206 protein-coding genes, 6 tRNA genes, 3 pseudogenes and 1 riboswitch are annotated in these 226,082 nt (G+C 40.9%); of the genes and pseudogenes, 95 read left to right on the top strand and 120 right to left on the bottom strand.

What is annotated here, in order from left to right; translation table 11 throughout:
* Positions 1 to 21: 21 nt before the first annotated feature.
* The 3 genes from EXE30_RS08380 to EXE30_RS08370 are packed head-to-tail and all read right to left on the bottom strand — an operon-like array spanning position 22 to position 2,829.
* Complete coding sequence (locus tag EXE30_RS08380; protein WP_121929701.1) at positions 22 to 1,083, bottom strand: DUF6670 family protein; 1,062 nt, start codon at positions 1,081 to 1,083, stop codon at positions 22 to 24.
* Positions 1,084 to 1,099: 16 nt separating this feature from the next.
* Positions 1,100 to 1,933, bottom strand: a complete 834-nt coding sequence (gene pssA / locus EXE30_RS08375) for a CDP-diacylglycerol--serine O-phosphatidyltransferase (RefSeq protein WP_121929702.1) — start codon at positions 1,931 to 1,933, stop codon at positions 1,100 to 1,102.
* 38 nt (positions 1,934 to 1,971) lie between these two features.
* A complete protein-coding gene (locus EXE30_RS08370; RefSeq protein WP_004668641.1) occupies positions 1,972 to 2,829 on the bottom strand; it encodes a 23S rRNA (adenine(2030)-N(6))-methyltransferase RlmJ in 858 nt (285 codons plus the stop codon).
* Between the two features lie 118 nt (positions 2,830 to 2,947).
* On the opposite strand from EXE30_RS08370, the gene EXE30_RS08365 reads away from it, so the two are divergent.
* Together EXE30_RS08365 and EXE30_RS08360 are read left to right on the top strand one after the other, a co-directional pair.
* On the top strand, positions 2,948 to 3,556 hold the full coding sequence (locus EXE30_RS08365) for a 2OG-Fe(II) oxygenase (protein ID WP_130162000.1): 609 nt from the start codon (positions 2,948 to 2,950) through the stop codon (positions 3,554 to 3,556).
* A gap of 112 nt (positions 3,557 to 3,668) precedes the next feature.
* Positions 3,669 to 4,196 (top strand): hypothetical protein, encoded by a 528-nt coding sequence (locus EXE30_RS08360; RefSeq protein WP_130161999.1) that lies wholly within the window; start codon positions 3,669 to 3,671, stop codon positions 4,194 to 4,196.
* A 26-nt stretch (positions 4,197 to 4,222) separates the two neighbouring features.
* On the opposite strand, the gene EXE30_RS08355 is transcribed toward EXE30_RS08360, so the two are convergent.
* The 4 genes from EXE30_RS08355 to EXE30_RS08340 form a co-directional block, all read right to left on the bottom strand.
* Positions 4,223 to 4,465 carry a DUF2789 family protein gene (locus EXE30_RS08355; protein ID WP_121929706.1) on the bottom strand — a complete coding sequence of 81 codons (243 nt, stop codon included), beginning with the start codon at positions 4,463 to 4,465 and terminating at the stop codon, positions 4,223 to 4,225.
* Between the two features lie 161 nt (positions 4,466 to 4,626).
* Positions 4,627 to 5,613, bottom strand: a complete 987-nt coding sequence (locus tag EXE30_RS08350) for a malate dehydrogenase (RefSeq protein WP_004668635.1) — start codon at positions 5,611 to 5,613, stop codon at positions 4,627 to 4,629.
* 166 nt (positions 5,614 to 5,779) lie between these two features.
* Positions 5,780 to 6,448 (bottom strand): ribonuclease T2 family protein, encoded by a 669-nt coding sequence (locus EXE30_RS08345; RefSeq protein ID WP_130161998.1) that lies wholly within the window; start codon positions 6,446 to 6,448, stop codon positions 5,780 to 5,782.
* 46 nt (positions 6,449 to 6,494) lie between these two features.
* Positions 6,495 to 8,453, bottom strand: coding sequence for a lytic transglycosylase domain-containing protein (locus EXE30_RS08340; protein ID WP_165382390.1), 1,959 nt, complete (start codon positions 8,451 to 8,453; stop codon positions 6,495 to 6,497).
* A gap of 248 nt (positions 8,454 to 8,701) precedes the next feature.
* Between EXE30_RS08340 and miaB the strand changes: the two genes are divergently transcribed.
* From miaB to EXE30_RS08320, 4 genes are read left to right on the top strand one after another with little or no spacing between them, the layout of a single operon-like run.
* Positions 8,702 to 10,153 (top strand): tRNA (N6-isopentenyl adenosine(37)-C2)-methylthiotransferase MiaB, encoded by a 1,452-nt coding sequence (miaB, locus tag EXE30_RS08335; protein WP_130161996.1) that lies wholly within the window; start codon positions 8,702 to 8,704, stop codon positions 10,151 to 10,153.
* A gap of 38 nt (positions 10,154 to 10,191) precedes the next feature.
* On the top strand, positions 10,192 to 11,274 hold the full coding sequence (locus EXE30_RS08330) for a PhoH family protein (protein ID WP_121929710.1): 1,083 nt from the start codon (positions 10,192 to 10,194) through the stop codon (positions 11,272 to 11,274).
* A gap of 60 nt (positions 11,275 to 11,334) precedes the next feature.
* Positions 11,335 to 11,820 (top strand): rRNA maturation RNase YbeY, encoded by a 486-nt coding sequence (gene ybeY, locus EXE30_RS08325; protein ID WP_130161995.1) that lies wholly within the window; start codon positions 11,335 to 11,337, stop codon positions 11,818 to 11,820.
* An 11-nt stretch (positions 11,821 to 11,831) separates the two neighbouring features.
* Entirely contained in the window at positions 11,832 to 12,119 is a 288-nt protein-coding gene (locus EXE30_RS08320; protein WP_130161994.1) for an antibiotic biosynthesis monooxygenase family protein, read from the top strand.
* A gap of 81 nt (positions 12,120 to 12,200) precedes the next feature.
* Here the strand turns inward: EXE30_RS08320 and EXE30_RS08315 are convergent, their stop codons facing one another.
* Both EXE30_RS08315 and EXE30_RS08310 read right to left on the bottom strand, forming a co-directional pair.
* Positions 12,201 to 14,378 carry a TonB-dependent siderophore receptor gene (locus EXE30_RS08315; RefSeq protein WP_130161993.1) on the bottom strand — a complete coding sequence of 726 codons (2,178 nt, stop codon included), beginning with the start codon at positions 14,376 to 14,378 and terminating at the stop codon, positions 12,201 to 12,203.
* Positions 14,379 to 14,648: 270 nt separating this feature from the next.
* Positions 14,649 to 15,533 (bottom strand): energy transducer TonB, encoded by an 885-nt coding sequence (locus tag EXE30_RS08310; protein ID WP_130162002.1) that lies wholly within the window; start codon positions 15,531 to 15,533, stop codon positions 14,649 to 14,651.
* 231 nt (positions 15,534 to 15,764) lie between these two features.
* Between EXE30_RS08310 and EXE30_RS08305 the strand changes: the two genes are divergently transcribed.
* From EXE30_RS08305 to EXE30_RS08295, 3 genes are all read left to right on the top strand, one after another.
* Positions 15,765 to 16,448 carry a hypothetical protein gene (locus EXE30_RS08305; protein WP_130161992.1) on the top strand — a complete coding sequence of 228 codons (684 nt, stop codon included), beginning with the start codon at positions 15,765 to 15,767 and terminating at the stop codon, positions 16,446 to 16,448.
* Between the two features lie 195 nt (positions 16,449 to 16,643).
* Positions 16,644 to 17,357 carry a DUF3108 domain-containing protein gene (locus EXE30_RS08300; RefSeq protein ID WP_130161991.1) on the top strand — a complete coding sequence of 238 codons (714 nt, stop codon included), beginning with the start codon at positions 16,644 to 16,646 and terminating at the stop codon, positions 17,355 to 17,357.
* A 146-nt stretch (positions 17,358 to 17,503) separates the two neighbouring features.
* A complete protein-coding gene (locus tag EXE30_RS08295; protein WP_130161990.1) occupies positions 17,504 to 18,079 on the top strand; it encodes a xanthine phosphoribosyltransferase in 576 nt (191 codons plus the stop codon).
* Between the two features lie 47 nt (positions 18,080 to 18,126).
* Here EXE30_RS08295 and EXE30_RS08290 read toward each other — a convergent pair whose 3' ends face one another.
* Complete coding sequence (locus EXE30_RS08290) at positions 18,127 to 18,900, bottom strand: YwqG family protein (RefSeq protein ID WP_130161989.1); 774 nt, start codon at positions 18,898 to 18,900, stop codon at positions 18,127 to 18,129.
* Positions 18,901 to 19,071: 171 nt separating this feature from the next.
* Here EXE30_RS08290 and thyA point away from each other — a divergent pair, with 171 nt between their 5' ends.
* The 5 genes from thyA (at position 19,072) to msrA (ending at position 22,756) form a co-directional block, all read left to right on the top strand.
* Complete coding sequence (gene thyA, locus EXE30_RS08285; protein ID WP_130161988.1) at positions 19,072 to 19,914, top strand: thymidylate synthase; 843 nt, start codon at positions 19,072 to 19,074, stop codon at positions 19,912 to 19,914.
* 21 nt (positions 19,915 to 19,935) lie between these two features.
* A complete protein-coding gene (locus EXE30_RS08280; protein ID WP_121929718.1) occupies positions 19,936 to 20,445 on the top strand; it encodes a dihydrofolate reductase in 510 nt (169 codons plus the stop codon).
* Positions 20,446 to 20,465: 20 nt separating this feature from the next.
* Positions 20,466 to 21,521, top strand: a complete 1,056-nt coding sequence (locus EXE30_RS08275; RefSeq protein WP_130161987.1) for an Lnb N-terminal periplasmic domain-containing protein — start codon at positions 20,466 to 20,468, stop codon at positions 21,519 to 21,521.
* A gap of 126 nt (positions 21,522 to 21,647) precedes the next feature.
* Positions 21,648 to 22,124, top strand: a complete 477-nt coding sequence (locus EXE30_RS08270; protein ID WP_130161986.1) for an META domain-containing protein — start codon at positions 21,648 to 21,650, stop codon at positions 22,122 to 22,124.
* A 107-nt stretch (positions 22,125 to 22,231) separates the two neighbouring features.
* Positions 22,232 to 22,756, top strand: a complete 525-nt coding sequence (msrA, locus tag EXE30_RS08265) for a peptide-methionine (S)-S-oxide reductase MsrA (RefSeq protein ID WP_130161985.1) — start codon at positions 22,232 to 22,234, stop codon at positions 22,754 to 22,756.
* Between the two features lie 53 nt (positions 22,757 to 22,809).
* Here msrA and EXE30_RS08260 read toward each other — a convergent pair whose 3' ends face one another.
* From EXE30_RS08260 to EXE30_RS08240, 5 genes are all read right to left on the bottom strand, one after another.
* On the bottom strand, positions 22,810 to 23,214 hold the full coding sequence (locus EXE30_RS08260) for an ExbD/TolR family protein (RefSeq protein WP_130161984.1): 405 nt from the start codon (positions 23,212 to 23,214) through the stop codon (positions 22,810 to 22,812).
* 1 nt (position 23,215) lies between these two features.
* Positions 23,216 to 23,836 (bottom strand): MotA/TolQ/ExbB proton channel family protein, encoded by a 621-nt coding sequence (locus EXE30_RS08255; protein ID WP_130161983.1) that lies wholly within the window; start codon positions 23,834 to 23,836, stop codon positions 23,216 to 23,218.
* A 44-nt stretch (positions 23,837 to 23,880) separates the two neighbouring features.
* Complete coding sequence (locus EXE30_RS08250) at positions 23,881 to 24,693, bottom strand: energy transducer TonB (RefSeq protein ID WP_130161982.1); 813 nt, start codon at positions 24,691 to 24,693, stop codon at positions 23,881 to 23,883.
* Positions 24,694 to 24,934: 241 nt separating this feature from the next.
* Entirely contained in the window at positions 24,935 to 25,798 is an 864-nt protein-coding gene (gene purU / locus EXE30_RS08245) for a formyltetrahydrofolate deformylase (protein ID WP_004668566.1), read from the bottom strand.
* Positions 25,799 to 25,882: 84 nt separating this feature from the next.
* Positions 25,883 to 26,581: a TetR/AcrR family transcriptional regulator gene (locus tag EXE30_RS08240; RefSeq protein ID WP_130161981.1), complete on the bottom strand. Its 699-nt coding sequence runs from the start codon at positions 26,579 to 26,581 to the stop codon at positions 25,883 to 25,885.
* Positions 26,582 to 26,703: 122 nt separating this feature from the next.
* Here EXE30_RS08240 and EXE30_RS08235 point away from each other — a divergent pair, with 122 nt between their 5' ends.
* The 4 genes from EXE30_RS08235 to EXE30_RS08220 all read left to right on the top strand — a co-directional run bounded on the left by EXE30_RS08235 (position 26,704) and on the right by EXE30_RS08220 (position 30,634).
* Complete coding sequence (locus EXE30_RS08235) at positions 26,704 to 28,158, top strand: coniferyl aldehyde dehydrogenase (RefSeq protein ID WP_130161980.1); 1,455 nt, start codon at positions 26,704 to 26,706, stop codon at positions 28,156 to 28,158.
* A gap of 167 nt (positions 28,159 to 28,325) precedes the next feature.
* The gene (rpmB, locus tag EXE30_RS08230) at positions 28,326 to 28,562 is read left to right on the top strand and encodes a 50S ribosomal protein L28 (RefSeq protein WP_004649871.1); all 237 of its coding nucleotides are present in this window, start codon (positions 28,326 to 28,328) and stop codon (positions 28,560 to 28,562) included.
* A 12-nt stretch (positions 28,563 to 28,574) separates the two neighbouring features.
* The gene (gene rpmG / locus EXE30_RS08225; RefSeq protein WP_003654787.1) at positions 28,575 to 28,730 is read left to right on the top strand and encodes a 50S ribosomal protein L33; all 156 of its coding nucleotides are present in this window, start codon (positions 28,575 to 28,577) and stop codon (positions 28,728 to 28,730) included.
* Between the two features lie 188 nt (positions 28,731 to 28,918).
* On the top strand, positions 28,919 to 30,634 hold the full coding sequence (locus EXE30_RS08220) for a cation:proton antiporter (protein ID WP_130161979.1): 1,716 nt from the start codon (positions 28,919 to 28,921) through the stop codon (positions 30,632 to 30,634).
* A gap of 56 nt (positions 30,635 to 30,690) precedes the next feature.
* Here EXE30_RS08220 and EXE30_RS08215 read toward each other — a convergent pair whose 3' ends face one another.
* The 10 genes from EXE30_RS08215 to EXE30_RS08170 all read right to left on the bottom strand — a co-directional run bounded on the left by EXE30_RS08215 (position 30,691) and on the right by EXE30_RS08170 (position 39,520).
* Positions 30,691 to 30,969 carry a hypothetical protein gene (locus tag EXE30_RS08215; RefSeq protein WP_121929727.1) on the bottom strand — a complete coding sequence of 93 codons (279 nt, stop codon included), beginning with the start codon at positions 30,967 to 30,969 and terminating at the stop codon, positions 30,691 to 30,693.
* A 113-nt stretch (positions 30,970 to 31,082) separates the two neighbouring features.
* Positions 31,083 to 31,586: a DUF6586 family protein gene (locus EXE30_RS08210; RefSeq protein ID WP_004668556.1), complete on the bottom strand. Its 504-nt coding sequence runs from the start codon at positions 31,584 to 31,586 to the stop codon at positions 31,083 to 31,085.
* A gap of 75 nt (positions 31,587 to 31,661) precedes the next feature.
* Positions 31,662 to 32,018: an ASCH domain-containing protein gene (locus EXE30_RS08205; protein WP_130161978.1), complete on the bottom strand. Its 357-nt coding sequence runs from the start codon at positions 32,016 to 32,018 to the stop codon at positions 31,662 to 31,664.
* A gap of 6 nt (positions 32,019 to 32,024) precedes the next feature.
* Positions 32,025 to 32,270 carry an RNA recognition motif domain-containing protein gene (locus EXE30_RS08200; protein WP_121929870.1) on the bottom strand — a complete coding sequence of 82 codons (246 nt, stop codon included), beginning with the start codon at positions 32,268 to 32,270 and terminating at the stop codon, positions 32,025 to 32,027.
* Positions 32,271 to 32,333: 63 nt separating this feature from the next.
* Positions 32,334 to 34,313, bottom strand: coding sequence for an ATP-dependent helicase (locus tag EXE30_RS08195; protein WP_130161977.1), 1,980 nt, complete (start codon positions 34,311 to 34,313; stop codon positions 32,334 to 32,336).
* A 119-nt stretch (positions 34,314 to 34,432) separates the two neighbouring features.
* The gene (locus EXE30_RS08190; RefSeq protein WP_121929730.1) at positions 34,433 to 35,005 is read right to left on the bottom strand and encodes an HdeD family acid-resistance protein; all 573 of its coding nucleotides are present in this window, start codon (positions 35,003 to 35,005) and stop codon (positions 34,433 to 34,435) included.
* A gap of 199 nt (positions 35,006 to 35,204) precedes the next feature.
* The gene (locus EXE30_RS08185) at positions 35,205 to 35,963 is read right to left on the bottom strand and encodes a hypothetical protein (protein ID WP_130161976.1); all 759 of its coding nucleotides are present in this window, start codon (positions 35,961 to 35,963) and stop codon (positions 35,205 to 35,207) included.
* 90 nt (positions 35,964 to 36,053) lie between these two features.
* Positions 36,054 to 38,693, bottom strand: coding sequence for a type I DNA topoisomerase (gene topA / locus EXE30_RS08180; protein WP_130161975.1), 2,640 nt, complete (start codon positions 38,691 to 38,693; stop codon positions 36,054 to 36,056).
* A gap of 33 nt (positions 38,694 to 38,726) precedes the next feature.
* A complete protein-coding gene (locus tag EXE30_RS08175; protein ID WP_130161974.1) occupies positions 38,727 to 39,176 on the bottom strand; it encodes an ammonium transporter in 450 nt (149 codons plus the stop codon).
* Positions 39,177 to 39,274: 98 nt separating this feature from the next.
* The gene (locus EXE30_RS08170; protein WP_130161973.1) at positions 39,275 to 39,520 is read right to left on the bottom strand and encodes a SlyX family protein; all 246 of its coding nucleotides are present in this window, start codon (positions 39,518 to 39,520) and stop codon (positions 39,275 to 39,277) included.
* Between the two features lie 32 nt (positions 39,521 to 39,552).
* On the opposite strand from EXE30_RS08170, the gene EXE30_RS08165 reads away from it, so the two are divergent.
* Positions 39,553 to 41,451: an ATP-binding cassette domain-containing protein gene (locus EXE30_RS08165; protein ID WP_130161972.1), complete on the top strand. Its 1,899-nt coding sequence runs from the start codon at positions 39,553 to 39,555 to the stop codon at positions 41,449 to 41,451.
* Between the two features lie 49 nt (positions 41,452 to 41,500).
* On the opposite strand, the gene EXE30_RS08160 is transcribed toward EXE30_RS08165, so the two are convergent.
* Positions 41,501 to 42,046, bottom strand: coding sequence for an O-acetyl-ADP-ribose deacetylase (locus EXE30_RS08160; RefSeq protein ID WP_130161971.1), 546 nt, complete (start codon positions 42,044 to 42,046; stop codon positions 41,501 to 41,503).
* Between the two features lie 138 nt (positions 42,047 to 42,184).
* Here EXE30_RS08160 and EXE30_RS08155 point away from each other — a divergent pair, with 138 nt between their 5' ends.
* Complete coding sequence (locus EXE30_RS08155; RefSeq protein WP_130161970.1) at positions 42,185 to 43,120, top strand: LpxL/LpxP family acyltransferase; 936 nt, start codon at positions 42,185 to 42,187, stop codon at positions 43,118 to 43,120.
* A gap of 314 nt (positions 43,121 to 43,434) precedes the next feature.
* On the opposite strand, the gene EXE30_RS08150 is transcribed toward EXE30_RS08155, so the two are convergent.
* The gene (locus tag EXE30_RS08150) at positions 43,435 to 43,827 is read right to left on the bottom strand and encodes a hypothetical protein (RefSeq protein WP_130161969.1); all 393 of its coding nucleotides are present in this window, start codon (positions 43,825 to 43,827) and stop codon (positions 43,435 to 43,437) included.
* A 204-nt stretch (positions 43,828 to 44,031) separates the two neighbouring features.
* On the opposite strand from EXE30_RS08150, the gene EXE30_RS08145 reads away from it, so the two are divergent.
* Together EXE30_RS08145 and EXE30_RS08140 are read left to right on the top strand one after the other, a co-directional pair.
* Positions 44,032 to 44,910: a DUF6502 family protein gene (locus EXE30_RS08145; protein WP_130161968.1), complete on the top strand. Its 879-nt coding sequence runs from the start codon at positions 44,032 to 44,034 to the stop codon at positions 44,908 to 44,910.
* A 1-nt stretch (position 44,911) separates the two neighbouring features.
* Positions 44,912 to 45,616: a hypothetical protein gene (locus tag EXE30_RS08140; RefSeq protein WP_130161967.1), complete on the top strand. Its 705-nt coding sequence runs from the start codon at positions 44,912 to 44,914 to the stop codon at positions 45,614 to 45,616.
* A 272-nt stretch (positions 45,617 to 45,888) separates the two neighbouring features.
* Here EXE30_RS08140 and EXE30_RS08135 read toward each other — a convergent pair whose 3' ends face one another.
* Positions 45,889 to 47,022, bottom strand: a complete 1,134-nt coding sequence (locus EXE30_RS08135; protein ID WP_130161966.1) for an endonuclease/exonuclease/phosphatase family protein — start codon at positions 47,020 to 47,022, stop codon at positions 45,889 to 45,891.
* A gap of 186 nt (positions 47,023 to 47,208) precedes the next feature.
* Here EXE30_RS08135 and asd point away from each other — a divergent pair, with 186 nt between their 5' ends.
* The 5 genes from asd to truA all read left to right on the top strand — a co-directional run bounded on the left by asd (position 47,209) and on the right by truA (position 53,073).
* Positions 47,209 to 48,327 (top strand): aspartate-semialdehyde dehydrogenase, encoded by a 1,119-nt coding sequence (asd, locus tag EXE30_RS08130; protein WP_130161965.1) that lies wholly within the window; start codon positions 47,209 to 47,211, stop codon positions 48,325 to 48,327.
* A 186-nt stretch (positions 48,328 to 48,513) separates the two neighbouring features.
* Positions 48,514 to 49,941, top strand: a complete 1,428-nt coding sequence (locus tag EXE30_RS08125; protein ID WP_130161964.1) for a type IV pilus assembly protein FimV — start codon at positions 48,514 to 48,516, stop codon at positions 49,939 to 49,941.
* 64 nt (positions 49,942 to 50,005) lie between these two features.
* Positions 50,006 to 51,232, top strand: coding sequence for a FimV domain-containing protein (locus EXE30_RS08120; protein ID WP_130161963.1), 1,227 nt, complete (start codon positions 50,006 to 50,008; stop codon positions 51,230 to 51,232).
* Positions 51,233 to 51,295: 63 nt separating this feature from the next.
* On the top strand, positions 51,296 to 52,261 hold the full coding sequence (locus EXE30_RS08115) for an asparaginase domain-containing protein (RefSeq protein WP_130161962.1): 966 nt from the start codon (positions 51,296 to 51,298) through the stop codon (positions 52,259 to 52,261).
* A 14-nt stretch (positions 52,262 to 52,275) separates the two neighbouring features.
* The gene (gene truA, locus EXE30_RS08110; protein ID WP_130161961.1) at positions 52,276 to 53,073 is read left to right on the top strand and encodes a tRNA pseudouridine(38-40) synthase TruA; all 798 of its coding nucleotides are present in this window, start codon (positions 52,276 to 52,278) and stop codon (positions 53,071 to 53,073) included.
* A 46-nt stretch (positions 53,074 to 53,119) separates the two neighbouring features.
* Here truA and EXE30_RS08105 read toward each other — a convergent pair whose 3' ends face one another.
* A complete protein-coding gene (locus EXE30_RS08105; RefSeq protein ID WP_130161960.1) occupies positions 53,120 to 54,130 on the bottom strand; it encodes an AraC family transcriptional regulator in 1,011 nt (336 codons plus the stop codon).
* Between the two features lie 229 nt (positions 54,131 to 54,359).
* Between EXE30_RS08105 and infA the strand changes: the two genes are divergently transcribed.
* Positions 54,360 to 54,581, top strand: a complete 222-nt coding sequence (infA, locus tag EXE30_RS08100) for a translation initiation factor IF-1 (protein WP_001284370.1) — start codon at positions 54,360 to 54,362, stop codon at positions 54,579 to 54,581.
* 229 nt (positions 54,582 to 54,810) lie between these two features.
* A complete protein-coding gene (locus EXE30_RS08095; RefSeq protein WP_130161959.1) occupies positions 54,811 to 55,218 on the top strand; it encodes a hypothetical protein in 408 nt (135 codons plus the stop codon).
* 55 nt (positions 55,219 to 55,273) lie between these two features.
* Here EXE30_RS08095 and leuB read toward each other — a convergent pair whose 3' ends face one another.
* The 4 genes from leuB to leuC all read right to left on the bottom strand — a co-directional run bounded on the left by leuB (position 55,274) and on the right by leuC (position 59,165).
* Positions 55,274 to 56,353 carry a 3-isopropylmalate dehydrogenase gene (leuB, locus tag EXE30_RS08090; RefSeq protein ID WP_130161958.1) on the bottom strand — a complete coding sequence of 360 codons (1,080 nt, stop codon included), beginning with the start codon at positions 56,351 to 56,353 and terminating at the stop codon, positions 55,274 to 55,276.
* A gap of 43 nt (positions 56,354 to 56,396) precedes the next feature.
* A complete protein-coding gene (locus tag EXE30_RS08085) occupies positions 56,397 to 56,972 on the bottom strand; it encodes a hypothetical protein (protein ID WP_130161957.1) in 576 nt (191 codons plus the stop codon).
* 114 nt (positions 56,973 to 57,086) lie between these two features.
* Positions 57,087 to 57,734, bottom strand: a complete 648-nt coding sequence (gene leuD / locus EXE30_RS08080; RefSeq protein WP_130161956.1) for a 3-isopropylmalate dehydratase small subunit — start codon at positions 57,732 to 57,734, stop codon at positions 57,087 to 57,089.
* 12 nt (positions 57,735 to 57,746) lie between these two features.
* Entirely contained in the window at positions 57,747 to 59,165 is a 1,419-nt protein-coding gene (gene leuC, locus EXE30_RS08075) for a 3-isopropylmalate dehydratase large subunit (RefSeq protein WP_130161955.1), read from the bottom strand.
* 343 nt (positions 59,166 to 59,508) lie between these two features.
* Between leuC and EXE30_RS08070 the strand changes: the two genes are divergently transcribed.
* Complete coding sequence (locus EXE30_RS08070; protein WP_407641639.1) at positions 59,509 to 59,718, top strand: DUF2061 domain-containing protein; 210 nt, start codon at positions 59,509 to 59,511, stop codon at positions 59,716 to 59,718.
* Positions 59,719 to 59,778: 60 nt separating this feature from the next.
* Positions 59,779 to 60,636: a LysR family transcriptional regulator gene (locus EXE30_RS08065; RefSeq protein WP_130161954.1), complete on the top strand. Its 858-nt coding sequence runs from the start codon at positions 59,779 to 59,781 to the stop codon at positions 60,634 to 60,636.
* Here the strand turns inward: EXE30_RS08065 and EXE30_RS08060 are convergent.
* Positions 60,633 to 61,283, bottom strand: a complete 651-nt coding sequence (locus EXE30_RS08060; RefSeq protein WP_121929749.1) for an HAD family hydrolase — start codon at positions 61,281 to 61,283, stop codon at positions 60,633 to 60,635. The two genes, EXE30_RS08065 and EXE30_RS08060, sit on opposite strands and share 4 nt — an antisense overlap.
* A gap of 184 nt (positions 61,284 to 61,467) precedes the next feature.
* Between EXE30_RS08060 and EXE30_RS08055 the strand changes: the two genes are divergently transcribed.
* Positions 61,468 to 61,944: an RNA pyrophosphohydrolase gene (locus tag EXE30_RS08055; RefSeq protein WP_004668505.1), complete on the top strand. Its 477-nt coding sequence runs from the start codon at positions 61,468 to 61,470 to the stop codon at positions 61,942 to 61,944.
* A 92-nt stretch (positions 61,945 to 62,036) separates the two neighbouring features.
* Positions 62,037 to 64,331, top strand: coding sequence for a phosphoenolpyruvate--protein phosphotransferase (gene ptsP / locus EXE30_RS08050; protein ID WP_130161953.1), 2,295 nt, complete (start codon positions 62,037 to 62,039; stop codon positions 64,329 to 64,331).
* Positions 64,332 to 64,407: 76 nt separating this feature from the next.
* On the opposite strand, the gene EXE30_RS08045 is transcribed toward ptsP, so the two are convergent.
* Positions 64,408 to 64,857 (bottom strand): hypothetical protein, encoded by a 450-nt coding sequence (locus tag EXE30_RS08045; protein ID WP_130161952.1) that lies wholly within the window; start codon positions 64,855 to 64,857, stop codon positions 64,408 to 64,410.
* Positions 64,858 to 65,423: 566 nt separating this feature from the next.
* On the opposite strand from EXE30_RS08045, the gene katG reads away from it, so the two are divergent.
* From katG to EXE30_RS08030, 3 genes and pseudogenes are all read left to right on the top strand, one after another.
* The gene (katG, locus tag EXE30_RS08040) at positions 65,424 to 67,628 is read left to right on the top strand and encodes a catalase/peroxidase HPI (RefSeq protein WP_130161951.1); all 2,205 of its coding nucleotides are present in this window, start codon (positions 65,424 to 65,426) and stop codon (positions 67,626 to 67,628) included.
* 102 nt (positions 67,629 to 67,730) lie between these two features.
* Entirely contained in the window at positions 67,731 to 68,171 is a 441-nt protein-coding gene (locus EXE30_RS08035; RefSeq protein ID WP_130161950.1) for a thiol-disulfide oxidoreductase DCC family protein, read from the top strand.
* Positions 68,168 to 68,574 (top strand): annotated as a pseudogene (locus EXE30_RS08030) (DoxX-like family protein). Before EXE30_RS08035 ends, EXE30_RS08030 begins: the two are co-directional and overlap by 4 nt.
* Here EXE30_RS08030 and EXE30_RS08025 read toward each other — a convergent pair.
* From EXE30_RS08025 to EXE30_RS08005, 5 genes are all read right to left on the bottom strand, one after another.
* Positions 68,561 to 69,613: an MBL fold metallo-hydrolase gene (locus EXE30_RS08025; protein ID WP_130161949.1), complete on the bottom strand. Its 1,053-nt coding sequence runs from the start codon at positions 69,611 to 69,613 to the stop codon at positions 68,561 to 68,563. The pseudogene EXE30_RS08030 and the gene EXE30_RS08025 sit on opposite strands and share 14 nt — an antisense overlap.
* 324 nt (positions 69,614 to 69,937) lie before the next feature.
* A complete protein-coding gene (locus tag EXE30_RS08020) occupies positions 69,938 to 70,549 on the bottom strand; it encodes a glutathione S-transferase family protein (RefSeq protein ID WP_130161948.1) in 612 nt (203 codons plus the stop codon).
* A gap of 52 nt (positions 70,550 to 70,601) precedes the next feature.
* Positions 70,602 to 71,300, bottom strand: coding sequence for a helix-turn-helix transcriptional regulator (locus tag EXE30_RS08015; RefSeq protein ID WP_130161947.1), 699 nt, complete (start codon positions 71,298 to 71,300; stop codon positions 70,602 to 70,604).
* A gap of 77 nt (positions 71,301 to 71,377) precedes the next feature.
* Positions 71,378 to 72,052, bottom strand: a complete 675-nt coding sequence (locus tag EXE30_RS08010) for an HAD-IA family hydrolase (RefSeq protein ID WP_171457348.1) — start codon at positions 72,050 to 72,052, stop codon at positions 71,378 to 71,380.
* Positions 72,053 to 72,072: 20 nt separating this feature from the next.
* Positions 72,073 to 73,005: an RluA family pseudouridine synthase gene (locus EXE30_RS08005; RefSeq protein WP_130161945.1), complete on the bottom strand. Its 933-nt coding sequence runs from the start codon at positions 73,003 to 73,005 to the stop codon at positions 72,073 to 72,075.
* Between the two features lie 474 nt (positions 73,006 to 73,479).
* On the opposite strand from EXE30_RS08005, the gene EXE30_RS15875 reads away from it, so the two are divergent.
* From EXE30_RS15875 to EXE30_RS07980, 5 genes are all read left to right on the top strand, one after another.
* Complete coding sequence (locus EXE30_RS15875; RefSeq protein ID WP_165382387.1) at positions 73,480 to 73,701, top strand: hypothetical protein; 222 nt, start codon at positions 73,480 to 73,482, stop codon at positions 73,699 to 73,701.
* Between the two features lie 92 nt (positions 73,702 to 73,793).
* The gene (locus tag EXE30_RS07995; RefSeq protein ID WP_130161944.1) at positions 73,794 to 77,186 is read left to right on the top strand and encodes an Rne/Rng family ribonuclease; all 3,393 of its coding nucleotides are present in this window, start codon (positions 73,794 to 73,796) and stop codon (positions 77,184 to 77,186) included.
* A 189-nt stretch (positions 77,187 to 77,375) separates the two neighbouring features.
* Positions 77,376 to 79,217, top strand: coding sequence for a long-chain-acyl-CoA synthetase (locus EXE30_RS07990; protein ID WP_130161943.1), 1,842 nt, complete (start codon positions 77,376 to 77,378; stop codon positions 79,215 to 79,217).
* 231 nt (positions 79,218 to 79,448) lie between these two features.
* Positions 79,449 to 79,524 (top strand) — tRNA-Lys (locus tag EXE30_RS07985).
* Positions 79,525 to 79,647: 123 nt separating this feature from the next.
* Positions 79,648 to 79,723 (top strand) — tRNA-Lys (locus EXE30_RS07980).
* A 209-nt stretch (positions 79,724 to 79,932) separates the two neighbouring features.
* Here EXE30_RS07980 and EXE30_RS07975 read toward each other — a convergent pair.
* On the bottom strand, positions 79,933 to 80,460 hold the full coding sequence (locus EXE30_RS07975; protein ID WP_130161942.1) for a hypothetical protein: 528 nt from the start codon (positions 80,458 to 80,460) through the stop codon (positions 79,933 to 79,935).
* A gap of 178 nt (positions 80,461 to 80,638) precedes the next feature.
* A complete protein-coding gene (hemW, locus tag EXE30_RS07970; protein WP_130161941.1) occupies positions 80,639 to 81,793 on the bottom strand; it encodes a radical SAM family heme chaperone HemW in 1,155 nt (384 codons plus the stop codon).
* Between the two features lie 140 nt (positions 81,794 to 81,933).
* Here hemW and EXE30_RS07965 point away from each other — a divergent pair, with 140 nt between their 5' ends.
* From EXE30_RS07965 to EXE30_RS07950, 4 genes are all read left to right on the top strand, one after another.
* Complete coding sequence (locus EXE30_RS07965) at positions 81,934 to 82,395, top strand: DMT family transporter (RefSeq protein ID WP_121929761.1); 462 nt, start codon at positions 81,934 to 81,936, stop codon at positions 82,393 to 82,395.
* Between the two features lie 19 nt (positions 82,396 to 82,414).
* The gene (locus tag EXE30_RS07960) at positions 82,415 to 83,776 is read left to right on the top strand and encodes an MATE family efflux transporter (protein ID WP_130161940.1); all 1,362 of its coding nucleotides are present in this window, start codon (positions 82,415 to 82,417) and stop codon (positions 83,774 to 83,776) included.
* 103 nt (positions 83,777 to 83,879) lie between these two features.
* The gene (locus EXE30_RS07955) at positions 83,880 to 85,172 is read left to right on the top strand and encodes an ABC1 kinase family protein (protein ID WP_130161939.1); all 1,293 of its coding nucleotides are present in this window, start codon (positions 83,880 to 83,882) and stop codon (positions 85,170 to 85,172) included.
* Between the two features lie 140 nt (positions 85,173 to 85,312).
* Positions 85,313 to 85,567 (top strand): type B 50S ribosomal protein L31, encoded by a 255-nt coding sequence (locus EXE30_RS07950; RefSeq protein WP_004668481.1) that lies wholly within the window; start codon positions 85,313 to 85,315, stop codon positions 85,565 to 85,567.
* Between the two features lie 112 nt (positions 85,568 to 85,679).
* Here EXE30_RS07950 and EXE30_RS07945 read toward each other — a convergent pair whose 3' ends face one another.
* The gene (locus EXE30_RS07945) at positions 85,680 to 86,009 is read right to left on the bottom strand and encodes a DUF190 domain-containing protein (protein WP_130161938.1); all 330 of its coding nucleotides are present in this window, start codon (positions 86,007 to 86,009) and stop codon (positions 85,680 to 85,682) included.
* A 15-nt stretch (positions 86,010 to 86,024) separates the two neighbouring features.
* Complete coding sequence (gene crcB / locus EXE30_RS07940) at positions 86,025 to 86,405, bottom strand: fluoride efflux transporter CrcB (protein ID WP_121929765.1); 381 nt, start codon at positions 86,403 to 86,405, stop codon at positions 86,025 to 86,027.
* A gap of 129 nt (positions 86,406 to 86,534) precedes the next feature.
* Positions 86,535 to 86,601, bottom strand: a riboswitch (Fluoride riboswitch).
* 134 nt (positions 86,602 to 86,735) lie between these two features.
* Between crcB and EXE30_RS07930 the strand changes: the two genes are divergently transcribed.
* Positions 86,736 to 87,068: a HopJ type III effector protein gene (locus EXE30_RS07930; protein ID WP_130161937.1), complete on the top strand. Its 333-nt coding sequence runs from the start codon at positions 86,736 to 86,738 to the stop codon at positions 87,066 to 87,068.
* 49 nt (positions 87,069 to 87,117) lie between these two features.
* On the opposite strand, the gene EXE30_RS07925 is transcribed toward EXE30_RS07930, so the two are convergent.
* Positions 87,118 to 87,783 carry a hypothetical protein gene (locus EXE30_RS07925; protein WP_130161936.1) on the bottom strand — a complete coding sequence of 222 codons (666 nt, stop codon included), beginning with the start codon at positions 87,781 to 87,783 and terminating at the stop codon, positions 87,118 to 87,120.
* Between the two features lie 236 nt (positions 87,784 to 88,019).
* Between EXE30_RS07925 and EXE30_RS07920 the strand changes: the two genes are divergently transcribed.
* Positions 88,020 to 89,267 carry a winged helix-turn-helix domain-containing protein gene (locus EXE30_RS07920; RefSeq protein WP_130161935.1) on the top strand — a complete coding sequence of 416 codons (1,248 nt, stop codon included), beginning with the start codon at positions 88,020 to 88,022 and terminating at the stop codon, positions 89,265 to 89,267.
* Positions 89,268 to 89,304: 37 nt separating this feature from the next.
* On the opposite strand, the gene EXE30_RS07915 is transcribed toward EXE30_RS07920, so the two are convergent.
* From EXE30_RS07915 to EXE30_RS07895, 5 genes are all read right to left on the bottom strand, one after another.
* Entirely contained in the window at positions 89,305 to 89,907 is a 603-nt protein-coding gene (locus EXE30_RS07915) for a flavin reductase family protein (protein ID WP_130161934.1), read from the bottom strand.
* Positions 89,908 to 89,922: 15 nt separating this feature from the next.
* Positions 89,923 to 90,333, bottom strand: coding sequence for a GFA family protein (locus EXE30_RS07910; RefSeq protein WP_130161933.1), 411 nt, complete (start codon positions 90,331 to 90,333; stop codon positions 89,923 to 89,925).
* 128 nt (positions 90,334 to 90,461) lie between these two features.
* Positions 90,462 to 91,724 (bottom strand): C4-dicarboxylate transporter DctA, encoded by a 1,263-nt coding sequence (dctA, locus tag EXE30_RS07905; protein WP_121929771.1) that lies wholly within the window; start codon positions 91,722 to 91,724, stop codon positions 90,462 to 90,464.
* Between the two features lie 125 nt (positions 91,725 to 91,849).
* Positions 91,850 to 93,046 carry a TIGR03862 family flavoprotein gene (locus EXE30_RS07900; RefSeq protein WP_130161932.1) on the bottom strand — a complete coding sequence of 399 codons (1,197 nt, stop codon included), beginning with the start codon at positions 93,044 to 93,046 and terminating at the stop codon, positions 91,850 to 91,852.
* Complete coding sequence (locus tag EXE30_RS07895; RefSeq protein WP_130161931.1) at positions 93,039 to 93,683, bottom strand: class I SAM-dependent methyltransferase; 645 nt, start codon at positions 93,681 to 93,683, stop codon at positions 93,039 to 93,041. The genes EXE30_RS07900 and EXE30_RS07895 overlap by 8 nt, the downstream gene beginning before the upstream one ends.
* Positions 93,684 to 93,774: 91 nt before the next feature.
* On the opposite strand from EXE30_RS07895, the gene EXE30_RS07890 reads away from it, so the two are divergent.
* Positions 93,775 to 93,972 carry a DNA gyrase inhibitor YacG gene (locus tag EXE30_RS07890; RefSeq protein ID WP_121929774.1) on the top strand — a complete coding sequence of 66 codons (198 nt, stop codon included), beginning with the start codon at positions 93,775 to 93,777 and terminating at the stop codon, positions 93,970 to 93,972.
* 15 nt (positions 93,973 to 93,987) lie between these two features.
* Here the strand turns inward: EXE30_RS07890 and EXE30_RS07885 are convergent, their stop codons facing one another.
* From EXE30_RS07885 to pqqA, 6 genes are all read right to left on the bottom strand, one after another.
* Positions 93,988 to 95,037 (bottom strand): dipeptidase, encoded by a 1,050-nt coding sequence (locus EXE30_RS07885; protein ID WP_130161930.1) that lies wholly within the window; start codon positions 95,035 to 95,037, stop codon positions 93,988 to 93,990.
* A gap of 20 nt (positions 95,038 to 95,057) precedes the next feature.
* The gene (gene pqqE / locus EXE30_RS07880) at positions 95,058 to 96,212 is read right to left on the bottom strand and encodes a pyrroloquinoline quinone biosynthesis protein PqqE (RefSeq protein ID WP_130161929.1); all 1,155 of its coding nucleotides are present in this window, start codon (positions 96,210 to 96,212) and stop codon (positions 95,058 to 95,060) included.
* Positions 96,209 to 96,493 (bottom strand): pyrroloquinoline quinone biosynthesis peptide chaperone PqqD, encoded by a 285-nt coding sequence (gene pqqD / locus EXE30_RS07875; RefSeq protein WP_130161928.1) that lies wholly within the window; start codon positions 96,491 to 96,493, stop codon positions 96,209 to 96,211. The genes pqqE and pqqD overlap by 4 nt, the downstream gene beginning before the upstream one ends.
* Positions 96,486 to 97,247: a pyrroloquinoline-quinone synthase PqqC gene (gene pqqC / locus EXE30_RS07870; RefSeq protein ID WP_121929778.1), complete on the bottom strand. Its 762-nt coding sequence runs from the start codon at positions 97,245 to 97,247 to the stop codon at positions 96,486 to 96,488. Before pqqC ends, pqqD begins: the two co-directional genes overlap by 8 nt.
* Before the next feature lie 9 nt (positions 97,248 to 97,256).
* Positions 97,257 to 98,168: a pyrroloquinoline quinone biosynthesis protein PqqB gene (pqqB, locus tag EXE30_RS07865; protein WP_130161927.1), complete on the bottom strand. Its 912-nt coding sequence runs from the start codon at positions 98,166 to 98,168 to the stop codon at positions 97,257 to 97,259.
* 75 nt (positions 98,169 to 98,243) lie between these two features.
* Positions 98,244 to 98,318 carry a pyrroloquinoline quinone precursor peptide PqqA gene (gene pqqA, locus EXE30_RS07860; RefSeq protein WP_001982218.1) on the bottom strand — a complete coding sequence of 25 codons (75 nt, stop codon included), beginning with the start codon at positions 98,316 to 98,318 and terminating at the stop codon, positions 98,244 to 98,246.
* Positions 98,319 to 98,762: 444 nt separating this feature from the next.
* Between pqqA and EXE30_RS07855 the strand changes: the two genes are divergently transcribed.
* Positions 98,763 to 100,499, top strand: a complete 1,737-nt coding sequence (locus tag EXE30_RS07855; protein ID WP_130161926.1) for a hypothetical protein — start codon at positions 98,763 to 98,765, stop codon at positions 100,497 to 100,499.
* Between the two features lie 66 nt (positions 100,500 to 100,565).
* Here EXE30_RS07855 and EXE30_RS07850 read toward each other — a convergent pair whose 3' ends face one another.
* The 5 genes from EXE30_RS07850 to EXE30_RS07830 form a co-directional block, all read right to left on the bottom strand.
* Positions 100,566 to 101,210 carry an MBL fold metallo-hydrolase gene (locus EXE30_RS07850; protein WP_130161925.1) on the bottom strand — a complete coding sequence of 215 codons (645 nt, stop codon included), beginning with the start codon at positions 101,208 to 101,210 and terminating at the stop codon, positions 100,566 to 100,568.
* Positions 101,211 to 101,239: 29 nt separating this feature from the next.
* A complete protein-coding gene (hemH, locus tag EXE30_RS07845) occupies positions 101,240 to 102,256 on the bottom strand; it encodes a ferrochelatase (protein WP_130161924.1) in 1,017 nt (338 codons plus the stop codon).
* A 70-nt stretch (positions 102,257 to 102,326) separates the two neighbouring features.
* The gene (locus EXE30_RS07840; protein WP_130161923.1) at positions 102,327 to 103,355 is read right to left on the bottom strand and encodes a DUF4062 domain-containing protein; all 1,029 of its coding nucleotides are present in this window, start codon (positions 103,353 to 103,355) and stop codon (positions 102,327 to 102,329) included.
* A 103-nt stretch (positions 103,356 to 103,458) separates the two neighbouring features.
* Positions 103,459 to 104,337 carry a glutamate racemase gene (murI, locus tag EXE30_RS07835; protein ID WP_130161922.1) on the bottom strand — a complete coding sequence of 293 codons (879 nt, stop codon included), beginning with the start codon at positions 104,335 to 104,337 and terminating at the stop codon, positions 103,459 to 103,461.
* A gap of 44 nt (positions 104,338 to 104,381) precedes the next feature.
* Complete coding sequence (locus tag EXE30_RS07830) at positions 104,382 to 104,993, bottom strand: DUF1285 domain-containing protein (RefSeq protein WP_121929785.1); 612 nt, start codon at positions 104,991 to 104,993, stop codon at positions 104,382 to 104,384.
* A 188-nt stretch (positions 104,994 to 105,181) separates the two neighbouring features.
* On the opposite strand from EXE30_RS07830, the gene EXE30_RS07825 reads away from it, so the two are divergent.
* Entirely contained in the window at positions 105,182 to 106,894 is a 1,713-nt protein-coding gene (locus EXE30_RS07825; protein ID WP_130161921.1) for an electron transfer flavoprotein-ubiquinone oxidoreductase, read from the top strand.
* Positions 106,895 to 106,973: 79 nt separating this feature from the next.
* Here the strand turns inward: EXE30_RS07825 and EXE30_RS07820 are convergent, their stop codons facing one another.
* From EXE30_RS07820 to EXE30_RS07800, 5 genes are all read right to left on the bottom strand, one after another.
* Positions 106,974 to 107,165, bottom strand: coding sequence for a zf-HC2 domain-containing protein (locus tag EXE30_RS07820; RefSeq protein WP_005194850.1), 192 nt, complete (start codon positions 107,163 to 107,165; stop codon positions 106,974 to 106,976).
* Positions 107,159 to 107,776, bottom strand: coding sequence for an RNA polymerase factor sigma-70 (locus EXE30_RS07815; RefSeq protein ID WP_130161920.1), 618 nt, complete (start codon positions 107,774 to 107,776; stop codon positions 107,159 to 107,161). The genes EXE30_RS07820 and EXE30_RS07815 overlap by 7 nt, the downstream gene beginning before the upstream one ends.
* Positions 107,777 to 107,792: 16 nt before the next feature.
* Positions 107,793 to 108,524: an HvfC family RiPP maturation protein gene (locus EXE30_RS07810; RefSeq protein WP_130161919.1), complete on the bottom strand. Its 732-nt coding sequence runs from the start codon at positions 108,522 to 108,524 to the stop codon at positions 107,793 to 107,795.
* On the bottom strand, positions 108,521 to 109,387 hold the full coding sequence (locus EXE30_RS07805; RefSeq protein ID WP_130161918.1) for an HvfB family MNIO-type RiPP peptide maturase: 867 nt from the start codon (positions 109,385 to 109,387) through the stop codon (positions 108,521 to 108,523). The genes EXE30_RS07810 and EXE30_RS07805 overlap by 4 nt, the downstream gene beginning before the upstream one ends.
* Positions 109,388 to 109,452: 65 nt before the next feature.
* Positions 109,453 to 109,758, bottom strand: a complete 306-nt coding sequence (locus tag EXE30_RS07800) for an HvfA family oxazolone/thioamide-modified RiPP metallophore (RefSeq protein ID WP_004916729.1) — start codon at positions 109,756 to 109,758, stop codon at positions 109,453 to 109,455.
* Positions 109,759 to 109,923: 165 nt separating this feature from the next.
* Between EXE30_RS07800 and EXE30_RS07795 the strand changes: the two genes are divergently transcribed.
* A complete protein-coding gene (locus tag EXE30_RS07795; RefSeq protein WP_130161917.1) occupies positions 109,924 to 110,538 on the top strand; it encodes an HvfX family Cu-binding RiPP maturation protein in 615 nt (204 codons plus the stop codon).
* A 63-nt stretch (positions 110,539 to 110,601) separates the two neighbouring features.
* Here EXE30_RS07795 and tusA read toward each other — a convergent pair whose 3' ends face one another.
* Entirely contained in the window at positions 110,602 to 110,859 is a 258-nt protein-coding gene (gene tusA / locus EXE30_RS07790; RefSeq protein WP_130161916.1) for a sulfurtransferase TusA, read from the bottom strand.
* A 175-nt stretch (positions 110,860 to 111,034) separates the two neighbouring features.
* Between tusA and EXE30_RS07785 the strand changes: the two genes are divergently transcribed.
* Both EXE30_RS07785 and lnt read left to right on the top strand, forming a co-directional pair.
* A complete protein-coding gene (locus tag EXE30_RS07785) occupies positions 111,035 to 111,874 on the top strand; it encodes an HlyC/CorC family transporter (protein WP_130161915.1) in 840 nt (279 codons plus the stop codon).
* Positions 111,871 to 113,430, top strand: a complete 1,560-nt coding sequence (gene lnt / locus EXE30_RS07780; protein ID WP_130161914.1) for an apolipoprotein N-acyltransferase — start codon at positions 111,871 to 111,873, stop codon at positions 113,428 to 113,430. The genes EXE30_RS07785 and lnt overlap by 4 nt, the downstream gene beginning before the upstream one ends.
* 52 nt (positions 113,431 to 113,482) lie before the next feature.
* Here the strand turns inward: lnt and EXE30_RS07775 are convergent, their stop codons facing one another.
* From EXE30_RS07775 to gspF, 3 genes are all read right to left on the bottom strand, one after another.
* Positions 113,483 to 113,827: a hypothetical protein gene (locus EXE30_RS07775; protein ID WP_130161913.1), complete on the bottom strand. Its 345-nt coding sequence runs from the start codon at positions 113,825 to 113,827 to the stop codon at positions 113,483 to 113,485.
* A gap of 265 nt (positions 113,828 to 114,092) precedes the next feature.
* A complete protein-coding gene (gspG, locus tag EXE30_RS07770; RefSeq protein WP_130161912.1) occupies positions 114,093 to 114,530 on the bottom strand; it encodes a type II secretion system major pseudopilin GspG in 438 nt (145 codons plus the stop codon).
* Positions 114,531 to 114,553: 23 nt separating this feature from the next.
* Positions 114,554 to 115,759, bottom strand: coding sequence for a type II secretion system inner membrane protein GspF (gene gspF / locus EXE30_RS07765; protein ID WP_004668430.1), 1,206 nt, complete (start codon positions 115,757 to 115,759; stop codon positions 114,554 to 114,556).
* Positions 115,760 to 115,973: 214 nt separating this feature from the next.
* On the opposite strand from gspF, the gene EXE30_RS07760 reads away from it, so the two are divergent.
* The 3 genes from EXE30_RS07760 to hslO all read left to right on the top strand — a co-directional run bounded on the left by EXE30_RS07760 (position 115,974) and on the right by hslO (position 121,302).
* Positions 115,974 to 118,199, top strand: a complete 2,226-nt coding sequence (locus tag EXE30_RS07760; protein WP_407641638.1) for a primosomal protein N' — start codon at positions 115,974 to 115,976, stop codon at positions 118,197 to 118,199.
* Between the two features lie 288 nt (positions 118,200 to 118,487).
* Complete coding sequence (locus EXE30_RS07755; RefSeq protein ID WP_130161910.1) at positions 118,488 to 120,305, top strand: cation:proton antiporter domain-containing protein; 1,818 nt, start codon at positions 118,488 to 118,490, stop codon at positions 120,303 to 120,305.
* Between the two features lie 121 nt (positions 120,306 to 120,426).
* Positions 120,427 to 121,302, top strand: a complete 876-nt coding sequence (hslO, locus tag EXE30_RS07750) for an Hsp33 family molecular chaperone HslO (protein ID WP_130161909.1) — start codon at positions 120,427 to 120,429, stop codon at positions 121,300 to 121,302.
* 109 nt (positions 121,303 to 121,411) lie between these two features.
* Here the strand turns inward: hslO and EXE30_RS07745 are convergent, their stop codons facing one another.
* On the bottom strand, positions 121,412 to 121,762 hold the full coding sequence (locus tag EXE30_RS07745; protein WP_130161908.1) for a hypothetical protein: 351 nt from the start codon (positions 121,760 to 121,762) through the stop codon (positions 121,412 to 121,414).
* 163 nt (positions 121,763 to 121,925) lie between these two features.
* On the opposite strand from EXE30_RS07745, the gene EXE30_RS07740 reads away from it, so the two are divergent.
* Both EXE30_RS07740 and EXE30_RS07735 read left to right on the top strand, forming a co-directional pair.
* Positions 121,926 to 122,876: a DnaJ C-terminal domain-containing protein gene (locus EXE30_RS07740; RefSeq protein WP_130161907.1), complete on the top strand. Its 951-nt coding sequence runs from the start codon at positions 121,926 to 121,928 to the stop codon at positions 122,874 to 122,876.
* An 11-nt stretch (positions 122,877 to 122,887) separates the two neighbouring features.
* Positions 122,888 to 123,214 (top strand): chaperone modulator CbpM, encoded by a 327-nt coding sequence (locus tag EXE30_RS07735; protein WP_130161906.1) that lies wholly within the window; start codon positions 122,888 to 122,890, stop codon positions 123,212 to 123,214.
* Positions 123,215 to 123,239: 25 nt separating this feature from the next.
* On the opposite strand, the gene EXE30_RS07730 is transcribed toward EXE30_RS07735, so the two are convergent.
* From EXE30_RS07730 to rpsO, 3 genes are all read right to left on the bottom strand, one after another.
* Positions 123,240 to 124,463: a magnesium transporter CorA family protein gene (locus tag EXE30_RS07730; protein ID WP_130162001.1), complete on the bottom strand. Its 1,224-nt coding sequence runs from the start codon at positions 124,461 to 124,463 to the stop codon at positions 123,240 to 123,242.
* A gap of 84 nt (positions 124,464 to 124,547) precedes the next feature.
* A complete protein-coding gene (gene pnp / locus EXE30_RS07725) occupies positions 124,548 to 126,635 on the bottom strand; it encodes a polyribonucleotide nucleotidyltransferase (protein WP_171457346.1) in 2,088 nt (695 codons plus the stop codon).
* 259 nt (positions 126,636 to 126,894) lie between these two features.
* Positions 126,895 to 127,164 carry a 30S ribosomal protein S15 gene (rpsO, locus tag EXE30_RS07720; protein WP_004668422.1) on the bottom strand — a complete coding sequence of 90 codons (270 nt, stop codon included), beginning with the start codon at positions 127,162 to 127,164 and terminating at the stop codon, positions 126,895 to 126,897.
* 236 nt (positions 127,165 to 127,400) lie between these two features.
* Between rpsO and EXE30_RS07715 the strand changes: the two genes are divergently transcribed.
* On the top strand, positions 127,401 to 128,699 hold the full coding sequence (locus tag EXE30_RS07715) for a serine hydrolase domain-containing protein (protein ID WP_130161904.1): 1,299 nt from the start codon (positions 127,401 to 127,403) through the stop codon (positions 128,697 to 128,699).
* A 704-nt stretch (positions 128,700 to 129,403) separates the two neighbouring features.
* On the opposite strand, the gene recD is transcribed toward EXE30_RS07715, so the two are convergent.
* From recD to EXE30_RS07700, 3 genes are all read right to left on the bottom strand, one after another.
* Positions 129,404 to 131,155, bottom strand: coding sequence for an exodeoxyribonuclease V subunit alpha (gene recD, locus EXE30_RS07710; protein WP_407641637.1), 1,752 nt, complete (start codon positions 131,153 to 131,155; stop codon positions 129,404 to 129,406).
* 99 nt (positions 131,156 to 131,254) lie between these two features.
* Positions 131,255 to 134,968 (bottom strand): UvrD-helicase domain-containing protein, encoded by a 3,714-nt coding sequence (locus tag EXE30_RS07705; protein ID WP_130161902.1) that lies wholly within the window; start codon positions 134,966 to 134,968, stop codon positions 131,255 to 131,257.
* Between the two features lie 3 nt (positions 134,969 to 134,971).
* Positions 134,972 to 138,634 carry an exodeoxyribonuclease V subunit gamma gene (locus tag EXE30_RS07700; protein ID WP_130161901.1) on the bottom strand — a complete coding sequence of 1,221 codons (3,663 nt, stop codon included), beginning with the start codon at positions 138,632 to 138,634 and terminating at the stop codon, positions 134,972 to 134,974.
* Positions 138,635 to 138,857: 223 nt separating this feature from the next.
* Between EXE30_RS07700 and EXE30_RS07695 the strand changes: the two genes are divergently transcribed.
* Positions 138,858 to 139,358, top strand: coding sequence for a hypothetical protein (locus EXE30_RS07695; RefSeq protein WP_121929806.1), 501 nt, complete (start codon positions 138,858 to 138,860; stop codon positions 139,356 to 139,358).
* 260 nt (positions 139,359 to 139,618) lie between these two features.
* Positions 139,619 to 140,932: an MFS transporter gene (gene tcuC / locus EXE30_RS07690; RefSeq protein ID WP_130161900.1), complete on the top strand. Its 1,314-nt coding sequence runs from the start codon at positions 139,619 to 139,621 to the stop codon at positions 140,930 to 140,932.
* 41 nt (positions 140,933 to 140,973) lie between these two features.
* On the opposite strand, the gene pap is transcribed toward tcuC, so the two are convergent.
* Entirely contained in the window at positions 140,974 to 142,392 is a 1,419-nt protein-coding gene (gene pap / locus EXE30_RS07685) for a polyphosphate:AMP phosphotransferase (protein WP_130161899.1), read from the bottom strand.
* A 207-nt stretch (positions 142,393 to 142,599) separates the two neighbouring features.
* Here pap and EXE30_RS07680 point away from each other — a divergent pair, with 207 nt between their 5' ends.
* The 18 genes and pseudogenes from EXE30_RS07680 to EXE30_RS07595 all read left to right on the top strand — a co-directional run bounded on the left by EXE30_RS07680 (position 142,600) and on the right by EXE30_RS07595 (position 162,182).
* Positions 142,600 to 143,307 carry an FFLEELY motif protein gene (locus EXE30_RS07680; RefSeq protein ID WP_130161898.1) on the top strand — a complete coding sequence of 236 codons (708 nt, stop codon included), beginning with the start codon at positions 142,600 to 142,602 and terminating at the stop codon, positions 143,305 to 143,307.
* A 191-nt stretch (positions 143,308 to 143,498) separates the two neighbouring features.
* Complete coding sequence (ubiE, locus tag EXE30_RS07675) at positions 143,499 to 144,440, top strand: bifunctional demethylmenaquinone methyltransferase/2-methoxy-6-polyprenyl-1,4-benzoquinol methylase UbiE (protein ID WP_004668404.1); 942 nt, start codon at positions 143,499 to 143,501, stop codon at positions 144,438 to 144,440.
* Between the two features lie 24 nt (positions 144,441 to 144,464).
* On the top strand, positions 144,465 to 145,145 hold the full coding sequence (locus EXE30_RS07670; RefSeq protein ID WP_121929811.1) for a ubiquinone biosynthesis accessory factor UbiJ: 681 nt from the start codon (positions 144,465 to 144,467) through the stop codon (positions 145,143 to 145,145).
* A 12-nt stretch (positions 145,146 to 145,157) separates the two neighbouring features.
* On the top strand, positions 145,158 to 146,777 hold the full coding sequence (locus tag EXE30_RS07665) for an ABC1 kinase family protein (RefSeq protein ID WP_130161897.1): 1,620 nt from the start codon (positions 145,158 to 145,160) through the stop codon (positions 146,775 to 146,777).
* Between the two features lie 307 nt (positions 146,778 to 147,084).
* Entirely contained in the window at positions 147,085 to 148,464 is a 1,380-nt protein-coding gene (locus tag EXE30_RS07660) for a CmpA/NrtA family ABC transporter substrate-binding protein (RefSeq protein WP_130161896.1), read from the top strand.
* Positions 148,465 to 148,552: 88 nt separating this feature from the next.
* On the top strand, positions 148,553 to 149,461 hold the full coding sequence (locus EXE30_RS07655) for an ABC transporter permease (protein WP_130161895.1): 909 nt from the start codon (positions 148,553 to 148,555) through the stop codon (positions 149,459 to 149,461).
* Positions 149,462 to 149,475: 14 nt separating this feature from the next.
* Positions 149,476 to 150,273, top strand: a complete 798-nt coding sequence (locus EXE30_RS07650) for an ABC transporter ATP-binding protein (RefSeq protein WP_005194803.1) — start codon at positions 149,476 to 149,478, stop codon at positions 150,271 to 150,273.
* Between the two features lie 241 nt (positions 150,274 to 150,514).
* Positions 150,515 to 151,831, top strand: a complete 1,317-nt coding sequence (locus EXE30_RS07645; RefSeq protein WP_130161894.1) for an FAD-dependent oxidoreductase — start codon at positions 150,515 to 150,517, stop codon at positions 151,829 to 151,831.
* A gap of 17 nt (positions 151,832 to 151,848) precedes the next feature.
* Positions 151,849 to 151,938 (top strand): annotated as a pseudogene (locus tag EXE30_RS07640) (VOC family protein); the annotation flags it as partial.
* 91 nt (positions 151,939 to 152,029) lie between these two features.
* The gene (gene hisIE, locus EXE30_RS07635) at positions 152,030 to 152,797 is read left to right on the top strand and encodes a bifunctional phosphoribosyl-AMP cyclohydrolase/phosphoribosyl-ATP diphosphatase HisIE (protein WP_130161893.1); all 768 of its coding nucleotides are present in this window, start codon (positions 152,030 to 152,032) and stop codon (positions 152,795 to 152,797) included.
* A gap of 9 nt (positions 152,798 to 152,806) precedes the next feature.
* Positions 152,807 to 154,315 carry a UvrD-helicase domain-containing protein gene (locus tag EXE30_RS07630; protein WP_130161892.1) on the top strand — a complete coding sequence of 503 codons (1,509 nt, stop codon included), beginning with the start codon at positions 152,807 to 152,809 and terminating at the stop codon, positions 154,313 to 154,315.
* Positions 154,316 to 154,339: 24 nt separating this feature from the next.
* Positions 154,340 to 155,722, top strand: coding sequence for an AAA family ATPase (locus EXE30_RS07625; protein ID WP_130161891.1), 1,383 nt, complete (start codon positions 154,340 to 154,342; stop codon positions 155,720 to 155,722).
* A 244-nt stretch (positions 155,723 to 155,966) separates the two neighbouring features.
* Positions 155,967 to 158,810, top strand: coding sequence for a monovalent cation/H+ antiporter subunit A (locus EXE30_RS07620; RefSeq protein WP_130161890.1), 2,844 nt, complete (start codon positions 155,967 to 155,969; stop codon positions 158,808 to 158,810).
* 1 nt (position 158,811) lies between these two features.
* On the top strand, positions 158,812 to 159,180 hold the full coding sequence (locus tag EXE30_RS07615; RefSeq protein WP_130161889.1) for a Na+/H+ antiporter subunit C: 369 nt from the start codon (positions 158,812 to 158,814) through the stop codon (positions 159,178 to 159,180).
* Positions 159,180 to 160,991, top strand: coding sequence for a monovalent cation/H+ antiporter subunit D (locus EXE30_RS07610; RefSeq protein ID WP_130161888.1), 1,812 nt, complete (start codon positions 159,180 to 159,182; stop codon positions 160,989 to 160,991). The genes EXE30_RS07615 and EXE30_RS07610 overlap by 1 nt, the downstream gene beginning before the upstream one ends.
* Positions 160,991 to 161,521, top strand: a complete 531-nt coding sequence (locus tag EXE30_RS07605) for a Na+/H+ antiporter subunit E (protein ID WP_130161887.1) — start codon at positions 160,991 to 160,993, stop codon at positions 161,519 to 161,521. Before EXE30_RS07610 ends, EXE30_RS07605 begins: the two co-directional genes overlap by 1 nt.
* The gene (locus EXE30_RS07600) at positions 161,518 to 161,793 is read left to right on the top strand and encodes a monovalent cation/H+ antiporter subunit F (RefSeq protein WP_130161886.1); all 276 of its coding nucleotides are present in this window, start codon (positions 161,518 to 161,520) and stop codon (positions 161,791 to 161,793) included. The genes EXE30_RS07605 and EXE30_RS07600 overlap by 4 nt, the downstream gene beginning before the upstream one ends.
* Before the next feature lie 11 nt (positions 161,794 to 161,804).
* Positions 161,805 to 162,182, top strand: a complete 378-nt coding sequence (locus tag EXE30_RS07595) for a Na+/H+ antiporter subunit G (protein WP_130161885.1) — start codon at positions 161,805 to 161,807, stop codon at positions 162,180 to 162,182.
* Between the two features lie 70 nt (positions 162,183 to 162,252).
* On the opposite strand, the gene EXE30_RS07590 is transcribed toward EXE30_RS07595, so the two are convergent.
* The 9 genes from EXE30_RS07590 to tpiA form a co-directional block, all read right to left on the bottom strand.
* On the bottom strand, positions 162,253 to 162,651 hold the full coding sequence (locus EXE30_RS07590; RefSeq protein ID WP_130161884.1) for a ribosome-binding factor A: 399 nt from the start codon (positions 162,649 to 162,651) through the stop codon (positions 162,253 to 162,255).
* Positions 162,651 to 165,368, bottom strand: a complete 2,718-nt coding sequence (gene infB / locus EXE30_RS07585; protein WP_130161883.1) for a translation initiation factor IF-2 — start codon at positions 165,366 to 165,368, stop codon at positions 162,651 to 162,653. The genes EXE30_RS07590 and infB overlap by 1 nt, the downstream gene beginning before the upstream one ends.
* A 10-nt stretch (positions 165,369 to 165,378) precedes the next feature.
* The gene (gene nusA / locus EXE30_RS07580; protein ID WP_130161882.1) at positions 165,379 to 166,863 is read right to left on the bottom strand and encodes a transcription termination factor NusA; all 1,485 of its coding nucleotides are present in this window, start codon (positions 166,861 to 166,863) and stop codon (positions 165,379 to 165,381) included.
* Between the two features lie 37 nt (positions 166,864 to 166,900).
* Positions 166,901 to 167,425 carry a ribosome maturation factor RimP gene (rimP, locus tag EXE30_RS07575; protein ID WP_130161881.1) on the bottom strand — a complete coding sequence of 175 codons (525 nt, stop codon included), beginning with the start codon at positions 167,423 to 167,425 and terminating at the stop codon, positions 166,901 to 166,903.
* Positions 167,426 to 167,632: 207 nt separating this feature from the next.
* Positions 167,633 to 167,709 (bottom strand) — tRNA-Met (locus EXE30_RS07570).
* 87 nt (positions 167,710 to 167,796) lie between these two features.
* Positions 167,797 to 167,873, bottom strand: a tRNA-Met gene (locus tag EXE30_RS07565).
* Between the two features lie 43 nt (positions 167,874 to 167,916).
* A tRNA-Leu gene (locus EXE30_RS07560) sits at positions 167,917 to 168,001 on the bottom strand.
* A 57-nt stretch (positions 168,002 to 168,058) separates the two neighbouring features.
* On the bottom strand, positions 168,059 to 168,388 hold the full coding sequence (gene secG, locus EXE30_RS07555; protein WP_130161880.1) for a preprotein translocase subunit SecG: 330 nt from the start codon (positions 168,386 to 168,388) through the stop codon (positions 168,059 to 168,061).
* A 12-nt stretch (positions 168,389 to 168,400) separates the two neighbouring features.
* Positions 168,401 to 169,192, bottom strand: a complete 792-nt coding sequence (tpiA, locus tag EXE30_RS07550; protein WP_130161879.1) for a triose-phosphate isomerase — start codon at positions 169,190 to 169,192, stop codon at positions 168,401 to 168,403.
* Between the two features lie 378 nt (positions 169,193 to 169,570).
* Here tpiA and pilB point away from each other — a divergent pair, with 378 nt between their 5' ends.
* The 4 genes from pilB to coaE are packed head-to-tail and all read left to right on the top strand — an operon-like array spanning position 169,571 to position 173,998.
* Complete coding sequence (gene pilB, locus EXE30_RS07545) at positions 169,571 to 171,280, top strand: type IV-A pilus assembly ATPase PilB (RefSeq protein ID WP_130161878.1); 1,710 nt, start codon at positions 169,571 to 169,573, stop codon at positions 171,278 to 171,280.
* 24 nt (positions 171,281 to 171,304) lie between these two features.
* On the top strand, positions 171,305 to 172,531 hold the full coding sequence (locus EXE30_RS07540; protein WP_130161877.1) for a type II secretion system F family protein: 1,227 nt from the start codon (positions 171,305 to 171,307) through the stop codon (positions 172,529 to 172,531).
* The gene (locus EXE30_RS07535; protein ID WP_130161876.1) at positions 172,531 to 173,391 is read left to right on the top strand and encodes a prepilin peptidase; all 861 of its coding nucleotides are present in this window, start codon (positions 172,531 to 172,533) and stop codon (positions 173,389 to 173,391) included. The genes EXE30_RS07540 and EXE30_RS07535 overlap by 1 nt, the downstream gene beginning before the upstream one ends.
* Position 173,392: 1 nt before the next feature.
* Entirely contained in the window at positions 173,393 to 173,998 is a 606-nt protein-coding gene (gene coaE, locus EXE30_RS07530) for a dephospho-CoA kinase (protein WP_130161875.1), read from the top strand.
* Here the strand turns inward: coaE and EXE30_RS07525 are convergent.
* From EXE30_RS07525 to ppnP, 3 genes are all read right to left on the bottom strand, one after another.
* Complete coding sequence (locus tag EXE30_RS07525; protein ID WP_130161874.1) at positions 173,995 to 174,906, bottom strand: DMT family transporter; 912 nt, start codon at positions 174,904 to 174,906, stop codon at positions 173,995 to 173,997. The two genes, coaE and EXE30_RS07525, sit on opposite strands and share 4 nt — an antisense overlap.
* Before the next feature lie 37 nt (positions 174,907 to 174,943).
* A complete protein-coding gene (gene rlmB / locus EXE30_RS07520) occupies positions 174,944 to 175,690 on the bottom strand; it encodes a 23S rRNA (guanosine(2251)-2'-O)-methyltransferase RlmB (RefSeq protein WP_130161873.1) in 747 nt (248 codons plus the stop codon).
* A gap of 229 nt (positions 175,691 to 175,919) precedes the next feature.
* A complete protein-coding gene (ppnP, locus tag EXE30_RS07515; protein WP_004668356.1) occupies positions 175,920 to 176,246 on the bottom strand; it encodes a pyrimidine/purine nucleoside phosphorylase in 327 nt (108 codons plus the stop codon).
* Positions 176,247 to 176,491: 245 nt separating this feature from the next.
* On the opposite strand from ppnP, the gene recN reads away from it, so the two are divergent.
* The 3 genes from recN to ruvX all read left to right on the top strand — a co-directional run bounded on the left by recN (position 176,492) and on the right by ruvX (position 179,258).
* Positions 176,492 to 178,153, top strand: a complete 1,662-nt coding sequence (recN, locus tag EXE30_RS07510; protein WP_130161872.1) for a DNA repair protein RecN — start codon at positions 176,492 to 176,494, stop codon at positions 178,151 to 178,153.
* 114 nt (positions 178,154 to 178,267) lie between these two features.
* Entirely contained in the window at positions 178,268 to 178,822 is a 555-nt protein-coding gene (locus EXE30_RS07505; RefSeq protein ID WP_004668352.1) for a YqgE/AlgH family protein, read from the top strand.
* Positions 178,815 to 179,258 (top strand): Holliday junction resolvase RuvX, encoded by a 444-nt coding sequence (ruvX, locus tag EXE30_RS07500; RefSeq protein WP_130161871.1) that lies wholly within the window; start codon positions 178,815 to 178,817, stop codon positions 179,256 to 179,258. Before EXE30_RS07505 ends, ruvX begins: the two co-directional genes overlap by 8 nt.
* Position 179,259: 1 nt before the next feature.
* Here the strand turns inward: ruvX and EXE30_RS07495 are convergent, their stop codons facing one another.
* The 3 genes from EXE30_RS07495 to EXE30_RS07485 form a co-directional block, all read right to left on the bottom strand.
* Positions 179,260 to 180,261: an HlyD family secretion protein gene (locus tag EXE30_RS07495; RefSeq protein ID WP_130161870.1), complete on the bottom strand. Its 1,002-nt coding sequence runs from the start codon at positions 180,259 to 180,261 to the stop codon at positions 179,260 to 179,262.
* A 67-nt stretch (positions 180,262 to 180,328) separates the two neighbouring features.
* Positions 180,329 to 180,535, bottom strand: coding sequence for a DUF1656 domain-containing protein (locus EXE30_RS07490; RefSeq protein WP_130161869.1), 207 nt, complete (start codon positions 180,533 to 180,535; stop codon positions 180,329 to 180,331).
* A complete protein-coding gene (locus tag EXE30_RS07485) occupies positions 180,528 to 182,621 on the bottom strand; it encodes an FUSC family protein (protein WP_130161868.1) in 2,094 nt (697 codons plus the stop codon). The genes EXE30_RS07490 and EXE30_RS07485 overlap by 8 nt, the downstream gene beginning before the upstream one ends.
* 433 nt (positions 182,622 to 183,054) lie before the next feature.
* Between EXE30_RS07485 and EXE30_RS07480 the strand changes: the two genes are divergently transcribed.
* Positions 183,055 to 183,822, top strand: a complete 768-nt coding sequence (locus EXE30_RS07480) for an IclR family transcriptional regulator (RefSeq protein WP_130161867.1) — start codon at positions 183,055 to 183,057, stop codon at positions 183,820 to 183,822.
* A 235-nt stretch (positions 183,823 to 184,057) separates the two neighbouring features.
* Here the strand turns inward: EXE30_RS07480 and pgsA are convergent, their stop codons facing one another.
* The 6 genes from pgsA to EXE30_RS07450 all read right to left on the bottom strand — a co-directional run bounded on the left by pgsA (position 184,058) and on the right by EXE30_RS07450 (position 190,911).
* Entirely contained in the window at positions 184,058 to 184,642 is a 585-nt protein-coding gene (gene pgsA / locus EXE30_RS07475; RefSeq protein WP_121929842.1) for a CDP-diacylglycerol--glycerol-3-phosphate 3-phosphatidyltransferase, read from the bottom strand.
* Between the two features lie 105 nt (positions 184,643 to 184,747).
* Complete coding sequence (locus EXE30_RS07470; RefSeq protein WP_130161866.1) at positions 184,748 to 185,545, bottom strand: thioesterase family protein; 798 nt, start codon at positions 185,543 to 185,545, stop codon at positions 184,748 to 184,750.
* Positions 185,546 to 185,723: 178 nt separating this feature from the next.
* Entirely contained in the window at positions 185,724 to 187,523 is a 1,800-nt protein-coding gene (uvrC, locus tag EXE30_RS07465; protein WP_130161865.1) for an excinuclease ABC subunit UvrC, read from the bottom strand.
* Between the two features lie 96 nt (positions 187,524 to 187,619).
* Positions 187,620 to 188,483, bottom strand: a complete 864-nt coding sequence (locus EXE30_RS07460; protein WP_130161864.1) for a hypothetical protein — start codon at positions 188,481 to 188,483, stop codon at positions 187,620 to 187,622.
* Positions 188,484 to 188,668: 185 nt separating this feature from the next.
* Positions 188,669 to 189,583 carry a lipid A hydroxylase LpxO gene (gene lpxO / locus EXE30_RS07455; RefSeq protein ID WP_130161863.1) on the bottom strand — a complete coding sequence of 305 codons (915 nt, stop codon included), beginning with the start codon at positions 189,581 to 189,583 and terminating at the stop codon, positions 188,669 to 188,671.
* Positions 189,584 to 189,942: 359 nt separating this feature from the next.
* Positions 189,943 to 190,911: a hypothetical protein gene (locus tag EXE30_RS07450; protein WP_130161862.1), complete on the bottom strand. Its 969-nt coding sequence runs from the start codon at positions 190,909 to 190,911 to the stop codon at positions 189,943 to 189,945.
* A 422-nt stretch (positions 190,912 to 191,333) separates the two neighbouring features.
* Here EXE30_RS07450 and fadB point away from each other — a divergent pair, with 422 nt between their 5' ends.
* Positions 191,334 to 193,487 carry a fatty acid oxidation complex subunit alpha FadB gene (fadB, locus tag EXE30_RS07445; protein ID WP_004668298.1) on the top strand — a complete coding sequence of 718 codons (2,154 nt, stop codon included), beginning with the start codon at positions 191,334 to 191,336 and terminating at the stop codon, positions 193,485 to 193,487.
* A gap of 12 nt (positions 193,488 to 193,499) precedes the next feature.
* A complete protein-coding gene (gene fadA / locus EXE30_RS07440) occupies positions 193,500 to 194,672 on the top strand; it encodes an acetyl-CoA C-acyltransferase FadA (RefSeq protein WP_130161861.1) in 1,173 nt (390 codons plus the stop codon).
* A 47-nt stretch (positions 194,673 to 194,719) separates the two neighbouring features.
* Here fadA and EXE30_RS07435 read toward each other — a convergent pair whose 3' ends face one another.
* The 3 genes from EXE30_RS07435 to EXE30_RS07425 all read right to left on the bottom strand — a co-directional run bounded on the left by EXE30_RS07435 (position 194,720) and on the right by EXE30_RS07425 (position 197,808).
* The gene (locus EXE30_RS07435; protein ID WP_130161860.1) at positions 194,720 to 196,168 is read right to left on the bottom strand and encodes a hypothetical protein; all 1,449 of its coding nucleotides are present in this window, start codon (positions 196,166 to 196,168) and stop codon (positions 194,720 to 194,722) included.
* A gap of 315 nt (positions 196,169 to 196,483) precedes the next feature.
* On the bottom strand, positions 196,484 to 196,996 hold the full coding sequence (locus EXE30_RS07430; protein WP_130161859.1) for a hypothetical protein: 513 nt from the start codon (positions 196,994 to 196,996) through the stop codon (positions 196,484 to 196,486).
* Positions 196,997 to 197,169: 173 nt separating this feature from the next.
* On the bottom strand, positions 197,170 to 197,808 hold the full coding sequence (locus EXE30_RS07425) for an RBBP9/YdeN family alpha/beta hydrolase (protein WP_130161858.1): 639 nt from the start codon (positions 197,806 to 197,808) through the stop codon (positions 197,170 to 197,172).
* A gap of 74 nt (positions 197,809 to 197,882) precedes the next feature.
* Between EXE30_RS07425 and EXE30_RS07420 the strand changes: the two genes are divergently transcribed.
* Both EXE30_RS07420 and EXE30_RS07415 read left to right on the top strand, forming a co-directional pair.
* Positions 197,883 to 198,245, top strand: coding sequence for a MerR family transcriptional regulator (locus tag EXE30_RS07420; protein WP_130161857.1), 363 nt, complete (start codon positions 197,883 to 197,885; stop codon positions 198,243 to 198,245).
* Positions 198,246 to 198,255: 10 nt separating this feature from the next.
* Positions 198,256 to 198,951 (top strand): YidX family protein, encoded by a 696-nt coding sequence (locus EXE30_RS07415; protein ID WP_130161856.1) that lies wholly within the window; start codon positions 198,256 to 198,258, stop codon positions 198,949 to 198,951.
* 83 nt (positions 198,952 to 199,034) lie between these two features.
* On the opposite strand, the pseudogene EXE30_RS07410 reads toward EXE30_RS07415, so the two are convergent.
* Together EXE30_RS07410 and EXE30_RS07405 are read right to left on the bottom strand one after the other, a co-directional pair.
* Positions 199,035 to 200,839, bottom strand: a pseudogene (locus tag EXE30_RS07410) (ABC transporter ATP-binding protein).
* Positions 200,840 to 200,987: 148 nt separating this feature from the next.
* Complete coding sequence (locus tag EXE30_RS07405) at positions 200,988 to 201,737, bottom strand: hypothetical protein (protein WP_130161855.1); 750 nt, start codon at positions 201,735 to 201,737, stop codon at positions 200,988 to 200,990.
* Positions 201,738 to 201,912: 175 nt separating this feature from the next.
* On the opposite strand from EXE30_RS07405, the gene EXE30_RS07400 reads away from it, so the two are divergent.
* From EXE30_RS07400 to EXE30_RS07390, 3 genes are all read left to right on the top strand, one after another.
* Complete coding sequence (locus tag EXE30_RS07400; RefSeq protein WP_130161854.1) at positions 201,913 to 202,611, top strand: DsbA family oxidoreductase; 699 nt, start codon at positions 201,913 to 201,915, stop codon at positions 202,609 to 202,611.
* A gap of 560 nt (positions 202,612 to 203,171) precedes the next feature.
* Positions 203,172 to 204,596 carry a hypothetical protein gene (locus EXE30_RS07395; protein ID WP_130161853.1) on the top strand — a complete coding sequence of 475 codons (1,425 nt, stop codon included), beginning with the start codon at positions 203,172 to 203,174 and terminating at the stop codon, positions 204,594 to 204,596.
* Positions 204,597 to 204,805: 209 nt separating this feature from the next.
* Entirely contained in the window at positions 204,806 to 205,942 is a 1,137-nt protein-coding gene (locus EXE30_RS07390; RefSeq protein ID WP_130161852.1) for a hypothetical protein, read from the top strand.
* 96 nt (positions 205,943 to 206,038) lie between these two features.
* Here EXE30_RS07390 and htpG read toward each other — a convergent pair whose 3' ends face one another.
* The 5 genes from htpG to EXE30_RS07365 form a co-directional block, all read right to left on the bottom strand.
* Positions 206,039 to 207,958, bottom strand: a complete 1,920-nt coding sequence (gene htpG / locus EXE30_RS07385; RefSeq protein WP_130161851.1) for a molecular chaperone HtpG — start codon at positions 207,956 to 207,958, stop codon at positions 206,039 to 206,041.
* 119 nt (positions 207,959 to 208,077) lie between these two features.
* Positions 208,078 to 208,431: a lysozyme inhibitor LprI family protein gene (locus EXE30_RS07380; RefSeq protein ID WP_130161850.1), complete on the bottom strand. Its 354-nt coding sequence runs from the start codon at positions 208,429 to 208,431 to the stop codon at positions 208,078 to 208,080.
* 124 nt (positions 208,432 to 208,555) lie between these two features.
* Positions 208,556 to 209,158: an OmpW/AlkL family protein gene (locus tag EXE30_RS07375; RefSeq protein ID WP_130161849.1), complete on the bottom strand. Its 603-nt coding sequence runs from the start codon at positions 209,156 to 209,158 to the stop codon at positions 208,556 to 208,558.
* Between the two features lie 490 nt (positions 209,159 to 209,648).
* Positions 209,649 to 211,013, bottom strand: a complete 1,365-nt coding sequence (locus tag EXE30_RS07370) for a Na+/H+ antiporter family protein (protein WP_130161848.1) — start codon at positions 211,011 to 211,013, stop codon at positions 209,649 to 209,651.
* Between the two features lie 76 nt (positions 211,014 to 211,089).
* Positions 211,090 to 211,968, bottom strand: coding sequence for an alpha/beta fold hydrolase (locus EXE30_RS07365; RefSeq protein ID WP_171457345.1), 879 nt, complete (start codon positions 211,966 to 211,968; stop codon positions 211,090 to 211,092).
* A 109-nt stretch (positions 211,969 to 212,077) separates the two neighbouring features.
* Between EXE30_RS07365 and EXE30_RS07360 the strand changes: the two genes are divergently transcribed.
* On the top strand, positions 212,078 to 212,566 hold the full coding sequence (locus EXE30_RS07360) for a DUF4442 domain-containing protein (RefSeq protein ID WP_130161846.1): 489 nt from the start codon (positions 212,078 to 212,080) through the stop codon (positions 212,564 to 212,566).
* A gap of 86 nt (positions 212,567 to 212,652) precedes the next feature.
* Here EXE30_RS07360 and EXE30_RS07355 read toward each other — a convergent pair whose 3' ends face one another.
* The 11 genes from EXE30_RS07355 to EXE30_RS07305 all read right to left on the bottom strand — a co-directional run bounded on the left by EXE30_RS07355 (position 212,653) and on the right by EXE30_RS07305 (position 226,028).
* Positions 212,653 to 213,009, bottom strand: a complete 357-nt coding sequence (locus EXE30_RS07355) for a YMGG-like glycine zipper-containing protein (protein ID WP_130161845.1) — start codon at positions 213,007 to 213,009, stop codon at positions 212,653 to 212,655.
* A gap of 225 nt (positions 213,010 to 213,234) precedes the next feature.
* Positions 213,235 to 213,600: a DNA transfer protein p32 gene (locus EXE30_RS07350; protein ID WP_130161844.1), complete on the bottom strand. Its 366-nt coding sequence runs from the start codon at positions 213,598 to 213,600 to the stop codon at positions 213,235 to 213,237.
* Between the two features lie 169 nt (positions 213,601 to 213,769).
* Positions 213,770 to 217,963 carry a DNA-directed RNA polymerase subunit beta' gene (rpoC, locus tag EXE30_RS07345; protein ID WP_130161843.1) on the bottom strand — a complete coding sequence of 1,398 codons (4,194 nt, stop codon included), beginning with the start codon at positions 217,961 to 217,963 and terminating at the stop codon, positions 213,770 to 213,772.
* Between the two features lie 123 nt (positions 217,964 to 218,086).
* On the bottom strand, positions 218,087 to 222,175 hold the full coding sequence (rpoB, locus tag EXE30_RS07340) for a DNA-directed RNA polymerase subunit beta (RefSeq protein WP_130161842.1): 4,089 nt from the start codon (positions 222,173 to 222,175) through the stop codon (positions 218,087 to 218,089).
* A 308-nt stretch (positions 222,176 to 222,483) separates the two neighbouring features.
* Positions 222,484 to 222,849: a 50S ribosomal protein L7/L12 gene (gene rplL, locus EXE30_RS07335; RefSeq protein WP_130161841.1), complete on the bottom strand. Its 366-nt coding sequence runs from the start codon at positions 222,847 to 222,849 to the stop codon at positions 222,484 to 222,486.
* Between the two features lie 48 nt (positions 222,850 to 222,897).
* Entirely contained in the window at positions 222,898 to 223,404 is a 507-nt protein-coding gene (rplJ, locus tag EXE30_RS07330) for a 50S ribosomal protein L10 (protein WP_130161840.1), read from the bottom strand.
* Between the two features lie 251 nt (positions 223,405 to 223,655).
* The gene (gene rplA / locus EXE30_RS07325) at positions 223,656 to 224,351 is read right to left on the bottom strand and encodes a 50S ribosomal protein L1 (RefSeq protein ID WP_130161839.1); all 696 of its coding nucleotides are present in this window, start codon (positions 224,349 to 224,351) and stop codon (positions 223,656 to 223,658) included.
* A 3-nt stretch (positions 224,352 to 224,354) separates the two neighbouring features.
* Positions 224,355 to 224,783, bottom strand: coding sequence for a 50S ribosomal protein L11 (gene rplK / locus EXE30_RS07320; RefSeq protein ID WP_004668262.1), 429 nt, complete (start codon positions 224,781 to 224,783; stop codon positions 224,355 to 224,357).
* 111 nt (positions 224,784 to 224,894) lie between these two features.
* Positions 224,895 to 225,428: a transcription termination/antitermination protein NusG gene (nusG, locus tag EXE30_RS07315; RefSeq protein WP_130161838.1), complete on the bottom strand. Its 534-nt coding sequence runs from the start codon at positions 225,426 to 225,428 to the stop codon at positions 224,895 to 224,897.
* Positions 225,429 to 225,435: 7 nt separating this feature from the next.
* The gene (gene secE, locus EXE30_RS07310) at positions 225,436 to 225,876 is read right to left on the bottom strand and encodes a preprotein translocase subunit SecE (protein ID WP_130161837.1); all 441 of its coding nucleotides are present in this window, start codon (positions 225,874 to 225,876) and stop codon (positions 225,436 to 225,438) included.
* A gap of 76 nt (positions 225,877 to 225,952) precedes the next feature.
* Positions 225,953 to 226,028 (bottom strand) — tRNA-Trp (locus EXE30_RS07305).
* Positions 226,029 to 226,082: the final 54 nt, after the last annotated feature.

The following is a 226,082-nucleotide window of genomic DNA, read 5'->3' as shown; positions in this document are numbered from 1 at the left end:
TTGATTTATTGTGACGAGTGTCTATTTCTTGCACAAATAAGGCTGAAAATGTGGAATTTGATCTAATATTTGCTCTGTTTTACTCTTTTCTTGCCAATGTAAAGGCCGACAATCAATATATTCGCAATAACCCGAACCTTCATAGGTCTCTTCTTTCCAACGTAATTGATAATTAAAACTTCCGACATAGCCTGCTGCCAATCCAAACTTATAATCACCTCGACTTTGTGCTTTAAGGTGAAAAGTAACTTGATCATTTTCCTGACATTGCCAAATAAACTCTCGTGCCAAATACATCTCCCGACCATTTGGCGTTTGAACTTTAGGATAAACTCGCGTTACATCAAAAATCACTTGATCATCGTAAAGTATAATTTGTTGTTGATCGTATTGAATTTCAATCCTTGAAAAAATGATGTTATTCCATTGATTTCTTAATTCAGAAAGTATGATTTGCAGATCTGAACGAATCTGAACAATTTGATACGTGAAAAAATGAAAGGCAATAAATGGCAAATAAACTGCTCTGGCATGTTTTAGAACACCCTGAGTTTGTATTTCATATTTTTGTTTTTTATAGGTGATTTCACCTTCACATTGACATTTCGCATACCAATAGTCTGCAACGCCCCATTGCAATGCTGAATGATTTTCTATTTCAGAATGGGTATTTACTCTTAATTGGCAACTTAACTCGTCATCGACTCGCTTAAAATAATAATTTGTCGATTGAACTTGAATATCATCAATATCAAGAAATTGATAACGATCAATTTCAAATTGGCATTGTTCTTTAGCACTATAACTTTTGAGATGTCCAACTGTTGCAACACTACTACTCACCAATACAGTTGCAGTATCAATGGCCGTAGTCGTAATCGCACTTGCGTTATAGCAAATCGGAATACGGGGCTGTCCAATTAAACTAATGAAATTCAGGTAATGAAACGGCTCTGGTAAATTCGGCAGAATCAAAGCCTGATAAACGATTTTAAAAATACCTTTCGGTGGATAAAAAGTTAAAGCATCTGACTTATTGAGGTTCAGCTGCTTTAATTGATTGTTACTCATCAACATTGGCATACTGAACCTCCTGATTTTAAGTTGTTATTTTTGAGTCATTCTTTTTCGCAAATAAAGTCGTTACAAACCCTGAGAGTACATACAGGATACACACAATCAAGATACCTACTGGAATGTTGTACGTGATTGCGGCAAAAATCAAGACCACAGGTAACATCACGACAAAAGGTACACGCTTGCGATCCATTTGTTTAAATGAGTAATACTTGATATTTGAAATCATCAACAACCCAATCCCCACCATAACGACAGAGTTAACAACCTGAATCACAATATCTTTTAAATCAAAGATAAACGGATAATCTCGACCGACCCAAACCAAAGAAATCACAGTGACCGCAGCAAGTGGGCTAGCAATACCAATAAAGTACCGTTTATCCACCACGCCGATTTGCACATTGAAACGTGCCAAACGGAAGGCCGCGCATGCGGTATAGATAAAGCAACACGCTAAACCAATACGCCCCAAATCATGTAAGCTCCAGCTATACATCAAAATTGCAGGCGCAACCCCAAAAGCCAGTAAATCAGACAATGAGTCATATTGTTCACCGAAGGCACTCTGCGCACCAATCGCACGTGCCACTCGACCATCCAACCCATCAAGCAATGCAGCGAGAAAAATCGCATAGATCGCTTGATTAAAGTTTCCATTCATACTCGCAATGATTGAGTAAAAACCAGATAGAAGCGCCGCTGTTGTAATTAAGTTTGGCCATAGATAAATACCACGGCGTTTTACTTTTTGCCCTTCGTGCGTATGCTCTTCTTCTTCCACTTCAAATGTGATGCGATCGAAAGAACGCCCATCTTTATTTGAATCAGAATCAGGTTTAGGAGAATTTGTCATTATTTTCAATTCCTCGACAATATTTTGACGTTGGCGGGTTACTCACCCACCAACCAACGTACTGCGGCATGACCACCATTTTCACTCATACGCAAATGTGGAAATAACCATTGTAAAGCCTGATCAGCGTCTTCTGAGAATTTCCATGGCGGATTAATCACCAGTAAACCACAACCATTTAATCCCACTGGCGTGTCATCAGGCCATACACAAATTTCGCAAACCAATTGACGACGAATCCCTGTTTTAAACATTTTCTTTTCAAAACGGTCAATCATGGCACGATCTTTAATTGGATACCAAACTGCAAATACACCTGTTGGCCACTTGCTGTGCGCGACTTGTAAAAGTTCAACCAATTGCGGAAAGTCTTTACGTTCTAATTCGTATGGCGGATCAATCATCACCAATCCACGCTTTTCTTTTGGGGGAATAACCCCAAATAAGCCTTCATAAGCATCACGCTCATGTAAGCCCATGCGTTTATCATGAATATTGTGACGTAACTCGGCAAATACATCGCGCTGCATTTCAAATACAGTCGCTTTATCAATGTCCCGCATTGCCTGTAAAGCAAACCAAGGAGAACCAGGGTAACTTCCCTTACCTTCCTGCTCGCGTATCTTGCCAACCAATTTTAAAAACTCCTGAATGGACTCAGGTGCTTGGCGTTTTTCCATCTCACTTAATTGCACTAAACGATGAATTCCCGTGAGGAACTCACCTGATTTTTGTGATGGTGCAAGTGATAAATTATATTTACCCGCCCCACCATGGGTGTCGATATACCGATATGGTTTATCTTTAGCATTTAAACGAGTAAGCAGCTGAAGCAAAAGTACATGCTTCATAACATCGGCAAAGTTACCTGCATGGAAATGGTGACGGTAATTCATGTTGACAAATATTCCTCAATTCAAAGGATAGTTTATCATGAAAATAAAGGCTATTCTTTAACGTTGATGTGATCATCTAAAATTGTACTGTAATCAAATGAATGTTAACTGGAACTGTATGCAATTCACCTCGCTTCCTACATCTTGGAATATTGATCAAATTTTAGATGATTTAAATACGTCTGGATTTGCTTTGGTGGACAATGTATACCCGCATGAATATGTGCGAGATCTGGTTCAAGAATGTAGTTCAAATTTGGAAGCGTTTCGCGCAGCTGGCATACAAAATGGTGTAGTCAGCCATATTCGAAGTGATCACATTTTGTGGATTGATGATCAACTCCCGATTGCTCAACAGCATATCAACACCTTAGAAAACTTAGCGCAGGCATTCAATCAAGCATTTTATTTAGGGATTAAAGAAGTCGAAGCTCATTTTGCTTGTTATAACGCTGGTGAGTTTTACGCTCTGCATCGCGACAATCCCCAACAAAAGAATGATCGTATGATTTCAACGGTTTTTTATTTACACGAAAGCTGGCAAGAAGATTGGGGTGGTCAGTTACGACTCCAAGATAAAAATGATCAATGGCACATCATCCCACCTGTATCAAACCGCCTTGTCATCTTCCAAAGTGATTTATTACATGAAGTATTGCTGTCAAAGCAACAGCGCTTATCCATTACAGCGTGGCTACGGAGTAGTAATTCAATTTGGAATGGATAACCGCATAAACACGCAGACAAAGTAAGGTTGCGAAGTTTATAGAACATCAACCTTTAAATTGTGACAAATAGCCCTATATATCTAGGCATAACTGAATATTTTGGATCAATGAATGACGAATGAAACCAAAGATGTAATTGCTCGAATTGGTGAAACAGATCAACTCTATTTATCGAGTGACACCCCAGAGCTGGCTTTAGAGCGTGCCGACTTGCGCTTGCAATTGGTCATGCTGAGCCATATTCGTCAGGAACAACTCCATTTTTTACAAGAAGCTATCGTCCTGCTTGAACAGGCACGTATTGCAAACGATGAAATGCCCCTGAGCTTATATTTGAATTTATCTTTATATTTAGCCAAAGCATATATGATGTATTTTGAACTGACCAAAGAGCAGCGCTTTGCTTTAATTACCCAGCAAATTTTAAAACCTTTAGCACATAACCACCATGTGGATATTTATTTCTTTTTGGCTTATGCCTCAACCGCTAAAAAAGAAAATGCTTTAACTCAACACTGGTTGAAAAAGTATGTGTCATGCATTGACCATGATTTAGCATTGTTACAAGAGCATTCGGCGTTTAAGTTAGTGCGACAGGAAGACTGGTTTAAAGCTCTCATACGAAATAAAGCTCACTAATCATGTGAGCTTTATCTTTTGTTTTTCTAATGCGTACTATCAAGGTGTAATTGCTGATTCAGTTCATCAATGACAATCGCCCATTCATCATCTTTATCGATATGACTTTTTAAGAAGTCCCTTTGTCCTGCACTCCAAAACTCAGCTTCATGCAATTTTTGCCCAGCACTCAGTTGATGTGTCTGAACAAAACTTTCAATTGCGGCATCATCAGCACCAAGTCCTAACTGTTCAAACAATAATTCTAATGTCGGTTGTTGCTCAAACATTTTTCTTCTCCTTTAATCTTCTCCATCCAATTTAACAACAAACGAGAGGGCGTGGCAGAAAAGACTTTTATTTTCTTGTTGCTTTTTGTTTTTATCATTTTGAATGCATAAAAAAACGCCCTCAAATGAAGGCGTTCTCAAACTTATCTAAAATAGATAAATTATTTTAACATGTCAGCAATTGCTGCACGTTCATCTTCAAGTTCTTGAAGTGTGATGTTCATACGCTCGCGGCTGAATTCATCAATTTCAAGACCTTCAACACGTGTGTATTCGCCATTTTCACAAGTTACTGGCACACCGTACATTACACCTTCTGGAATACCATAAGAACCGTCAGATGGGATACCCATAGTTACCCATTTGCCGTTTGTACCCAACGCCCAGTCACGCATATGATCGATTGCAGCATTAGCAGCTGAAGCAGCTGAAGACAAACCACGTGCTTCGATGATCGCAGCACCACGTTTACCAACTGTTGGAAGGAATGTATCTTTATTCCATTCTGCATCGTTGATTTTGTCTTTTAAGCTTTCGCCATTTGCAGTTGCAAAACGGTAGTCAGCATACATTGTTGGAGAGTGGTTACCCCAAACTGTTAATTTTTCAATATCAGAAACTGCAACACCAGCTTTTTGAGCAATTTGAGTCAACGCACGGTTGTGGTCAAGACGTAGCATTGCTGTAAAGTTTTTCGCTGGAAGATCTGGAGCAGATTTCATTGCGATATAAGCATTGGTGTTTGCAGGGTTACCCACAACCAATACTTTAACATCACGGCTAGCAACTTCGTTTAGTGCTTGACCTTGACCAATGAAGATTTCACCGTTGACTTTTAACAAGTCAGCACGTTCCATACCTGGACCACGTGGACGAGAACCAACTAACAAAGCATAGTCTGCATCTTTGAATGCAACTTTAGGATCATCAGTCCCGATCATGCCTGCCAATAATGGGAAAGCACAGTCATCAAGTTCCATCATCACGCCTTTAAGCGCTTGTTGAGCTTTCTCAAAAGGAACTTCAAGCAATTGTAAAATTACAGGTTGATCTTTACCTAGCATTTCACCGCTTGCGATACGGAATAATAAGCTATAACCAATTTGACCTGCAGCGCCTGTAACGGCAACACGAACGGGTTGCTTCATGTGATATTCTCCAATGAGGTGCGTTAGCACGATTGAGTTCAGTTGTGACTCAATCGAATTATCATAAACGGCAAAGATTGTACTCTAAAGCAGCATCTTATGCATGTAAAAGAGAATGATTTCAACAAAAGTCTGATAGAAAATACAAATCAAGCGAGTAAAAAAGTTAATAACTGCCTTTAATTATGAATTCGTTTGGGCAACCCGTCACAACATGACTTGCACATTGCTTATACTGCCCATTTTTTTGATAACACACTCGAATCTCGGTCAAAATTGAATCTGATCGCGAAGACTGGCAACTAAAACGAATGCCATTTGCAGGTAATGTCGGGTTTAACTTGGTAAATTGCTGTCGAAGACTTTCTTTTTGCACGGTAATCGTATTTTGACTGGTCAAATCAGCTGGAACTTTTAAACGCTCAGCAAAGTTAATAATCGTTCTGAAATATTGACTGGCATTCATCGGTACACAGCCCCCCACACTTTGCCAAAGTTGTACGCGCTCATTTTCATTGGGCATGACACGAGCGACAACCGTTGCTTGTAAAGGTGAAAGCTTAGCAGAGGACTTGGTTTCACAGTTACGGTTTACCGGCACTTCCGGAAGTAGACTTGAAATTGTAAGCGAATATCCTTCTAGACATTTTCGTTGCTTTTGTTTTGATGAATCTAAAGCGCAAACAGCAGGCGTCATTTGTACATGCAAGATATAACCCGCAATATTCGGACTATCTGCTGCGTATAATGGCGCACCAAATGAAAAGATGAGGTAACAGATCAATGCCTGCCCAAATCTTATCAACCGCCTTTCAAGTACATCTATTGATTTCATCAAATGCCAAAACTTCATGATTTCAAATTAAACATCCGCTTGTGTTTTAAGGGGTATTTCGTACAGGAATCGCACCCATCCTTTTTTCTAAGGATTGCGGCCCTTGTCCTAACACCACCCCATAATGTGTTGCATTGGTCATGACATGTTTAACGTAGTCACGTGTTTCTAGTAATGGAATACTTTCTGTGTACTGATCAGCGGCAATGGTTTGGCCATCAGGCTGCCAGCGTCGCGCGCGATTCGGTCCTGCGTTATAACCTGCTGTTGCAAGTACGGCATTACCACTCAGCTGCCCCTGAATCATGGAAAGATAATAGGTGCCATAACGAATATTGGTATTCATTTCACTTAATGCTGCGGGGTTATAAGTTTCACCCATTTGACGCGCAATTAACTTGGCGGTATTTGGCATGATTTGCATTAAACCACCCGCACCCACATGAGAGCGTGCGGAAGTGACAAAACGACTTTCTTGACGCATAAGACCATAAGCCCAAGCTGGATCAACGCCCGCATTGTAACTATGACTGGTCACATTGCTACGATGTGGAGTGGTATAACGATAAGTGTCATTATGCTTGGACGTAGTTCGATCAGCGGCATAGATCGCTCGATCATACCACCCCATATCATGTGCTCGTTTCGCCGCTGCCAATAACAGGCCATCATCTTTTTGCAAATAAGCCTGTCGAACAGCCCAATTCCATTCTCTATTGGTATACGTCGCGGGTGCATTTACATCTCTTAATGTGAATGCTCGTTTGAAATGAATATTCTGATTGAGTCGTTGAATATCTTGCGAACTTGGCTGCTCATCGTATGGTTTATGATTATAACGTTCGCCTAAACGATCTTTGGCGAGCAAATTATGATAGTCATCACCAGCTTGAGCCAGTCTACGATAAATCTGCTGGGCTGCTTGTTTAGATGCAGCATCTGAACGTTGCTCAGACGCTCGAGCCAGCCAATATTGCCAACGATCTTCTTGTTTCTGTGTTACCGACATCGCATCGATTGCACGAATCAGACTTTCCCATGAACCGAACCGAATCGACTGACGCGCATAAATTTCCGCTTCTTCAGGACTAAACGGATAACCATAACTTTGATCGAAAGCATTCAATACGCCACGATTAAAACCATTTTTCATGACCGTGGTGCCACCCACATAACCAACCGTACGATATAAATACTGTTGCACAGCTTGTGGTGTGTCCTGAACTGCACGTGGCAGATTGGCCAATGCATTGGTTAAATCATTATCTGCAATCCGACCTATCGCATAAATGAGATAAGCATAATCCGCATCATTGCTTTTGGTCGCGCTCCACAAATACTCTAAAGGATTGGCTTGGATCTGATTCAATTGGGCTAAGGATAAGTTCAATCCTAGTGCTTGTGCAGTTGCGATTGCCTGCCCTGATTGCCCTGCACGTAACTGCCCCCACAATCGCTGTTGACGATCTTGTGGAGTCATTAATGGACTAGAAAGCATCATTCGACCTAAACCATTACATGATTCAGGCTGTGAGTTTGTGGTCAACCAAATATCTTTATATTCAGCATAAACCAAACTATCTCCAGTTTTTGCTCTGACTTGCGCGATTGCACAGCTTTCCGCTTGATCTGGATTGGTCACATAACTTAATACAGGTTTAGCTTCCGCAAAACTCGCAAGTTTTACTTTTTCCTCGACATAATCTGCCGCCAATTTTTCTGCCATCGCAGATTGCGGATAGCGTTGGGCAAAACTAATAATGGCAGATGCGGGCTGAAAACCAAGATTGGTATTTAATTTCCAATATTCAGGGTAATAACCTAATACATCATTTTGCATTTGCTCTTGAAACTGATCGAGCAAAGCAATATTGCTGGCATTGGCAGCACGTAAAGCATCATTAAATTGTGCATCTAAAGCATAGACTGATGAACATGCTAGCAAGCCACCCATTGCGATAAAACGGCGGAAGTTGTTCTTGTTATTCACTTTATTACGTTCCATCGCTATTAAATCACCTTGCTTTTTCATCGCCATCAATCAACATGCCCAATTCACCCAACTGTGATAGTGTAATAAGTCTGGCTTTCCACTATTGTTGTGTTATGTAACTTACTGATTCATATTCATTAACACTTATACATTTTTCATCATAAACTGTCTTTTTTTGTCAGTTTTTTATTCTCTGCTTTCACGCAAAAATACTGCTATAATCCGCGGTTTGTTCAAATTCACCTTGTTCGGGAGCCTGCATGACGGTTCAAACATTCATTCCAAGTGCTTTAAAAGCTGCCTCAGAAAACACTGTTACCCAGCCATTGCACACCACTGATGTTTCGATTAAAAAACTCTATATCGAAACGCAAGGGTGTCAGATGAATGAGTATGACAGTCATCGTATGGCAGATTTACTCGGTGATTCGCATGGTTATGTGCTGACCACCGATCCCAAAGAAGCCGACATTTTACTGATGAACACTTGTTCTATTCGTGAAAAAGCCCAAGAAAAGGTTTTTAGCGGATTGGGCCGCTGGCGCAAACTTAAAGAACAAAATCCAGATTTGGTGATTGGCGTAGGCGGTTGTGTTGCCTCACAAGAAGGCGACAACATTCAGAAACGTGCGCCTTACGTCGATATGGTTTTTGGTCCACAGACCCTACACCGTTTACCGCAAATGCTAGATCAGCATCAAGCTCAAATCGAAAAACCGAAGAAAGAAAAAATTAAACTTGTTGATATTTCTTTCCCTGATATTGAAAAGTTCGACTTTCTACCAGAACCACGCGTGGAAGGCTTTAAAGCTTTCGTATCGATCATGGAAGGTTGTTCTAAATACTGTTCATTCTGTGTCGTTCCCTATACTCGTGGTGAAGAAGTTTCTCGCCCATTGGATGATGTCTTGGCGGAAATTGCAGGACTCGCAGAAAAAGGTGTACGTGAGATCAGCTTACTTGGTCAAAACGTCAATGGTTATCGCGGTGAAACCTTTGAGGGCGGGATCTGTACTTTCCCAGAGTTACTACGCTTAGTTGCAGAAATCCCTGGAATTGGACGTTTGCGCTATACCACCTCTCATCCACTTGAATTTTCTGATGAACTGATTCAATGCTACCGTGACTTACCACAAATGGTGTCGCATTTGCATTTACCCGTACAAAGCGGTTCAAACGATGTACTCCAAGCAATGAAACGTAATCACACCATTGATGTGTATATTGATAAAATCGCCAAACTCCGTAAAGTCCGTCCAGATATGCACTTATCCAGTGACTTTATTATTGGTTTCCCGGGTGAAACTGATGCGCACTTTGCTGAAACATTACAGTTTATTAAAGACTTAGATTTTGACCATTCTTATAGTTTTGTGTATTCAAAACGTCCAGGCACACCTGCTTCTGACCTCGCTGATGACACACCTGATCAAGTGAAAAAAGATCGTTTAGCACAAGTACAGCAAGTGATTAAAAAATCGAGCATAGATAAAACTGATGCCATGCTCGGTAAAATCGAACGTGTGCTGATTGAAAAAGTATCTGATAAGGACCCGAATGTATTGATGGGTACGGCTGACAACACTCGTTTGGTTGCCTTTATCGGTGATGCTACTTGGGTTGGACGTTTCGCAGAAATTGAGATTACTGAAATTAAAACTTTAAATTTAGTTTATGGCGAACTCTTGAATCTTGAACCTGACGTGGCGTAATGTAGAGGTATTCTCATAAGTCAATAAGAGGGTTTCTCTTGACTGCAGCGATTCGACGTACAGTAACGTTCCCTGAGATTTCAATGGAACGCTTAAAAAGCATGCTCGGTGCGTATAACGGGCATTTAAAACAAATCGAACAACGTTTAGATGTCAAAATTACTCACCGAGGCGATGCCTTCTACCTCGACGGTGAGATTGAAACGGTCGAACGAGCCGAAGCATTATTGCAGCGGCTCTATGCGGAGTCTGAAACATCACAACAAGTCAGTGCTGACTTACTCCATCTTATGATCCAATCCTCCCAAACCGACCGAGACTTCGAATTGGTCGGTGAAGGAGTAGATCAAGAGGAAACCCCCTTAGATGTCTATTTTCAGACTCGTAAAGGCCGAATTAATCCTCGCGGCACAAACCAAAAACGCTATGTGCAACGTATTCTACAAAGTGATATTTCATTTGGTATCGGTCCAGCTGGTACAGGTAAAACCTACCTAGCAGTTGCTGCTGCTGTCGATATGCTAGAACGTAATGAAATCCAACGCATCTTGTTGGTTCGCCCTGCCGTTGAAGCCGGGGAGAAACTTGGTTTTTTACCTGGTGATTTAACCCAAAAAATTGATCCATATTTACGTCCACTTTATGACGCCTTATATGAAATGCTTGGCTTCGAGAAAGTTGCCAAACTGATCGAGCGTCAAGTGATTGAGGTTGCCCCCCTTGCTTATATGCGTGGTCGTACCTTAAATCACTCTTTTGTGATTTTAGATGAAGCGCAAAACACCACGCCTGAACAAATGAAGATGTTCCTCACTCGTTTAGGCTTTGGTTCTCGTGCTGTAATTACGGGTGATGTCACGCAAGTCGATTTGCCGCGTGGTCAGCAATCTGGTTTAGCACAAGCTTTGCGTGTCCTTGAAAATGTACATGAAATCCATATCACACGTTTCCACTCTCGTGATGTGGTCCGTCATCAATTGGTACAGAAGATTGTTGAAGCTTACGAAGGTTGGGATAGCGAACAGCAACGATTGTCCGCTGAAGCACGTGCCGAACGTAAGGCCAAACAAGAAGCACTGATTGCAGAGAATGACTCCGCAGCAGATGCACAACACATTTAAGAAAAACCTCACCCCTACTTTTTAACAGTGGGGGTGAGGACGATTAATTAAGGATCTATTTTGAAAATCAATTTAAGTCTTCAACAAGACTTTCAAACGGCTGAACTACCACTAAAACGTGGTCAAATCAAAAAACAGCTCGAAACAGCATTACGCCATGTCGGTTTCGAGGTTGACTGTGAAATAGGCATTGCTTGTGTTGATATTGCTGAAAGCCATGAGCTGAATTTGCAATATCGTGAAAAAGACAAACCAACCAATGTACTGTCCTTTCCAAGTGATATCCCAGAAGAAATGCTTAACCTACTGGATGCAGAGCCTCTAGGCGATTTGGTCATTTGTATTCCAGTAGTTTTACAAGAAGCCACTGAGCAACAAAAAACACCGAATCAACATTTCACTCACCTACTGGTTCATGGTGTTTTGCATTTATTGGGCTACGATCACGAAACCAATGAAACAGATGCTGAAGAAATGGAAGCTTTGGAAATCGCGATTCTTAAAAAGCTCGGGGTTGCGAATCCATACCAAGCCGATGAGATCTGAGTAAAGCACCCATGTATATCGTCATTTTTAAAGCCACAATTAAACAACTTGATGCAACTTATTCAGAAATGGCGCAAAAGCTAAGAAATAAAGCTTTAACGAAATTTAACTGTATAAAGTTTGAAGCATGTAGTGAAAATGGCTTTGAAATTGCGCTGTCATACTGGAATTGCTTGGAAGATATAAAGCTCTGGCAACAAGATGCAGAACATCAAGTTGCTCAGCATCTAGGTAAAGAAAAATGGTATCAAAGCTTTAGTGTTGAGATCTGCAAAGTAGAGCGCTCCTATTCAGCCTAAAATAGACTGTGGATAATAAACAACTTATCCACATGCTCTATAAAAAACGGCTGAATTCAGCCGTTTTTATTTATTAAACTTTTAGAATTGATAACGGAAAGTCAATGTTGCATTTCGTGGTGCGCCATAATTCATACGATTTTCACCAATTCCATCAAAATATTCTTTATCCAATAAATTATCCAAGTTCAGTTGCACACTGATATTTTGATCAACTTTATAACCTAACATCGCACTCAGCAAGAAAACTTCATCTTGCTCAATTAAAGTTGCTCCAGTCCCTGTATAGGTTTTACCACGATAATTTACCCCGACACCCGTATTCCACTGATCACGTTTGTATTTAACGAATAAATTAGATGTTGTGCGGGCGCTTGTCGTAGCGACTTTCTGATCTTTACCATCTTTTGCTTCAAAGTTCGCGATGCCAAAGTTGATTGCCCAATTGTCATTGATCTCCCCATCAACTTCGAGCTCAACCCCTTTACTTACAACACCATCAACCCCACGATAGGCTTGCTCAGAAGTATTTATACCTTGCGCATTCTTAACGAACTTACCTGAAATTGCTTCAGCAAAATTGGTTTGTTCAATTCTAAATATAGATAGAGCTGTATTTAAATGACCACCAAACCATTCACTTTTGATTCCTGTTTCATAATTCCGTCCAATGATTGGGTCTAAATAGTTCCCATTTTCTTCGCGACGATTTTGAGGCGTGAAAATATCGGTATAACTTGCATAAAGAGAATGATCTTGAGCGAAGTCATAAATGACACCAAAATATGGCGTGATTTGATCATTAAATTGTCGATTACCTTTATGATCTTCCGATTTATATTCCCAGTTCGTCAATCTTGCCCCTGCCACAATCTTTAATGGATCAAGAACTTGGAATTTACCTGCAATGTAATATCCTGTTTGCGTGGTTTCATTTCCAGCCAATTTCTTGGGGTTAGTAATAGGCGTTAACAATTGAGTATTCATATTAGAAAAATCTAAATGTTCCCATTGATCAATATCCAAATCATTGGTTCCTTCATCTTTTCCCTGAATCGTTCCATAACGGCTATAAACCAATTCATTTTTATTCCATGAACCGCCCAATATAATTTCTTGCTTACGATTGGCAATGGTGAAAGGTGCTGATATATACATATCTAAGTTATTTTCTTCATACCGCTTATCTGAAGTATATACAGACACAGCCCCTAAGCTTTTATTTGTTTCTTTATCGACTTTACCTGCGACATAGAGCAGAGCTGATTGGTTATCGTTTTGCTGGTATGAATAAGCAATATTTAAAGCAACATCATTAAAAAGGTTCTGTTTCAAGTTAGCAAAAACCGCTTTCGTATCAACGTTCCAATAAGTCCAATCCGAACTTACAGTCAAAGAACGATCAAATTTGGTTCTTGTTCCATCATTATAAAAAGCTGGCAATCCTCCCCAACGGATTCCATCGCGCTTTAATTCCTGATAGGTTGCAGCCAATGATAAATTTGTTTTATCAGTCACATCGTAATCAATTACACCATAAACAATATTTCGCTCTCTTGAATAGTAGTCCATAAAGGAATCTTCATCTGAATGTTTCACATAAATGCGACCACGTAATGAACCATCTGCATTTAATGAATTCGAAAGATCCGCCGAACTCGTATAATTATTCCATGATCCAACAGCTGCATTCACATTGCCTGTAAACTCTGTGGCATTCGCTCGTTTACGCACCATATTTACCCCCATTGAAGGGTTGCCTGCGCCAGAGTTAAGTCCATTTGCTCCTTTTACCACCTCAACACGATCATAAATTCCCAAATCTAAATCACCTTCTGCAAGTGATGATGTGCTTGGCATCCCATCAATTAAGTGATAATCCAACTGAAAACCTCGAGCAAAATAACTTTGACGTTCATCTGTTCGAGAAACTGTTACTCCTGTTACATTACTCATTAACTCTTGAAACGACTCAATATTTCGATCATCTAAATACTCCCTAGTATATATCTTCACTGCTTGTGGCGTTTCTCGTAAAGACATATTCAGTTTAGTCGCTGTATTGGAACTTTTTGCTGTATAACTTCCCGTGCCTTCAGTGGTCGCATCATTATTTTCTTTAGCTTTTACTGTAATCGTTGGCAATTGTGTACTTTCAATATTTGACTCAGCAGAAGCCAATGATGGTAAAAATATCGCGGCCATCACCAGTCCAAGTGGATGGGCTTTAAATAAGTTCAACTCAGAAACATGTTGCATGCAAAAATATCCTTTTCACAAAATTTAGAGCATTAGGGAACATACACCTCTCTCCCCCGAAACTTTAAAGAAGGATGTATAGATGCTCTAAAGGAGAATTAAAAAATAACAAGGCAAATGATAATCGTTTTTATTATCAATTCAAGAATTATAATGAAGAATTGCTGTATGGCTATTAAGCTTGGGTTAAAAATAGAGAATATTTTAAAGCTAACCTATTTATTTTAATTCATATTTTCCCACACCGACTTCAAAGTACATTCAGTTAAATCAATGCACTTCAAATTCCGCATCTACTGGATCAAATCGCCATGTTCGAATGATACGTAATTCTGAAATCTCTTTCATACTGGCATCAAATGCACCAAATGGCGCTCCGCGACGAACCGAGGCTCGCGCAGCTTCATCCAAAATCGGGTGTCCAGAACTTTCAATTAAACGGATGGCACGAATACCACCCTGTGCATTTAAAATCACCATTAAGCGAACTTCACCCGCTAAACGCTGTTGCTTCGCCGCATCTGGATAATAGCGATTGCCGTACAATTCTACCTTTTGACGGAACTTATCCAAATAAGCCGCTGATGCATCTTGTTTGGCCTGAATACCATCAACGGTTTTAATACGTTGTTTACGGCTGAAATTTTGTTGTCGTTGTAAATATTGCGCTTCTAAGCTTGCCACCATCGCCGCTTTTGCTTGGAACTGACTTTGCAATTCTTCTAAAGCTTTTTTACGCTCACTTTGCTCTGCTTGTTTTTGCCAACTGAGCACTGTCATAAGCACTTTTTCTTCAAATTTTAGCTCTCGCTTCTGTTGAATCGTCTCTAAACTTTCAAGCTCAGCCTCCCCTGCTGTCGCATCGGCTTGCATTGGCGATGGCATATCACTCGACATACGGTGTGCTTTGTGGAAATCACCTGAACCGGTTTGATCAACTTGCGCTAAAAAATCTGCATCTTTGACTTTTTCTTGACTTAAACGAACCGAAACCGCGATTTCTTTGGTTGAAGTATCCGATGGAGATGGCATCGCAAACTGAGTCACCAGTACACCACCATGTAACAGCATCGCTAAAGCAACAGCCCCAACGAAAATTGGATCTTGCCACCAATGATGAGACAACTCAGTACGAAAATTTATTTTATTCCACATGGTATTTAAGCGACAAAAAGTCGCATCCCCAACGGCACTCACCGTATAAAAACCAAACCAATATTCAAAAGTTAAGAAAAATGTGATCCACTTATGGTTGCAGTGTTTCCATACCTTCATTTTATGAAAATGTAGCAATTAATTTTGCTACACTGCAAGCTACAAATTTAATTTTATTTTTTAGTTAATAAAAGATGGCGAATAAACCATTCACTTTCTGGAACAACTTTTATGCAAACGCTACTCTCATCCGTCGTTAAACGTCTACGTAAAGTTTACCAAAAAGCCGAAGAATTCATTGAAGAAGAAAGAGAATTTCCACTCTCACAAGTATTTGTAAATGCAACAATGGAACGTTATGTCACAGACAATGTAGAGATCATGCAAGACCTACATGCGGATCTGTATGATGGCTGGCTACGTTTATACACCACGTTGGATGTCAAAGGTTTACACACTACCCTTTCTGTAGACTTAAAACTCATACAGATGGAAATGAACCAAAATGTGCAATTGATGGTATTTGAGCAAATTAGTAATACCCAAGTCATCGAAGCAAAGTTCAAAAATATTTTCCAGAAATGGGGTTTTTATGTTGCCATTTGGTATTACCAAAAATTCAAAGAAGAAGATCCTCTAGGCAAAATTTTAGAGCATTTTGAAATCGTGACCGTCAAAGATGATTTACTTTATCTTGATTTAAATCGCTGGTTTGGCAAAAAACCAAGCATTATTGAAACCTTGAGTAAGGTTCACGTAAACCGCGCTAGAGTACGTCCCGCTGAACTGATTGTGTGGGGCAATGTTAACCTTGCTGCCATCTTATATCCATCTGATGATGATCGCTTTGATGAATATGATATTGAAGACACGACAATCACGCCAATCCAGCAAAAAAACCTGAAGAAGAAATAAGACTCAATCGAAATCAGGCAAGTAACGCAGTCGTTCTTGCCATTGGTAAAACATATATCACTATGATTTATACGAAAATTAACAAGTGCTGAGCAAAAAACCTGATTTTTTCTTCACAATCTACAGGCATAATAATTATAAATCCTCCTGATAAGCGAGTGATGTATCAGGTATTCACTCAAAGGACATCGTATTATGACAAAGAAATTATCGAAAGTTCTTGGTATCACTACCGCAAGCTCAGCTGCAATCTTATGTGCAAGTTTATCGAGTCATGCATTGGCGATGACACCCTTCCAAGCGAGCTATCAATTTAGCTACAACAATAAAAATCTAGGCTCAGCCACTCGTACCCTATCTCAACAAGGTAATAACTGGACCTATCAATTTACAGCGAAAGCGGGTGGTATTGCGTCAGCGTCTGAAACCAGTCAGTTTGGTTTTGTCGACAATAAAATTATTTCTCAGAAATTTAATCGCAGCAGCAAAATTTTAATCCACAATAATACAATGAGTATTAATTTCAACCCCAACAGCAAAGTCATCAATACCAAAAAAGATGATAAATCTCGCTCATTTGCATGGCAAGCAGGCGCATTAGATGAACTCAATGCTGAACTGCAAATCCGTGAAGATTTGAAAAATAATACACTTAGAACCAAATACCAAATTGCCGATGCAAAAGCATTGGATGATCGTCGCTTTGTGAAACAAGGAACCGAAACAATCAAGACCAATTACGGTACTTTTAATACGATAAAAGTCGTAATGCAACACGACAAGCCTGAACGTAATACGGTATTTTGGTTGGCGCCAAAACTTGATTACCTGCCAGTGAAAATGGCCCACAATGATGGAAAATCCTCATATGGACTCTTGTTAACTGGTTATTCAGGTAAAACCAATTAATCACGAGAATCGCCTGCAGCCAAATGTCAGACATCCCAAACTTATGTGAAATATCAATAAACCTTATAATTTTGGCTTGCAATTTTTTCGATGCTTTCTAAAATATGCCTTTGCTTGAAAAAGCATCCGTTTTAGAGGATTCTCCCGTGTACGCTTTAGAACAGAAAATCTTAAATGAAGGTATCGTTCTATCTGATCAAGTCTTGAAAGTAGATGCTTTCTTAAATCACCAAATCGACCCTGTACTTATGCAGTTGATTGGTAAAGAGTTTGCAGCTCGCTTTAAAGACGCAGGTATTACCAAAATTATTACCATCGAAGCATCTGGGATTGCACCTGCGATCATGGCAGGTCTAGAACTTGGTGTGCCAGTGATTTTCGCTCGTAAATACCAGTCATTAACGCTTAAAGATGATCTTTACCGTTCTAAAGTGTATTCATTTACCAAACAGACTGAAAGTACCATTGCGATTTCAAACAAGCACATTAACTCAAGTGATAAAGCACTGGTAATTGATGACTTCTTAGCAAATGGTCAAGCAGCTTTGGGCTTAATTGATTTAATTCATCAAGCCAATGCTGAAGTAGTTGGTGTTGGTATCGTGATTGAAAAATCATTCCAAGTCGGACGTCAATTATTGCTTGAAAAAGGCTATCGCGTTGAATCTTTGGCTCGAGTTAAATCATTAGTCGATGGCAAAGTAACTTTTGTGACCGAATAAGATTCAATATCTAGAAAAAGCGGATGATCACTCATCCGCTTTTTTATTTAGCAACAGTCCCAGTTATAGAGGACTTTAGAAAAATCTCTTTTCTTTAAATCTTCTGGGTGAATAAAGAAATTACCGACACCAGAATCCCCCCACATAATATCGTTTTCGGCATCATCCGTATCCAATTGAAATAGCAAAATATAGTCTTGAATATTTTCCTTATAGCCACGTGGATCGCTTTGCGTAAAAAATGGATAGCCACCTAATCGATGCCCTGTTGAAGCAAAGGTTTCACTGTATGACTCATAAACTTCATCTTCATCAATTCCAATATTAAACCCATCATCTTGAGCACTGATTGGCTGGGATGTTAAAGTGAATTCAATCGAATACTGTCCAGTAAAAGGCAAATAAGCATCTTCATCAAATTCAAGCTCGGAAAAATCCTGTTTTAAGTGTGTTGCATCTTCAATAATCTGATCAAAATATAAAACTTTAAAGCCTGATTGCTGCTGTTGGTCATCAAAATTCATCCCATATAAATCATCGGCAGCGATATAAAACTGCAAAATCCCCTTGTCTGGGAAATTAGGTAAATTTGGAATTTCAGCAAAATTGAACTGCGCCAATAAAACTAATGGATTGCCATCCGAATCGACAGGATAAGTGACGTCTAGCGGTAAATAAGGCTGCCCACCAATCTTACTTTGCCATAAAGTTAAATCATCACTTGGTGTTAGCTGCATGGAGACAGTCGGCAGCATAGTTGCTGAAATTTTTTCTAAATATGGATGCAAAGTACTCGGTAAATTCTCAGGTTGAAGTTTCATTTTGTTGATTATCCATGTCGCTATTTATAGAACTTAATATAAAACAAGCAGCTAAATTAAAATAGAGAACAAAGTCTGTACTGCGACAGTTAGTGACGCTCAATTGCCCCATTATTTATCACATAAATTCTGATAAGATTAGCCCGAGCAAAATCTGCGATAGGAATGACGATGCGCACATACTTAGACCTTTTACAACATATTCTCGACAATGGCGGCGACAAAGGAGACCGCACAGGAACTGGGACACGTTCAGTATTTGGTCATCAAATGCGCTTTGACCTCTCCAAAGGTTTCCCCTTATTAACCACCAAGAAAGTCCACTTTCGTTCGATTGTGATTGAACTACTTTGGTTCCTGAAGGGTGATACCAATGTGCAATATCTAAAAGACCACAAAGTCTCAATTTGGGATGAATGGGCAACCGCAGAACAAACTGCTCGTTTTGGTCGTCCTGAAGGCGAACTCGGTCCTGTTTATGGACACCAATGGCGCAACTTTGGCGCGACTCAAAATGATGACGGTAGTTATCAGCAAAATGGTTTTGATCAAATCAAATGGCTGGTAAATGAAATCAAAACCAATCCAAATTCACGTCGTCTAATCGTATCTGGTTGGAATCCAAACGAGGCTGGCAAAGTTGCACTCCCGCCTTGTCATACTCTGTTTCAATTTTTTGTACAAGATAACAAACTGTCATGCCAACTCTATCAACGAAGTGCCGATGTCTTCTTAGGTGTGCCATTTAACATTGCCAGCTATGCCCTACTCACTCATATGATTGCGCAGGTGTGTGGCTTAGAGGTTGGTGATTTTGTCTGGACAGGTGGTGATACTCATCTATATGCCAATCATTTTGAACAAGCGCAATTACAGCTTTCTCGTGAGCCATTAGCTTTGTGTCAATTAAAACTCAATGCAGAGATCAACGATATTTTCGACTTTAAATTTGAGGATATTGAACTTGTAGGCTATGAATCACATCCTGCAATTAAAGCACCTGTCGCAGTTTAATTATTTTAGAGAGATCACCACATGGCATGGCAAGGAACTGAAGTTGTACACGTTGTGGCAATGGACCAAAAAAACTGTATAGGTAAAGGCAATGCACTACCGTGGCATATTTCTGCCGATCTTAAACATTTTAAAGCCATCACCCAAGGCGGCGTAGTGATCATGGGTCGTAAGACCCTTGAATCCATGGGACGAGCGCTGCCAAATCGCGTGAACTGGGTGATTACTCGTGACCCATCTTGGCAGTTTGATGGGGTTAAGGTTGCGCATAGCATCGAAGATGCATTAAATGCTGCACTTACAGACGTACAACACTCTGAAAAAGCATCCTTATTTATTATTGGGGGTGGAGAGATTTTTAACCAAACACTTGCGATTGCCGATCGTCTGGAACTCACTCATGTGGATTTAGATGTACAAGGCGATGCTCATTATCCAAAAATCTCTGAGGACTTCCATAAAGTAAACTCAGAACAACATACTGATGAAAAATCAAATGTAGCATTTGAGTTTGCAACTTATCAAAAATAAAAAATGGATCGCGAATTGTTATGCATGACATTGGATCACGTGAGTTTTTCATTGCGCTAGGGATAGGACTCTTACACAGTACTTTTACCCTATTCGTGATCCTTTCAAGTGCATGGTTGTGTCTTGCTTTATGGATTCAACAACCCCTTGGCAGTGTTTTTAGTCGTCTGATCATACTGCTTTGGGTCTTATTTGCACTCAGCTTAATTGGCTTTTATATCAGTGGTCATATTTTTAGTCGGCGCACTGACATTATTCTTTATTGTTGTGCATTTGCTTGTTCACTGCTTTGGTATTTCTCATTAGATGCAAGACAAGATCGTGAATGGGATCCTGAGGTTGCAGAACAACTCAATTATGAGAAGCATGGCGATATTGTTACATTACATCATGTTCGCAATTTTAACTGGCATGCCGACGGCAGTTATGATGTTCGTTGGGAAAACCGCACTGTTGACCTGAGTAAAATTACCGGCATTAATGTCATTGCATCATACTGGATGGGACCACAGATCGCCCATACGCTAGTAAGTTTCGATTTCTCAGATCAAAAACCCTTGGTCTTTTCGATTGAAATCCGTAAGGAAAAGGGCGAATCATTTTCAGCAATTGGTGGTTTCTTTCGTAAATATGAGCTGAGCCTGATAGCCTCTGATGAAAAAGATATTGTGTATACACGAAGTAATATTCGTAACGAACAAGTCTATCTATTCCCCATCAAAATGCCTGCCGATGAACGCAAGGCCTTATTTATTGAATATCTAAATAAAGCAGATGAATTGCGTGCTGAAGCAAAATGGTACAATACCCTGACCAGTAACTGTACCACCCTCATTTTTGACATGGCACAGGCCATCAACCCACACAGGTTGCCGAAAGATTACCGCCTTTTGGCTTCGGGCTATTTACCAAATTATTTACATGATCTGAAAGCACTTAATCAAAACTACAGTATGAAAGAGTGGTATCAACTGGCTCATATCAACCCTCGTTCAGAACAATACGCTAAACAACCCAATCAAAGTAGCGAGTTTTTTTCGGCCGTTATTCGTACTGGCCTGCCTAAAACTGAATAAACCTCATACTAGTTATTTTAGAAATAAATTAATATTTACAAAAGAATACGCTACATACCATGCTTCTACATCAATATTGATTTAAATAATGACCATATAAACACAACGACTTGGATTTAAATTTTTATGTTAAAAACATTGTTAACTTCTAGTACTTTGGCGGTTGCGGTTGTCATGTCTGGTTGTGCAGCCACTGAGTCGCTGCATACCTCGTCCAATGCATCTCAAAAAGAAAGTATCGGCTTATATAACCACACTTGGGTCGCGACACAGATCAATGGTGTCGACATCAAAACTGATGGTCCTTCTCATCAAAAACCAGCTATCCAATTTGATGCCAACACCAAGCGTTTCTCTGGTGCTGACGGCTGTAACAAGATTTTTGGTAGCTTTGAAAGTAGTGCTAAACAGTTACAACTTGGTCCAATTGCATCGACTAAGATGGCGTGCATCGGCAACGACAATGCGACCCTTTCTCGTCAATATGTTGATGCTTTAACCCATACAGCAAGCTATAGGCTTAATGGAAACAAACTTCAATTGTCAGATAGCGCGGGTAAGGTCCTCGTCAGTTTCGTGACAGTGACTCAACCATTGCCTTGATGCTTCATCATAAAAAAGTAAAAGTTCGTTTCAAACACGGGCTTTTACTTTTTAAGCACTTGGTTTACTTTAGACACATTCTTAAAAAATAAAAATTGGGGAATTTTATGCAACAAGCACTGTTTGGTGGTGGATGTTTTTGGTGTGTAGAAGCTGTATTTCTACAACTCAGAGGTGTTGAGAAAGTGGTCAGCGGTTATGCTGGCGGAATTGTTCAACACCCAAGTTATGAGCAAGTCTGCCAAGGCACGACACAACATGCTGAAGTCGTACTCATTGATTTTGATGAACAGCAGATCAGCTATGCTCAACTTTTAAATGTATTCTTTACCACGCACGATCCAACGACATTAAACCGTCAAGGCAATGATATCGGTACACAATACCGTTCTGTTATTTATTACTTTAATGATGAGCAGAAACAACTCGCAGAGCATATGATTCACAGTCTGGAAGATGAAGGTTTAGACATCGTCACTGAACTGAGTCCTGCCCCGATTTTTTATCCTGCGGAAGATGAGCATCAAAATTTTTATGCGCGCAATCCTTCACAAGGCTATTGTAACTTTAGCATTCCGCCGAAGCTCTCTAAATTACGGGCAAAATTTATGGATCTACTCAAAACTGAGTAGACATAAAAAAAGCAACTCTCACTGAGTTGCTTTTTTATTTATAAACTCAAATACTAATTTTCACTGACAAAAGCAATATCACTTAAGCCTGCTTCACTGGCACGAGACATCACTTGTGCAACTGTATCGTATTTTGATTCTTTGTCTGCACGTAGTTGCACAGTCGGTTTATTCTCTGCTTGACCTGCCTCTTGGAAACGCTGTTCTAGCTCATCTAAGCTAATAATTTGCGCATCCCAAGCCACTTCACCTTTCGCATTAATACTAATAGTAAGTGCTTTTGGTGGTGGATCTATAATTTCAGCCGTTGTCTTTGGTAAGCTCAATGGAATTGATGGGCTAGCAACCGTTGCCGTGACTAAAAAGATAATCATCAATACCAACATAATATCGATCAGAGGAATGAGGTTCATCTCATTCATGCCACTGTCGTGATCTTCACCCAATTGAAAGCCCATTTTAAGCTTGACCTCCAACTAAACTTTGTTGAGTCGCTTTAGTTTCAGTCTTTGCTGTGGTTTCTTGCTGCAACATGGTATCAATCAACAAGCCATGAGCCTGATCTTGTAAATCATGTGCCAAACCACGGTTGAAACGCATACAGATGTTGTAAGCCAATACTGCAGGAATCGCAACCGCAAGACCTAGCCCCGTCATGATCAACGCCTCACCGACAGGAATTGCAACTTGTGCTAAACCAGCTTGGCCGCTTTTACCGACAGCCACAAGTGCATGGAAGATTCCCCACACTGTACCAAACAAACCAACGAACGGTGCAAGTGAAGCAATTGTCCCAAGTACAGATACGCCTTTTTCTGCTTGTGATTTCTCAGCAGAGATTTGACGAAGTAAAGCTTGTTCAGCAACTGCTTTGCGCTGCTCAAAGGTCAATGGTTGTAACTTCGCTTTAAGCGTCGACAAAGCCTGAGCAAGCTGAGCATAAGCCTGTTGTTTTAATTGGCGTGTTCCTAAAATACGTAGAATAAAAATCGTCCACGTCGCAATCGACATTGCTAGAAGGACAAAATACAGCGTCTTACTTACTGCATCTGCGTGTTGCCAATAAACTGAAAAGTTCATATCTGAACTCCTATCTAGTAATATAATTCGACCTGTTAATGTACTTACTTTCCAACAACGCTAACAGAGAAAGGTTGAGGAGCAACAAATGGAGTAACTACCCCATTTACTTTATAGGACTTAAATCTAGCAGCATAAGTTTGTCTAATAACATAAGCATCAAATTTCTCATTACCACTTGATTTAGTTACTTTAACATTTGTAACCTTGCCAGTTCCATCAGATGAAATATCAAGTGATATTGTTATTTCTCCATCTTCAGCCTTAAAGTAACGTGCTACTTGTTCACGACTAATAACTGGTTTCCTACTCCAAGAAATATCGCCAGCACTCACTGATTTCGGTTGATTTTGACTTGCTTGCTCACGAGCCTGCTGCTCTCTTAGAGCCTGTTCACGTGCTTGCTGTTCTCTCAGAGCTTGTTCACGTGCTTGTTGCTCTTTCAAAGCTTGCTCTCGTTGGAGTTGTTCGAGCCTTTGTTTTTCCAAATCTTGCTGTTTCTTTAACTTCTCTTGAGTATCATCTTGCTGAATCACCTTAGGCTCAACTTTCTGCACTTTTTGAGAAATAATTTTTGGCTTTTCTACAGGTATCGGCTCTATTTTCTTTTCTATAGGCTTTGGTTCTACTTTGGGTTTAATCGGTTCCACTTTTGGAGATGGTGGAGGCGCATCCTCTTTAATCGTTAAAAAACGAACCTTAAGCGGCTCTTTTTCGATTGGTTTCAACTCAATCGTTTTGATGTGGCTAACCGCCCACAGAACTCCCACATGTCCAATCACAACTGCAACTAAGGCAGTGATGATTTTCTTTTTCATCGGGCTTGACGTGTTGAATGCTGCAGGAGATGGACTCATAAAAATCAAAGTACCTAATAGATGGTGTTCGTAAAAAAACGATCACACACATCGGATAGAACAATTAAAGTGCTGCAATAATAAATGAGAAGTGTTTTCATTTGCAACTATTTTTTTGTGAATATGACTTAAATTAATAACTCAACTCACCTAAAACGCAATATTATAACATAACAATACCGTATGGTAAAAAAACATGCCGATCGGCATGTTCTTTTTATGACATAGAGACTTAGGTCTATTAGAAAACGACGGTCTTATTACCATCGACAATAATACGGTCTTCTAAATGCCATTTGACTGCACGAGCCAACACATTACGCTCCACGTCTTCGCCTAGTTCACGTAATTGTTCAACGTTATAATCATGGCTCACACGCTCAACATCCTGCTCAATAATTGGCCCTTGGTCCAAGTCTGCAGTGACATAATGCGCTGTTGCACCAATCAATTTCACACCCTTTTCGTAAGCTTGCTTATATGGGTTCGCGCCAACAAAAGCAGGTAAGAAAGAATGGTGAATGTTGATGATCTTCATTTCCCATTTCGCGACGAAGTCTTCACTCAAAATTTGCATATAACGTGCTAGAACAAGTAAATCATTGCCTTGCATCATCTCATTAATCTGCGCATAAGCTTCTGCTTTATTGTCTTTGGTCACTTTTATCACGGTAAATGGAATACCAAAATTCTCCACAGCTTCACGCAAATCTTCATGATTTGAAATCACATGGGTAATTTCACATTCCAATGAACCACGCGCATGACGCCATAATAGCTCTAACAAAGCATGGTCAACTTTAGAGACTAAAATCCCGACTTTTTTCAGCTCATTTACAAATGCGAGTTTCCATTGCATTCCATAACGTTCAGCAACGTTAGCCGCAAAGGTTTGCATCAATGCTTCTTTGCGAGACTGCAAATGATCCAACTCAAACTCAACACGCATAAAATAACGCCCGCCTTGAGCTTCTGTGGCGTACTGATCAAGTGCGGTAATGTTTGCTCCCTGATGATACAAAAAGCTCGATACAGCTTGCACGATGCCCGGCTTGTCTTCACAAGTAATCAGTAGTCGTGCTGTATGGGCAGTAGTCGTGTTCATGTGGTCAATATCACTTATTCAAATCAAATTAAAATCAAGCCGAGCATTCTAGCGCTTTTTTGCTGTTGACTAAATAGCTAAGACCTACTCATCATCATTTTTAAGATTTGAGAGACTAGCAAATAATTCAGATGGGCCAAGCGATTGAAGTAGCTGCTCATAAGTCTGGCGGCTCTCACCCATTAAATAAGGCCCTTCTAAAAACAACATTTGTCGCAATGCTTGCCATACCCACTTTTCTTCTAAGCGGTTATTGTCACTAATATGACCCGACATATAAAGGAAATTGGTCCAGTTAGTCAGCACGATCCATAAATTGATAATCAACGCCTCGATTTCCGAATCAGTCATTTTCATCAACCCAGCATCAACGAATGCACGATAGATCCTTTGCCCTTGTTGCATGACCTGTCCCGCAAAACGCGGATAAATTTTTCTAAAATCCTCGTTATTTTCAACGAGATGATAAACATCACGATGAATAAAACGATAAGCCCAAAGTTGATTGCTTAACACCTGAAAATAACTAATCTTGTCATTGGCATTCAGTTGACGATCATCGGGTAATGCCAACATACCTAAGGTCTCAGCCTGATATTGCAGCGCAAGTTCCTTAATAATTTCTTGCTTATTCCGAAAATGATAATACAAATTTCCTGGGCTAATACCGAGTTCAGCCGCAATGTGATTGGTCGTGACGGAACGCTCGCCACGCTCATTAAACAGTTGCAAACTGATCTGCAAAATTTTGTCTTTAGTTTTGTTCGGTTTAGCATTCGACATCGTTTTTAACCATCTATAAGATTATCAATGAGTTATAAAACAAACTCACAAGGCGACTTGACACTTTAGAGTATTTACTCTAAAAATGAAAAAGTAAATAAGTTTTCTTTTGGTCTACTCCTATGAACAGTCAAACAAAAACAACCGCTATGACACCTCATGTTGATGTAAAACGGCTACATGATTTGCTTGAACAGCAAAGAGTCGCTTACCAACGTCATCCTGTCCCAAGCGCAAAGGAACGTATTGAGCGCTTAGCTCGACTTAAAAACATCTTGGTAAAGTATCAAGATCAATTTGCTAACGCAATTAGTCAAGATTATGGCAATCGTGCCATTATGGAAACCAAAATTGGTGAAGTTCTCACTTGCTTAGAACATATTAAATACTACAGCAAGAACTTGACCGAATGGATGAAACCATCTAAACGCCACATCAGCATGTTACACCAACCAGCTAAAGGCTGGGTACAATATCAACCCTTAGGCGTCATTGGTGTTATTGCACCTTGGAACTACCCTCTCTTACTCTCCGTTGGCCCACTGATTTGTGCATTGGCTGCGGGTAATCATGCCATGATTAAAATTTCAAGTGCATCATCAAATTTTGGTTATGTTCTTGAAAATGCGCTTTCAGAAGCTTTCCCTCAAGAATTGGTTGCTGTTGTGAATGGTGGCGGCCCTATTTCAGATGCATTTAGTCACCTTGCATTCGACAAACTGATTTTTACTGGCTCGACCTCTGTCGGTAAAACAGTCATGGCTGCTGCAGCTCAGAATCTTGTACCTGTTATTTTAGAACTAGGTGGTAAATCTCCAGCGCTGGTTCATTCATCTATGAACATTCGTGATGTTGCTCAACGCGTTGCTGTTGGAAAGCTTTGGAATGCGGGTCAAACCTGCGTTGCACCAGATTATATGTTCTTGCCTAAAGGCAAAACAGCTGAATTCACGAAGCATTATCAAGACTTTGTGAATAGCATGTACCCGACTTTAGCTGACAACAATGACTACACCTCGATTGTCAATGACAAGCAATATAACCGTCTACAAGGTTATCTTGAGGATGCACAAAAGCAAGGTGCTAACATTGTTGAGTTAAACAGCAAGAACGAATCTTTAACTGAAGTTCGTAAAATAGCACCGACCTTATTGACTGGTGTCAGCACTGACATGGAAATCATGAAGAATGAGATCTTTGGTCCAATTCTTCCTATTTTAGAATATGAACACATTGAAGATGCGCTTCAGTTTATTAATAGTCGTCCTCGTCCATTGGCTTTCTATTACTTTGATGTAGATAGTGCACGTGCAGAATATATCGCAGGACGCACCCATTCAGGACACTTTGGTATCAACCAAGTCTTAACTCATGTCGCTCAAGACGACCTGCCATTTGGTGGTGTCGGTGCATCAGGTATGGGTAAATATCATGGTAAGGAAGGTTTCTTTAGCTTCTCACATGAACGCTCGATGATGTCAAATCCTGTGAGCCCTAAACTTTATAGTTTAAAATTCATTCTGCCACCATATAATAAAGCGGCACACAAACTGCTTTTGAAAACACTATTTCGCTAGGCTGATCAAGGCATGACCTATCAAACAAGTTCATGCCTTGTTTTTACCAATTTCGCTTGTCTTTTAATCGTATTTTTGGTATAAAACGCCCCTTGAATGATTTCATCCGTTTACTTGAATGGCTAGTTGCACGAAACAGTGCTATAAAACTAGCAATGGAGTTCACCATGTCTAAGGTTTGCCAAGTTACCGGCAAGCGTCCTATCGTTGGTAACAACGTATCGCACGCAAACAACAAAACCAAACGCCGGTTCGAGCCGAACCTGCACCACCACCGTTTCTGGTTAGAAAGCGAAAAACGTTTTGTACGTCTTCGTTTAACCACTAAAGGTATGCGTATTATTGATAAATTGGGTATTGAGAAAGTTGTTGCTGATCTCCGTGCTCAAGGTCAAAAGATCTAAGGAGTCTGAACAATGCGTGATAAAATCCGTCTCGTTTCTACCGCTGGTACTGGTTATTTCTATACCACGACTAAGAACAAACGTACAATGCCGGAAAAAATGGAAATCAAAAAATTTGATCCAAAAATCCGTCAACACGTAATCTTCAAAGAAGCTAAAATTAAATAATTTTGGTTTCTTTAAAAAACGACTTCTTTTGAGGTCGTTTTTTTTGCCTTTAGTTTCATATCATTTTTATTCATTGTAGTATTATCAGCAACAACTTCGATTTTACTTGTTACAATTTATTCGATTTCTTCTTGGCATGTTTTATGCTGATTTATTTATACCTTAACCGCAACGATTAAGGAGCTCCAATGCCACATGATGTTGGTTTAATTATATTACTTGCTGTTGGTTTTGGTTTTGCCCTTATTTTTGGCTACATCGCAGCACGTTTACGCTTACCTCCTTTAATTGGTTATCTTATTGCGGGCATTATTATTAGCCCGAACACCCCAGGTTTTGTGGGTGATATCAAACTTGCCAATCAGTTGGCTGAACTTGGTGTCATGTTTCTCATGTTTGGCGTGGGCATGCATTTTTCCATCAAAGATTTACTCCAAGTTCGCCGTATTGCCATCCCAGGTGCAATTCTACAAATCAGCGTCGCCACCCTCCTTGGGGTCGGGGTTTCTATGCTTTGGGGATGGAGCTTTGGTTCCGCACTGGTCTTTGGTTTAAGTTTATCTTGTGCCAGTACTGTAGTATTACTCAAGGCACTGGGTGATCGAGGCTTACTCGAATCCGTTAACGGTAAAATCGCTGTTGGCTGGCTCTTGGTTGAAGATCTGGTCATGGTGTTGGCATTGGTCCTTTTGCCTGCTATCGCAGTATTGCTCGGTGGACACGCTTTACATGGTACAGATACATCGCAAAGTATTTGGATGACCATTGGCATTACTTTATTAAAAGTCGTTGGTTTTATCGCCTTTATGTTAATCGTTGGCAAGCGTCTTGTTCCAATGATTATACAATTTGTCGCTCGCCTAGGTTCACGCGAATTATTTACCTTAACCGTTGTAGCTGCAGCAGTATCGATCGCCTATGGGTCTTATGCCGTTTTTGGCGTTTCTATGGCCCTCGGTGCATTCTTCGCAGGCATGGTGGTGAAAGAGTCTGACTTTAGCCATCGAGCCGAAGAAGAAACCCTACCCTTACGTGAGATCTTTGCGATTTTATTCTTCGTATCGGTCGGGATGCTATTTGATCCAAGCATTCTGCTAGAAGAACCATTACATATTCTGGCTGTGGTTGCGATTATTATGGTAGGTAAAACATTGGCAGCGATTGCCTTGGTTTTGTTCTTCCGTTATCCAATCAATACCGCTTTAACTGTCGGTGCAAGTCTCGCTCAGATTGGCGAGTTCTCATTTATTTTAGCCACGATGGGGGTCGCCCTCGGTTTACTGACCTTAGAGGCTCAAAATCTGATTCTGGCAGGGGCACTATTTTCCATCACCTTGAACTCATTTATTTTCTCCGCCATCGAACCAACCCAACAATGGATTCGTCAACGTTCGCATCTAGCACGTTTATTAGAGCGCAGTAGCGATCCACTGGCGATGCTACCTGATGAGGTCGATCAAGACTATTTACGCGATCAGGTGGTGATTATTGGTTATGGTGGAGTCGGTCGTCGCATTAGTGACAATCTAATACAACAAAATATCAAAGTGGTCATTGCCGAAGAAAATCGTGAGATCGTGGAACGATTACGTACACAAGGCATCGCAGCGGTTAGTGGTGAAGCCACTGAACCAAATGTTTTGATTCAGGCACATATTCAGCATGCGCGTTTATTGGTTATCTCACCAATGGATATTTTGGATATTCATCGGATCGTCGACATTTCCAAACAGCTAAATCCTGAAATCCAAGTCTTGATTTGTGCTGAAAGCAAGGAAGAAGCGGCAGTGATTCGAGAAGAAAATATCGGCGAAGTCTTCTATGCGAAAGAGGAGATGGCGAAGAATATGAGTCATCACATCTTAAATCGGATCGAAATAGCGCATCAATCCACTGGATATTAAGTTCTTTAAGCCCAATAAAAAAGCGTACTCTCAAGTACGCTTTTTGCTTATAAATATTAGCTCAGATGAGGCGGTTGCTCATCCACAACTTCCGCTTGCCATTGATTCATCTGCTTTTCTAGCAGACCGAATAAAGCCGCCTGAATCATATGTTGAGCGACTGCGGGGGTTTGATCACCAAGAATTTCTTTGACTTCGTCACTAAATTGAATCTTTACTAAAGGCTCTTGTTCAGAACCAGCATTACGCAACGCGAGCTCACCACCTTCGAGTTGAACCAATTCCAGAACGGCTTCTTGGTTACCAAATAATTCTTTTAACTGTTGCATTGACATATACATTCTCCATGCTTCAATCATGGTGGCAAAGCACGTGTGCACTTTGCGATCTCACATCTTATTTATATAAGTGCTGTTTGCATGAATTTCAAGTATCTCACTGCTTTAACTTAGAACTCAACCATTTCGTTACGAAAACCATCAATTAAGTGACTTAACTCGCGATGCCATTCACGCAAAATTTTGGCATCAGGCAACCATGCTTGTGGGCTTTGGGTGACTTTGATGATCAAATTAGATGAGGTTTCATTCTCAGGCTCTGGCGAAGTCGGCTCTGGCGCATATTGGCACATCCGATAAGCACGTTTTAATTCAGCCACAAAACCATCTTTTGCCAAATGCTGTAAAACTGAAATTTCTGGAGAGACCTGACCTTTATCCGCCATATGCTCTTCAATGGATTTAAACGTTGGTTGTAAATCATTGAGACGATAATAGCGCACCAATTCTTGCAAGAACGCTAAAATCGCCCCATGCAAATGAAATACCGCAGCTTCACGATAAGCCTGTGCCTGTTGAATGTGTTCAGTTTGCTCTGCTTGTTGACATGCAAGTCGAGCAAAATAAAGTTTTTGATTGGTACGATCAGCATGGTAGCGAGCAACACGAGACATCTTAAATCCCTATTTTATTTCATTTAAATCACGAGCAATTGTAAAGCGAATTGACGATTAAACAAATAGTGATCATCACATCAATTCGACAAGATAAATTCTACGCTTTGCGATACATGCTATAGGTGTAACAAAAGGACGAATATTGCTGATCACCCAAGCATAATACCCTTCTGCCCAACGAGATGCCTGTGCTGCTTCAACTTCATGTTGTTGCCAAGCATGCACAGATTCAATGTCAACCAAAGCAACCGCTCTGCCCATTTCCTCATCACCATCTTTCAACAGGTAGTTTTGGTTTTCTACGATAACGAGATTTCTGAGCGGCAATTCCTCAGGTAACCATGAGCGAACCTCTAAAGTTTTAAGACCTTGTGCGATGCGCTCACCGTTCGGTGCAACAATAGATAAAGCTGCATATTGCTTAAACATTGAGAATTAAGCTTTATCGTCTGCAGCTTTCACTCGGATGCCAACACCTTTGACACGTAAGGTATTTAAGCCTTTAATCGCTTTGATGCCCTCTCTTGGATTGGTCATTTCTACAAAGCCAAAACCTTTAGATTTTCCTGTTGCTTCATCCTTCACCACGACACAAGATTCGACTTTGCCATACTGTTTGAATAACTCAAGGACTTCTGCATCGGTCACAGAACGATCTAAATTACGAACTAAAATTTTCATGCTAAAACCTAAAAAATGATTCATTTTTAAAGAAATGAATCAAAATAATTGAATATGCCTAGTTTAATCGAGATCAATACCAAAACCTAAACTTATTGCTGAGTTACGCTGCCAACTACTTTTATTAAATGAAGACGGAACTTGACGATGAATCTGCACATCAAGCAAATGTTGAGGTAAATCATTAAGAAAATAGCTTTCTACTTTCCGCCCTAACTCATCATATTGATCTTGTGACCATAGATTTAAATTCTGTTTGGTCAAAATCAATTCATTTTCGGCGCGTGTAAGTGCCACATAAAGCACACGACGCTCCTCCTCTACATCATCAAAATCGCCTTGCGCACGTGCGTGCGGATACTGATTCGGTGAAACATGCGGGACATAACACACTTTTTGTTCCGTACCTTTGGCGGAATGAATCGTAATCAAAGTCACTAGGTCTTGATCAGGAGTTTTATCTATTTCTGAAACTGAAATAGGATCAAGCACATATTCCTCTAAGAACTCGCCCAACAACTGATGTTTCCGAGCCAGTTGTTTTACCAGATCAAAATCTTTGACGCGGCGATTCCAATCTTTGCTTTTATAGTTATTTTCTAATTGTTCACTCAACGCATCCAATGCCAAACCAATACAGGCTTCGACATGCTGTTGCAACACATCGAGTTGCTTCAAGATTAAAATGGCTTGCTGTGGCACTTTGCCATGTCGCTCTAAACGCTGACAACGCGCATCAATATCTGTGAGTTGAATCAACTCTTGCGCCAATTTACTCGCACCAACATCGCCAACACCATCCCATAAGGTCAAAAACCGCATCCAAGCCAAATCATCCTGCGGATTAACACTGACTCGAAGTAAACTTAAGACATCTTTGACATGTGCGGATTCGAGTAGTTTCACCCCACCAATAAAACGATACGGAATATTGGCAGCAATTAAAGCCCCTTCTAAATATCGACCACTAAACCCAGAACGAAGTAAAACCATGTGTTCAGCCCACGCTGCACCTTGGTAATGTCGTTGATTCAAATCTTGAATAATCCAATTGGCTTCTTCAAATTCATTGCCTAAAATATGTAGCTGTGGCTTCAATCCTTTACCACGATAAGCCAACAAGTGTTTGTCATAACGAATCTGGCTCTGCTCTAATAACCAATTAGATAAGTCTAAAATTTCCTGCGTTGAACGATAATTCATTGCCAAAGTAAGCACCTCAGCATCAGGCACTCGTTCTTTAAAATGATGAATATTTTCAAAATCAGCACCACGGAAACCATAAATCGACTGAGCATCATCCCCTACACAGAAAAGTTTCACTTTTCCGACTAAGGGTTGCAGCAAAGCCCATTGCAGTGGATTGGTATCCTGCATTTCATCGACCAATAAAGCAGAACAGAAGCCTGTCACCCATTTCACCAACTCAGGTGAACTTTGTAAGTGCACTGCGACAATCGATAAAATATCATCATAATCAAGAAAATTTCGTGCTTGCTTGCGCTGTTCATAAGCCTGCATCAGTTCAGCAATTTGCGTTTTATATTCTACTGCCTGAGGAAGCTGTTGAATTAGAGCATCGGAAAGTTTGGTCTTGGTATTGCGCGCATAGGAATACAAATCACAAAGTTCAGCAGCTTTAGGTAGAACATTGCCCTTATCTTTGCCACGCAATAAACGAAACATCAACAACTGGTCATCACGATCAATAATACTAAATTGCGTTAAACCAAAAGCTCTAGGATTGCGACGCAATAGATACATGCAAAAAGTATGAAATGTTGATGCCCTTAAACCCTTGGCTTGTGCGCCCATATGCTGCTCTACACGGGTTACGATTTCACTTGCTGCACGACGAGTAAAGGTCAATATCTGAATCTGTTGTGCTGCTAAGCCCTGATCGATCAAATACGCTGCTCTTGCCACAATGGTTTTGGTCTTCCCACAACCCGCCCCTGCTAAAACCAAGCAGTTTTGTGCTGCCGTGGTTGCGGCTTGTTTCTGTTGTGGATTCAGTTCATCAATTAGCTTGGCAAGCGTCATAAAATCGGTCAGTTTAAATTGAAGTGGTATTTTAGCAGACTAAAGGAAATGAAACATTTCACGCTACAAAAACAAAAAGAGCATGTTCAACACATGCTCCAAATACAAGACCATTCAGTTTAAACCACAGTTGAGCTATGTGGGAGTTGCTTAATTGCTCCAGCAAAAGTCAGATAATTGATGCCTTGAAATAAAATATCAATCGCAAGGAACATACCGAGTACCCAGAAAGGTGAACTTGGCGAGGATAAGATCAAAACCCCAGTGAATAACGTTACGACACCTGAAAAGAGCACCCAGCCCCAACCCGACATCGGTCTAAGGATAAAGGCGTTCACAGTCCGAATAATCCCTGCAATAATTAAAGCAATTGCTAAAAAACTAGTCAGAACCACGGCGGTAATCACAGGTGTGGTAAATGCAAAATAACCTGCGATGAGATACAACACACCAAACAATGCCCACAACCAGCGTGTACCACCTTTGAAAACCATAAATGCGGCAAGAAAATGTAAAGCCCCGCCCAACATCATCAGTACACCGAATAAAAGAACGGCTGAAAGCGTTGCGAAAGGCAAAGCAGCCAAAAGAATCAAACCAATAATAATCAATACCACGCCCAATAGCAGATACCATTTACGGTCAGCGTGTAGCTGATTGCGAATCAGGTCGTTACCCACTGTTTTCATCATTATTTACTCTTTTATCATCAAGTTTATATTTATATTCTGAGCGTCTTTTATCCGAACTTCTGTATAAGGCATGTTGATAATTCATGATGTAATGTCAGGAAAACTGGTGTTTTATTTCATCATTTTTATTTAAGAAGTGTTTTGTTTATATGTGGGTAAATGCAAACTTATCCACAAATTCACTCCAGTTATCTTCGCTTTACTTGATCCAACCAATTTCTTTTGCTGTAAGCATACTCATCATCGTTTGCTCTAGATCAATTGGCATTTTACTTTTATGTTCTGAAAGTGGAATACGCCCACCCATAATCTCAGCTTTGGTTTGCGGGTACAAAGGTTTCTGATCTGCTTGCGCATAACCCAATGGGAAAATGGGCTCACCCGTATCTAAATAATATTTATCGGTGGCACCAAACCCATGAAGTAACTCATGCACAAGTACCACATTGTTCTGCTCAGCTTGTTTCTGTGATGCAAACAGATTCACCGAACCAATTCGACCCCGTTCCAATGCAGTAGAGTGCTTTAATTCATTGGTTTTCTTTGGATCATAAAAATTCAGATACAAGGTTAAACTTGGATAACCATCAACGGATTGACGTTGTTTCCATGCAAAAAATCGAAATTTTAAACTCCATAAAATACTCTGGAGGACACTTTGCTGCTCTGGCATTTTTGGAGGTGTTTGATTAAGCTCTCGCCCAATCTGCAACATAAAATAGCTGCTTTGCCCCCGATAGTGCTGACTATTGCGCTCTAAATACTGTTTGACGTCAGCAAAATCATCTAACTGTAATCGCTGAATATAATGTTGAGTCGTTTCTAATCCATCGGCATTAATTGGGTGAAGTAGAATGATAATCGGCTGATTCCAATCTTGATTTTGATCTCGATAAGCATTCACCGCAACCACCAAGAGCACCATCAATAAACAAGCCACTCGAATATTTTTCCACATTGCTTAACCCCAAGTAGGATTCAATTATTGCTTTTATTTGTTCTATAAAAAATGCTAGCAAATCGCTAGCATTTTTTATTTTATCAATAATTAAGCTTCAACCCATTTTCCATTTTGGAAAACTAAACTCCATTTGGTTTGCTTACCTTCTAGAGTTTCTGAACCCACGTATTGCACTTGATTCTTACGGCTAAATTTGACCACCGTTGGATTTCCTTCAGGATCTACATCAGGTGCTTGCAATAAGAATTGATACTTCTCGTCCAACTGCTCAGCCACGCTACGTAACTCAGCCACTTTTGGTGCACGTGTTTCACGAATTTTCGGGAATTTACTTGCTGCCAAGAACAACCCTGCTGCACCATCACGTAACACGAAGAAATCATCATGTTTGGTTGAACGCAAATGTTCCATCTTGATCGGATCAACACGAGGCGGTGCAGGCTGACCACTCTTTAATACTTTACGGGTATTGTCACAGCTTGAACACGCAAAATACGGACCGAAGCGACCTGTTTTAAGCTGCATCTCACCATCACATTTATCACATGGAATGGTTGGACCGTCATAACCTTTGATCTTGAACTGACCTTCCTCAAGCTCATAACCATCACAGTCTGGGTTGTTACCACAAACATGTAACTTACGCCCACCATCAATCACATAGCTATCCATGGCTGTGCCACACTTCGGACAACGATGTTTTGACATCAAGTCTGCTGTTTCAGCGCCATCATCATCGGACAGCACAGCTAAAGACTCAACAGGTGTCAGATTCAATGTACCTTTACAGCGTTCTTTAGGCGGCAAGTTATAACCTGAACAGCCGAGGAATACCCCAGTTGTACCTGTACGTACTTGCATCGGACGAGAACATTCAGGGCATTGCACATCAGCCACTTCGACAGGCTGATTACGGCGCATGCCGCTTTCGCCTTGTGCATTGGTTAGACGCTTTTTGAAATCGCCATAGAACTCATCCAGTAACTCTTTCCAGTTCCGATCACCCATTGCCACTTTATCAAGTTGCCCTTCTAAATCTGCGGTAAACGCATAATTCATGAGGTTGTTAAAGCTTTCATCGAGGCGATCTGTAACGATTTCACCCATCTTCTCTGCAAACAGACGACGGTTTTCAAGTTTGACATAACCACGATCTTGAATGGTCGAGATAATCGCAGCATAAGTCGATGGACGACCAATGCCACGTTTTTCTAATTCTTTAACCAATGATGCTTCTGTAAAACGTGCAGGCGGCTTGGTAAAATGCTGGCTTGGATCAAGTTGTTCCAATTTCAGCACTTCGCCGACTTTAACAGCAGGAAGCAATACATCATCATCAGATTTATTGGCACCACGAACTTTGGTAAAACCATCAAAAACCAAGGTACGACCTTTGGCTTTCAGCTCTACATTTGCTGCTTCAACGGTTAACGTTGAAGATAAATATTCGGCTGGTGTCATTTGACACGCAACAAATTGACGCCAAATCAAATCATATAAGCGCTGAGCATCTCGCTCTACACCAGCAAGTTTATCGCCCGTTAATACCACATCAGATGGACGAATCGCTTCGTGGGCTTCTTGCGCACCGGCTTTATTGCCATAGCGATTTGGCTTTGCAGGCACATATCGATCCCCAAAGGTTTGCTGAATGTGATTACGTACCATATTGACCGCATCATCACTCAAAAAGGTCGAGTCTGTACGCATATAGGTAATAAAACCACCTTCATACAAACGTTGCGCCAGCATCATGGTTTTTTTGACTGAGAAGCCTAAGCGTGTGCTTGCGGCTTGTTGTAAGGTCGAAGTGATATAAGGTGCACTTGGATTTACTTTGGTTGGTTTGTCTTCACGCAATGCTACTTTATATTCAGCGTCTTTTAACACGCTGAGCAAAGCATCTGTTTCAGCTTTATTTTTAAGCTTGAGCGTTTTACCTGCTTGTCTCACCGCTTCTAAGCGAATGTCATCTTTCTGAGAAACAGTGTCTGCAAAGACTTGCCAGTATTCTTCTGGAATAAATGCACGAATTTCACGTTCACGCTCGACGACGAGCTTAACTGCAACCGATTGAACACGCCCTGCCGATAAACCACGGGCAATCTTTTCCCATAACAACGGCGAAACCATAAAGCCAACCACACGGTCGAGAAAACGACGTGCTTGTTGTGCGTTGACACGATTTAAATCTAAGCGTGTTGGCTGCTTGAATGCTTCTTGAATGGCATTTTTGGTAATTTCGTTAAAGACCACACGATGGTAACGACTGTCATCACCACCAATAACCTCCCTTAAGTGCCAAGCAATCGCTTCCCCTTCTCTATCCAAATCCGTTGCGAGGTAGATTGCATCAGCATCTTTGGCGAGTTTTTTCAGTTCGGCAACGACATTCTCTTTACCTGGTAACACTTCATAGTGTGCTACCCAATCATGTTCTGGGTCGACCCCCATACGATTAATCAGTGCTGACTGTGCTTTCTCAGCCTTTTGTTCATCGGTGAGTTTGACGCGGGTAACAGGCTTCTTTTCTGTTGCCTTACTTCCCCCACCTGTCGGTAAATCACGAACGTGACCGACCGAAGATTTCACGATAAATTGTGAACCTAAATATTTATTAATGGTTTTCGCTTTTGCAGGCGACTCCACAATCACTAAGGCACGTTTAGTTGCAGCAGAGGTTGAAGCTGCTGTGCTTTTTGCAGCAGAGCGTGGAGTATTCGCCATAATGAACCATTTTTCCTGTGGTAAATCAAATAATTAGATTTTAGCTAATTCGTGTAAATAAGTTTTCATATCTTCAAGTTGTGTGGCTCTGAGATCAACTTCTTCATCCCAGTACATGCCGACACAGTTCGCCTGCATATCAATAGCATAAACTCCTTTTAATGCAATAGCTAAGTCATTAAATTTCTGCTCACCTTGCACGACTTGAAGTTTTCCATCGACCACTCTTGCTCGCATCAACGCTAAACGAGCATCGGGAATCAGCACACTATAATAAGTCACCATACTGGCACGATTTTCGGTTGCCATTGGAATCTTGGTCCACTCTGGCGCAACGATGACACGTGGATGCAAACCCATTTTCCGTGCTTGATCACGCATTGTACCGAGTGCTTTTTCTCGAGGACTAACACGCAAACCAAAAACCGAGCCAAGTACAAACAGTACAATCGCTACCGTGATCCAAATTCCAACATTACTCATAAAATAGCCCAAAACTTTCTTTTATTAGCGTTACATAAGTTGAATCAAAAAGGCAAGTTTTCCTTACAGTATGTGCTCAGCATGCCTTTTTCAATTCATCAATAATGCGGTGGTTTATCACTCATTGGATCAAAAGTCGCGATTCCTTCTGACAAATCCGATGCTTCTATGCGACGATATAAGAACTGCATTTGTTTTTTTAAATCTGCAATTTCTTGTGTCTGAATCACTAATTGTTGGTTCAGTTGGTCAACTAAATCGTCTAAAAATGCAATTCGGACTTGCAAATCTTCAATGGGTGCGGACAATGACGCTTGATCATCAAAATTTTGTTGTTTAGTCATTTCAGACCTCATCTGAGCTTTTAGGAAACATTATGGCCTATATTACTTTAAGGGATGTCCACCTCGCATTTGGTGGGCCTGCCCTACTCGATGGCGCACACTTTAACCTAGAACGTGGCGAGCGAGTCTGTTTAATCGGTCGTAATGGTGAAGGTAAGTCTACTTTACTTAAACTGATTGAGGGAAGCTTATTGCCCGACAGCGGCGAAGTTTCAATTCAAAATGGTTTAACAGTTTCAATGTTAGCCCAAGATGTACCCATGGATTCTGGAAAGGTCGCTGACATTGTAGCTGACGGAGCTGGTGAGGCCGCAACTGTACTCAAAGCCTACCATGAAGCCAGCGATAGCTGTGTACTTGGTGATATGGATGCCTGCGATCGGATGGGCATGTTACAGCATAAGCTCGATCAGTTGGATGGCTGGGCACTAGAAAATAAAGTGAACTCTATTCTCAGCAAAATGGGCCTCGACCCCCATGCTGATTTGGCAGATTTATCAGGTGGCCGTAAGCGTCGTGTGTTATTGGCGCGTGCGCTGTTGACCCAACCTGATGTACTGTTACTCGACGAACCAACCAACCATTTAGATGTTGAAAGTATTGAATGGTTAGAGAAATTTTTGCTTGACCAAAATAATCTAACGTTACTGTTCATTTCGCATGACCGTTCATTTGTAGACAGCATTGCGACCCGTATTATTGAGCTTGACCGTGGTGTTTTACGTAGCTACGAAGGTAACTACTCTCGCTATTTAGAGCTTAAAGCACAGCAAATGGAAGCAGAGGAAAAACAAAATGCTTTATTTGACAAAAAGTTAGCTGAAGAAGAAACCTGGATTCGCCAAGGCATTAAAGCACGTCGTACCCGTAATGAAGGTCGTGTTCGTGCGTTGAAAGATTTACGTGAACAATCTAAAGCGCGTCGCTCGCAACAAGGTAAAGTCAGCATGGCAACTCAGGATGCAAACCGTTCTGGCAAGTTGGTATTTGATATTGAACATCTGAGTGTTACTTTTGGCAACAATGCACCGATTATTAAAGACTTTTCAGCATTGGTCTTACGTGGTGATCGTATTGGTCTAGTCGGTGACAATGGTGTCGGTAAAACCACACTCATCAAAGCGATTTTAGGTGCCATTGAGCATGGTGGTTCAGTTAAAACGGGTACACAGCTTGAAGTTGCTTATTTTGACCAATTACGTAATGCCTTAGATCTTGAAAAGTCAGTCATGGCAAACGTTTCAGAAGGCTCTGACTTTGTCGATGTGAATGGCAATCGTCGCCATATCTATAGCTATTTACAAGACTTTTTATTCTCTCCAGAACGTGCCCGCACACCTGTAAAAGCACTTTCTGGCGGCGAGCGTAACCGTATCTTGTTGGCAAAATTATTGCTAAAACCATCGAATTTAATTGTGATGGATGAACCAACCAATGACTTGGATATGGTCACGCTTGAACTGCTTGAAGAAATGCTTTCTGATTATAAAGGTACATTATTATTGATCTCGCATGACCGTGCCTTTATGGACAATGTCGTGACATCAACTTGGGTATTTGATGGTAAAGGAAATATTGATGAGTACATTGGCGGGTATCAAGACTATTTAGAACAACGCCCTGATCAAACTGTGGTTGATCAGAAAAGTGATGTAAAAAAAGCACAAGCTAAGGCTGAAGCCGCAACTGCACCGAAGAAAGTCAAACTCAGTTATAAAGATCAACGTGAGTTAGAGCAGCTTCCAGCAGAAATGGAAAAGCTAGAAGCGGAACAAACGGAACTTTCAGAAAAGTTGGCTGATGGATCATGGTTTCTTAGCGATGCCAATGCAGCGACATTGGCAAGTCAACGTCTCGCAGAAATTGAAGAATTACTGCTCGAAAAGTTAGAACGTTGGGATATCTTAGAAAATATGTCAAAAGGCAATTAAGCTAAACTTCCTGAGCATCTATTCTTTAGGGAGTAGATGCTCATTCAATTTAATTACACACAATTCCTTGGGCTATAAACTCACTTGCAAGCGATTGGTAAATTCTAAAATTTTCCTCATCAAAACACACAAAAACAACTTCTTGAACGAAATCTGCTTTATCCAATTCAGCACTTATGATTTCTAATGCAATTTGCGCTGCGAATTGTTTAGGAAAACGATAAATACCAGTTGAAATATTCGGAAATGCAAGCGTTTTTAGTTGTAAATTTTCTGCTAATTGAAAGCTGTTTCTATACGCATTTTTTAACAATATAGTTTCATTATATTGTCCATCAACCCACGTTGGACCAACAGTGTGAATGACATATTTAGCTGGCAAATTTCCTGCGGTCGTAATCACAGCTTCGCCTACATTACAACCTCCTTGCTTCGCTCGAATTTTTTGACATTCCGCTAAAATTTCAGCACCACCTTTTCGATGAATTGCCCCATCCACACCACCACCGCCTAAGAGTGAAGTATTTGCTGCGTTGACAATTGCATCAACACTCATTTGAGTAATATCACCTTGTTCAATTGTTATTTTTTTCATAATTTTTCCTTTGCGATTTGCTTTTAAATACACACTCTACAATAGAATAGATTGATTCTGCAGTTACATCAGTGAATTAAAAACTCACTTCATGTTACACTTTTCAAAAATTCAACTTAATTCACATATCAAAGTTCTATGAGCCAACAACAGTCTTATATTCCTGGCGAATTTCGATGGGAATTTTTATTGCCTAAATACTGGAAGAATTGGATCGCAATTATCTTCCTTATATCGTTGGCAATCCTCCCTTGGGCAATCCAATGGCGCTTAGCACATGGCTTGGCGCATATATGTTGGTCTCTACTCCGCTCACGTCGTAAAACCACATTACGGAATATGGAAGTGTGCTTCCCTGAATGGTCGCCTGCGGAAGTTGAAACCAATGCAAAAAAAGTCTTCATTGACATGATGCTTGGCATGTTTGAGACCCTGAATGCGTGGTATTGCCCAAAATGGTTTAAGAATCGTCACCATATTGAAGGACTGGAACATATTCAAAATGCCCAAGCACAAGGTCATGGCGTACTATTGCTTGGCACGCACAGCACCTTACTCGATGCAGGGGGCTATCTGTGTTCGCAATATTTTGAACCTGATGTGGTCTATCGTCCACAAGATAATCCGATGCTGGATATGTTTATTTATCGCTGTCGAGATACGATTTATAAACATCAAATTGATCACGATGATATGCGTGGGCTTATTCGTAGACTCAAAGATGGTGGGGCAATTTGGTATAGTCCGGATCAAGATTTTGGTTTAAAACAAGGAGTGATGGCGCCTTTCTTTGGTGTACCAGCCGCGACGGTTACCGCACATCGCCGTTTATTAAAAATTTCTAAAGCTGTTGCTATTCCACTGTATTTTTATCGCTATGGAGACATTCGAAATCCAAAATATAAAGTGCTAATCGAACCTATAGTTGAGAATATGCCTAGTGAAGATGAAGTGGATGATGCGATTCGCGTAAATAAAATTATTGAAGCCCAACTTCGCATCGCACCAACACAATGGATGTGGTTTCATCGTCGTTTTAAAACGCGCGCTGAAGGATATGAAAGTATTTATTAATCCAACCTTCAATAAGAAAACAGACTTATCTCAAAAATAAGTCTGTTTTGCTTTAAGCCATTCCCTTGCGACTTTATCGGGATGATCTAAATACAATTAAACATCCTCCATCAATCCTACCCGTCACCGTATCAACATCTGTTGGCTTGTTACTCCTAAGATTTCTCATCTTAGATAAAATATCACTACAAGAAAAATGACAAGATATCTGACTTTAGCTACACACACTTGATCAAATTGCTGCTATATAGGTATGCCAGATAATGTGGCGAATAGATCATGAAAGATGTGATCTGTTTTCACTGACTTAGATCTTATTGCACCAAATGACCTTCAACCCAGCCTGTCCCATGATCCGTTGCGACTTCATAAAGCCCTTGTTGCACATTGCCAGAGAAAACTAAATCGGTTGATTTGGAAAGCTTATACATCACAGCACTTGATTTATTGGCCGATTGATAAAGTGAAATATTATTAATTTTGGGACGTAATGTCTGACCCGTCACTAAGTTTGTTTGTATTGCCGCTTGTTGATTTTGTCCGCTCGTGTTTTTCACATCTTGGGAAATCCCTGCAACTTGCTTCGTCGTTTCACTGACCTGACCTAAGGTATTACGAAGGTCTCTCAAAGTATCAGCAAATCCGGCATGACTGTTCATTGGAATCATCACACTCACGATAATGAGCCATCCTTTAATGTTGTTCATTTCTGCCACCCTCAAAAAATGTTAAAATTTAACATTTATAATAATGGGTCAAAAAAAATACAATTTCAAGCCAATTCAAGATCACCAAGGTTAATATCGGATACCTATTTTGTAAGATTTTTTAATCTTTCTCGTCATTCTGTTAATATTTCACACATAAACGCTTATACTTTTTTATGGGTATCCATCCACACTGGAGATAGAATGACTAAACAGAGAACGCCTCTAGATTCCAATGATGTGGATCAGATCAAACTACAAAATAGTACGATGACCAAAAATGCAGAAACCACATTGGAAAGTATATTTCCAATGATGCAACATATTGCACGTTGGCTCATTCATTCAGGGGTTGGGTATACAGATTTTGCTGCCGCACTAAAACCAATCTTTTATGCTCAAGCACTCACAGAACTAGAACGCATCAAACAAAATAAGACTGATTCAGCAGTTAGCCTTTTATCAGGTTTGCATCGTAAAGATGTCAATACGTTCAAACAACAAACTAATCAAACACTTGAAACACCCAATTTTGCAATTAGTGTCCCAGCTCGCGTAATTTCGCGATGGATCGCACTCGATCTTCCTCATCAAATTCCAATTTCAGGCAGTGAAAATAGTTTTGAGGACTTGGTTCGATATATCTCGACTGAAAAACACCCTCGATCTATTTTGCTTGAACTTCAACGTCTAGGCGTTGTTATTCAAAATGGTTCTGATGTTATCTTGCAACAAAACAGTTTTACTCCTGACAACCAAATGCAGGAAAGCAAAGCATTGTTTTCAGCCAACTTGACTGACCATTTAGCTGCCGGTATCGATAATTTCATCAGCGACAAACCATTTACTCATCTAGAACAGGCCTTGCACGTTGAGAAACTAACACCCGAATCTGTAGAGGCCCTTAAACAACTCAGTCTCGAACTTTGGCAAGACATGGCAAAACAACTTTTACACAGCGCCATTGAATATTGTGAAAAAGATCAAGATCAAGAAAATGCAAAATTCCAATTCCGTTTCGGCGTTTATCAATACGATAAAGAAATAAATCTACAGGTGCCTTATACCTATAAGGAAAAATAAAATGAACTCAATAAAAAATATAAGTCTCACTTTTTTACTTTGCGGGTTAGCGAATGTGTTAACGGCTTGTGGTGAAAACTTTTCAGCATCGAATGTCAGTCTAGGGGGAAGTGGTTCAGGACACCAAAAACCACCGAATCCAACTGGCGGCGATAGCATCCCCTCGCATGATGAAAAAGACACGATTTATTATGTGAAAATACCTGCCATGAATAATAATGAATGTATGGGCATGCAGCGCAATGTCCATTTCATTTTCACAGATAGTAAACAAGCAATACCTGTTGGTTCGACCCAATATCTGCCATTAACCAGTTTACAAGTCGAAATTAAAAACACGACACCAAATTATATTTTTGAACGTGCAGATCAATGTCAGCCATTTAAAATTCAAAAAAATGATATGGTCTTTGCTAGATCTCCATATCCTCACTGCTCCTTAGAACAACAAAGTGTCCAAGTTTTTCAACCTTATGAAACCAAAATATATACATTGAATCTTGATTTTATAAATGCAGCTCATCAATGGGATGTGAATTATTTAGTGTCATATGGCTCTGAACTTCCATCGACTCGATCCCAGTGGGAAAAATGTCCCCCATTACCGCTCTCATTCACGATTCAAAAGAGAAAAATACCCACCGCTCTTGAGGATGAGTTACAACAACCGACTACAGAACAAAATTTAGAAGCAACTCTACCCTGAGTAACCTAAAGTTTCATTTCTTCAAAATTAAAACCCGAGTTCTGCATCCTGCAAAACTCGGGCAAATGAGGTTGTGCTTTCACGTTCTTTTTTTATTATCTTGCGTCCATCGCATGCATCATATCCATGATGACTTTTCCATCTCAGCGTTGCTATCCTTAAAGCGGAAATCCATTCCTGAGTCCTGTGCTGATGTATTTAGAATAAACCTTTTAATCTTGTAGGACTATTCGCTACGGACCTAAATCATTGTACGATATTGCTTACATCATTCATTGTTTATCCTGAGTCGCCATCATGATCTTATGTGGTCGAGCAAGCTCATCTACCACCGCTTTTTCTTCTTGCTCTGCCTTTTCTATTCCATCTTGAATTGCTTGCTGTGCCTCCTCTTCATCTGCTTTCGTTTGTTCCAATTCTTGTTGTTGCTCAAAAATCCGTCCCGTCTGCAACACAACATACACAGGGAAATGATCTGACCCAATATGTGATAAGCGTTTCATATCCACTAATCCAAAATCAGCACTATGAAAAATGTGATCTAAAGACCAGCGTAGTAATGAATAGTTGGCATGAAAAGTATTCATAAAATATCGACCTACTCGTGGATCGAGTAAACCACTTATTCGTTGAAATAAACGAGTTGTTCTTGACCAAGCCACGTCATTTAAATCTCCCATCACAATACAGCTTTGATCTAAGTCTTTGATCCGATCACCCACGATCAAAAGCTCAGCATCTCTCAAAGTAGAGTCTTTGGCTTCGGTCGGGCTAGGTGGCTTGGGATGTAAACAATAAAGCTGAACCAGAATCCCTGAGCGCAACTTCAAAGTTGCATGAATCGAGGGAACGTCGTCACTTAAAATAAATTTAACTTCTGGCTCAATCAAAGCTAAACGGCTATACAGATGCATACCATATAAGTTGTCCAGTGGCACGGCAACTCGGTAGGGATAGTCCTTCTCTATGGGTTTTAAAGCATCTTGCCAAACCATATCCGACTCAAGGGTTAAGACGATATCAGGTTGCAACGCCTCAATATGCTGAAGAAGTAAATCATATTTATCATTTGGGGTTAAAACATTCGCCACCAGTAAAGAGATTTGTTGTTCAGGATTCAGTTGATCCTGACCCACCTGTTTCACTTGTTTCTTCCATATTGGGGTATAGGGCAAAACCATTTTAAGTTGATATGCGACAGCTGCAATCACACCCAAAAGTAATATTTCTCTTTGTAATGTCCATTCAGCCGGTATAAATAGCAAACCAACCAAAGCAACGATTCCAATCGCTAAAATCTGTAATCTAGGAAAGTCTGCTCCCCTAAACCACCATTCATCACGGGGAATCAAGGACCATACACTTAACCAAATAACCAAAACTGCGCAAATCTCAATCCATATCATATTAATTTTACTCTTAGAGATTTTGAAGATTTTCAATAAAGTTACGGCTTTATCAATTTTCCATCTAACACAAACAAATAATTCCACACAATAAATCAACTGTTTTATTCATGTAACACTTGCAGTTGCGTTCACTTTTGATACACTCAAGCCCCTTAAAGTTTTTACATACCGAGGCGAAATGACATGAAAGTAGGTCTGGTCGGTTGGCGTGGGATGGTTGGTTCTGTCCTTATGCAACGCATGGTTGAAGAGAATGATTTTGCTCATATTGAGCCTTTCTATTTCTCTACCAGTAATGCAGGTGGCGAAGCTCCTTCATTTGGTGGTAAGACTGCCCCAGCACTTATGGATGCAACAGACATTAACAGTCTGAAGCAAATGGATGTCATTTTGACCTGTCAAGGTGGTGACTACACCTCTGAAGTTTTTCCAAAACTTAAAGCAGAAGGCTGGAACGGTTACTGGATTGATGCAGCATCGACTCTACGTATGGCTGATGATGCCATCATTGTACTTGATCCTGTCAATTTAAATGTGATCAAAGATGGTTTAGTCAACGGCACTAAAACTTTCGTGGGTGGCAATTGTACTGTTTCTTTGATGTTGATGGGCCTAGGTTCGCTGTTCCAAAACAACTTGGTGGAATGGGCAACTTCAATGACATATCAAGCGGCTTCAGGCGCTGGCGCGCAAAATATGCGTGAACTCATCACGGGTATGGGCTATTTGTATAACAATACAAAAGATTTACTGGATGATCCAAAATCTGCGATTCTTGACATTGACCGTCAAATCGCGGACTTACAACGTGGTGAAAACTTCCCTAAAGCAAATTTTGGTGTGCCATTGGCAGGTTCATTGATTCCATATATCGACAAGCAGCTCGAAAGTGGTCAATCAAAAGAAGAATGGAAAGGCCAAGTTGAAACCAACAAGATTTTAGGCAATCAGCAAATCGTGCCAATTGATGGTCACTGTGTTCGTATTGGAGCGATGCGTTGCCATTCTCAAGCCATCACATTGAAATTGAAAAAAGATGTGCCACTTGATGAAATCGAAGAAATGATTCGCAACTCAAGCCAATGGGCTAAAGTTGTTCCGAATACACGTGAAGCATCGATGACAGATCTTACGCCTGTTGCTGTAACAGGGACTTTGACTGTTCCTGTCGGTCGTCTGCGTAAACTCAATATGGGTAAAGAGTATTTAGGCGCATTTACAGTAGGTGATCAATTGCTTTGGGGTGCGGCTGAACCATTGCGTCGTATGCTTCGAATTTTAGTTGAATATAAGAACGCCTAAGCAAAAAAAGATGAAAAACCAAAAGCCGATCACACTTGATCGGCTTTTTATTATTATTAAATATGAATAATTTACAATTCATTTACATCACGGTAATGTATACTCAGACCTTGTTGGAATTTCACCATGGCTGAAATATCAACAGGCTTTATGACCTGACTAAAACATCACTTTTCATGGATCGAGATGACTGTTAATAACAAATTAAAAATTGCCATTTTAGCCATTTTATCTTCGCAACAACTTTATGCGATTACCTTTGACCCTCTGCAAATCAAGTCTGCACCGGGTGAATTACTTTATGCAGAAATGAGCTTCCATCAAGCCGATCGAAATTCTAAATTTGACGTAAGTCTGGCCACACCAGAAGATTTACACATGATGGGTGCCATGCATCAACCTCCATCGCAACTCAATTTTTTTACACGTCACAATAATCGAGGTGAAGGAGTGATTGTGATTACCTCCTCCCGCCCCATGATTGATCCTGAACTAAATATTATCCTTAAAATTAAAGAAGGCGAATCTGCACACTTAAAGCATATTCGACAACCGATACGCCAACCAGCAATGTCAGCATCGGCCGCCAAGACCAGTAATGAAAAGTCGCTGACCCCGAAGTTTATTGTCAGCGAAAAAGATATTGCCTTAAATCTGCCCGAAAGCACACGGTATAACATAAGCACCCAGCCTGAATTAAAACATGAGAAACTGCTGAATGTGCCCTTTGCTCTTCCGCCAGTATTGAATATTTCAGAGACACGCGTTGCTACAACCACCAATACCGCAGTGCAGCCAATCGAACAGACTACAAATACTCAAGTACCCTCCGTTGCTTCCACAGCTCAAGGTCAACAAGCAACAGTAATGAAGCATGACAACACAGCATTCGCATCAGAAAATCAAATAGGAAGTACTCCAGCGCAAATAAACCCTATAACTGCTGAAAGTGAGCTGAAGGGCACGGAGATTGAAACTGCGCAACAAAATAGTAAAACTCAACACCAAGCTAAAAATACCACTCCACCAGCAAAGAAAAAAACCGCAGCGGATCATTCAACATCCGCAAATAACCAACAACATGTTGTGCAACGTAATGAATCATTGTGGAGTATTGCACAACGGATCTCTGCTGATACCCAGCAGCCTCTTCCACAGGTGATGAAGCAGATTAAAGTACAAAATGAGCATGCCTTTATCGGCGGAAATGCCAGCCGACTTAGACAAGGCTCCCATTTAAATTTCAATCTCAACTCAATCCCTGTTCAGAAAAACCCAAATGCCAATCAAATTGCAACAAAACCCTTAGGTGCCCCTGCTGAAAAAGCAAAATATCGCTTACAGCAAGCCGAAATGTCTTTGGTCGCTGAAAGCAACCAAGATTCAAGTACGGGAAGTGCCAAAAAAGACACATTACAACAAAAAACCAGCGCTGACTTATCATTAAAAGTTATGACAGCACGGGAAAAAACCGTTACATTACAAAGAAACGTAACACAGTTAGAATTGGCTCTACGCCAGAAGGACCAACGGATTCAGCTTTTAAATGCTCGACTTGCCGAGCTGCAAGATCAACTGAAAGCGCAACAGGAAATTAAAAAACCAACACACTGAGTGATGTAAAAAGATTCTCATAGTTTTGGATAAAAGCGGTTCTATTTTTTAAGGGGTATAGATCATGTCAACTATAATAATTTTATTGCTCGTCATCGTATTAGTCGTTGCGATCGTTTTAAAGAAACGTGAGAACACTCAAAATCGTCCAGCATCAAAGAAAAGTGCAAGCAAGACAGCAAAGAAAACAGCGACGCGCACGGCACTTGCACGTGAAGAGCTAGCGTCTGCCCCTCCAGCAACCACAGCTATTTCAGAAAGCTTACGTCAAAAACTTACCCAACAAATTCAAAGCGGAAATTATCAATCTGCTGAAGCACAAATCAATCAGGCTTTAAAACAAGATAACTCTCAACATGAGCTTTATCTTTTTTTACTCGACATCCATCTAGCGCAAAAAGATGACTTTGCGATTGATCAACTGATTAAGCATGTTCACGCATTAAAATTAGAGGATATCGCACAGGCGGCTGAAGCAAAGAATCAAGAACGTATAAAGAACTCTCAATCATTTGATAGTATTGACTTCAAATCGCACCCAACACAATCATCACGTATTGCAGAAGTTGAAGCTCAAAATAAAACGGCCGACTTTGATGCATTGGTTGAAACACCGGCTAAACCAACTTTTGATGATTTACAATCTGAATATACAGCTCCTGCTGAGCAAGAGAAACCTGCCGAAGTAGAAGCACAGGTTCAAGCTTTAGATTTCGACTTTTCCTTTGAACAGAAAGAAACCGTCAAACCCGCAGCAGCAACAACTGAGCTACAACAGCAACCTGCTTTAGACTTTTCATCCGACTTGGCATCAGCACCTGCGACTGAAGCATTATCGGGCAATGATACAAAGCCTGAATTAGATTTTAATTTCTCTAATTTAGATGCAACATCTCGCCAGAGTGAAATCAAAAATGACAATATCACCGAAACGTCTGGCTTAGATTTCCACATTGATCAACCTCAGCATTCCACTGAAAAGCAACACCCGATTGAGAAAACAGAGCTTTCTTTTGAAATTACAGAACCGAGTACAACAATAGAGCCAAAATTAGATGCAGTTGATCCAGTTCCACAAACTGTGACTGTCGAACTTAACGACCCATTGGCTCAATCATTTCCTGACTTGCAACAGTTAGATGAGGCTGAACTTAACTTAGATTTAGCTGAGCAATATATAGAGCTAGGTGCTTATACATCTGCTCGTGAACTCTTACAAAACCATCAGCTTCAATTCAACCTAGAACAACAACAACGTTCAGAAAAATTACTCAATAAAATAGCGTCTTGAATCATATCCGTCTAATATAAGCAGTCTCTATGACTGCTTTTTTATGATGAAAAACTTTTTATTATGCAAAAGATCGCTTTAATTTATATGGGTGGAACTTTTGGCTGTGTTGGCGAACCGCTAATGCCAATGCCAGAACAAACTTTTTTACCTGCACTCAAAAAAGTGATTCCACCTCACTTAGATGTAGAGTGTTTTGCTGCACCAAGCATTCAAGATAGTAGCGCATGTACTGCGACAGATTGGTTGCAGTTAATACAACAAATTCAACAATTACAACTTAAGAATTATCAACATTTCGTGATTATTCATGGTACTGATACCTTAAGCTATGCAGCAGCAACGCTTGCTCGTTTTTTGGGACATTCTTGTCACGCGATTATTACAGGTAGTCAGTATCCCTTACTCAACATTGAAGGGAATGATACGAGAGAGTTTACTGATGCATTAAGTAATTTATCTCTTGCGCTTGAGCAAGTCTTACAACGACCTGCTGGGGTTTATCTTGCCTTCCATCAGCAAGTTTTCCACGCCCAAACCACCCTCAAAGTCCATACCACAGAGCTAGATGCGTTTTCAGGTAAAGATGCAAATCAAGCCTGCAACACCACAGCTGATTATTTTATTGTTCAAAATGAACATATTGAACAAGCCGAACGACTTAGTATGCTCAATCTCATGCTACAACCGATTGGCAAAGAGCAACTGCTATCGCAGTTAAATAATATCTTGGCTGCACCACCAAATTTTCTCGTGTTACAAGGATTCGGCACTGGCAATATCGCGGTGAATGAGGAAGTTTTGGCGTTATTTGATGCTCTGTATCACAAGAAATGTCTTCCAATTATTAGCACTCAAGTGACCTTTGGACAACTTGATCAGCGCTACGCAGTGAGTGCTTGGATTAAATCAGCTAAAGTTTTGATCAATGATTGTCACTGCCATGCTGATTTATATGCAAAAGTGCTGCAAATGTATTTAAAATACCCGACCCATGATCAATGGTTTGAACATTGGCAGCAACACTAATCTGAGGTTAAGACATGCAACGTTATGCAATCGGTATTGAATTTTGCGGTACTCAATACCGTGGTTGGCAAACCCAACAAGCGGGCATTGCAAGTGTTCAGGAAACCATTGAAAAAGTCCTCAGTAAAGTCGCCAATGAAACCATCATTTTACATGGTGCTGGACGTACAGATGCAGGCGTACATGCCACCAATATGGTGGCGCATTTTGATACAGAAGCCATTCGCCCCGAACGCGGCTGGATCATGGGTGCAAATAGTCAACTTCCTAAAGATATTTCGATTCAATGGATCAAATGTATGGATGAAAATTTCCATGCACGTTTCAAGGCAATTGCGCGACGTTATCGCTATGTCGTTTACAACGCGCCAATGCGGCCTGCACTATTACACAAACAAGTTACACATCTCTATCAAGACTTAGATGTAAAAAAAATGATTACTGCCGCAGCAAAGTTTGAAGGCACCCATAATTTTGAATCTTTTCGAGCGGCAGCATGTCAGTCCAATCAACCCGTGCGTCATGTGAAACATTGTCGCCTTTTTGAGCATGGTCGCTACCTCGTTCTCGATATTCAAGCAGACGGTTTTTTACATCATATGGTTCGTAATATCATGGGATGTTTGCTGGAAATCGGACAAGGTCTATATGATATTGAGCATATAGATACCATGTTTGCTGCCGAAGATCGTAAAGCTGCTGGCATCACTGCACCTGCGGATGGACTTTATTTTATTCAGGCATATTATCCAGAGCACTTTGATTTACCGCAGCCGCCATTAGGGCCGCAATGGTTAAACTTAGCTGAATAAAAAAAGCCTTATCTTTTGAGATAAGGCTTTGCTGAATCAGCTTAAATCACTGGCGCTGTTTACGTTTACGATATTCCACTGGGGTTTCATTCGTCCAACGTTTAAATGCACGATAAAAAGTACTTGGTTCAGAGAAACCTGTTAAATACACAATACGTTCAACACTTTCAGTGGTATTTGCGAGTAGTTTCTTGGCTAAACGACAACGATAGTCTGAAAGAATTTGCTGAAAACTGGTATTTGCTTCACTGAGCTGAGTTCTCAAACGACGTGGCGTAATATTAAGTTGTGCTGCAACAGTTTCCAAGGTCGTTTCACCGCTTTCCAAGGTCGAACCAATCGCACGACGTACTTCTCCCACCAAATCATAGCGTGCAAGTTCTTGTAGTTTTTCAATAGCAAGCTGTTCATGCAATTGTAGTAACTCAGGCTCAGCTTGCCATAATGGATAATCTAGAACCGCCGCATCAAAATAAATTCGGGTCTCTCTTTGACCCAAGCTAACGGGGCAACCATACACTCTAAAGTATTCATCATCCTCAGCGCCCTCATTGAAATTAAAATCAATATAAATCGGCTGAAATTGACCTTCAGTAATAAATTTAAAAAAGCGTAAAATACCTGACATCGCGCACTCAGAAAAATGGCGATTGACGAATTGATCAGGCCATAGTTGTTCACCATTACTTAAATAACAGCGACCATCTTCAACAATAAGTTTCGCATCAAAAGCATCACTAATCAGACGTTGGTAAGCCAACGCTCGCTTCAAGCCTTCACCAAAGGTTTCACTACTGATAAATAGATGCTCAATCACTTGACCACGATATAGCGGTAAATATTCCCCTAAATGCAGCCCAATATCTTGATCATTGCTCACATCCCGTGCAGCAATCCAAAAGGCGTTCTGTGCACTTAAAGGTGTCCTTGCATTGGTATCAACTTGATTGAGTGCAACCCCTGCCTTTGTTAAAATCTCTTCGGTCGGTAATCCTGCTTTACGAATTGCCTGATAACCAAAGCGCAATACAACCGATGCATCTGTTAGCTGACCCACGCAGTGCCCTTCCCTGTAGATACTTTATTGTGACAATGAACAATAATTTTAGATTAACGTTGATTGACCAAACTGACAACACTATTCTGCTTCTTTTGTTAAAAAAAATTTATAAATTGTCTGACAGTTCTTTTGATTAATATCTGACAGCCTTGCTTAGCTTATATCTTGTAAATTTTAAATAAATTGACTATAATTTGCGCCTTTCCAATTTGATCTCAGGTAGGCTATGGCCAATAAAGAGGAACTCATTGAGTTCGAAGGCGTTGTCACCGAAACGCTTCCTAATACGATGTTCCGTGTACGTTTAGAAAACGGTCACGAAGTTATTGCTCACATTTCTGGTAAAATGCGTAAACACTATATCCGTATTTTGACAGGTGACAGTGTAAAAGTTGAAATGACACCTTATGATTTGACAAAGGGTCGTATCACTTATCGTGCGCGCTAAGAATTAGTGAATGCAAAAAAGCCACATCTCGTGGCTTTTTTTACAAGCGATAAGCGAGTGCTCTATTTAACGGTCTAACATTCACTTAGATGTTTAAGTCATTTACAGCGATATGTAATTATTGCTGTAATATAATATCGTCTCCGGAACGGATAGATTTTAATATTTCTCTCACGCTCGTTGATCAAATATAAAAATTATTTATTCCAAAAATAAGGAAATAACCACAATGCATTATAAATTTTTTATTATTTTCTTCGCATTATTATTACAAGGCTGCGCAACACCTGGATGGCAATCTGTTCAACTGCAAGATTACTTACAACCTTATATTGGGCAGTCTGCTGATGACATTCAACAGAAGCTCAATTTGAAGGATTTAGGCTTTCAAACGTTAAAACAACCTCGAAAAACTGATAATTCTTTGATTTTCACCGTATTGCGTCCAATCAATATTCCTGTACCGATGCCACAATCCTTTGGTGAATCTGGTTCAGGTATGGGAAGTTCTACTCGCATAGGTACGGTTCAAACGGGTCAGCAATCCTATGATGTGAATTTTTATTGCCATATTATTTTTGAGCTCGATCAGCAACAAATTGCGCGCTCAATTCGTTATGAAGGCAAAGCTTGTTAAATCTATATCCCAAATAAAAAACGCAGCCTTAGCTGCGTTTTTTATTTATCAGCATTTAGTTAAGTGCAGAAACTACCGCCTCACCCATCGCATCTGTACCCACTTTGATCATACCTTCAGACATAATGTCTGCGGTACGTAAACCTTGATCCAAGACTTGACCTACAGCATCTTCAATCGCTTTGGCTGCCGCTTCTTCACGGAAGGTATATCGCAACATCATCGCAACCGAAAGTACAGTCGCAAGAGGGTTTGCGACATTTTGACCCGCGATATCAGGTGCAGAACCATGACATGGTTCATACATGCCTTTACCTTTCTCATCTAATGATGCTGAAGGCAACATACCGATTGAGCCCGTTAACATTGCCGCTTCGTCCGACAAAATGTCACCAAATAAATTACCTGTCACAATGACATCAAATTGTTTCGGTGCGCGAACCAATTGCATCGCGGCGTTATCAACATACATATGCGACAACTGAATATTTGCATACTGCGCTTGCTGCAAATCAGTCACCGTTTGCTTCCACAACTCGGTCACTTCAAGCACATTGGCTTTATCGACTGAGCAGACTTTGCCACCACGTAATCCAGCTAGCTCAAAGGCAACCTTAGCAATACGTTTAATTTCACTTTCTGAATATACGTCGGTGTTATAGCCTTGCTTCTCACCATTTTCTAGTTCACGAATACCACGAGGCTGACCGAAATAAATACCGCCCGTGAGCTCACGAACAATCAAGATATCTAAACCTGCAACTATTTCAGGCTTCAAACTCGAAGCATCTGCCAATTGTGGGTACAGAATCGCTGGACGTAGGTTAGCAAATAAATTGAGTTCACTGCGGATTTTAAGTAACCCACGCTCAGGACGGATCGAACGCTCAATGCTATCCCATTTTGGACCGCCGACAGCACCCAATAAAATTGCATCCGCTTTTTTGGCTTGTTCACTAGTAACAGCAGGATAAGGTTCACCATGTGCATCAATTGCTGAACCACCGAGCAAACCATGCTCCCATGTCAAACCTAGATTAAATTTATGATTGACCTTGGTCAAAACTTTTTCAGCTGCGCCCACAATTTCAGGGCCAATACCATCACCCGCTAAAATTAAAATATGTTTAGACATCTATTTTTCCAGTTTGATAGAAGCAGTTTACACTGCAAGCCAATTAAATCTTTTTCTCAATAAACTCGCCTAAGCCTTTTCGTACATCATAAGATCGGCAAAAACGGCGAATGGTATGTTGCTCTTGCTGTAAATCAACACATAACGGGTCAGGTGCAGATACGTTCAACAAACTCCCTGAACCTTTTGGCCTATCTCTATACATCTTAAAGGTATAGTTTAAATAAGGCTTGAACTCATGAATGACATGAAAAGTCTCTGCACGATCTAAGGAGATTGGATAAAAGCGAATCACGACTTCGTATTCTTTGGCAGGAACACTCAGATAGACTTGTTGTTTTCGACTAAAAACTGAACCTTGTAGTCTCACAATGCCTCGTTCCATCGCTTCTCGACTAATGCGATGCGAGGTCGCATTAATCACCTCAGTATCGTTGATTCGTGCAAATTCGCAATTTTCTACGCCTGAACAATATAAAGTTGCGTTATTCGCTTTCTGCTCTAAAGTATTTTGAGCAATACGAACTTGATCAACCACATTTTGTGTGTTTTGACAGGCAGTTAAAGTCGTACCAACACATAAACACAGCAAAATATTGCGTGCTAATATCCTTCTCATTGTTCGGGCCCAGTCCTCATGTCACATCAACATGCAAGCAAAATAATCTTTGTTTGCATGTTAGCAAGAGTTGTATCGCTATGCCATGATTATGTTCAAATTGTATTCAAACAACTAGGCTTTGATTTCATCAAACACCCAAGGACGTACTTGTTTGGCTTTTGCTTCAAAAGCACGGATCTCGTCAGCCGCTTGTAGTGTTAAACCAATGTCATCTAAACCATTCAGCAAACAATGTTTGCGGAATGGATCAATTTCAAAATTGAAGGCTTCACCTGTTGGCGTACGTACTTGTTGTGCGTCCAAATCAATGGTCAATTGATAACCTTCTTCAGCACATTCTTTAAATAACTGATCTACAATCTCTTCAGACAAGATCACAGGCAACATGCCATTTTTAAAACAGTTATTAAAGAAAATATCTGCAAAGCTTGGCGCAATCACGGTACGAAAACCATATTCATTTAATGCCCAAGGTGCATGTTCGCGGCTTGAACCACAACCGAAGTTAGTACGTGCCAATAAAATCGTTGAACCTTGATAACGAGGCTGATTCAAGACAAAATCAGGGTTTTTAGGACGTTTACTAATGTCCTGACCTAAATAACCTTCATCTAAATAACGTAATTCATCAAATAAGTTATCGCCGAATCCCGTGCGCTTGATTGATTTTAAAAACTGTTTCGGAATAATTAAATCAGTATCCACATTGGCACGATCTAAAGGTGCAACAATACCTTGTTCTACAGTATATTTTTCCATGATTTTGCTCCCTTAGAATGAACGAACATCAACGAAATGACCTGCAATCGCTGCCGCAGCCGCCATCGCTGGACTGACTAAATGGGTACGCCCACCATTGCCCTGACGACCTTCAAAGTTACGATTTGAGGTTGATGCGCAATGTTCACCTGGTTGTAACTTATCTGCATTCATCGCCAAACACATTGAGCAACCCGGTTCACGCCATTCAAAACCTGCTTCCAAGAAAATTTGATCCAAACCTTCTTGCTCTGCCTGCTGTTTAACCAAACCAGAACCCGGAACAATCATCGCTTGTTTAATGCTTGAAGCCACCTTACGACCTTTCACGACTTCGGCAGCGGCACGAATATCTTCAATACGTGAGTTGGTACATGAGCCAATAAAGACACGATCCAATTGGATATCAGACAAAGCCTGACCCGCGTTTAAGCCCATATATTGATAAGCACGTGTCCAATCATTACGTTGTACATCATCTTTGGCTTGTTCTAAAGTCGGTACTGCTTGCGTAACTGGGATTACCATTTCTGGAGATGTTCCCCAAGACACTTGCGGCTCGATCTCTGCGCCATTCAATACAACGACCGCATCAAACTCAGCATCTTCATCAGAATGTAAAGTATTCCAATATTCTACCGCTTGTTCCCACTGCTCGCCTTTAGGTGCATAGTTACGATCCTTCACGTAAGCAATAGTCTTGTCATCCACTGCAACCATACCCACACGCGCACCCGCTTCAATCGCCATATTGCAGACTGTCATACGGCCTTCAATCGACATATCACGGAACACTTGTCCGCCAAACTCGATTGCATAACCTGTACCACCAGCCGTACCAATCTTGCCGATGATGGCCAAAACCACATCTTTCGATGTCACGCCTTTGCCCAATACACCATCCACACGGACTAACATATTTTTAGATTTTTTCTGTACTAAGCATTGTGTTGCCAATACATGTTCAACTTCTGATGTCCCAATCCCATGTGCCAAACAACCAAAAGCGCCATGCGTTGCCGTATGCGAGTCACCACAAACCACGGTCATACCCGGTAAAGTTAAACCTTGCTCTGGACCTACAACATGCGCAATCCCTTGGCGAATGTCATTAATCCCAAACTCAACGATATTAAATGTTTTACAGTTATCGTCTAAGGTTTGCACCTGAATACGCGAGGTTTCGTCTTCAATTCCTGCAATCCCCTGTTCACGCTCTTTTTTAGAGGTTGGAACATTGTGGTCAGGTGTTGCGACATTGGCACTTAAACGCCATGGTTGACGCCCAGCAAGCTGTAAACCCTCAAATGCTTGAGGACTGGTGACTTCATGCAATAAGTGACGATCAATATAAATTAAGCATGAACCATCATCACGTTGCGTTACTAAATGGTCATCCCATAATTTGTCATACAATGTTTTGCCTGCCATGTCGTCGCTCTCCATCGTGCTTGTCATAGGACTGGGTAATTTAATCTTAGACTGATTATAACAATCGTTTTACATAAATCTAATTTATCATTTTTATAAATTAACAAACTTTTTGGAATAATACTTTATAACCTCAACAATCAATCTACCTCTCGCTAAGGAAAAGAATCCTAAATCAAACAGATACCTTTTTTCAAAAATTAAAGCTTATTTTTCAACTTATTTTATTGATACACAAATCAGTTATTCATAAATCCAATCACCAGCAATCAAAATTTCTTTTTTACATTGCAAGTGATAATGATTATTATTTAAATAATTAAAATTTACGATGGTGATGGCAATGGCGAATATTCAACAATTCGTAATAAACAATCAACGGACGCTCAAAAAGACCTTGAGTTACTACATCTTACATATTAGTGTTGCTATGCTAGTCGCTTATGCGATTACTGGAAACTTACTTGTTTCCGCAACCTTGAGCTTACTTGAACCCACCGTACAGGCATTTGCTTTTTTCTTTCATGAAAAAGTGTGGAGTCGTTTTAGTTAAATGACATGAAGTAAATCAAGATCTGGGTTAAATTTTTAAAATGTTCTTGGATACATCCCTATGAACCTTGCTGCATTTGAAGCATTTGTAAAAGTGATGGAAACTGGTTCTATTTCTATCGCGGCAGAACAATTATTTATAACACAACCTGCGGTCACCAAACGGATTCATAGCTTAGAAGAGTATTTTGATGTCAAGCTATTTGAATCCGCAGGACGGGGAATACAACCCACCTATGCTGCACACTCACTGTTGCCTAAAGTAAGAGGTTGGCTCAATGAACTTGGCGAGATTCATCATACTTTAAGCCATGAGCAAGCGCAGGTACAAGGTCGTTTAAAAATCGGGACCAGCCATCACATCGGCTTGCATCATCTAGCAGACCCACTCAAAAACTTTGTGCAACATTTTCCGAAAGTCACTTTAGATGTTCATTTTGTCGATTCTGAACAAGCGCATGAGCACGTACTCGCTGGAGAGTTAGAGCTTGCATTTTTGACCTTGCCGCCAATTGGAGATGATCGTCTGCGTTATGTGACGATTTGGAATGATCCTTTGGTTTTTGTCGCGTCGCCCTTTCATCCTTTAGCACAACAACAAAACCTGAAGCTCGAAGACCTGATTGCCTACCCAAGCTTACTTCCAGCAGCGCACACTTATACCAGTCAAATCACTCTGGCTGAATTCGAAAAAAAAGGCTTAAAGCCTAAGATCAGCATGAGCAATAACCCATTAGAATCCATCAGAATGTTGGTTTCGATTGGCTTAGGTTGGTCGGTGTTACCAAAAACATTGCTCAATCATGATTTAAAACAATTAGATCTAAATCTAGATATGCAGCGCCAATTGGGCATGGTATGGCACCCTGCCCGCATTCAGTCTAAAGCTGCTGAAGAGTTGATTAATATGATGACTTAAATCGACCAGTCTTGGATTTCCCACGCTTGTTCTTGAGCGAGTGTTTCTAAGCGGTCATCTGGATTCACCGCAATGGCATGGGTTGCATATTCCAATAAGAAACGGTCATTAATCGAATCTGAATAAGCCCAAGATTCATGGACCTCACGACCTGCTAACCATTGATCCAAACGCACCAGCTTGCCTTTTTGATAGCATGGCACACCCGTTACTTTACCCGTATATTTGTCTGCAATCACTTCAGCATTGGTGGCAATAATTTCAGTAATGCCAAATTCACGAAAAATCGGTGCGGTGATAAAATCACTGGTCGCGGTAATTCCCACAATCGCATGCCCCAACGCTTGATGTCGTTGAATTGCCTCAAAACCTTTAGGACGCATTTGTGGACGAATCACTTTTTGCATAAATAACTGATGAAGTTCCGTTAAATACGCATTGTCATGTTTGGTCAAAAACTCAAAAACAAATTCATTATAAGCAATCGGATCAAGTTGCCCTGCTTTATAGTCTTCATAAAACTTGTCATTCATTTGACGATGATGAACTGGATCGACCAAAGCTTCATTGACCAAAAATTCACCCCACGAATGGTCAGAATCGGTATTTAACAGGGTGTGATCTAAATCAAACAAAGCCAATTTCATATAAATGCTCATTTAAATGCAAATTAAAGAAAAAAAACGTAAATCTATTTCCGTAAGTCACTAAAAATTCGTTAAGATCATAGCAATTTTAAACATTTTACTTTGATCTTTTTCGAGTTGGACGTGCAAGCGTGACTGTCCCCGATATCAAAGTCAACGATATAGACAAAATTTAGGTAGCCAAATGATCGACTCAGAAGGTTTCCGACCCAACGTCGGGATCATTTTGGCAAACGATGACGGACACGTCTTATGGGCAAAACGCATTGGTCACAATGCTTGGCAATTTCCACAAGGAGGGATCCAGTTTGGAGAAACCCCTGAGCAGGCACTTTACCGTGAACTGAGAGAAGAAGTCGGTTTATTGCCCGAACACGTCCAAATTATAGCGCAAACTAAAGGTTGGCTGCGTTATCGTTTGCCACATCGGTACATTCGGTCAGATTCAGATCCGATATGTATTGGACAAAAGCAAAAATGGTTTTTACTGAAATTAACGGCATCGCCCCATCATATTCAGTTAAACCTATCAGACCCACCCGAGTTCGATGAATGGCAATGGGTGAGTTACTGGTATCCATTAGGTCAAGTGGTTAACTTCAAACGTGATGTTTACCGTAAAGCCATGATGGAATTGTGCATACAATTACCTCAGCGTTAATTGTTATAGAATCATCATTTTAAGCAATGATTTTCAACAAGAGAGCTGTTATAAATAGGCATATAACGATTTATAAATTGGAGTAAACATCCATGTCAAACATGCAACTCGACACCCTTAGACGCATTGTGCAAGAAATCAATGCGTCCGTCAGTTTGCATGACTCTTTGGACATTATGGTCAATCATGTGGCTGAAGCAATGCACGTGGATGTATGCTCTATTTACCTTTTAGATGAACGCAACCGTCGTTATGTATTGATGGCCTCAAAAGGTCTAAATGCTGAATCTGTCGGGCAAGTTTCTTTAAGTGTGGGTACAGGTCTAGTTGGTTTAGTCGGTCAACGCGAAGAAATTGTCAATTTAGACAATGCACCGAAACATGAACGTTTTGCTTATCTGCCTGAAACAGGTGAAGAGCTATTTAACTCATTCCTCGGCGTACCTGTGATGTATCGTCGCAAGGTAATGGGTGTTTTAGTGGTTCAAAACAAAGAATCACAAGATTTTAGTGAAGCAGCTGAATCATTTCTGGTTACGCTATGCGCACAACTTTCTGGTGTTATCGCGCATGCGCATGCGGTAGGTAATATTGATGTTTTCCGCAAACCGAACAGCGGCTCTACTTATAAAACCTTTCAAGGCGTTTCAGGTGCTGGCGGTATCGCATTAGGCCGCGCGATTGTACTTTACCCTCCTGCAGATTTGACAGTCATTCCTGATCGTGAAGCTGAAGATATTAGCGATGAGTTAGCATTACTTGATCAAGCGATTGCTTCAGTTCGTATAGAAATCCAGTCTTTAGATGAAAAAATGCAAGATTCTCTCATGTCGGAAGAACGTGCTTTATTTAGCGTGTTCTTACGGATGTTGGATGAAAATGCACTACCAAGTGAAATTAAAGACCATATTCGCTCAGGAAGTTGGGCACAAGGTGCCGTGCGGAAGGTGATTGATAAACACATTGCCCTCTTTGCACAAATGGAAGATGACTACCTACGAGAACGGGTTTCCGACCTTAAAGACTTGGGGCGCCGAATTCTAGCTTGCTTACAGGAAAATGATACCAGTCATCGTGAGCTTAGTCCTGATAGCATCCTCATCGGTGAAGAAATCAGTACTGCTGCTTTGGTTGAACTTCCTGTTGATAATATTGCAGCGATTGTGACCTCTGAAGGTGCAGCCAACTCACATATGGTGATTGTGGCACGTGCACTCGGGATTCCAACGGTTGTGGGCGTAACCGAGTTACCGATTACTACACTTGATGACATTGAGATGATTGTCGATGCTTATCAAGGACGAATCTTTGTTAATCCGCCACGCCGCTTACGTCAACGTTATAAAGAAGTCCAAAAAGAAGAAGAACAAATCGCCAAAGATTTAAAGCAGTATGAGACCAAAGATGCGATCACACCCGATGGCGTCGCGATCCCCTTGTTTGTCAATACGGGTTTAATGATTGATGTGGTACGCGGGGTACAACGCGGTGCCAAAGGTGTCGGGCTATATCGTAGTGAAATTCCATTTATGCTGCGTGAACGCTTCCCAGGTGAAGAAGAACAACGTGCGATTTACCGCCAACAACTGAGTCATTTCGCCAATAAACCAGTGATTATGCGAACACTGGATATTGGTGCAGATAAAGATCTACCGTATTTCAGTATCGAAGAAGAAAACTCTGCTTTGGGGTGGCGTGGATTACGCTTCACCCTCGATCATCCAGAAATCTTTTCTGCTCAAATCAGAGCCATGTTAAAGGCCAGTATTGGTTTAAACAACCTTCATATCTTGCTGCCGATGGTAACCAGTGTCAGTGAAGTTGAGGAAGTGCTGTACTTATTTGAACGAGATTGGGTTGCGGTTCAAGAGGAAGAACAAGTCAAAATCACCAAACCCAAACTTGGGATTATGGTTGAAGTGCCAAGCGTGCTGTTTCAAATTGATGAGTTTTCAGAACTGGTGGATTTCTTTTCCGTTGGTTCAAACGATTTAACTCAATATTTATTGGCCGTCGACCGTAACAATCCACATGTGGCGAATGTCTACTCGCATCTTCACCCATCGGTTTTAAGGGCACTGCGACAATTGGTACAAGACTGCCATAAGTATCAGAAACCGATTAGCATTTGTGGTGAGATGGCAGGAGATCCATTGTCCGCGATTCTGTTGATGGCGATGGGCTTTGATACACTTTCCATGAGCTCAAGTAATATTCTAAGGGTACGTAAAGCGATTTGTCATATTCCAATGAGTGATGCAAAACGGCTATTAGACGAAGTCCTGCGTATGAATAATCCACTACTGATCAAGAGCTGGTTAGAACATTATTTTAGAACACATGGTTTAGCCGATATGGTCAAATCAAATCGTTTGGTCAACGCCTAAAAAAGAGAAATCGGGCAAATCAACATGAAAAAAAGGTGACCCTCTTCTGAGCGCCACCCTTTCTTGTCGCATTTTATTATCGCAAATAAATCTGTTGCTTACCGCTTCCGAGTTTAACACGCGGAAATTTTCGATCGTAGTCAATCACAATCGCATCTTTACCTGTCAGATTCTGGGTAGCCGACTCCCATGTCACGTAATAAGTAATCTCAGCGTCCCCGCGGACCGTCGGCTGAATCAACTTTTTATGATCTGCTGGTACTGTAAAATCCACAGTAAAGGGAACCTGAGAAACCTGAACTTTCTTTTGTTGAATCAACGTGGCTGGGACATCAGCCATACGCTTTTCCACAGCATATAAACTGACTGTACCCTGCTGTTGCGGTACGCTATACGTACCATTTCCAACAAATTCAATCGTTACCGCATCTGATTGATGTGTTTTCATATCACCCTTGTAAGCAACTGAGCTACAACCCGCCAAAAAAATCAGTGACAAGCCTAAGCTATACGCCAGTTTTTTCATTTTTTTATTCTCTTAAAAAGATATGCTTAAAAATACCATAAAATAAAAACAATCCTTTTGTATCTTACATTTTCTAGCATTTAACATTAAAAAATACTCATCTATGTGGAAGCTTATAAATGACTTCACTATCGACTCGTTTACACAAACTCAACAGGTAACAGAATCCGCTTCTCTTAAACCTATTGATGTTTAATTGATACGCGCATTTCGGTATCGAGACAACCACCACAGCAGAAAAACACAAAATAAATATTTATTTTTTAAATGATTTTTAAAATTTTTAACAATTTATATATCAACAACAGTTAAGTTAAAGTTTAAGATTTAAACAGCTTCAATCGAATAAAACATTTAAGACATCAACTTTAATCCATTGGAAAAAAGAGTTTTATCGACCTAGAGTAAAAATACAAAGGATGTAAAACCAATCACCGTAAATATTATTTAGGCATCTTTTATTTCGATACCCAATTTATGATTGATTCGGCTTTAACATCTCCATTTAAATACGGTCATACAGTCAGGATGGTTTAACTTACGAACCTTCCTGATGGAGAATAAACATGAGCCAAGACGATAAATTACACGCGAATACAACATCTTCAGGACAATGTCCTGTTTTGCATGGTGGCAACACAGGAATGAGTGCAAGTCCCATGGCTTGGTGGCCAAATGCTTTGAATCTCGACATCCTGCATCAACACGATCAAAAAACCAACCCTATGGATCCTGATTTTGATTATACAAAAGCATTTTCGGAACTTGATCTAGAAGCAGTCAAACAAGATTTACGTGAACTCATCAATACCAGCCAAGACTGGTGGCCTGCGGATTGGGGTAGCTATGTCGGTATGATGGTACGAACTGCATGGCACCTTGCGGGAAGTTACCGAAAACAAGACGGACGGGGTGGTGCAAATACAGGTAACCAACGTTTTGCGCCTTTAAATAGTTGGCCCGATAATGTCAACACGGATAAAGGTCGTCGTTTATTATGGCCAATCAAAAGAAAGTATGGCAATAAAATTTCATGGGGCGATTTAATTGTTCTTGCGGGTACGGTCGCTTATGAAGTTGCAGGACTAAAAACATTTGGTTTTGCTGGCGGACGAGTTGATATTTGGCACCCAGAAAAAGATGTGTACTGGGGCAGTGAGAAAAAATGGTTAGATGCAACCAAAAACCGTTATGAAAATGATCAAGATCGTAAATCTTTAGAAAATCCGCTTGCTGCAGTTCAAATGGGTCTGATTTATGTCAATCCTGAAGGCGTTGACGGTGTTCCTGATCCGTTACGCACAGCCCAAGATATGCGTACAACATTCGACCGCATGGGTATGGATGATGAGGAAACCGTTGCATTAACCGCCGGGGGCCATACCGTCGGCAAAGCACATGGCAATGGTAAAGCTGAGAATTTAGGCGCTGACGTTGAAGGTGCTGATGTTGAGTTCCAAGGTTTAGGTTGGCATAACTCTGAGGGTACAGGGAATGCTGGAAATACCATGGTCAGTGGTATTGAAGGTGCTTGGACGACTCACCCAACCAAATGGGACAACGAATTCTTTTATTTACTGTTCACTTATGACTGGGAACTACGTAAGAGCCCTGCTGGTGCTCATCAGTGGGAACCGATCAATATCAAAGAAGAAGACAAACCTGTCGATGCCCACAATCCGAATATCCGTCGCAACCCGATCATGACTGATGCCGATATGGCACTGAAAGTGGATCCTGAATATCGTAAAATTTCTGAACGTTTTTATCGTGATCCTGCTTATTTAGCGGAAGTATTCTCGCGCGCATGGTTTAAGTTAACCCATCGTGACATGGGACCAAAGAGCCGCTATCTAGGTCCAGATGTTCCTCAAGAAGATTTAATTTGGCAAGATCCAATTCCAACAGTTGACTATACTTTGACAGATAGTGAAATTGCAGAGCTTAAAGCGAAGTTACTTGCAAGTGGTTTATCTAGCTCAGATTTAATTACAACTGCTTGGGATAGTGCACGTACTTATCGTGGTTCAGATTTCCGCGGTGGCGCCAACGGTGCTCGAATTCGTTTAGCACCTCAAAAAGACTGGGTTGGCAATGAACCAGAACGCTTACAACGAGTGTTAAATGTACTTGAATCGATTCAAGCAACGCTAACAAAGAAAGTCAGTATTGCTGATTTGATCGTACTAGGTGGTACTGCTGCGGTTGAACAAGCCGCGCATAAAGCAGGTGTTCAAATTACTGTCCCATTTGCAGCAGGTCGTGGTGATGCCACAGCAGAACAAACGGATATTTACTCATTTGAGCCTTTAGAACCACTACACGATGGTTTCCGTAACTGGCAGAAACAGCATTTTACCATTACGCCAGAAGAGCTTTTATTAGATCATGCTCAATTAATGGGCTTAACTGCACCTGAAATGACGGTATTAGTAGGTGGGTTACGAGTACTCGGTGCCAACTATGGCAATAACCCTCAAGGGGTTTTGACTGATCGTGTAGGTGTCCTCAGTAATGATTTCTTTGTGAATCTGACTGACATGAAATATAACTGGAAACCCACTGGTCGCAATAGTTATGACATCGTTGAACGCAACAGTAATGCTGTGAGGTGGACAGCAAGTCGTGTCGATTTAGTCTTTGGTTCTAACTCAATCTTACGCTCATACGCAGAAGTGTATGCTCAGGATGATAACCAAGAAAAGTTTGTGAAAGACTTTGTCAAAGCTTGGATTAAGGTCATGAATGCAGATCGTTTTGATCTTGCTTAAATCCTCTTAAAATGGAGAAATGAAGAACCTTTTATGGTTCTTCATTTTTTCATGCTGGATTTTAAACTATGATCACAACAATGAATCAGGAAAATAATAACAATGACCACTTCGCTCGAATATATAATCCAAACCCATAACATCATCTTGTTTGATGCTCATTGTGTATTATGCTCAGCATGGGCAAATTTCATGGTGAAAAATGACTCTCAACTTCAATTCAAGTTAGCATCAGTTCAGTCGTCGATAGGTCAACAAATTTTAACGATGTATCAACTTCCTACTGATCATTTTGAAACAATGGTATTAGTGGAGCATGGAAAACTATATACAGAATCAACTGCATTTATCAGAATCATTAAGCACTTATCATTTCCCTATTCAACACTTAAGTACACTCAATTTATTCCCAAAGTGATCCGAGATTTTGGATACCGACGTGTTGCCCTCAACCGCTATCGTCTTTTTGGCAAGACTGAACAATGCTACAGAATGACACCTGAAATCGCTGCTCATTTTTTAACTGATGATATGGTCTCATGAATACCTTAATCCAAACCCATCAACGTATTTTGAAGTTAAGTCAGGTCATGATTGGCTTGCTATGGATTTATCAGGGTTTATTTCCGAAATTAATTTTAAAGTAGAGGATGAACAATACTTTTAGCAATATATGGGCTTACCTTCGGAGTATATCTTCTGGGTGATTTCACTTTCTGGGATAGCTGAGATTAGCTTCGGTTTTATGTTTTTATTATTTACACATCGATATTTACACAGGTTAAATATTATAAGTTTGATTGGGTTATTTATTTTCGTTTTATTGATTTACCCAAATCAAATCTACCAAGCATTTAATCCTGTCGTCATGAATTTCGGATTAATTAGCCTTTCAATTATTGCATTGTGGTGTATTGATACCCTCCAACAGATCAAGCTCGAATAAAATGCCCTTCACGAATACAATAAAAAGGACTAATCAATTTTGAAGAAGATTTCATCGCATGCATCAGCTCATGTTCAGGTGCATCACGGTCTTCATCCGTTAGCTGAAAAGTTCGATAATGAATCGCTAAAGAACGGTGGGCATGAAGGTCTAAATGGGCGTGAAATGCATCCTGCGGATTCATATGCACATAATGCATCAATTTACGCGGTTCATAAGCACCGATAGGCAATAATGCAACCCTTGCATCACCATAACGTTCATGAATTTGTTTGAAGTGTTCCGCATAGCCCGAGTCACCAGCAAAAAAACAATGCCCGGTTTTGGCTAAGAGTGAAAAACCTCCCCACAATGCTCGATTTTGATCTCTAAAGCCACGTCCTGAAGCATGTTGTGCGGGGGTATAAGCAATGGTCAACTCATCATGAAACGGAATTTCTTGCCACCAATCCATTTCAATGACATGAAAGTGTTGCGGCATATAATATCCATTTCCCAAACCTGTATAAATTGGCATTTCAAACTTCTGATGTAACCAATCTAAAGTCGCTAAGTCCATGTGATCATAATGATTATGACTGAGTAAAACCCCATGAATAGTGGGCAAATGCTCTAAAGCTATGCCTGCGGTACACACACGCTGTGGACCTCGCCCTTGCTTTGGGCTGGCATATTCACTCCAAACTGGATCAGTCAAGAAATTATAAGGACCGATTTGAATCAAAACAGTGGCATGACCAATAAACCACATTTGCCAATCATTCAGATCTGCATGCGGACGGTTTTGTGGCAATTCCAGCATTTGATTGCGCAAATTCAATTCATGCGTAGGATCCACGCGCCAAGTAAAAGATTTACGCGTCGCAAGCCATTTAAATAGGCCTTTACGACCTAATGATGTCAAGGGTCTTTCTAGATTATAAAAACGATCGATACCACAATGCTCAGAGGCCTCATGTGGAAATGGAGGTTTCTCCCAAGTGTGGCTCAAGCAAGATTGTGTCGGCAATTGATAGGTTAATGTCGGCTTATCTTTCATGTACGTCTCTTTGGTGGAATCCAATCGCATGAGGCGTCAGCGAGTCTGTATTAAATTATAAAGTGTCGTTCAATCTATTTTTTTCAAATCAATAGATTGTATGATTTTTAGCAGATTTCACTGCATACAAATCATCGACTTCTATCCTCACATAAGGTTCTTAGTTATGCTGACTTTCTTGATTCGAGTCAATATAATTTTATTGCTTATACTTATTGTTTACTTAATTTATGTAAGCTGACGTAATCTAGATATTGTTTGAATACTCATAATTCAAAAAAAAACAGCCGAATAATACGGCTGTTTTTTTATGAATCATATTATTTAAACGTTGCTAAAAAATCCAGCAAACTGCTTATAGCTTGGACGCTTACTGATATTTTCTAAATAACGTTCAATTGCAGGATGTGACTGTACCTCACCCATTTTTAACTGCCAAAATAACATGGCAGCGACCAACACATCCGCAGCAGTAAATTGTTTACCACATAAATAAGGCGCAGCCTCACTTAATCCAAGCACAAAGGCATTGTACGCGTCATCATAATCTCCATAACCAATCGAGGTTTTTTGTTCTGGTGTTACTTCACTCAAACCTAACATACGGTCTGTTGCTGCCGCTTCCCATGGACCAGAAATGAAAAACAACCATCTGTAGTAAACCCCACGCTGCGGATCATCTAAGGCTGGAGATAAACCTTTTTCTATAAACTTATCTGCCAAATAAGCACAAACAGCACCTAACTCGTAGATCACAACATCGCCATCTACTAAAACAGGCACTTTTCCAAAAGGATTCATTTTTAAATATTCAGCCGTTTTCATTTCAGTCTGAAAAGCCACTTCGATGCGTTCACATTCAATGCCGAGTTCGATCAGTAGCCAATCGACCACTACACCACGAGATTGAGAATTGGTATAAAGTTTAAGTGTCATTTTTCATTTTTCCTTGTTTGTTGGTCTTATTTAAATGTAATGGTTTTGATTGTCAGTTTTTGTCAGTAGTCGAACGACAGACTTCTTGTATCCACCATTGTTGGAAAAGTTGTTGCTTAAAGTGGGGATACAATTCTTGGCTTAAACTGAGTTGTTGTATTCGGTCAATTCTGAAATGTCTAAATCCATTACGCAGTTCACACCATGCTGCTAACACAATACGATCATTAAAATACCCGAGCGCAAATGGCCACAGCACTCTTGAACTGACTCGTTGCTGCTCATCAGCATAGTCAACCAAAATTTTGACTTGTTGTCGAATCGCCACACGAACCTGTTCTACTAATCGCTCATCTACGGGCAACCACGTTTGGATGGATCTTAAAGTGGTTTGTTGCAATAAATGCTGACAATGCTCAGGTAAAACTGCGTTTAATTTAGCAAGTACTGAAGTTGATGCGGATTTTAATGCTTGATCTGGAATGTCATTCAACCAATTTAAAGCCAAGAAAATCGCTTCTATTTCGGTTTCATTTAAAGTCATCGGGGGTAATAAGAAGTTTTCTTTAAGTTGAAAACCTAGACCGGCAGCCGCTTCAATATGTACACCCTGCTCTCTTAAGGTCTCAATGTCACGATAAACACTCCGTTGACTAATTTGCAAACGCTCAGCCAATACCTGAGCAGTCACGGGGTAACGATATTCTCTTAGCAGTTGTAAAAGGTTAAGTAACCGAATTGAACGACTCATGATATTCCTATTGTTATTATGAACGATGAGGAAATTCCTCCTCACCATTCTGATATCGTTTCAAAAGTTTTAATTGTTTAGGTTGCTGTCAAAGTTGTCGTTTGTAATACACCCTGCAAATAACCGTGTAGCTCTTGCACATTATGAGCAATCGTTAAGGGTTGATATTGCTGTAACGTTTCGATGCTATGCACACCATAACTAACCCCGATACGGTGCATATTTAGATTCTGCGCCATTTCTAGATCATAACTGGTATCACCCACCATGATTGCACGTGCTGGATCAACCTGCGTTTCTGAAAGAATTTCTTGCAACATCAACGGATCTGGTTTCGATCTTGTTTCGCTCGCAGCACGGGTAATATCAAAAATGTCATGGCTATTGGTTTGGCTCAATACTCGATCTAACCCTTTACGGCTTTTTCCTGTGGCAACCGCAAGTTTAAGTCCTTGCTGTTTTAAGTCAGCCAATAATTCAGCAACACCATTAAACCAAACATCACCTTTAGAATTGGCAACATAATGATCTGCATAGCATTGCAGAATATCTTGCTGTAAATGTGGCACCTGGGGAAATAAGATTTGCATCACTTCCGGCAAACCTAAACCAATAATACTTTTTGCAGCTTCATCCGTTAACGGTTGCTGGAATTGTTGTGCTGCATGTTGCAAGCTTGCCACAATCTGCCCAACTGAATCGAACAAAGTACCATCCCAATCAAAAATCACCAGCTCTATGCTGTGACTCACTGCAATTTTATCAATTTGGCTCAAGACTTTTTTCTCAACTCGTTTATGACCTGTTGCATATCTTCAGGCATCGGCGCTTCAATCACTGGATAGTTGGGTATTTCCAAACGCATCGCATGTAAACACAAACGTCTTGCTTCAGGACCCGCATAAGGCGTGTTGTGTCCATATTTATCATCGCCAATCAGCGGATGACCAATACTTAAACCATGCACACGAATTTGATGAGTACGACCAGATAAAGGTGAGGCATTGATCAACGTTGCTGTTTTAAAGCGCTCTACCACCTTCCATTCGGTTTTACTTGGCTTACCATCTTTGGTGACGCGAACACGGCGCTCACCATTAGAAAGCTCATAGCGGAGTAAAGGTGCATCAATCATTTGTTGATCTAAACTGACTTGCCCTTTGACAATCGCAGTATAGGTTTTCTGTATTTTATGCTCGCGCAGTAAATCCTGTAGCAGTTTTAATGTGCTCCGCTTTTTACTGATCATCACCAAACCAGAGGTATCACGGTCAATACGATGTATCAACTCTAGATATTTTTTACCTGTCGCAGCACGCAAGGCCTCAATTAAGCCATAGGCGACGCCACTACCACCATGGACTGCGATACCAGATGGCTTGTTCACCACCAACAGACCTTCATCCTCATACACCACACGGCTGAGCAAACTTTGCGCCACACCATCACTCACAGGTACATCGCTTTCATCTTTTTGTTCATAGCGAATTGGTGCTACACGAATTTGATCTCCAATCGCCAACCGCGTCTCTGCTTTTACACGTTTTTTGTTGATACGAACTTGCCCTTCGCGAATTAAACGATAAATTCGACTTTTTGGAACACCTTTTAATCGGGTAAATAAAAAGTTATCAATTCGCTGCCCTAATTGATGCTCATCCACTTCAAACCAAGTGACACTTTGCCATTGCTGTGTAGAATTCATACGCTCGATTAATCCAAGATTTACTAAATATGATTAAAAAATGATCATTTAGCTAAGTTATTTCACAAGAAACCTAAACTTAGCCCATAGGCAGATGCCGCAAGGTTTGGTATATTCATCACACGGATACCCTCGTAAGTGAGCATCAAATCAAAAATTTTATTTAGTTAAAATTTCAAATAGATGAGAAACTCACCAATAGCTCGAATAGGTCCTAAAGAATTATGCCGACGCCGAAGGCTTATTATATCGGCAAAATGACAAACTGTTGCGTTTAATTGTGCATCTGCACATACAGTTTGTTCATAAAAAATATGTCGCCAACAAATTTGTTGGTTATTAAACGTAAACTGATCCACATCAGACAATTTGCTCCCTGATGTCGCATTCAGGCTAAAGCGTTGATGCATTGGAACTGCCAAGCACAGATACGATGATCATTCCGTATCGAGACTTCCAGATGGATCGACTTCAATGCTTAAGACAATGAAAGTCACCATCCAATGCACCGCTCACCCGCCAGTGAAGCGTACAGGACACTTTGATTACATCGGGTCTAATGGTATTTCACAGATGCATGACATGGATGAGATACCATCAGCCCCAAGATTGAAGCAAGATTGCTTACATCGAAAGAATCGTATCAAAGCCCAAAACTGGATATTACAGTCAGTGGTTTCAGAGCATCATATCTAAAGTTGCTTCTGAGTCTTGATCGCGCCAACTTGATGTTTGTTCAACAGTATTGAGCTCGTTGTTTGTGTGCATCACTATTAGGTGTCACACCCATGAAACGTATGTTGATTAATGCAACCCACGCCGAAGAAGTTCGCGTTGCACTTATCACTGATAATCGTCTTTACGATTTCGATTTAGAAAATCGTACTCGTGAACAGAAAAAATCAAATATCTATAAAGGTCATGTCACTCGTGTTGAACCGTCTTTAGAAGCGGTTTTCGTAGAGTACGGCGCACAGCGTCAAGGCTTTTTATCAATGCGAGAAATTGCAAACTCGTATTTCAAAGCTGACCCTCGCCAAACTTCAAATATCCGTGAACTCATCACTGAAGGGACTGAGTTACTGGTTCAAGTTGAAAAAGAAGAACGTGGCAACAAAGGGGCTGCACTTTCAACATTCATCTCACTTGCTGGTCGTTATTTAGTATTAATGCCGAACAACCCGAAAGGTGGTGGTATTAGCCGTCAAATTTCGGGTTCAGTCCGTGAAGAACTGAAAGAAATTTTAGCGTCATTAAACCTTCCTCGCGGCATGAGCGTGATTGTACGTACTGCGGGTATCGGACGCACTCAAGAAGAACTACAACTCGACTTACAACATTTGCTTGACCTTTGGGCTCAAATTCAAAGTACCTCAAGCACTGGCCCATCGCCAATGTTGGTGCATCAAGAAGCGGGTGTGGTCACACGTGCAATCCGTGACTACTTGCGTGATGATGTTTCAGAAATCTTAATTGATAGCGAACAAGCGTATAACGAAGCGTATAACTTCGTAAAAGCTGTCATGCCACGTCAACTCGACAAATTGAAAACCTATACCTTGAATGAGCCTTTATTCGCTCACTTTGGTATCGAAAGCCAAATCCAAACTGCTTACGAACGTGAAGTAAAACTTCCTTCTGGCGGTTCAATTGTGATTGACCAAACAGAAGCGCTTGTTTCGATTGATATCAACTCTGCAAAATCTACTCGCGGACATGATGTTGAAGAAACAGCACTCAATACCAACTTAGAAGCTGCAGAAGAAATCGCACGTCAATTACGTTTACGCGATATCGGTGGATTGGTGGTGATCGATTTTATCGACATGACCAAAGACCGCAACCAACGTATGGTTGAAGCGAAACTCCGTGAAGCAACGCAAAGTGACCGCGCACGCATTCAATTTGGTCAGTTATCACGTTTCGGTTTGATGGAAATGAGCCGTCAACGCTTACGTCCGTCTTTAGAAGAAGCAACAGGTTATGTCTGCCCACGCTGTCATGGCACAGGTATGGTTCGTGACTTACGTTCTCTTTCACTTTCGATCATGCGTAAAGTTGAAGAAATTGCATTACGTGAACGTCAAGGTGAAGTTCAAGTTGAAGTGCCTGTTGAAATCGCAGCATTCCTATTGAATGAAAAGCGTCACAGCCTTGTTTATCTCGAACAAACCTCAAATGTGCGGGTTACGATCCTTCCTCACCCACACTTAGAAACACCACACTATCAAATCCAGTTCAATCCAGAAGGTTTTGCACCTTCAAGCTACGAACGTACGGAAGCAACTCGCTCAAGCGAAAAAGAACTAGGCTATGAGTCCTCTGAATGGCATATAGAAGATGCTGAACAGCCACATGCAGCACCTGTCAAAAATCAGACAACTGCACCACAGAGAAAAGCAGCTCAAACTCAAGCCGCTCAACAACCAACTCAAACGCAAGCGAAACCACAAGCATCAACAAGCCCATGTGCATGGTTAGAGAACTTATTTGTTCAAAAACAAGCACAAACTACTGATCAATCTCGTTCTGCACAAAATGCAGCAGCGACGATCGAACAAATGGTGAATAATGGTGCGGTCAGTCGTGGCCAATTTGGTCAAGTCGCGACCCCTCCTCCTGTTGCACCAGAGGCTATAGCAGCGCCTGCAAGCAACAATGTTTATATGTCACAGACACCTGTGAAACAAGAAACACGTGAAACTTTTGAGAAAGACGAAAAACCACATCGTCCAAATCAGTCACAAAACCAGAAAAAGCGTAAACATAAAGAGCAGCGTGAACAACACGTGCATGCGCATGCACATGAACCACAGACTTCTGCTCCTGTGCATGAAGAGGTCGTGCAGTTATCTCGTCAAGAACAGCGCCATGAACAACGTGAGATGAAGCGTCAGCAAAAACGCCAGCAACCACAAGAGTCTCAAAATCAACAACAGCAGAATGATGCTGCTCATGGCAATGATACTGCACCGTTACCACGTCGTGATCGTAATCAACAACGACCAAATCGACCAAACCGCCATCGCGACCAAAGCGTTTTAAATGAAGCGCCTGCTGCTCCTGTAGAAAATCCACAACAAGTTAAAGTTGATGTGATTGACACGCCACGCACTGAACCAATGAACACAGCATTGATTGTGAACATTGATCAAGGTCAAAGTGAAATTGTTGCACTTAATCCACAACAGAAAGTTGCTCCTGCACCAAAAGCAGAACCAACTCAAACTGTGGCAGCAACGGTTGAAACGACGAAAACAGCACCTGCGCCAGTACAACCAGAAGCTGTAGAAACACCAGCTGCTGAAGTCGCACCAGCACCGGTAAAACGTGCGAGTAATGACCCACGCTCGCGCCATCGTCAACACCGTAAAGCTCAAGCGAACCACAAAGCTGTGCCGAAAATTGCCCCATCGCAAATTCCAAGCTTGGGACAATACACACTTGGCAGCTTGATTCGCCATGTTTATGGTGAGGATTGCACTATTTTAATTGAGCAATTTGGCTTAATTACGACGTTCAATCGCGCTTTACTCAAGTTCGCTGAACAATATGCAAGCAGTCTAGTGGTTGAAACAACCGAAACTGAGGAGAAACGCCCAGTCACTCGTGATGTTGAACTCCCTAGCCAAAAACCAACCGAAGAAGCTGAACCTGCGCCAGTGCTAGCACTCACGCGACCTGAAGCATCTTCTGTGCGTGTTGCAAATGACCCTCGTGAGCGTCGTCGTTTAGCTAAACTTGCTGCTGAACAAGCCAAAGAAGCACATTTAAGCTCTGCTGCGACCCAAGCTCCAGTAGAAGCTGCTGCTCCAGCGGAAAGTACGGAAGTTCAAGAAGAAGTGAAAGAAACAGAAGCCGCTGTTGCTATCGCTGAGGAAACTGTTGCAGCAACACCTGAGCAACAACCTCTAGAACTGGCAACAACTGAAGTTTCTCAAGCTGAAGAAACTCCTGCTAAAACAGTTGAAAAACAACAACCTGCTACAAAATCAAAAGCAGTTGCTGTAGAGAAAACTGTAGAGCCAGCACAAGCAGCCGAAAAAAGTGAGCCAACTTCAGATCCTGAAACACCAGAATCGGAAGAAGAGGCTGCGGCTAGAATCGAGAAAGAAAAATCTAACCGCCCTCGTCGCCCACGTGGACGTCCACCGAAAAAGAGCGTTCCTAGCAGTGAATAATTTGCTAAATCGCACTCAATAATCAAGAGCCTAGTCATTTCGGTGACTAGGCTTTTTTGTTATTTTGTCAAATTAGGTTGATTGCTCTAGGAACTTGCGATTAAAAACTACATCACTAACAATGATGTTAATGGTTGTGTTCTCACAGATAGCCACCTTTGGATTGATCGAAAAATAAATAGGATTGATATGAGCCAAACTACGCAGACCGATATTATTACTCTTGGTGATGTCGCAACTCGACTTCCAAACTTTCTCACCAAAGTACCTCATATTCTGAATGGTCTTAAACAAGCATATTTGCGAACGCCAACTTCTCCAGCTGGCTTAGGGGTCGCTTTTGAAAAAGCAGTAAAACGTAACCCGCAAGGTATCGCGTTATTATTTGAAGATCAAAGCTATAGCTACCAAGCACTCAATGAATGGGCAAACCAGATTGCACATTACTATTTATCGCTTGGTGCAAAAAAGGGTGATGTCATCGCGGTGATGGTGGAAAACCGTCCTGAATTGATTGCCACGATCGTTGCTTTAGCAAAGATTGGGGTGACCATTGCACTGGTCAATACCTCTCAAATTGGTAAAGTGTTGGCGCACAGCATCAACTTAGTCAACCCAATCGCCGTGATTGCGGGTGAAGAAGTTCGTGCTGCGATTGATGAAGCTCGTCAAGATCTCAAGGTTGCTCAAGATCGCTTTCATTGGTTTGCGGATCAAGAAACACGCAAGGATGCAGGCACAGCACCTAAAGGCTATATCAACCTCGCTCAAGAAATTGATCAATTTCCAAAATTCAATCCATCAACCACGCGTACCGTCACTGGTAAAGATGGTCTGTTTTATATCTACACCTCAGGCACAACAGGCTTACCTAAGGCAGTAATTTTTACCCATAGCCGCTGGTCGCTAGCTTATGGTACCTATGGTCATATCCTCAATCTAGGTAAAGATGACGTGATGTACGTAACATTGCCACTTTACCATGCCACTGGTGTGGTGGTGTGCTGGTGTGGTGTGATTGCAGGTGGTGCAACATTGGCGGTACGCCGTAAATACTCAACCAGCGCATTTTGGAAAGATGTTCAAAAATTCAATGCTTCTGCGATTGGTTATGTCGGTGAATTATGTCGCTATCTTATGGATGCACCTGCCACAGAGCTTGACCGTAACCACCGTGTCACCAAAATGATTGGTAATGGCATGCGTCCAAATATTTGGGGCAAGTTCAAAGAGCGCTTTGGTGTAGAAGAAGTCCTTGAGTTATACGCATCAAGCGAAGGTAACGTTGGCTTTAGCAACATCTTTAACTTTGACAATACCGTCGGCTTTTCTCCTATGCCGTATGCCGTCGTAGAGTATGACAAAGAAAAGAATGAACTTGTCCGTGACCAAAAGGGCTACTGCAAGAAAGTCAAGACGGGTGACGTTGGTTTGCTTATTGGCAAAATTACCAGCCGCTCTCCATTTGATGGCTATACGGATCCCGAAAAGAACAAATCTGTGATCTTGAAAGATGTATTTACCAAAGGCGATTCATACTTCAATACTGGCGATTTAGTTCGTGATATTGGTTTCCGTCATGCGCAGTTTGTAGACCGTTTAGGAGATACCTTCCGTTGGAAAGGTGAAAATGTGTCTACAACTGAAGTTGAAAACATGGTTTGCGAATATGACAAAATTGTCGAGGCAGTGGTGTATGGGGTAGAAATCCCAAATACCAATGGTCGTGCAGGTATGGCAGCCATCACACTTGTAGATGGCGAAAAGCTAAATGAATCCGACCTCACCGATATGGTCGATGTATTCAAAAAATGCTTACCTGCGTATGCAATTCCAGTATTTCTGCGTGTACAGGCTAAAGTTGAAACAACAGGTACCTTTAAATACCAAAAGAATAAGCTGAAAGATGATGGCTTTAATCCAAGTAAAACCGATGAGCGTTTATTGGTTTTATTACCAGGCGCAACGCAGTATAGTGATGTAAATGCTGAAATCTTTGATAATATTCAGAGTTATCAATACCGTTTCTAGTGTGTTTTTTAGCTAAACAAGAGGAAATCGTGCTTTTTATAAACAATCATGCGACTGTTTTTAAATTTCCTCTTGTGTTAGCTGAATAAGTTGCTAGAATACGCAGCATCAAAACGATACAGTGTTTAGAAGTTTTACTTCTCTCTGAGTCAGTTCGAGTAAGAATGCTAAAGAAAATCATAGATTTTTTCTTGCACTCGGGTAAAACGATGTTTTACTTATCCTCGCTCAGGGTCGTTAGCTCAGCTGGTAGAGCAGCGGACTTTTAATCCGTTGGTCCCGCGTTCGAATCGCGGACGACCCACCACTTATTTGTTTTGATAGTTTGTAAAATGTATTTTACAAATGCCTGTAAGAGGTTCAATGCCATAGAAAATCATAGATTTTCTCTTGCACTCAGGTAAAACGCTGTTTTACTTATCCTCGCTCAGGGTCGTTAGCTCAGCTGGTAGAGCAGCGGACTTTTAATCCGTTGGTCCCGCGTTCGAATCGCGGACGACCCACCAAATTCTAAAAAACCTCATCATTTTTGATGAGGTTTTTTTATTGGGTATCATATAAATTGTATATGTCTAAACGATGACAAAATATATTGAATGACCTTAAATTTAAATTCATGAGATATTTTGCCATTAAAAAGCATCCTTCAAATTAGACTATAGTGTCCAATTTTCGGGGTGCAGTTCATTCTGAAGCTTGTAATTTAACCATTCGTTCATAACACCACCTTTTCCCATCCAGTCACAATTTCACCATTCTGAATAAAAGTAGCCTCGACACTTTCATTTTTAAAATTTAGAAAAACACCTACTCGATAGCCATAACCGAACCCTTGGGTTGTCAGCTTCTTTAACTTATCAATATCACTTTTTGCTTTTTTGCTTTGATAGCCTGCGCGTCTCTTACACTCAATCACTACTAAATTATGTATATCATGCCCACGTTGATGGATGACCAAATCAGGGCGTATTATTCTTTCATTCAATAATTTAGGATTTTTTGCGTGTTTTGTATATTCTGAATCCAATGCTACAGCACCATCTTTTTCTAACTGCTGATGCAAATATACTCCTAATCTAAAAACAAGACTTTGCTCATTGCCACCAAGTATTAAGAGTTCTTGATCATTATTATTTAATGAAGTTTTAGCAGATGACAATAAATCTTTTATCTTTTCTTTACTGTAGCCACCAATACTCATAGAACCACCGTTACTAAATTCTTCTACTTTTAATTCACTCACACCATTCATCTCTTTTCTGTAAAAACGTAAATTTACTTTGACATCAACTATACCAATTTTTGAGCTAATGTCTTGATATCACTGTATGCTAAAATGGTTTAGCAAAAGATTATTGAAGAAGGGCGAAAGAGAAAGTCCTAATGAAGTTTGTACAATCCCGATAGAAACTCATAGAAAATTACAAAAATACGTCCAACACCGAATTTAAGAAAATATGCCCTTGTTCAGTACAAGCAATTTTATTAGGATCTGCAACCAATAACTTCTTGTCACGGAGTTGATTTAAGATTTCGTGTAAATCCTCCAAATCCAGTCCAGTCCGTTGCGCATACAACTCAGCATTTACACCTTCATTTAAACGCAAGGCATTCATCATAAACTCAAACGGCAATTCCTCAGCTTCAATACGTTTCATTTGCACATGGTCGGCAGGAACCTTAGCTAAATAATCTTTCGGCAAACGTGTTTTTTGGAATCGATAAACGCCATCAGGATAAGTGACTTTGCCATGCGCCCCTGCCCCAATCGCTAAATAGTCCCCAAATTGCCAATAATTCAAGTTATGCGTCGATGGCAATTCTTTACGCCATGCAGACACCTCATAATTGAGATAACCATTGGCTTTTAAATACGCCTCGCCGTGTTCTTGGATATACTCCAAAACATCGTCTTTTGGTAATACTGGCTGAGTCCTGAAAAAAACCGTGTTCGGTTCAATGGTCAGTTGATACCAGCTAATATGCGTTGCGCCATGCTCAACCGCAAGCCTAAGATCCATTAAAGCCTGTTCTTGCGTCTGTTGTGGCAAACCGTGCATCAAATCCACGTTGACCCGTTCAAAACCCGCATGTCGAGCTTGCTTGATCGCATCAAGCGCATTGTTGGCGGAATGAATCCGTCCTAAGCGTTGTAAATGTTCGGTATCAAAACTCTGCACACCAATCGACAAACGATTAATACCAGCAGCTAAATAATCTGCAAAGGGATCATGTTCAACAGTGCCAGGATTGGCTTCTAAAGTAATTTCGCATCCTGCTTCAAAATTAAGACGTGCTTTGAGCTGATCAAAGAGCCACGTATAACCTTGGGCAGAAATAAGAGATGGCGTGCCTCCCCCAATGAATACACTATGAATTGCACGTCCTTGCGCCATTTCCACCTGCGTCTCAAAATCGGCCACCAATGCAGCCAAGTATTGCTGCTCTAAATCCATGGACAGTTGTCCATCAGGTACCGCATGCGAATTAAAGTCACAATAAGGACATTTACGCACGCACCAAGGCATATGGATATACAGTGAAAGTGGAATATTTGCTGGGTTTAAATGACTCAAAGTACAGGCTCAATAACAGAACCTCATTATTTTAACACGACTGCCTTAGACTCTGTTGTGACTTCAAACATGTCAACTGACTTACCATCATGTTTGTATTCAGTTAGACTGTCAGCATAAATAACAATTAGACCAATCATATGATGAAAATTTCTAGCCAATTGCTCCTTTTTCTCCCCCTCGCTTTAGGTGTCGGTGTGGCAATGGCTTTTCAAACTGCAATTAATGCTCAACTGAGAGAATATTTACATTCTCCACTCCAAGCTGCATTTCTGTCATTTTTAGTTGGTACAGTGATCTTGGGATTTTTAGTCTATTTTCAAAGTGCAGCAAAACCTGATTTAAGTGAACTTTCACATATTCCTTGGTTTTTGTGGATTGGAGGATTCCTTGGTGTTTATGCAATCAGTATGAGCATTTATACTGCTCCCAAACTCGGATTTCTCACCTTTTCAGGTCTGGTCATCTTCGGACAAATGGTTATTTCAATGTTATTAGACCATTTTGGTTGGTTAGGTACGGATAAAACGCCGATCAATTGGCAACGTCTCCTTGGCAGTATCGTGATTTTTATCGGTGTTTTACTCACGTTACAGCGTTAATTCCTTAAGAGTATTTTTAGTGTCCCACGTCACCAGCGCACGATTAGAACTTAAACATCTGTTTCATTTAATGTTACCCATCTTAATGACACAGTTTGCTCAGGCAGGCTTTGGCCTCATTGATACAATTATGGCGGGGCACTTATCTGCCGCTGACCTTGCAGCCATCGCTGTAGGTGTCGGTTTGTGGATGCCCGTTATGCTGTTATTTGCAGGGATTATGATCGCAACCACCCCACTCGTCGCAGAAGCGAGGGGGGCTAAAACGCCTGAAAAAATCCCGACTATTGCACGTCAATCGCTATGGGTTGCCGCTATTTTGGGTACAATTGCCCTGTTAATTATGCAAGCGCTGCCGTGGTTATTACCAGTATTTGGGGTACCTGAAAGCTTAATACCGAAAGCCAGTTTATTTTTACATGCCATTGGTTTCGGTATGCCCGCAGTGATGATGTATGCTGCGCTACGGAGTTATTCGGAAGCTTTAGGACATCCTCGCCCTGTCACTGTGATCAGCTTAGTTGCACTGGTGGCGCTGATTCCGTTGAATCTCATCTTTATGTACGGTCTGGGTCCAATTCCCGCATTAGGCAGCGCTGGCTGCGGCTTTGCCACTGCGATTTTGCAATGGTTGATGCTGATCAGTTTAGCCCTTTATATTTCTAAAGCTAAAGCCTACCAACATGTTCCGATTTTCACGAAATGGGAAAAAATTGATCCAGCATGGGCAAAACGGATTTTATTCTTAGGCTTACCGATTGGTTTGGCTATTTTCTTTGAAGTCAGTATTTTTAGCACAGGTGCACTGGTATTAAGTCCTTTAGGGGAAAATGCAATTGCAGCACATCAGATCGCGATCTCCGTTACCTCAGTCCTATTTATGATTCCATTGTCCTTAGCGATCGCATTAACCATTCGTGTCGGGATGTATTATGGTGAGAAAAACTGGCAAGCCATGCGCCAAGTTCAAAAAATCGGACTGATGAGTGCGACTTTCTTTGCACTCTGTACCATGATCTTGATCGCGATTGCACGACCTTATATCGTGGCGATCTATACCACTGATTTAGATGTGATTCCTGTGGCGATGTATTTACTTTGGTTTGCAATGGCATACCAATTGATGGATGCGTGGCAAGTCAGTGCAGCAGGTTGTTTACGCGGTATGCAAGACACGCAAGCCCCGATGTGGATTACCTTGTTGGCATACTGGGTGATTGCGTTCCCTATCGGCTTATATTTGGCTCGTTATACTGCTTGGGGCGTAGCAGGAGTTTGGCTAGGATTGATTATTGGCTTAAGCATTGCCTGTGTTTTCTTAATTGGACGTTTATATTTAAATAATAAACGACTGGCGCAAACAGTAAGCGTCAACCTATAAGCGACTACTTACACGACTTAACATTTTGTTATAGGCAATTTAAGTTTTGTCACCTATGATCAAGAGATCACTTTCAAACCTGACCATATGAGGTGCAACCACCATGGCAAAACATGCAAGCTCTCCCAGTAAACGTTTTTTTAAACTGGCTGGCATGACCGCAAGTATTGCCAGCAAAAGTGTTGCCAATTCGATTCGGAATCTCACCGCAGATGAGGAACAAAAAAATGCTGCTCGCAGTCAATTTTTCCAAGAAGTCGGTCTACAAATTGCCGATACACTTGGAGAAATGAAAGGCGCGGTCATGAAAGTTGGACAAATCGCTTCGCAATACAAAGATATTTTTCCACCTGAAGTTGCTAAGGCGATCGCAAAACTACAACGTCAAGCTCCGGCCATGCCCTTTGCTGCGATCCAACAACAAGTCGAAAAAGAACTCGGAAAACCTCTAAAAGATATCTTTAGTTCTTTTGAGTCAGAACCTTTTGCAGCAGCCTCAATTGGTCAAGTACATCGTGCTGTGCTGCCCGATGGGCAAGCGGTTGTAGTCAAAGTGCAATATCCTGGTGTTGACCAAGCCTGTGAAAGTGATTTAAAACAAGTCCGTTTAGCCTTACGCTTGATGGGTGTTTTAAAAATAGATAAAAAGCTGCAAGATCAATTGTTTCAAGAAATCCAAGACAGCCTTTCTGCCGAACTAAATTATGAAATTGAAGCACAAAATCTCGAGGTGTTCCGAACTTTCCATGAGAGTCTAGATGATCAAGTCATCATTCCAAGCGTTTTTAAAGAATACTCTTCTCGCCGAGTGCTGACATTGAGTTTAGAACAAGGTGAATCCATTGAAACCGCAAGCACTTGGTCGGTGGACACACGCAATCAAATCGGTCGTCGCTTAATTCGTGCTTTAGGACAAGAAATGTTTTTCTTAAAACGTTTCCATTGTGATCCTCATCCCGGGAATTTTGCCTTTCGTGAGGATGGCAGTGTCATCATTTACGATTATGGCAGCGTTAAAACCCTATCCCCTGAAATCATTCAACACTTTAAAGCACTGGTCAATGCTGCACGTCATGAAGATATTGCCCAAGTGGAAGATTTGTTGGTTGAATTACACTCGATTGCTGAAAAGCAAAAATTCCCAAGTGAGCTGTATGTGCAATGGATCGAAATTTTATTACGTCCATTAAGTACTCATTATGACTTTGCAGAAAATTCATCTCATCACGATGGTATGCGTCTGGTGAAAAAGTCATTGAAATATTGGGATGTCTTTAAACCATCGCCAGATACTTTAATGGTCAATCGAACCATTTCAGGACACTACTGGAACTTAATTCACCTTAAAGTGCATGACAACCTGAATGATCTGTTTGAAGAGTTAGTACCAAGTTAATAAACATAGCTTTTTTTCGAAGCATGAATAAAAGACTTTTTTACGCTTCGCTCCAATTGAAACTATAACTTGAAATAGATTAGATTGACTCCACATCTTGTTATGTTATAACATTTCTATAAACAATAGGAGTATTTCAAATGCGTAAAGATATTCATCCTGCTTATCAACAAGTGCTATTTCATGACACCAATGCTGATGCTTACTTTTTGATTGGCAGCACACTTCAAACGAAACAAACTAAAGAATATCAAGGTCAAGTTTATCCATATGTAACCTTGGATATTTCAAGCGCATCGCATCCGTTCTATACAGGTGAAGTACGTCAAGCAAGCAATGAAGGTCGTGTTGCAAGCTTTAACAAACGCTTTGCACGTTTTAATCGTAAGTCTTAATCTAATTTTAAGGTTAAACGATTAAAGTAAAAGAATTCGAAGTCTAAGGCTATTATCTCCTCCGCTTAGACTTCTTTTTTTATGTCTAAATTTTATCTCTGACATCTATTGGTTAAACGTCGAGTGGCGCTTGCCCAATAAAACCGAACTCAATTGGTGTTTTGACATAGAACACAGCGACGTGTTTATCACTGAGATAATTTAATAATTTTGTTGCCTGTTCAGCAGTCACTGCAAGTTGTATCTGTACAGGCTGATCCGCTAGCTCAAAGAACCCAGCAGAATGAAATTGACCGCGATGGTCTAAACCTTGACTGGCATTGATCACCGTTGCGCCACGCAAATCCATTTGTTTTGCGATGGCCAACAGCCATTCAACAATCGGTTGACCTTGATAGCTACGATTCTGAGCTGTATAAAAGGTAATTAGAAATCCATTCATTTCCTCACTCCCAAACTAAGCCGCACTCAGCCATTGATGTAAACTCATGCCCAAAATCGTAAACAACAATGATCCCAAAACATGGATTAAAATGGTGAGTGCCGCATATTCCAATTTACCACTTTGCAATAAAGCAATAATCTCAGCTGAAAATGTCGAGAAGGTGGTAAGTGCGCCGCAGAATCCTGTAATCACAAACAGTTTATAGTTGGGACTCAAAGAACTTTGTGAAAAATATGAAATCGCAAAGCCAATAATAAAGCCACCAACAAAATTCACGGTGACCGTACCTAAAGGAATATTGGGAAAGATGGGATTGAGTTTTAAACCAATAAACCAACGCAACCATGCACCGAGCACAGAACCCATTGCAATTGAAATTAAGGAATAATACATCATGACTCCAAAATTAAACTTGGAGAAGAAAAAGTATTCTGCATGGATTGGTCAATATTCTTCTGGAAGCTTTTCATCGGCGAACTCTTAAATTAAACAGAGCACGCACACAGCTACGCCCCTGTTTAGGGTCACGTAGGCATCATTAGCCACAACGGCGGTTTGTAATAGGAGGAATACCATCTCCTTTATTTTTCTAAAATAACATAATTTTTAGACAACTCAACCGATCTTTTTGAGTTGCAATGAAACTGTGCATAAGCATTCAGTTATCCACAGTTTCCTCATGTTATGATGCTCGCATTCATTTTATACACATGGAATTTTAAAATGGCTCAAACATTATTAGCGCAATTAAAAGCAGGTTCTGCCAAGTTTGCAGATGTGTTGGCATTTATTGAAGCACGCTATCAACACACTCCAACTGCTTTTCAAAATGGCGTACAATTTAATGCTGCAACGGAAAATCAAGGCAGTGCCAAAGTTTTTTCTTTTGCTAAAATTGAAGGCTTAAATGCTGAAGATACCTTAAGTTTATTTGCTGAGCATTACGCTTCTGTGCTTGCAACACCAGAAGGAACGGATCACCAAAACATTCGTCAATTTATGCAAAATGGTTGGGATGGTGTGAAATTTGAAGGTGAGGCGCTAACTGCCCGTTGATATTGAAAAGACAGGAAGGTTTCCCTTCCTGCTTGCTATCCTATACCGATCATGCATTTGCCATTAAAGCGGTCAAAAGCCCCATTGCTAGCACATAAAACGTGATCGGAAATGCCAGAAACCAAAACTTCGCCCATCCGTTGGTATTAAACACTGAGGTTGCAGCTCGATAGCTCACCCAACATGACCAAAATATAAAAGGAATTACCACCAAGTTCAAAATTGATGAGTTTTGATACGCATCAAGATAACTGCTATACATCAATGTCTGTAATATTGTGACAATCATAACAGGCAAAGCTGTGACCAAAGATTGTAAAGCCCAAATATGTCGGGCCAGTTGTGGGTCTGCGTCTTTGGCGCCTGAAAACTGTAAACGCTTTTTATACCACCAACCGTGTATCAACCAAACAATTACAGCAGAGATCGTTCCCAGCCCTAAAACGAGTAACCAATAACTCCACCAAGCATCTGTAATATCAAGCATTAACGATGTACGATTTCCAAATTCTGCTTGAAGCAACTTTTGATCGACTCGATCCATGACAGAAAATACACCTATTAAATAGGCAGCTATCATAATACTGCGATGATGATAGATTGCTGGCAAAGAAAAAAATGTCTTCGGTTGCAAGAACAGCATCCATAAGTTTTTGGGCGAAAATGGTAAAATTTCTTTTTGCTCTTGTTTCTCTAAAGATAATTCAGTATTCATAAATACTCTTAATAAATTGATTTAAAATATTTTATGTTCTAATAATAGCCAATGCCGCGCAGAAAAAGAAGTTTCATTTTATCACTTGATAAAATAATGCACGTCTTTACCAACCGCACATCTCGTCGTGAAATACTTTTTTAGTTTCGCCTGAATGATTTCTGAAGGTGTGAAATTTAGAAATGTAATATTCATCGAAATAATAAATGTTTGAATAAAAATACCTGAGGGAAATCATGACGATTAACCAAGCTGATCTATTAAAAAAACTACGACTAATTACATTAGAAGCGCAAGGTCTGAATCACAAAAAACCTTTTGGCTCAGGAAAAGCGGCTGTGCTTGCGGCCATACAACAGCTTGGCTATGTACAGATTGATACTTTATCGGTGGTTTCTCGGGCACATCATCATACTTTTTGGACACGAATTCCAGATTATCAGCCACAACTTCTTGATCAATTAGTCGCAGAACGTCAGATATTTGAATACTGGTTTCATGCTGCATCGTATTTGCCCATGCAAGATTTTCGCTATGCTTTACCGCAAATGCTAAGCATTAAAAATGGTGAATCTCGTTATTTTAAAGCGGATCCTCAAGTCATGCACAATGTGTACGACAAAATCCGTATTGAGGGACCGCAAAAAGCCAGAGATTTTGAAAGCTTAAGTAAAAGTAATAGCAGTTGGTGGAATTGGAAACCAACGAAAATCGCGCTTGAGCAGCTTTTTATGCAAGGGGATCTCATGATTTGTGCCAGAAATGGCATAGAAAAAGTTTATGATCTTAGTGAAAGGGTGCTGCCCAGTACGATCAATACCACGCCACCAACCGCATTTGAATACGCTGAATATCTCGTCAAGACTTATCTTAGAGCGTATGGCTTTACCACCATCAAGCAAATAACACATTTAAAAAAGGGACAAATATTACGTCAAAATGTTGAAAAAATTCTAAGTCAAATGCTTGAGGATAAAATCATCCAAAAGTTCGAAGGAAATGAAATACAAACGATCTATGTGCGCACTGATTTACTTGAAAAAACCTATAACACGGATCATAGCAACCTTTGCTTACTCTCACCTTTTGACAACTCAATCATTCATCGTGAACGAGTAAAAACCTGCTTTGACTTTGATTTTCGTCTTGAATGTTACACGCCGCAAGCAAAAAGAAAATATGGATATTTTTGTTTGCCTATTTTATTTGGTGATGTTTTTATTGGTCGGGTGGATTGTAAAGCTCACCGTAAAAGCGCTCAGTTTGAGTTAATTCATCTGCATATTGAAAATACAGAAATTGATATCGCATTGTGGCTAACACCATTTCTAAAAACACTACATCATTTTGTACTTTTTAATCACTGCCAATCAATTTATATATCACGTATTAGCCCAATTGAATTATCAAGTACGATTCATGAGTTTATTAAAAATGGTTGGGATAACATTCAGTTTGAAAGTGAAATTTTAACAACAAAATAAGAAATAGGAGGCGTCTCCTCCTATTCTAACTACTCTGTTATGGTCGTTTGAGTTCTCGCAATTCAGTGGTCAAACTATAAAAATCACCACCCATTTTCCCGACACTGCCGAGTTGCTGTTGATCAATCATTTTGCCATCCCATAAGCGATCATCCACATATATGGATTTCACATCAAGTAAGGCGACTGTTCCCCCTGATGGCAACGTACTCAGTTCAATCACTTCTCTTAGATGGCACTCGTATCGAATCATAGAATCTTTTACCGACAAAGGCTGCATTTGATGGCTTGGACAGGACTCAATCTCAGCAAAATCAAATTCACTTTGTTCCGGTGGAAGTGAAGCACAGGTCAAATTCATCTTTTCAAGTAACCGAGCATTGACGATATGTACCACACACGCTTTGGTGTCGATTAAATTTCTCAAGGTATCTTTATCATTGCCAGTTCTTGGATTTACTTGCGAATACCAAAGAATAGGAGGATTGCAACTGGCTACATTAAAGAAAGAATAGGGTGCGAGATTGGCAACCCCATCAGCAGATACAGTGCTTATCCACGCAATCGGTCGAGGGGTAATTCCGCCCACCAATAGTCGATAGATTTCATTTGCCTCTAATTTCGATGTCTCAAAAATCATAATCAGATACTTCGTTTAAGGACGTTCAGCATATTGTGGTAAATCATCGGCTATGCAGTCCCACTCGGCTTTGGATGTAGTGAAGATGTGCATACTTGGTTTTTGCTGTAAAGGCGTATCTAAGGTCCCGATTCTTAGGCGGTAAAGCTCTGGCTGTGCATCGCGCGAACTAATCAATGGCGAACCACATTCTCCACAAAACCAACGGTAAACACCTGCTGTTGCAAACTTTTTAATTAAATTTTCACCTTGTATAATTTTAAAATCTGCACTGTTAATCGGTGCATTGGTCGCAAAAGCGGTTCCATTGGCTTTACGGCAACGTTGACAATGACATTGGACGATCTCGCCAATTTCACCGTGAATCTCATAATGAATCCCATCACATAAACAACGACCATGATATACAGGTGTAGTCTGAGACATTTCTTATTCCTTAAATGAATTTTCACGTAAAAATATAGGCGAGATCAGCACACCATGCAAATCGTGAATAGCATTTAGATGAGACTTTTCAATTTACTCAAACTATTCTTCTTAAAATAAAGCGCCAGCTAAACCTTTTGATCCAATACTGCCCGTGCGCGTTGATGATCAATATCTTTTTCCCAATGTGCGATAGCGACTGTAGCCACACAGTTCCCGATCAGATTAGTACAAGCACGTACAATTCCGATGAACCAATCCACGGATAGTAGCAACACTAAACCTATGGTTGGAAGACTCGGAATGACCGACAAAGTCGCTGCCAGAATAACCAATGCAGAGCCAGGAATACCATGTGCACCTTTTGAGGTCACCAATGACACCAGTAAAATAGCCAGAAGATCGTGCATGGATAGATCAATATTGCAGGCCTGAGCAATAAAAATTACACCCAGTGTTAAATAAATAGAAAATCCGTCTAAATTAAACGAGTAACCCGTTGGAATGACCAAGCCAACTGTGGAATCCTTGATTCCTAGATTTCTCAGTTTTTTCATGATCTGTGGCAGAACAGAATCAGAAGATGCAGTACCTAATACGATGGATAACTCCTCTTTAAAATAATTCAGGAATTTAAAAATATTTAACCCTGCCAATTTAAGAATCCCACCTAAGATAATCAGCACAAACAAAATACAAGTCACATAAAACAACAACACCAGATAACCGAGTTGAAGCAGTGAATCAACACCAAACTTTGCAGTGGTATACGCCACTGAACCCAACACCCCAATTGGTGCTAGTCGTATGATCAAGCCCATCATTTTAAAGAATACTTCAGAAAATGCTTCAAGTGCCTGACAGACCAAGTCACCCAAATGTTTTGGGATCAACAAGAGTGCAATACCAAACAAAATCGCAATCAGTAAAACTTGTAAAATGTCACCACTGGCAAATGCATCAACAAAGGTTTTTGGAATAATGTGTAGAAGAAAATCGGATCCCGTACCCATCGTATGTGCTCGTTCGGTATAAACACTGAGATCCTTTCCGTCGAGTTTACTGATATCGATATTCATCCCGACACCAGGTTTAAATACATAAGCAATGACGATGCCCAACACCAGCGCAATACTGGTCACAATCTCAAAATATAAAATCGTTTTTGCACCAACCTTTCCCATTTTTTTGATGTCATTGGCACCATACAGACCGAGCACCACCACACAAAAAACAATCGGTGCAATCAACATTTTGATCAGAGAAATAAAGCCATCGCCTAAAGGCTTCAATGCTAAAGAGAAATCGTGAAAGCTGATACCCACAATAATGCCCAGAATTAATGCAAGAACCACCTGAAGGAATAGACTAGATTTAAGCTTTTGCCACATCGTAAATTCATCAACCAAAATGATAAATCTCAACAGTGCAAAAAACCCGCCAACACCCGAAAATAAAGAATATTTAGAACATGAAAAATACACAAAATTTAAGCAATGCTTTGCAAAACATCATCTTAAATGAGTTTGCTCACAAGATGATGCACACCTTCCCCTGCTGCACGCCCTGTTGCAAAACAAGCTGTCAGTAAATAGCCACCTGTTGGTGCATCCCAATCCAGCATTTCACCACAGCAGAACACATGAGGATTTGATTTCAATTGTAGTTGCGGTGAGAGTACCGCTTGCTTCACGCCCCCTGCACAGCTAATCGCCTCCTCTATTGGACGGAATCCATCAAGAGTAATGCTGAGATGTTTAATCTGCTGTGCCATCTGTTTTGCATCTGACCATAGGCTTTTTTCAACCACTTCACGAAGGAGATTGATTTTGACTTGATCCAAACCTGCTTTACGCCAAATATTGGTGAGTGACTGTTTTTTATTTGCTTGTAGTTTCTTTTCTAATTGTTCAAGACTTACATCGGGCAGCAAATCGAAATAAAGTGCTAATTCTTGATTCTGAGAAATTTTTCTTCTTAAATCACGTCCCAATTTATAAATCACACCACTTTCAAAACCATAGTGCGTGATTACGATATCACCGTGTGTCTTCTGCGCTGACTCTACCCACGCATCAACGCGTTTGAGTGGTTGCCCAAAACAATCCTGCATAAATGGCGACCATGCTTTCAATACACCAGCATTGCTGGCTTGGAAAGGCTCTATCTCATCATTCGACAACCATTGCTGCCATAGACCATCGCTACCCAGTTGCGACCATGACACCGCTCCACAGGCCAATACAATCGCATCATAAGCTGCTGTAAAACGTTGACTTTGATTTTCGATGGTCAATTGATTATTGGATAAACCAACACAACGATGTCGATAGTGAAATTTGACGCCATCCACCATCAATCGTTTTAACCAAGCCCGAAGCAAGGGAGCTGCTTTCATTTCTACAGGAAACACCCGACCTGAACTACCGATATAGGATTCAATACCCAAACCTTGCATCCAGTCTTGAATCCACTTTGCATCCCATTGTTTGACCCAAGGCGCTAACCATTCGGCATGATCATAACGCTGTAAAAAATGCGTCATCGGCTCAGCATGTGAGATGTTCAAGCCTGTTTTGCCAGCCATGAGAAACTTTCGCGCAGCCGAAGGTTTTTGTTCAAATACTTCGATTTCATAACCATATTGACTGAGAACTTCTGCCGCCATTAAGCCTGCTGGTCCTGCGCCAATAATTGCAACCCGCTTAGACATCACGTTTCTCTTGCGCGTTTTGTCCTTGTAAAGGTGCAAAATCATCAAAGCGAGTTGTATAAGCTTCAGGTTTAGTGATAATCAATTGCTGGCAAAGCTCACCACGTTCTAAATATTTGATTTCAAAATGCGTTCGCGCAGAATCCGCTGCAATTTTTTGTTTCTGATATGGTAGCTTCCACACGTCAATTAACTGCTGCTCTGCTTCAGAAATATATTCAGGAATATTACTCGCCAAAGTAATCGTGCCGTTTGGCTGAAGACGCGACAGTAAAAACTCAAAGAACGGCATATTCAACCAACGCTGTGCTGGATTATGCGGTTCTGGATTTGGATAAAGAATGAAAAATTGTTCCACCTGAGCTGGAAACAAAGCATGCACCACCCATGGCAGCGCATCAGCATGAATGGGATGTAAATGTTCACGCGTATCAAGTTGATGTTGCTTTTGCATAGCCACAAATTTTTCTTTGGTACGTTCAATCGCATACAAGACCGTTTGTGGATTTTGGCCAGTAAATAACAGCGCATGCTTGCCTTTTCCCGCACCAATTTCGACACAAATCGGGGTGTTTGGAATTGCGATAAAATCACGAGGTGCTTGCATGCGTTGTGCTTGAAATTGACGAATCGACATAATCCCATCAAACTATCTATAATTCGGCATAAGTCTATCAACTGACTTTACTTTTGCCTAATCTATTTGTTTCACCTTTTAGGAATTTTCTATGTCTACACCTCGTACCTTTCCCTGCCCGCGTTGTGGAGAAGCCAGCACTTGGGAAGGCAATGCATTCCGTCCTTTCTGCTCTGAACGCTGTAAAATGATTGATTTAGGTGCATGGGCAAGCGATGCATATAAAATCCCAACCCAAGAGTCTCCACAAGCTGATGTAAAACGTGGTGAAGATGAGTATGAAGATTAATCTTCGCCTCGCTCGCTAAAGCCAGATTCGATTCAGCGCATCAAGCCAGTTACGCTGGCAAATTTTTTCAATCAGTTTAAGTGAATAATCCCGCTGCTGCATACGTTCAATGAGCTTATGCAGACCTGTGACATCTTCAAGTTCTGTACTGATCAATGCGCCATCGAAGTCTGAACCAAAACCAATATACTCTTCACCAAGCCGATCCATCATATAGTCCAGATGATCTAAAATCACATCAATCGGTGTATCGGCGTTACGCTGCCCATCTGCACGTAAAAATGCCACGTCAAAATTGATGCCCACCATTCCTTTACTGTCACGGATGGCTTTCAATTGGGCATCCGTCAGATTCCGTGCTTGCGGACATAAGGCATGGGCATTGGAGTGCGTTGCCACAATCGGCTGCTGTAAAATATCGATGCTATCCCAAAAAGCACGTTCATTCATATGAGACACATCAACCACGATTTTTTTATTAGCACAACGCTTTAGAAAAGCTTTGCCCTCTACCGTAAGTCCTGCGCCAGTATCAGGTGAATGTGGAAACTTTGCATTCAAGCCATGACCAAACCGACTCTGTCTATTCCACAGTGGCCCGATACTACGTAGCCCTGCCTGATAAAATACTTCAAGTAAATCTGGGTTGTGCTGCAAAGCTTCCGCACCCTCCATGTGCAATACTATCGCTAATTTTTGCTGCACATGACAACGCTGAATATCTGCAACCGAAGTACAGATTTTAATGTTTTCAGAGCGTTGTACTAATGTCTGTGCTAAATCGAGCTGTTCTAAACAAATTTGCTCAATCTGTTGCTGAGTAAAATCAGTCGCATTTTGGTCGAACAGCTTATTCGGGTGATGCTGTTTTACATAGCTAAATGGCGGTAGAAAAATCGCAAACATACCGCCGACAAAGCCCGCTTTTTGGCAGCGTTTTAAATCAAGATGTCCTGCGAGCCGCTGATGAATAAAAGCATGCACGGGATCAGCATCCTCACTGAGCCATAGCCGTGTTAGCGCATCATTGTGGCCATCGAAAATAGGGATTAGCTCATGATTCATGCTGATCTTTTCCATCACAATCATTCATCTGTAATATTTTGAACAGGAATGTTTTGTTGAACCGTAAATTGTTTTGAATTTCGGCTATTACGGAACACCAGTTTTTCTAGAGTTGAATCAAGTTCACTCTCGGCACGTGCTTGTTCAATCAACGGATGATAGGCAGATTTACCACAGACTGGATCTGCATTGGCGGCATCTCCCGTCAACATATAGGCCTGACAGCGACATCCACCAAAATCGCGCGCTTTATCTGGGCAACTTCGGCAACTTTCAGGCATCCAAGCATCACCCCGGAAATGATTAAAGCCAGTCGATTCATACCAAATTTTTGACAGGCTGTGCTCACGAACATTTGGGAAAGCAATCGGCAGTTGCCGAGCCGCATGACAAGGCAGCGCCATACCATCAGGTGCAACGGTAAAGAAAATTTTGCCCCAGCCATTCATACAGGCTTTTGGTCTTTCTTCGTAATAGTCAGGCACCACAAAAATAAGTTTGCAAGGATGATTTTGCGCTTTTAACTTTTCCCGATATTGATTGGTAATACGTTCAGCACGAATCAGTTGCTCCTGTGTCGGTAATAAACCTTGTCGATTTAAGAATGCCCAACCATAAAACTGACAAATCGCCAACTCCACAGTATCGGCATTGAGTTCAAGACAGAGTTCGATAATCTGTTCGATTTGATCAATATTATGTCGATGGATCACAAAATTCAGAACCATCGGATAATCATATTGCTTGATCAGTCGGCACATCTGATACTTCTGTTCAAAGGCATGCTTTGAACCTGCCAAGGCATCATTGACCACCGCATCACTGGCTTGAAAGCTGACTTGAATATGATCAAGACCTGCCTGTTTCAGACCCGCAATTCGTTGTTCAGTCAGCCCCATACCAGAAGTAATCAGGTTGGTATAAAAGCCCTGTTGATGTGCATGTGCAACCAATTGTTCCAAATCCTGACGCACCAACGGCTCACCACCAGAAAAGCCCAGTTGTACCGCCCCCATCTGACGTGCTTGATCAAACACGTCGAACCACTCTTGTGTGGTCAATTCATGCTTATGCTGTGCATAATCCAAAGGGTTTGAACAATATGGGCATTGCAGCGGACAACGATAGGTCAGCTCCGCTAATAACCATAAAGGCAAACCAACACCTTCGGTCATCGTAAATCAATCCAATGTTGCTGCTGAGCAACTAACATATAATCAACCACATCTTGCTCAATATCAGCTACATCACCAAACTGTTGTTTTAATTCAGCAATAATCGAAGAGACATTGTTCTGCCCATCAATATACTGACCAATTGCACCCGCACTTTCATTCAATTTGATCATGCCTTCTGGATACAAAATCACAAAACCATTTTGAGCAGGTTCAAACTGAAAACGATAACCTTGTCGCCAAGTAGGGATCAGGTTTAAATCCAATGCTGCTTTATTCACGAAATAACCCCTTATGCCATACGCGTTCTGTCGTCACAGGATGATACGGTGCTTGATGGTGAACATGAGCCAGTGTCAATGCATCTAAAATGCTCCATAAAATATCCAGTTTAAACTGTAATATTTCTAACATGCGTTGTTGTTGTTCATATGTGGTAAATGAATCCAGCGTAATACTCATCCCATGCTCAACATCTCGACGCGCCTGACTTAAACGAGAACGAAAGTATTCATAACCTTGATCATCAATCCACGGGTAATGCTGTGGCCACGAATCAAGACGAGACTGATGAATTTGTGGTGCAAACAATTCGGTTAGAGAACTACTGGCAGCTTCACGCCATGTGGCACGGCGCGCGAAATTGACATAAGCATCAACGGCAAAACGCACACCCGGCAAAACCAATTCTTCTGAAATTACTTGCTCACGACTCAGACCAACGGCTTCCGCCAAACGTAACCATGCTTCACGACCGCCACCATCAGGATATTCGCCATCCTGATCAAGCATGCGTTGAATCCACTCCTGACGAACACGCTGATCAGGGCAATTTGCCATAATGGCTGCATCTTTGAGTGGAATATTGATTTGATAATAATAACGGTTTGCCACCCATGCCTGAATTTGCTGCTGGGTTGCTTTGCCCTCATACATCATCACATGAAAAGGATGATAAATATGGTAATACCGCCCCTTATCCAGAATGGCTTGTTCAAATTGTGCCGTAGTGAATGCTTCAGGTGTTTGCGTCATATATTTACCTTAAAGTTCAATCTGCATGCCGTCATAGGCAACGTCTACGCCATGTGCTTTCAGTTCTGCACATTGAGTCGAGTTTTCATTCAGGATTGGGTTGGTATTGTTAATATGAATCAGCACTTTTTTAGGTCGCTCAAGCTGATTCAAATAAGACAACGAACCACCTTCACCACTGATATAGAGATGTCCCATTTCACGACCCGTTTTAACACCTACACCCGTTTGCTGCATTTCATCATCCGTCCAGAGTGTGCCATCAATCATGACACAGTCTGAATCGCGCATAATCTGCATAATCGACTCATCAATTTTTCCGAGCCCCGGTGCATAGAACAATTGTTTTTGCGTTTTATGGTCTTTAATGATCAAGGCAATATTATCGCCTTCATGCGGATCATGGCGATGAGGTGAATATGGCGGTGCGGCACTTTGAATAACGAAAGGCAAAAACTCGAGCTGCTCAAAACCATCAATTTTAAAAGCCTGTTTCGGATCAATCTGGTGATATTGCAGTCCACCATTCCAGTGTTTCAGCATATTAAAAACAGGAAATCCACTGCTCAAATCTTGATAGACCATTTCGGTACACCAAACATCTATAGGGCAACCTTCTCGCAAGGTGAGTAAGCCTGTGGTGTGATCAAGTTGGCTATCCATTAAGATGACACTGCGAATTCCAGTATCACGTAACTGACGAGCAGGCTGTGCGGTTTTGAAATCAAACAATTGCTGGCGAATATCAGGCGATGCATTCAGCAAAATCCAATCTGTACCATTTTCAGAAATCGCAATCGAAGACTGAGTACGCGCTTTGGCGGAAATCGTACCCGTACGAACGCCATGACAGTTGGGACAATTACAATTCCACTGAGGGAAGCCGCCTCCAGCCGCCGAACCTAAAACATAAATATGCATAAAATTAATATCTTATTAGAAAAAGATAAGCCCTAGAACATGACTAGGGCTTATGAAATATTCGAATGAGGGCGATTAACGCGCTTCGAAATACATGGTCACTTCGAAACCGATACGTAAATCAGTAAAAGCTGGTTTAGTCCATTGCATGAAATTGTCTCCAATGAGATTCATCTTGTGAGATTAAACACTTGATTCAATTTAAATGAAGTATTCAAAAAATCATTCTAAATAAAAACAGCGTCTTTGTAGACAAGCTTGCCCTAAGATATTGTTCGATAATTGTGATTTTTGTTCAAATTTTAGTTTTCATCGCTGCCTAAGCTGTAACTCCTCTAACCTATACAGACGAATAAGCATAAAAATCAGTTAGATGCTCGAAACCCAATAAGGAAATAAAAATTTACACATTTAAAATATGTGAATTACATCACAGTAATTTACTTTTTCATGATGCTATGCAAATCTTAATCCAATGTTGTATTGACAAACAAATAGAGTTTAAGCCCAAAAAATTGTACATCATGCTGATTCAATGGACTTTTTTGATATCAACTTATTTTTATAAAAAGATTAAGAAAACAGGATGTGAACATGAATAATAATATCCCCTATCAACTTAAAGTTTTGGCAACACAAATTGATCCTCATCTTGATCAAGATTGGCAGTGCTCATTGCAAACGTTATTTTCCGACATTTCTCCGCAAGCTCGAGAGAACATTTGCCAACACATCCTGCAACACAAGAAAATTCACTGGAATAGAAAAGACAATACCTTCTCAGCACTCACAAAGCCTGATCTCAATGTACTGATTGAAAAAATTCACTATCCGTATATTAAAAGATTACTCAACACGATTATCGATTCTTTAGAGAGGCTCAAGACTTACCATGACATTTACGAAATCTCAGACTATCTTGAGAATATTCTGAGTCAGATTAACAACATCGACACGGAAGATGATTTTGATTTGCAAGCACAGAAAAATCAGATTCTAAAGGAATTTATCTATGTCGCTGCACAAATAATCTTATCAAAACCTCAGATCGCACTTCCAAACAACCATCGGCATATTCATACCGATATGATTAAAACATTTATTACAGAAGTCTTTTTAAAACAACAACTTTTAAAATATTCCTTTAATATTCTTCGCTCAACTCAATTGAGAGAAGAAAAAAACCATATCCTAAAATATTTTCTATATAAACAGCAAAAAACTAAACAACTCGATATCGTCAAAACCTCAAAATATATTTTCGCACTCGCACCCAGCACTGAAGGTATAGTCAGTACTTTTTCAATTCGACGTTTTTTACAAGAAGAACAATATGAAAACTGTGAAAATATTTATGTAAATGCTGCCATTCTACATTTAGATCAAATTGATGATGTTTCTCACTATGAACAGTTCCAATGGCAGATCGATCGTATCGTGACCATTGATAAACAAGTCAATCACTATGTTTCAGATGTTGTACGCAATATTGAACTATATACCAATAAAGAGCTGCTTCCCTTTCTCATGGAACCTCTCAATCCGAGAGGCATATTTATTGAAAAACTGGTAGAACAACGGTTGATCGATTTCGAGCAGAAATTATGCCGCAATATCCTTGAACCCATTGCAGATGCACTAAAACATGCTGTTCATCACGCAGACGAATGTAACTATTTATATGTCAGTATTAAACAAACACTGGATGATATCATTCGGCATTTTATTGCGTTCCAATCACAACCTTCGATTATCTGCAATAAACACGTCCATCTTTTCGTGGCACGACTCAAATCCTATGCCACGCTGCTACAAAAAAGACATGCGGATGTCTTCACCGTCTTTTCTTATGATGAATGGAAAAAACATCATACGGAAACGCTTGAACCGACCAATATGCTGAAAGACATTAGTTCGCATTCATTACAACTATATAAAGATGCTTTTTCAGAACTGAAAGAAAATCAGCGGCAGCTCAAACAAAGCGTTAGCTTCTTAAACAAGCTATTTAACAAACCACAGAAGATAAAGGACAATATCCTCAAACTCAAAGAAAAAACTGCTCAAATAAAGAAAAATGCCCATCAGGAAATCATTCGCATGCAACGACGCTTTCCGTCTTTAATTGTTTATCTAGAGTTTGAATCACTGATCTCTGTGAATCACAAAGAGCGGCATTATGCCTTTCCGACAGGCGATAATGGCATTACCCGCTTGCCGATTTTGATCCAAATCCCAGAGGACAAAGCCTCTTTTGATTTGCAAAGTATTTGTAATAGTTTGAACTTTGATATAAGTCTAGCCAATCAGAAGTGGCTTGAAACGATTTGATCTGCTCATGTGGTAATGGGAACAGGCTTCTATATAGCTGATATACAGAAGCCTGTTCTCAACGGCTTAACCCGCTTTACTGGCAACAAATGGATTAAATTGCTTTTCGTAGCCAATGGTGCTGATCGGGCCATGACCTGAAATAAATTGTGTTTCATCTGGTAGGGTAAAACATTCACGCTGAATTGAATCCAACAGTTGCTGATGATTGCCTTTGGGAAAATCGGTACGTCCAATCGAACCTTTAAACAGAACATCACCAGTCCAAAGCAGACCATGTTGCGCGTTGTAGAACATTACATGACCTGGGGTATGACCCGGTGCAAAACGCACCTCAAATTCATCGTCACCCAGTTTTAGTACCTCTCCACCCTCTAACCATTGATCGACTTTGACAGGTTGTGGAATCGGGAAACCATAACGTGCCGAAACTTCCTGAATCATATCTAACCAAAACTGGTCTTCTTTATGCGGACCAATCACAGGAATTTTCCATGTTTCAGCCAATTCACCTACAGCACCCGCATGATCGAGATGTCCATGGGTTAACCACAAGGCTTTCACCTTTAAGCCTAAATCCTCAACTTCTTTTTTGAGAACGGCAGCATCCCCACCTGCGTCGATCAAAACCGCTTCTTTGCTCTCACTATCCCAAAGGATAGAACAATTTTGAGCAAATGCAGTAACAGGGACGATTTTGACTTGCAGCATAATAACCTCTGGCGAAGTAAAGCATCGACTTAACGATGGGCTAAGGTATGGGTGAGTGCGTCAAGATTAGCCTGAACCAGACTGGCAAGCAAATCTATATGTGCCTGATCAGTATTGAGTGCAGCAATATAAGCATATTCTCCACCTCCAGCATGCTGGAAAATTTCTTTGTTTTGTATCGCAAGCTCTTCCAGCGTTTCTAAACAGTCCGCTGAAAAGGCAGGACTCAAGACCTGAACTGATTTCACACCAGCTTCTCCCCATTGCTCAAGTAAAGCATCGGTATAGGGTTTAACCCACTCCTGCTTGCCAAACCGCGACTGGAAGCTAATCGCCCACTCATCCTCATTTAAATGCAAGGCTTCAGCCACTAAACGTGCCGTGACTCGGCAGCGATCCGCATATGGATCACCTTTGTCGGCATAAGGCTGCGGAATGCCATGAAAAGACATGAGTAATTTCTCAGGCTTACCATGTTGAAGCTGGTAATTGGTCACACTGTCTGCCAATGCTTGAATAAACAGTGGGTGCTGGTAATAATCTTTAATAAGGGTGATGCCCGGTAAATGACGTTGCTTAGGAATCCATTTAGCAAAAGCATCAAACAACGGTGCGGTTGATGTGGCTGAGTATTGCGGAAACAAAGGCAATAGAATCACATGCTCTTGCGGGTCTTGTTTAAGTTGCGCTAAGACAGCTTCAATACTCGGCTGACCATAGGTCATGGCAGGAACAACGTTTAGATCAAAATGATGATTTTCTTCTTGTAATCGGTGTTTGATCAATTGCGCTTGCTCAAGCACAATTTCTCGCATCGGAGAGTCTTTTGACCAAACCGATGCATAAGCTTCAGCCACTCGCTTAGGACGAAAAGTCAGCACAAATAACCTTAGAATAATCCACCAAAGTGCTTTAGGAATCTCTATCACACGTGTATCAGATAAAAACTGCTTTAAGAAACGACGTACTGCTGGCGCAGTAGGTTCATCTGGCGTACCTAAATTTGCCAGAACCACAGTCACTTTTGGTTTTGGTGTCACTGACATAGATCGCATCCGCTTTTCATTGAGTTCATCCAATTACTTTAGCAGTTTTCGCGCCTTTTTATAAATTGGATTAATGCATCGTTTTAAACTGAAAAATCCGATTACTATCTAAAACATTACTTTCTAGAAGTTTCTGGCCTTTTGCCGTTAATTGCCAAAGCATTCGTTGGCGATCATCCCGTCCTGTCGGAATAATCCATTCATTTTGGCGCATTTGCAATTTGATCTCGTGCAACGCTCGAATATTCAGTTGAGCACGTGAAACAGCATGTGCTCTTGGCATTTCTTTCCGCGCATCATCCAAACCTGTCTCATTTAAATATTCGTTCATGCGCTTCGAAAAATATTCTTCTGGCGTAGGGATCACAAATGCAGTTCCCAGTACATTTAACAACTGCGCCCATGTCATTTTTCGATGAGGTTTGACTTCTTTGAAGTTGCCATCTTGATAAGCATGCATACGATATTCAAAGGCATATAGTTCATACATCGAGACTTTCGGTACGCTGGTCAGTGGATCTGCTTCTCGACTACCAAGCTCTGTTTCAAGTTGTTTGACTTTAGCGCGCAAAGTATCAATTTCGTCGCGTAACACTTGGGTATTTTGAGGACGCACCCAACCGACCACAGGATAGCGTTCTAACATTTGCGGCATGCCTGAACGCACCGCCAGCTCTAAATCTCTTAAAGTCCGATAGCAAAAGACTTGATCGACTTCATGTTGCAGCTGCTTTCTAAACTCTTTGAACTTTTCTTTTAACTCCGATTTATGGTCATGCAATTTTTCCTCCCTTGATTCAGGGTCTTCATGCATAAACACAACAATCGGTTTTTGTTTGGTCATCGCATAAATATATTCCAGATGCATATACCCAACACCTGAAACTGACTGCTCACCGTACTGACTTCCTAATAAGATCACCACATAATCACAATCATCAATTTGACGACGAGCAATAGAAGTACTCAGTGGCGTACGCTGTTCTAACCCCCAAGAGAAAAAACCCATACCAACCAAAGTCTGGGCTAAAACCGCTCGTTCTGGCTGCATTTCATGACCAGATGTCGAAATAAAGACTTGATAACGAGTATCTTGCATAGGCTAAGCCCCAATTCATTTATCAATAATATCAAGTTCTAATCTTGATTTTTGTTAAAAGATGACCCTGATAAAATATAAAATATGGATCGATTGAGCACATTCATGCAACCACATCGTCCAAATTTTGAATCGTCCATGTTAATTGTTCTGATATAAGGCGCTGCAGTACTGGTTCTAATACGGCAGCATTATTACCACTGACAAAACATTCAATACGCGAAATATTATGACGTGTTTTGTCACATAATAACCCATTTTTAATTAAAATATATGCGGTTTGTCTCGCAACTGCTTGTCCAGAATCAATTAATTCTAACTTTTCATCAAAAATCTGACGAATCGCATTTTTTAAAAAAGGATAATGGGTACAACCCAATACTAAAAAATCGGCTTCTTGCTCGACCACAGGTTGTAAAATCTGTTGCAGCACAGCTAAGCAAGCGTCACTCATTTGCAGACCAGCTTCCACAAAAGGAACAAGCTCTAAACTGGTTACCATTAAGACTTTCACGCCAGCAGGTTCTGCAAATTTAGACATCACGTCTTTAATCAATTGACCACGAAGCGTTGCTGGTGTTGCAAGCACGGCCACCACTTTCGATTGCGACTGTATCACTGCGGGCTTCAAGGCAGGAACCAAACCCACTATCGGGAAACGCTCACCATAATGATCACGCAAATAATCTAAACTAAAGGCAGAAGCTGTATTACAGGCAACCACTGCGATTTTACAGCCCTGTCGATAAAGCCATTCGATCGCCTGCGCCGTTAGTTGGCGAATTTCCTGATCCGAACGTGCGCCATACGGGACATGTTTTGTATCCGCATAATAGAGAATCTGTTCATTGGGTAAATGTCGAGCAATCTCTTGCGCAACAGACAATCCGCCGACCCCTGAATCAAATATCCCAATCGGCGCATCTGAGGACGCATTTGGCATAGGGTCTAATAAAAGCGGCATAGGTTGAACGGCTGTCATACAAATACTTGGCACTTGTTTATTCGCTCTTTTAAGCTTAAACCTCAGGTGCTTAAATGCAAGACCAAATCACCACTTTTTAATGTCAAAACAGCCTCACCTTGCGCATTTTCAGACAAGTTACCGTAGTTAATCAGATGATAAAAACTCTGCCGCTGAATCAAGGCATTCATCCCAAAGCGTACATGAACATAAGGACGCAATTCGCCAGCATATTCACGCATAAAAATAGGATGTTGTTGATCCACAATCACCACATCTTGATTGGTGGTCGTGAGTTGTAAATAGGTCTTGCCTTCGATTTCGACCTGATCCGCTTGATTAATCAATAACGGCTCATCTTCGACTTCAATTTCAATCTGTTCAACTGGTGTCTTGAGATAGAATTTACCTTCTTCTTTCCACAATACTTTGCTAAACAGATCAAGCAATGTTTGTCGTTTGATCAATTGACCTTCGTGCCACCATTCACCGTTGGCTTTTATCTTCAAATCCATTTTGCCACAATGTTTTGGATGCCATTGGTCTAAAGGTGGAATTGACCTTTTGTGACTTTGCTGTACATCTTTTAAGTATTGTGCAATGTTCATTAAGTTTTTATCATCAGGAAACACGATTTTTCCTGTATTCTGTGAAGAATCATTTTCATTTATCATAGTTTATGCCTTGCTGACGAGAAAATATGACCGCTCAGCCAATTGGCGAGATCAAGGTTTAAAACTATACTATCCCAAACGTTTGCAAGCACAATAGATTCTTTTTGTGTTTGGCAATTCAGAACACTCATGGCAGCACCGAATCACAATATTACGGTTGCCACCCCTAAAAATATGAGGAGTCCTACATGGAACACATCGAACGTGAAGCGATGGAGTTTGACGTAGTGATCGTAGGTGCAGGGCCTGCGGGTTTATCTGCTGCGATTAAAATTCGTCAATTAGCGATTGAAAACAACCTACCTGACCTTTCTGTTTGTGTTGTTGAAAAAGGCTCTGAAGTAGGTGCGCATATCCTTTCTGGTGCTGTACTTGAACCACGTGCCATGAATGAATTGTTCCCAAATTGGAAAGAAGAAGGTGCGCCTCTGAATGTCCCTGTGACGGACGACGAAACGTATTTCTTATTATCTGATACTAAATCACAAAAAATGCCGTATTGGATGGTTCCTAAATCAATGCATAACGAAGGGAACTATGTTATTTCTCTCGGCAATGTCGTGCGTTGGTTAGGTCAAAAAGCGGAAGAATTAGAAGTATCAATTTTTCCTGGTTTTGCAGCAAGTGAAATCCTTTACCACGAAGATGGTACCGTAAAAGGGATTCAAACAGGTGATATGGGGATTGGCAAAGATGGTCAACCTACCCATAACTTTGCACCGGGTTATGAATTGCATGCGAAATACACTTTATTCGCAGAAGGCTGCCGTGGTCATCTTGGCAAACGCCTGATTGCAGGTTTTGCATTGGATCGTGATGTTGATCCACAGCATTATGGTATCGGGATTAAAGAGCTTTGGGAAATTGATCCAGCAAAACACAAACCAGGTCTTGTAATGCATGGCGCTGGCTGGCCATTGTCTGAAACTGGTTCTGCAGGTGGTTGGTGGTTATATCACGCTGAAAACAACCAAGTAACTTTGGGTATGATTGTCGATCTTTCTTATGAAAATCCACACATGTATCCCTTTATGGAAATGCAGCGTTGGAAGACCCATCCAGTCATCAAACAATTCTTAGAAGGCGGCAAACGTATTTCTTACGGCGCACGTGCTGTTGTCAAAGGCGGATTTAACTCTTTACCTAAATTGACATTCCCAGGCGGTTGCTTGATCGGTGATGATGCTGGTTTCTTGAACTTCTCAAAAATCAAAGGCTCACACACTGCCATGAAGTCAGGCATGTTATGTGGTGAGGCGGTATTTGAAGCGATTGCTGCGGGTGTTGCTAAAGGTGGTGATCTTGCGATTGCACGTGTTACTGAAGGCGACGATCACTTTGCCAAAGAACTCACCGCTTATACTGAAAAATATGACAATTCTTGGTTGAAAGAAGAGTTGTATAAAGCGCGCAACTTCGGTCCTGCGATGCATAAGTTTGGTACATGGATTGGTGGTGCATTTAACTTTATCGACCAAAATGTCTTTAAAGTGCCATTTACCTTGCATGACTTAAAACAAGATTATGCAACACTGAAAACAGTGGATGCTTCAACGTTCAAACCGAACTATCCAAAACCAGATGGCAAGCTTACTTTTGACCGTTTATCATCTGTATTTGTATCGAATACAGTGCATGAAGAAAATCAACCTGCTCACTTAAAGTTGACCAATCCTGAGACACCAATTCAGGTTAACTTGCCGAAGTGGGATGAGCCTGCACAGCGTTACTGCCCTGCTGGTGTGTATGAAGTCATGGAAAATGATGATGGTTCTAAGCGTTTCCAAATTAACGCTGCGAACTGTGTTCACTGTAAGACATGTGATATCAAAGATCCATCACAGAACATTACTTGGGTAACACCTGAAGGTGGCGGTGGTCCAAACTATCCGAATATGTAATTTTTTAATTTGCGCTGAAATTGAGTTTTTAGCGCAAACTAAGCCAAGAAAGCCTCATAAAATATGAGGCTTTTTTAATTTAATCTTTCTGCCCTTCATCAAACTTTTTATATTGTTTGGATAACAAACTTAAACTCTTCATTTGCTTACCGAAACGCCGACACGAACTACACATCATCACATGAAACTGTAAAGCACTCAGTTCTTTGAAGTTCAGAGTTCGATCTTGTTTTTCTGAAAGCAATTGGGTCGCTTGTCGGCACGTCAACATGAACAATCCCCCTGTAGTAACCATTTATTTTCTAAGCATTCACGTAGTCTTACTCGACTGCGATACATTAAAACGTTCAAGTTTGAGATGCTTAATTCTAATTTTTCGCAGATTTCATCTGAACTCAGTTCAATCATTTCCCGCAACATAAACACTTGTGCATACTTCGCTGGTAAATGATTCAAACAGGCGTCAAAAATCATCCAAAAATCTTGCTGCTCCATCATTTCCTCAGGATTCAACCAAGCTTTTGGTCTTTCTGATTTTTGCCAATGTCCAGCAACATCAAACAGTGCATCTACGCTTAACGCACTGTCATCATCATCAAATAGCTCACTCATGCTGACGAGACGTGTTTTTTTTCGAATTAAATCAACGATCTTATTTTTTAGAATCGCAAACACCCAAGTTTTAAAAGCAGCACGGCCAGAAAAAGATGCAACATGCTGCAAGGCGCTCAGCAAAGCTTCTTGAACCACATCCTCAGCTTGATGAAATGATGAAAGCTGTAGGACGGCAAACTTGATCATTTGTTGTCGTAATTCCGACAAAAAATCATCGTTATACAGTTGCTGAGATGCATTAGCATTCGATGTTGTCATTTCAGGCATCGCGTTTCTCACTGTGCTAGTCAGGTTTGTATAACAATTCTAAGCGGATCAAATCTTCTGCAAGTTCCTCCAGTTGAGTGTTCACTTCACTGATTGATAGAGCTGGAGTAATTTGCTGGATAAATTCAGCGAGTGCTGCTCTAGACAACGGTTGTTGTGCTAATTGCTCAATTAGATAAGCGGATAATGGTGTCAGTATTTCAACACAAACCCGATCCTGTTTGTTTCGCCAAACCATAATGGCACTTGGAGCAGGATCTTTATTTATTTGATTGATTGACCATTGATAAACAGGATATTGATACACTAACACCCAAACTTGTGTAGTCAGTTGCCATTTCAATTCAGCATTCAAAGTGACGTCATCAATCTCAAGTGTATCTAAATACAGTTCAAGCCATTCGTATTGCAACAGCTCAGCAAGCCACGGATACTCAACTAAAATAGGATGCTGCTGTTTTGTGAGAAATTCTCTGAATTGCAGCGAAATATCGTTATAGAACGGTGATTGATTCTGAGATTCTCGAAAAAAATCCGTCAGTAACTGTTGCCATTGCTGCGCAGGCAATAACGATCGAGCCACCGGATAAACCAAATTGATGAACGAGCAAACATTATTAAACAACAGCTCTCGATAAACTTGCATACGATCCAAATCAAAAGGCACTGCTTTTTCTGAATTTGGATCACGCAGCCAGTCACAAAAATCATGTTGGGTCTGCTGAAAAGTATGCTCATTCATACTCATACTTTCACCCCATCAGCCAAATTCGAGCTCATTGGGATTAACATGTGTTGATTTGAATATTGATGCTGTAACAGCTGAATCTTATTCAATTCATTCTGAAGTTGCTGCCATGTTGGGATATTAAAATCGCGCTCTAATAAAGTTGGTTTCACACCACAGAGCTGATAGGTATATTCCAACAACGCCCAAACAGGATCACATACTTCAGCACCATGAGTATCAATCAATAAATCTGTACTCACCTGTTCATGCCCTGCAATATGTAGATAACGAATACGTTGTTTCGGCATAGCTTCAATGAAAGCATATGCATCTGCTTGATGGTTGATACTATTTACATAAACGTTATTCACGTCCAACAGCAATTCGCAATCTGCTTGTGTGATTACTTCACGAACAAAGTCTGCCTCTGACATTTCAGCATTCGGCATGAGATAAGTAGAAACATTTTCCAATACTAATCTTCGCCCTAAAATATCTTGAACTTGAGAAATACGTTCTACCACATACTTCACAGCAGCCTCAGTCATTGGGATAGGCAAAAGGTCGTATAAATATCCCCCATCGTTGGTATAGCTTAGATGTTCCGAATAAATCTCGACTTGATAGGAATCTAAGAATTTCTTGATTTGGTGAATAAAATCAATATTTAAGGGGTGAGGCCCACCAATCGACAAAGACAGTCCGTGACAAATTAATGGAGATTTTTCTACACACTGAGCTAGAAGTTTGGCATGTCTTCCACCAAAGCTCATCCAATTTTCAGGGGCAACTTCAATAAAGTCTGGATAATGAGCTGCGCTTAAAAATGCCTCGATAAAATCTCGTCTTAGACCAAGACCAACACTTGTGATTGCATCCATAAAGAATCCCTTAGGCGAATGACAGTCATCTTTTTAGATGCTGTCATCAACCGTCTGCATAAGGCTTAATGGGCGCCACACTTCCCGTCAGCCACTTTTTTGTCGGCACCACATTTTGCATCTGCCATTTTTTTGTCTGCACCGCATTTTGCATCCGCAGCTTTTTTATCTGCACCGCATTTTGCATCGGTCGTTTTGTGTTGTTTTTTCGCTTTATCTGAACCACATTTCGCTTCACCACATTTTGCATCTGCAGTTTTAGTCACATGTGTTTCAGTCGTCGTCGATGCTGCCGATACTTGGGTTGCTGCGCCAACCATAGATAATGCAACTAAAGCGGCAACCGAGGTCATTGAGTTTAATTTATTCATTGTGAAGTTCCTTTTTTAAATCTATTTTGAGTTTTGTACTGAGGTACATATTATTAGACGAGCGACCACTCAATTTATTACATTTAAAAAAATATTTTTTCCATGTAAGAAACCAAATCCTCAACCGACTAAACATTATTCAATACGAGTCGGTGTGAAATCCTCATGAATAAACTTATTTATCCTTTATTATTACGCTATCAGAATTTTTGTTCATATCTAAAACATTTCGATGGAATTGCAGCACTTTCCTTAAGACTGTTTCTCATTCCAGTGTTTTGGATGGCAGGTTCAAATAAACTTGCTCATTTTGCAGATACCGTTGAATGGTTTAGCAATCCTGACTGGGGTTTAGGATTACCCTTTCCAACACTGATGGCGACACTAGCAACCTCTGCTGAGCTGGGTGGTGCAATTTTATTAGCACTTGGTTTGGCAACTCGGCTGATTAGTATTCCACTGATGATCACTATGCTCGTCGCGATATTTACCGTGCATTTACCGAATGGCTGGCAAGCGATTGCTGATCCCAATGCTCCTTTTGCAAATATGCAAGTGATGGAGTCCGCAGAAAAATTAGAGAAAGCAAGAGAGATTTTAAGTACCTATGGCAACTATGACTGGCTCACATCGAGTGGTTCATTTGTAATCTTAAATAATGGAATCGAATTTGCTGCAACTTATTTGATTATGTTGTTGGCTTTGATTGTTCTTGGGGGAGGACGGTATTTCAGTTCCGATTATTGGCTATCTCGATATATTAATAAATTCAAAAAGTAGAGAATGGCACAAAACTATCATATGGCTTGGGATACCAAGCCATACTGATCAATCAAAAATCAATTAACCTTTCTGCACCAAATAACGATATTCAGTATTGCTATTTTCATCCAAGCTTTCTTCTTTGAGCAATAACTCATGTCCCAAATGCATACAAAACTTAGGGATATCCCATGACGTGGAAGGATCGGTTGCAAACACTTCAACAACATCCCCTGACTTTGCTCTACGGATCGCTTGATGTAACATCATCACAGGCTCAGGGCAACGTAACCCTCTCGTATTGAGTTGAACAGTAGCAAGTTTTGATTGTTCAGACATCATAAAACTCAAATATTCGAATTTTCATATTTTAACATAAAGCGACGATTTAGAAATCTATCACTCCATTATGAAAAACTGTACGTTTTTTGCATCGTTTTATTGATGCATATCTGCTTTTTCTTCGGTATGATGAAAATCATCTAATTGATATAGAGAGTCTTTAGGAAAGATCATGATCGAGGAATCCAGTCCGTCGTGGGGTATGCGCGGCCTAAGAAAATGGTTAGGTACCGCACCTGAAACCCGCGATGAATTACTCAAGTTAGTCCAAGACTCACGTCGCTTTTTAGAGCCAGATACTGTTGCTATGCTTGAGGGTGTTCTTGATCTGCCAGCAACAAAGATTCGAGAAGTCATGACCCCGCGTACAGCGATGATTAGCTTACAAGAAGATGACCAGTTACTCGATATCTTGGATGTCCTCATTGATTCAGCACATTCTCGTTTTCCTGTATTTTCAGCCGATCAAACTGATAATGTCGTTGGCGTTCTACTCGCAAAAGACCTTTTACCGTTTTTAACTGATCGCAATGTTAAAGTCGATATTCGTGCCTTAATGCGTCAGCCAGTCTTTGTCCCTGAAAGTGCGCGTACCGACCAAGTGTTGCGAATGTTAAAAAATACGCAAACACACATTGCAATTGTGATTGATGAATATGGTTCAACGTCTGGTTTAGTGACACTCGAAGACATTCTTGAAGAAATTGTGGGTGAAATCGAAGACGAGCATGATATTGCGGATGAAGAAGCGTTATATATCGTGCCAGACAATGACCCAACCACAGCCAATACATGGATCGTTCAAGCGCTTACACCAATTGAACATTTCAACACAATTTTAAATGCTGATTTTTCTGATGATGAAGTTGAAACTATGGGCGGCCTACTGCTACAAGAAATTGGCTTAGTCAGTGATTTACAAGGTCAAACCATTGAGCTTGATGATTGGCAATTTACCATTATTGAAGCAGATGCACGTACTATTCATCTGATTCGAGCTGTCCGTCCATGAGAACCTATTTTGAAAAACTGTTAAACCCTTCTCAACCACAAAAACAGCTTCCTTTTATTGTTCCACTGTTGATTGCACTCATATCGGGTGCAATCTTTAGTTTGGCACTTGCACCTTATTATTTTTGGTGGCTGGCGATTTTGTCACCAGCATTGCTATACGCGGTGTTACGCCAACGTAGCCCTAAACAAGCTTTCGTTTTAGGCTGGGCCTATGGATTTGGCTTATGGTTTGTTGGCGCATTTTGGCTCTACACCTCAATCCATGTCTATGGCGATACCAATGCAATTCTCAGTGTGCTGATGATCGTCGTCATGGCACTATTGATGGGATTATTCACTGCTTTTCAAACATGGTTGTATCGTCGTTTTTTTCCAGAAACTCCACTGACCTTTGCGCCACTTTGGGTCTTGTTTGAATGGGCTAAAACTTGGGTATTTACTGGTTTTCCATGGCTATTTGCAGGATATGCCTTTACTGAACGATTATTAGACGGCTATGCACCATTATTTGGTGTTTATGCCGTTTCATTTGTAGTGATCGTGCTTGCATGTGCCTTAGTCGAGATTTTAAATCGACGTTGGTTTTGGGCGATTCCATCGGTATTGTTGGTCTTAGGTGCATGGGCTGTTGGCTATATTCAATTCGTACAACCTAAAGCAGCTAAGCCGCTCAGCGTTTCGTTGATTCAAGGTAATATTCCACAAGATCTTAAATGGTTAACCGAATACCAGATCAAAACCCTCGAAATTTATGCAAAGTTAACGCGTAAAGAATGGGGCCGTGACCTGATTGTTTGGCCGGAGTCTTCGATTCCGCTATTTCAGACAGATATTCCTGAATTCTTAGCGGCAATGGATAGCCAAGCCCAAGCATCAGGGAGTGCATGGGTCACTGGTATTCCATATTGGGATATACCTAAATCACAACAAGTTGGTGAACCTCAGTACTACAACAGCATTATGGCTTCTGGCAGCGATTCTTCTGGTTTATATAAGAAACAACGCTTGGTTCCATTTGGTGAATATATTCCTTTATCTGGTTTGCTGAAATGGGTACTACCCGCTATGCAAAATGATGTCAGTATGGCTGGTTTTTCTAGTGGTGCAACTGAACAAAAACCATTGACGGTAAAAGGACATGCTTTAGCAGCCGCTATTTGCTATGAAGTCGCCTATCCCAACTTGACTCGCCGCAATGCATTAAATAGTGACTTTCTCATTACGGTTTCTAATGATGCGTGGTTTACGGGTACAGCGGGACCTTGGCAACATTTACAAATGGTACAAATGCGTGCCAAAGAAAATGGTCGTTGGTTTATTCGTGCCACCAATACAGGTGTTACCGCATTTATTGACCACCATGGTCATATTGTAAAGCAAGCGCCAATGGATCAAGAATTCGTGCTACGTGGTGATTTACCCGCGATGCAAGGGCAAACCCTATATAGCCGTTTAAGTGATTATCCGATTCTGATCTTTTCAGTTCTTTTACTGATAATGGGTTGGTTCTATCGTCCTCGCAAGGTCGATGTTTCGTTCAAGTCACGGCGATAATATAAAAAGAGCGTTTTAAAATAAAACGCTCTTTTTTTGAATCAATAAAAAATCAAAATTCCAGTGATAATTGCACACTTAAATACGCGACTAAACTGGATAAAAATAACATCGGAATATAGCGATAGGCTTTAAACAAAAGCTGCTCATAGTCAGAAATGAATGCTTTATTATCCCAAACACTGGTTTTCAAAGCGCTTAAAAAGCAAAGTACAAACCAAGCACTCAACATACTTAGTGCAAAAAAACCAATCATGATTTGGCTACTGCCTTCTGTTTTTTGCCACAGATTTAATGCAGTTTGACTAATTGGCAACAAACTTAAAATGAGCAACACAGATTTAAGCATGGCCCAATGAAACTGATTCAGTTCATCCAACACAAAAAAAGCTTTCATCTGCGACCTCCCCAAATATCATATTTATGATCTAGATTTATTATGCAAAGCTTTGAACTAAAGGAAAAGACTATTTTTATGCATAGTTTCTTTTTCTTGTAACTATTAAATATGGGAATAGTTCTTATTATAACTATCAAACAGTCATTATTTTATTATATTCTTATATTTCAAATATTTAGATTATATTTTAGAATCAAGAAACATTATCACTTCACTCTTGATTTATTTGATGATTGAATGAAGTGATATCTTGAATTAAAAATTATGGCTGGTAATAAATATCTGCATCATTGCCTTCACCACCTTCTTTACCATCCGCACCAAACGAATATAAATCAAATGAACGACCTTCACGGCCAGGCATCACATATTGCAAATCATTTTCCCAACTGTCTTTCGGATAACCACCTTTAACATAACCACCCGGTAACCAGTTTTTTGCAGATGCTGGTTGATTAACCAAAGCATCTAAACCACCATCCTGCATTGATGGGTAACGGCCATTATCTAATTTATATTGATCTAATGCACCAGCCACACCTTTTAAAGTAATGCTGGTGGTATCGACTTTGGCTTTTTCACCACGCCCCATCACATTGGGTACGATCAGTGCCGCTAAAACACCTAAAATAACGATAACAACCATTACTTCAATGAGGGTGAAGCCAGTTTGCTTTGCATACATTTTTTGATTCTTCATTTTCATCTCAAACATCAAATTTCCTAGATCATATTATTCATATTAATAATTGGCAACATAACCGCAATGACAATCACCAAGACAATCGCTGCCATAAAAACCAGCATCAAAGGTTCAAGTAACGCCAACATCGTTGATATAAATGTGGTGACCTCGCGATCTTGCATCGTAGATGCACGGTCTAACATGCGATCCAATTCACCTGATGCTTCACCACTTCGGATCATTTGTACCATCATTGGTGGAAAATAACCGCATCGCTCTAACTGCGTTGCCAAATTACCACCTTCTGTTACACGTTCCATTGCGACTTGAATCGCATCACGTACCACCCAGTTATTGCTCACTTCTGCACCAATGCGAAGTGCTTCTACTAAAGGTACGCCTGATCGAGTCAGAATGGACAGGGTGCTGGCAAATCGTGCCGCATTTATACCACGTGAAAGTTTACCGAATAATGGCAATCTGAGCGTTAATCGGTCAAATGCATAATGCCCTGCGGTGGTTCGTAAAAAGCGTGTGAATAATACAATGACAATAAAAGCCAACAGCAATATCCCAATCCATGTTTGCTTGATGAATGCACTGGCTTTCATCAACAACACCGTAATCCATGGCAATGCTTCTTTACTCTGCTCAAAAGTCTTCACAATTTCAGGAACCACATAGGTCATTAGCCCCATGACGATCGCAAATGACATCAGCATCAGGATAATCGGATAGATCATCGCACCCTGAATTTTCTTTTGCATCGCAAAACGATTTTCGGTGTAGTCAGAAAGCTGATCTAAAATCAGATCTAAATGCCCTGAGCGCTCACCTGCTGCTACGGTTGCGATATAAAGTTCAGGAAATCGTCCTGATTGTTGCATCGCTTGTGCAAGCGAATGACCTTCCATGACTTTTGATCGCACGGAAGACAGTAAGTTTTGCACATGCGATTTTTCGCTTTGTTTACTGACTGCACGTAATGCTTCTTCAAGTGGAATACCTGCAGCAACCAGTACCGAAAGCTGACGGGTCATCAATGCTAAATCGTAAGCACTAAAGCCTTTTTTAAACCATGCGTGCTGTTGTTGTTTATCTTTTTGTTCAACGGTTTCAACCGCAATCGGTGTCCATGCTTTATCTCGTAACTGTTGACGAATTTGACGTGCGGAATCTCCCTCAAGCACACCTTTGTGTTGCTTTCCAGAAGCATCAATAGCAGTAAATTGATAAGCTGGCATGGTTCTGTTCTAATTGTCCAAAATGTTGTTGTTAAGCTGCGTCCTTGTAAGGGATAAGAAGCCAAAGTGTCGCAAGTCATCTGAGGCAGATTGACCTTATGCACAGCACTGTAGCACAGGGCTGATTGATATTTCATCCATGTCTTGCTTTATCAGCTAAAATGATCCAAACAAGGTATGAAATCGTACCATTTAACACATGAATAAAGCCTATATGCCTACCGAAAATTCTAACGCTATTCTTTACCGTATTCGAGTCACCATACCTGTATTTGTGTATGACATGTTTGACTACACAGTCAGTGCTGAGCAATATGCACAAGCACAGGTGGGTGCACGCGTTGCAATTTCTTTTGGTCGACAAAACCTTGTTGGCATTATTACTGAAAAAGTTGATCCTAACGAGCCATTTACGGGACAATTCAAGCTTAAAGCCATCACTGAACTACTCGATCAGCAGGCCATTATAGATCAGCAAGTTTTAACTTTGGTGACATGGTCAGCGCAATATTATCAATTCCCCATTGGCGAAGTCATGCAAAGTGCTTTGCCCACATTATTAAGACAAGGTCGTGCTTTAGATATTCTATTTCACCAGTGGCTTATTGTACCGCACGACAACCCTGATGCTTTATTAAAACGCTCTCAAAAACAATATGATGCTTACCAAGTATTAAAATTACATCCGCAGGGTACCACTGAAAATATTTTAAATTTGAGTGGCGTAGAAACAGCAACACTGAAAGCATTGGAAAAAAAGGGGCTAATTGAGTGTCGTCTTGAGCCACATGATTTCACCCCGACGCCTGTGCAATTGGCACAAGTGCCACTCACCCCGAATGAAGATCAGAAAAAAGCCATTCAACAGATCCTCAAAGCACAACAGCATTATCAAGCCTTTTTACTCGATGGCTTAACTGGTAGCGGTAAAACCGAAGTGTATTTACAGGTGATGTATGAGGTATTAAAACAAGGCAAACAAGTATTGGTACTGGTGCCTGAGATTGGTTTGACTCCACAAACGGTTGCTCGCTTTAAATCACGCTTTCATTGTGATGTGGCATTGATGCACTCTGGTTTAAATGATTCAAAGCGTTTACAGGCATGGCAACATGCGCAAGCAGGCAAGGCATCAATCATAATCGGCACTCGCTCAGCGATTTATACACCACTTCCTCATCTCGGCTTAATCATCTTAGATGAAGAGCATGATCTCTCATACAAACAACAAGAAGGCTTTCGCTATCATGCTCGCGATGTCGCCTTATATCGAGGACATTTGCAAGGCTGCCCCGTGATTCTAGGCTCTGCCACACCAAGTATTGATAGTTATCATTTGGTGGAGTCTGGAAAACTGCATTTGCTCGAACTCAATCAACGTGCTGGCGTCGCTGTACTCCCGAAAATGCATGTGATTGATTTAAAAATTGCCAAGAAAAAACATGGCATCAGCCAAAATTTAATCGAGCAGATCAAACTGACCTTAGAGCGCAAAGAACAAGTGCTGATCTTTCTCAATCGTCGAGGTTATGCACCGATTCTGATGTGTGAAAGTTGTGGTTGGCAAGCCAATTGCCCACATTGTGATGCCCACTTTACCCTGCACTCTCAACCTTATCACTATTTGCATTGTCATCATTGCGGTACGATTCATCGACTACCTGATGATTGCCCTGCATGCCAAAAGAAAACGCTCAAAACCATTGGTGCGGGCACAGCAAAACTTGAAGAACACTTACAAGAACTTTTCCCTCATCATGAGGTCATTCGAGTTGACCGTGACAGTACTAGTCGTGTCGGAAGCTGGCAAAAAATTTATGATCGTATTCAGCAGAACAAACCTAATATTTTGTTGGGTACACAAATGCTGGCCAAAGGACATCATTTCCCTCATGTGACGCTGGTGGCGATTTTAGATATTGATGCAGGTTTGCTCAGTGTTGATCTACGTGCGCCTGAACGTACTGCACAATTGATCGTTCAAGTTGCAGGCCGTGCAGGTCGTGGTGAACATAAAGGTAGTGTTTATTTACAAAGCCTGCGCCCAGATCATCCCATGCTCACCACTTTGATTAGGCATGACTATCGGACTGTCGCGAAGCAAATGCTGGCAGAACGCAAGATCGCCATGCTGCCCCCTTATCGTTATACGGTGTTGGTTCGTGTAGAGTCCAAAGATCGAGCATATAGCCAACAATTCTTAGCTGAAATCGCGCAACAATTCAGAACGATGGCTGCTGATCTAGTCGATATCTGGGGACCGATCCCTGCCCCGATGGAAAGAAAAGCAGGACGTTTCCGTGCCCACATGGTGATTTTGTCTGCTGATCGGGCAAAATTGCATTTTTATTTACGTCAATGGTGGCAACAAGTGGTACATTTACCTCGTCTACATCAACTCAGACTGTCGATTGATGTTGATCCACAAGAGTTTAGTTAACCCTACTTAATAAATCAGACATAAAATTTCACATGAAATATGAGACTCAAAGATGTCATTCACAACCTGTATGGTTCATTTAATATATTGTTTCTGCGATATATTGGATCACTGAAAGAAGTAAACAGGTTTTGTGGATGACAAATGGTTTTGCCTACTTTTCCCGAAAGAAAAGTAGGTCGAACCGAAGGTTTGTCCTAAAATTGGATGAGATCTCTGCAAGACTCCGTCATGATCATCCATGAGTTAAAAAATTAGAAACAAGTTAAATCCGATGTAGGTTGCTTAATGTCTTTATTACTCCCGATCATTTTTTTACTGGCTGCGACTTTAATTTTTGTTCCACTGGCAAAACGCTATGCCGCAAGCACTGTTTTGGGTTATCTCATTACAGGGCTTTTGCTTGGTTCGAGCGTGTTCGCACTGATCACCGATACACAACTGATTCGCCAATTGACCGACTTAGGCATGATCATGTTGATGTTCTTTATCGGTTTTGCTTTTCGTCCTCGACACCTCTGGATACAACGTCGCAGCATTTTGAAAAGTAGTGGTGTTCAACTCGGCGCTATCACCCTCATTTTGGTGAGTATTGGCTTTGTGCTATCACAAGACCTTCTCAGCAGTATTATTCTTGGTCTGGCATTGGCATTTTCTTCAGTCACTTTAATTCAGCAATTACTGCATCAAAAACACCAACTCAATAGCACATTCGGACAGTCAGCCTCAGCCTCTTTACAGTTCCAAGTTTTCATTGCGATTATTTTAATTGCACTTTTTCCCTTATTAGAAGATACCGCAACCACTCAACACGGCATTGCTTATTTTGCTGCGATCATTGCCACTGTTTCAGGCTTATTCCTAGCCAGTCGTTATCTGGTTCGCCCAGCATTTCGCTTTTTGGCTCGTCATCATAGTCTTGAACTCATTCCAATACTAAGTTTGCTTGTGGTTTTGGCGGTTATTTTGATCATGGATATTATCAACATCCATGTGTTGATTGGCGCTTTCTTAGCAGGATTATTACTCACAGAAACCGAATTTAAAGCAGAAGTTGAACGCATTATTCATCCTTTTAAAGATGCGGCAATTGGACTTTTTTTCCTTGCGATCGGTTTGGGGCTTTCACTTAGCCCCCTATTGCAATCACCATTATTGATTCTCGCATCTATTCTTATTTTAGTGATCATTAAAGCAGGCGTGGTTGCTGCTATCAGCTATTATCAACATCGTCATGCCAAGTTAAGTACCCTGCTTGCAGTGACGTTGGCACAAAGTGGGGAGTTGTCATTTATCCTGCTAAAAATTGCTGAAAGTGAAAATGTATTGGCCTCTAATATATTCGAATCAACCATGCTGATTGTTTTCGGTTCAATGCTATTCACACCCGTATTGTATTGGTTGGTCAACGCTAAAATATTGCCAATGATATTGAAAAAAGTGCCTATTCCAACTGAAGATGTACCACAGCATCCGATTCTAGTGGTCGGTTTTGGTCGTTTTGGACAAGTAATTGCTCGAGCTTTACATGCGCAAGGCAAGCAATTCAGCATTATTGACAGCAATCAACCTGATGCCGATTTTATGCAGAAATATGGACATCGCTTCGTTGATGCCGATGTGACCCAAGTTGAGAACCTACGAGCTGCGGGGATTGAGTATTGTAAATTACTGATCCTTACCATTGATGATGTAGAAGACAGCATGAATCTAGCACGTTATCTGCGTTTGAATTATCCAGACTTGACCGTATTGGTTCGTGCACGAGATCGCCATCATGCCCATCTGTTAAATGGTCTAGGCATTCGACATATTTGGCGCGAAACCTATTTATCTTCATTGGATATGGCGCAGCAAGCATTAATTGAAACAGGCCTGTCTAACGAAGAAGCGCAAATACAGATTGAACAATTTAAACAACAAGATCTGCAACTGCTTGAGCAACAGCATTGGTCACATTCAGAGTATGATTCGATTGAGGCTTATCCAAATGCGATTGCGGAACTCGAATATTTGTTTGAAAATACAAAAATCATCACGCAAGATCGTGTGCAGGGTGAACAAACTAAACAAAGTGATGCAAATTCACCCAATGAAACATCTTGAGTTTTAGCAAACAGACACCATTATTGACTGCATAACCATTCACCTTTTTATAAAAGCCCTAAGCGCTTTTCAAGGCAAAGCGTTGCTTTGTTTTCCCCCTTACGGGGTGCTGGAGAAAAATATGTCTGATTTACGCCAACGCTTTTACATCGAAGACTGCCCTATTCGCGGTGAAGTGGTTCATTTAGAAGAAGCACTACAAACCATTTTGGCGCAACGCGATTATATGCCTGCAGTACAAAGTCTATTGGGTGAGATGTTAAGTGCAACCGCCTTACTTGCCAGCACACTAAAAATTCATGGGCGTATTAGTTTACAAATTCAAGCAAGTGGCACATTCAAATGGGCAATGGCAGAATGTAATCATTTAGGTGAAGTGCGTGCGCTGGCTGATTATGAAGAAGACCCAAGATTTGTAGAGGGTACAGATAGTCGTACGGTTCTTGCTGCATTGACCAATCCGATTTTGTTCATCAACATTGAACCTGAACATGGCGAACGTTATCAAGGGATTGTACCGCTTGATCAACCGACTTTGGCGGGTTGTTTAACTCAGTATTATGATTTATCTGCACAAATCCCCACACATATCGTCTTGGCAACTAATCAGAAACGTTCAGGTGGTTTATTGATTCAACTGCTTCCTCGTAATGATGAAGAAGAGCAGAAACTGGTTGATGAGGATTTATGGCCGCGTTTAACTATGCTGACTGAGACTTTAAAGCCTGAAGAATTGACTGATCTTTCTGCCAATGAAATCTTATATCGTCTTTATAATGAAGAAGAAGTTCGTTTGCCTGAAGTAGAACAGCTAAAGTTTGGGTGTACTTGTTCGAAAGAGCGCTGTGCCAATGCACTGATCCAAATCGGAGTTGATGCGGTACATGAAACACTTGAAGCACAAAATCCAATTCAAATGGATTGCCAGTTCTGTAATACGCGTTATGAGTTTACTGCTGAAGAAGCTTTAGGCTTGTTCGGTGAGCATTTGAGTTAATTAGTATTAGCTTAAATTGATGTTTTAAAGTTGGTTACCCATTCAAATATAATCATGTGGTAACCATCTTTCAATTTTTATACTTTTTCAATTCAACAATATTTTGAAATTATTTTTTTCTGTTCTGCTCGATCAAAGAAAGAAAATAGTCTTGTATACAACCATCTAACGCTTCATCCCCATTTTTTAGATTAAACTCATCATCAGCTTCACCTAAATCACTAGTACCATCAAGTACCCCCAAAAAAGTTGAAATAGTATCAACCATGATTTGATGAATTATTTCAAAGAAAACTTCTTTATTCTCTTCAGGCAAAGAATCAAATAATGATTGTGCCTTTTGCCAGTATGGATCTTTCACATCCTCTATTTTTGTATTAAAAAATAATTTCTTATAAAGAATTAAATTTTCATCGACAATATATTCGTTTATTTTCTCTGCAAATTCTTGAGAATTCATTTGATAACCTACTTTTAAATTTCATTTAAGATGTTTGGGATAACCTTTATACTGTGAAGTATAAAGGTTCTTGCTGAAACAATATCAACACACATCCCCTCTATTTTTTCCTGCTTAATCGTCAAATAATAGAATGAAAAGTAATAGATTATGACGATAAACAATGACAAAGAATTACTACGAAGAACTAGGCGTGACCCGCGATGCCTCAGCAGATGAAATCAAAAAGGCCTATCGCAAACTCGCCCGCAAATATCATCCCGACATCAGCAAAGAAGCAGATGCCGAAGAGAAGATGCAAGCGATCAATGTCGCCTACGACACCTTAAGTAATGCGGTTAAAAAAGCTGAATATGATCAGATGTTAGATCATCCACAAGGCTTTGGTGGTTTTGGTCAAGGTAACCCGCAAGGCAGTGGATTTGATGGCTCACAATTTTATCGTCAAAGTTCAGGTGATGGTGCTGACTTTAGTGGTTTTGAAGACTTATTTGGGCGCTTCGGTTCTGGGTTTGGTGGTGGACAACAACGTTCGCAACGCCAACAACGTAGCTATCGAGGTGAAGATCAACATGCCAGCATCCAAGTGGATATAAGTATTGCTTATCATGGTTCTACACAGCAAATTACCTTACAGATTCCAACCTATAATGTTTATGGCGAACCTGAAATTCAGCGCAAAACATTAGAAGTCAAAATTCCTAAAGGAATGAAAGAGGGTCAACAAATTCGTCTCACAGGTCAAGGGCAAAGTGGTATTAACGGCGGCGAAAATGGTGATCTTTATATTGAAATTCAATACAACGATACCGATCGAATTCGTGTGGAAGGTGCGGATGTATACCAAACCATTGATGTTAGTCCTTGGGAGGCAGGTTTAGGACAAAGTATTGGTGTGAATACGCCCGCAGGACAACTCAATGTCAATTTACCTAAAAATGCAAAGAATGGACAACAATTACGTTTAAAAGATAAAGGCATTCCAAATAAAATCGCAGGACATCTTTATCTGATCATTAACATCGTTTTACCACCAGCACATAGTGAACAAGAGCAACAAGCCTATCAGCAATTTGCTGATGCTTTCTCCTCTTTCCAACCTCGTGCAAGATAAGGAGTAAGATCATGACAACGATTCAATACAAAGAAATCCAATATGATGGCCACTGCCAAATTGAAATCATTGATGAGCAACTGGCATTAGATCTTGAGCGTTTTGCCGAAACCTGTGGTCAAAGTACAGAGTGGGTACTCAAGCTGATTGATTACGATATTTTGCAAGTCCAAGTTGATCCGCAAAGTTATCAATTTATTGGTGAAGATGTCGCACGTGCACGTCGTGCATATCGTCTACAACGCGACTTTGACGCGAGTTTATCGGCGGTGGCGGTCATGCTAGATCTAATCGATGAAGTGCAACAACTGCGTAAACAGTTAAAACATTTTCATTGAGTTGTTTTAAAAATGGCCAAACATTTTATTTCAGTTTGGTCATCTTCTCGACTTCTTTCAGCGTTTGCTTGATGGGTTCATAATCTAAGAACCATAATATATTTACATTACGCTGCTTATGCTGCTGTGCCAATAAATCAATCACGCTACGCTCTCCCCGCCCAACCAAATGCTGTTGATAAAAGTAGTACAGTAATAAAATTGTGCTCATTAACATCACGCCCAGCATAATCCAAAATCCAATCGGTGATTTTAATCCTGGAATAAACTCAAAATTCATACCATACACCCCAGTAAGTAAAGTGAGGGGAGCAAAAATAGCGGTAATAATTGCTAAGATTCTCATATTTTCATTGGTCTGATTGGCGATCGCAGAAAAATGTAAATCAATAGCAGATTGAATCGCATTTCTTAAACGTAATGTATGCTTTTGTACGCGCTCAATATGGCTCATCAAATCATTCAAACGTACCAGTAGTATGTCCTGTGTCTTATGTTTTTGTTTAGTCACAACATGGTGATAATTGTCCACCAATTCATCTCTAAACTCTTGTAAGGTCTCAATTTGTTCCTCACATAAATTTTCGATTTGTTGAAATGCCATGTCTTCATGAAACAGTTGATGCCATTGTTTAAAACGACGATTTCCTTGTAATAATTGTTGTTGCCAATGTTCAACTCGGCGGGTTAAGGGCGTGCGCAAATTTAAATAGCCATCGATCATGCTATTCAGTAGTCTTAGGGATAAGTCGGCTGGCGTAGTGGGCAACTTACGTGGCTTATTTTGCTCAGTAATCGTCCGCTCCATAATAAGTTGGATACGCTGAATATAACTCTCTACCGTCATATTGCCCTGTTCTCTTACACTGACCAAGATATTCGGCGTAAGAATGAAACTCATTGGAGTCGTTGTTAAACCAAATATATTCTCATGTGAATCTGAAACATTTCCACTCTCATAAATCTGATCATCAGGGCTAATCAATTTACGGAAAATCAATAAATCATATTCTTCAACAGTATCAAAAGCACAGGGATGCTCAATATTCAATAAGTCTTGCATGTGAAATTCATTTAATACAAGTCCCGTATGCTCATAGATATTGTTTTGCCATGACTCGGCATGATTAACAAGATCTTGTCTTAAACTGTCTACCCATAAAAACTCAAGCGGGTGATCGGGTTGTTCTTCTGCACTAATAAAAATTGTATTTTCACGATTATGACGATAAAAATAATAAAGCTGCATAACTCTGATATTCATTTAAGCCCTAAAATATCTTGCCACAAAAAAGTCCGCATTTAGCGGACTTTTTTGTATTGCTCAGCGTGATTACGCTTGTTCAATATCTTTCATCGTCAATTTGATACGACCACGATTGTCTACATCAGCAACCTGAACTTTAAGCTCTTGGCCTTCTTTTAAGACATCAGATACATTCGCAATACGCTCATTCGAGATTTGTGAAATGTGAAGTAAACCATCTGTACCCGGCATGATGTTTACAAACGCACCGAATTCAACGATACGAATCACTTTACCATCATAGATTTTACCTGGTTCAACTTCAGCAGTAAGCGCTTGGATTTTTGCAATCGCAGCTTTAGCAGCCGCTTTAGTTTCACCAAATACGCGAACTGTACCATTATCTTCGATATCAATCGCAGCTTTGGTTTCTTCAGTGATAGCACGAATTGTTGCGCCACCTTTACCAATCACATCACGAATCTTGTCTGGATTGATGTTGATCACTTCAAAGGTTGGTGCATGTGCATTGATTTCAGGACGCGCACGTGAAATCACTTTGTTCATTTCATTGAGGATGTGCATACGACCAGCAAATGCTTGGTTAAGTGCAGCTTCCATGATTTCTTCAGTGATGCCTTCAATCTTGATGTCCATTTGAAGTGCAGTAATACCATTGGCAGAACCAGCAACTTTAAAGTCCATATCACCTAAGTGATCTTCATCACCCAAGATGTCAGAAAGAACTGCAAAACGCTCACCTTCCTTCACTAGACCCATTGCGATACCAGCAACAGGTGCTTTCAATGGAACACCTGCATCCATAAGTGACAATGAAGCACCACATACAGAAGCCATTGAAGATGAACCATTCGATTCTGTGATGTCAGATACGATACGAATCACGTACGGGAAGCGATCTGCTGCAGGAAGAACAGCCTGAACACCACGACGTGCCAAACGACCATGACCGATTTCACGACGTTTAGGACCTGATTCACGACCTGTCTCGCCTACAGAGTATGCAGGGAAGTTATAGTGCAACATGAAGTTATCAGTTTTAGTACCAGCAAGGGTATCTACCATCAACGCATCACGTGTATTACCTAAAGTCGTTGTCACTAAAGCTTGTGTTTCACCACGTGTGAATAATGCAGAACCGTGCGCACGGCCTAATACACCTACTTGAACGTCGATCGCACGAACTGTTTGGTTATCACGACCATCAATACGCGGTTTACCTGACAAAATGTTGTCACGTACAGTACGGTATTTAAGGTCTTCAAATAATTCGTTTACTTCGTCAGCAATACCAGTTTCGTCATTTTCAGGAACGAACTGTGCAACCGCTTCTGCATAAAGTGCGTCAAGTGCTGCATAACGGTCTTGTTTAACCGCAATGGTATATGCATCAGAGATTTTAGCTTCAAATGCTGCTTTTAATTGCTCAAGCAATGCTTCGTTTTTGCTTGGTGCAACCCAAGTCGATTCAACTGCACCCGCAGCAGCAGCAAATTCTTTAATCGCTTGAATCGCGATTTGCATTTCATCATGACCAAAAAGTACAGCACCCAGCATTTGGTCTTCTGAAAGTTCTTTCGCTTCAGACTCAACCATCAATACTGCTGATTCTGTACCAGCAACAACAAGGTCAAGATCACTTTCTTTTAACTGTTCGTGGTTCGGGTTAAGAACGTATTCGCCGTTGATCAAACCAACACGTGCACCAGCGATTGGACCACGGAATGGAACACCTGCAATTGACATTGCAGCTGAAGTACCGAGCATTGCAGCAATGTCAGCATCCATAGTTTTGTCAGAAGAAATAACCGTTGCTGTTACTTGGATTTCGTTATAGAAACCTTCTGGGAACAATGGACGGATTGGACGGTCAATGAGGCGTGAAATTAAAGTTTCAGCTTCAGACTGACGACCTTCACGTTTGCCATAACCACCTGGGATACGACCCGCAGCATATTGTTTTTCTTGATAGTTAACAGTAAGTGGGAAGAAGTCTTGCCCTGCTTTTGCTTTAGGTTGAGCAACTACAGCCACAAGTACAGTGACACCACCCATCGTTACAACAACAGTATTCGCTTGACGCGCAACACGACCCGTTTCTAAAACAACTTGATGTTGACCAAATTGGAATTCTTTACGAATGATATTAAACATTGACATGTATTTTAATTTCCTAGTTTTAATTCTAGTGAGACCCCTAAGGTTTGGCATTCAGACTACAACTGCTGTGTAGATAAATGACAAAGCTTAGAAGCCATCGCACTAGACCAAAGATTTTTAAAAAAGTTAAACACAAAGAAGGAGCGAACATTCGCCCCTTCTATAAAATCACCTAAGATAGATTAGGTGAAACTTTCTTCTCAGTGATAAAGCACTGTGACATGCGAAATACCGAAAACAAAGCCAAATCGAATTAACGACGTAAACCTAGTTCGCCGATCAAAGCAACATAACGACCGTGATCTTTACCATTTAAATAGTCAAGAAGTTTACGACGTTGGTTAACCATACGAATCAAACCACGACGACTATGGTGGTCGTGTTTGTGTTCTTTAAAGTGGCTCTGTAAATCATTAATTTGAGCAGACAATAAAGCAACTTGTACTTCTGGTGAACCAGTGTCGTTTTCAGCACGAGCAAATTTAGCGATGATCTCTGCGCGATCTGCGTTTGTTAAAGCCATTCGATTTCTCCGAGATGCTTAAAAAATAAATGATATTGATCAGTTCTAAGAACTGACTGCCGTGCATCACTACAGCAAGTTGGCTATTTTAAGTGATCTCTGACTATATTGCAAAAATGTTTTAACAACACGGGCATTTCGGCAGCTGACAGCCCGAATAAAAAGAGGCACACTAGCTGAGTTCTGTTTTCAACTTATGACAGAAAGGAAAGAAAACGAAAAAATGCGAGGGAATCGTGAAAATTTTATCAACCAATACCTGTTATGTACCCCATGATTTGAATCAAGTCATTCGCTCTAAAGATGAAGTTGCAGCTGAACTTGGGGGAATGACCGATGCTCAGATTGGAAAAATTTGGAACAGTGTCGAACACTTGTACAAAACAGGTAACTACCCACTGATTACCTTGTGTTTACGTCGTAAAGGACAGATTCTAATTAACCGTAGTATTGGTCATGCTCAAGGCAACTCGCCTGATGGATTAGCCGCCGATGCTAAAGTAGGGACACCTGATACACCTATTTGCTTATTTTCAGCATCTAAAATGGTCACAGCTATGCTGATCCATATGTTAGATGAGCGCGGTGATCTTAATTTACTTGACCCGATTAGCTACTATATTCCTGAATATGGTGTAAACGGGAAACGTCGTGCCACCATTTTCCATTTACTTTCCCATCGCGGTGGCATTCCTCGTATTGACAGTGAAGTCACACCAGAACTTCTTTTTAATCAAGAAGAAATTTTAAAACTGCTGTGTGCTGCCAAACCGGTATCCCCTTCAGGAACGCATCTTGCGTATCACGCCGTCACCGCTGGCTACATTTTAGGTGAAATTGTACAGCGGGTCACAGGTCAAAGCGTTCGTGAGTTTTTGGCAGAAAATATAGAAAAACCGATGGGCTTGGACTACTTTAACTATGGTCTAAAACCTGAATATCGTGCCGATGCCGCGCTCAACTACGCAACAGGCATTCATCCAAGTTTAGGCACAGATCATTATCTGCATCGTGTACTGGGCGGAGGTTTGCAGCTTGCAGTTGATGTCACCAACGATACGCGGTTTATGGATACGATTTGCCCCGCAGGAAATATTTATACCAGTGCTGAACAAGCAGGACGTTTCTTTGAAATGTTATTGAGTGGTGGTGAGTATCAGGACAAACAAATCATGAGCGCCAAAACGGTTTTCCGTTCAACGCTACCGACATCAGGGGTGAGTTTAGATCGTACCTTACTTGCACCGATGCGTTATGCTTTAGGTCCGATGCTTGGTAGTAACCCGATTGGTTTATTTGGCCCAATGACTGGACAAGCCTTTGGACATATCGGTTTCTCTAACATTTTATGCTGGGCCGATCCTGAACGTGATATCAGTGTCTCACTTTTAACGACTGGGAAATCTGTCGTCGGAACTCATTTACCGGCTCTGGCAAAGACCCTCTATCAAATCTCAACCAATTGTCCAAAAATCCCAAAAAATCAGCGTCGCTCCTTGTTTGCAACTGATCGTAGCGAAAATGATTTGGTGTAGAGATTTAACATTCAAATCCATACAAAAAAGCCCAAGTTTTAGCTTGGGCTTTTGCGCTTAATTTTTATTGTTCTCATTTTAATTTATTTTTATTGTTTATCTTTTTTATTTACTCACACTCAACCCTCTGAATATGATTCACACATCATGTTCTTTAGTACTTCATTTAGCGTTTTCCGCTCTTTGTACTGACTATTCTGTCACAAGCAATTGTGGAGAAAAATAGCATTTTTCTTATCTCCTTGTAAGCCAAAACGTACGATTCTGTATAACAATTAACTTAATAATGAAAAAGAACTGTCTGACAATGAGGTTGGCAACAAAACGATTTATTGAAGCCTCAAAAATGGCGATTCCATTTTAGTTAGACACCAGAATCCATCAAAGTGTGAATGTTCACGCTTTGAAATCAACTTATATTAGAAGTCTTTTTTTTGAGCTTTTATTTGTAAAAATAAAAAAGCCCTGTAGTCTCTCCCAAAACTACAAGGCTTAGCGGCTGTAAGTTTCCTCTTTTATCACTTACTTCACTGTAAGTTCGCTGTCATCACGACGTTATTATTATATTTATGCGATTTACCTAGCTTTCCCTACTAGGCTCTTTGTGTGTCCATAATCTCAAAAACTCGCAGATAGCTCTAGCGCCAATCTCTTGAATCCTTGTAAGCATTTTCTTACAAAGTTGTGAACTTTGAAGTATAAGTTCACAATCCACTCAAATTGATCTTATGTACTAAACCACTACGACGGACTGTTCGAATTGTAAGTGCTTGTAATAACGCACTTGGATCGGCCAAAAGTGTGACTACTTTTTTAGCACGAGTAATCGCCGTATAAATTAGTTCCTGACTCAGCAATTTTTCCGCTGCTTGATCAAGTACCACTGCAGTATGACTAAACTCAGAACCTTGTGATTTATGAATGGTCAGAGCGAAAGCCGTTTGCATATTTCGAGGCAAACGATGTGCAGCAATCCATTTATTTAAACTTGGAAAAAAAACCTCAAATTGCTGCGACTGACTACGATGTTTAAAGCAAATCCCAATATCACCATTGGATATCCCAAGTTGATAGTCATTATACGTCATCATCACAGGACGTCCCACGTACCAATCCCCGATCGCAATCTGTTTGAGTTGTTGATTCAACCATAGTTCAGCAAAACGATTCAGTTGTTCTATACCCACAGGGCCATGGCGTACCGCGGCTAAAATTCGATAATCATCAAAGGACTGAATCACTCGCTCAATTTCATGTTCGGGTTCAAGCGATTGTAGATAAGCTTTTAACGCATCCACATAGCCCTGAAAACCATACATCAATTTTTGTTGATACGGTTCAACTTCAAAATCAGACTGTTGCGGTAAATACTCCAGTTGAATCAGATCTGGCATGCACTCTGACAACGCAATGGCTTGCAAGCTTGAAGGTGCGACTATTTCCGATTCAAGTTTGGGCAGCACAGCGTGATGTTCTATTTGATCTTGCTGAGCTTGGATAAACCGTGCCAACTGTCCAATTTTGGCTTCATCAGAGAAACGGCGACTATTTTTCAGTTGTACTCGATTTTCGGTCAAGGCTTCGACCTGTTGTAAATCTGCCAAAACTGAACCGACATCGACCGAAGCCAATTGATTGGCATCACCCAATAAAATAATACGACACGAGTCAGGCACAGCTTCCAACAATAAAGTGGCAAGATTGAGATCCAACATCGATGCTTCATCGACCACGATGACATCATAAGGTAAAGGCTGTTTGGCGTGAAAGCGAGGAACCTGCTGATGTCCTAAACCGAGTAAACGGTGCAGTGTTTGTGTATTTTGATGACGTAATTCATCGGTAACTAAACCTGATTCAAGCAGTTTGGGATCATTAAATGAGTTTTGCAATGCCTCTTGCATCCGTTGCGCCGCTTTACCTGTGGGTGCAGCCATGGCAATACGAATATCAGGAATCATCTGATTCAGCGCCGCAATAATTCTAGCCAAGGTATAGGTCTTACCTGTACCTGGTCCGCCGGTAATAATACTGAGCCATTGTTGCATCGCCATTTTCAAAGCCGCTTGTTGATATTCATCATTCAATAAGGCTTGATAGCTGGAAATATCCATTGCTTGAGTCGTTTGTCGCTTTAATCGACAAATCTGATCAGCGAGGCGTTGTTCTAAGTTCCAATATCGGTATAATGCCAAGCCCTGCTGATCATAGACGCATGGGGCAACTTGAATCGCTGCGATTTCGCTGCTTACAGCCAAATCACCCAAAGCTTCAAGCTGTGTTGAATCTGTTTCAATACAACTGTCGCCTTGCAAGCTCGCTTCAATCAGTTGTTGTAAAGTATGTGATGCGCTAACTGCTTGAGCAGATTGAGAAAATGGTGCTTGAGTGAGGTAGTTACTCCACATACTCAACCATGGCAATACTTCCGACTGATGACTAATTTGTTTGTCCACAGAGTTATCCTCAAACTTACCCACACGCTTGTCCACAAGTTTATGAACAGACTTATCCACAAAATAAGTTTTTGTTTAATTTAAAATCATTCACTTTATCTACACCATTTTTCCAGATTTATCTTCAGTAAAATACCCAAGAATTGCATCTAAACGTAGGATAAATTCGTCCTCAGGTTTCCAATAGAAACAACCCTGCTGTGCTTGTCCATTCATGCCCCGTAAATACAGATAAGACGCCCCACCTAAATGCTGCTGCATATCGTAGTTTTGCAATTTCACCTGCAAATAACGATGCAATGCCACCAAATATAATGCCGCTTGTAGCCAATAACTCGACAACGACATACTTTCAGCAATCTGCATCACTTGATAATCAGCCTGATCACTGCCTAAGTAATTACTTTTATAATCGGCAATATGGTAACGCTGCCCATCAAAATACACCAAGTCAATCGAACCATTGAGATACCTCGCTGATTTGGCTTCAAGCAACTCAGGCATTTGGATATCGTATTCTTCAAATAGTTGTTGCACTCGCTGCATAGCAAGGACACGATCAGACAAGGCCAAATAGAATGGGCATTCAGATAAATATTGCCCTGTCATCAATTGCTGTAATTGAAAGCCCTGATTGAGTGGTGTCGCCAAGACTTCACGCAGCCATGCTGCCATCCATTGATACAGTTGCTGCTCGGCATTGTCCTGCTCTGGAAAATGCTGTTGATATTGATTGAGTAAATCCAACCATAAATTTTGGTAAGTATTTTTAAAACGGCGGCGAATTTCTACTATCCATGTTTCAGGATGTTGAAAATCAATCTGTTCAAAGATTTCATGCAGGAAATTCCCTGCCAACGTCCCTTTGGGGAAATACTGTTTAATCCAAGCAATCGGCTCAGCGCTTGCTATGTTCTCCGCGAGTTGGAGGTCTAATTCATCTTCAGCTTGATCAAAATCCTGATTCATATTGGCCAAACGATCAACATGATTGGCTTTGTGTTTTAAGTGTTGTGCCAAATAGCTAAAGCTGGTTTTAGCACGTGCATAAAACCGCTGTTCGGGTAAAGGTCGTGCAGCGAGCATTCGCTTTTGTTGGGTGTGTTGAAGATGTAACGCTTGTGGTCGCTCCAAGACCAAAGCCTCTTCAGCACTGCATACATGCTGAAAAGCTTCACCTTGATTCTTCCAAAACGCCAAACCTGATAGTTTATTTTTATCACCCTTTTCAGGCTCGAACACTGCATAGACGCGATGACTAGCACGCGTCAGTGCCACATACCACAAACGATTTTGCTCCGCCAAAGCACGTTGTTGATGTTGATCCAATTCAATTTGTTGTAGAAAGTTTTTATCTGCGACCGCCACCACACGCTGCATTCGCGTTTGCCCTGTCTCAGGTAATTGAGTCTCTATGGTAGAAAAATTAAGCGTTTTCTGTTGTTCTGAAAATGGCTTATTTGCGCCCAATAAAAAAACAATCTTAAACTCTAGGCCCTTGGACTGGTGAATCGTCATTAACTGCACACCCGCCTCACTGGACAGTTTATGTTCCAACTCCCAGTCCCGATCACTAGGTGAATGCAGCTGTTTTAAATACCAGTGATACAGGTTTTGTATGCCTTGCACACGCTCACTATGCTGACTCAAAATATCGGTGAGATGACGTAAATTCACTACCGCACGTTCATTTTCTTTACTTTGCGTTGCAACCAACTGTTGCCAAATACCAAACTGATTCAAGCAACGCTGCCAAGCTGATAAAAAACCTTGATTCAACCACATTTCACGAATGGCATCGAACTGTTGAATATACTGACTCAGTCCTTCAGCACTTTGTTCCAGTGCTAAAAGGCGGGTTAAATCAAAACCGAATAAACGGCTCAGTAACGCGCGTTTTAACTTGGCTTCATCATAGGGATGAAGTAGAGCGGTTAACAATGCACCCACATCCTGCGCAATCGCTGAATCAAAAACACTGCGTTTTGATGGACGATTGACTCGAATGCCCAAGCGCTGTAACACATATTGCACTTCATCCAATTGACGGTGGCTACGTGAAAGCACCGCAATATCATCTTCACAAATGGCTATGCGAGCATCACCCTCTAAGTACAATTGCTGCAAATGGGCTTGGTTGAGTAAGCTCTGAATTTTCCAAGCCACTTGGGTTGCTTGTTCATTGCCGTCTCGTAGCTGTAACCAACGTAAAGGGGTCGGGTTGATGTGCTCATTTTCAATTAAAGCAGGATGTGGACGTGAACCTGCCTGAATTGGGTCATAAAGTACCTGCTCACCAAAATCCATGTGTCGTTGAAACAGCACATCCACCACCTCGACCAACTCTTTGACCGAACGATGGTTATGAATCAATTTATACTCACGCCCCTGCTTGGCCATAATGTCTTGATAGGCATTCAGGAAGGTCAGCATATCCCCACCACGGAAACCATAAATCGCTTGTTTACGGTCCCCCACCATAATCATGCAACCTTTTTGATAGCGTTGTGGATGCCGCCAAATACTGGCTAACATATCATCTTGGTCTTGGTTGGTGTCCTGAAATTCATCCACTAAAATCAACGGGTAACGTGCCTGCACAAACACCGCAAAACGTTGTCCTTGCTCACCTTTTAAGGCTTCTGATAGGGTTTTGATTTGCTGAGCAAAAGTAGTTTCACCTTTTTGCTGCAATACTTGTGGTAAACGCTTCTTCACTTCGAGACACAAATAGGCTTTTAAATAAACCTGCAACTGTTCGAACTGCTGTTGTGTCTGTTGTAGGGACTGACAAAGTTTTTGAAGTTGTAAAACCGTTGGATGTTGATAAAAACCCTCTGCAATCTCCGCAGGGCATTTTTTAAAAATCTTCTGTTGTTCTAATTTATCTAAAAATTTAAACACAGCGTCACGTGCATCTGCAAAATACTGATCAAAAACCTGCACATTCTCGGTATTCGCAAGGGCTTTTAATAGCTTTGGTAATGCTTCGCAGAATAATTTATTAAAAGCGTTGTTACGGAAAGAAGTGCCATTAATATGTGAATAATAAGCACCATCTAAATGGAAATATTCTGCAAAAGTACTGAGTTCAATCTGCTGTGCTTGTTGTTGCCACAGTTGTAATTGCGCAAGCTCAATCTCTGGCATATCAGGCAACTTAAACTGGGCGGAGCTAAAATTCAGCGAGCTTTCCACCATTCCTACAAAATGATCGATACTTTTAAGTCCACCCACGGTATACAGTGCATCAATCACCTGTTGCGGCTGAGATTGTATCCATTCTCGTAACACATCATGAATCAGTTGACGGGTATAACTTTTCGCATCTTCAGTAATCTGGGCGCGCTCAATTTTGCCACTTTCAAAAGCAAATTCTCTTAACAGCTTTTGGCTAAAACTATCCAATGTACCAACGAATAATTCATCCAACTGATCAATCACTAATTTCAGCCGTTCACAGGCATAAGCAATGCGCGGCGCAAATGTTTGTAAAATATGTTGTTTAAGTGGATCAGATTCCTGCGCTGCAAGTTTGTAAATATCGGCGTCTAATAGCGTGCGGAATGGTTCTAAATATTGATGGACCTCCACCAAACGCGCACGAATGCGGCTTTTGAGTTCTGCGGCAGCAGCACGGGTAAAGGTTGTGGCAATCACTTGATTGGGTAAATATTTTTCTAAAAATATCCGTACCATCAAACTGGATAAAGTATAGGTTTTCCCCGTTCCAGCCGATGCTTCAATCAGATGCAAACCTTCAAACTGGATGTCGCCAATGGGTTGATAAGACACTGGATATTGTGATTGCATGTCTTACTCCACCCGTAAAAATTCAAAAATCGGTTGATACAAAGCATAGGAATAGTGATCACAGGCATATCCCAATAATGCAGTTGCATCTTGTTCCTGTAGAATAAATTGCCAGTCACGATGTAGCTTGCAGGCTTCATTTTGGGACATATCAAACCCTGAAAAATCACCCGTATCATTCCAGTCTTTCAATATTTGCTTTTGACTGTCTTCGGCTAAAATATGCTGATCACCCTGTTCTATCCATTCATAACGTTTAGCTTTTTCGAGCGGCTTCAACAATAAAGCTGCTGATAATACGATAGGCTGCTGCTGAGCAGTTTGCCAAAGCTGTAACCATGCTTGTAAATAGTGATGTGCTTGATGAGAATTCAAACCTTCACAAATCACAGTTTGATCACTAAATACGACAATACGGCGTTTCTCAGTTGCCGAGTCATGATTCAATATCGTCAACCAAAGTAAATATTCCAGCCACACTTTGGCCAGACGTTTTGCGCGCGCACTGGATGCATCTAGGCTGACCCAATCTTGTGTCAGATGTTTTGGTGTTACGCAGCCAATTTGTAATTGTTTTGAAACGCGCCACACACGTTGCGTGGTTTCAGTGGGCGCTGAGGCATATTGTTGCAATCGCTCCAGCAGCCGTTGTTGCTCCAAACAACTTTGTTGCCATGCACTTTGTTGTACTTTGCCGACAGGAAGTTGATCTTGTAATAGGCTGGACGACGCCGCTTGACTATTCTGAGCAAAATCCTGTTGTTGTAGAAAATGTCGAATCGCATATTTACCCAAGCCATCTAACAGTAAAGGTTCTGTTTGATCAACTAACTCTGTTGCGCTGAGGTTTTCCACCCCCAAGGTTTTCAAATACAGCCGTGCTGGAAAAGTCACATCCTGAATCCATTGACGACTATCCAGAATCGTCATTTCATTGTTTTCAATTGGGTATGAGGTATTCACCCATGCTTGGCGCTCACCTGTCGCTTGCTGAATTTGTGAAGCCACTTTAAACCACTGATCTTGGTAACGCACAGGACGTTCTGCGATAAAACCAAGCGGATCAAAAGGCTGTAAGCGATGCAGGTGATAAAGTGGATACAGTTGTGAGGGGATTTGGAGTTTTTCATAGTCTTCCCCAAAAGAATCCAAGGAAGTCTCTCCCTCTGGGAGAGATTTAGAGAGAGGGGCTTTCACAATCAAAGCCAAATGATCTCGAAAACCCTGCAACACACTGGATGGTTCTCGAACTTCGCCATCATTAATATCAAAGCCATTATAAAATAACCATAATTGCTCTTGAGCCAACAGTACTGCATCCAAAAAGGCACCTTGATCGTCTTCCAGACGGGAACGATCACCTAACTGTTGGCGTAATGCATCCATTAAATCAAATGGAATATGGCTGTCCCGATTTGGGAATTTACCAGTATCTAAATTCAACAGCACAATTAACCGATAAGGAATCGGACGAATCTGCCCGATCTGACTAAAAGTAATTTGCCCTGTCGGCTCAACTTGTGCTGACTGACTTTCTAAAGTGCGTTGTATTTCTTCTAGAAGATAAGGCAGCGGCAATGAAATTTGCCGTAACTGGGTTTCGGCATCATCGTAATAACTGGCCAAGGTCAGCATTCGTTCTTGCTTTTGCACGATTTCGCGAACGGCTTTTAAAGCCGTCACATCGGCCTGTTCAAACTCCTGAACTTCTGCCTTGATCCGTGTTAACCATGTTTCTACAGGTAAACGCTGACCTTGCTTATGTACGGTTAACCAGTCACGTCGAGCTGCCAGATCCTGATAAATCTGAATCAGAATTCCAATTAACTCAAAATCGCTCGGCTGCACCCCCGCATAACTCAAAGTCTGTTGCACCATCACATGTGCAGGTACAGCAATCCCTAAAGCCAAACGGTCTAAAGCAAATTTAAAACTATAACGATAGTCTTGATCAGCCTCAGTGAGACTCTGTTTTAAATGTTCCGCATCCAGACCACGCTTAAAGCCAGCATCACTTAACAACGTCAATGTTCGTTGCACTTGGCTATAATCTAGGCCATAACGCTGTTGTGTTGCTGACAAATTCAACCAATCGGCGAACTCATCTTGCGTAAAACGTCCTTGAGTCAATTGTAAGCGACCTAACACCGCCCGCCATGCATTCAACGCATCTAACTGCGCGACCCCTGCTATTTTGATCGGCAAAAATACCTCATGCTCATTGGGCACAGCAGGAAAAACACTGCGAATCAACGGTTCTAACTCCGCCAAATTCGGGGTCAGAATCAGCACATCACTTGGACGACGAGCTGTGTTGTCCGCTTGAGAAAGCCAATGCACTAACTGTTCTTTTAATACCTCAAGTTGGCGCAAACTGGAGTGACAGACATGAAGTTGAATCGACTCATCATCGGCAGCTAATTCATACTGTTGGGGTATCGGTTCAGCCAGATAGAAAATATCCGACTGGATTTGACCAAGTAAGCTGTCTGGAAAGTAATCTTCAAATGCATCAACCCAATTGCCCTCTTCCCCTGTCGCTAGTTGCGATAACAGCGAAAAATGATCACGTGCCTGCTTGCCTAAACGCGTTAACAAAGGATGCCGTGATTCACGATTTAAGGCATTAAAACCTAAACTAAAGCTTTCAAAAAATGCGGCAATTTGCGCATCTGTCGCTTTCGGATTCTTCACAATGAAACGTTCTTTCACCCCCAAATCATAACGTTGCTTCCAAAGCGGATCGACACTATCCGCCCAATATTCCTGTGACGGGTTATAGTGCAAAATTAGCACTTCAAGATATTGCCCTAAACGACGTAAGAACTGTAATTGGCTAGGCGGGAGATCTAAAAGCGTGAAAACGATGACCTGATTCGGAAGTTGAGCCAACGCCTGCGATCTTGTCTGCTCATTGTCCAGAAGTTTCCAGAAATCAGCATCAATACTTTGCATTTCCAAAAAGTCAGCATGAAAATAGTTGTGCCATAACCAACGTTGCCATGCTTCTAATTGCTGGGTCTGATTGAGCGTAAAAGCCGAAATTTGTTGATCTGAGTGAGAAATCAAATTTTCAATATCGAGCGCTTGATTTTGTCCCCAAGTCGACAACCAATTACTTGAACAGGTGCAATCATGCTGACAACCACGTTGGCAATAACCACGGTAAATCATATAGTTATTGAATAACTGTGAAACCTGTTCAGCTACCCAATACAACATGCTTTGCTTTTTAAGCTGTTTTTCTGTGCCCTGCTGTAACTGATCGGCACTGTCATAGATACGCTGTACGATTGAATAGAGAGGATGTTCTTCAGCAAGTGTGAGTTGCTCAGAGTGAATAAAAGGCTGCAAGGCTTGATGTATCCGCCATTTTAAAATCAAGCGCGGAATATTGGCTTTACGTACCTTCTCTTTATCATCGAGGACTTGTTGGTAGGCATACCATTGGAAACCACGAATTCTCTGATGGAATTGATAATTCGCAGTCATGCCCTGTTGTTCAGCAATTTTCTGCGTTAACCATTGTTCTTGAGCAGGACTAGGGACAATAAAGTGTTGCGTTTTAAACACTTGAAATGGTGAGGTGCTTGGTTGAGTGATGGATGCCATCACGCCTTGCAATAATACTTCAAGGCGTTGACTTTGGATAACATGAATCGCCATGCGTTAATACAACCTCATCAAAAAAGCACCATTTCACATGCACAAAATCGTACATAATCATTACTATACAAGCTTGTAGAACTATGTCACGTTAATCAAACAATGAAATATAAAAATTGTTTTGAAAACTGTTATTTAATAAGGTTGAATAAAGTATTGTTGACTATTTATACATACACCCCAAAAAATCCCATATTCAAAGGATAGACTTAGGTATCACTTTATGAAAATTGAAAAAACGCCTGACTTTATTGACCCAAGTTTAAATTTGGAACAAATCCGTAAGGAATGCTTGGAACGTACAAAAAAAACTGCTTATTATTCAGCGGGTGCAGCCATTATACCCATCCCATTTTTTGATGTTGTTGTTGACTTGAGCATGCTGACCCAAGTCATTCCGGATATTAACTCTCGCTTTGGTCTAGCACCTGAACATATCAGCGTCTATGACCCAGAAACCAAAAAAATCCATTGGAATGAATTACGTAAACGTGGTTTTGAGTTTTCAGGATTCCTGGTTGCACGCACTGCTATGAAAAAATCCTTTAATGGTTTCTTTGCCAAAATCGCCACCAAACAAGTGACCAAATTTATTCCTCTAGGCGGACAAATTATTGCAGCAAGTTTAGGGTATTTTATGATGAAAAAAATCACCGAGCTGCATATCGAAGATTGCTATAAATTAGCAAAACGTATTCAACAAAAAAGCCTTGCGCTCAACTAATATAAATTTCGACGTTATAAAAAGATAGTTAGACTTCTTTCATCAATCCCTTTTGTTTCTCCAACTACGAGAAATACACCAAGGATCTCAATAATGATAAAAGAGGTCTTTGTTCCCTTTGAGGCGACCTGTCTCAGAGGGAAGTACGGACTACATAAAAACAACAGAAGCATTAATATTCACTTAATTTTTTAAGTTTAGATCAAGATTGTATTTTTATTCTCCATCACACGATGACAAATGAATGATGGAGAGTCGTTGTGCAACACGGACCAACAACGTCAAAGATACGTGCAATTTTTAATGTCACCAGCGGGAATTTTCTCGAACAATATGATTTCTTCCTTTTTGGGCTTTATGCACAAGCCATAGGTCAAACCTTTTTCCACTCCGATAGTAGCTATGCGGCACTGATGAAAACCTTTTTGGTCTTTGCCGTAAGCTTTCTGATGCGCCCGATTGGCGCCCTCGTCCTAGGGCCTTATGTTGATCGCATAGGCCGTCGTAAAGGATTAATGGTCACGTTGAGCATCATGGCCGCTGGCTCTTTGCTGATCGCGCTGACCCCAGGTTATGCCAGTATTGGATTTGCAGCCACGGTTTTAATCTTCGTCGGCCGTCTGGCTCAAGGGTTCTCAGCAGGTGTCGAACTCGGTGGTGTGTCTGTCTATTTATCAGAAATAGCTGAACCACATAACCGCGGTTTTATTACCAGTTGGCAATCTGCCAGCCAACAAGTGGCTGTTATTTTTGCTGCTACTTTAGGTTATTTGGTCAGCTTGGCATTTACCAAAGCACAAGTAGATGCTTGGGCGTGGCGTATTCCCTTCTTCGTCGGTTGCGCTATTATTCCGTTCATTTTCTGGTTAAGGAAATCTTTGCAAGAAACAGAAGCATTTAGCTCCCGCAAAGAGCACCCAAGTACTCAACAAATTATGGCGACACTGGCTGCGAATTGGAAAATCGTACTGCTGGGCATGTGTATGGTCGCAACCACCACCACCATGTTTTATTTTATTACGGTATATACACCGACCTACGGTAAGGAAGTGCTGCATTTAAGCAGTACCGAAAGTTTAATCGCAACCGTCATGGTGGGTGCAAGCAACTTTTTACTGTTACCGATTGGTGGACATCTCTCAGATAAGTTTGGTCGAAAACCACTTTTGATCATTACAACTGTACTGATTTTTATTAGTGCCTATCCTTTGCTCAACTGGTTAGCACATGACATCAGTCTTGCGCATATGTTGATGGCACTGTTGTGGTTATCACTACTCTATAGTTTATACAATGGTGCGTTGGTGGTTTCATTAACCGAAATGATGCCAAGCTCAGTGCGTATCGCAGGGTTCTCCGTCGCCTATAGCTTAGCAACTTCAGTCTTTGGAGGCTTAACCCCTATGATTGCCACTTATCTTGTTCAAGAGTCTGGCAGTAAAAGTATGCCTGCTTTTTGGCTGATGTTTGCCGCGATCATTAGTCTGATTGCCACATTGATCGTGTTTCGTCAGCATCAACGTGTTACAGCCAAACCCTCTTCTATACAAGCAGGCTTGGCTCAACACACTTAATCAACGGTAATGTCCACAACTATAATAGGCAAGCTGAGCGTCTAACCCGCGCCCAGCTGTTTTAATATCGCCTTCAACACTTCAATACGTGCACTATATTTATCATCCGTTGCAATCACATGCCACGGCGCATCTTTGCTACTTGTACGTTCAAACATGTCAGCTGCAGCATCTAGATAGTCGTCCCATTTTTCACGGTTACGCCAATCTTCTTCTGTAATTTTAAAACGTTTATGCGGTGTCTGTTCCCGCTCTTTAAAGCGCAATGCTTGTTCATCTTTGCTAATGGCCAACCAAATCTTAACAATGACAGTTTGACTATCAATTAAGTTCTGTTCAAAACGATTGATCTCATCATAAGCTCGTTGCCATTCAAGCGTAGATGCAAATCCTTCAACACGCTCCACCAGCACACGCCCATACCACGTCCGATCGAAAATGGTGATTTTGCCACTTTCATTGAGTCGATTCCAAAAGCGCCATAAATAAGGGCGGCGTAATTCATATCGCTCAGGTGCACCAATACTATGAATTTCATATTCACGCGGATCTAACTTTTTCACGATCCGCTTAATAGCACCGCCTTTACCTGCCGCATCAATTCCCTCAAAAGCAATAATTACTTTACGCTCATCACAACGTAATGCCTCAGCAACTTTTCGGGTCAGCTCATTCAATTCATCTTTATAATGTTCTTTTTCTAACAGCTGTTGCGCTGGCTGCATGAGTACTTGAGGAATCTCTGCCTGCTGCCATGTTTTTGCTGCGGATGTTTGATGTTCTGGTAAGGCTTGCAAAGTCTGTAACACATACTGAGCAAAACATTGATCCCGACGTTTTTCATCTTCGCCATCGATGATAAACCAGTCCTCAGTAAAACGTTGACTGAAGCTTTGCAAAGTCTCGTATTGCTTTTTATTGCGCCAATCCAATCCATGTAATTTATGCCAATGCTGCTCAGATGGATCAACTTGGTCTAGACGTTTTTGCAATGCTTTCCAAGACAGATCAAACCAAACTTTAATCACATGTACATGGTTCTGCTGTAAATCATGCTCGAATGCCCGCATTTTTTCCACATAACGATCAAATGTTTTGTCATCCAAAGCCTTCGCATCCTGCATCGCAGTTGCAAGTAAATCACTATACCAATTGCCAAACATCACCACGATTTGACCTTCAGCGGGAATAAATCGAGTATAAGACTGCCAAAATTCTTGGCTATTTGACATACGTTGCGGTGCATCTGCTTTGACACGTAGATAACGTGGGTCGACCCACTCTCTTAACTGTTTAACCGCTTCGCCCTTACCAGCCAGCTCAATGCCACTGACCAGCACTAACACACTTTTTGCATTTTTTTGATCACGGCTTTCTTTTAATGCGTACTGCGCCTCAATCAAATCTAAAGAAAGTTCATTTTCATCACGTAATTCAAATACAGCTTGTTGTTCACTCATTTTTTGCTCTAAGTGTATGATTTATTAAAATTGAGTATAGTCATAACTAAAATAGACTTTAAAAAAACAAATGTACAATTTCTGTAGAGAAAAATGAATGTATATCTATACTGACCAATTGTTAAGCATTTAGCATTTATGTTGTCATGGTTCTTGGGTATCATGCAGCCTATGATTTCATGATTTTATTTTTCTTTGAGTTCGAATATGTCAAAACTCGCTGCATTTGATGATCTTTTATTACAATATCAAAATTTGAATTACCACCAAGATCCAGCGATTGCCCAACGTCTACATGATGCACAAGCATGGATGAAAGCTCGCATTGCTGCAACGCATCAAGACTTTTTTGCTCAGCCTGAAAATCAACTGATGGCGCAATATTTTTTAAATCGCTTATATGGTGGGCCTGATTTTGATGCCATGGCACAACAAATCGAACGCTTACTGAAATATGCCCACAAAGCGGAAAGCCTACTTCCTGAAAATGCCATTAAAACGGGCACAAAGTCAGTTAGTCTGGCGGTACTCGCGACACGGTTGGATGAGCAAGTCGCCATCCAACTCTTACAAGACTACCCTTTAGACACACCGATAACCGATGAAATCATGCGCCAGACACTGGTCAAACTTGATCAAGGTGAAGCGCGTTATGAACAATTACAACTACTCGATGAGTTAGGCGTAACCTTAGACAAATATATGCGTTCTACCATGATGTACGCTGCTTTTAAGATGTGCAAAGGCATTGCCAAAAAATATCAATTTGAAGGGATGTACGAATTCATTCAAGAAGGTTTTGCTGCAATGAAACCCTTAAAATCTGCTGCGGTTTTTATTCAAGCGTTTACTGAAAAAGAGCGTGAAATTATTAACAAAGTTCATGCTGGGGATCCTGCTCCATTTCAAGTATAAATAACATACGCCCTCCCTCTTCCATAAGAGGGAGATTTTTCTCAACATAATTCAAAATAAAAACCCTTTTGAGAAAATGAGTTTCTGTATATTATTCATAACAATTACATGTCAAAGCCTGTAAAAAATTACAAAATCTGTCATCATGCATGCTGATTCGTGCCGCTAGAACGAAAGTTTAGGAGAAAACAATGTCTAACGAAAACCAACAGCCCACCCCAGAAGTTGAGCAAAAACCAAGTTCAGACAAAGTCAGCCCATTCCTAAGCTCACCCCTTCCTCAAGGCACACCACAAGGCCAGCAACAAACATTACAACAAGGTCTAACATCGACACCGACAGGTTCGGTACCGAAATACAACTTACCGCGTGGTGCAAATACAGGAAATGTCGGTGAAACCACTCACTTTGGTTATCAAACCGTAAGTAGTGATGATAAAGCACAAAAAGTTGCAGAAGTCTTCCATTCGGTTGCGAGCAAATACGACATCATGAATGACCTCATGTCATTCGGTATCCACCGTCTCTGGAAACGTTTTGCGATTAATATGTCTGGTGTTCGTCGTGGACAGCACGTATTAGATATCGCAGGCGGTACAGGTGACCTTGCAAAAGTGTTTAGTCGCGAAGTAGGTCCTCAAGGCCATGTGGTCCTTTCAGATATTAATGAATCCATGTTGAATGTGGGCCGTGATCGTCTAATTGATGCGGGCTGTACCAACGTTGATTTTGTACTTGCCAATGCAGAAACTTTAGAACCATTTGCAGACAATAGCTTCGATTTACTGACCATCAGTTTTGGTTTACGTAATGTGACCGATAAAGATGCTGCCTTACAAGCGATGTATCGTGTCCTTAAGCCAGGTGGTCGTTTATTGGTACTTGAGTTTTCAAAACCTGTGTTTGAACCTTTCTCAAAACTTTATGACTTTTATTCATTCACGGCACTCCCGATCATGGGTAAATTGGTCGCGAATGATGCTGAAAGCTATAAATACCTCGCTGAATCGATCCGTATGCATCCTGACCAACGCACCTTAAAAGGGATGATGGAAAATGCGGGCTTCCAAAGCTGTGACTACCACAACTTAACAGGTGGTATCGTGGCTGTTCACCGTGGATTCAAACTGTAAGGTTCAGATTTTAAGGAATTCGCAATGTGGTCGATTTTAGCACTCGGTGCAATCGAACGACTCATTCATCATGTGATTGATTTGGATGCGATTACACGCGTTCAACTCAATCAACTACAAGGTCAATTATTGCGAGTGGTGATCGATAGTCCCCAACTCTCTGTTGATGTGTTTTTTGATGAAAATAAAGTTCGACTGGAACCGACGGTGACAGGACAGAGCCAAGCACCATCCATCTTTGAACAACGACCTTTTGATTCTCAGAATAAACTCACTGATGCAACGGCAACCCTACATGTTGAAAACGTAGTGGAGCTAGTCAAATTATTACTTAGTGATATGGATCAAATTGGCAATATCCCTCTGCAAGGCGACTATCACTTACTACAAGAAATTCAAAGAATTATGCAACAGGCGGAACCTGATCTTGCGGCGCATTTATCGCCTTGGATTGGACCGCAACTGGCACATGAACTTGGTAAAATTCAGCGTGCGCCACAACAGTTAAAACGTTCATTACAAAGCCATTTGTTCTTTGTTGAAGATGCGTTAAAAGAAGACAGCGGGATATTTGCCCCACGTTGGCAAATGGACGATCTCAATCGTGAAACACGCCAACTCAATCAAGAAATTGATCGCTTAGAAGCGAAATTTCAACTGTTACAAGCACAGCTCAACTCACAACATCAACCCTCACACGACTAGGTAAGACTGTATATGATTCCGCATATTAAACGGTTATTTGAACTTTGGCAGATCGCAGCACATTATCGGCTCGACACCTTGTTCCCCGCGGAAGAATTACCTGTAAAAGCCCGTCATGTCTTAAATGTGATTAAAACACATCCTGCTGCATGGTCGAGTCGTGAGAAAAAGAATCCACTTAAGCTCAAAGAAGCCTTAGAAGATATGGGGCCTTTGGCAATTAAGCTGGGGCAACTCCTCTCTACCCGTCGTGATCTGATTCCACCTGAAATTTTATCGCAATTGGTGTTATTGCAAGATCAAGTTAAACCGTTTGATGTACAACTAGCAAAACAACGGATTCAGGAATCATTAAAAGCAGATGTTTCCACTTTGTTCTCTCGTTTTGATGAACAACCGCTTGCTGCTGCGTCGATTGCACAAGTACATACCGCCGCCCTGCATGATGGTCGTGAAGTGGTGGTTAAAGTCACTCGTCCCGATATTCGCAATCAGATTTTACAAGACTTTGAAATCCTCGCTTGGCTCGGGGATTGGTTGGAAAATCGTTTAGAAGCGGCACGCGCCCTACATTTATCTGAAATTATTCAGGACTACCGTCAGATCATTTTAAATGAACTTGATCTCAGTCTTGAGGCCGACAATACCCGTCGTATGCGCCATTACTTTACTGGTTCAAGCATGATGTATGTGCCTGAAGTCTATATGGACAGTAAAGACGTGATGGTGGCTGAGCGTATCACAGGTGTACCGATTTCTGATCTCGCGACCTTTGACCGTTTAGGCATGGATCGTGCTGATCTGGCAGAAAAAGGCTTAACCATTTTCTTTACCCAAGTGTTCCGTGACAACTTCTTCCATGCCGACATGCATCCGGGCAATGTCTTTGTTGAAACAATTAACCCAAACAATCCTCGCTTTATCGCGTTGGACTGCGCGATCATGGGTGAGTTGTCAAAACATGATCAAATGACCATTGCACGAATGTTACTTGCGGTGATGAATAGCAACTTTATGCAGTTGGTTCAAATCGTTCATCAAGCGGGCTGGATTCCACCGGGTACAGATCAAGATGCCTTGTCTCGTGAGATGCGCCGTACTGTTGGACCAATGGTCTCTAAACCAATGGATCAGCTCGACTTCGCCGGGATTTTGATTCAAGTCATGGATATCGCGCGTCGTTTCCATTTGGAAATTCCACCGCAGTTGATGTTACTCCTCAAAACACTGGTCCACGTTGAAGGCTTAGGTACGGATCTTTATCCTCAACTCGACATCTGGAAGCTGGCTAAACCAATTCTGACCGAATGGGTCAAAGCCAATATGAATCCAGTCAAAAATATGAAAGAGCTTGGCCAGCAGATTCCCGACCTATTAATGGGCGCCCAAGATTTGCCAAGCCTACTTATTGATAGTCTAAATGGTTTAAAAAACCAATCTGCATGGCATGACAAACAGCTCAAAGAAATTCAACAAATGCGCTTACAAATGCAACAGCAGCAGCGCCGTAGTTGGATGTTCGGCAGTAGTATGTTGATTTTGCTGACCATTGCGATTATTAGTCCGTGGTTAATCTCAGTTATCTTAATCGTACTGAGTGGACTTCTCGCATTTTGGCGAGTGGTCAAATAGCATAGATATTTACCAACACCCTCACTACAACATTAATTTTCATCATTTGATTATTTGGCATACAAGTTGCTACTTCATAATTATAAAAATCAAAGATGATTTTTTAATTCACGGCCAATGACGCTCGTAAAACTGCTTGCTCCATAGATTACATATGGATTGAGTGGTGGAAGGGCGCTGTCATCTTTTTATCTGCTTTACCCTACAGCCTCCCCCTCTCACCTCTCGCTCGCATAAATAAAATATTGATCAGCATAAATCATCTGGCTAATGGCCAAGAGACAATCTGAATAGGGGTCTAACGATTATGTCACATTTAGTCAAATCAACATGTTTAATGATGTGTATGACTGCCGCGGTATTATCGCTGAGCGGATGTGGTAAAAAACCTGAAACTGCAACGAATGCATCTTCAAACACAGCAACCGAGGCTGAAAAAACCAATCTCAAACTTGGATTTATTAAACTCACCGATATGGTGCCTTTAGCAATTGCCCATGAAAAAGGCTATTTCCAAGATGAAGGATTAAATGTGCAACTTGAAGCACAATCAAATTGGAAAGTTCTCTATGACCGTGTTGCTGGTGGGGAATTAGACGGTGCTCATATGCTCGCAGCGATGCCACTAGGCTCGATGACAGGCATTACTGGAAATAAAGAAATCATTGCCCCATTTACACTTTCCTATAATGGTGCAGGCATCACCGTATCAAATTCAGTCTGGCAAAAAATGAAGCCAAACCTAAGCATGGAAAATGGTAAGCCGAAGCACCCGATTAGTGCTGAAGCATTAAAAGTGGCTGCAAATGAATCAAAAGCTGCGGGTAAGCCATTTAATTTGGGTATGACATTTCCAGTGGGTACACATAACTACATGATGCGCTATTGGCTTGCTGCAGGTGGTGTCAATCCGGGCGTATACGATGCAAGCGATACTTCGGGTAACAAAGGTGCAGATGTGATGCTCTCGGTGGTGCCCCCACCACAAATGGTTGCCACCATGGAAGCGGGAACGACGATGGGTTATTGCGTTGGTGAACCGTGGAACCAACAAGCCGTGGTTAAAAAAATTGGCGTTCCCGTAGCCACCTCTGATCAGATGTGGAAAGACGGTACAGATAAAGTGTTTGGAATGACCAAAGACTTTGCCGAGAAAAACCCAACAACAACCATAAAAGTCGTCAAAGCATTAATTCGCGCCTCTTATTGGTTAGATCAAGACAATAATGCCAATCGTGCTGAAGCGGTCAAAATCATTTCAAGACCGAACTATGTCGGCGCGGATGAAGCTGTGATTGCCAACAGTATGACAGGAACCTTTGAATTTGAAGCAGGTGATAAGCGCCCCGTCCCAAATTTCAATACCTTCTATAAAGGTCAATACGGCATTCCGTATTACTCAGATGCAGTCTGGTGGTTAACCCAAATGCGTCGTTGGGGACATGTGCCTGAAACCAAGCCAGATCAATGGTATTTAGATATGGCGAAAAAAGCCTATCAACCAGAAATCTATGCGCAAGCAGCCAAAGAACTGATCGCTGAAGGCAAAATGAAAGCGGAAGATTTCCCTGACCTCAGCACCGCGACCTATATCAAAGCACCAGAAACTAGCGCTTTGGATGGTGTTACTTTTGATGCAAATCAACCTAATGCTTTCTTGGCATCCTTTAAAATTGGTTTGAAATAACTCTCTACGAACATGGGATAAGTGATGCCTGATTTGAAAGGCGCACTTATCCAGCCAAGACTATATTGATGTTATAGGGGGAATTTTCATGAAAAAACTATCAATAAAAGCACGTCATTCTGTATTAAGCGTCATCTTGCCGATGATTGCAATTCTTGTATTTTTAGGGGTTTGGCAAGGTGCGTCGCAACAGATTCAAACCAATATTGGCAACCTACCCGGCCCTGTGGAAGTGTTTAATGCCTTTAAAGGTCTAATGGCTGAGTTTTTCAATCAGCGAGAAGCTGCGAAAAGCTTTTATGCCAATTTACCCGAAGGATCGACCGCCATATTTAGTGGTCCTCCAACTTTTTTTGATCAAATTCTGACAAGTTTAAAAACGGTGCTAACCGCCTGTCTGATCTCTTCAATGATTGCCATTCCAGTGGGTTTACTCTGTGGTCTAAGCCCTAATTTTTATCGTGCTTTAAATCCACTTATTCAGATTTTCAAACCGATTAGTCCACTGGCGTGGTTACCGATTGTGAGCTTATTGGTTGCGTCCTTATATGTAAATCCAGTAGAGGGGCTATCTAAATCATTTGTCATTTCAGCCATTACCGTCGCGATGTGTACCATTTGGCCTACCCTGATTAACACCATGGTCGGCGTAGGACAAATCAGCCAAGATTTTATCAATGTCAGTAAAGTATTGAATCTCTCTTGGTACACCCACCTCACCAAAATTGTATTGCCTGCAGTTATCCCAATGATATTTACAGGTTTACGCCTGTCTGTCGGAGTGGGTTGGATGGTCTTGATTGCAGCTGAAATGCTTGCCCAAAATCCTGGCTTAGGTAAATTTGTTTGGGATGAATTTCAAAATGGCAGCAGCCTATCAACTTCACGAATTTTCGTTGCCGTCATCACCATTGGTTTGATTGGTTTTGCGCTTGATCGAATAATGCTCATGCTACAACACCGTTTTAGCTGGGACAAATCTCTTGCCGCTCGCTAATAAGGAATAGACATATGAGTACAGCATATCTTTCTTTACAACATCTCGATATGGTGTTTGAAAAAGACAGCGGTGGAACTTTTACCGCTTTACAGGATATCCATCTCGATATTCATCAAGGTGAGTTTGTTTCATTAATTGGACATTCTGGTTGCGGAAAATCAACTGTTTTAAATATCGTTGCAGGTCTATACCAAGCTACGCAAGGCGTGGTGTTACTGGATGGCAAAGAAGTCAATACGCCAAGTAGTGATCGTGCAGTGGTATTTCAGAATCACTCACTACTCCCGTGGCTAAGTTGCTATGAAAATATTGAACTTGCAGTCAATTCTGTGTTTAAAACGCAAATGAGCAAAGCCGAACGTCATGACTGGATTATTCACAATCTAAACCAAGTCAATATGCTGCATGCCAAAGATAAATTACCGAGTGAAATTTCAGGGGGAATGAAACAACGGATTGGGATTGGGCGTGCACTAGCAATGAAACCTAAAGTTTTATTACTCGATGAACCATTTGGCGCTTTAGATTCGCTCACACGCAGTACGCTACAAGATGCATTAATGCAAATTCAGGCAGAGCTGAATAACACCATGATCATGATTACCCATGATGTCGATGAGGCCGTATTGTTATCTGACCGCATTGTGATGATGACCAACGGACCTGCTGCGACCATTGGTGAAATCTTGACGGTTGATCTGCCTCGCCCTCGTGATCGCCTCGCTTTGACTGAAGATGCACAATTCAATCATTATCGGGGTGAGGTGCTGGCGTTCTTGCATCACAAACACAAACATGTCGAGGCTTAAGCTCTGTTGAGCAATCCATGAATCGGTTTCCGATACTTCCTTCAAAAGCTAAACCTGCAAGAGCGTTTCCAAAAACGCTCTCAGGGCGCTTTTGCCCCCTATGATCACCAACGTCAAGTTTGATTTGTCTATAAAACAAAGTATTATGCTTAAACGATATAATGACTTAACAATGATATAGAGATATCTGTGTTCTTACACAAAAGAACATGATGATGGAAAATATTCATTCAAAAATAATATGAAAATACCCCATTTTGCGATTATTGGCGCAGGTACAGCAGGACTCGCAACCGCAATTCTACTTGCACGCGAAGGCAATCAGGTCACCATTTTTGAACAAGTCGATGAACTATCACCTGTCGGGGCTGGCTTATTGTTACAACCTGCTGGTTTGGCGGTCTTTGAACATCTCGGTGTACTTGAGCATGCCTTACAGCTTGGAGCGAAAGTCACAGGCTTAGAAGGACAACTCCCCAATAAACGACTTTTGGTCAATAGTCATTACCAGCAAGCTGCTCCAAAGCTCTATGGTCTAGGCATTCATCGTGCCACCCTCTGTCATGTGCTCACACAAAAACTGGCTGAATATTCAAATCAAGTGACATGGCGGATGAATCACAGCATTGAACGAATTGAAGAACGACAAAATGAAGTTCGATTATTTGGCTCATCCAGACAACATAATATTGATGACTGCTTTGATGCGGTATTGATTGCCAATGGCGCACGTAGTCAACTACGACCTAAACAATGGGTGAAAGTCGATCAAGCATATCCGTGGGGCGCAGCGTGGAGCATCGTACCTGAATGCTTGACACTGAATCCTGAAATTTTGCATCAGTTTTATGATCGCTCAAAAATCATGATGGGTGTTCTACCCACAGGCGCAATCCCCTCTGCACCGCAGCAACGGCTTTCCAGCGTATTTTGGAGTCTGCCAACGCCACAGTTACAATCCTTTTTAAAAGATGAACAAGCAAAACAGCAATGGCTACAACAGGTGTCAGATCGCTGGCCTGATGTCGCAGAATGGCTGAAACAGATTGTCTACGATGAACAAATCCAACCACAATGGTTGTCCGCACAATACCGTGATGTGGTGATGTCGCAATATGGGCAAGGACGAATTGGGGTGATTGGTGATGCTGCACATGCCATGAGTCCACAATTAGGGCAAGGTGCCAATATGGCACTATTAGATGCGTGGGCTTTTTCTCAATCCGTACAACGTACCAAGAAAAATCAACAAATAGATTGGGCAATGCTGTGGCAGCATTATCATCAGCATCGTCATTCTTCAACCCAGTTTTATCAGTTCCTCAGCCGTTTACTGACACCCCTTTATCAATCTAATCATTGGTGGGCAAGTGGCTTACGTGACCTCACTTTTCCTTGGATGTATCAGATTCCCTATTTCCGCAAGGAAATGGCAATGACCATTTCAGGTTTAAAAACGGGTTTATTTCAGCAAATGAGCTATCAACAAATTGCTGCATATCAACAAAATGAAAATATATTGCTTCAAAACAATCAATCGTTGCCTGAATATGACTAACATCAAAAGGAGCTCAGTTAGAACGGACGGGGGCAATGGGGAAAATTTTATCGATTTATTTACGCGACCCAGATCAGAATTTGATTGAGATCTCGAACTACCTTTAATTCTCCATCATTGATTTTTTAACCAACAAGCATAGCCAACCCTAGCCACACAGGCTAAACTAGCTGCTCTCCACTCAATGGATTTTCACTCATGTCAAACTGGTTAGATGAAGTTAAATTTGATTCCAATGGTCTTGTCCCTGCCATTGCACAACATCATCAAACTGGTCGAGTGTTAATGGTTGCGTGGATGAATCGTGAAGCTTTGCAATTGACCGCAGAAAAAAATCAAGCGGTGTATTACTCACGTTCACGCCAAAAACTATGGCATAAAGGCGAAGAATCAGGTCATTTCCAAACGGTGCATGAAATTCGTCTGGATTGTGATGCAGATGTTATCATTCTACAAATCGAACAACATGGCGGTATTGCCTGTCATACGGGGCGTGAATCTTGCTTCTATCGCAAACTCACCCCGCAAGGCTGGGAAACCGTTGATGCACAACTGAAAGACCCCACTGCGATTTACGGCATATCTGCAAAAACAGACACTCACGATCATGTTCAAAGTGAGCAAGTCGATGTACTCGACTATTTAGGTCATTTGATGCAACAACGCAAAAAAGCAGAAGCAGATAACTCGTATATCGCAAGCCTTTATAAAAAAGGCATCAATAAGATTTTAGAAAAAGTCGGTGAAGAAAGTGTCGAAACGATCATCGCCGCTAAAGATTATGCAGTGCATGCTTCTTTGGAAAATAAACACGATCTGATTTATGAAGTGGCTGACTTATGGTTCCATAGTATCGTCATGCTCGGTTACTTCGATCTTGATCCACAAGTGGTTTTAGATGAGTTAGCACGCCGTCAAGGCCTATCAGGTTTAGTCGAAAAAGCAAACCGTAGCAAAGAGGCGTAATCCAAACCTGTGTCAAATATCGAAAAACCCAAAGCCACCTATGAGCAAGCAATTGCCATAGATAATGCTCGTTTAGGACAATCATTTAAAGTGATTGCCTACGCTGGCACAGGTAAAACCACAACCTTACAAATGATCAGTGATGCCATGCCTGAAAGGCGAGGTATGTATTTAGCATTTAACAAAGCGATTGCCACTGAAGCGCAGAGTAAATTTCATGGCAATGTCAATTGTCGTACTTTCCACTCGCTGGCATTTCGCAGTGTTCCACGTGGCATCACCGATAAATTACGCTTACCACGTTTAAGTCCAAGTTTTATCGCCAAAGAATATCGGTTAGAGCCGATTACCCTGCGGCGCTTGATGGGCGGACGCTATGAAAAATATGTATTGATGCCAAGTCGACTTGCTAGTTTGGTGGCCAATACCGTCAGTTATTTTTGCTCGACCAGCTCGCAATATCCTGCACCACGTCATATACAAGCACCAAGTTGGCTGCATCAAGATGACATCGAATCCTTACAGCAACATCTTTATCCTGCAGTTGAACGTCGCTGGCTAGAATCGATTGATCCCAATCATCAGGCCGGCATTGGGCATGATATTTATCTCAAATTGTGGGCGTTGTCAGAACCCAATATTCCAACGGATTATGTGCTGTTCGATGAAGCACAAGATGCTGATCCACTGATGCTCGGTATTTTGTTGCGACAGAAAAGCACCCAAGTGATTTATGTCGGCGATGCACATCAACAAATCTATGCGTGGCGTGGTGCAATCAATGCCATGCAGCAAATGCCACTGCCTGAAAGTCGTTTAACCACGTCCTTTCGTTTTGGTGATGCAATTGCAGATGTGGCCAATAGTTTATTGGGTGCATTGAATGAAACCGTACCACTTCTAGGCAATCCCAATGTCAAATCGAGTGTGGTGAATAAACCACATACCAAAATGCGAGATGCAATTTTATGTCGCACCAATGCCCGTGCGATGGAATTGTTACTGGCTGGTTTGGTGCATGGTGATAAAGTCGGTTTGCAAGCTGATCATCAAAAACTGAGTCGTTTTGTGGATGCAGCCAGTCTCCTCAAACAAGGCAAGCGTATCGTCGATGTTCCAGAATTGGCTTGGTTTAACTCTTGGCATGATGTGCATGAATATTGTGAAACCAATGATGGCAGTGATATCAAACCTTTGGTCAAATTGGTCGATGAACATGGTACAGATCCATTAAAAAGAGCATTGGCCAAAATTACACCGATTGAACAAGCCGATTATGTGATTTCAACCGCTCATAAAGCCAAAGGTCTAGAATGGAATCGAGTGCATATCGAAGATGATTACCAATTTAAAATAAATGGGCGAGAACATAAAATTACAGATGAGGAGTTAAGATTACTTTACGTAGCCTGCACTCGTGCTAAAGTAAGTTTAAATATCCATCATCTTTTTGACTTAATACAACAATTAAAACTAAAACGATGCGCTCCCTCAAGCCTTCAAAAATCCGCAGGTTAAAGCGCTCATGATCGAGGTAAGCTTATGCAACTTGAATCGGTTCAATTTAAACATGTTGGCATGTTTCGAGACCTTAGCATAGCCTTTCAACCTGAACGACATCCCATCACCCTCATCCTCGGCGATCAAGCCACGGGCAAAACTACCGTTTTAAAAAATATCTATCAAGCACTGTCATGGTTCTCAGCGCGGTACAAAGATATTAGAACCGCTGGTGTCGTCATCGCAGATCAAGATATTATGCTGACACGCATACAGGCCAAAATTCAGGTGCAAGTGCGTATTAGCAGTGAACTGAACAATGCATTAACAGAAAGCAGTTCTACACAACAGATCAACACTCAAAGTTGCGTCTGGAAATTATTTAAAACCTTTAACAATCAAGGTGTCGGGATCAGTCAGGTTGAGACACAACAACTTGACCAGATGGTGAGCTTGTATCAAAAGACCCATCAACAAGACCCATTATTCGGCCTACCGCTCATCGCCTACTACCCTGCCGAACGTTTTGTACAAGACATCAATCTACAAAGTAAAAATGTGCCTGGAATTTTACAAAAAATTTCGGCTTATGATCTTACTGCGATCCCTTACACGACCTTTACTCGTTTTTTTGAATGGTTCCGTGAAATTAGTGATGTCGAAAATGCACACTCAGCACATATCGTTAGACGCTTGATGGGCAATGACTTTAATCAACAAAATCAATCTGAAATATTACAAGAACTACAACAAGAACTGGTCAATCACCCTAAACAGCTTTCGGCACCCAATCTGTATGCATTGAAGAAAAGCTTAAATACCGTGTTTCCTGAACTCCATGATATTTATATTCAATACGTGCCGAAACTTCAGCTCATCGTGCGTTATCAAGACCGTTTAATCCCATTTCAACAATTGTCTGCCTCATTTAAAACATGGATAGCATTGGTTGGAGACATAAGCCGTCGATTATGTTTATTGAATCAACATTGTTTTAACCCTTGTTTAGAGGGCGAGGGCATATTATTGATTGACCAAATCGATACACAACTTGATCAAGTCATGTGCGCTGAAATTCTGGAGCGCTTGCATCAAGCTTTCCCTCGCCTACAAATCATCGTGACAGGTAATCGTGATGAGCTACTCGAGCACGCACTCCACTATCAATGTCTACGCTTAGATGCCAAAGAGATTTTTGAAATCAATCTAGAACAATCACAACAACAACTGTCTGAACTGTATAGTGAACTGTCACAGACCGAAGAAAATACCGAACTCCAAAACACCGACCTCCCTGAATCAGCAACGCTAAGCTGTAAAGTTGATGAATTATTCAATCAGATACAAGAACTTAGTCCACAAGAAAAAAATGATTTATTAGACTTGCTTAAAAACGATGATACCCCCCAAAAAAGCGCTTTATAAAAAACAAAGCCGCAATAAAATCTCACTTTTTTTAACGCCGTGATATGTGTTTTTCATGTAATAAGCCAATCTTTTTTGTTGTTTTTGTAGTAAAATAAAGCGCTTTTTATTACTAAGTTGCGCAATACAACTTACTGCTCTATTAACTTGATTGGGCTTCAAGATTTAAAGCTTTGGTATTCTCTTTGAGTGCCTGTGAGTCTTGAATAAATTTCACCTTAGGTTTTCGACCTACATCATCGACATGGATACCAGTGTGCTACCGATTATTATCCTATTACCGCTCATACTCGGCACCACCCTAATCCCACAATTGCAACGTTTCTCACGTGGCATGACGGCACTTGGGGCGATTGGCATCAGTCTGAGTTGTTTTATTTTACTATTAACTCAGGCACCGACCATTCTTCAGGGCAATGCCCTCCAACAAAGCTGGGATTGGCTACCACAACTTGGCATCAATCTCAGTTTCCGCCTTGATGCCTTAGGTCTATTATTTGGTCTACTGATTAGCGGTATCGGTACCCTGATTTATATTTATGCCTATTATTATTTAAGCCCTAAAAATTCGCTGACTAAACTCTATCAATTACTGATGTTGTTTATGGCGGCGATGCTCGGGATTTCATTTTCTAATAACTTAATTTTATTATTAGTATTTTGGGAACTCACCAGTATTTCATCATTTTTACTGGTTGGTTATTGGAGCCAATACGATGCTGCACAACGTGGCGCACGTATGGCACTCACCATTACAGGTTTAGGTGGTCTCGCTATGCTGGGTGGTTTTGTCCTACTTGGACAAATCACAGGGACATATGAGATTAATCAGCTTGTGTTGATGAAAGATGTTATCCAACAGCATGAACTTTTTGTACCTACATTATTGCTAATTTTGCTCGGTGCGTTTACCAAAAGTGCGCAGTTTCCGTTCCACTTTTGGCTTCCGAATGCCATGGCAGCACCGACTCCAGTGTCTGCCTATCTACACTCAGCCACGATGGTTAAAGCAGGGATTTTCTTGCTGGCTCGTTTAGCGCCGATCTTTATTGGTGCTGCGCTCTATCACAACATTGTGACTTTTGTTGGTCTATTTACCTTGTGTATGGCAGCAGGCTTTGCCATTTTCAAAGAAGACCTCAAAGGGTTATTGGCTTATTCAACCATCAGTCATCTAGGTTTGATCGTTTGCCTACTCGGTATCGGATCTCCGCTTGCAGTTGCAGCGGCAATTTTCCATATCATTAACCATGCAACCTTTAAAGCCGCATTGTTTATGCTCGCTGGCATTATTGACCATGAGACTGGAACACGAGATTTGCGTAAGCTCAGTGGGATTTGGCAACTGTTACCATTCACCGCCACACTGACCATGATCACAGCTGCATCAATGGCAGGTGTTCCACTTACCAATGGTTTCCTCTCTAAAGAAATGTTCTTTACTGAGTTACTGGTGAATTTATCTGGTCCTGTCATGATTATTTCCGCAATTGTGGCGACCTTAGCGGGCATCTTTGCGGTGAGTTATTCAATCCGCTTAGTTCATGGCGTGTTTTTTGATGGCGAAGTGGGTAAACAGGTTCCGCACAAAGATGCACACGAACCTCACATAGGCATGCGTATGCCTGCCATTATTTTGGCAGTCTTATGTATTTTAGTGGGTATTTTCCCAGCGCTATTGGCTGAAACATTTGTCAACAGTGTGACCCGCGCCAGTTTGGCACAGCCAGAATTTGTAGGGACTCATTTGGCCATTTGGCACGGTGTTAATGCCCCCCTGATCATGAGTCTCATCGCATTGATTGGTGGTACAATGTTTTACTTCGCGTTGGCCAAAGATGGACGTATCCGCAAAATTGACCTTGATCCACATCTTGGAAAATTTCAGGGCAAAATCTTATTCGAACTGTTCCTTAAACACTTACTACTCACTAGCCGTAAAATAAAACAACGCACTGAAAATGGCTCATTACAACACTACTTACTTTTAATTGTGCTGTTTAGCATCGTGATGGTGGCATTACCACTGTTCAATCAAGGTTTAACCACAGGCACTCGCGAACTTACACATGCACCTTGGGTTGCCATTGTTCTCTGGCTCACACTGTTCTCAGGTTGCTGGATGATGCTTTGGTTCCATCATGAACGAATTAAAGCAGTTCTGATTAGTGGTGCGGTCGGTTTGGTTGTGACCATGACCTTCGTTTCTTTATCTGCACCTGATTTAGCGCTAACGCAAATCACCGTAGATGTTGTGACCACCATTTTATTGTTAATGAGTCTGTCTTTATTACCACAACTTACGCCTTACGAATCAACGCGACCACATCGTTGGCGCGATGCCAGTCTTGCGATCGCAGGTGGCCTAGGAATTGGTTGGATCACATGGTTAATGCTGAGTCGTGACCATAACTCAATATCATGGTTCTTCATGCAGCAATCTATCCCGCTTGGTGGCGGTTCAAATGTGGTCAATGTCATTTTGGTTGACTTCCGTGGCTTTGATACCTTCGGTGAAATTGTGGTACTTGGGATTGCTGCCATTGGTGCACTCTGTTTGATGGACGGTATGCGTACACACGGTACCACCGTAACTCAAGGTTTAACGTATCGTTTTAACCCCTCCCCCTTGATGTTGCGTATTGCTGCTTCTTGGATATTACCGATCGCGCTTGTGATCAGTGTTTATATCTTCTTACGTGGACATAACTATCCTGGTGGTGGCTTTATTGCAGGTCTAGTCACCGCAATGGCACTGATCATTCAGTATATTGCCTTGGGTCAAGATCAAGCAGAAAGAATCATTAGAGCCAAATCTGGTCGCCTATATGAAGTATGGATTGGTTCTGGTTTGACCATTGCAGGCTTAACAGGCATTGGCGCATGGTTCTGGGCACGTCCATTCCTTACCAGTGCACATATCTATGTCGAGCCTCCTCTGATTGGAAAAATGCATTTAGCTTCTGCATTGCCATTTGACTTAGGAGTGTATATCACGGTCGTGGGCGCAACCATGTTGTTGATTTCGGTCTTAGGTGACTCACGTCACTCAGGTATATCCGGACCAATCCCAAGTGGAGACAAATAATATGCTTAGTATTGAATTTTTACTCGCTTCTGGAATTGGTTTGCTGATTGCGACAGGCATTTATTTAATTCTACGTGCCAGAACATTCCCTGTAGTCCTCGGACTGGTCATGATTGGCTATGCTGTGAACTTATTTTTGTTTGCGATGGGGCGAACTCAAGTCAATGCACCTGCTGTACTGACTGAAACGACTAAAGTGTCTGACCCATTACCTCAAGCATTGGTACTGACTGCGATTGTGATTGGTTTTGCAACCACCGCCTTTATCGTACAACTGGCATTGCGCAGTCGTTACGAGTCAGGCACAGATCATGTCGACTCAAAAGAAGATCCAACCTTGACTTATGACCCACGTGAGGATGAGCCATAATGTTTGATTTCTACCACTTTTGGCAGACTCATGCTCCAATTCTTAGTATTCTAATTCCAGCATTTACTAGTTTTATATTATTGATATTGGGTAATCCCGGTGCAGGGGCTTTAAAAAATGATTGGCGCCAACCTTGGCGTCGTGGGATTAGTCTTATCTCCGTCGTTTTAGGATTAGTCACTGCACTAAGCTATTTAGTCATCGCAAGCACAGGACAAATTACGGTTTATCAATTGGCTGAATGGTCTGCACCATTTGGTATCGTATTGGTTCTTGATCGTTTATCTGCATTTATGTTGGTCTTGACCTATGCACTGGCAGTACCTGTGCTTTGGTATGCCAGTAGCAATTGGGACACGCGTGGTCGCTATTTCCATGTGATGTTTCATTTCTTATTGATGGGTATTACAGGCGCCTTCTTAACAGGCGATTTATTTAACTTATTTGTATTCTTTGAAATCTTATTATTGGCTTCTTATGTCTTGCTTTTACATGGACAAGGTCGTGAACGTTTTCAGTTAGGCATACATTACGTCACCATCAACTTACTGGCCTCAGCGCTATTCCTTATCGGTTTAGGTATGATCTATGGCAGTGTTGGTAGCTTAAATATGGCGGATGTTGGTCGTCTAGTTCCAACATTGGATGGTGATCAGCATAAGCTAGCGATTGCAGGTAGTTTATTACTATTTGTGGTTTTCGGTATTAAGGCTGCAATGCTACCTGTAGGTTTTTGGCTACCTAAAACCTATGCCGTTGCCAGTACACCTGTGGCTGCGATCTTTACCATCATGACCAAAGTCGGCATCTATGCCATTCTACGCGTGAACGGCACTGTATTTGATGATGCAATGGCGCAGAATATTTTCAAAAACTGTTTAATGGTCATTGGTCTAATCACCTCAATTTATGGGGTAATTGGTGCCTTAGGCGCGGATCGTTTACGACGTTTTGTTGGCTTCATGGTGTTGTCCTCTATTGGGACATTGCTTATCACGATCGCAATGTTCAATACTCAAGCATGGGCTGCAGGTTTATATTACATCGTACACAGTACTTTAATTGCCGCTGCGTTCTACTTGTTCTGTGGTTGGATCACCTCTCAACGTGGTGTATTCAAGGATCACTTGAAAGTCGCGCCAAAGATGAAACAAGAAAAAGCGGCTGCGTTTACTTACTTTACCATTGCACTGATGATGGCAGGTCTCCCGCCATTTAGTGGCTTCTTAGGTAAAGTCTTTATATTACAGGCAACTGCAGAAAGCCCTTATCAAGGCTGGATTATTGCCATTGTTCTGATCGTAAGCTTACTTAGTATCATCGCCTTTACCCGTGTTGGTTTTATTCTGTTCTGGCGTGCCAATACCCCTGAAGAAAATCCGAAAGAAGCAAACTTTGCTTTATATCAAGCCTTACCTGAGCGTGCACCAAATCGCAATGACAAAGCGATTTATATCCTTCTCGCAGGATTAATGGCTTATGTTGTTTTTGCCTCACCTATTCAGCAATATACCGTTGCGACTGCACAGCAAATTCAAGACCATGCTCTTTACAATCAAGCTATCTTGAAAATAGATGCTCAAGGACGTGCAATTAGCGTACAACCTTTTGATCCAAACTATATTCCTGAAACCAAATATGGTGGTGAAGTTGAGGATCATAATGCTTTACTGATTCCTGATGTGATTTCTAAAACGAGCTTACAAGGTGAACATATTTCTGAATATAAGCAACGTCAAATTGCTGAACAAATTTTAGGTGCACCAACCATTCCAAATGAAGCCCAACTTAAACCAATGGAGGAACACTAATGCAGAAACTCACTTTGCTTAATCGTTGTTTTCCACATCCATTCGTATCCTTCTTGGTTTTTCTCAGTTGGTTAATGCTTGCCAATAGCATACATATCGCAAGTCTTATATTTGCTTGCTTATTAGCAGTCATTATTCCGCTTTTAGTACGACCTTTTATTGCACACACGCCTCGTATCAATTGGACTGCTGCTATAAAGCTATTTTTTGTGGTGCTGTGGGATATTGTGATTTCAAATTTTCGAGTGGCGAGAATGGTGCTTGGTCCAATCGACAATTTATGTCCAAAATGGTATCGCGTTCCATTAGACACGGAGCATGAACAGGTTAATACATTGCTCGCAATGATCATCACAACCACACCGGGTACGGTTTCAGCAGGAATTGATCAAGAACGTGGGGATATTTTGGTACATGCCTTGAGTTGTGATGATACTGAACTTGATATCCAAGAGATTAAAAAGCGTTATGAAATGCCTTTAATCAAAGTCTTTAATGTGAAGATTGCAGAAGGAGTCACCCCGACATGACCATTTTACCTTATGCACTGGGTATCGGCTTGATGGCTATTACCATTTCCATGTTTTTGTGCCTCATTCGTCTGATCATTGGGCCTTCTGTAATTGACCGCCTACTCGCGTTGGATACCCTATTTCTCAATGCGACTTGCCTTATCGTTGTATTGGGCATTTATTGGGTCAGTACCAACTTCTTTGAAGGGGCTTTATTGGTTGCAATGCTCGGTTTTGTTTCGACTGTCGCACTTGCTCGTTATTTCACAACTGGGCATGTGATTGATTAAGGAGATACATCATGCAACTGATCTTTGAGATCCTCATTTCATTCTTTTTGGTGTTCGGTGCTTTTTTCCTATTGGTTGGATCAATCGGTATGATCCGTCTACCTGATTTATTTATGCGTCTGCATGCACCGACCAAAGCAGGTACATTAGGATTAGGCAGCTTTTTGATCGCAGCAATGATCTTTGGTGCGACACAAGGGCGTTTTGGTTTTGCTGAGTTACTGATCACCCTATTCATCTTTATCACCGCACCTGTATCTGCTAACTTAATGGCACAGGCAGCTATTCATTTACGTTTACGTTCGAATAGTGGTGAAGTTCCTGAGGCTTTAAACCGTCCGCTTCCTTGGCAACGTTATAGCCGTAAAGATAAAAAAGACCAACTTTAAGTTGTTCTTTTTTATTAAAAATTTACCGAAAGCCTGACATAAAAAAGCCACCCTAAGGTGGCTTTTTAATTTATTCTTTATCTTGCTCGTGTTCAGGCAAATCCTTGACAGCTTCAGCAATCAAACCAAACATATAATTTCCATATGCATTGGTTTTATCATAATGGAAACGCAATCTTGGTGTGATACGCGTCTTGATGCGACGACTCAATTCATGACGCAAGAAACCAGAAGCCTTATTCAGCACATCTAAAGTTTCTTTATTTGCAGCTTCACTTTGATCATCACCCAGTTCACGTCCCATAACAGTGACATAAACTTCAGCATATCCCATATCTGCACTGACTTTCACGGCTGAGATGGTCACTAGACCACCCAGACGTGGATCTTTAAGCTCCTGACGGATCAGCTCAGACAACTCACGTTGTACTGAATCCGCCATGCGCTTTAAGCGTTGGCTACCCGCCATTAAAGACTCCGTTTAATCAGTTGAACATCATATACTTCGATCTTATCTTGTACTTTGATGTCTTTATAACCTTTCACCGCAAGACCACATTCCATACCTGCGCGAACTTCTTCAACCACTTCTTTATAACGACGAAGAGATTCAAGTTCACCTTGGAACACAACCACGTCATCACGTAATACGCGAATCGGTTTATTACGGTGTAACATACCTTCAAGTACCATACAGCCTGCTGCTGCACCAAATTTACTTGAGTGGAAGACTTCACGTACTTCCGCTACACCTAAGATCGTTTCACGATGTTCAGGTGCAAGCTTACCGCTCATTGCTGCTTTTACATCATCAATCAATTGATAAATGATGCTGTAGTAACGAATATCGATACCGTCTTGATCAGATTTCTGACGTGCTGTGTTGTCCGCACGTACGTTGAAACCAAGTAAGACAGCTTCTGAAGATTCAGCTAAGGTGACATCTGACTCAGTGATTGCACCGACACCAGAACCGATCACTCGAACTTTTACTTCATCAGTTGAAAGCTCATCAAGAGCAACATGTAATGCTTCTAAAGTACCGCGTACGTCAGTTTTGAGTACAACATTCACATAAGGCACATCTTTTTTGCCCATAGATGCCATGATGTTTTCAAGACGCATCGCACTCGCGCGCTCTAAACGTTTATGACGTTCACGATCAGAACGAGCATCAGCAACTTCACGTGCTTTCTTCTCATCATTCACGACAAGAACTTCATCACCCGCCATTGGCGCTTCAGGTAATCCTAAAATCTCAACTGGAATCGAAGGACCTGCTGACGTGATACGTTTACCATTTTCATCAACCATTGCACGTACACGGCCATATGATGAACCAGCGAGAACTAAATCACCGATGTTCAAGGTACCATTTTGTACAAGGATCGATGTCACTGCACCACGGCCTTTATCAACACGTGCTTCAATGACAACACCTTGAGCCGCACCGTCTGCAGAAGCTTTGAGCTCCATCAATTCAGCTTGGATCAAGATCAGGTCAAGCAACCCATCAATACCAGCACCTGAATGTGCTGAAACTTTAGCGATAGGCACATCACCGCCCCACTCTTCAGGCACGATACCTTTTGTGGTCAATTCATTTAAGACGCGATCCACATCTGCTGATTCTTTATCCATTTTGTTGATTGCAACAATAATAGGCGTACCAGCAGCACGAGCATGATCAATTGCTTCCGCAGTTTGTGGCATTACACCATCATCCGCAGCAACAACAAGTACCACGATATCAGTCGCTTTTGCACCACGTGCACGCATTGATGTAAACGCTGCATGTCCTGGGGTATCTAAGAAAGTGATAATGCCTTTCTCAGTTTCAACGTGATAAGCGCCGATATGTTGAGTAATACCACCCGCTTCACCCGCAGCCACTTTAGAGCGACGGATACGATCCAGTAATGAGGTTTTACCATGGTCAACGTGACCCATGATCGTAACTACTGGAGGACGAGTTGTTTGCTCACCACGTGCTTCTTCAGCTGCAACCAATAAATTGTCTTCTGCTTGGGTATCCGAAACGAGAACAGGATTGTGTCCCATTTCTTCAACCACAAGTACCGCTGTATCTTGTTCAATGGCTTGGTTCTGTGTAACCAACTCACCCATTTTCATGAGGGTTTTGATGACTTCACGAACTTTAACCGCCATCTTTTGAGCAAGATCAGCAACAATGATTTTCTCGCCAATCTCAACATCATAAACCTGTTTTTTCACAGGTTTTTCGAAGCCATGTTTGTTGGCTTGGCTGGTTTTTAAGCCACGTTTATGATGGCTTTTACTAAAGCTTTGTTCAGACTGAGCATCACCACCGCGACCGCCTTTCTTACCAGCACGTGGGTTTGCAGTTGCACCACCACGTTTGATTTCACGGTCTTCCTTATTAAAGGAATCTTCATACGCCTGACCAACAAGACCCGCTGCTAAAGGCGAATCATCAATCACACGAACGGTGGTCGTGGTATCATCATTTGAATATTTTGATGCCATTTTACGCATTTGTTCAAGCGTACGTTGCTGAGCTTCTTCAGCCGCTTTACGACGCACTGCTTCTTCAGTCGCTTTTAACTGAGCAGTTTGTGCTTCACGCGCTTTTTTCTGTTCAGCCGTCTCTGATGGTTTTACCACTTGAGGCGCTTTAATCACTTTGTCGCTATTGCGCTTTTTCACTACAACAGCCGTTTTTGACGGTGCTTGTGTTGCAGTGTCTGAAGTATGCGCTGCACGCATCGCTTCTAAAGTTGCATTGGCTTTTTTCTCTGCAACATCACGTGCATTTTGAACTTCTTCAGTTCGCACATTTTGTTCAGCACGTACTTTCACATTTGCTTCTACACGTGCTTTTGCTTCAGCTGCAAGCAACTCTGGGTTCGGTTTAGCAAAAACTTGTTTCTTACGAACTTCAACATTAATGCTTTTTGCTTTACCCGAAGTACTTGTAACTTTGGCAGTACTCGTTGTTTTACGTTTCAACGCAATTTTTCCTGTGTTACCACTTTCCTGACCATGAACTTTTTTCAAATGATTGACTAAAGTATCTTGCTGCTCAGTGGTAATAATATCATCTGCTTTACGCTGTGGTAGACCTGCATCACGAACCTGCTCTAGGAGTTTCTCTACAGGACGTTCTACGCTGAGCGCTAACTCTTGAATCGACTTGTCCGTCATCTATTATCTCCTAGTTAAACCATGATTCACGTGCTTTCATGATGAGTTGACCCGCTTTGTCATGACCTAAGCCTTCGATATCAGAGATATCATCCGTTGCTTGGTCTGCCAAATCATCAACAGTAATCACACCACGTGCCGCCAATGCATATGCAATCTCAGTCGTCATACCTTCCATACCGAGAAGTTCTGCACTTGGCTCTTGAATATTTTCTTGCTGTTTTAACGCATCGGTTAATGCAGCTTCTTTCGCACGACTTTGTAGCAATTCTACTAAGTCTGCATCAAGCTCGATTTCATCAAATGTCTCTGCAGGAACATAAGCAATTTCTTCTAATGAAGTGAAGCCCATTTCCACCAAAGCCATCGCTAAATCTTCTTCAATATCGAGACGTGATACAAACATATCAAGATATTGTTGAGCTTCATTTTGCTGACGAGCACGATACTCTTCTTCTAACATCATGTCGAGTTTATAACCGGTTAATTCCGATGCTAAACGAACATTTTGTCCTTGCGATCCAATCGCACGTGCCAACTGATCGCTGGTCGCGAAAATAATATCCGCACTACGTGCATCTTCATCAAGTACGATACCTGAAACATCCGCTGGCTCTAATGCGCTTGCAATATATTGCGCTGGATCATCAGACCAAACCACAACATCAATACGCTCACCATTTAACTCTTGTTGTACTGCTTGGATACGTGTACCACGCATACCAATACATGCACCTACAGGGTCAATACGATGATCATTGGTTTTCACTGCAATTTTAGCACGCACACCTGGTTGACGCGCTGCTGCTTTAATTTCAATGATTTCTTCAGAAATTTCTGGAATTTCTTTTTTCATTAAAGCCATTAGCATTTCAGGACGTGCACGAGACAATAACAATTGTGCACCACGACCTTCACGGTTGACGTTATACAAAATTGCATTGATACGTTGCTTAGGACGTAAAATTTCTTTATGAATGGTTTCTTCACGCGCCAAATACGCTTCCGCATTGTCACCAAGATCAATGATAAAGCCATCTTTCGTTTGCTTTTTCACTTCACCATAGATCAGTTCGCCAACTTTAGACTCATAAGCATCAGCAACCAATGCACGCTCAGCTTCACGAATCTTTTGCACAATCACTTGTTTTGCAATTTGCGCGGCAATACGACCAAACTCAATCGACTCAACTTCAAGTTCGCGGATATCACCAATTGACCATTTTGTTGAATCTACATCTGAAATCGCATCTTGACACGCTGGCATTTCATGATCTTCATCCGCAACTAACGTCCATTGACGGAAAGTACGGTAATCACCTGTTTTACGATCAATCTCAACGCGGAGTTGAGCTTCTTCTGAATTTGTGCCTTCGTAGAATTTTTTCTTCGTCGCGGCAACAAGTGCTTGCTCTAACGCTTCGAAGATCGCTTCACGACTAACACCTTTTTCATTACTAACCGTTTCTGCAACGGTAAGAATTTCGCGGCCCATAAGTCACCTACCGATTTCTTATAAAATTAAGTTAATATTAGTCTTGATAGATTAAATTTGCTTTATCAATATTATTACTATCAATTTCAAGCACGTGATTACCTTCTACTTCAACCTGAATTATTTCATTTTCTAGGTCTACAGAAAGTAATTTCGCCTGAAACTTACGACGGTTCTCGACAGCAGCAATTAATCGTAAAGCGACTTGCTGTCCAATATACCCAGACATTTGTGACAACTGAAAGAATGGGCGATCCCAACCAGGTGAAGAAACTTCTAGAGCATACTCACCCGAAATCGGATCATGGACATCCAGCATTGCACCCACTTGTTGTGTGACCAGCACACAATCTTGAACACCAACACCACGCCCTTGTTCTGCTTCGCCATCTTCATTTAGAAGTGGTTCCACATTCTCATCGGCCGCTTTGTCAATATAAATACGTAATAATGAACGTTTACCTTGTGGTAGGAACTCAATCCCCCACAGATCTACATCACAAGCAGCCACAGCTGGTGCGATAAGATCAAACAGTGCTTGAGATTTATTTGATAATTTCATTTACTCTCGTCGCTCTCATGCGAGCCAATCAATCTTAACCGTATAGTGAACACGATGATTTGATCTTGCGCCGTATACGGCTCATATCGACACTACACGATAGCTAAACAACCAATAAAAAAGGGCGTAATCGCCCCTATGTTACACAGAAAAGCAAAGCCCACTGTGCAAAAAGGCCCACCTATTGTGAGCCTCTTTTTAGAAACTTGGTAGCGGGAGCTGGATTTGAACCAACGACCTTCGGGTTATGAGCCCGACGAGCTACCAGACTGCTCCATCCCGCATCAACGTGCAAAATTATATACAATTATGAAGAAAAGTCAATCTAAGTTTTCTTCACCACTGCTTGATTAAGTTGCACCTTAATCAAATGGTAGCGGGAGCTGGATTTGAACCAACGACCTTCGGGTTATGAGCCCGACGAGCTACCAGACTGCTCCATCCCGCATCAACAAATTACTGCGTACACCAAACTTACTGGTTATTAAGCTTGGTGCGGAAGGGGGGACTTGAACCCCCACGCCCGAAGGCACTACCACCTCAAGGTAGCGTGTCTACCAATTCCACCACCACCGCAGCTTTGTGGGACGAATTCTAGTACCTAAAACAGAAAAAGGAAAGCATTAATTCAGCTTATTCAGTCGTTTTTGGTGCATTTGGCGAAGTTTCAGCCGATGATGCTGGTACAGAGGTTGAAGTTTGAACAGTTTTCAAACTATACGAATCAGTGGTATGTTTTTTTGCGAGCACAGCTAAGGTCAGACTGGTCACAAAAAAGATTGCAGTAAAAACCGCGGTTAAACGCGTCAAGAAATTACCTGCGCCCGATGCGCCAAACACAGTTGCAGCTCCGCCGCCACCAAACGATGCGCCTGCTTCTGCACCTTTACCTTGTTGTACTAGAACCAAAGCAATAATTAAAATTGCTAAAATAATGTGTACAACGAGTATAAAACTATACATTTCTATTCCTCGTTATTTGCTTTGTGCAAATGCTTTTGCAATTTGGTAAAAAGATTGTGCATTGAGAGATGCACCACCGACTAAGGCACCGTTGATATCAGGACATGCAGCCAATTCAACTGCATTTTCAGCTTTAACACTACCACCATATAAAATCGCCATGTTTGCGCCATACGATGTGATTTGCGTTAATCCTTCACGAATTTTTGCATGCATCGCCTGTGCATCTTCTGGTGAAGCCGTCTTGCCTGTGCCTATCGCCCAAATTGGTTCATAAGCGATTACGATATTTTGCCATTGTTCAGCTTGGACCACAGCAGCAATATCACAGATTTGCTGTAATACAACTTGATCAGCCAAACCTTGCTCACGTTGATCAAGACTTTCACCGACACAGTAGATCACAGTTAAACCTGCATTTAATGCATGATGCAACTTCTCTTTTAAAATTTCGACATGGTCACCGAATAATTCACGGCGTTCAGAATGGCCAACCAGCGCAAACTCAATACCGCTGTCTTTCAGTAATTCTGCACTCACCTCTCCGGTATATGCTCCTGTGCCAGCAACCCTTGAAAGGTCTTGTGCTACGGTATAAACCGTTCTAGCCGCATCTTTTAACTGAGCTTGAATACTGGTTAAAGCGATTGTGGTCGGCGCCACACCGATATGACATTGTTCAGGAGCAATATTTTCATGCTCTAATAACTGTTTAAATTCTTGTATTAATTGGAAAGCATTCGCATGCATTGGATTCATTTTCCAATTACCAACAACCCAAGGGGTAATGGTCGAATTCGACATACTTCGCCTACCTAATGTTAATTTCTCAAAAATGCTGCATATTTTACACGTATTTTTATAAAATTGAGTTTTTTTCTATTGTTTAAATATAAATCAGATCGAAAATAACATGAGCCTAATAAAAAACACGCCCTACCGCAATGAGAATGAGAGCTCCTAAAATGAAATGTCAACAATCCCTTGTGAGATCAAATTCATCTCCTGCCTTTTAGCAGCAGAACGAATAAAAGAAAATTAATTTATAAAAAACTCGATTAGTTCAAAGTTTTATCAATGAACCAAGTCAAAAACGACACTTTCTCTAGTGGTATTTTTGCATAACAAAAGTATAATTTTTAGGATACATATTATAAACATTTATTGTCATAAGGCGGACAGATGTCAGGATTACATACGTCTCCAAAATTTTCGGGGTTTATTCGACGATTGGTCGAAGATGGTCATATGTCTGCATCAAGTATGCAAACAGCAATCGACACAGCAAAAAAAGCACAACAAGATATTGTTGCGCATCTGATTGAACATCATCGTCTTTCGCAACTTACCATTGCTGAAACCATTGCGGTCGAATTTGGTGAGCCTGTATTTGATTTAGCGGTTTTTGATACAGCTTTGTTGCCACGTGAACTGGCTGACAACAAGTTGATTCACAAACATCGGGTTGCCCCTTTGATTCAACGTGGGCAAATCTTATATGTTGCCACCAGCAATCCGACCAATATCGACGCATTGGATGCGATTCGTTTTAACACCAAACTAAATATCGAACCGATTATTGTTGAGCATAGCAAACTAGAAAAACTCATCGAACAACAATTTGGTGACACGGATAACTTTGATTTTGGTGAAAATGAAGATTTTGACCTTGATGTTGATATACCCACCGAATCAACTCAAGACGATGAAGTCCCTCAAGGTGAAGAAGCACCCATTGTAAAATACATCAATAAGTTACTCATTGATGCGATTCGTATGGGGGCATCCGACTTACACTTTGAACCTTATGAAAAAATGTATCGAGTTCGCTATCGTGTCGATGGCGTATTGCGTCAAATTGCAAATCCCCCCTTGCAACTCGCCACTCGGCTTGCTTCACGTTTAAAAGTCATGTCGCAAATGGACATTTCTGAAAAACGGATGCCGCAAGATGGTCGTATAAAACTAAAATTATCCAAGACCAAAGCAATTGACTTCCGTGTCAACTCTTTACCCACTTTGTTTGGGGAAAAGTTGGTCTTGCGTATTCTTGACCCATCCAGCGCTATGCTAGGCATTGAAGCCCTCGGTTATGAAGAAGAACAGAAAGCTTTATTCTTAGAAGCACTAGACAAACCCCAAGGCATGTTATTGATTACAGGTCCAACAGGTTCAGGTAAAACGGTTTCTTTATATACAGGGATTAATATCCTTAACACTGAAGATACCAATATTTCTACAGCCGAAGATCCAGTGGAAATCAACTTAGAAGGGATCAATCAGGTTAACGTCAACACCAAAACAGGCTTAACTTTCTCTGCTGCCCTCAAAGCCTTTCTCCGTCAAGATCCAGACATCATTATGGTCGGTGAGATTCGTGACCTTGAAACTGCTGAAATCGCAATTAAAGCAGCTCAAACGGGTCATATGGTGATGTCTACACTTCACACCAACAGTGCGCCTGAAACATTAACTCGTTTGCGTAATATGGGAGTACCCTCCTTCAATATCGCGACTTCTGTCAATCTGGTGATTGCACAGCGATTAGCGCGTCGCTTATGTTCGCAGTGTAAACAACCGATAGATATACCTAAGCAAAGTCTTTTAGAGTTAGGCTTCACTGAACAAGATTTAGCAAATCCTGAACTTCAGATATTTCAACCCGTTGGCTGTTCTGAATGTCGAGAAGGCTACAAAGGCCGTGTGGGTATATATGAAGTGATGAAAGTGACCCCTGAAATTTCTAAAATCATTATGGAAGATGGCAATGCTTTACAAATCGCAGCTGCATCTGCACAAGCTGGTTTTAACAATTTAAGGCGTTCAGGTTTACAAAAAGTCATGCAAGGGATCACTTCATTACAAGAAGTTAATCGAGTCACAAGTGAATAAAATTAATAAAAAGGATTAATAATCATGGCAGCTAAAAAAGCGCAAATGATGCCTACTTTTGCTTATGAAGGGGTAGATCGTAAAGGGGCAAAAATTAAAGGGGAATTACCTGCACGCAATATGGCTTTAGCAAAAGTCACTTTACGGAAACAGGGTGTCACCATTAAGAATATTCGTGAAAAACGTAAAAATATTCTCGATGGTTTAATGAAAAAGCGAGTCACAACACTGGATATCACCGTGTTTACACGCCAGTTGGCCACTATGATGAAAGCTGGTGTTCCACTGGTTCAAGGGTTTGAAATTGTTGCTGAAGGCTTAGAAAACCCTGCCATGCGTGAAGTCGTACTCGGCCTAAAGGGAGAGGTAGAAGGTGGTAATACCTTTGCTGGTGCGCTAAAAAAATACCCCCAGTATTTTGACAATTTATTTTGTTCTTTAGTTGAATCTGGCGAGCAGTCTGGTGCTTTAGAAACCATGCTCGATCGTGTCGCTATCTACAAAGAAAAAAGTGAATTACTGAAGCAAAAGATCAAAAAGGCCATGAAATACCCAGCCACAGTCATTGTGGTCGCGGTCATTGTGACGATTATTTTGATGGTCAAAGTTGTGCCTGTTTTCCAAGACCTATTTAGTTCATTTGGTGCTGACTTACCCGCCTTTACCAAAATGGTGGTAAATATGTCGGTATGGATGCAAGAATATTGGTTTATTCTGATTATTGTGATTGGTGCAATTATTGCGTGCTTTCTCGAAGCTAAAAAACGCAGTAAAAAGTTCCGAGATACCTTGGACAAAATGGCACTGAGATTACCTATTTTTGGTGACTTAGTTTATAAAGCCATTATCGCGCGGTATAGTCGTACGCTTGCGACAACATTTGCAGCAGGTGTACCACTGATTGATGCACTTGAATCAACCGCTGGTGCAACCAACAACGTGGTTTATGAGAATGCGGTGATGAAGATCCGCGAAGATGTCGCAACTGGACAACAATTACAGTTTGCCATGCGCGTATCGAATCGTTTTCCTTCAATGGCGATTCAAATGGTTGCGATCGGTGAAGAATCAGGTGCTCTAGACAGTATGCTCGATAAAGTTGCAACCCACTATGAAAATGAAGTCGATAACGCCGTTGATGGCTTAACTGCAATGATGGAACCCCTCATTATGGCAATTCTAGGTGTACTGGTCGGTGGACTTGTGATTGCAATGTACCTTCCAATCTTCCAAATGGGTTCTGTGGTCTAATGCAACAATTCTTATCTTATTTTAGCGAAAACCCAGCTGCGCTATACCTTGCAGTTGGGGTATTGAGTTTATGTATTGGTAGTTTCCTCAATGTGGTGATTTACCGCACACCTCGAATGATGGAACAGGAATGGCAACAAGAGTGTCAGATGTTACTACACCCTGAACAACCACTCATCGATCAAAGTAAATTAACGCTTAGTCAACCGCCCTCGACCTGCCCAAAATGTCAATCTACTATACGCTGGTATCAAAATATTCCTGTGATCAGTTGGCTCGTGCTACGTGGTAAATGTGGTGCTTGTCAAAACCCAATTAGTATCCGCTATCCATTGATTGAACTCCTCACCATGGCGTGTTCACTGGTGGTTGTGGCTGTGTTTGGTGCAACCATTCAAATGCTGTTTGCATTGATTTTCACATGGGTTTTAATCACACTGACCTTTATTGATTTTGATACGCAACTACTTCCTGACCGTTTTACCCTTCCTCTTGCAGCCTTAGGTTTGGCAATTAACAGTTTTGCGATTTATACCACAGCAAGCTCGGCGATTTGGGGCTATGTAATCGGCTTCCTCTGTCTATGGATTGTTTATTATCTTTTTAAGCTGATTACAGGCAAGGAAGGGATGGGTTATGGAGATTTCAAGTTACTCGCAGCCCTCGGCGCATGGATGGGACCGATGTTGCTGCCTTTAATTGTTTTACTCTCTTCAATTGTGGGTGCAATTGTGGGTATTATTCTGTTAAAAATGCGTGGTGAAAATCAACCCTTTGCATTCGGTCCTTATATCGCGATTGCAGGTTGGATTGCCTTTTTATGGGGTGATCAAATTATGAAAGTTTATCTTGGAGGTTAACATGCGATTTATCTTGGGAATTACAGGGGGCATTGGCAGTGGTAAATCTGCGGCGACCCAATGGTTTGAATCTCAAGGTATTCGCGTTGTGGATGCAGATATTGTGGCAAGAGAAGTCGTAGAGCGAGGTCAACCTGCATTAAAAAGCATTCAAGATACTTTTGGAGATTGGGTATTATTGGAAGATGGCAATTTAAATCGACGTGCACTGCGTGAACATATTTTCCAATCCCCAGAAGCCCGTCAAACTTTGGAAAAAATCACCCACCCAGCCATTCGCCAATCAATTATTCAACAACTACAAAACGCTCAAAGCCCCTATGTAATTTTGGTTTCTCCACTACTCTTTGAAACCAACCAGCATGAATTGGTTCATCATACGTTATTAATTGATACCGATGAGCATATCCAATTACAACGCGCCAGCCAACGTGATGGACAAAATGCAGCAGAGATTAGAAAAATTATCGAGACACAAATGCCTAGAGCTCAAAAACAACAACTTGCCAATGACATTGTTCTCAATGATGGTTTATTAGAACATCTGCATAAGCAACTCAAGCCTTTGCACTTAAGCTATTTACAACATGCTGAGCAGTTTTTTTAATCTTTTTTTTGCTGAGTAAGTTGTTTAGTTAAACTGTCTTGGCGGAACCACCGCCATGGCTGTAACGCCCCGATTGCCATTCCCACCAAACCACAAGCAACAGCAACACTTAATGGCTCATTTAACAATGGAACGGCAAGGACAGCAGCGATAAATGGCGCTAAAGTGACAATGCTTCCTGTTTTAAATGCTCCTAGCCGCTCAATTGCAGCGATATAGGTCAAAGTAGCAACAATCACCACCAGCACGCCATGAAACAACCCTTGTACCAGTAAATGTACAGCTTCGACTTCTTGGAAATGCTTTGGAATAAATAAAAGATAAATCGGCAGATAAATCAATGCTGACCAGATTGCCACACTCGCCATGGCATGCCATGCGGACAGTTTCCACTGTTTCAACAACACAGTGAATAGCCCCCACCAAACAGCACTAAAAAAGAACAACAGATCGCCTAAGCCAAATGAGGAGGCCTGCTCATGCAACATCAAATAGCTCATCACTGCTAAAGCACTCAACATGATGATTAGGCTCAACCATGTATGCTTATCAAAGATCTGCTTAAAAAATATATAAGCAGCGACGGCAGTACATAATGGAATAAAACCATTTAAAAAAATCGCGGCATGTGCTGCGGGGGCATGCAGAAAGGCAGTATAGACAGTAAAACAATATGCTAGCCCGCCTGTTAATGCCAATATCACTGCGCGAGGATGCCACAAAAAACCAAAATCTTTCTTATAAATTAGAATCGGCATGAGAATCGAAAACGCAATCGCAAAACGCATTGCGACCAAATCCCACGCACTGATATGCCAATGTGCATTTAAGCGCGAAAAAATGGTAAAGCCGCCCCAAATACACATGGTAATGAGGACATATAAATAGCCTTGGGTTCGAGCAGTCATGCTAAATCACTTAGATCAACATACCGTAGTCAGATGATTATACATTGCGCTGACGGCACGCTTCATACAGTGCCATTCCCGTCGCTACACTCACATTCAAGCTTTGTAAATCACCTGACATTGGAATATAAACCGTGTGATCACACTGAGACTGTGTAATTGGTCGCAAGCCTGTATCTTCCGCACCCATCACGATCACAACAGATCCACTAAAATCACATTGCTGAAGAGGCAAGGCTTTCTCATCTAACATCGTGCCAATAACACGCGTATGAGTTGTGTCTTTTAAATGTGCCAAAGTCCGTGCCAAATTAGTCACTTGAATAAATTTAACCTTTTCAGCGCCTCCTGCTGCAACTTTGCGAGCTGTCGGTGTAAGCCCTGCGGAACGGTCACGAGGCACAATCACAGCTTGAACCCCCATTGCAGCAGCGGTACGAATACAAGCACCAAGATTATGCGGATCCGTCACTTGATCAAGTGCCAACAACAATGCATTTGGAGTCTGCTGCATCAGTTGATCTAAATCTTGTTCATTTAAGGTCGGATGTGGACGTACAGCCGCGACCACCCCCTGATGAAAAGGCAGACCCGCCAATTTTTCTAAACTGTCTCGACTGGCCTTTTGCACACTAATTCCAAAAGGTTCTGCAAGCTGTAAAATCTTTTGTAGTCGTTGATCATCACGACCTTTTAAAGTAAATAAAGTCAAAACTCGCTCAGGCTCTAACTCTAACAATGACTCCACCGAGTGAACACCATAATAATATTCAGATTTTGCCATGAACGAACGACCTCTTTAAAAATGCCCTTTTCAAAAAGGGGATTTAGGTTGTAAAAGTTTCACTTTCAAGCGAGAACTTTTGGGAGACTTATAAAAAATAAAAATCCTGCAAAGTGACTTTACAGGTGAGGAGCGAATAGCTCCGCAAGGGAATTTAATAAAAAAATCCTGTAAATGACTTTACAGGATTCTCTTTAGATATAGTGTACTCGATTTAAACAGTAATAGGTTAGCCTTCAAGGTGGCAAACATAATCGAGGACTTCATCCGCTTCGATATGAAAAACACTATTGCCAGGCACATAAAAAGACTGCCCTGCACGGAATAACTCACTTTCAGTACTATCTGCAATTTTTACTCGGCATTCACCAGAAATAATTTCCATACGCTCTGGTACATGCGTCTCAAATGCTAAAGGCTGTTCAGTAGGCAAAAGTACACCTAAAGTTTTTTTCGTACCATCTTCAAATTGTACCGTATGGCTAATACATGCCCCACCAAAATACACATTTGACTTTTTAATGACCGTAACATGATCAAACTGCACTGAACTCATGCCTACTCTCCAAATAATGCAGCATTTATATTAGGTTATGATGGACGTAGTTTAATTGTGCCTGCGTCACTAATCAATCCATTTTTTTCATGCTTTTTGCAGCAAATCGCGAAGCTCCAAAGTGCTTTATCACTGAGAGAACTGCTATATCCTAGGCAAATAAGCAAAATGCTGTATTCAACTCTTGTGACAACTATAAAACTTCTCTATCTTTAAGCAAAAGATTTTGTGCATTGGATGCGTTTATGCTCACCCATTTAACTTTAATTAATTTTGCACTCGCCGACCACCTCGCTTTAGATATTGAACAAGGTTTTAATGTACTTACTGGTGAAACTGGTGCAGGTAAATCGTTATTGTTAGATGCATTATCTGCCTGTTTAGGAGAGCGCACAGACACCCATTATGTCCGCTATGGTGCTGATAAAGCAGATGTGACTGCCGTATTTAGTTATCAGCCTGAAAGTGCTGAAGCACATTGGCTGACCGAACATGAACTGGATGATGATACGGGTGAAATCCATTTACGACGTGTGGTTTTTGCCACAGGTCGAAGTAAAGCGTGGATCAATGGACGACCAAGCAGTTTAACTGAGCTAAAAGAAATTGGCCGCTTGTTGGTACAACTCTATAGTCAACATAGCCAACAGCAGTTACTTGAACCTCCTTATCCCAAACATTGGTTAGATCGCTATAGTAACTTTGCGGATCCAGCCAACGCAGTGCGAGAAGCGTATGCAACTTGGCAAAAAAACATTCAACAACATCAAGCCGCACTAGATGCGCAAGCAACGCGCATTCAAAGAATACAAACGCTTGAATCCCAACTTGAAGAACTCGAAGAAGTCATTCAAACAGACTATCGTGAAACCGAACAAGAATTCGATCGTCTGAGCCACCATGAACATATTATGCAAGACTGTGGTTTTAGCTTAAATGTGCTAGACGAAGCCGAACAAAATATTACCCAAGAAGTTGCCTCTATCATCCGTCGTTTGGAATCTCACTCAGGACGTAGTGAACAACTCTCCAGTATTTATAATTCATTATTAAATGCGCAAAGTGAAATAGATGATGCAACCGCTAATCTACGTCAATTCATTGATCGCCAAAGTTTTGATCCTGAGCGTATGGAACAGCTCAACGCAACTTTAGAAATTTTCCATCGTCTTGCACGTAAATACCGTACTCAACCAGAACAACTCAAACAAGAGTACGAAACTTGGCAACAAGAACTTGAACAGCTTCATCATCTTGAAGATCCAGAAACCTTAGCTGAACAGGTCGAGATGTCCTACCAAACGTTTATGCAAAAAGCACAACATTTGGATGAGATTCGTCGTGCTGCCGCGATTCCATTGGCGAAGCAACTTACTGAGCAGGTCAAACCGCTTGCCTTACCTGAAGCCTATTTTGAGTTTAAGTTTGAGCCTTTAACGCCAGCAAATGCTGAGGGTTTAAGCGCTATTCAACTGTTATTTACCGCTAACAAAGGCATTCCACCGCAACCCTTGGCACGCGTGGCGTCAGGCGGCGAACTTTCGCGTATTGCACTGGTCATGCAAGTTATGAATGCTGAAAAAACCGAAGCTGAAGTGCTGGTTTTTGATGAAATTGATGTCGGTATCAGTGGCGGAACAGCTGAAGTGGTTGGACGCCTTCTCGCTGATTTGGCACAACATGTACAGTTACTGTGTATTACCCACCAAGCGCAAGTGGCAGCACAATCCGACCAACATCTATTGGTGAAGAAGCAGCAAACTGATCCTGCTAGCAGTACTATCATTGATTTAGATGAACAGCAACGGATTTTGGAACTTGCCCGCATGTCTGGGGGGGTCGAAATTAGCGAAACAACTTTACAGCATGCTAAACAATTACGTCAGTTGAAGTTTCAACCGACCTAAGCTTTGCGAGAAAATATCAGAAAATGATTGGCGAAATCCGATCAACTCTTGTATGTTGATAAAAAGAACCTATATAGATAGATTAGCAGAATATTTTGATGGAGAACCACCTAGGTGACGAAACAATATTTAACACATCGTTGTCTAATTGCTCCACCAGACATGGCAGATGACTTTTTTGCAAACACAGTCATTTATGTAGCTCGCCATGATGAAGACGGCGCTCAAGGCATTGTTATCAACCGCCCTTCTGACCTACAAATCAAAGAATTACTCAATGATTTAGAGATTGATGCGGACAATGTACAACCCCATGCAGTTTTGCAAGGTGGACCATTACGTCCCGAGGCTGGCTTTGTTTTACATACCGGCCAACCTACTTGGCATTCGTCTATCGCGGTGGGTGAAAATGTGTGTATCACCACCAGCAAAGATATCTTAGATGCAATTGCACACAATGAAGGTGTTGGTCGCTATCAAATCGCATTGGGTTATGCAAGTTGGAGCAAAAATCAACTTGAGGAAGAAATGGCTCGAGGTGATTGGCTGATTTGTGATTCAGATATGGATTTGATTTTTAATTTACCCTATGACGATCGTTGGGATGCAGCCTACAAAAAAATTGGGGTAGATCGTACATGGTTTGCTTCAGAGATTGGTCATGCCTGATAACAAAAGTCCGCAATCAATCATGGCTTTTGATTTTGGCACCCAGAAAATGGGAATTGCGATTGGTCAGTCGAGTATCGAAAGCACCAATCCCCTCCCTCTATTCATCATGAAAGATGGCATTCCTGACTGGAATCAGTTATTGAAACTGGTCAAAGAATGGCAACCCAATCTATTTTTAGTGGGTTTGCCACTGAACATGGATGATAGTGAGTCAGAACTTTCTGCACGTGCCCGCAAATTTGCACGACGTTTACGCCATCAAACCAACATTGAAACATGGATGGTCGATGAACGATTAACCACTCGAGAAGCACGAGAAGAACTTGAATTTTATCAAGAACGTGGTCGCGCCAAGCGCTTATCCGCAGATAGTTTTGCGGCTGCGTTGCTGATTCAAAGTTGGTATCGTGATCCGGCTGGAATTACACCTTAAACTATTTCTCAATAATTCGAACCGTGGCCGTGCGTCCAGACACAAAAGCTAACGGATTCTGTGGTTGCTCATCTAACACGATCTTGACAGGTACACGTTGTGCTAAACGCACCCAACTAAAGGTTGGGTTCACGTTAGCAAGTAAATTCGAACTACCTGAGCGCTCACGATCTTCAATTCCCGTTGCTACCCCTTGAACATGCCCTTTAATCTGCTGACGATCACCCATGAGTTGAACTGTTGCCTGATCACCAACATGAATGCGATTGAGTTTAGTCTCCTCAAAATAACCCACCACATAAAGCTGATGGCGATCGATTAATGCGGCGACGGCTTGCCCCACATTGACATAACTCCCAACACGCAAATCAAAATTTGATAAAGTTCCCTCAGCAGGCGCAACCACTTCTGAACGATGTAAATTTAATTGAGCTAAATGTAAACTACTTTGAGCAACCTCAATCAATGCTTGTTGTTGTTGAATCGCGGCATTGGACTGTTCAATAGTGGCAACAAGTTGCTCGCGTTCTGCCACAGCTTGATCACGGCTTGCAAACACTTGATCCTGCTCCTGCTTTGAGATCGCACCATCCATGAGACTGGCATAACGAGCCGCATTCTTTTCAGTCAGTTTCATATTGGCTTCTGTTTTGATCAAACTGGCTTTCGCACCAACCATATTTGCATGAGCTTGTGCTAATCCCGCCTTCGCTTTGGCTAAATCAGATTTTGCTTGCTCAACATCTAAGGCTTGACGTGCGACATCAATTTTGAAAAGCACCTGCCCCTTTTTTACAGTTTGGTTATCCTGTACCAGAACCTCTGTGACCAGACCATTGACATCTGATGCAACCTGAATCACATCTCCTCGTACGCGACCATCTCTCGTCCAAGGCGCTGCATTATAGTAATTCCACAAATGCACAACTGCGTAAACCGCGACCACAATCGCAACCAGTAATACCACAGGACGTATGACTTTTCGCACCTCAAATGCATTCATGTTAATCACCTTTAGCACTAATTTTTAAATCAATAAATTTCAAACTGAGCACTTAATTAAAAAGCTCTTAGACCCACAACCAGACAAATAGCCCATGTACCAGTAACAACACGGCCAAGTAAAAACACAGATTAAAAATACTCGGCAGTGCGATCCACCCCTTGATGACCAATCTGTCAATCCACGGGCTAAGCAGCTTAAACAAGAGATAAGCGATGATGGCTTGCACTAAAAGAATCGGGATATAAATGCCGTAAAGATTAATTTCACCCATGTGATACACCTGCTGCTGACATTGCCAAATCCATCTGATCTGTTTGAACATGACCAATGCTTTCACAAATATTATTCAGCGAAATCAACAGTCTTTGCTGTAATTGAGTATTTTCAATCTGCTGAGCAATACGATGAAGGACATTCACTTGTTGCACAATTGAGTTTGAAAAATGATGCAGTGAAGGTTGTTTCTCTTGGGCTTGGAAATATTGCGTTAATTGCTGCTGTAATACTGCGACTTCAGTTTGTAGTGAGGCGAGCTGCGGCAGCTTTTGACTAATTTCTTGTAGACGAACCAAATCAACAATCGAACTACTCTCAATCAATGCATTCTGAATCGCTGTTTTAATCTCAGGATTTTGCACCAACTTGGTATTCAGAATACCCACGCGATCCAACATACTGCGTAAATGGATTTTAAAATCACTACCATAAGACATGCTTAAGGCCTGACGCATGGCTTGATAATGCAAAGCCAAAATACGCGTGGCACTGGTATCTGGTGAAACGGCACGAACCAAATCAATCACAATTAACGACACCAAAACACCCAAGATCATGGCAAAGGAACTATCCAGATAAGAAACCGCATCCATCGTATATTGGTTATGCAGATTCAAACCCATCATGGTATTGATCCCAAGAACCATACCAATCGGCATCAGCATTTGATTGGCCATCATGGTCACAGCCACAAGGAACATCGGAAACAGGACCAATGCCAATTGCCAAAAATGTGTGGCATGCGGAAAAATACCAAAGGCGTATAAAAAGACCAAACCCGCCGAGACAATACTGCCCCAAATAAAAATCCGTAGAACAGGGACAGGATTATCCAAAGCAGTCAAAATACACGCCGTCACTGCGCCCATTTGCGCCATCATAAATCCAGCTTTCCACCCTGACAGAATCCATGCGCCAGTCACGATAAAGGTGATCAGCACAGCACTGATGCCACCACGAACGGCAATCCCATGATCACGATGTAAACTTGGATATTTCGTCGTAATCGCGGTAATTTCGACAGGGATCTCTTTATTCCCTTGCTGGATTTGCTGCCAAAGGAGCTTTACCGCCAAAATATTGGTAATAAAATGACGAACGTCCATTTTTAATGCAGCCAACACCACTTGCTGTTCAGCACTTGCCATCGCCATCAGTTCAACAAAATCTTGCTCAAAGTTAATTGGTAAAGTCTGTAAATCACTCGGTTTTAACAGCTGATCCTGTTTTAAAAATGCTAAGCTATGCTGAAGAATGAGATCTAAGTGCGGTGCAAGATTGCTCATCTGCATTTTTTCAAGCTGTTTCACCCGCTGGGACAGTGCCACCAAATTCGCAACCACTAATGAAACCTGATGCAACATTTCCTGCAAAGGTTTGGTCATACCCTTCAATTCGCCTTTTTCATAGGCCAAATGAACTGCCAAAGCATGAATATCCGAAGCATCACGTGTGATCACAGATAGAATTTGCGTATCATCGCCTGAACTTGTTTGAACACTCATTAGATTCCTAAAGGTACTTTCTAGATCACTCAAGGTTTTATTGACACGCTGCTTAATCATGGCACCAACATGAACAGGCAAAATCGTGGCCGAAACCACTGCGGATGCAATCACACCGATTGAAATTTCTAATACCCGCGCCAATGCAATATCAAACATATTGTAGGTATCAATATAGGTAATGGCGTTATACACGATCATTGCGGTTGAATAGCCCGCCAACATAAATACATAACTGCGCGGCGTACGATCCAGTAATGAAACATATAAAGCGAAACCTACCCACAAGGATAAAATAACGGTGAACAACCACGGGGTATTGATAAAATGAGGGGTTAACAATAAGGCAACCATTGCCCCAACGACGGTCCCAACTAAACGATAAACACATTTAGATGACACCATCCCCGAATATGGATTGGCAATAATCAAAACCGTACCAATCGACCACATTGGATTAATTAAATCGAGTTCAAAGGAAATAAACAGGGCCAGCATGCCTGCCACAAAGGTTTTGCAGGCAAAAATAATGTCCAGTCGGCTCGGTCTAAAAGCCAACAACTGTTTAAATAGCATGAACGTGTCTCAATTCTGAGTCAGTCTTCTCACTCATATTGTTTCAGCCACATAAATCAATGTGACGACGAACTCACCTAACTTGGGTAAATATCCAAATCAGTGTGATATGAGTAAAGCTGATGGTGGGGAATGATGCACAATGCTTGGAGGTTTTTAGGTGATTTATTCTAAAAACAATTATCCAAATAAGACATTGTGTTGTTTATTTTTTCAAAATATAGGTAATTAGTCAATATAAATTATCACTATTTGATAATTTTAACTATAATAAAAATAATCTCGATAGATCTGGTTTTGCTTCTCACAGTGATACTGGGACGAGTAACCCTTCACGATCAGATTTAAAAGCCCATACACGAACCTAGGCTTTTCTGTTATAAAACAATAAAAGTTTGATTTTCACGTTATTTTTAAGGAGTAGGCGCCAAACATGGCAATTTCGAGTTTTGGTAAGATTCTGACCGTATTGGATTTATTCTCAGTTTCACGCCCAATTATCAATGTCGATATCATTTGTGATGAGCTTGGTCTATCCAAACCTACCGCCTATCGCTACCTTAAAGAGCTGGTTGCAACCGATATGTTGAAACGTATTAGTGGCACCTCAGGTGATTACACTTTAGGGTCTAAAATCGCGGTTTTAGACTACATTTCGCATAGTACCGACCCCTTAGTGCAAATTAGTATTCCATTTATGCGGGATATTGTAGAGAAGACCGAACTCTGCTGTTTACTCACCTATTTAAATCATGATTATTGCATTGATTTACATCATGAAACCTATAAAGAATCAGAGTTATTATCCTTTGGTCGTGGTTGTCCACGCCCTGTTTATATTGGTGCATCACCTAAAATTGTCATTGCTCATTTAACTAAGCAACGGATACAAGCTTACTACCAACAGTTCTCCCAAGAACTTGCTCAAGTTGGATTTGCACAAAACTTAGATGAATTTGTTCAACAGATGCGAAAGATTAAGAAACAAGGCTTTTATTTATCGCAAGGTGAGATTGATCCACTGATTTGTGGTCTTTCAGTACCGATTCGCTTTTCAAACAAAGAAGCGCCTATCGCCCTCACTTTAGTGGCATCAAAAAAGCGTTTTGATTTTCTCAATATTGAAAAACTGATTGAAATCTTGCAAAACAATGCTGCTCATATCGAACTCAAATTTGCATTGCTTGCAGACAATCAATGACGTTAAATTCGAGAATATAAAAAACATTTACATTTCTAAGCGTTGTAAAAATCAATAAATTCTCATATTATGATTATGTTCTTCAGCATCCTCTCCTCAAGAGAGCATGTTTCCTCAGAGAACTAAGCTCATCCATGTTATGGGCTTTTTTCTTGTCTTGATTTCCACATGACCAATAAAAAGCCCTCCATCAGGAAGGCTTAGAAATTTTGAAGCGGATCAATAAAAACCTATTCTAAGGCTGTTTCAAATATGGCCACGCTGCTTTGAGATAAATAAACATAGACCATAATGTCAATATAACCGCTGCATAAAGCAAGGCATAGGCCCACATTTCAAGTGGTTTCCAGTTCAACAAAAACACACTAATCGCGATCATTTGAAAAGCAGTCTTATACTTCCCTACAGTCGAAACCGCAACATTGGTCCTTGCACCGAGTTCAGCCATCCACTCACGTAAAGCAGACACCGTTATTTCACGAGAAATAATTACGATGGCAGCAAATGCCATAGATATCGTAGGTTGCCATTGCACCAATACAATCAGTGCTGCAGCAACCATCAACTTATCTGCAACTGGATCAAGAAAGCGCCCAAAAGCTGAACTCTGATCTAAAGTTCTCGCCAAATAACCATCAAACCAATCCGTCAGCGCAGCAACGACAAATATTGCTGTCAGCACGATATGGCGTAGCATTCCCCCGTGGTGTTCAGCTCCAATGGCGGGTGGCCAATAAGCGATTACCAAAAATACCGGTATTAGAGCAATACGCGCCAAAGTTAAGATATTGGGAATGTTCAGGATTTGCCCTGTACTCATAAACACCGCCATGTTGTTCGCGTCAAATTTGCATATTGCACAAAGGATGTACCGAGAATGTATCCATCTGTAAGCAACTTTATACGAAATATAGTTGAATGTCGATTAGGCAAAAACGGCAACCGTCTGTCTTAACACGGCAATGAGCTGATTTTGTTGATCCCAAACATAAGCATATTCCGTTGAATACCCTTGATGGGCAAACTCAGTGATGACCTTATATTTAAACCAATCCTGAACCTGATGTGCAATTGGACTTAAATACGTAATCTGCCATGTCAAAGAACTCGCAGGTGCTGGGGTCTTAAACATCGGCAATACGCCTGGCGGCCAAACATCCATTAAAGCAAACAAATCTGCAAGCTGCATGTCACGATTTGGATGTAAAGCAGGTGAAAAACGACTCCAACCTCCAAAATCCGGGACCTTACTCCCCGCCATTGGGTAGCTTCCCTCTGCCCAACAAAGTTCAAACTGTTGTAAGCATTCTGGCATCAAACCTTCGAGATAGAAGGTTTTTTCCAATTGTTCAGCCATCGGATAATCAGGAACTGGAGGCAAATTACTCACGTGGATCCGAGACTCACGCTGTGAACCAAAACTTGCAACTAAAATACTTTGTACTGCATCATCTTGCCATAACCGTACTTCTAAGCTAGTGACTGATTTTCCTTGTCTTAAAATCTCAGCACTCAGCTTTGCTCGCCCTTGTTGTACTGGGCCAACGAAAGTGACATTACAACTTAAGAGTTGTTTTGCTGCATCATTCACCACACTCAGTGCTTTTTGAATCATTAAGCCTGCAACTAAACCACCAAATACTGTGCGACCTTGTAGCCATCCCGATGGAATATCAATCCATTCTTGTTGTTCGATCTGTTGATAAATCGGGAGTAGTGACATATTGATTTCCTTGATCGCTCTGAATAAATGTTATCTTTCAACTTTTCAGCCTAAATGTGAATGATCGATCTGGCTAGAATTTCAGAACAATTATGTCAATTCAGTATGCTGACACCATAACACGATCAATCGATCACTCAGTTCAACACGCTGTCTCTTAACAATCGTTCTGAAAAATCTACTCATGTAAGATTTTATAAATGGTACGTGCCATCACCTCACCTAAACCTTGTACTAACATAAGCTCTTTTTCAGATGCCCGCAGTACACCTTGTATCCCACCAAAATGCGTCAGTAAATCACGACGGCGTTTAGGACCTAGCCCTGGGATCGCTTCCAACACTGAACTACTGCGCCGTTTATCACGCTTCGCTCGATGCTTGGTAATCGCAAAACGATGGGCTTCATCACGGACTTGTTGAATCAAATGCAGGGCCTTATGGTCCTCTGCCAACTGCAGTTTAGTGCCATCAGTAAAATGAAGCGTTTCCAAGCCTGCTTTACGCCCCTCACCTTTAGATACACCGATCATAAAAGCATCTAGTGCTAACTCTTGCATCACCTCCATTGCCATATGCAATTGACCTTTACCACCATCAATGAGGAGTAAATCAGGCAATATATTTTTCTTATAGCGACGGATTAACGCTTGGCGCATAGCCGCATAGTCATCACCACCCGTAATATCTTGAATCGCAAATTGACGATAATCCCGCTTTCTCGCACCGCCTTGATCAAAGACCACACAGGATGCAATCGGGGCTTCCCCCATCGTATGACTAATATCAAAACATTCAATTCTGTCGATTGGACGTCCTACCACTTGTTCAAGTTGATGAAAACGTTCATTCAATTCTAGATGATTACTGAGTTTACCTTTAATCGCATGTTGCACATTCATTTGTGCTAACTCTTGCCATTCAGCTCGAGTTTCACGTACTTTATGCTTGATGTGGACTTTCTTGTTAAAGGTTTGCTGTAATGCTTCTTCAAGTTGGAGGCGATCAGGCACCTCAATATTCACAATCAACTCAGTTGGCACTTCATCAGCCACCTGAAAATAAAAGTTCGCAATAAAATCACTGAGCATTTGTCCGAGATCATCTCCCAACATATCTGGAAAATAGCTTTTCCCTCCGAGCATTCTTCCGTTACGAACGTACATGATCTGCACACAAGTTACGCCCGCTTGGTAGGCAATCGCTAAAATGTCGGCTTCACCTTTAACTTTAAAAACTGCCTGTTGTGCCTGAACCTCACGCAATAAGCCTAAACGATCCCGATAGAACACCGCCTTTTCAAACTCGAGTGCTTCAGCCGCTTGCTCCATTTTTCCGATCAACTCTTGATTCAGCTCTTTTGTATCCCCTTGTAGAAAACGAATCGAGTTATCAACATCTTCTTTATAAGCTTCAGGGCTAATCAAACCCACGCAAGGCGCAGTACAACGTTTGATTTGATACTGCAAACACGGACGTTTTCTTTGGGCAAAATAGCTGTTTTCACACTGCCGTACATTAAATAGCTTTTGCAAGGTGAGCAAAGTATCTCGCGCACTATAGGCACTCGGATAAGGTCCAAAAAACTTACCAATTTGATGTTTGCCTTTGCCACGTCCACTGGCAATACGCGGATAGGGTTTATCTGCGGAGACAAAGATATAAACATAAGATTTATCATCCCGCAGCATAATGTTATACGGCGGGCGGTGTAGTTTTATGAGATTTTGTTCGAGTAATAAAGCTTCTGTTTCCGAACGAACAATCAGCGTTTCAATGTCATAAATACGCGCAACAAGGGCTTGTGTTTTAGGGTGCTCAATGGTTTTAACAAAATAGCTGGATACACGATTTTTTAAATTTTTTGCCTTACCCACATACAATAACTCACCCTCTTTGCCGAGCATTTTGTAAACACCAGGCAATTGGGTCATATGTGTCAGGATGGTTTCAATGTGTTCACGTGCGTTAGAGTTCACAATAGATTTTCATGAGCAGAATTACTTTGATGATGTAGTCTACGCACACGAATTTCAAGCCTAACTCGGTGAAATCCATGTGCTGCTCAGTAATGATTAGAATACTCGACCCAAAATTCGATCAACCTGCTTAAATGCCGATTCATTAAAAAAGTCACACGCCAATACATTGTTCGGCTGCGCAGTATTTACCTCTCTTTCATTGTGAAAAAAGCCCCAATGCTCCTTCGCTTGATAACGAATTCGCGTATCCGCTAACTTAAACTCAGTACTCGGTTGGAAAGCCGTCCATGCGGCATTTTGCCAAATTCCTTGATTTAGAATATTACTGTTTGTACTGACATGGGAAAGGCTTTGTGTTGGGTATAACTCAATATAATTTTGGGTACTGAGTTGAACTTGTTTTTGCCAACAGATTGCGCCTGAAGGGAACTTATCTTGAGTGGAAAATATCAGTGCCTGTAAAATATCTAAAGTTGCATCACTAATGAAAGATGAAGCCGTCGCTTGTTTTATAAAATAAGAAATATAATCGGACACATTCAATCCAGACAAATCAATTTTTTGTAATTGATAAGTGAGTTTAAAAGATGCTTTTTGACCAAAATTATAAGGTTCGTATTCTAAAACCGAATCATTAAAAATTGCTTTTGTTCCGATCAGATATGCACCTGCTGTAGTTTGTGGCGGAAGTATGGTCGATATCTCATCTTTAGTTAAAAAGTTACGTAACGCTTCTGTCCGTAATTTTGGCGTTTCCGAGTATGTTAAAGAAAGATTTTTATCCTTATCGACTTGATATACTTTTTTTGTTAATGCATTTGAAGCATTAGATGCCTCAATATCATAGCTATAAAAACCTTTATTGTTAGAATCTACGCCACCGTAAATATCATCATTTTCTTCTGTGCAAGCGACCAAACTTAATACACTCATACATATCAATAATTGTTTTTTCATTATGTATTCTCATCATTCAAAAGCGCATTGATTATCTACTTTTATACCATTTGATACAACTAGACACTGATTCTGATGATGCTCCGATGGCGATAAAAAAAGCCCTGAAAATCCGTTAAGACTTCAGGGCAGAATATAAACCTATGTGCTCAGCACAGTTAGCCAATCAAAGGTTACCGCACACCTTAAAATACATAAGGTCGAACAAAAATAACGAAGAACAAGCCAAGCATAATGAACCATTTCAAAAAGTAATAAAGTTGACGATTCGATTTCTTTAATGCCTTGGCTTTAATACGAATTTGATAAACATAACCAAATGCTTTATTTAGGCCGCCAGTCTGATCACCCACTTCGTTAGGTGAACTCGCTGCAGTCATCACACTTTTACCAAACCAATGATTAAATTTTTCCATGAAGCGCGTTTTTAATGGGCGCTCAACATCAGCGAAAAAGATAATACGGTTTTGATCGGTTTTATTTTCAGCATAGTGAATATAGGTTTCATCAAACACCACACTCTCACCATCACGCCAAGAATAACGTTCACCATCGACATCAATGAAACAACGATCATCGTTCGGTGTAATCAAACCTAAATGGTAACGCAATGAACCAGCATAAGGATCACGATGGCGGACCAAACGGCTATCAGGTGCAAGTTCAGTAAACATTGCAGCTTTGATACTTGGGAGTGTTTTTAACAAAGCCGTGGTTTTTGGACAAAATTCTGATGCTGATGGATGTGCAGAGTCATACCATTTCAAATAGAAACGCTTCCACCCCGTTTTAAAGAAAGAGTTAAAACCCAAGTCATCATATGTACTTGATGCTTTAATACCGCCTTTATCATAAAGCGCTTGCGCTTCATCACGGATCATTTCCCAATTTTCATCCAGAACTTTTAAGTCCTTGAAATGCTGTGTATCGATATAGGGTTGATTCGGCACACTGGAAAACATGTACATCAAATAGTTAACGGGTGCGAATAGCGTTGAATGGTCAAAAAATTGACGATAAAACGAGTGTCTAACTTTACCACGGCGATGAACATAGAACGCCGAAATGATAAAAATCGCTAATATGATCCACTTAATCATTGAAATCGACACAAAAAAAACTAATTGGCAAATTTTAACACTATCACCTATAATTTCTATACTTTTTTATTTAATTCACCCTCTCCATTTCAAACAAAAAATAAATATAAATATCAACAGCTTAAATTAAGATCAATGCTATTTTGAATATTTTCTTAATGAGGTCCCTATTCTGTCAATCAAAGTATTATCAATACCACTCTCAGGATAAATTTTGATACGAGATAGTTGAAGAAGGTTTTATATACCGCCTAAACGACTTAGAAAAGATAAAGCTAAGTATAAAAAAATTGCTGATGTAGTGAGCTACATCAGCAATTAGGAATAATATTTAAAAATCTAAAAAAGCCTATCAAATACTAAAGCTTTTTAATTGTTTCTGCAGCAATATCATTAAACCACGCACAACCTTTTGTTAAATTTGCTATAACAGCTTTTTGAACGTAATAACCATATACAAACGCATTAGGTTCCATAGCATTTAAGCGTTGAGTATGTTGATTAATTAAGTCCTTTTGTAAGTAACCCTCAAAATTATGCATTCTTCCAAAAACAAGCTGCCCATTATAATTAATGACTACAATATCAAAGACTAATCCATAAGAGTCATATTCACGATAATAACGCCACGAATGACCTTTCCACTTACCCGTGTTAACCTTATACGTATTTCCCATTTCTTTAACTGCATTCTTAAAATTATTTTCTACGCCAGAAAAAACCTCAGCATAGTCTTCACCAGTCATATCTTCTTTTGAGAATGTAATATAAGGTTTTCCAACTATCTCTTCTTGAATTTGATAACAAAATGAATTTTGTGGAAAATACAAAGGTGTACTTCTATTGTATGCTTGTCCCATTCTTGTATTTTCTAATTCAGGAGATACTTCAAATTTATCAAAAATAACTTTGTAATCTGGGTAAAAACGATCAAATACATTTTCCCCAGAAATATCTATTTTTTTATAAGTATGGTAATAACCAGTTTTAGGAGCATCACTGAAATAGAATTTTAAAGCATTAATGGCCTTGGTATCTGAGTAAACCCAAGTATCGGTAAAAAGTTGATCTCCTGTCAATAAGAATTCATTTTCACTTAAAGGAGTATAGTAAGTTGTTCCTTTAATCACATTATCAACATACGAATATTTTCTTGCCAATAATGTTTCTTGATCTACGTTATATAGATCGACAGTAACTTTCTCTTGAATAGGTGCAGTCGTGCTTCCACCTGTTGAACTATTATTACCTGAACTATCACCACCACCTCCACACGCACTCAGCATTAATGGAAGCATTGCCAGAACAACAAATTTATTTTTTAACATAATATTACTTTCTAGAACATTTTTATAACACAAATTTTAACCAACCATACAGAAACAGACAATACTTTCTGTCCAACAATTTGTAAAAAAACCATTCTTTTTTTATCATTTATTCAAAAAAACTTAATAATACCAACACTACTTTTTGTTTTTCTACACACCGTCTTTTTTAAATATCATCATCTTTTAAATGTGTCGTTTTACATGAATAAAATAACCTCCCCCCCTATCTTTTTAGAGAGGTTTTCAAAATTGACCTATTCCTTAAAAAATTGATGACCACTGCGTCACGCCTTGATACAACTTGTTATGTCCTTTTTAGATATAGTTATCGTAAGATTAGCGAAGCTTTTTTGTGTGCCTAACCGCATACATGCTTTATGACATCAACTCAGAATCCTCCACAACAAGGGAGATCAGGCATGATCCACGCTGGCAATGCCATTACCGTCCAAATGCTTGCGGACGGAATTGCAGAATTCCGCTTTGACTTACAAGGTGAGTCGGTTAATAAATTTAACCGTGCAACCATTGAAGACTTCCAAGCAGCGATTGCTGCGGTTAAAGCCAATAACGATATTAAAGGCTTAGTTGTAACTTCTGGAAAATCAACGTTTATTGTTGGTGCAGATATCACTGAATTTGGCGACAACTTCGCCGCAGGTGAACAAGCTATTGTTGATTGGCTTATGCCTGTACACGAAATCTTCAATAGCTTTGAAGATTTAGACATCCCTAAAGTTGTTGCTATTAATGGCATGGCATTAGGTGGTGGTTTTGAAATGTGCTTAGTCTGTGACTACCGTGTCATGTCTGAACAAGCACAAGTCGGCTTACCAGAAATCAAATTGGGTATCTATCCTGGTTTTGGTGGTAGCGTACGTTTAAGCCGTTTAATCGGTATCGACAATGCCGTTGAATGGATGGCAATGGCGAATCCGAAGAAACCTGCTGCTGCACTTAAAGATGGTGCTGTAGATGCGGTTGTTGCTGCTGACAAACTACAAGAAGCTGCCGTTGACTTGGTTAAACAAGCAATTGCAGGTCGTTTGGACTGGAAAACAAAACGTCAAGAAAAATTAGACGCGATTAAATTGAACCCACTTGAACAAATGATGGCGTTCAATACAGCGAAAGGTGCGGTACTTGCGAAAGCAAACCCTGCACAATACCCAGCGCCTAAACTGTTACTAGATTCATTACAAGCAGGTGCAACCTTAACACGTGATGATGCATTAAAAGCAGAAGCACAAGGTTTCGCTAAAGCAGCGATCACACCACAAGCAGGTGCATTGATCGGTTTATTCATCAACGATCAAGTTGTGAAGAAAACTGCGAAAAAATATGAGAAAGGTGCTCACCCCGTAAACCAAGCAGCTGTTCTAGGTGCTGGTATCATGGGTGGTGGTATTGCTTACCAAGCGGCGAGCAAAGGCACACCAATCATCATGAAAGACATTGGTAACCCACAACTTGCACTTGGTATGAAAGAAGCGAATGGCTTACTGACCAAGCAAGTTGAACGCAAGAAAATGAAAGCTGCACAAATGGGTGAAACACTTGCTCGCATCCGCCCAACTTTAAGCTACGATGAGTTTAAAGAAGTGGATATCGTGATTGAAGCGGTGACTGAAAATCCAAAAGTAAAAGAAATGGTATTGGTGGAAACTGAGAAAAATGTTCGTGAAAACACGATCATTGCATCAAACACTTCTACAATTTCAATTACACGTTTAGCAAAAGCATTACAACGTCCTGAAAACTTCGTTGGTATGCACTTCTTCAACCCAGTACATATGATGCCACTGGTCGAAGTCATTCGTGGTGAAAAGACTTCTGACGAAGCGATTGCAACCACTGTTGTTCTTGCTCAGAAAATGGGTAAAACACCAATCGTTGTGAACGACTGCCCAGGCTTCTTGGTAAACCGTGTATTGTTCCCTTACTTTGGTGCATTTGACCTGCTTGTTAAAGACGGTGCGGATTTCCAACAAGTCGACAATGTGATGGCGAAGTTTGGCTGGCCTATGGGTCCTGCATACTTGATCGACGTTGTTGGTATCGATACGGGTGTTCATGGCGCTGAAGTCATGGCTGAAGGTTTCCCTGACCGTATGAAGCCTGACTACAAAGGTTCTATCGAAGCGATGTACGAAGCAAAACGTCTTGGTCAAAAGAATGACGTTGGTTTCTACAAATACGTGTTAGACAAGAAAGGTAAGAAAGCGAAAACTGTTGATCCAACAGCTTACGAAATCATTGCACCTTTCGTGACGGGTGAAAAACGCGAGTTTGACAACCAAGAAATCATTGACCGCATGATGCTTGCTTTCTGTAACGAAACTGTTCGTTGCTTAGAAGACAACATCGTTGCAACGGCTGCTGAAGCAGATATGGCAATGATTATGGGTGTAGGTTTCCCTCCATTCCGTGGTGGTCCATGTCGTTACATCGACCAAACAGGTGTTGCTGAATATGTTGCACTTTGCGACAAGTATGCACACTTAGGTAAGGCTTATGAAGCGCCACAGATGTTGCGTGACATGGCTGCTAACAACACAAAATTCTACGGTTAAGGAGCGACGTGAATGGCTACTTTAAATCCACGTGACGTTGTGATTGTTGATGGCGTTCGTTCTGCCATGGGCAAATCGCGTAACGGTATGTTCCGCAATGTACGTGCCGACAGTTTATCTGCTGAATTAGTACGTGCACTGGTTGCTCGTAACCAGTTCGATACAAACGAAGTTGAAGACATCATTTGGGGTTGTGTCAACCAAACTTTAGAGCAAGGTATGAACATTGCTCGTAATATTGGTTTATTGGCTGACATCCCTAAAACTGCTGGCGGTCAAACCGTCAACCGTCTTTGTGGTTCTTCTATGCAAGCAATCCACACGGCTGCTGCACAGATTGCAACCAACCAAGGTGACGTGTTCATCATCGGTGGTGTAGAGCACATGGGGCATGTTGGTATGATGCACGGCATCGACCTGAACCCAGAAGCGTCTAAACACTATGCGAAAGCATCTAACATGATGGGCTTAACGGCTGAAATGTTAGGCCGTATGAATGGCATTAGCCGTGAAGAACAAGATGCGTTTGGTGTTGAATCTCACCGTCGCGCTTGGGCTGCAACACAAGAAGGTCGTTTCAAAAACGAAATCGTTGGTGTTGAAGGTCATGATGCCAATGGCTTCAAAATCCTTTGCGACATCGACGAAGTGATTCGTGCTGATGCAAACCTTGAAGCGTTTAAAGCATTGAAACCAGTTTTTGATCCTAAAGGTGGTTCAGTAACAGCAGCAACGTCTTCTGCACTTTCTGACGGTGCTTCTGCAATGTTGCTGATGTCTGCTGAACGTGCGCAAGCTTTTGGTTTAAAACCACGTGCCGTGATTCGCTCTATGGCGATTGCGGGTTGTGATGCTGCGATTATGGGTTACGGTCCAGTTCCAGCAACTCAAAAAGCACTTAAGCGCGCTGGTTTAACGATGGCTGATATTCAAACCATCGAATTAAACGAAGCATTTGCTGCTCAAGGCTTATCAGTCATGAAAGGCTTAGGCGTTTATGACAAACAAGACATCATCAACTTGAATGGTGGTGCGATTGCATTGGGTCATCCATTGGGCTGTTCAGGTGCACGTATCACAACAACATTGTTGAACGTGATGGAACAACAAGATACACAAATCGGTCTTGCGACCATGTGTATCGGTCTTGGTCAAGGTATCGCGACTATTATCGAACGTGTTTAATCGACACTGAGATAAAAAAATCCCCGCTCAGTGCGGGGATTTTTTGTTTAATGATATATAGAGTTCTGTAAGTGCTCTTTTGCCTCTTCAAAGAAGAACGAGTCTGATGGCATATTTTTAGTATAAAACTCTAAGAGCTCTTTATTATTTCGAAGAACTATTTGCTTACACTCTTTACTCCAATCCTTGAATGTGATTCCATTTAAAAAACTATCTGGAACAATCATCTGGTAGAAATCATAGTCTCTTATATAATTATTCTTACTATTTTGTAATGTTTTCGTATAATAGTATATATTAAAATAAGAACAATTATTTTCTAAACGTTCTAAGATTTCTGAGTAATTATCAAATTTTTTTAAAATATCAGATTTTTGTTTTAACTCTATACACTTCTTTCGTTTTTGATCAACTCTTTGAATATACCATTTTGCATCAGATTTCAAAAATTTATCTAACTTATTGTTTATAGTTAATTGTTGGCTATCACATGAATTTAAGAAATTAATCTCATCATTGATAATCTCAGACTCTTCAATCCAATATTGCACTTTCGGTAAATTTTCTAATTGCAAGTAAGCAAAAGCCATCGGCATTGCCCAATGCGATTGATCAATAATTTCATCAAAACCATAATCGACATGATAATTTTTATTATATTCATCTGAAAGATTTGGATACTGCTCAAAAATATTTTCATAAACTTGGATATTCTTAGATAAGAATTCTGTATCTTCATTTTTTATTGCCTTTATTAAATGGAATAATTTATCGTCATAAATAGGTTTCTCTAAGCCAATAGGTATTATATGATGTATGAGTTGACCTGAAGCAATGCTTAATTTCGACTGTATTTCTTGTATTTCTTGAAAAATAGGTAAGACGGCATTCCGATATTCTAATATTTTCTTATTCGTAGACATCGAGTAGTCTAAATTTATGTTTAAAGCACTATACTGCTTTATTATACCAGCAATAGCACTTGCCAAAATATTTGGATCAATTTTAAGATGTTGCTTTAAATTACCATTCAACTCATCAATGTTATTTAAAATAACTGATTGAGTGTCATCTTTATCGTAGAGTGATCTCACCATTTTTAAAAAAATAAGAGATGAATATGAGTAAAATTCATTATACTCTTTTACTATCTTCCTCCTATTTACTTCATAATTTGTAAGTTGAATTTCATTATCTAAAATAGTTCTATAACAGATATTTTTAATATCCAAATATGGATATAACTTTACATCTTGTTGCCAATTATCAAAACTTATAACAACTGGGATTTTTTTAGTTTCAACAACCTCATTTTGCATAGATTTAATCTGCCAAAATTGATACAGCTCTTTAACATCAGGGCAGTTATCATTTAAATTCTTAATTAAACCTTCAGTCATCTCTAAATATTTTTTCTCTTGCATATTTTGTGCATAACAATTATTTATGCTAGACCAAAAACCTACTACAACCATTATAAAAAAAGCGACTTTCATTCTATTATCTATCCAAAATTATCTTGACCTATCGACTGAAGATTTAGAAGCTGAACTAAAGTAGATCTGGTACCTCTAAGATTTATACGATAAGAAATCCCATTATTTTAATACTTCTCAATGAGGATCTCTATGAATTTTCTATGTCTATTGAATGAGGATACAATTTGAATTGTTAGGTATTCTTACTTTAGTTAAATGAACTGTCTCAGATAAAAACAATTCCCCCCTTTTAAATAAGTAAGACTTATGAAAGAAATTCTAATTGGGATTAGATCCACTGCGGGGTTTCTTTTTTAGAGTTAAGTTCAAATTTTAGGGCATGAAAAATTGATTTTTAGGGCCGTTGAGCCCATCTTGAATCTGTTGCTGCAATTTCAAAATATCATCCATATTGATCTTAATCGACCCATCACGAATACCGATTATATTATTTCGATCAATATTCAAAGGTTCTAACATTTTAAACAACCCACTGGTCGGATCAGATGATTGTAGACCCTGAGCAACAGCTAAAATATGTTGCTCTAATAACGGTGAAAGTTGCGACGAATCAGGTTCTTCCATTTTTTGTTGATAATTGACTGTCGTTACACCCTCTTTCACCCCAGCATTCTGCATATCACTATGAGCTTTATAGATTTGATGTTGTAGAGCTTCACGTACTTTTTCATCTTCTTGAAACGGAATAAAGCCGACTTCTTCACGCAACTCAGACTCAGCCATAATACGAATCGTTGGCAATGTGACGACCTCTTCTGCCTGAACCGTTGGTAAACCAATAACAGCTAACACGGCGATAAACGCTGATCGTTTTAGAAAGTTCATGATGCGACTCGCTCCAAAAATCAGTCACCATACGAAAAGATGATGTATTAAATAAAAGCTTCTATTCATAGGCTACAACAAAGTCGGGCTTGATTCAGTAAGGCTCAGATAAACGGTAAATATCAATAAAATATTGAACAAAAGATCAAATGAATTATGAGTATCAAGTCATTCTATTTTCTGAGTATTTCTTTCAAATACCGAACCAACTGAGGAAAGTCAGTATAACCATCCTCTGCCAAAAAATGCCCCGCTTTAGGAATAAGAGTAAATGGTATATCAAGTTGTTTTGCGAGCTTAATACTCAATTCAGGTGGGACATACTCATCATTTTCTGAAATAAAAAGGTGTTTATTTGGGGAATTCTTCAAATTTATATGCATATTTTGACTTTTTAGAATATATGAGTCGAGTTGGGGTAACACGGGTAAAGTTTCAGTAAACCCAGCAACAAGAATAACTCCCCCAATCTTGGGAGGATTCCGCTTTGATAAAAAATTTAATAATGTGACACCACCTAAACTATGGGCTACAAAATACGTCTGTTCATCAATCATTTTAATATTTTGTTCTAAAACATGCTGCCAAGCCTCAACATCTGGCTGCATCGGATAGGGTAGCTGTAAAATGGTTACCTGAGTATGTGAATCCTGCATCTGCCTCTGTAGTGATTCAAACCAATGATCATGTGCTGTAGCACCATAACCATGCACAATAAAAATCTGACGATGTATCGTCGTCTCTTGTGGAGGCGCAGCATATCCAAAAAAAGAAGTGAAAAACAATCCTAAAGAATAAGCCAATTTTTTCATCAATATACTCTCAGTAAAATCTACTTATAGCCATGCTAAACTATGACAGCGATGTTAAGGTCAAGTGATATTCTATGAATCTTGCAAAAGTTGCCAAATTAACGCAGGTTAGTCCTCGTATGTTGCGTTACTATGAGGACGTAGGGCTAGTTCACCCCAAACGAAATACAAATAATTATCGCGATTACAGTCAAAAAGATATTGAAGATATTTATAAGATTAAAATATTGAATGATGCAGGGATGAATTTGAAAGATATTCAAAATTTATTACCCTGTTTCGATTTGGATTATTATCGATTTAGTTTATGCCCTATTGTGCAGACAAAACTAGAAAATGAACTTAAATACGTAAATGAGCAATTAACTAAACTACAACGATCACATGAACTATTAAAATCATTTTTAGAACATGGTACAGTTGAATCAACCATTTAGGACCATAGATATGAATCACATAATAAAAACGACATTATCAATTGCTTTATCAAGCATGGTTATCTCAGGCTGTGCCACCAAAACCCTCATCACCAAAGACAGTAAAACGTATACTCGGACGGCAAAGGTTACTTTAGTTGAAGACAATGTGGTCGCTTTTGGGCGACCGGCACAAACAACAGCCAATTTACCACGCGATAGCATCGTCATTGCAGGTCAAAAGAATAGTTACATCCTGACCCAAGGCGGCGCTCAGTTTGTGACCATCATCAACAAGCTTGATCCCAAAAATATACAAATCACACGTGATTTAAATTTCTTTTCTGAAAAAAATGATGGTCATTTTTCAGGAACATTGCCCATTTCTTATGTCAAACTCAAAGAGGACTTAAGCAAAAGAGACTTAGAATTTTTTATTGAAAATGGTGCAAAGGAATGTTCGTCTTCAAGTGATACACGTATGCAAGCACAACGTTTTTGTTTTGATATAAAACTTGCTGGTGTAGTCTACCCTGTCGCAAATAATCTGACTTCATTGAAAGCATTAAGCAAACCTTATCAAGTTACAATCTATACCAATCAACAAGAAAGCTATAAATCAAGATCAAGTCTCAATCCTTTTGAAAAGTTAGTATTACTACCTTTCGCAGTAGCAATTGATGTGGTGAGCTTACCGTTCCAAGCTGCCGAAAAGATTTTTGATTAAGCTTAAGTTAGCGGTCTTTGACTCAAAGCAATCACTTGCTTCAAAGACCTTGTCTTCGTATTGACCCTAGAATCATTTTTCCATCAACTATGTGTCTCTTCTTCACCTTCATTATCAAAGGTTTTGGCGATTTTATCGATATTTAGACTTTTCGCCATCGCATCAAAAATATCCTTATAAACACCTTGCTGCTGATAAAGTTGATAATGCTCACCGTGCTCAACGATCGCACCATCCTGCATCACATAGGTATAATCCGCATCGATGATCTGTGACAAACTATGAGAAATAATGATCACCGTTCGCCCCTGTTTAATTTCATCTAGACTATGTTTGATTTGTTCAGTTGCAATAGCATCCAAACTTGCTGTCGGTTCATCTAAAAAGATAATCGGTGGATTTTTCAGAAACATCCGAGCGATTGCGATTCGTTGTTGTTGACCGCCCGACAACTGTAAGGCATCTGATTGATAGCCTTTTGGTAGTTTCAAAATTTGTTCGTGGATAGAGGCTTTTTTTGCTGCTCGGATAATCTCTTCTTCAGTTGCATCCATTTTTCCATAGCAAATATTGTCTTGGATGGTACCTTGGAAAATATGGTTTTTCTGTAATACCAAACCAATATGATCACGTAAATATTGGGTATCCATCTGATTTAGATCAATCCCATCCATGAGAATCTGCCCAGATTGCGGTAAGTAAAACTTATCTAGCAAACTAATCAGGGTCGATTTACCTGCGCCGGATAGTCCGACCAAGGCCGTAATTTTATTGGGTTGAATAACCATATTGATATTTTTCAGGGCATGATGACCATTGGGATAATAAAAATCGACCTGCTTTAACTCAAACTTTCCTCTCAGATGCGCTGGCTTTTGCTGCCCCGAATCCTCAATCTCATCATCTGCTTGAAGAATCTGAAAAAAACTTTCCGCATAAATCATGGCATCATTCACCTCATCATAAATGCGGTGGAGTGAACGAATTGGAGCAGAGACATTGTTGAATAACAAAATATGGAACATGATCATCCCGATACTCATGTCTCCAACCAAGACAAAATAAGCCGTTAAGATGATAATAAAAACAATACCAATCTGTTCTGTAAAGGTTTTCAAACCATCAAAAACAAAGCTAATTTGACGGGTATACATCTGATTATCAGTTAGTTGCTTTTGTAAGATAAGCTGTTTTTCAGCTTCAACTTTTTCCCGATTGAATGATTTGATCACCGTGATGGAATTGATAATACTCAAAATGCCCTGACTCTTACGCTCGCGCCCATCACGTAAACTTCGTCTAACCCGCCTAATTTTTTTGCTTGCTTAAATGTCAGCCAAAAGTAAATCGGCACGATACAAAGCGCAACCAATCCAATCCAAAAGTTGGCGTAGAACATCAAGCCCAATGCCAAAATCGCACTACTAAACAGTGGTAAAATATCGATAAAGAAGATTTGAATCAAACGGGTAATCGAGCCAATTCCTCGGTCAATACGGGTTTGTAATTTGCCTGCCTGATTGTCATCTTGCGTAAAAAATGCTAAACGATAGGTGAGAAACTTCTCAATAATGGCCTGTGCGACATCTTGGGAAACCATAATTCGAAGACGTTCACCAAATAACTTCTGACCAAACTGAATCAAGGTACTGAGGACTTCCTTACTCAGCAAAATCACACTAATCGTCACTAAAATATGTAAGCCTTCAGCTAACCCCCCACCCGCCTCAACCAAACGATTGATCTGATCGACAGCATATTGAAGTGTTAAAGCATTAACCTGAGCCGTCAGTGCACCGATTAAAGTTAGAACCAATGTCACAATCACCAGTAATTTATACGGTGCGACAAAGGGTTTTACTCTATAAAAAAGCTGCCATAGATTCATATTTTAAAAATTTTTTCCCAAAATGCTTGTGAGATATTCCATCTTACAATCATGAACTCAACGGGCTGATAACCAGCAGTTTCACCCCTAAGCATGACGGAGATATGATCTAGATACGCTATTTTTAGCTTTGTATATAGAAAAATAGCTATAGCTCTTCTTCCAATACTTCGACGTTATTGTTTTTAATTTTTTCCATCTTACTGTTAAGCTTTAGCACATCTTGATAAAGCGTATTGAATTTTTTCACGGGTGCATTCTCATAAAACAGAATAGTGTTATTTTTTCTTTGCCATTGATGCGCTTTTAGCAGATCAAACATCAGCTGTGCTTTTTCTATGACTTGTTGCTCAATTGCAAAAATATCTTGGCTTTGATCTGTATTCAGATTGCTTTGCAATTTTGCTTGCAGCAAATCACGCATATCACGCCGAATAGACAAATGCTTCGCCTGTTCTAGCGAGCCTAATTGTATTTTTTGACGTGCTTGCTCATATTCAGCTGAGACTTTACGCACATCGCTAAGCATCTGCTGTGTCTCTTTATAATCCTGTTTACGATCACGATCCAATCGCTCTACATTTAAAAAGGTATCCCAATTCGCAGCTTTCAGTGCTCGTAGATAATCATTTCGTGCTTCAACATTTTGCATCCAATAGGTTAATAAGAATTCCGACATTAATTTATAATCACCAGACAAGCGATCATCTTGTACATCGAGCTGAACAGGGGTTGACCAATCTTGTGCTTGGTCATATAACTCACGCATTTTCTCAGCCATGACCACATCAAACATTTGCTTATTGTTCTCAGCACGCTGTTGTAGCTTATGTTGATATAGAAAAAATGAACCAATACAAATCGCGATTACTGCAACAAATAATAGAAAACGGCGCATAATGCCTCCAAGCTTAATTATATTTTTTATGTCCTTGATTTCATTCTAATCAATAATCTATGTGACTGGAGTATTTTTTATTTCATTTCTCGTAACGGAGCATTACATATTACAAACTTTAAATTCAAGCACATCATCCCTATTATCTCTTTAACTGAAATTGAAGAGATACGCCATGCGTGTAGATATTTGGTCAGATGTGGTCTGCCCTTTTTGTTATATCGGTAAAAAACGTCTTGAACATGTTGCAGCAGAAGCTGGAATCGAACTTGATATTCACTGGCATAGTTTTGAACTCGATCCAGATGCACCAGCGAAACATGACACATCCAATACAGAACGTTTAGCCAAAAAATATGGTCGAAGCTATGCTGAGATGGAAGAAATGGAACGCAATATTGCGGCCATGGCTGCGGAGGAAGGCATCGACTTCCAATGGCAAAAAGCCAATTCAGGCAATAGTTTTAATGCACATCGTATTATCCATCTCGCGCAAAGCAAAGGCATGGGCAATGAAGCGAAAGAGGCTTTCTTTCATGCCTATATGACCGAAGGTTTAGCCATTGGTGAACGTGAAGTGGTCGAAGAAATTGCTTCACGGATTGGCTTAGACAATGCTGAAGTTGAATATGTTTTGGACTCGGATGAATTGGCTGATTTTGTTCGGCACGATGAAAAAATTGCACATGAACAATTGAAGGTGACAGGCGTTCCTTTTTTTGTTTTTGATCAAAAACTAGCTCTTCCTGGTGCTCAGCCTCGTGAGATTTTCTTACAAGCGCTACAAAAAGCTCAATCAACATCTGAGCAAGAAATAGTACCCGCTGATGCAGCACAGTGTCATGATGATCAATGTGAAATAAAACCACAATAACGCGACTTATGGACAAGCTTCAAATCCAAGATTGAAGCTTGTCTTGCTCCGTATAAATTTGTCTATTTTCTATTTATTTCAATATTTTATCTTAGATAATTAACCTATCCTCACCGCAAGTGATCTTTTTGCGTGCTTTTTAACCATTGATTTGTGAGGCTGATCACAACTCATGCATAGATTTATAGATACCTTTCTATTTTATTATCTATTTATCCGATTTGTTCTTTTAAAATGTTTCTATTTTTGCTCACAAAGCATGAACAACATCTCGATTTAAGCCTGTCAAATGAGATTGTTTGCTAACTCATATGCTATAGATTTTGCATTGTTTTCTTCTATAATTGTCATAATGTGACAATCTTTTGTGATAAAAATGCAAGCATTACAGACCGAATAGATCGTTAAATTTATGCAACAGACATCTATCTCGAATCGCTTATAGGATGAGCAAAAATAGAAGCTTACCACTGCAAGCGACAACAACAAATTGTTAGAAATACGACGACTTAATTTTTTTATCTAAAACAGGCTCAAGCCTATCTCTAAGGAAACAATAAATGGACGTATTAGAGAAAGCACTCTTGGTGGATGAGCTCCAGCATCTCATTGAAGGGCTCAATGATGATAAAACCTCACTATTTGAAATTGCCAAATCAAAACAACGAATTAAAGATATTTGTGCATCTTGTGACGATCCTACTTTTCAGGATCAAATCACGCCTTTTAAGGCCTATATTCAAAATGAAGAGTTCTCAACGGACGAATTGAGCAATCACGGTTATGCCATGACCTATCGTGGTACTTATAACTTTATGGGACGCGTAGAGAATGCTTTATTCGCCTCTGCGGATATGGGATGGGCCGCATTGCGTCAAGCCCAACATTGGCAAGTCTGGGTCATTCGCCCTGCTTTGTCATTTCTTAAAAGCCCTTGGATGAATTCATCTCAAGAGGCATTACAATGGCTAAAAAACCATGCCAGTGAATATATTAAAACAGATCGTGAACTACAACATTTGATTCCTATTTTAGAGCCAATCAATCAGGCATCAACCTCATCATCAAGCTCAAATCAAAGCATTCACACCGATCCCTTATCCTTAATAAAGGAAGAAACGGCTCAGTTTCAGTCACAACTCGACGCGATTATTCAAGAGAAGATTCAACCTGTCCCAGCCCAAAAAACAACAGCTGTGAAAGCGAACTTTAAACAGACCACAGCGACATCTAGCAATCTAAATAAAGCGAAACCCGTTGCATTAAATGATTTTAATTTAGACGGATTGGTCTGCCGCTTAGAGCGTGTGAATGCGCGTACCTTCCCCTCGTTATATCGTGTTGACTTACACAATGAGATTGATCAAAACATCAAAATTGATTGGTTATATTTAAAAGCTGAAAATGAAGTTCAGCCAGTGTGGGAATCCGCACAAATTTTCATTGCGGAACAACTCTATGCACAAGGTCAATTTTCACATTATGTAGTACTGATTGGTACACATAGCGTCGAGTATGCCATTTCAGTCCTGCAGTCCTATACAAACCCACTGCATACCCAAACCAGCTCGATCCACCAAACCTATTGGAGCAACTTTAAACAACATTATCATCAACACGAAAGTTTGTTTAATGAATGCATCATGAATGGAACATTGATCTGGCAACGTGATCAACGTGTTTATCCATATATCCCAGCTTCATTTGTGAATACGCAAAAATTTATTCCATTTGAAGAAACCTCGGCAACTTTTTTGACTCCTGTGATTTTATTAAGAGAGCGTCATAAAATTCGTGTGATTCACGGTACAGAACGGACTAAGCTCTCCAATGAAGATCAAGCTTATCCCTATCTATTATTGGATCGTGCCGATGGTTATACCTGGCAGTTGATTCGTCAAGCCATTAGCCGCTTACCCCAACCGATTTCGGTACATGACTTATATCAAGCATTGGAAAACAGCGCACTATCAGAATCTAGCTAAGATTGTATTCAATACATAAAAAGTATGCATTTCTATCATCTGTATTGCGATATCTCAGTCGCATTTCAGATGATAAATTTTGAGTGAACTAAGTCATTCTGATCACTTGTCTTTTACACGATTAAATTGCAGTTTTTTGTGATTATTACTTGATTTTATGGGTTGAATCATCAAGAGTTAAAAGCAAGAACAATACATAAGTTTGCACCATGACAATTTCCCAAAGAACGGTATCATTTCATCTCTTTTATACAGTATTCGCCCTGTCATGCGGATTCGTGAATATAGCAAATGCCACTGAAGCAACGACTCAGCCACAGCAACCAAACAACAATACGCAAACATCGAATGGTAAAAACACTGAGAGCGTTTTGAACTACATTCCCAAGTGGGTCGATGCAACACCAACTATTCTTCCTGAACAATCCAGTCAACCTGTGGTTCCTCCCGTTTCGGAAACAGAAGAAAGAACCTGGGTTGACCGTAAACAGCGTGACGTCAGAGAATGGGCCGATCGCACCTCAGTTAAAATTGATAATTGGTTTGGCGAGGTTGATCCAGAAAAGCCAGCTTCTGCCACCATTCGGTTGATGCTAGACAATTATTGGAATGAATATGATAACTATGAAGTAAAACCACGTATACGCGGTAAAATTAAACTGCCGACACTGGAAAAACGGCTCAGCTTGGTGTTTGGTGATGATTCACTCGACGATGAATTTGATAATCATATTTCCAGCACCAATCAGCAGCCAAACCAAGATCCTGATAAAAGATTCGATTCTAAACAAACGCGTGATAACAATGGCTCAGTTGCTCTACGCTTCTCAGATCTCTCCAAAAAATTGCCTGTTGAAACTGATGCTGATATTGGTTTGCGTTCAGGCAGCGATGTTTATCTTCGTTTAAGGGCGAAAAAGAAATGGGAATTAAATAATGACTTTAGGTTCAATGCTGAACAGATTTATCGTTATGGCAGCCGAAGTGAAAATTATCTTCGCACTAATTTAGAACTTATCCATGCTCGTCCCAATCAACCCTTCTTATCAAATCAGCTCAGCCTAACCTATGCAGATAAACAGGATGATGATTTACGCTGGGACAATCGAACCTTCCGTGAACATCAGTTTTTTGCACACAATCGTTTTAATTATGGCATCTATACAGGTGGTTATTACAACGACAATGACTTGCGTTTGAACAGCTGGGGACCTTTTGTCTCATGGCGACAACCACTGTGGCGTGAATGGTTTTATGTACAAGGTGATCTCAATTATTTTAATGATCATCGTGAAGACAGAGACCACTATGTCAGCACCTTCCTTCGTCTTGAGACATTATTCTAGGTTTGATGGAATTTTCAGCGCAACTGTGGATAACTTAAATGTTATCCATAGACATAAAAAAACTCTGCCGAAGCAGAGTTTTTTTATGAAAAGCATTTATTTCAATAACAAGCTATTAATGCGTTTTACATACGCCGCAGGATCTTCTGGTAAACCGCCTTCAGCAATCACCGCCTGATCAAAAATCACATTGGCGAGATCATCAAACTGTGCAGAGCTCTCTAATTTCTTCACTAAAGGATGTTCAGGGTTAATTTCCAGTGTCGGCTTAATCTCCGGAACCGCCTGACCTGCTTGTTTTAGCATACGAATTAGTTGTGGAGAAAGCTCACCTTCACTGGTCACCAAACATGCTGGAGAATCGACTAGACGTGTCGTGACACGAACTTCCTTAGTTTTGTCTTTTAACGATGTCGTTAAACGATCCACAACAGGTTTGAATTGTTCAGCCGCTTGTTCAAGGGCTTTCTTCTCTTCTGCATCCTGTAGATCACCTAAGTCCACCGCACCTTTAGAAACGTTCTGTAATGGGGTACCATCGAACTCAAATACAAAGTTCATCGCCCATTCATCAACACGGTCTGCCATGAGCAAGACTTCTATGCCTTTTTTCTTGAACAGTTCAAGTTGCGGCGAATTTTTCGCTGCTGTTAAACTATCAGCCGTCACGTAATAGATGGCTTTCTGTCCGTCTTGCATACGCGATTTATAATCAGCCAAAGACGTTGAGACTTCATCATTATTGGATGTCGCATAACGCAACAATTTCAAGATACGATCACGATTCCCAGTATCTTCACCCAAGCCTTCTTTCAGTACCGAACCAAATTCAGCATAGAACGTTTTAAACTTCTCTTGATCTTTCTCATCTTCCGATTTCGCTAAACCATCAAGCAAAGTGAGAATACGACGAGCATTGCCTTCGCGAATAGTTTTAACATCACGGCTTTCTTGTAGTAATTCACGGCTGACATTGAGTGGTAAATCAGCACTATCTACGACACCTTGTACAAAACGTAAATAATTTGGAATCAGATTATCCGCTTCATCCATGATGAAGACACGTTTGACATAAAGCTTGATGCCTGCTTTGGCTTCACGGGTAAATAAATCTTGTTTTGCCTGACTTGGGATATAAAGCAACTGGGTATATTCAGTACTGCCTTCCACACGGTTATGTGCCCATGCTAAAGGTTCGGCAAAATCATGGCTAAGGTTCTTATAGAATTCAATATATTGCTCCTCGCTGATTTCACTCTTACTGCGTGTCCATAAGGCACTGGCTGAGTTAATCGCCTCCCACTCATCTGTCTTGACCATTTGACCGCCTTTCGGTTCTTCACCCTCAGCGACTTCTTCCTCTTGCCATACTTCTTTTTGCATTTGAATCGGCAAGCTAATATGGTCAGAATACTTATTGATAATTTGTTTAACTTTCCACGATTCTAAATAATCGAGCGCATCATCACGTAGGTGCAGGATAATATCTGTACCACGCGTAGCCTTGTCGATTGTTTGAACTTCAAACTCCCCAGTTCCACCACTGATCCAACGGACACCTTCAGCAGCGTCTAAACCCGCACGACGAGATTCAACCGTAATCTTATCAGCAACAATAAAACCTGAATAAAAACCAACACCAAACTGCCCAATCAATTGCGCATCAGATTTTTGATCTCCTGTCAGCTTAGACATGAAGTCTTTAGTTCCTGACTTGGCGATCGTTCCTAAGTTATCAATCGCTTCTTGTTGAGTTAAACCAATCCCATTATCCGAAATCGTCAAGGTTTTATGCGTTTTATCTAAAGTGACACGAACCCGTAAATCTGAATCATTTTCATAATATTCAGGATGATTGATTCCCTCAAAACGTAACTTATCACATGCATCAGAAGCATTTGAGATCAATTCACGAAGGAAAATTTCAGGGTTGGAATAGAGAGAATGCGTCACTAAATGCAATAACTGAGCAACTTCAGCTTGGAAACTATAATTTTGTGATGCTTGTTCACTCATAAATCACTCCTTATCTGTGAGGCTTATTCAATTAGACTGATTTATGAATGGTGTATAACTGCGTTTTTTCAATACCCCAATTTTAATTTTTTTATCATTAAAAGAATTCAACCTTAAAATTAGAATGGTCCTTGACTCAACACACGCACTTGCAAAAGTTGATCAAGTTGTTGTTGCCGTCGTAAATATGCATCTTCAATACAAGAGGTATTGGCACCACAAGCATTGCGTTGTTTCAACCACCGAGATTGTTTAGCCTTTTCAGCATCACGTCCACCCATAGGTAACGCATGCAAAATAATTTGGTAAGTCGTTGCAAGCTTCACATCCGCATCGTTTAGTCTCCGCTCATTACAGATTCGTTGCTCAATCTTTAGCTTGGCAGCTTGACAAGAGAAACTTGCTGCATGCGTATTTGAGAGGTACAGCATCGACATCAAAAACAACGCAAAATAAAGGATCGATTGCTTCATGTTTTTCTCTGGATTAGCTTTATTTTTCCAGCATACAAAACCTCATACTTTCAATCTGTATTTCTTTGATACTTAAATTGCAAAAAACCCCACAAATCTGTGAGGTTGTTTTAACTCATTTCATTTAAAACTTATAACTATAGCCAAGGGTATATACCATCGGGTTAATATCCAAATCTGTCAACTTTGTACCATTAAGTTTTACTTCTGGTTTTAATTGAGCATAACGGGCATCAAAGAAAACACCCCAGTTTTTTGCATCAGCAGGTTGAAAGGTAAAACCTAACTGCCCCGCAAAACCGAAGTCATCTTTCACTTTTATTTTTTCGTCTGATAAAGGACCTACTGCTTTCTCATCCCAAGCTAAAAATGCTGTACCGCCGACCCCAATATAAGGCGTAAAAGCAGTGGCGTTTCTAAAGTTATATTTCGCAGTAATCGTTGGCGGTAAGTGTTTGAGCTTAACCACTTTAGTGCCATCTAGAGAAACATCATGTGATATCGGTGTTGCGAGCAATAACTCCGCTGAAAAAGGTGTATCTCCAAAGAAATATTCGACCGATGGCGTAAATGCAAACTCATAATCTGCTTTTAAAGTACCCACGCCAGCAACTGTTGTTTCATCTGTTGGTGCAATCACACTCGCTCCAACTTTAACCTGCAAACCACCAGCAAAAACAGTTGAAGACATCCCCAATAAAGTAACAAGCAATAATTTCTTAAACATTAAAATGACCTCTTTAATAAAAATTTAACCGTGCTATTAATAATAATCATGAGTTTTTATTTTATGCAATATATATTAATTCCGAGCAATTTGATTATATTTTTAAACTGCTGATTAACAACAATATAAGTTTGTAAATATATGTAACAGCCGACAAAACCAACTCAAACACTCAACTTAAACTTATGAAAACCAAGTATTTTTGTCTGAATTATTAGAATAATACCCAATCAAAAAATTAGATTTAAAAATCAAATTCTGTAGTTTAATTTAAAAATTAAATATCGTTAAGAATACAGACAACTTCACACAAATGACAATAAGTGTCATCTTACAACCTTATTTTTTAAATTAACACTTAAACTTATATTGTTTATAATAGTCACAATTGAAATTATTAATTAGAAATAAAAAAAATTAATTTTAATATAATTTTACCTTTTATTATTTCTTAATATTAAAAATGGCTCTAAATAGAGCCATTTTTTTATTAGAGCACCATCGCAGCGATCCAGCCAAAGACAATCAATGGAATATTAAAATGGAGGAATGTTGGAACCACTGTATCTCGCATATGGTCATGTTGACCATCCAAATTTAAGCCAGATGTCGGACCTAGGGTCGAATCTGATGCAGGAGAACCCGCATCCCCCAATGCCGCAGCCGTACCAATCAGTGCAATCGTCGCCATCGGACTAAAACCAAATTGCAGACATAAAGGTACATAAATAATCGCGAGAATCGGTACAGTGGAAAATGAAGAACCGATCCCTAAAGTAATCAACAAACCGACCAAGAGCATCACCAATGCAGCAAGCGCCTTACTGTCTCCAATCCAACCCGCCGTTGCTTTGACTAAATCTGGGACTTGGTTGGTTGCTTCAATCACAGCAGCAAAACCTTGTGCAGCAATCATTGTAAAACCAACCAATGCCATCATCCGCATACCACTGACGATGACATCATCTGCTTCTTTCCACTTAAAAATACCCGCACAACTTAATATTGCAACACCCACTAAACCTGCAACGATCATCGAATCCGAATAAAGCTGCACCACAATTGTTGCAATAATCGCAAAGGCCGCCATCCATAAAGTAAAGGTGGCAATTTGAGGTGCTTGTTGCTGTTGAGCCATCTCTCCGACAATGCTACGTGTCACGTTATGTAATGGTTTATCTTCATAAACACGCGGCTTGCGATAACTTATAAATACTGCGACCAACAGCCCGAGAAACATCCCTCCAACCGGAATCATCATCGCATAAGGAATCTGTTCATTACGAATCTGTAGACCATAGCTTTGACCAAAATGATTAATGTTATGTGCAAGGATATCATTCAAGAAAATTGCACCGAATCCCATCGGTAAGAACATATAAGTCGCAACTAAACCGAATGTGAGTACGCTCGCAATCGCTCGACGATCTAGGTTCAAATGATTAAATACATTCAATAAAGGTGGAATTAAAACAGGGATAAATGCGATATGTACTGGAATAACATTTTGCGAAGCAATCGCGGCTAATCCGATGGTAATAAAAATGAGAAACTTCACCTGCTTTTGAGCTCGAATATCGGTGTCATTTTTAAGAATTTTAACGAGTTTATAGGCCAATAAATCAGGTAAACCCGAGCGTGCCAAGGCTAAAGCAAAGGCACCTAATACCCCATAAGCAAGTGCGATTTTCGCACCACCACCTAGACCATTATTAAATGCATCCAATGTACCTTGTAAGCCTAAACCAGCCAGTAAACCGCCTGTCAAAGCTCCAATCACCAAGGAAAAGACCACAGGAACTCGACCCAAGGAAAGGCCGAACATGACAGCAACCGCAGCAATAATTGCAAACATAACTTTGAACTAAATGAAACGAGGGCGCCATTTTAGCAGAGTTTAAATTCAGCGATTGCCATCACGTGATTTTTATTTATGCATTTTTCACGATAAATTGACGAATATAATCCGCAATTTTTTCTGGTTGGCTCAACACCGCCCAATGGTTCGCATCCAACTCAACATACTCAAAGTTCTCAACCCATTTCGGCATAGATTCCGTAATATATTCAGGGCTAACAAACGCATCTCTTTTTAAGACAACTGCCTGTACAGGGCATTGAGCATAGCGTTGGCGCGGTTGAGTTAAAGATGGAATAAAATTAGCACGGTAAAGATTAATCCCATATTTACCATCTGCCACAATATTTGCATTCAAAGGTAAATCTTGCTTTTTCTCTAGGCCGCTTAACACCTTGCCCCACTTCTCAGGACTAAACAAGGTCCATACCGTTGGTGCAAGTAGAGGTAAATGAAATGCACCAATGTACCAAGATTTGGTCAACATTTTTAAGACATGACTTGGTGCCGATTTAAATTTCTCGCGTAAATATAAAGATGCATGATCCAGACACGGACCAGAAATCGTCGTATAAGAGAGTAAACGACCTTTCAGTTTTGGCTCAGTCGCTGATTCCCATGACTGTAAAGAACCCCAATCATGAGCTGCCATATGAAAACTACGATTTGGTAAGACTTGATCAACCACTTCCTGTAAATCTAATGATAAACGCGGTAAACGATAGTCCTTTATGCGTTTTGGAATCGAAGATAAGCCTGCACCACGCACATCGTAGGTCACCACGTAATAGTCATTGATTAATTTTTCAATAATAGGTTCCCATACCTCTTGATTGTCGGGATAACCATGTACCAATACCAATGCTGGTTTTTTTTCATCACCCCATGTTTTTACACAAAGCGTTTGATGATCAGAGGTTGTTACAGTTTCTACTTGTACTTGCATAATTATTTCCCATTTTGTTTTCAATCGGCTTGGTCGTGCAATCAGCCATTGCCAGCGATACTATAAAAATGATACTTATGCAGTATGAATTGAGTTGTAAGAAAAAAAATTGACCATGAAAAGCTTTTTCAAAAAAATTCGAACCATTCCTGCAGTTGCTAAATTTATGATCAACCACTACTCGCCGTATCGTGGTGCAGGAATCGTAATTGAAACCATTGCTCTAGAGGATTATCACATTCGAGTCAAAATGCCACTCACACGAAAAAATCGTAATATTGTGGGCACGCATTTTGGCGGTAGTTTATATTCAATGGTTGATCCTTTTTATATGCTGATCCTGATGCATCATTTAGGTCATAAATATATTGTTTGGGATAAAAGCGCCACTATTCATTTTATCTCTCCTGGTCGCAATACCGTATATGCGGATATTCAATTGAGTGCTAATGAAATTGCAGAAATTAAGCAATTGACTGAAAATCATGAACCCGTGTTACGCCACTACACCTTAAATATCGTCGATGACGCAGGTACACGTATCGCGGAAGTCGAAAAAGTTTTATATATCCGTCGTAAAAAGCCGAAAGCGACATCGAAATAAACAGATTTAAAATAAAAATGCCTGCACTTTATCGCTTGCAGGCATTTTTATTTGTATCATTCAGAAACGGTTGAAAGCTTTAAAAACTATTTCTTTTCTTGGATTGCTGCACCAGCACCACCACCGATCGCGCCACCAATCGCAGCACCAGAATCACCACCAAAAATTGCTTTGCCGACGACCGAACCAATACCTGCACCAACTGCACTACTGGTTGTTGTCTTGCTACTACCACCTTGGGTATTCGCACCCACACCAGCACCCGCTGCCGCACCGACACCAGCACCTAGACCGCCGCCAACATGATTACCGACACCACCGCCTACAGCACCACCTAATGCGGCCGCACCAATACGCTGATCGGATGCACTCATATTTTGACAGCCTGTGAACATAACCGTAGACAACATTACAACTGAAACTAAACCGATTGTTTTTTTCATGATCCTACTCTTTCCTTTATCTACATATAAAAAGCATAGCCTGCTTTTATGAGGATTTTGATCACATTGTGTTATCACAATGTCCGAATCGATTGATGTTTTGTAACGCACTATCCACTTTTCAACACTGGTTTAGTAAGACCATACAACTAGGCTAGATATTCACCTACTAAAAAAGCCCTTATCATTGATAAAGGCCATCTTTAATTTTTCCTTTTTTATTTCTTAGTACTTACCTTTTTTCTCACCATAAGCAGCTCCAGCACTACCGCCAAGCGCTCCACCTGTCGCAGCACCAGCTTCCCCTCCTAATACAGCACCGCCAAGCCACGCACCGACACCAGCACCAATCGCACTGTTTCGGGTATTTTTACTATTAGCGCCCTTCGCATTCGCAGCAACGCCCGCGCCTACAGCAGCGCCGATACCAGCACCAAGGTTACCACCCACATGTTTACCTACAGCACCACCTGCACCACCACCAATGGCAGCTGAACCAATACGTTTACTTTCTGGGCTTGCATTCTGGCAACCAACAAAAAGGGTTGTTGACATTAGACCAACACCAGCAATCATCATCATTTTTTTCATTGGAACTACTCCTCTCTTTCTACGCAATAAGATAGTAATGTTTCATGAAGTATCTATTCAGATCTGGTAATGAAACATTAACGCTCTAAGGTGTTTTTGTAATGCTTTACTCTCATTTTCTTCACAAAAAAAGACACCCGAAGGTGTCTTTTTCTCAGTCAGTATGAACTTAGAATTGATCTGAGTTCAACGCTTGGCTAAATGCTTGGTCAACTTCACTAAAGTCGTTGTGAAGTTCCAATTCAGCAGCTTCAGCTTCTTGACGACGACGTTCTAAGTGATACGCAAGACCAGTACCAGCTGGGATCAAACGACCCACAACCACGTTTTCTTTCAAGCCACGTAAGTCATCTTCTTTGCCCGTTACAGCCGCTTCAGTTAACACGCGTGTTGTTTCCTGGAACGATGCAGCAGAAATGAATGAGTCAGTAGAAAGCGATGCTTTTGTGATACCCATCAACTGACGTTCAAACTTCGCAGAGAATTTATTCTGAGCAGCAACAGCTTGGTTTTCTTGAACAACGCGGATGTAATCCACTTGTTCACCTTTGATGAAGCTAGTATCGCCACCTTCAGTGATATCAACTTTACGCAACATTTGACGTACAATCACTTCAATGTGCTTATCGTTGATTTTTACACCTTGGAGACGATATACATCTTGAACTTCGTTCACGATGTAATTGGTCAATGCAACTTCACCTTTCAAACGTAAGATGTCATGCGGGTTCTGTGGACCATCAGAAATCGTTTCGCCACGATTGACATGTTCACCTTCGAACACGTTAATGGTACGCCATTTCGGAATAAGTTCTTCGTAAATCTCAGAACCATCATCTGGTGTAATCACTAAACGGTTCTTACCCTTGGTCTCTTTACCAAAGCTTACAACACCTGACACTTCAGCCAAGATTGCATGTTCTTTCGGTTTACGTGCTTCGAACAAGTCAGCTACACGTGGAAGACCACCGGTAATATCACGCGTACGTGAAGTTTCTTGTGGTACACGACCAAGTACATCACCCACACCAATCGTTGCACCGTCACGAACGGTTACAATGGTATTTTGCGGTAAGAAGTAGAACTGTTCGCCACCATCAGTTGTATCCAACACAATCGCAGGACGTAAATCTTTACCAGAAGCAGGACGTGCTGTCACTGGCAAGATTTCAACAGTCGTCATACCTGTTGCATCATCTGTTTTAGAGGTTGCAGTCACACCATCAGCAATTTGGCTGAAACGTGCTTTACCAGCAACTTCGGTCACAAGTGGATGTGTATGTGGATCCCAAGTCGCTACGATACCACCAGCCTCAACAGACTCGCCATCTTTCAACAAGATGCTCGCACCGTAAGGAAGTTTATAACGCTCACGCTCACGACCTAAGTCATCCGCAATACCAATTTCACCTGAACGTGAAACTGAAACAAGGTGACCTTTGTTGTGTTCGACTGTTTTCACATTGTGGAAACGTACCGTACCTTTATTACGTACTTGAACGCTGTTTGCAGCAGAAGTTCGGCTTGCAGCACCACCAACGTGGAAGGTACGCATCGTTAACTGTGTACCTGGCTCACCAATTGACTGTGCAGCCATTACACCCACAGATTCACCTGGGTTCACCAAGTGACCACGTGCAAGATCACGACCATAACAACGCGCACATACACCGAAGCTAGATTCACACGCAATCACTGAACGTACTTTAACTTCATCCACACCCGCTTCTTCAAGCTGAGCTGCGATTTTCTCGTCAATGAGCGTTCCACGCGGTAATACAACTTCGTCATCCGATGCACGACGCACATCTTCAGCAGTTACACGACCCAATACGCGATCACGTAATGGCTCAATGACATCACCACCTTGAATGAATGGCGTCATAACTAAACCGCCAGCTGTACCGCAATCAGGCTCGGTAATTACCAAGTCTTGTGCAACATCGACCAAACGACGAGTCAAGTAACCCGAGTTTGCTGTTTTCAATGCTGTATCGGCCAAACCTTTACGCGCACCATGTGTTGAAATGAAGTACTGAAGTACCGTCAAACCTTCACGGAAGTTTGCTTTAATCGGTGTTTCAATGATCGAACCATCTGGTTTCGCCATCAAACCACGCATACCAGCAAGCTGACGAATCTGCGCCGCACTACCACGGGCACCAGAGTCAGACATCATATAAATTGAGTTAAATGATTTCTGCTTCTCATCAACACCGTCACGGTTTTTAACCGTAACAAAAGACAAGTTGTCCATCATTGCTTTCGCAACTTGGTCATTGGTACGTGCCCAAATATCGACAACTTTGTTATAACGTTCGCCCGCTGTTACGAAACCTTGCTCAAACTGTTGTTCGATTTCGCGAACTTCTGTTTCAGCCTTATCGATAATCGTATACTTGGTTGATGGAATCAGCATGTCTTCCATACCTACAGATACACCTGAGCGCGTCGCTTGACGGAAGCCCAAATACATCAATTGGTCAGCAAAGATAACAGTATCTTTTAAGCCCAATTTACGGTAGCAAGAGTTGATTAACTTAGAGATGTTTTTCTTGGTCATCTCAAGGTTAATAGATTCAAAGCTTAAACCTTGTGGAACAACTTCCCACAATAAGCAACGACCAGGCGTAGTATCAACAATAATGGTTTGCTGTTCACGTTGACCATTTTCATCAATAACAGTTTGGTGTACACGTACTTTTACGCGTGCATGAATTGCAACCTGACCAGTTGCCAACGCACGGTTAACTTCGTGTGTATCCGCAAACACCATACCTTCACCTTTGGCATTTACCGCATCACGTGTGATGTAGTAAAGACCCAATACAACGTCCTGAGAAGGAACGATGATCGGCTCGCCGTTTGCAGGTGACAAGATGTTGTTGGTTGACATCATCAATGCACGTGCTTCTAACTGTGCTTCAAGTGTCAACGGAACGTGGACCGCCATTTGGTCACCATCGAAGTCGGCGTTAAACGCAGCACAGACGAGTGGGTGTAAACGGATCGCTTTACCTTCAATTAAGATCGGTTCAAATGCTTGAAGACCTAAACGGTGAAGCGTTGGTGCACGGTTCAACATCACTGGATGTTGACGAATCACAGATGCAAGTACGTCCCAAACTTCTGGTGTCTCACGCTCAACCATTTTCTTCGCAGCTTTAATGGTTGTTGCCTGACCAGATGCTTGTAATTTTGCGAAAATAAACGGCTTGAATAATTCAAGTGCCATTTTCTTCGGAAGACCACATTGGTGAAGACGTAAAGTAGGACCAACAGTAATAACCGAACGACCAGAATAGTCAACACGCTTACCAAGTAAGTTCTGACGGAAACGACCTTGTTTACCTTTGATCATATCAGCCAAAGATTTCAATGGACGTTTGTTCGAACCAGTGATTGCACGACCACGACGACCGTTGTCTAACAACGCATCGACAGACTCTTGCAACATACGTTTTTCGTTACGTACGATAATGTCTGGTGCAGATAGATCAAGCAGACGCTTCAAACGGTTGTTACGGTTAATCACACGACGATAAAGATCATTCAAGTCAGACGTCGCAAAACGACCACCTTCAAGTGGTACAAGTGGACGAAGATCTGGCGGAAGTACTGGAAGTACTGTCAACACCATCCATTCTGGCTTGTTGTTTGAGTCTTTGAAAGCTTCCATCAACTTCAAACGCTTAGACGCTTTTTTAAGTTTCGTCTCAGACGTTGTTTGAGGAATTTCTTCACGCAAACGCGCAATTTCAGCTTCAAGATCGATATCTTTCAATAGATCTTGGATTGCTTCTGCACCCATTTTTGCGGTGAATTCATCGCCATGTTCTTCAAGCGCATTGAAGTATTCTTCGTCTGTTAAAAGTTGATACTTTTCAAACGGAGTCATCCCTGGATCTGTCACAACATATGATTCGAAATACAATACGCGTTCGATATCACGTAATGTCATATCAAGTAACAAACCAATACGGCTTGGTAATGATTTTAAGAACCAAATATGCGCAACTGGAGATGCAAGGTCAATGTGACCCATACGCTCACGACGAACTTTAGCAGTCGTAACCTCAACGCCACATTTTTCACAAATGACGCCTTTATATTTCATACGCTTGTATTTACCACACAAGCATTCGTAATCTTTAACTGGACCAAAGATTTTGGCACAGAACAAACCGTCACGTTCAGGTTTAAAAGTACGGTAATTAATGGTTTCTGGTTTTTTTACTTCACCGTGAGACCATGACTTAATCATTTCTGGTGACGCAAGACCAATACGGATACGATCAAATTCAACAGGTGCATGACCTTCAGAATCCGTTTTCTTACGCATGATATCGAGCAAGTCTTTCAATTTTTTTCTCCGTGTGTCAGGGAGCTAAGCTCGCCCAACTGGGTCACAAATATTGTTTTTAACTGATTAATCCTCCCACTTCCCTTTTTGATAAAGAGAGGTGGGAGGATTCAATGGAGATGTTTAGTCACCATTTTTCAGTTCAATGTTGATACCTAAAGAACGGATCTCTTTGGTCAATACGTTGAACGATTCAGGCATACCCGGATCCATATAATGGTTACCATCTACAATATTCTTATAGATGCGGGTACGACCTTCGACGTCATCCGATTTCACAGTAAGCATTTCTTGGAGTGTATATGCTGCACCATATGCTTCAAGTGCCCAAACTTCCATCTCACCAAAACGCTGACCACCGAATTGTGCTTTACCACCAAGCGGCTGCTGTGTCACAAGCGAGTAAGAACCTGTTGAACGCGCATGCATTTTGTCATCAACCAAGTGGTTCAATTTGAGCATATACATGTAACCCACAGTTACAGGACGGTCAAACTGTTCACCTGTACGGCCATCAAACAAAGTCTGTTGACCAGAACGCGGCAATTCAGCAAGTTCAAGCAATTCTTTAATTTGATTTTCTTCAGCACCATCAAACACTGGTGTTGCTAAAGGAACACCTGCACGTAAGTTACCTGCAAGCTTCAACACTTCTTCATCAGTTAAGCTATCAAGATCTTCTTGCTCGCCACCAACTTTGTTGTAAATCTTATCGAGGAACAAACGAAGTTCAGCAACTGTACGTTGTTGTTGCAGCATCTTATCAATCTGCTCACCCAAACCTTTTGCTGCCAAGCCCAAATGGGTTTCAAGAATCTGACCCACGTTCATACGCGACGGTACACCCAATGGGTTCAATACGATGTCAACTGGTACACCGTTGGCATCATGTGGCATATCTTCAACAGGTAAGATGTTAGAGACAACACCCTTGTTCCCGTGACGACCCGCCATCTTATCACCCGGTTGGATACGACGTTTCACTGCAAGGTAAACCTTAACAACTTTTAATACACCCGTTGTTAATTCATCACCTGTAGAGAGTTTGCGTTTCTTCTCGGCGAATTTCTCATCAATTTCGATACTCTTCTCTTTCAAGAATACCTGAATTTGAGTTAAACGTTCAGCGATTGCTTCATCTGTAGGTTGGATTTCTAACAAATCAACTAGCTCTAAACCAGACAACATATCTTCTGCAAGTTTATCGCCACGCTTCGTTGTGCCGCCACCATTAGACTCTTTGCCTTTCAACAAGCGAACAATACGTTCACGTGCTGCTTCTTCAAAGATTTTGTACTCTTCTTTCAAATCTTTACGATAAGCATCAAGTTGTGCTTTTTCGATTGCTTGCGCACGATCATCTTTTTCCAATCCATCACGCGTGAAGACTTGAACATCAATCACTGTACCTTTAGTACCAGATGGAACACGTAAAGATGAATCTTTTACGTCAGCTGCTTTTTCACCAAAGATGGCACGAAGTAATTTTTCTTCAGGTGTTAACTGTGTTTCACCTTTAGGAGTTACTTTACCAACAAGGATGTCACCAGCAGTGACTTCAGCACCGATATAAACAATACCCGACTCATCCAACTTAGAAAGCGCTGCTTCACCTACGTTAGGAATATCGGCAGTAATTTCTTCTGCACCTAACTTGGTATCACGTGCAACACATGACAATTCTTGGATATGAATCGAAGTTAAACGGTCTTCTTGAAGCACACGCTCAGAAAGTAAGATCGAGTCTTCGTAGTTATAACCGTTCCATGTCATGAATGCGACGCGCATGTTTTGACCAAGCGCAAGTTCACCCATATCAGTCGATGGACCATCAGCCAAGATATCACCACGCGCAACTTTGTCGCCCATGTTCACGATAACATTTTGGTTGATACAAGTATTTTGGTTCGAACGGGTGTATTTGATGAGGTTGTAAATGTCTACACCTGCTTCACCAGCAATCATTTCATCTTCGTTTACACGAATAACGATACGCGATGCATCAACATACTCGATCGCACCACCACGGCCTGCGATGACACATACACCAGAGTCACGCGCTACGTTCGCTTCCATTCCAGTACCAACGAGCGGCTTGTCCGCACGCAAAGTAGGAACAGCCTGACGTTGCATGTTTGAACCCATCAATGCACGGTTCGCATCATCGTGTTCAAGGAACGGAATCAATGACGCTGCAACAGAAACAACTTGCTGTGCAGAAACATCCATATGGGTGACGCGTTCAGGTGACATACGTACGAATTCACCTTGATGACGTACAGAAACCATCTCTTCCGTCAAAGCACCTTCTTTATCAATTGCCGAATCGGCCTGTGCAATAACAGTACCCACTTCTTCAATTGCAGATAAATACTCAACCTCATCCGTAACACGACCATCAACAACTTTACGGTACGGTGTTTCCAAGAAACCAAAGTTGTTTGTTTTTGCATATACAGAAAGCGAGTTGATCAAACCAATGTTTGGACCTTCAGGCGTTTCAATTGGACATACACGACCATAATGGGTTTGATGTACGTCACGAACTTCAAAGCCTGCACGTTCACGTGTTAAACCACCAGGCCCAAGCGCTGATACACGACGTTTGTGTGTAATTTCAGATAATGGGTTGTTTTGGTCCATGAACTGAGACAATTGGCTTGAACCAAAAAACTCTTTGATGGCAGCAGCAACTGGCTTAGCGTTGATTAAATCCTGTGGAGACAAGTTATCAGCTTCAGCTTGGCTCAAACGCTCTTTAACAGCACGCTCAACACGTACCAAACCAACACGGAATTGGTTTTCTGTCATTTCACCAACAGAACGTACACGACGGTTACCTAAGTGATCGATATCGTCGACTTCACCTTTACCGTTACGAATTTCAACCAAGGTACGTAACACATCGATAATATCTTCGTGCGATAAAATGCCTTCAACTTCACGAGACTTTTGATCAGTACCGACTTCGTATGGACGACCCAAACGACGGTTAAACTTCATACGACCAACAGGAGACAAGTCATAACGTTCAGAAGAGAAGAATAAGTTATTAAATAAATTATCTGCAGCTTCTTTCGTCGGCGGCTCACCTGGACGCATTACTTTATAGATTTCAACAAGTGCTTCTTCGCGACCCGTTGTGGTATCTGCACGCAACGTATCAGCAATAAAAGAACCACGATCGATATCATTCGTGAATAGGATATTAAATTGCTTAACACCACCTTCAGCTAACTTCACCATCACTTCATGGCTCAGCAAGGTATTTGCAGCAATCACTTCACCATCTTTTAATGGAATATCTTCAGCAGTGATACGCTCGTATAAATATTCATCAGGTACAGAAAGCTTGGCTAAGTTAGCAGCTTCCATTTGACGTACGTGACGCGCATTAATACGTTTACCTTGCTCAACAATCACTTTACCGTCATTGTCTGCAATATCAAACTGCGCCATTTCCCCACGCAAGCGATCTGGAATAAGGTCAATTTGATAGCTACCCATATCAAGATATACAGGTACTTTTTCGTAGAACAAATTCAAAATTTGCGCATTGGTATAATTTAAGGCACGTAAAATAACAGTCGCCAACAATTTACGACGACGGTCAATACGCACAAATACAAGATCTTTTGCGTCAAATTCAAAGTCTAACCATGAACCACGGTAAGGGATAATACGTGCTGAGTACAACACTTTACCACTTGAGTGGGTTTTACCCTTGTCATGGTCAAAGAATACACCTGGCGAACGGTGTAACTGAGATACGATTACACGCTCAGTACCATTGATAACGAAAGTACCGTTATCTGTCATGAGTGGCATTTCACCCATGTACACTTCTTGCTCACGAACGTCTTTAATTGATTTCGTTTCACGATCTTTAATGATCAAACGAATTTTTACGCGCATTGGTGCTGCATAAGTCGAACCACGTAAAATACATTCACGCACGTCAAACTCAGGCTTACCAAGACTATACTCAACAAATTCTAAAGCAGCATTGCCAGAATAACTTTCAATAGGAAAAACTGAACGAAATGCGGCTTGGAGACCGATATCTTCGCGGTTCTTTGGAGTTTTGCCACCTTGTAAAAACGTACGGTACGAATCGACTTGAATCGAAAGTAAGTACGGTGCTTCCATCACTTGGGGCAATTTACCAAAATTCTTACGGATCCGTTTCTTTTCGGTATATGAGTATGCCATCTGGAGTCCTCGGGAAGTAAACTAAGCCCGCCTGCAGAACGGGCCTAGAAGGATTACGCAGGCCGATATGGCCACCACTGTTTACAAATGCTGCAATTTTTAGTGGTATTAAAACGCTTAACAATATTTTTATAAGCAAAAAACATTGTTAAGCGTTTGATATTAGTCTTTTTATTGCAAAAAACCGCACATTACATGCGAAACTAACAAAAAACGAGCCGATTATTGTAACGCAAAAAGGCTGATGACCCAAGAGCCATCAGCCATTTTTTGGAGCCGATTATCAAAAAAACCGACTCCCTACAGCATTACTTAAGTGTAACTGTAGCGCCAGCAGCTTCAAGCTTAGTCTTAAGCTCTTCGCCTTCTTCTTTAGAAACGCCTTCTTTAAGAACTGCAGGAGCGCCTTCAACAAGATCTTTTGCTTCTTTAAGACCAAGACCAGTCGCTTCACGTACAGCTTTAATTACCGCAACTTTGTTAGCACCGAAAGAAGTCAACTCAACGTTGAATTCAGTTTGCTCTTCAACAGCAGCAGCAGCAGGACCAGCAGCTACAGCAACAGCAGCAGCAGATACGTTGAATTTTTCTTCGAAAGCAGAAATAAGTTCAACAAGTTCAAGAACAGTTTTTTCAGCAACTGCGTTTAAGATTTCTTCGTTTGTTAAAGCCATGAGAGTAACTCCAAATGGGTATTGAGTGGTGTGAAAGTAGATTTAAACTTAAGCAGCTTCTGACTCGTTTTTCTCTTGAAGCGCTGTAAGTAAGCGACCCAATTTCGAAATAGGAGCTTGAAGAACAGAGGCAAGCATAGTAAGCGCTTTTTCTTGGTTCGGAAGATTTGCGATAACGCTAACGTCTGCACCTTGATAAACTTTGCCGTCAAATGCAGCAGCCTTTAATTCAAATGCTTTATTAGTTTTAGCGAATTCTTCGAACAAGCGTGCAGCTGCACCCATATCGTCTTCAGAAGTTGAGAATGCTAAGATTGTTGGACCAACAAGGTCATCATTCAAGATAGCGAATTGTGTATCTTGAAGAGCACGTTTAGCCAAAGTATTACGTACAACACGTGTAGCAACACCTAGTTTACGAGCTTCAACACGAAGAGCAGTTAATTGCTCAACTGTTAAACCTTGATAGTCAGCAACAACGGCAGCGAACGCTGTAGAAGCAATTTCACTTACTTCAGCAACGATCTGTTTTTTGTCTTCGATAAGAAGAGCCATTGTAAAACCTCCTAACGGTGATTTATGCACTCATATGAGTGCACTCCCAATTCGTAAATCTTATTCAGACTTACACGCGGAGGAGGAACAAATCACACCACCGCGTCTACTCAGACTGGATTTTTAAGAAGAATATTCGAAAATATTCCTCGCCTGAGGTCTTTGACGCTGATAAATATTCATTTATCAATTCAAAGTTTGCTTAGATTTTCTCAAAGAGAGAATCTAAGGCTTTAAAATTCTTTTCTAAATTATTTAGAAATGTTGCTTACGTCAACAATAAGACCAGGACCCATAGTAGAGCTCAAAGTGATCTTTTTAACGTATACGCCTTTAGAGGTCGCAGGTTTTAACTTTTTCAAGTCTGCAATCAAAGCTTCAACGTTTTGACGTACAGCTTCTTCGCTAAAACCAAGTTGACCGATCGCAGCATGGATAATACCCGCTTTGTCGACACGGTAACGTGCTTGACCAGACTTAGCATTCTTAACCGCATTAGCAACATCAGGAGTTACTGTACCCACTTTAGGGTTTGGCATTAAGCCACGTGGACCAAGAATCGTACCAAGCTTACCTACAACACGCATAGCGTCAGGTGCAGCGATAACAACATCAAAGTTAAGATTACCTTTCTGAATACTTTCAGCTAAGTCTTCAAAACCAACGATGTCAGCGCCTTCAGCTTTAGCAGCTTCAGCAGCAGCACCTTGTGCAAATACTGCAACACGTACAGTTTTACCAGTACCCGCAGGTAAAGTTGTCGCACCACGAACCACTTGATCAGATTTACGTGGATCAACCCCAAGGTTTACCGCAACATCTAGTGATTCTTTGAACTTAGCAGCTGGAAGGCTGTTGAGAACTTGTACTGCTTCTTCCAAAGTGTAAACTTTGTTTGCTTCTACAGCAGCAGCAATGGCTTTTTGACGTTTAGTTAACTTTGCCATGTCTTATAGCTCCACTTCCAAGCCCATAGAACGTGCAGAACCAGCGATGGTACGAACACGAGCGTCTAAATCAGCACCAGTTAAATCTGGTTCTTTAGTAGTCGCAATTTCTTCTAGTTGAGCACGAGTCAACTTACCCACTTTAGTTTTGTTAGGTACAGCTGAACCCTTTTGAATACCAGCAGCTTTCTTAAGAAGAATAGATGCAGGTGGAGTTTTCATGATGAAAGTGAACGACTTATCGTTGTACACAGTAATCACGACAGGAATCGGCAAACCAACTTCAAGTTTTTGTGTAGCAGCATTGAATTCTTTACAGAATGCCATGATGTTTACACCACGTTGACCTAAAGCAGGACCAATTGGTGGAGATGGATTTGCTTTACCAGCTGGGACTTGCAGCTTGATATAGCCGTCAATCTTCTTAGCCATTAAAAATTACCTCTGGGTACAAACGCCGTTAGGCTCCCCAAAAATCAAGTAACGCCAAAGCATTACAACAACAATGCCCGATAAAATCGGGCGCTTTCTAACCAACTCAAATTAAACTGTTTTTTCGACTTGGCGAAACTCTAGCTCAACCTGAGTAGGTCGATTAAATACATTAATCGTCAACGTTAAACGCGACTTTTCGTATTGTACTTCCTCCACGACCCCTTTAAAGTCAGTGAACGGACCATCAATAACGAGTAATTCTTCACCTGGTTCAAACATCGTCTTCGGACGAGGTGCCTCACCAAGATTACGCACACGAGCAAGAATTGCATCCGCTTCACGTTGTGTGATTGGCGCTGGTTTTTCTGGTGTTCCACCAATAAAACCGAGAACCTTTGGACATTCTTTTACAATGTGCCAAGTATCATCATTCATTTCCATTTCGACTAACACATAGCCAGGAAAGAATTTACGTTCAGACTTGCGCTTCTTTCCGTCCTTCATTTCCACTACTTCTTCAGTAGGAACAAGAACTTCACCAAAGCTATCAGCTACTGTGCTACGTTGAATTCGTTCATTAAGTGAACGCATTACTTGTTTTTCAAAACCTGAATAGGCATGAATAATATACCAACGTTTCATTGCGCTCTTACCCGATAATTAACTTAATAAACCAGCCTAACCCGTAATCAAAACACCACAATACGATTGCTGTTACAATTACTACCAAAAGCACTTGCCACGAAGTCGTGATCGTCTCTTGTTTTGTCGGCCAAGCCACTCGACGCAGTTCTATTCGCGCATCTTGCAATAAACGCACAAAGCCCTTACCTTGATGGGTGGCGTATAATAAACCTAAAGCGACGACGATACAAGCCAAAATTACCCCGATGCGCACCCAAATATCATTTGCGGGTGCCCAATGGGCTGGCAAATACTGATTTACCATTGCTGAACCGATCAATAGAGCTAGGGCCATCAACCATAAGACAACATCTAATGGAGAACCCGAGCGCACAACTTCTGCAGCATTATTTCTTTGGGGAATTGGCGCGTCGCTTAATGCGTCACGCGATTTATCATTCGACATTTTTTTACTCGTCGTAGAATTCGCGACTTATTATATGACAACTTAGCCAGAATCAAGCTTATTTATTTAAAAAAAGTGGCAGGTCAGGAGGGACTCGAACCCCCAACATTCGGTTTTGGAGACCGACGCTCTACCAATTGAACTACTGACCTATTATGCAAATCGAAAGCCGAAGCTTCCGATTTGAATCTCATATTGTATTATGC

It is taken from the genome of Acinetobacter halotolerans, assembly GCF_004208515.1.
Taxonomy (GTDB): Bacteria; Pseudomonadota; Gammaproteobacteria; order Pseudomonadales; family Moraxellaceae; genus Acinetobacter; species Acinetobacter halotolerans.
This window is presented reverse-complemented; position numbering and strand designations above follow the sequence as displayed.

Bases quoted from the DNA above. Each gene is read 5' to 3' on its own strand.
- EXE30_RS08380 (WP_121929701.1), bottom strand. From the start codon at position 1,083: ATGCCAATGTTGATGAGTAACAATCAATTAAAGCAGCTGAACCTCAAT.
- pssA (WP_121929702.1), bottom strand. From the start codon at position 1,933: ATGACAAATTCTCCTAAACCTGATTCTGATTCAAATAAAGATGGGCGT.
- EXE30_RS08370 (WP_004668641.1), bottom strand. From the start codon at position 2,829: ATGAATTACCGTCACCATTTCCATGCAGGTAACTTTGCCGATGTTATG.
- EXE30_RS08365 (WP_130162000.1), top strand. From the start codon at position 2,948: ATGCAATTCACCTCGCTTCCTACATCTTGGAATATTGATCAAATTTTA.
- EXE30_RS08360 (WP_130161999.1), top strand. From the start codon at position 3,669: ATGACGAATGAAACCAAAGATGTAATTGCTCGAATTGGTGAAACAGAT.
- EXE30_RS08355 (WP_121929706.1), bottom strand. From the start codon at position 4,465: ATGTTTGAGCAACAACCGACATTAGAATTATTGTTTGAACAGTTAGGA.
- EXE30_RS08350 (WP_004668635.1), bottom strand. From the start codon at position 5,613: ATGAAGCAACCCGTTCGTGTTGCCGTTACAGGCGCTGCAGGTCAAATT.
- EXE30_RS08345 (WP_130161998.1), bottom strand. From the start codon at position 6,448: ATGAAATCAATAGATGTACTTGAAAGGCGGTTGATAAGATTTGGGCAG.
- EXE30_RS08340 (WP_165382390.1), bottom strand. From the start codon at position 8,453: ATGGAACGTAATAAAGTGAATAACAAGAACAACTTCCGCCGTTTTATC.
- miaB (WP_130161996.1), top strand. From the start codon at position 8,702: ATGACGGTTCAAACATTCATTCCAAGTGCTTTAAAAGCTGCCTCAGAA.
- EXE30_RS08320 (WP_130161994.1), top strand. From the start codon at position 11,832: ATGTATATCGTCATTTTTAAAGCCACAATTAAACAACTTGATGCAACT.
- EXE30_RS08315 (WP_130161993.1), bottom strand. From the start codon at position 14,378: ATGCAACATGTTTCTGAGTTGAACTTATTTAAAGCCCATCCACTTGGA.
- EXE30_RS08310 (WP_130162002.1), bottom strand. From the start codon at position 15,533: ATGTGGAATAAAATAAATTTTCGTACTGAGTTGTCTCATCATTGGTGG.
- EXE30_RS08305 (WP_130161992.1), top strand. From the start codon at position 15,765: ATGCAAACGCTACTCTCATCCGTCGTTAAACGTCTACGTAAAGTTTAC.
- EXE30_RS08300 (WP_130161991.1), top strand. From the start codon at position 16,644: ATGACAAAGAAATTATCGAAAGTTCTTGGTATCACTACCGCAAGCTCA.
- EXE30_RS08290 (WP_130161989.1), bottom strand. From the start codon at position 18,900: ATGAAACTTCAACCTGAGAATTTACCGAGTACTTTGCATCCATATTTA.
- thyA (WP_130161988.1), top strand. From the start codon at position 19,072: ATGCGCACATACTTAGACCTTTTACAACATATTCTCGACAATGGCGGC.
- EXE30_RS08280 (WP_121929718.1), top strand. From the start codon at position 19,936: ATGGCATGGCAAGGAACTGAAGTTGTACACGTTGTGGCAATGGACCAA.
- EXE30_RS08275 (WP_130161987.1), top strand. From the start codon at position 20,466: ATGCATGACATTGGATCACGTGAGTTTTTCATTGCGCTAGGGATAGGA.
- EXE30_RS08270 (WP_130161986.1), top strand. From the start codon at position 21,648: ATGTTAAAAACATTGTTAACTTCTAGTACTTTGGCGGTTGCGGTTGTC.
- msrA (WP_130161985.1), top strand. From the start codon at position 22,232: ATGCAACAAGCACTGTTTGGTGGTGGATGTTTTTGGTGTGTAGAAGCT.
- EXE30_RS08260 (WP_130161984.1), bottom strand. From the start codon at position 23,214: ATGGGCTTTCAATTGGGTGAAGATCACGACAGTGGCATGAATGAGATG.
- EXE30_RS08255 (WP_130161983.1), bottom strand. From the start codon at position 23,836: ATGAACTTTTCAGTTTATTGGCAACACGCAGATGCAGTAAGTAAGACG.
- EXE30_RS08250 (WP_130161982.1), bottom strand. From the start codon at position 24,693: ATGAGTCCATCTCCTGCAGCATTCAACACGTCAAGCCCGATGAAAAAG.
- purU (WP_004668566.1), bottom strand. From the start codon at position 25,798: ATGAACACGACTACTGCCCATACAGCACGACTACTGATTACTTGTGAA.
- EXE30_RS08240 (WP_130161981.1), bottom strand. From the start codon at position 26,581: ATGTCGAATGCTAAACCGAACAAAACTAAAGACAAAATTTTGCAGATC.
- EXE30_RS08235 (WP_130161980.1), top strand. From the start codon at position 26,704: ATGAACAGTCAAACAAAAACAACCGCTATGACACCTCATGTTGATGTA.
- rpmB (WP_004649871.1), top strand. From the start codon at position 28,326: ATGTCTAAGGTTTGCCAAGTTACCGGCAAGCGTCCTATCGTTGGTAAC.
- rpmG (WP_003654787.1), top strand. From the start codon at position 28,575: ATGCGTGATAAAATCCGTCTCGTTTCTACCGCTGGTACTGGTTATTTC.
- EXE30_RS08220 (WP_130161979.1), top strand. From the start codon at position 28,919: ATGCCACATGATGTTGGTTTAATTATATTACTTGCTGTTGGTTTTGGT.
- EXE30_RS08215 (WP_121929727.1), bottom strand. From the start codon at position 30,969: ATGTCAATGCAACAGTTAAAAGAATTATTTGGTAACCAAGAAGCCGTT.
- EXE30_RS08210 (WP_004668556.1), bottom strand. From the start codon at position 31,586: ATGTCTCGTGTTGCTCGCTACCATGCTGATCGTACCAATCAAAAACTT.
- EXE30_RS08205 (WP_130161978.1), bottom strand. From the start codon at position 32,018: ATGTTTAAGCAATATGCAGCTTTATCTATTGTTGCACCGAACGGTGAG.
- EXE30_RS08200 (WP_121929870.1), bottom strand. From the start codon at position 32,270: ATGAAAATTTTAGTTCGTAATTTAGATCGTTCTGTGACCGATGCAGAA.
- EXE30_RS08195 (WP_130161977.1), bottom strand. From the start codon at position 34,313: ATGACGCTTGCCAAGCTAATTGATGAACTGAATCCACAACAGAAACAA.
- EXE30_RS08190 (WP_121929730.1), bottom strand. From the start codon at position 35,005: ATGATGAAAACAGTGGGTAACGACCTGATTCGCAATCAGCTACACGCT.
- EXE30_RS08185 (WP_130161976.1), bottom strand. From the start codon at position 35,963: ATGTGGAAAAATATTCGAGTGGCTTGTTTATTGATGGTGCTCTTGGTG.
- topA (WP_130161975.1), bottom strand. From the start codon at position 38,693: ATGGCGAATACTCCACGCTCTGCTGCAAAAAGCACAGCAGCTTCAACC.
- EXE30_RS08175 (WP_130161974.1), bottom strand. From the start codon at position 39,176: ATGAGTAATGTTGGAATTTGGATCACGGTAGCGATTGTACTGTTTGTA.
- EXE30_RS08170 (WP_130161973.1), bottom strand. From the start codon at position 39,520: ATGACTAAACAACAAAATTTTGATGATCAAGCGTCATTGTCCGCACCC.
- EXE30_RS08165 (WP_130161972.1), top strand. From the start codon at position 39,553: ATGGCCTATATTACTTTAAGGGATGTCCACCTCGCATTTGGTGGGCCT.
- EXE30_RS08160 (WP_130161971.1), bottom strand. From the start codon at position 42,046: ATGAAAAAAATAACAATTGAACAAGGTGATATTACTCAAATGAGTGTT.
- EXE30_RS08155 (WP_130161970.1), top strand. From the start codon at position 42,185: ATGAGCCAACAACAGTCTTATATTCCTGGCGAATTTCGATGGGAATTT.
- EXE30_RS08150 (WP_130161969.1), bottom strand. From the start codon at position 43,827: ATGAACAACATTAAAGGATGGCTCATTATCGTGAGTGTGATGATTCCA.
- EXE30_RS08145 (WP_130161968.1), top strand. From the start codon at position 44,032: ATGACTAAACAGAGAACGCCTCTAGATTCCAATGATGTGGATCAGATC.
- EXE30_RS08140 (WP_130161967.1), top strand. From the start codon at position 44,912: ATGAACTCAATAAAAAATATAAGTCTCACTTTTTTACTTTGCGGGTTA.
- EXE30_RS08135 (WP_130161966.1), bottom strand. From the start codon at position 47,022: ATGATATGGATTGAGATTTGCGCAGTTTTGGTTATTTGGTTAAGTGTA.
- asd (WP_130161965.1), top strand. From the start codon at position 47,209: ATGAAAGTAGGTCTGGTCGGTTGGCGTGGGATGGTTGGTTCTGTCCTT.
- EXE30_RS08125 (WP_130161964.1), top strand. From the start codon at position 48,514: ATGACTGTTAATAACAAATTAAAAATTGCCATTTTAGCCATTTTATCT.
- EXE30_RS08120 (WP_130161963.1), top strand. From the start codon at position 50,006: ATGTCAACTATAATAATTTTATTGCTCGTCATCGTATTAGTCGTTGCG.
- EXE30_RS08115 (WP_130161962.1), top strand. From the start codon at position 51,296: ATGCAAAAGATCGCTTTAATTTATATGGGTGGAACTTTTGGCTGTGTT.
- truA (WP_130161961.1), top strand. From the start codon at position 52,276: ATGCAACGTTATGCAATCGGTATTGAATTTTGCGGTACTCAATACCGT.
- infA (WP_001284370.1), top strand. From the start codon at position 54,360: ATGGCCAATAAAGAGGAACTCATTGAGTTCGAAGGCGTTGTCACCGAA.
- EXE30_RS08095 (WP_130161959.1), top strand. From the start codon at position 54,811: ATGCATTATAAATTTTTTATTATTTTCTTCGCATTATTATTACAAGGC.
- leuB (WP_130161958.1), bottom strand. From the start codon at position 56,353: ATGTCTAAACATATTTTAATTTTAGCGGGTGATGGTATTGGCCCTGAA.
- EXE30_RS08085 (WP_130161957.1), bottom strand. From the start codon at position 56,972: ATGAGAAGGATATTAGCACGCAATATTTTGCTGTGTTTATGTGTTGGT.
- leuD (WP_130161956.1), bottom strand. From the start codon at position 57,734: ATGGAAAAATATACTGTAGAACAAGGTATTGTTGCACCTTTAGATCGT.
- leuC (WP_130161955.1), bottom strand. From the start codon at position 59,165: ATGGCAGGCAAAACATTGTATGACAAATTATGGGATGACCATTTAGTA.
- EXE30_RS08070 (WP_407641639.1), top strand. From the start codon at position 59,509: ATGGCGAATATTCAACAATTCGTAATAAACAATCAACGGACGCTCAAA.
- EXE30_RS08065 (WP_130161954.1), top strand. From the start codon at position 59,779: ATGAACCTTGCTGCATTTGAAGCATTTGTAAAAGTGATGGAAACTGGT.
- EXE30_RS08060 (WP_121929749.1), bottom strand. From the start codon at position 61,283: ATGAAATTGGCTTTGTTTGATTTAGATCACACCCTGTTAAATACCGAT.
- EXE30_RS08055 (WP_004668505.1), top strand. From the start codon at position 61,468: ATGATCGACTCAGAAGGTTTCCGACCCAACGTCGGGATCATTTTGGCA.
- ptsP (WP_130161953.1), top strand. From the start codon at position 62,037: ATGTCAAACATGCAACTCGACACCCTTAGACGCATTGTGCAAGAAATC.
- EXE30_RS08045 (WP_130161952.1), bottom strand. From the start codon at position 64,857: ATGAAAAAACTGGCGTATAGCTTAGGCTTGTCACTGATTTTTTTGGCG.
- katG (WP_130161951.1), top strand. From the start codon at position 65,424: ATGAGCCAAGACGATAAATTACACGCGAATACAACATCTTCAGGACAA.
- EXE30_RS08035 (WP_130161950.1), top strand. From the start codon at position 67,731: ATGACCACTTCGCTCGAATATATAATCCAAACCCATAACATCATCTTG.
- EXE30_RS08025 (WP_130161949.1), bottom strand. From the start codon at position 69,613: ATGAAAGATAAGCCGACATTAACCTATCAATTGCCGACACAATCTTGC.
- EXE30_RS08020 (WP_130161948.1), bottom strand. From the start codon at position 70,549: ATGACACTTAAACTTTATACCAATTCTCAATCTCGTGGTGTAGTGGTC.
- EXE30_RS08015 (WP_130161947.1), bottom strand. From the start codon at position 71,300: ATGAGTCGTTCAATTCGGTTACTTAACCTTTTACAACTGCTAAGAGAA.
- EXE30_RS08005 (WP_130161945.1), bottom strand. From the start codon at position 73,005: ATGAATTCTACACAGCAATGGCAAAGTGTCACTTGGTTTGAAGTGGAT.
- EXE30_RS15875 (WP_165382387.1), top strand. From the start codon at position 73,480: ATGCTTAAGACAATGAAAGTCACCATCCAATGCACCGCTCACCCGCCA.
- EXE30_RS07995 (WP_130161944.1), top strand. From the start codon at position 73,794: ATGAAACGTATGTTGATTAATGCAACCCACGCCGAAGAAGTTCGCGTT.
- EXE30_RS07990 (WP_130161943.1), top strand. From the start codon at position 77,376: ATGAGCCAAACTACGCAGACCGATATTATTACTCTTGGTGATGTCGCA.
- EXE30_RS07965 (WP_121929761.1), top strand. From the start codon at position 81,934: ATGATGAAAATTTCTAGCCAATTGCTCCTTTTTCTCCCCCTCGCTTTA.
- EXE30_RS07955 (WP_130161939.1), top strand. From the start codon at position 83,880: ATGGCAAAACATGCAAGCTCTCCCAGTAAACGTTTTTTTAAACTGGCT.
- EXE30_RS07950 (WP_004668481.1), top strand. From the start codon at position 85,313: ATGCGTAAAGATATTCATCCTGCTTATCAACAAGTGCTATTTCATGAC.
- EXE30_RS07945 (WP_130161938.1), bottom strand. From the start codon at position 86,009: ATGAATGGATTTCTAATTACCTTTTATACAGCTCAGAATCGTAGCTAT.
- crcB (WP_121929765.1), bottom strand. From the start codon at position 86,405: ATGTATTATTCCTTAATTTCAATTGCAATGGGTTCTGTGCTCGGTGCA.
- EXE30_RS07930 (WP_130161937.1), top strand. From the start codon at position 86,736: ATGGCTCAAACATTATTAGCGCAATTAAAAGCAGGTTCTGCCAAGTTT.
- EXE30_RS07925 (WP_130161936.1), bottom strand. From the start codon at position 87,783: ATGAATACTGAATTATCTTTAGAGAAACAAGAGCAAAAAGAAATTTTA.
- EXE30_RS07920 (WP_130161935.1), top strand. From the start codon at position 88,020: ATGACGATTAACCAAGCTGATCTATTAAAAAAACTACGACTAATTACA.
- EXE30_RS07915 (WP_130161934.1), bottom strand. From the start codon at position 89,907: ATGATTTTTGAGACATCGAAATTAGAGGCAAATGAAATCTATCGACTA.
- EXE30_RS07910 (WP_130161933.1), bottom strand. From the start codon at position 90,333: ATGTCTCAGACTACACCTGTATATCATGGTCGTTGTTTATGTGATGGG.
- dctA (WP_121929771.1), bottom strand. From the start codon at position 91,724: ATGTGGCAAAAGCTTAAATCTAGTCTATTCCTTCAGGTGGTTCTTGCA.
- EXE30_RS07900 (WP_130161932.1), bottom strand. From the start codon at position 93,046: ATGTCTAAGCGGGTTGCAATTATTGGCGCAGGACCAGCAGGCTTAATG.
- EXE30_RS07895 (WP_130161931.1), bottom strand. From the start codon at position 93,683: ATGTCGATTCGTCAATTTCAAGCACAACGCATGCAAGCACCTCGTGAT.
- EXE30_RS07890 (WP_121929774.1), top strand. From the start codon at position 93,775: ATGTCTACACCTCGTACCTTTCCCTGCCCGCGTTGTGGAGAAGCCAGC.
- EXE30_RS07885 (WP_130161930.1), bottom strand. From the start codon at position 95,037: ATGAATCATGAGCTAATCCCTATTTTCGATGGCCACAATGATGCGCTA.
- pqqE (WP_130161929.1), bottom strand. From the start codon at position 96,212: ATGACCGAAGGTGTTGGTTTGCCTTTATGGTTATTAGCGGAGCTGACC.
- pqqC (WP_121929778.1), bottom strand. From the start codon at position 97,247: ATGACGCAAACACCTGAAGCATTCACTACGGCACAATTTGAACAAGCC.
- pqqB (WP_130161927.1), bottom strand. From the start codon at position 98,168: ATGCATATTTATGTTTTAGGTTCGGCGGCTGGAGGCGGCTTCCCTCAG.
- EXE30_RS07855 (WP_130161926.1), top strand. From the start codon at position 98,763: ATGAATAATAATATCCCCTATCAACTTAAAGTTTTGGCAACACAAATT.
- EXE30_RS07850 (WP_130161925.1), bottom strand. From the start codon at position 101,210: ATGCTGCAAGTCAAAATCGTCCCTGTTACTGCATTTGCTCAAAATTGT.
- hemH (WP_130161924.1), bottom strand. From the start codon at position 102,256: ATGTCAGTGACACCAAAACCAAAAGTGACTGTGGTTCTGGCAAATTTA.
- EXE30_RS07840 (WP_130161923.1), bottom strand. From the start codon at position 103,355: ATGCAAGATACTCGTTATCAAGTCTTTATTTCGACATCTGGTCATGAA.
- murI (WP_130161922.1), bottom strand. From the start codon at position 104,337: ATGACAGCCGTTCAACCTATGCCGCTTTTATTAGACCCTATGCCAAAT.
- EXE30_RS07830 (WP_121929785.1), bottom strand. From the start codon at position 104,993: ATGATAAATGAAAATGATTCTTCACAGAATACAGGAAAAATCGTGTTT.
- EXE30_RS07825 (WP_130161921.1), top strand. From the start codon at position 105,182: ATGGAACACATCGAACGTGAAGCGATGGAGTTTGACGTAGTGATCGTA.
- EXE30_RS07820 (WP_005194850.1), bottom strand. From the start codon at position 107,165: ATGTTGACGTGCCGACAAGCGACCCAATTGCTTTCAGAAAAACAAGAT.
- EXE30_RS07815 (WP_130161920.1), bottom strand. From the start codon at position 107,776: ATGCCTGAAATGACAACATCGAATGCTAATGCATCTCAGCAACTGTAT.
- EXE30_RS07810 (WP_130161919.1), bottom strand. From the start codon at position 108,524: ATGAGTATGAATGAGCATACTTTTCAGCAGACCCAACATGATTTTTGT.
- EXE30_RS07805 (WP_130161918.1), bottom strand. From the start codon at position 109,387: ATGGATGCAATCACAAGTGTTGGTCTTGGTCTAAGACGAGATTTTATC.
- EXE30_RS07800 (WP_004916729.1), bottom strand. From the start codon at position 109,758: ATGAATAAATTAAACTCAATGACCTCGGTTGCCGCTTTAGTTGCATTA.
- EXE30_RS07795 (WP_130161917.1), top strand. From the start codon at position 109,924: ATGAATAAACTTATTTATCCTTTATTATTACGCTATCAGAATTTTTGT.
- tusA (WP_130161916.1), bottom strand. From the start codon at position 110,859: ATGTCTGAACAATCAAAACTTGCTACTGTTCAACTCAATACGAGAGGG.
- EXE30_RS07785 (WP_130161915.1), top strand. From the start codon at position 111,035: ATGATCGAGGAATCCAGTCCGTCGTGGGGTATGCGCGGCCTAAGAAAA.
- lnt (WP_130161914.1), top strand. From the start codon at position 111,871: ATGAGAACCTATTTTGAAAAACTGTTAAACCCTTCTCAACCACAAAAA.
- EXE30_RS07775 (WP_130161913.1), bottom strand. From the start codon at position 113,827: ATGAAAGCTTTTTTTGTGTTGGATGAACTGAATCAGTTTCATTGGGCC.
- gspG (WP_130161912.1), bottom strand. From the start codon at position 114,530: ATGAAGAATCAAAAAATGTATGCAAAGCAAACTGGCTTCACCCTCATT.
- gspF (WP_004668430.1), bottom strand. From the start codon at position 115,759: ATGCCAGCTTATCAATTTACTGCTATTGATGCTTCTGGAAAGCAACAC.
- EXE30_RS07760 (WP_407641638.1), top strand. From the start codon at position 115,974: ATGCCTACCGAAAATTCTAACGCTATTCTTTACCGTATTCGAGTCACC.
- EXE30_RS07755 (WP_130161910.1), top strand. From the start codon at position 118,488: ATGTCTTTATTACTCCCGATCATTTTTTTACTGGCTGCGACTTTAATT.
- hslO (WP_130161909.1), top strand. From the start codon at position 120,427: ATGTCTGATTTACGCCAACGCTTTTACATCGAAGACTGCCCTATTCGC.
- EXE30_RS07745 (WP_130161908.1), bottom strand. From the start codon at position 121,762: ATGAATTCTCAAGAATTTGCAGAGAAAATAAACGAATATATTGTCGAT.
- EXE30_RS07740 (WP_130161907.1), top strand. From the start codon at position 121,926: ATGACAAAGAATTACTACGAAGAACTAGGCGTGACCCGCGATGCCTCA.
- EXE30_RS07735 (WP_130161906.1), top strand. From the start codon at position 122,888: ATGACAACGATTCAATACAAAGAAATCCAATATGATGGCCACTGCCAA.
- EXE30_RS07730 (WP_130162001.1), bottom strand. From the start codon at position 124,463: ATGCAGCTTTATTATTTTTATCGTCATAATCGTGAAAATACAATTTTT.
- pnp (WP_171457346.1), bottom strand. From the start codon at position 126,635: ATGTTTAATATCATTCGTAAAGAATTCCAATTTGGTCAACATCAAGTT.
- rpsO (WP_004668422.1), bottom strand. From the start codon at position 127,164: ATGGCTTTAACAAACGCAGATCGCGCAGAGATCATCGCTAAATTTGCT.
- EXE30_RS07705 (WP_130161902.1), bottom strand. From the start codon at position 134,968: ATGCAATCACAATATCCAGTGTCTTATCAACCCATTGGCGACATCCAG.
- EXE30_RS07700 (WP_130161901.1), bottom strand. From the start codon at position 138,634: ATGGCGATTCATGTTATCCAAAGTCAACGCCTTGAAGTATTATTGCAA.
- EXE30_RS07695 (WP_121929806.1), top strand. From the start codon at position 138,858: ATGAAAATTGAAAAAACGCCTGACTTTATTGACCCAAGTTTAAATTTG.
- pap (WP_130161899.1), bottom strand. From the start codon at position 142,392: ATGAGTGAACAACAAGCTGTATTTGAATTACGTGATGAAAATGAACTT.
- EXE30_RS07680 (WP_130161898.1), top strand. From the start codon at position 142,600: ATGTCAAAACTCGCTGCATTTGATGATCTTTTATTACAATATCAAAAT.
- ubiE (WP_004668404.1), top strand. From the start codon at position 143,499: ATGTCTAACGAAAACCAACAGCCCACCCCAGAAGTTGAGCAAAAACCA.
- EXE30_RS07670 (WP_121929811.1), top strand. From the start codon at position 144,465: ATGTGGTCGATTTTAGCACTCGGTGCAATCGAACGACTCATTCATCAT.
- EXE30_RS07665 (WP_130161897.1), top strand. From the start codon at position 145,158: ATGATTCCGCATATTAAACGGTTATTTGAACTTTGGCAGATCGCAGCA.
- EXE30_RS07660 (WP_130161896.1), top strand. From the start codon at position 147,085: ATGTCACATTTAGTCAAATCAACATGTTTAATGATGTGTATGACTGCC.
- EXE30_RS07655 (WP_130161895.1), top strand. From the start codon at position 148,553: ATGAAAAAACTATCAATAAAAGCACGTCATTCTGTATTAAGCGTCATC.
- EXE30_RS07650 (WP_005194803.1), top strand. From the start codon at position 149,476: ATGAGTACAGCATATCTTTCTTTACAACATCTCGATATGGTGTTTGAA.
- EXE30_RS07645 (WP_130161894.1), top strand. From the start codon at position 150,515: ATGAAAATACCCCATTTTGCGATTATTGGCGCAGGTACAGCAGGACTC.
- hisIE (WP_130161893.1), top strand. From the start codon at position 152,030: ATGTCAAACTGGTTAGATGAAGTTAAATTTGATTCCAATGGTCTTGTC.
- EXE30_RS07625 (WP_130161891.1), top strand. From the start codon at position 154,340: ATGCAACTTGAATCGGTTCAATTTAAACATGTTGGCATGTTTCGAGAC.
- EXE30_RS07620 (WP_130161890.1), top strand. From the start codon at position 155,967: ATGGATACCAGTGTGCTACCGATTATTATCCTATTACCGCTCATACTC.
- EXE30_RS07615 (WP_130161889.1), top strand. From the start codon at position 158,812: ATGCTTAGTATTGAATTTTTACTCGCTTCTGGAATTGGTTTGCTGATT.
- EXE30_RS07610 (WP_130161888.1), top strand. From the start codon at position 159,180: ATGTTTGATTTCTACCACTTTTGGCAGACTCATGCTCCAATTCTTAGT.
- EXE30_RS07605 (WP_130161887.1), top strand. From the start codon at position 160,991: ATGCAGAAACTCACTTTGCTTAATCGTTGTTTTCCACATCCATTCGTA.
- EXE30_RS07600 (WP_130161886.1), top strand. From the start codon at position 161,518: ATGACCATTTTACCTTATGCACTGGGTATCGGCTTGATGGCTATTACC.
- EXE30_RS07595 (WP_130161885.1), top strand. From the start codon at position 161,805: ATGCAACTGATCTTTGAGATCCTCATTTCATTCTTTTTGGTGTTCGGT.
- EXE30_RS07590 (WP_130161884.1), bottom strand. From the start codon at position 162,651: ATGGCGGGTAGCCAACGCTTAAAGCGCATGGCGGATTCAGTACAACGT.
- infB (WP_130161883.1), bottom strand. From the start codon at position 165,368: ATGACGGACAAGTCGATTCAAGAGTTAGCGCTCAGCGTAGAACGTCCT.
- nusA (WP_130161882.1), bottom strand. From the start codon at position 166,863: ATGGGCCGCGAAATTCTTACCGTTGCAGAAACGGTTAGTAATGAAAAA.
- rimP (WP_130161881.1), bottom strand. From the start codon at position 167,425: ATGAAATTATCAAATAAATCTCAAGCACTGTTTGATCTTATCGCACCA.
- secG (WP_130161880.1), bottom strand. From the start codon at position 168,388: ATGTATAGTTTTATACTCGTTGTACACATTATTTTAGCAATTTTAATT.
- tpiA (WP_130161879.1), bottom strand. From the start codon at position 169,192: ATGTCGAATTCGACCATTACCCCTTGGGTTGTTGGTAATTGGAAAATG.
- pilB (WP_130161878.1), top strand. From the start codon at position 169,571: ATGTCAGGATTACATACGTCTCCAAAATTTTCGGGGTTTATTCGACGA.
- EXE30_RS07540 (WP_130161877.1), top strand. From the start codon at position 171,305: ATGGCAGCTAAAAAAGCGCAAATGATGCCTACTTTTGCTTATGAAGGG.
- EXE30_RS07535 (WP_130161876.1), top strand. From the start codon at position 172,531: ATGCAACAATTCTTATCTTATTTTAGCGAAAACCCAGCTGCGCTATAC.
- coaE (WP_130161875.1), top strand. From the start codon at position 173,393: ATGCGATTTATCTTGGGAATTACAGGGGGCATTGGCAGTGGTAAATCT.
- EXE30_RS07525 (WP_130161874.1), bottom strand. From the start codon at position 174,906: ATGACTGCTCGAACCCAAGGCTATTTATATGTCCTCATTACCATGTGT.
- rlmB (WP_130161873.1), bottom strand. From the start codon at position 175,690: ATGGCAAAATCTGAATATTATTATGGTGTTCACTCGGTGGAGTCATTG.
- ppnP (WP_004668356.1), bottom strand. From the start codon at position 176,246: ATGAGTTCAGTGCAGTTTGATCATGTTACGGTCATTAAAAAGTCAAAT.
- recN (WP_130161872.1), top strand. From the start codon at position 176,492: ATGCTCACCCATTTAACTTTAATTAATTTTGCACTCGCCGACCACCTC.
- ruvX (WP_130161871.1), top strand. From the start codon at position 178,815: ATGCCTGATAACAAAAGTCCGCAATCAATCATGGCTTTTGATTTTGGC.
- EXE30_RS07495 (WP_130161870.1), bottom strand. From the start codon at position 180,261: ATGAATGCATTTGAGGTGCGAAAAGTCATACGTCCTGTGGTATTACTG.
- EXE30_RS07490 (WP_130161869.1), bottom strand. From the start codon at position 180,535: ATGGGTGAAATTAATCTTTACGGCATTTATATCCCGATTCTTTTAGTG.
- EXE30_RS07485 (WP_130161868.1), bottom strand. From the start codon at position 182,621: ATGCTATTTAAACAGTTGTTGGCTTTTAGACCGAGCCGACTGGACATT.
- EXE30_RS07480 (WP_130161867.1), top strand. From the start codon at position 183,055: ATGGCAATTTCGAGTTTTGGTAAGATTCTGACCGTATTGGATTTATTC.
- pgsA (WP_121929842.1), bottom strand. From the start codon at position 184,642: ATGAGTACAGGGCAAATCCTGAACATTCCCAATATCTTAACTTTGGCG.
- EXE30_RS07470 (WP_130161866.1), bottom strand. From the start codon at position 185,545: ATGTCACTACTCCCGATTTATCAACAGATCGAACAACAAGAATGGATT.
- EXE30_RS07460 (WP_130161864.1), bottom strand. From the start codon at position 188,483: ATGAAAAAACAATTATTGATATGTATGAGTGTATTAAGTTTGGTCGCT.
- lpxO (WP_130161863.1), bottom strand. From the start codon at position 189,583: ATGATTAAGTGGATCATATTAGCGATTTTTATCATTTCGGCGTTCTAT.
- EXE30_RS07450 (WP_130161862.1), bottom strand. From the start codon at position 190,911: ATGTTAAAAAATAAATTTGTTGTTCTGGCAATGCTTCCATTAATGCTG.
- fadB (WP_004668298.1), top strand. From the start codon at position 191,334: ATGATCCACGCTGGCAATGCCATTACCGTCCAAATGCTTGCGGACGGA.
- fadA (WP_130161861.1), top strand. From the start codon at position 193,500: ATGGCTACTTTAAATCCACGTGACGTTGTGATTGTTGATGGCGTTCGT.
- EXE30_RS07435 (WP_130161860.1), bottom strand. From the start codon at position 196,168: ATGAAAGTCGCTTTTTTTATAATGGTTGTAGTAGGTTTTTGGTCTAGC.
- EXE30_RS07430 (WP_130161859.1), bottom strand. From the start codon at position 196,996: ATGAACTTTCTAAAACGATCAGCGTTTATCGCCGTGTTAGCTGTTATT.
- EXE30_RS07425 (WP_130161858.1), bottom strand. From the start codon at position 197,808: ATGAAAAAATTGGCTTATTCTTTAGGATTGTTTTTCACTTCTTTTTTT.
- EXE30_RS07420 (WP_130161857.1), top strand. From the start codon at position 197,883: ATGAATCTTGCAAAAGTTGCCAAATTAACGCAGGTTAGTCCTCGTATG.
- EXE30_RS07415 (WP_130161856.1), top strand. From the start codon at position 198,256: ATGAATCACATAATAAAAACGACATTATCAATTGCTTTATCAAGCATG.
- EXE30_RS07405 (WP_130161855.1), bottom strand. From the start codon at position 201,737: ATGCGCCGTTTTCTATTATTTGTTGCAGTAATCGCGATTTGTATTGGT.
- EXE30_RS07400 (WP_130161854.1), top strand. From the start codon at position 201,913: ATGCGTGTAGATATTTGGTCAGATGTGGTCTGCCCTTTTTGTTATATC.
- EXE30_RS07395 (WP_130161853.1), top strand. From the start codon at position 203,172: ATGGACGTATTAGAGAAAGCACTCTTGGTGGATGAGCTCCAGCATCTC.
- EXE30_RS07390 (WP_130161852.1), top strand. From the start codon at position 204,806: ATGACAATTTCCCAAAGAACGGTATCATTTCATCTCTTTTATACAGTA.
- htpG (WP_130161851.1), bottom strand. From the start codon at position 207,958: ATGAGTGAACAAGCATCACAAAATTATAGTTTCCAAGCTGAAGTTGCT.
- EXE30_RS07380 (WP_130161850.1), bottom strand. From the start codon at position 208,431: ATGAAGCAATCGATCCTTTATTTTGCGTTGTTTTTGATGTCGATGCTG.
- EXE30_RS07375 (WP_130161849.1), bottom strand. From the start codon at position 209,158: ATGTTTAAGAAATTATTGCTTGTTACTTTATTGGGGATGTCTTCAACT.
- EXE30_RS07370 (WP_130161848.1), bottom strand. From the start codon at position 211,013: ATGTTTGCAATTATTGCTGCGGTTGCTGTCATGTTCGGCCTTTCCTTG.
- EXE30_RS07360 (WP_130161846.1), top strand. From the start codon at position 212,078: ATGAAAAGCTTTTTCAAAAAAATTCGAACCATTCCTGCAGTTGCTAAA.
- EXE30_RS07355 (WP_130161845.1), bottom strand. From the start codon at position 213,009: ATGAAAAAAACAATCGGTTTAGTTTCAGTTGTAATGTTGTCTACGGTT.
- EXE30_RS07350 (WP_130161844.1), bottom strand. From the start codon at position 213,600: ATGAAAAAAATGATGATGATTGCTGGTGTTGGTCTAATGTCAACAACC.
- rpoB (WP_130161842.1), bottom strand. From the start codon at position 222,175: ATGGCATACTCATATACCGAAAAGAAACGGATCCGTAAGAATTTTGGT.
- rplL (WP_130161841.1), bottom strand. From the start codon at position 222,849: ATGGCTTTAACAAACGAAGAAATCTTAAACGCAGTTGCTGAAAAAACT.
- rplJ (WP_130161840.1), bottom strand. From the start codon at position 223,404: ATGGCTCTTCTTATCGAAGACAAAAAACAGATCGTTGCTGAAGTAAGT.
- rplA (WP_130161839.1), bottom strand. From the start codon at position 224,351: ATGGCAAAGTTAACTAAACGTCAAAAAGCCATTGCTGCTGCTGTAGAA.
- rplK (WP_004668262.1), bottom strand. From the start codon at position 224,783: ATGGCTAAGAAGATTGACGGCTATATCAAGCTGCAAGTCCCAGCTGGT.
- nusG (WP_130161838.1), bottom strand. From the start codon at position 225,428: ATGAAACGTTGGTATATTATTCATGCCTATTCAGGTTTTGAAAAACAA.
- secE (WP_130161837.1), bottom strand. From the start codon at position 225,876: ATGTCGAATGATAAATCGCGTGACGCATTAAGCGACGCGCCAATTCCC.